Below are 230,686 nucleotides of genomic sequence, written 5' to 3'. Positions count from 1 at the left end.
CGGTGGCGGGCAGTCCCCGGTACTCGCCTTGGTGGGTGCCGGTGACAGTGTTCCGGCAGACGATCCTGTCGCCGTCGGCGAGTACGTCCTCGGCCTTGACCCGCAGGTCCGGGAAGGCGCGAAGCAGCACCGTCCACACTTGTTTCAGGGCCTGAGCTCCGGTCGTCTCCATCGGCACCGGCGCGTGGAACACCACGTCCGGCGCGACGACCTCGTCGATCGTCTTCTCGATGACGGCGAAGTCGCCGGTGTTGGTCGCCTCGTGGAAGCGGCTGAACGCCGCCCGATTGCGTGCCGTCTCGGTGATGGTCATGCGAACTGCCCCACCCGGTAGTCGCCGCCGGGGTTCTGGACGATGGCGTTCACCCGGTTGAAGGCGTTGATCAGCGAGATCACTCCCACCAGAGCGGCGAGCTGGTCCTCGTCGAAATGCTTGGCGGCGTTCGCCCACGCCTCATCGGTGACCCCGCCGCCGTCGGCCATGCGGCAGGCCTGCTCGGTCACCTCCAGCGCGGCACGTTCGGCCTCGCTGAAAACCGTCGCCTCACGCCAGACGGCGACCAGGTTGATCCGCACGTCCGTTTCGCCCGCGGCGGCGGCTTCCTTGGTGTGGATGTCCAGGCACACCGCGCAGCCGTTGATCTGGCTCGCGCGCATCCGGACCAGCTCCTGGATCGTGAGCGACAGCGGCGAGTCGGCCAGCCCCTTTCCTGCCGAGATCAGGGGCCTCATGAACTTTCCGCCGACCGGGTTGGCGAAGTAGTCGAGCCGCGCGTTCATCGTGTTCTCCTTGCGGTAGTGGATGTTTCTGCCCTACCGACGACGCGGCCGCGCGAAATGTGAGGCGGACCCGGAAACTCGCCCTCCACCCTGGGACGTCTCGTTGGATGCGGAGGGCGGCTTAGAAGAACTGCAGCTCCACTTGCGAACCCAACAAGTCCAGCCCGGCGCACTGATGATCGCGATCCAGCAGGACACGGAGACGCCGATCGGCGAGGGGCCCCAGATTCAACTCCGGCGGTGCACCTCGCAGGTCGATTCTCTCCAGCTTCGACAGCTCCTCGAGCCTGGAGAGATCGAGGTCCGCACGGCAGTTCTTGAGGCCGAGCCGTCGCAGTTCGACAAGACTTCCGATCGCCGAGAGGTCGGCAGTGCGCTCGACGCCGGAAAGTTCCAGTCTGGTCAACCCACTGAGCTCGACGCCGAGAAACGACAAGTCGCTCAGGCCCGAGGCCGGCGCCAACGCCAGTTCCCGCAGGGAGCGAAAATCGGACAGAGTCTCCAGCTCCACAAAGGACTGATCACAAGTGAGGTTCAGGTAGCGCAAGTGGTTCCGATGCTCCCACAGCGGTGTGACGTCGCAAGCGCCGACGACATGCGCCAGCAGCCCGTGCAACGCCCGGATCCGGCGAAAAGAGCGCAGATCATCGACCTTCTCCGGGTAGATCTTGATCTCGACACTTTCCAGCTTGCGCAGCTTGTAGAGATGGCCGACCCAGTCCATGCTCCGGATCTCCATCCTGTTGTCGAACAGCGGAGCATCCCTGAGTACGCGATCACAATAGTCGCCGAGGTCGAAGTAGCGAGCGCAGGCGACGATCTCCTCCTGGACTTCCCAGCGCCGATCTCGCGCATACTGGGCGAGCACCCTCAGCACGTCGATATCGTTCGAAAGCGCGACCGTGCGCACCAAGAACACCGCCTGCACGTCGGACAGGTCACTGAGATCCGAGGGCAGGACACGAAACAGCGGCCTTCCCACGGTGGCCAGCGCGCTCACTTCGTCCGAGCTCGTCGGAGGCAACAGCTCATGCAGGCACGCCTCCACTCGTTCGATGGTCTCGGCCGACAGTTCCAAGGCGCTTTCCAGGCACGACGCGGCGAGAAGCATGAGCCGGTGCCTGGACTGGCCGTCCTCCTCACGATAGAAGTCGTAGGCCCTGTTGACGATTCCGTTGAGCAGCCGATCACGCTGGACGGCGGTCGCGTGGGAGCAGGCCATGAGCACTGTCTCACGCCACAGGTCCGAACTCGCGTTGTTGATCAGTAGATCGATGCTGTCCCGTTCGACGACCTCCTTGGCCGCGAGGAACTCCTGGAAGGTCCGGTGCACGAAATCGATCCGGCCGATGACCGGCTGCCGGATCAGGCCACTGCGTTCGAGGAGATGTCGAAGTACTTCTTCTGGGGCCTGGGTGACTCCGGGCATCGTACCGATCTTGAGCCTCAGCTGATGAATAGCCTCTTCGCGAGACATCTCCGCGCGGCCGTTCTCGTTGAGCCACCAGGCCAGGGCTCTGAGCATGGCCCGCTTTTCGACCGCGCTCAACTGGGTGTCGCCGTCGACCCGCACCTTCTTGTCCGCGTCACGACGTTCGAGCAGCATGTCGAGCGCAGCTTCATAGAGGGTCATGCGATCGCGTGGCAGATTGGCCCGGCGGTCCAGATTCAGCGCGCAGATCATCGCGCACAAAAGCGGGTTGCGCGCCAACGCGCGAAGATGTGGCCTTGAATCCAGGTGCAGCAACAGACTCCGCTGATGCACCGGAACATCTTCCCTCGGACACGGAAGTGCGATGTCCCGGCCAGCCGTCGAATCCAGCAGAGCGTTGTGCCAGCGCTCAATGAAGATGCGGACGTCCTGCGGATTCATCGGCTCCAGTGTCACCGGGTGGAACTTGTCGGCCACGAGCCATCGCTCGGTTCGCTCCGAAGGCCGTGACGTGACGACGATCAGGCATTCCGGGAAGCGCACGCAAAGCCCGCGTAACCATTCCCGCACCTTCGCTCGTTCGTGCTCCGGCAGTTCATCGACGCCGTCGATCAGGAACAGCGCCTGCCCGCTCGCAGCGACCCTGTCGACCCAGCCCTCCGGCACGGGCCCCCACTGCGGAGCGTTGGCATGCAGGAGGAACTCGTCACCGTTCGGCAAGCGATTCTCGGAGAAGTCGCGCAGCCGCACCAGGAAGGGGACCCTTCCGTTCCAGTCCGAGAGCCTGCCGACGAACCTGCGCCGCACGGCCGTGATGGCGATCCATTGCAGCAGCGTGCTCTTCCCCGCACCGGCGTCCCCTTGCAGGAGCACGAGGCGTTTGCCACCGAGGGCATCGGCCACCCGGACGACGTCCAGCTCCCGCTCTCCGGTACCGAGTCCGACCGGGGCTTCCGCCTTGTCCTTCGCCTGCTTGAATTCGTGACTTTTGGAAGCCGTGGACGCCGTGAGACTGAGGTACGCGACCGTAAGGGTCATGGTCGGCTCGTAGTAGTTCGTCGTGATACCGAGGATTTCCAACCGGTCGTACAGATTACTGACCAGCTCGAAGTAGCCGTCCCGGAACTCGTCGTCCTGGTCTTCGCTGCTCGACGTGGTCAGTTCGGTCACCGGAAGCCGCTCGAGCAGCTCACCGAGCTGGCCGGCGATACCGCTCAGCCTGGACAGCATCTCGACGGATGCCCTCGCGTCGAACTCGGGCAGGTCCCGGATCAGATGGGCCAGGTAGTAGCAGACCTGGTCGAGGAGCAGATCGAAGAGATTGGACGCCGGCTCCGACAGATCGCCGTTCCGGACCGTCTGTGGCGCGTGCTCCCTGATCTCGCGTGCCAGACCGATCGGGTTCAGATCCACCCTGAAGATCATCGCGTCGGTCAGTTCGGCTCGCTCGAGCGCGTCGGCGACCGCCAAGGTCGCGGCCTCGCGCTCGTTTTCCGGCAAACCGGGGAACTCGTTCTCGCACAGAGGTTGCAGCCGATCGGCTACCTGCTCTTCGATCTCCTCGATCTTCCGCCGGAACTCCCGCTGGTGCCGTAGGACGGGGTACCTATACGCGACGAGCTCTGCCAGGCCCATCTCCCGGCGATCCTCGTTAGTCCGGCTCGACAGCCATGCGCGCACCGCTCGACTCGCCAACGCACCGCCGACCTTCAGCAAAGCGGCCTCTAACCCGGCGATGTCGGCACTCTCCCTCGTCGCGGCCCGAAACGATGCCCATACGGTACACCGATCGATAGCTGAGTCGCCGACGTTTCAGCGGCCGTTACACAACGCCACGGTCTTCCTGGGTCCGCTCGGCCACGCGCTCGACCTTGCCGACCAGGAAGACGTAGGACAGGATCCCGGCGACCGTGATCACGGTCATGTAGGCGAAGCCGGGCGCGAAACTGTCGTCGGTGACGATCAGGCCGATGACGATCGGCGTGGCGATCGACGACAGGTTCCCGATGAAGTTGAACATCCCGCCGGTCAGCCCGAGCAGCCGCCGCGGCGCGAGCGCGGAGACCAGCGACCAAGTGATCGACGCGAGCCCGTTGCCGAAGAAGGCGATGGACAGGATCACGATGACCATCGTGGTCGAGTCGGTGAATCCGGCCGTGACCATCACGGTGCTCAGCAGCAGCCCGGCGATGATCGGGCCCTTCCGCGCCACTCCGAGCGAAGCGCCACGCCGTACCAGGAAGTCCGACAGGACACCGGAAACCAGCACGCCCACCAGTGCCGCGATGAACGGCAGCGACGCGAGGAAACCGGACTTGATGTAGTCCATTTCCCGGTACTCGACGAGATACGTCGGGAACCAGGTGAGGAAGAACCAGAGCGTCGAGGTCAGGCAGAACTGTCCGAAGTAGATTCCCCACAGTTTCCGGCTGCCCAGCACGGTCGCCAGATCCGCACGCGTGACCCGCGCCCGCTCCGGCCGCTCACGCGGCAGATCCACCAGGCCGCCGCCGGACCGGATCAGCTCCACCTCGGCCTCGTTGGCCCGCGAGTCACGCGGTTCGCGGTACTTCGCGTACCAAAGCACGGCCCAGAGGATGCCGACCAGACCGGTGGCGATGAACACCCAATGCCACGAAAGCACGGTCTGCAGCCAGGACAGCACGGGCGTCAGCAGGGCGAGGCCGATGAACTGGCCCGAGGTGTAGAAGCCGATCGCCGTGGCGCGTTCGCGTTCCGGGAACCAGACGGTCGCGATCTTGCTGTTGATCGGATAGGCGGGTGCTTCGAAGACGCCGACCATCAGCCGCAACGCGATCAGCGCGACGAACCCGCCGATGATCCCCATGAAGAACGTCGCGAGCGACCACAGGATCAGGCAGGCCGGATAGAGCAGCCGCGGCGGGATCTTGTCGACCAGCCAGCCGCCGGGCAGTTGCAACGCGGCATAGGTCCAGCCGAAGGCCGACAGGAGGATGCCCTGTTCCGCTTTGGACAGATCGAGTTCGCCGGCGATCGCGGGCATCGCGATCGACAGGTTCGACCGGTCGAGGTAGTTGATGACGACGGTGATGAACAGCATCACCGCGATGAGCACCCGGAACCTGGTGGGGCGCACGGCGGTCTGGACGGCGGTGGTCATCGCGCTCACCATTCCGCGAACGAGCCGTCGGCGTGCCGCCACACCGGATTCCGCCAGCGATGCCCCTCGGCCGCCCGTTCGGCGACGTACTCCTCGTTGATCTCGATGCCCAGCCCCGGCCCGCGGGGGATGACGACCTGTCCGTCGTCGTAGGCGAACACCGACGGATCCGCCAGATAATCCAACAGATCGTTGCTCGTGTTGTAGTGGATCCCGAGGCTCTGCTCCTGGATCGTCGCGTTGTAGCAACCCGCGTCGATCTGCAGGCAGGCCGCCAGCGCGATCGGGCCGAGCGGGCAATGCAGCGCCAGGCCGACGTCGTACGCCTCGGCCATGTGCGCGATCTTGCGCGCTTCGGTGATGCCGCCGCAGTGCGACGGGTCCGGCTGGATGATGTCGACGGCACCCGACGCCAGCACGGTCTTGAAATCCCACCGCGAGAACAGCCGCTCGCCGAGCGCGATCGGGATCGGCGAGTTGCGGAGCACGTCGGCGAAACCGTCGACGTGCTCGGAAAGCACCGGCTCCTCGACGAACATCAGCCGGTACGGCTCCAGTTCGCGCAGCAGGACCTTGGCCATCGGCTTGTGCACGCGGCCGTGGAAGTCCACCCCGATACCGATGTTCGGGCCGACCGCCTGGCGCACCGCGTCCACATTGGCCACACAGCGGTCGACCTTGTCCCAGGTGTCCAGATAGGACAGTTCCTCGGTCCCGTTCATCTTCACCGCGCTGAACCCGCGGTCCACCACCTCGCGCGCGGCGCGGGCGGTCTCGGCCGGGCGGTCGCCTCCGATCCAGGAATACACCTTGATCGCCTCGCGTACCCGGCCGCCGAGCAGTTCGTGCACCGGGACACCGAGCGCCTTGCCCTTGATGTCCCACAGTGCCTGGTCGATGCCGGCCAGCGCGCTCATGTGGAGTCCGCCGCCCCGGTAGAACCCGCCGCGATACAGGACGGTCCACAGATCCTCGATCTGCGAGGGGTCTTTGCCGATCAGGTAGTCGGAAAGCTCCTCGACGATCGCCGCCACCGAAGCGGCCCGGCCCTCCAGGACCGGTTCGCCCCAGCCGGTGACGCCCTCGTCCGTTTCGATCTTCAGGAACGACCAGCGCGGCGGCACCTGGTATGTCGTCATTGACACGATCTTCATGGTTCTTTTCCTATTCCTGGTGCCAGATCTCGGAAAGTGCACGGGCACGGACGCCGACCACATCAGCGGTGTCACCCGGCCGGTAGAGGCAGGAACCCAGCCCCGCCCCGGCCGCCCCGGCGGCGGCCCAGGCCGCCAGGTTCGTTTCGTCGACCCCGCCGACCGGCAGCAGTCCGACCTCGCGCGGCAGCACGGCACGCCACGCCTTCATGCCCCCGATCCCGACCGCGTCGGCGGGGAACAGCTTGAGATACCGGGCGCCCGCGGCGAGCGCGGCGAACGCCTCGGTCGGTGTGGCGACGCCGGGGTACGGCGTCATCCCCTCGGCCACGGCGGCTGAGATCACCGCGGGATCGGTGTTGGGAGCCACGATCAACCGCGCCCCGGCCGCCCGCGCCCGGACGACGTCTTCGGTGGTGAGCACGGTACCCGCGCCGATCTCGCACCGGTCCCCGAACGCGTCGGCGAGCAGGCGGACGCTCGCGAACGGTTCCGGCGAGTTCAGCGGCACTTCGATGGCGGGGAATCCTGCGTCGACGAGCGCCCGGCCGACGCCGACGACCTCGGCCGGGGTCACCCCGCGCAGGATCGCGATCAATCCGGTCACGGTTTCAGTGTCCTTTCGAGACGGTCTTCGAGCAGTCCGGCGGCCGTCGCGATCCGCCACAGCCCGCGGGCGGTGACCTCCTCGGACAGCACGATGGCCTCCACTCCCCTTCCGGCGAGGGCGGCGGCGTAGCGACGGCAGAGTTCGCCCGCACCGCACAGCACGACGCGGGTGTCCGCGTCATGCAACAGATGCGAGACCTCGTCGGCGATCAGGACGCCGGAGAGGTAGTCGGGCAGCGACTCCGGTTCCAGGACGCCGTCGAGCACGAGCGGGCGAGCGCCGAACGCCTCGATGGCGAGCCCGCGCGAACGCCGTCCCGCGGCGAGACCCCGCGAGAAGGCCTCGTCGTCGGCGACCGGGTCGGCGGCCGTGCGGGCGAGGATGCCGTGCGCGATCAGCAATCCGTACAGTTCGCCGGTCATCGCGGTGGTGAAGCCGGTGACGACCCCGTCCTCGACGCGGACCCATTTGCTGTGCGTACCGGGCAGCACCACGGTGAGCGGTCCGCCGGGGTCGCCGAGCGCTTCGAGCACGCCGACCAGTTGTGTCTCCTCGCCGCGGATCACGTCGCCGGGGTGCGCGCCGGACGGGATCCGCAGTCCCGGCACGAGATGGAGCACGCCGTCGCGATGGGACACGGGGACGAGCGACGGGAAGTCGAGCCCCGCCGGAACGGTGCGGTATCCGGAGTCGGTCCAGCCCTGCGCGCTGCCCACCATGCCGGCGGCGAGGGCGGGCAGCCCGGGGAACTCGGTGAGCCAGTCTCCGCAGGTCTTCCGGAAGGCGGACTCGTAGGCGGCCGCCCTGGCTCGCGGGTCGTCGAGGTCCACGTCCTCGGTCGTGGTCAGCAGTCCACGCCCGGCGCTGCGGGCGGCCAGGATCCCGCCGTCCGCGCCGAGCAGCCAGGCACGCTGACCGGAGGTTCCCCAGTCGAGCGCGATCAAGGCGGGTCCGGTGTCGGTCACGAGCGACATCGTGCGGGCGCGTTCCCGATAATGCGATCGCCGTCCCTATATGTAGGATTCCGGCATGTCCGACACGGCACCGCCCGGCACCCAGACGCTCGCCCGCGGCCTCGCGCTGATCCGCGCGGTCGCCAGTGGCGCGACCGACCTCCGCGGCCTGGTCGAGGACACCGGGCTGGGCCGCAGCACCGCGCACCGGCTGGTCCAGCTGCTGGTCAGCGAGGGGTACCTGCGCAGCGGACGGGACGGCTACGCGCTCGGGCCCACCTTGATCGAGCTGGGGTTCCAGGCCCTGCACGGCAGTCCGCTGCCGGTGGTCGCCCGGCCGGTGCTGGAGGAGCTGGCGGAGCAGTTGCGCGACACCGTGCACCTGGCTGTCCGCGACGGGGATTCGGTGCTGTACCTGGACAAGCTGCCCGGTTCACGGGGCGCGGAGATGCGTTCCCGGATCGGGCACCGGATGCCGTTGACCCGCACCGGTGTCGGCATGGCGCTGCTGCTGGACTCCGCGCCGGAATGGCGGGACCTCTACCTGGCCGAGACGCCCGTGGAACCCGGCAGGGTGCGCCCGGAGGACGTCGACGCGTTCCTGGCGCGCATGCGTGAGTACGCGGAGTCCGGGGTGGCGATGGACCTGGAGGACAACGAACCGGGGATCCGCTGTGTCGCGGCGCCGATCCGGGACGCCACCGGCGCGATCGCCGGCGCCATCAGCGTTTCGGCGACCCGGCCGTACATGCCCGCCGCCCGGATGCGCGGCCTGAACCGCGTCGTCGGCCGCGCGGCCCGGCAGGTCTCCGCCGGCCTCGGCCACCGCGAGCCCTGACGTCAGTCCCGAAGTTCCAGCAAGGGCACGAGGAACCGCCTCGCCACGGCGGCGAGCTGCTCGTCGTCGTCGACGTCGACGACCTGGCTGGGGATCAGCAGGAACGAGGTCGAGACCCGCACCATCAGTTCGGCCGCGAGATCGACGTCCAGTTTCCGTGAGACGTTGCCCGCCGCCTGTTCCTGCTTCAGCTGGCCCGCGACGAAGGCGCGGACGGTGGCGAGGGTGCGGCCGCCGTCGCCGATCATGGACGCCATGAGGAGGTCCGGCTCGACGTCGAGCAGCCCGCCGATCAGCGGATTGCCGCGGATCGCCCGCAGCGAGCTCACGAAGCCCAGCACCACGCGTTCGGCGACGGTGTCCGCCTGCTCGATGTCGGCGAGGAACCGGTCGAAGTACCGCCGGAACTCCCGCCGCACCACCTGCTCGACCAGGACGTCCTTCCCGGGGAACCGCCGATAGACGGTGATCCGGGAAACCCCCGCGCGCCGGGCGACATCCTCCATTGTGGACCGTTGGATACCCGTCTTGGAGAACTGGGTGTACGCCGCGTCGAGGATCCGCGTCCGCGTCTCGTCCGTCTCGTCGACCCGCTCGACGGCGTCCGAGTACGCCAGCTCCAGCAAGGACTCCAACGCCGGTTCCATGGCCACCTCCCGCACCCGATTGTGCCTTGCGGACAAGGCACCTCGTCACATCGGGCCTTGTGAAGTCCCGGCCGCCGTGCTCTCATGGTGATACGCAGATTCGCAACGTGTTTCATCGTATCAGAGCTCGGCCGACTCGACGCGAAGGAACGGCGACATGGACGAACACGGCAGGCGTGGCGTTTTGAAGGCCGGAGGGGCACTCGGCGCGCTCGGCGCGTTGGGCCTCGCTGCTCCCGCACAGGCGGCGCCATGGACGTGGTCCGCCGCGGGTTCGGTGGCGGGCACCGGAACGGGGGCCGATCCGCGCTGGGTCTGGGATCCGGAGGCCGACACCCTGGTCGCCTCGGTGATCCTCCGGGGCGACGTGCCGAAGGTGAACGCGCTTTTGCGCACCTGGAAGAAGAACGGCCAGCCGCTCCCCGACGAACTGCCGTCGGATCTGCGCGATTTCATGGAACGGGCACGGCGGCTGCCGTCCTGGGCCGATCAGCGCAAACTGGCCACCGCGTACGAGTTCAACGAGAAGCGCGGCCTGTATCTCGGCGTCCTCTATGGTTTCGCCAGCGGAATGATGAGCACCGTCATTCCCAAGGAGGCACGCGCGGTCTACTGCTCGAAGGGCGGCGCGGACATGAAGGACCGCATCTCCAAGACCGCCAAACTGGGCTACGACATCGGCACCCGCAACGCCTACGCCCCCGACGGCGAAATGATCGTGACGTGTGTGAAGACCCGGCTGGTGCACGCGGCCGTGCGTCATCTCCTCCCCCAGTCGCCGCAGTGGGACACCGTCGCCGATGAACAGATCCCGATCAGCCAGGCCGACATGATGGTGACCTGGCACAGTCTTCCGACGACCGTGATGCAGAAGCTGACCGCCTGGAAGGTCCCCATCCCGGCGCACGAGTCGGAGGCGTTCCTGCATTCCTGGCAACTCGGCGGGCATATGCTCGGCATCGCGGACGAGTACCTTCCGGCGTCGTGGGCCGAGGCGGACGCGCAGGCCGCCCAGGTGCTGACCCCGATCCTGGCGGCCACACCGGAAGGCATCGAACTGGCCGACATCCTGCTCGGCCTCGGTTCGTCCGTCGACGGCGGCGTCCTCAGCAAGCCCATCCTCGGCGCGTTCACCCGGTTCCTGCTCGGCGACCGGATCGCGAACTGGCTGAAGATCCCGCGCGAGCCGATCTGGGACCCGCTTCTCCGCACCGCGTGGGGCCCCTTCGTCGCCGTGCGGGAAGGACTGCTGCCCTTCCCGACGGCACCGCAGGTCTATTGGCTGTTCGACGAGTTCCTTCGCAAGGCCGCTTTGCTGTTCCTGTCCGAACTACGGCCGATCAGCATCGAGATCCCCGACGCCAACCGGCCGTCCTGACCGGAAGCGTTCAGAGGCCGTAGGTCTTGCCGATGATGTCGCGCTGGATCTCGCTGGTTCCACCGTACACAGTGGACACCAGCGTGCTCCGCACATGCCGCTGCATGTCGAATTCCATCGCGTGGCCGTAGCCGCCCATCATCTGCATACCCTCCAGCGCCACCTTTTTCGCCGTCTCGGTCACCTTGAGCTTCGCCATCGACGCTTCCCTGGGCAGCAGCCGTTCGGGGTCTTCGTCGACGAGTTCCGCGACGCGGTAGACCAGCAGGCGGCAGCACTCGATCTCCGTCGCCAGATCGGCGAGCCGGTGCCGGATGGCCTGGAAGGTCCCGATCGGCTTGCCGAACTGGCGACGCTCGCGGACATAGGCGAGCGTGTCGTCGAAGGCGCGCTGCGCGGTTCCCAGCATTCCGGCGGCGAGGATCAGCCGCTCCAGGTTCAGCCCCGCCATCAGCTGCCGCCAGCCCTCCCCCACCTTGCCGACCACGGCGTCCGCCGGCAGCACGCAGTCGGTGAAGTACAGGTCGTTGACGTCACTCCCGCCCAAGGTCTCGATGCCCTTGACGGTGAGCCCGGCGCTGTCGGCGGGGACGTGGAACATCGTCAGGCCGTCGTGTTTGCCGCCCTCGGACGACGTCCTGGCCACGAGCAGGATCGTGTTCGCGATATGCGCGTTGGAACACCAGGTCTTCTGGCCGTTGATCACCCAGCCGCCGTCACGGCGTTCGGCCCGGCAGGTCAGCGCGCCGACGTCCGATCCCGCTTCGGGTTCGGACATCGCGATCGACGCGACCTCGCCTTCCGCGACGCCACCGATGACGAGCTTCTTCTGCTCGGGCGAACCGAACCTGCGGTACGCCTCGGCGACGATGATCGACGTGGTGAAGCCGCCGATCGGCGCCATCCCGCGCGCGGTCTGTTCCAGGAAGACACAGATGTCGACCATGCCGCCGTCGGCCCCGCCGAACTCGGCGGGCAGCCCGGCGCCGATCCAGCCCAGCGCGGCCATCTTGCGGTAGAGCACGTCGTCGTGGGCTTCCCGGGCACCACCTTCGCGGCGGCACAGCTCCGCCACGGACGCGGCGAATTCGTTCTGCTCGGGGGTGAGTCGCATTTCTTCTCCCGTCGAACCGCGTGGATGATACGCAGCATCAAGTCGCGTATCACCGTATCAACGGCGTCAAACCCCCAGTGCGCCGACGAGCAAGGCGCTGACGGCGTCACGGTTGGCGGGGACGTCCTCCCAGCGCAACCTCCGTCCCGCTTCGACCACCACCCCGAAACCGGCGTGCACGAGCACCCTCGCCTGACGCTGGTCGAGTTCCGGCCGCGCCGACCGCAAATGTTGTTCCCAGACGGCGATGTGTTCGCGCTGCGCGCTGACCAAAGGACGTTGCAGGGCCGCGGGCAGACCCGCGAGTTCGGCGTTGGCGACACTGGTGAGCGCGGTGTGCTCGAAGCTGTAGGCCACATAGGTCCGCGCCAGCGCGAGCAGCGCGTCGCTCGGGCCCTCGACGTCGCGAAGGTTCTGTTCCACCGCCTGGGCCAGGATTCCCGCGGCCTGCAGGCAAGCGGCGGCGAGAATGTCGGCCTTGCCGGGGAAGTATCGGTAGAGCGCGGAGGGCACCAGCCCGACGGCCTCGGCGATCCTGCCGTTCGTGACGTTGGCGAATCCGTCCCGTTCGAACAGCGGGATGGCCGCCGCGAGGATCTCCGAACGCCGGGTGCGCGGCTCCGGATTGGACGGCAACTCGACGGCGTGCGCGCCCCCGGCACCCGCCGCCGGATCGGTCGCGACCACTCGCAGGGCGGACTCGACCAGCACTTCTTCGACGCGGCGCTGGGCGATCGAGGTGCGGTGCATCGTGATCGATCCGATCACGCCGAGGGCGGCCACCGCCCGCAAGCCCTCGTCGGGGAGCGGGTACTCCCGCCGCACCGCCTCGGCCACCCGGTCCACGACCTGCCCGAACTTCAGCGCGAGCGACTGCCGGTCCGCACGTTCGAGGTACCGGGATTCCCAGCGGTACAGGCCACTCGACGCGCGATGGACGACCGTCCCCTGCGTGACGGCGGCGAGCACGTCCGCCAGCGGCGCGCCGGGCGCCACCTCGTCGAGCGTGGCGACGAGCCGGTCGGCCATGACGTTCGCGCACGCGGCGAACAACGCGTACTTGTTCGGGAAGTGCCGGTACAGGGCCGCCGCGGTGATGCCGACGTCGGCGGCGATCTCCTCCATCGAAGCCGCGTGGTAGCCGTGCTCGCTGAAGATCCGCCCGGCCGCGTCGACGATCTGCTGCTTGCGGTTGCGCGGCCGGACGGCCGCGGTCGACTCGGCGCTCATGCCGGGAAGTCAACCACGAACCGGATCACCACCAGGGACGACTGACGGGCGCGACCGGCGCCGCGATGTGATTTTTGATTAACTTATCGCTTCTCAACCGGCGGCTTGGCATGCATACTGGCCACGCGAGAGGTCCCGTTCCGACACCTGAGGATGGCCATGTCGACCGCTTCGGCTCCCGCCTCGTCCTTCCGGCACCACTGGATGGCGCACGCGGCAACGCACGCGATGATGCGACCGGACAAGCCCGCTCTGCGGTACCTCGGCGAGACGACCACCTGGGCGGAACTCTCACGGCGGTCGTTGCAATTGGCCGCCGCCCTCGCGGCGCGAGGTGTCACCGAAGGCGATCGCGTGGCGACGCTGACCTTGAACCACCCGTGGTTCGTGGAGACCGTGTTCGCGGCGAACAGCCTGGGCGCCATGGCCGTCCCGCTCAGTTTCCGCCTCGCGCCGGCGGAGCTCGACTACATCCTGGCCGACTGCACGCCGTCCGCCGTCGTCGTCGACGCGCGGTTGCTCCCCTTGCTCGACGCCGCGCCGAACGCCGCGTCGATCGAGACCGTGCTCGTCATCGGCGAACCGGACGACGCCGAAGGGCGCACGGAATACGAGGAATTCCTGACCGCGCACGAGCCGCTGGAACTGCCCGACGTCAGCGAGGAATCGACGGCGCTGATCATGTACACCTCGGGCACCACCGGCAGGCCGAAAGGGGTGATGCTGTCCCATCGCAACCTGCAGATGCAGGCGATCACCTGTATCCGGGCGATGAAGATCTTCGACGACACCGACGTCGCCTTCCTGACCGCACCGTTCTTCCACATCGCCGGACTGGGTTCGATCGTGGCGAACTTCCTGGTCGGCGGGATGGTCGTGATCCACCCGCTGGGCGCCTTCGATCCGCGCGCGGTGCTCGACGCCTACGAACGCGAAGGCGCCACCGTGGTGTTCAACGTTCCCCAGCAATGGGATCTGCTCTGCGCCCAGCCGGATATCGCCGAACGGAAGCTGAAACTGCGGATCATCAGCTGGGGCGCGGCTCCCGCGACGCGGGCGACGCTGCTCGCCATGGCCGAGAAGTTCCCCGGCGCCCTCAACGTCGCCGTGTTCGGCCAGACCGAGACCTCCCCGATCACGTGCGTGCTCAGCGGCGAGGACTCGACGCGCAAACTCGGCTCCGTCGGCAAACCGATCCCGACGCTCCAATACCGCGTCGTGGACGACGACATGAACGACGTCGCGCCGGGCGAAGTGGGCGAAATCGTCTACCGCGGCCCCTCGGTGACCAAGGGCTACTGGAAGAAACCCCAGGAGACGGCGGAAGCCTTCGCCGGCGGCTGGTTCCATTCCGGCGATCTGGTTTCGCAGGACGAAGACGGTTTCATCTGGGTGGTCGACCGCAAGAAGGACATGATCATCAGCGGCGGCGAGAACATCTATTGCGCCGAAGTGGAAAACGCGATCTCCGCGCATCCGTCGGTACGGGAGGTCGCCGTGATCGGACGGCCCGACGAGCGCTGGGGCCAGGTGCCGGTCGCTTTCATCACCGCGACAGAGCCCGAACCATCCTTGGCCGAACTGGTCGAATTCCTCGACGGCAGGCTCGCTTCGTTCAAAATGCCCAAGGATCTCGTGGTGGTCCCCGAACTCCCGCGCAACGCGGGCGGGAAAGTGGTCAAGGGTGCGCTTCGCGACCTGGACGAAAAACGATGGTGAATCACTCATCGGAACCTACCAAGGAAGTTAGGTAAGTAAATGAGCGATCTCAGCAGGAGGAATGTCCTGTCCCTCGGCGTCGCACTGGGCCTGGTGGGCGCGGCGAGCGTCGCCCCCGCCTGGGGCGCGACGCAGACCGGTACCGCGGCCGACCCCTGGTGGGTCTGGGACGACGAGATCGACCGCATCATGGCGGGGGTTCTCGAAGCGGGCCAGGTGCCCGCGGTCAACACCGCGATGCGGTCCTGGGTGGACAACAACGACCCGCTCCCCGGCGGACTGCCCGCCGATCTGGCGGGCCACCTCCAGCGCGTCAACCGGTTGCCGTCCTGGGCCGACCCCGCGAAACTGCGCCGCGCGGCCGATTTCAACCGGCGCAAGGACACCTATCTGTTCATGCTGTACGGGCTCGGCAGCGGCATCATGAGCACGGTCATCCCGCGTGAGGCCAAATCGGTCTACTGGTCCGCGGGCGGGGCCGACATGCAGGACCGCGCGGCCAAGACGTTCACCTTCGGCTACGACCTGAGCGACCTGAACGCCTTCGAGCCCGACGGCCAGTTCGTGGTCACCGCCAACAAGACGCGGCTGGTGCACGCCGCGGTGCGGCATCTGCTGCCGCAGTCGCCGTACTGGAAGGCCGTCGCGGACGAGCGGATCCCGATCAGCAACGGCGACATCCTGGTCACCTTCCACAGCCTCGGCACCTACGTGCACCGGAAGCTGCGCGAATGGAAGGTCCCGATGTCGGCCGCCGACGAGGACGCCTTCCTCCACATGTGGCAGGTCGCCATCCATCTGCTCGGCGTGCGGGAGGAGTTCATCCCGAAGACGTGGGCGGCCGCGGAAGCGCAGTCGGCGCAGGTGCTCACTCCGATCCTTTCCCCTTCGCACGAAGGAAAAGAGCTCGCGGAAGATCTGCTGGGGCTGACCGCGCAGGTCGATCTTGGCGTGACCCGGGGATTCCTGAACGAATTCGTGCGCTACGTGCTGAGCGACGCGATCGGCGACTGGCTCGGGCTGCGCCGCGATTACGCGTCCGCGGCCCTCATCCGCACCGCGTGGCCGGCCTACATCGCGTTCCGCGAGGGGCTGATCCCGATCATGCCGGCCGGGTTCTACATGTTCGACCAGATGGTGCGGGCGCTGGCGATGTTGTTCCTCAACAAGGGCACCTCACCGACGACGACCCTGATCACCATCCCCACCGGGAACCGGGCAGGCACCTGACCGCCCCCGTCACGCCTCGCGTGATCGAAGCCGGAACTCGCGTGATCAGAGGCGGAACTCCGAGTGCGGCCTCCGATCACGCGAGTCACGTCCCCGATCACGCGAGTCACGCCTCCCCTCACGCCGCGCCTTGTTTGCCCAGTCCGTGAAGGCCTCCTTGAGGGACCCAGAGTCCCTCAAGGAGGCCTTCACGGCTTACCTACTACCAGTCTCCCCCGAGTCGCGGCTCCATCAGGTGCGCCCAATGTGGCATCGGAGACGCTCAGTGTCCCCAATGCCGCATTGGGGACACTCATCCGTCAAAGACTGGTGGGTGAACAAGGAAGAGTCCCTCAAGGAGGCCTTCACGGACTTCCGCATTCACGACGTCGAAAACCTTATCGACGTGACAGTTTTCGGTTTCTCAGTAGTTTCCACGACGCGCGCCCGGCCGGGTCCCCGCTATATCTGGGAAACCGTTCCGGCTCCGGAACGGTTCTTCCGAGAGGACATGCGCGATGAAGCGTGGATCACGATGGGGCGCCGCGGTGCTCAGTGCGGTGACCGCACTGCTCGTGGCGGCGGTACCGGCTGACGCCGAAGAGAATCCCTATGCCCGCGGCCCCGCTCCGACGAACGCCAGTATCGAGGCGGACCGGGGATCGTTCCAGACCGCGACCGAGAAGGTCCCCGCCGGACAGGGTTTCGGCGGCGGGACGATCCATTACCCGACCGAAACCGGCCAGGGCACCTTCGGCGCGATCGCGATCGCGCCCGGCTTCCTGGAAACGGAGAGCGCGATCGCCTGGTACGGCCCGCGTTTGGCCTCCCAGGGATTCGTCGTCATCACGTTCTCCACCAAGAGCACCTGGGACACCCCGGACGTCCGGTCCGATCAGCTGCTCGCGGCTCTGCGCTACGTGACGGACAAGAGCCAGGCCAAGGACCGCGTCGACCCGGGCAGGCTCGCCGTCATGGGCCATTCGATGGGCGGCGGCGGGTCGTTGATAGCCGCGCAGAAAGCACCCACGCTGAAGGCCGCCATCCCGTTGACGGGCTGGAACCCGAACACGACGTTCTCCGACCTGAAGGTCCCCACGTTCGTCGTCAGCGCCCAGAACGATTTCATCGCCCCGGACGGCTCGCATTCCCGGCCGTTCTACCAAAGCCTTCCCGAGTCGTTGGACAAGGCGTACATGCTGCTGGCCGGCGCCGGTCACATGGCGCCGACGAAGCCGAACGTGACCATCGCGAAGTACAGCCTTTCCTGGCTGAAACGCTTCGTCGACGAAGACACCAGGTACGACCAGTTCCTGTGCCCGCTCCCGGCGAACGACCCGAAGATCGCCGTATATCGGGGAAGTTGCCCGCTCGGCTGACTCAAGGGGCGCGGGCCGCCGTGACCTCGGCGGGTCACAGCGGTCCGCGGTCCCGTTGCTCGACCCAGACGGCCAGCTGGGTCCGGTTGGCGAAGTCGAGTTTGTGCGAGATGTGCTGCAGATGCGTCTCGACCGTGCGCCGGGCGATGACCAGTCTCGCCGCGATGTCCCGGTTGCTCAGCCCGGCCGCGACCAGCCGCGCGATCTCCGACTCGCGCGGCGTCAGCGGCGGGAGATCGGCCGGTTCTCCGGCGGCCAAAGCCTCGGGACCGGCCAGGGCGTCGTGCGGATTCCGCCGGCGTCCCTCGGCGAAGGCCAAGTCGAACTTCTTGGCCCCCAGGGCGTTCCGGGTGGCGCCGTGGAACATCCGGTGGATCGTGGTGACGGCCACGTCGGGCTCGGCGTTGCAGCGGTCCCAGAGCGTGGCGGCGGTCCCGAACAGTTCCGCCGCCCGGACCCACTCCTCGCGCCTCGCCGACACCCAGGCGAGACCGTCCAGCCGGTAGGCGGCGGACATCATGTCCGACGTACGGAGGTCGATCTCCAGTGCGGAGCGGATGAACCGCTCGCCGTCGTCGTCATCTCCACCGAAGCAGACTTCCACGACTCCCAACCCGTACAGCGCCATGGAGCGATACCGGTACTCCCCCGCTTCCTCACAGGTGCGGAGCATCGAGCCCAGCAACTCCCGCGCGCCCGGCAGGTCGCCCCGGTAGGCCAGCGCGACCCCCTGGATGAACATCGGATGCATTTGGCGCCGTACGTCGCCTCGCTCGCCGAACAGCCGCACGGCCTCCGCCGCGCGGACCATGGTGTTCGGTTCCGCGGACAGCATCCTCACGAAAGCACACGCATGGGCGATGTAGGGGGCGGCGTCGTCGTCCTCGATCGCCTCGGCGGCGGCCAACCGCTGCCGCGCGCCGGGCAGATCCGCGTGCAGCGCGGCGCAAAGGGCGGCGACGGCCAGGCCGCGGGCCCGGCCCCGGGTCTCCGGCGGCATCGCCTCGAGCGCGCGATCGATCCAGTCCCGCAGTTCCCAAGCCGCGCCGCGGGCCACCCAGTACTCGATCACGCCGACGGCCATCCCCAACGCCACCGCGCCTTCGCCGGGGGTGCGGAGCGACCACGACAGCGCCTCGCGGATGTCGGCGTGTGCCGCGGTCAGGCGCTCGTACGCCTCATCCTGCCCCGGCCCGAACCACGTCGCGGCGGCCTGGTCGATCAGCCAGGCGTAGTGGTCACGATGCTTCCTCGCCACGGCGAGCTCGTCACCGGATTCGGCGAGCCGGTGCCCGCCGAATTCGCGGAGCAAGCGGAGCATCCGGTAGTGGACCCGGTCCGTGCCGTCGATGCGCGCCAGCACCGACTTGTCCACCAAACCGTCCACCGCGTCGAGCACGGCGAGCGAGTCCAGCCCGGCTCCGGCGCAGACGTCCTCCGCGGCGGACAGGTCGAACTGCCCGGCGAACACCGAACAGCGTGCCCAGACGACCCGTTCGGTCTCCGTGCACAGGGAATGACTCCACTCGATGGTGGCGCGTAGCGTCCGATGCCGCTCGACCGGCATCCGGAGCCCGGTGGCCAGCACGCCCGAGTTGCTCTCGACCCGGTCCGCGATCTGCGACGGCGACAGGGCCCGGATCCTGGCCGCGGCGAGTTCGATCGCCAGCGGCAGGCCGTCGAGCCGTCGGCAGAGGCGGACGACGTCCGCGACGTTGCTCTCGGTGACCTCGAAAGCGGGCAACACGTTGGCGGCGCGCTCCGCGAACAGCCGCACCGCGCCGAACGTGAACGCCTCTCGCGGTGTCCCGACCTCCTCGTCGGGCACGCCCAGGGGCGGGATCGCCAGGACGTGCTCACCGGCCAGCCCCAGCGAGCAGCGGCTGGTGGCCAGGACGACGAGATCCGGACAGTCACGCAGCAACGCCGTCACCAGGTCCGCGCTGCCGTCGAGGAGGTGTTCGCAGTTGTCCAGCAGCAGCAACGACCGCCGCGGCCGCAGATACGAGACGACGGCCTCCAGGTCGGTGCGTCCCGCCGTGTCGTGCAGGCCCAAGGCGTCGGCGACCGTACGCGCGACCAGCCGTTCGTCCCGCAGTTCACTCAGTCCGGCGACCGCCACGCCGCCGGGGAAGGCCCGGGTGAGCGAACTGGCCACCTGGGCGGCCAGCCGTGTCTTGCCCACGCCACCGGCGCCGGTCAAGGTGACCAGACGGCCCGCGCCGAGCAGCCGCCGCACCTCGTCCTCGTCGTCCGTACGGCTGACGTAGCTCGTCAGGGGCCGCGACCGGACCTCGCTGTCGTTCGTCATGATTCCCCATCGAAACATGCTCGCCGGACGGAGTGGGCTGTTCACACCACAGCCCGGGCATCCCCGCATAATGCCCGAATGAGGCGATGTGCGCGGGTTGTGGCGGTCACCGTGGTCATGGCGCTGACCCTGCCCGTCTCGGCGTGCGCGTCCAGCGCGGAGAAATGCGAAGAGGCCTTCGCCGCGGCGGCGACGGCGGTCCCCGGCGTGATCTCCGCGACCTGGGACTGCGACAACGGCTTCGGCGGCGGGTGGCAACGAGGCGACGTGCGGATCGCGGCGGGCGACAAGGGCAAGGCGATCGCGGTGATGAAAGAGGTCCTGCGCGCCTTCGCCGCTTCTCCCGATCTCGAGGACGGTTGGGCGACCCCGCAGAAGTACACGAACAACGACGGGACGATCGTCGTCGGGGCGAACGACCTCGGCTTCACCGGCGTGCCGAACGTCGGCCAGGTGCGCAAGCGCTACGGGGCCGGCTGAGGCGAGTCCCATTCGGGCGCGTCGACGAAGTGCACGTCGTACCGCTCGTGCAGGCGCTCGACCTCTTCGGGTGCGACGTTTCCGCGCAGGATCTCGGGCAGGACCCGGAAATAGCCGAACCGGTCGACGCCGGGCGCCAGCGTGATGAGGACGTCCGCCGCGATCTCCGGCGGTGCGGCGAACGCGTGCCGGACGCCGGACGGGATCACCACGTACCCCCCGCGCTCGACCGTGATCGTTTCGGCACCCACCAGCATTCGCAGCGCCCCGTCGAGTACGTAGAACGCTTCCGCGGATTTCCGGTGATAGTGCGGTTTCGTCCCGGGTTCCCCCGGTCGTAGCGACAACCGGTTCGCACCGAGCAGCCCGCCCGTGTGCTCGCCGTCGGCCAGCAGCCGCAACGCGGGCCGCTCGATGACCTCCGCGTCCTTCTCCCGCATCACCCAGGCTTCGTTCGTCATCGTGGTTCCCATCTAGTTGAAGTCTTCAATCAAAGCTAGCCCGAAGTGGTTGAAGGCGTCAACTGTTACTGTGGGCGCCGTGACCGACTGGCTCGACCCGGAACAGCAGCGCGACTGGCGGGCGTTCATCGAAGGATCCGTGCGTTTCGTGGACCTGCTCGACCGGCGGCTCCGCGAGGAGCACGGGCTTTCCCTGGCCGAGTTCGAACTCCTGGTACGGCTTTCCGAAGCCACCGGCCGGTCGATGCGCATGGCGGACCTCGCGAAATCCGCGTACTACTCGCGCAGCCGCCTTTCGCACCGCATAAACGGACTGGAGACGCGCGGCCTGGTCCAGCGGGAGTCGACCGCCGACGACGGCCGCGGCGTGCGGGCCCGGCTCACCGACCAGGGATACGAGACGTTGCGCCGCGCGGCACCGGACAATCTCCGCACCGTCCGCGAACACTTCGTGGACGTGATCGCGCCGGACGACCTCCGGGCCGTCGGCCGCGCCATGCGTGCCGTCTCCGGACGACTCGACCAGTGACGCGGCACACCTGCCGGAGCCGGTCGCAGCCGGTAATGTCCGCTCCATGAGCGACGCGCCGACCCCTTCCGAGGCCTTCGACCTTCTGCTCGCCGGCAACCGGCGCTTCGTGGCCGGTACCCCGGAACACCCGAACCAGGACGCCGTCCGCCGCACGGCGACCGCCCCCGAGCAGAGCCCCTTCGCGGTCCTCTTCGGCTGCTCCGACTCACGACTGGCCGCCGAGATCATCTTCGACCGCGGGCTCGGCGACCTGTTCGTCGTCCGCACCGCGGGCCACGTCGCCGGTTCGGAGGTGCTGGGCAGCATCGAGTACGCCGTCAGCATCCTCGACTGCCCGCTGGTCGTCGTCCTCGGCCACGACTCCTGCGGTGCCGTCGCCGCGACCCGCGAAGCGCTGAAGGACGGGCTCGGCACCAACGGCTTCGTCCGCGACGTCATCGAGCGCGTCACCCCGAGCGTCCTCGCCGCCCGCGCCGCCGGGCTCACCAGCAACGACGACATCATCGACGAGCACATCCGCCACACCGTCGACCTCCTGGTCGACCGCTCCCGGCTGCTCTCCGAGCAGATCGACGCCGGGAAGACCGCCGTGGTCGGGCTGTCCTACCACCTGTCCGACGGCAACGCGCGTGTCGTCACCACCCGGGGACTGGGCTGAACCTCAGCTCGGCAGGAGCACTCCGGCGAGCGCGAGCCCGGTTCCGGCGGCCGCCGCGGCCAGGATCGTGGTCACCACTCCGCGCCGCAGCACGAACAGCAGGACCCCGGCACCGGCGAGTACGGCGTACTGCCATCCCTGGGTCAGGCTGAGCGCGAGCGGGATCGCCGAGCCGAGGATGGCGCCGACCGCGGCCGGGCCGGCGCCGTCGAGGAACGCCCGGACGTTCGGGTTGCCGCGCAGCCGGTTGAAATGCTTGGCACCGAACAGGATGAACACGAACGACGGGGCGAAGGCGACCAGTGACGCCAGGATGCCGCCGGTGAGCCCGGCCGCGGCGTAACCGACGACGGCGACGGTCTGCACCACCGGACCGGGGGTGACCTGGCCGAGCGCGACCGCGTTGAGGAACTCCCCCGCGCTCATCCAGTGGTAGGTGTTCACCGCGTCGTCCTGCATGAGCGGGATGATCACGAAGCCGCCGCCATAGGACAGCATCCCGACCTTGAGTGCCACCCACGCGACGGACGCGAACACGCCGGCACCCGCGACCGCGGCGGCCCAGGATTGGGCGGGGACGGCGAACAACGCGGCACTGGACTCGCCGCGGCGCGCGCGGTTCACGGTCAGTTCGACCGCGCCGCAGCCCAGCAGGACGAGCACCAGCCATGGGCCGAGCAAGGCGGCCGACACGACACCCGCCAGGACGTACAGGGCCCAGCGCACGCGGCCGGTGGACGCCGCGCGCCGCCAGCCCGCCGGGATCAGGCCGACTCCCGCGTGCACCGCGACGGCGGCGACCGCCGCACCCGCGCCCGCACCGGCCCCGCGTACCCAGGCGGGCGGGGATCCGGTGAGGAACAGCGCGGCCAGCGCCAGGATCACGATGAGGCCGGGCACGATGAACGCCGCGCCGCCGACCAGCGCCCCCGCCCGGCCGCGGACCCGCCACGCGGTGAAGATCGCGAGCTGTGTCGACGCCGGGCCGGGCAGCAGGTTGCAGGCGGCGATGGCGTCCTCGAACTCCTGATCCGACAACCACTCCCGGCGCTGCACGCACAATTTGCGGAGCAGGGCGATATGGGTGGGCGGCCCGCCGAACCCGATGCAGCCGATCCGGCCCCATTCCCGCAGGACGGTGCCCAGGCTCGGCTCGTGGTGCGGCGTCAACGGGCCGCGGGCTGGAACAGTTCGACCGGGTTGCCCGCCGGGTCGTCGAACACGATCTGGCGGCCACCCGGCCCGGTCACGACGTCACTGCGGAACGGGACGCCGACCGCGCGCAACCTCGCGACTTCGGCGTCGATGTCGTCGACGATGAGATGGATGCGGTTCCACCCGCCCGGCGCCGGTTTCGTACCGTCCGGCAGCGCACGCCCCGCCGAACTCGCCGGACCGCTGAGCAGCAGCCGGAGATTCCCGCGCACCACGTCGGCGAACGCGGGCAACACGCTCGAACGCACGGCGAAACCCAAGTGTCCCGTGTAGAACTCGACGGCGGCAGCGACGTCGTCGACCAGGTAACGCACACTCACCAGATCCGAAGTCATGTCCTGTTCACCTCATCATCGCGATATTTCACGCCGAACCGGGCGGTCAGGAACCCGATCCGGCGGTCCAGTTCGCCGGCGAGCCGACGGAACGCCGGATGGCTCTCGGGTTCCTTGGCCGGATCCGGCAGGCTCCAATGGACGACGTGCGGATGCCCGGGGAACTCCGGGCAGACCTCGCGGACCCGGTCACAAAGACTGATCACCCAATGGAATCGCCTGCGCCGGAGATCGTCCACATGGGACGGTTCATGGGTCAGCGTGATGCCGCGCTCGGCGAGAACGCGCACGGCGTCGGGATGCAGCGGTTTCGGGTGGCTGCCCGCGCTGGACACCTCGACCCTCGAACCGGCGCGGTGCCGCAGCAACGCCTCGGCCATCGGCGAGCGCCCGCTGTTCCCGGTGCACACGAACAGCACCTTGATCCGGGGCTCGGCCCGCATCACGTCCGCCCCGATCGGCGACAGGGCGGGATGCAGCGAGCTTCCCGTCTCGGCGAGCGCGTCCGCGCACTGCCCCAGATCGAGGTGGTAGTAGGTGTCGCGACCGTCGAAACTGCTCCTCCGCGCCGTGACCAGCTCCGCGGCCCGCAGCTTGCGCAGGTGATAGGACACCAGGTTCTGCGGCTGCCCGACCAGGTCGACCAGCTCCCGCACCCGGCGGTCGCCGTGCGACAACTCGCGCAGCAGCCGCCAGCGCAGCGGATCGCTCGCCAGCCGTACGAACGGCGGCGGATCTGCCGTCTCGAAGGTCGCCACTGGCCGAAGATACATCAATGCAGGTTGATATATCTAGACCTCGGAGCCCGGAGACCGTTATCGTCGCGAGGTGCCGTCTCCCGAGAACGTGGAGTTGTCATGACCGCAGACCCGCCGCACCTGCCGCCCAGCGACGAAAACCTCGAGAAATTGGTCGATACGCTGACCGAGCGCTTCCCCGCCGGCCGCCAAGAGGTCGCAGCGATCGTCCACCGGAACTTCACCGAACTCGGCTCCCATGCCCCGGTGGACGCCTACCTGCTCCAATTGACCGAAGGAAAGGCCGCGGACGAACTTCGTGCCCGTTACCCGGCGCGGTAGGAAGCACGACGGGCCAGCGCCGCACCGGGTTGCGAAAGCCACTTTCGCAACGTTGAAGGTTGCCAAAGTGGCTTTCGCAACACGATCGCGGACGTCACGCGACTTCGCCGGACACCCGCCCGGCACGCCGGGAACGCGAAAGAGCCAGCCCGCCCAGAGCCGCGGCGATCAGCCCGACCACCAAGGCGAGGAACCCACCGACGATTCCGTAACCCGTGCCAGGTCCGCCCTTCGCCGCGGCCACCACGTAAACGCCGCCCGCCATACCGAGCAGCCCCGCTGCCAGCGCCACGACGGCTCCTCGCCGGGTGCTGCCGGACCGGCTCCGGGCGACGGCCAGTCCTCCCGCGACGACCCCGATCACCCCCACCAGCACGGCGATCAAGGACCAGACGCGCCCGGGAGTCAGGTAGGCGGCGGACAGCAAGTGGACGGTCATGGGGTGCTCCTTCGCTCGGTGACTGATGTCCGCAGATCGTGTCCGCCGGACCCGCCCCGCGTCGTCCGGTGAACGCAGGCATTCCGGACTGCCGCCGAGGTCGTGGAAATCCCGGGACTACCGCGTGCGTGGTAGTCCCGGGATCGTCCGTGCGGAGGAGTCGCGCGCGGGGGCGGCTGGTTAGGGTTCTCGCATGAACAGGGTCTGGGACTGGGCGATCGCCGTCGGGGTGACGGTGGTCCTGCTGGTCACGGCACTGTCCGATGAGGACACCACCATGAACCCCCTCGGTTACGTGGTGCTGGTCGCCGGTGGCCTGGCGCTCGCCGCGCATCGCCGGGCGCCCCTCACGGTCCTGGCCGTGACCGCGGTGTGCGCGCTGGGATACCAGGCCATGGGTTTCACCGTGCCCGCCGTCGCCTACCTGGTCGCGGTCTACGCCGCGGTCCGCGCCGGACACCGGATCGTCGCCGTCGCCGGGTCGGTGCTCATGATCGTCGCGCTCCCGCTCGTGCTTTTGGCCTCCGCCAACGCCTTTTCCGTCAGCGAGGCCTTCGCCCAGAGCCGTGACGCGCTCCAGCTGGCCTGGCTGATCGCCGCCGGCGCGGCGGGTGAAGCGCTACGACAGGCCGAACGGCGGGCCGACGAGGCCGAGCGCACCCGTGAGGAGACCGCGCGACGCCGGGCCGACGAGGAACGGCTGCACATCGCGCGGGAACTGCACGATTCGCTCACCCACCAGATCTCCGTCATCAAGGTGCAGGCCGAGGTCGCCGTCCACCTGGCCACCAAACGGGGCGAGGCGGTGCCGGAATCGTTGCTGGCGATCCGTGAAGCCGGCCGTGAGGCGACCAGGGAGCTGCGCGCGACCCTGGAGGCCCTGCGCGACGACGACACGAATCCGCCGCACGGACTCGATCGGATCCCCGGCCTGGTGGAACGCGCCCAGGCCGCCGGTCTGGACGCGACGCTCACCGTCGAAGGGCGGCGACACGATCTGCCCGCGGCCGTGGACCGCACCGCGTACCGGATCGTTCAGGAATCCTTGACCAACATCGCCCGGCACGCCGCGGCGAAGACCGCGTCGGTGCGCATCGACCACCGTCCCGACGCGCTGACGATCCAGGTCGAGGACGACGGCAAGGCCACACCGGGCGCCGCACCGATCCCCGGTGTCGGACTGCTGGGGATGCGTGAACGGGTCACCGCGCTCGGCGGCCGGCTCGACGCCGGACCAAAAGACACGGGCGGTTTCTCCGTCCGGGCAGAACTTCCCGTGGAGCGCTCGTGATTCGCGTCCTGCTGGTCGACGACCAGCCCCTTCTCCGTAGCGGTTTCCGCGCGCTGCTCGACGTCGAGGACGACATCGAGGTCGTCGCCGAAGCAGCCGACGGGGGCGAAGGCGTGGCACTCGCCAGAAAACACTTGCCCGACATCGCGCTCATCGACATCCAGATGCCCGGAGTGGACGGCATCGAGGCGACCCGGCGCATCGCCGCCGACCCGGCCTTGGCAAGCGTGCACGTCGTCATCCTGACCAACTACGGCTTGGACGAGTACGTCTTCAACGCGCTGCGCGCGGGCGCGGCGGGCTTCCTCGTCAAGGACATCGAGCCCGAAGACTTCCTGCACGCCGTCCGCGTCGCCGCGCGCGGTGACGCCCTGCTCGCGCCGTCGATCACGCGCAAGCTGATCGACCGGTACGTCACCGTCCCGCTCGGCGGCGGCAGCGGTTCCGGGCTGAAAGAACTGACCAACCGCGAACGCGAAGCGGTGGTCCTGGTCGCGCGAGGCCTGTCCAACGACGAGATCGCCGACCACATGGTGATCAGCCCGCTGACCGCGAAGACGCACGTCAATCGCGCCATGACCAAACTCCACGCCCGCGACCGCGCGCAACTCGTGGTCCTCGCTTACGAATCAGGCCTGGTCACACCGGGCGAGCGATCAGGGCCAGCTGCCTGAGCCGCCTCGGGCGGATCTGGCCGCTTTTCCGGTGCCACGCGGGAAACCGTGTTTGCCGAGCCGGACCTCGGCCAGCTCGTCGGCGCTGGTCATCGTGAAGAACAGCCCCAGGAACAGGCTCAGCATCAACGCGCCCAGGACCGCGGGAACGGGTATCGGCGTGAGCGTCACCAGGAGCACGAACGCGATCGCGAGCCACGGCAACGCCTCGAAACAGATCCGGAGGGCGAACCTCAGCAGCCACGTGCGCGAGGTCGCGTCGTACAGCACCCATTCGCGGTATCGCTCCGGCAGCCTGCGCCCGTAGACGTACTGCACCCACCGGATCGGGCCTGGCCTGTCCATCGCGAATCACCTCCGCTACCTGGAGGGGTACCCATTTGCTGTCGCGTTCACCGCTTCTTGACGCGAGACCAGCGCGGCCAGCAAGGCCCGGATCGGCGGGCCCTGGTCGTCGGTTCGCCAGGCGACGCGGATTTCCCGGTGCAGCACCGGGCGTGTGCGGAGGAACCGGACACCGTCCGGCGTCGGCCGCTGGGCCATCTTGGGAACGAGCGCGACGGTGAGTCCCGCGGCGACCAGCGCGAGCTGCGTGGGGTACTCGGCGACGGCGAACCGGATGTCCGGCTCGGCACCGAGCCCGCGCATGGTCTGCGTGAGCGCCACGTGGGCTTCCGTGCCCGCCGGGCAGCAGGTCCAGGTCTGCCCGGCGAGGTCGGCCAGGTCGACGACGGACCGGTCGGCGAGCGGATGATCCGCGGCGAGGGCGACCTCGGCCGGTTCCCGGACGAGCGTGCGTACGGCGACCCCCGCGGGCAGGAGCGGCGGCCGGGCCTCCCAGCTCTCCATCAGCAGCACGGTGAGCTCGTCGGTGAGCAGCCGGGGAAGCAGATCCACCACCTCGCCGTCGCGCAGGGACACCCTGAGCCGTGGCCGATCGGCGACCAGTTCGGCCAGCACGCCCGGCAGCAGCTCCCGGATCGCGCTGCCGACGGCCCCGATCCGCAGGGGCCCGGCCACTTCCTGGTCCAGCGCGGCGAGGTCGGCTTCGGCCGCGGCGACCTGGGCGAGCACCCGCGCCGCGTGTTCGGCCAGCACCTGACCCGCACGGGTGAGCCGGATGCCGCGCCCCGCGGGCTCGAGCAGCGGGTGTCCGGTCTCCTTCTCCAGCTTGTTCAGCTGCTGCGACACCCCGGACGGCGTGACGTGCAGGACTTCCGCGGCGCGGGCGACGGATCCGTACTTCGCGACCGACGCGAGCGCTTGCAGCCGACCCAGGTTCATGAAGCGATGCTACCGATTTCACCGTAGGAACATTCACTTTTGCTATGCGACCGGACTCGGCATAGTGATCGCCATGAGTGTTCGGGCACCCGATCGGCACCGCACCGCCGCACTGCGCATCACCGGAGGCGCGGCGTGCACTTCGGTGTCGGCCGGGTTCGCCAAACTGTCCGGCGCGAGTCCGGGGACCACCGCGTTCCTGCGCTGCGCCATCGCGCTGACGGTGCTGGTCCCGCTGTCGATCCGGGAATGGCGGCGGCTCGGGCCGCGGCCGTGGCGGCTGATGCGGTTCGACCTGGCGGCGGGGGTGCTGCTCGGCATCGACTACGTGTTCTGGGTGGCCAGCATCGAGGACGTCGGCGCGTCCATCTCCACGGTGCTGCTCACCATCCAGGTGGTGGTGTTCCCGCTGCTCACCTGGCTGTTCCTGGGGTCGGTCCCGTCCAGACGGTTCCTCGCGCTCATACCGGTCATGCTGATCGGCGTGACCATGGCGGCCGGTGTGATCGGCCAGGCCGAGCCGGGTACGGACCCGGTCGGCGGCATCGTGTTCGGCACCATCGCGGGCATCGCCTACGCGGGGTATCTGTTCTTCATGCGGCAGGGCGGCGGCCAAGGCCATGTCGTGTTCCCGGTGTGCGCTTCCACGACGGCGGCGTGTGCCGCGGCGGTCGTGGTCGGCAGTCTGTGGACGGGGATCGACCTGGACCTCGACCTGGCCGCGTGGCTGTGGCTGATCGCGCTCGCGCTCGTCGGGCAGGTGCTCGCCTGGCTCCTCATCGCGGGAGCGCTTTCCCAGCTGGCGCCTCAGGTGAGTGCCTCACTTCTGTTGCTGCACCCGGTTCTGGCCGTCGTGTTCGGTGTCATCGCCCTGCACGAGCGGCCGACCATCACGCAGCTGGCCGGATGTCTGCTGGTCGTCGTCAGTGTTTGGGCGGTGAGCCGGACTCCGCGGCGGGAACGTGTTTCCGCCGCCGGCGCGTGATGGCTGGGGTCCGCCCCTTCAGGTCCGTGCGATCAGCCGCAGCCCGCTCCCCTACGGTTGCCGACGCCATACGCCGGGTAGCCCTCCACCATGACGAACTGCGAAGTCTGCGGAAACGACTACGAAAAGACGTTCGAGATCCACACCGTCGACGGAGCGAAGCACACCTTCGACTCCTTCGAATGCGCGATCCACCAGCTGGCGCCGATCTGCGAGCACTGCGGCTGCCGTGTGGTCGGGCACGGCATCCAGGTGGAGGATCGCTTCTTCTGCTGCGCGCACTGCGCCAGGGAGAGCTCGGTCGCCGGCGGGGACAAGGCGCGCGACGCCGTCGCGACGTCCTGATCGTCAGATCGCGAACCGAAGAACCGCGCCGACGCCCTCCGCCAGACTCTCACCGCTGACGGGGACGATGTCCGCGCCTTCGGCCAGCACGGCCACCGGAAGCGCTTCGTCCGCGCGGCACTCGGTCAGCGTCTCCGTGCCGGAGAGCTCGAGATCCTCCTTCGCGGCCGCGACCTGGGTCGGTTCGCCGGACACCCAGACCAGGCGATCGGCCAAGGAATCGGCGTCGATCAGCAAGGTCTCGACGGCACCCGAACGCAGGGCGGCCGTCGTCCGCGCGAGCCCGTCCGCCGCCAGGCCGCCCTCGCGACCCTGTTCGGCGCGGAAGCGGTCGATCACGTCCTGGCGGCCGCGTTCGGCGTGTTCGGTCAGCACCCGGCGTACCTCGGCTTCGAGTGCCTCCGGGCCACTTCCGTCCGCCCGGCCGCCTTCCTCCAGCTCGACGACCTTCTCCTTGCCGCGCGGGGCGAGTTCGGCACGCACTTGCGCTCGCGCCTGCACCTCTCCCGCGAGCACCAGCACTTCGGCGCCGACGGAATCGGCGAGCTTCACCGCCTCGTGCGCGACTTCCGCGGCGTTGCGTTCGGCCACGGCCTCCACCCGATGCTGGATGTTCCAGTAGGCCGAGCCGCCACCGCGCACCTTGTGCACCGGATGGTCCTCGCCCTGGACGGTCCGCTGTTCGGCACCGTCCTCACCCGACGCGAACAGATCGGCCCCCGTCCGGTCCGCGACCACGACGACGTGCGGTACGACGGCCGGGGCGAGCCGCAGGAGCGGGAGAAGATACGGCTGCGGCGCGACGCGGGCGACCTCACGCGGCGGCGGCTCCACGAGTTCCTCGTCGAGGACGACCTCGTCCCCCTCCGCGACCAGGGCCCGGCCCGCCTTGCCCTCCGAAGGCGGGGCGGCGGCCACCGCGGCGTCGAGAGCGGTGAGCGTCCGCTCCTGCGCGCCCTCGTCGGCCAGCCGTTTGCGGAGCGACCGCCAGCGCAGCTCCACTTGCGCGGCGGCGTCCTCGGTGTCGTGCGAGTTGTCGAAGTAGACCGACGCGAACGGTCCCTCTCGGACGGTGACGTCCCGGAGCGTTGAGCTTTGCACGATGCCTCCTGCCTCGTCGGTTCCGCTTTCGATCTTCGGGTACCCGGGAGGAGGCGGGTGAATCACCCTTTGCCGGAGAAGGCGTCGAAGACCCTGCCCACCAGCACGCCGATCATCGGCAGCCAGATCGGGCAGAGCATCAGGACGAGCAGTGGGCCCATCACCTTGGCGATCATCAGGAACGCGTACATCGCGCGGTCACCTTCCTTCGGTCGCGAATCCGGCCATCGAGGTCGCGAGCGCGCGCACCGCGCGGTGCTGGAGGGCCCGGACGCTATTGGGGTTCTTGTTCATCGCTTCGGCGACTTCCGCGACCGTCAGGCCCGCGAAGAACCGCAGAAGCAGGCATTGCCGCTGCGGCTCGCTGAGGTCCGCCAGGCTCCGCCGGAGCGCGGCCGCCTCGATCCTGGCCAGCGCGAGCTGTTCGGCGCCGCCGAGGTGATCGGGACCGTCGTGGTCCTCGCCGTCGAGCAGTTCGCGCCGGTACCTTGCCGATTTGCGGTAATCGCGGGCCAGGTTGTCGGCGATCGTGTAGAGCCATCCGGTGAAGGAACCGACCCCCGGCTGGAAATCCGGAAGTTTCCGCCAGGCACGGAGGAACGCTTCACTGGTGAGGTCTTCCGCCGCCGCGGCCGAGGGGACGCGCATCCGCAGGTACCGGAAGATCGGGACGGAATGCTGCCGGTAGATGGTGGCGAAGGCCGCTTGATCGGTCATCCGCGCGGTCGCATGTCAGACCACCTCGCGGCGGACCGGCACGAAATCGATCTTGTCGCGGACACCGCAATCCGGGCAGGTCCAGTCGTCGGGGATGTCCGACCAGGCGGTGCCGGCGGCGAACCCTTCGAGCTCGTTGCCTTCGACGACGCTGTAGGTGTAGCCGCATCCCGGGCATCGGGCGGCGTCGACCTCGTCGGAGAGCGTGGTGACAGTGTCCGAAAAGGACATTTCCCGGTCGTCGAAGGTGGCGGGCGGGTATTTCTTCAGCAACGAGGCCAGTTTTCCCGGCTGGACGTTCGCCTGGCGGAGGTCGCCGTCGAAGTGGCGGACCACGCGCGGGTCCATCACCCTGCGGAACAACGGCGGGACGAGCGCGACGATCATCATCCCGGTGTATCCGGTCGGCAGCACCGGGCTTTCCTGGAAATCACGCAGGGTCTGGAATCGCCGGGTCGGGTTCGCGTGGTGGTCGCTGTGCCGTTGCAGGTGGTACAGCAGGACATTGGTGGCGACGTTGTTCGAGTTCCACGAATGCGACGGCGTCACGCGTTCGTAGCGCGACTTCGCGCCGTTGGTGACCTTCTTGCGGAGCATCCCGTAGTGCTCCATGTAGTTCACGATTTCGAGCAGCGAAAACCCGAAGACGGCCTGGATGACGAGATACGGCAGGATGCCGAAACCCAGCCACGCGATCAGCACTCCCCACAGCGCCGCGCTCATCAGCCACGCGTTCAGCACGTCGTTGCCCAGGTGGAACGGGTGACTTCCCTTGCGGGCGTAGCGTTTCTTCTCGACGCCCCACGCGCTGCGCACCGATCCGAAGACCGTGCGCGGCCAGAACCGGTAGAAGCTCTCCCCCAGCCTGCTCGACGCGGGATCCTCCGGGGTCGCGACGCGGACGTGGTGCCCGCGATTGTGCTCGATGTAGAAATGACCGTAGAAGCATTGCGCCAGCGCGATCTTCGCCGCCCAGCGTTCCACGTTCTCGCGTTTGTGCCCCAGTTCGTGCGCGGTGTTGATCCCGATACCCGCCACCGTGCCGAGTGTGACGGCGAGACCGATCTTGCCGAACACGGAGATGCCGTCGCCCGAAAGCACCCACGCCCCCACCACGAAACCCGCGTACTGGAGCGGCAGGAACAAATACGTGATCCACCGGTAGTAGCGGTCCTCTTCGAGTGCCTCCATCACCTCGTCCGGCGGATTGGTGTGGTCGTACCCCGCCAGGAGATCGACGAGAGGCACGAGAACGAGGATGACGAACGGGCCCAGCCAGAGGACGACGCCCGCCCCGGTCGCCGCGTGGAGCCCGATCGCGGCGAAGGGCAGCAGCGGCACCACCAGCCCGAGCAACCACAGGTAACGCTTCCGGTCGTGCCAGGTGGCGGCTCCGTTCTCCGCCCCGGCGAGGTGGTACTTCTTCATCGCAGCCTCCGAATCCGTGTTCCTGGGACGGTAGGAAGCCGGACGGCGCGGATCACTGTGCGCTGAACCGAAAGCGGCCGCCCGCTTGGGTCCACGGCACCAACGGCCCCGAGCGCGTACGGTGCTGCCTGTGACGTCAACGGCCGCCGACACCCTGGTCAAGGTCGCGGGCTCGGTGCTGACCGAGGTCGCCGCCCTGCGCGATCGGATCGTCGAGGAGGTCTCCGGCGAGCTGCCGGAGCTGGCGCAGGACGCGCAGGCGAGGGACCTCCTCGTCAGCACGGTGCGAGAGAACCTGATCGCCGCGCTGGGCGTGTTCGGCGGCGCCACGCGCCGGGTCGACGTCGGCGCGCCCCCGGTCGCGCTGGAGTTCGCCCGGCGGCTGGCGCAACGAGGCGTCCCCATCACCACGATGCTGCGGGCGTACCGGCTCGGCCAGGCCGCCTTCCAGCAGGAGATGATCACCCGGATCGCGGCCGAACCGGTGAGCGCCGGGGACGTCGCCGTCGCCGCGACCGAACTGTCGTCGGTCGCCTTCGGCTACATCGACAAGATCTCCGAGGAGGTCGTCGAGGCCTACCAGCTGGAACGCGACACCTGGCTGCGCAACCGCAACGCGAACCGGCTGGCGAAGGTCCGGACCGTCCTGTCCGGCAAGGCCGTCGAAAGCGGCGAGATCGAGAAGGCGATCGGATACGTCCTCTCGGATCGGCACGTCGGTGCCGTGCTGTGGTGCGGGCCGGACGTCGACGAGGGCGCCCGGCTCAGCAGTCTCGAACGGCACGCCGGTCTGCTCGCCACCGCGGCGGGCGGCCGGGTGCCGCTGGTCGTGGCGCCGGACGCGTCCACGGTCTGGGCCTGGTTCCCGGCGTCGTCGATCGATCCGGACCTGGTGACGCGCGTCCTGGACGGCTCGCCGGAGCCGGTCCGGGTGGCGCTCGGCGACCCCGCGAGCGGGCTGGACGGTTTCCGCGGCACCCATCAGCAGGCCCTTCAGGCGCAGGCCGTCGCGCTGATGGCGGGCGACGGCCTGTCCCGGTCCGTGACCACGGCGTCCCAGCTCGGCCCGCTGGCCCTGGTGGCCGCCGACACGGCCGCCGTCGCCACCTGGGTGCGGACGGTGCTCGGCGCGCTGGCCGACGACGACGAACAGCATCGCCGCATGCGCGAGACGGTGTGGGCCTATCTGTCCAGCGGCAGCAGTCTGATGCTGGCCTCTCAGGAGCTCCACCTGCACAAGAACACGATCCAGTACCGGCTCCGCAAGGCCGAACAGGCGCGGGGCAGACCGCTGTCCGAGGGCCGCATCGACGTCGAAGTGGCGTTGCTGGCGTGCCGTCTGCTGGGCACCGCCGTCCTGCGCCCGGTCGGCGACTGACCGCGGTTTTGTGCGCCGGGCACAGTCCGGCCGGCCATTCCCGGTCCGCGGACCGATGCCCGGCCGCGCCACGCGGCGAAGACTCCTCGCAACGGACACCGTCAGCGAGGACTGAGCCATGGACAAGGCAGGACTGGTCGTAGTCGGAGCATCACTGGCGGGCCTGCGCGCCGCCACCGCCGCTCGCCGGGCGGGCTACGACGGACCCGTCACGCTCATCGGCGCCGAACCGCATCTTCCCTATGACCGGCCGCCGTTGTCGAAGGCGTTCCTCACAGACCCGGATCGGACGCCGCCCACGCTCGCGAGTGCCGAGGCGCTCGCCGACCTCGATATCGACGTCCGGCTCGGCGAAGCGGCCACCGGACTGTCCACAGAGGACCGTGAAGTCCTGATCGGAGGGACCGCCGTCCCGTTCGGATCGCTGATCATCGCCACCGGTGGCGCCGCGATCCCCTTGCCGGGACACGGGGTGCACACCCTCCGGACGCTGGACGACGCGCGCGCCATCCGGGCCCGGCTCGCCACGACGTCCCGCGCCGTCATCGTCGGCGGCGGGTTCATCGGCGCCGAGATCGCCACGGCCCTACGGGAGCGGGGCGCGGCGGTGACGATCGTGGAGGCGGCCGAGGTTCCCCTCGTGCGTGCCGTCGGCCCGCGCATGGCGGCCGCGCTCGCGGGGCTGCACGCCCGCAACGGCGTCGATCTGCGGCTTTCCACGGCGGTCCGTGCCATCACCCCGGACGGCGCGGGCAGCAAGGTGGCGTTGTCCGACGGCGGTGTGCTCGACGCGGACCTGGTGATCGCCGGTATCGGCGCCCGCCCCTCGGTCGGCTGGCTCGAGGGCTCCGGCGTACCGCTGGGAGACGGCGTGCTGTGCGACCGGACGCTGTGTGCCGCCCCGGGGATCTACGCCGCGGGCGATGTCGCACGCTGGCACAACCCGCTGTTCGAGACCACGATGCGGCTGGAGAACTGGACGTCCGCTTCGGCGCAGGCGGAGGCGGCCGCCCGTAACGCCGTCGCCCCCGGTAAAGCGACGCCGTTTTCGGCCGTTCCGTACTTCTGGTCCGACTGGTACGGCAAGCGGATCCAGATGGTCGGCGTCGCGGCCGACGACGTCGACCTGTTCGGCGATCCCGAAGACGAGAGCTGGCTGGCGCTCTACCGCTCGGGCGATCGGCTCGTCGGCGCGCTCGCGGTGAACCAGCCCGGCCGGATCATGAAGTACCGGGCGCACATCACACGCCGCTCGTCGTGGCGGGACGCCGCCGACCTCGCCAAGGCGGTCGCGCGATGAGCCCCGTGGACGTGCTCGTCATCGGTTCCGGATTCGGCGGCTCGGTGAGCGCCCTTCGCCTGGCGGAGAAGGGATATCGCGTCACGGTGCTGGAAGCCGGCCCGCGCCGCACCGAGGAGACGCTGCCCAAGACGTCCTGGGACGTGCGCAATTTCCTGTGGGCGCCCCGGCTGGGCTGCTACGGGATCCAGCGCATCCACCTCCTGCGCGACGTCGTGATCCTCGGCGGCGCCGGGGTCGGCGGCGGTTCCCTCAACTACGCCAACACCCTGTACGAGCCGCCCGCGCCGTTCTTCGAGGATCCTCAGTGGGCCCACATCACCGACTGGCGGACCGAACTGAAACCGCATTACGACCAGGCTCGTCGCATGCTGGGTGTCACGCGGAACCCGACCGTGACGGCCGCCGACGAAGTACTGCGCGAGGTCGCCACCGACATGGGCGTCGGCTCGTCGTTCCGGCTGACGCCCGTCGGCGTCTTCTTCGGTGACGAAAGGACTCCGGCGGGCAGTGTCGTGCCGGATCCCTACTTCGGCGGGGCCGGGCCGGAGCGCCGGACCTGCACCGAATGCGGCTCCTGCATGACCGGCTGCCGGGTCGGCGCCAAGAACACGCTCGACCGCAATTACCTGTACCTCGCCGAACGGCTGGGCGCCGAAGTCGTGCCGATGACCACGGTGCTCGACGTCCGCCCCGCCCCGGAGGGCGGCTACGTCGTCCGTACCGTGCGGACCGGCTCCTCGCCTCGCCGCCGCAAGAACGTGCGGACGTTCACCGCCCGCGAGGTCGTCTTCAGCGCGGGCACGTACAACACCCAGAAGCTGCTGCACCGTGCCCGCGCCACGGGTGCGCTGCCGCGGCTGTCCGCGAGCCTCGGCAGGCTCACACGGACGAACTCGGAATCCATCCTCGGTGCCAAAACGAAGCGGAAGGACGCCGACTTCACCCGGGGCGTCGCGATCACCTCGTCGATCCACCCCGACGCGCACACCCACGTCGAGCCGTGCCGCTACGGCAAGGGCAGCAACGCCATGTCGTTGCTGCAGACCGCGCTCACCGACGGCGGGAAACGCGTCCCGCGCTGGCTCACCTGGCTGGGCACGCTGGTGCGGGATCCCCGCAACGTCACGTGGTTCTCGCCGCGGCGCTGGTCCGAGCGCACGATCATCCTGCTGGTGATGCAGACGCTCGACAACTCCATCACCGTATCCGGCCGTCGCACCCGCACCGGCCGCCACAAACTGGTTTCGGGGCCGGGACACGGCGAACCGAACCCGACCTGGATCCCGGCGGGCAACGACGCCGCGCGCCGCGTCGCCGAGAAGATCGACGGCATCGCGGGCGGGACGACCGGCGAGATCCTCAACATCCCGATGACCGCGCATTTCATCGGCGGCTGCGCCATCTCCGACGATCCGGGCCGTGGCGTGATCGACCCGTACCACCGGGTGCACGGCTACGACGGCCTGCACATCGTCGACGGATCCACCATCTCGGCGAACCTCGGCGTCAACCCTTCCCTCACCATCACCGCGCAGGCGGAACGGGCCATGGCGTACTGGCCCAATCGCGGCGACGCCGACCCCCGGCCGCCGTTGGGCGAGGCCTACCGGCGGATCGATCCGGTGCCGCCGCGGAATCCCGCGGTCCCGGCCGGTGCTCCCGCCGCCCTGCGGTGACGTGATCCGGTCAGGAGATCGGCCGGTCCGCCAGCTGTTCGAGCCTGGCCATCTCGACGTCGAGGGCGGTCTGGGCCCGGCTCAGCGCCTCGGAGCTGTATGCGCCGCTCGACCGGGCGTGCTGGAGACGTTCGGACTGTTCGGTCAGGACCCGTAGGCGCAGCCGCAGGTACTGCTCGATCTGTTCCGGGGCCGGGCGGTCGCCCGGTGACGCGGGCGGGACGCGTACGTCCGAGCGCACCCGGTCCACGACCCGGTCACCGAAGGGCCCGTTGCCGGGATCCTCCAGGCCGGGATCGTCCAAAAGGGACGTCGCCGCGTCGGCCAGTTCGGTCGTGAGCCGGACGTACTCGCGCCGCAACCGGCCCGGGTCCTCCGACGGCACCCGCGCCGCGCGGATCACCGCGGGCAGCGTCATTCCCTGGACCAGCAGCGTCGTGGTCGCCACGACGTAGGCGATCAGGACCAGCAGGGCGCGGTCCGGCGTGTCCTGCGGAAGGGTCTGCGCCGCCGCGAGGGTGATCGCGCCGCGCATTCCCGCCCAGCCGAGCACCACGCCACCGCGCCAGCCCAAGGTCTCGGTGAGCCGGAACTCGACGTCGGCGGCGGCCCGGTCGAGCCGTTTCCGGAAATGCGCCACCCGCCTCGGTGACGCCTTGTCCAGCCGTTCGGTGACGGCGGGATTCGACTCGTCGCCCCGCAGCACCGCCTGCGTCGTTTCCAGCCGGGGCTTGAACCGAGCGGCCTTCCGCTGCTCGCGGTACAGGCCACCGACCAAGGGCCCGACGAAGACGATGCGCGCGACGATGACGAGCGCCGACGCGGCCAGCCCGATGCCGAGCGCGCGCCACACGCTCGAACCGTCGTCGTGCACCTCGTCGATGAGGGTTTTGACGCTGAGTCCCATGAGCAGGAACATCGCGCTTTCCAGCAGGAAGGCCGCGGTGCGCCAGTTGACGGCCTCGGCGAGCCGATCCGTCGCGCGCAGATGCCGCGGGGCGAGGTGACCGGTCACGAGGCCGGCGACGACGACCGCGAGCACGCCGGAGGCTCCGGCCTCTTCGGCGGGCAGGAACGCGATGAAGGGGACCACGAAGGAGATCGCGGTGTTGAGCACGGCGTTGCCCAGCAACGCGCGCACCCGGACGTTGACGATCCCGACGAGCAGCCCGATCCCGACCGCCACGACGACCGCGAAGACGAACTCCCCCACGATGCCCCAGACGGACACCGACCCGGCGACCGCGGCGACGGCCGACCGCAGCAGGACGAGCGCGGAGGCGTCGTTGACGAGTCCTTCGCCTTCGAGCACGGTCAGCAGCCGGGGCGGGAGGCCGAGCCGCCGTCCCACGGAGGTCGCGGCGACGGCGTCGGTGGGGCTGATGACCGCGCCGAGCGCGAACGCGGCGGGCCAGCCGATGTCCGGGATCAGCTCGTGGAACAGCCAGCCCGCGCCCAGGGTCGTCCCCACCACGAGCAGCACCGCGAGACCGGTGATCGGCCGGATGTTCCGCCGGAAATCGACCACCGGCATGTTCACCGCCGCCGAATACAGCAGCGGCGGGAGCACGCCGGCGAGGATCAGCTCGGGTTCGACCTCGGGATGCGGGACGCCGGGAAGGAAGCTCAGGCCGATACCGGCCACCACGAGGCTCAGCGGAGCGGCCACGTTGAGCCGTTCGGAGAACGCGGCCACCAGGACGATGCTGACGACACCGAGGACGACGACGAGGGTCAGGTTCACCGGGTTCACGTGTCCTCTCGCCGGTCAGTGGCTTGCCGTGTCCATTGGACACGAGGCCGGCGGACCCGCAAGTCGGAGCCGGTCAGTGCGGTGGCGACCGACAGGGTGAAGGGGACCTTCCCCTCATCGCACGAGCGGAAAGTCCCCTTCGCCCCGGCCTGCGGTCCTCATGGGTGGCAGAGTCCGAGCAGGTGTTGCGAAAGCCACTTTCACAACATCCGGAGCCGGTCAGCGCAGCGCCGCCAGGACGTAGTCGTCGCCGGACTGCCACACCGGGGCCACCTCCGCGAACCCCGCCGCTCGAAGCAGCCGGGTGTGCTCCTGCGGGCTGAGCCGGTTGCCGTAGCCGGTCGAGATGCCGCGCAACTCTTCGGCCGTGAAGCGCTCCCGCAGTGCGGGATCCGCGGCCACCGCCGCCCACCAGGTCTTCCAGTCCTCGTTGGCATGGACCCCGGCACGGGCCGCCCTGCGCTCCTTGACGACTTCGGCGAGCTCGCGGATGGCCGGTTGCTCGTCGTAAAGGTGGTCACCGTTCACAAGCGCTCCGCCCGCCCTCAGCGCGACGGCGAGGTCACGGTAGACCTCGGCGAGCCGCTCGGGGCGCAGCCAGTGCAACGCGGTCGTCGAGACGGCGGCGTCGACAGGCCGCCACTTCAGCCAGCCGCTCTCGGCGAGATCGGCCCGGACGTACTCGATGTCGCTCCGCTCCGGCCGGGTCGCGCGGGCGAGGGCGAGCAGGAACGGGTCGTCGTCGAGGCCGACGATCCGTGCGTGCGGTAACCGCCGGGCGAGCCTGGTGGTCAGCGAGCCGGGGCCGCAGCCTAGGTCCAGCACCAGCGGCTCGGCGACGTCGCGGCAGACGTGTTCGACGACGTCGATCACCACGGTGAAACGTTCTTCACGGTCGGCGACATAGCGTTCCTGCTGCACGTCCCACCGGCGCACCCAGTCCGCCGCGAGCTTTCGTCCACCGGCCTCCCCTTCGTGATCTTGATCCTGTGTAGCACACGCCGGTCATGGGTTACCGTGTGCGCCACAACGTAAGAAGGTGCCCGTCGGGGGAAGCCGGTGTGAATCCGGCGCTGACCCGCAACCGTGATCGGCCGCCGAGCCGTGAGCCGGACTGCCCGCCGGACACCGCCAACCCCAACTGTCGTGGAGTGCGGAGCGGGGTCCCGTTCACGTGCGGTCGCGCGCCCGGGACAGTGCTCGACGTCCCGGAGGTCCCTATGACGCGTCATCCGCTCACCCGTCGGAGACTGCTCGCGCTGGCCGCGCTCACGCCGTTGGCCGCCTGCGGGACCGCGCCCGCGGACACGGGCCGGTTGCGAGTGGCGTTCGCCGCGGGCGGGTCGAAGGAAACCCTCGACCCGTCCCAGGTTTCGCTCTTCGTCGACCAGGCGCGGGCCAAGGCGCTCTTCGACACGCTGGTCGCCTACAACGCCGACACCTCCTTGCGGCCGCGGCTGGCCGAGTCCTGGGAAAGCGACGCCGCCGGCACGCGCTGGCGGATCCGGCTGCGGCAGGCGGCCTTCCACGACGGTCGTCCGGTCACCGCGGACGACGTGCTCTACAGCTTCCGGCGGATCGCCGATCCCGCGCTGGCTTCCTCGTCGCGGCAATACTTCGCGAAGGTGGACTTCGCCCGCAGCAAAGCGGTGTCCCCCAACGAAATCGAGCTGACGCTGACCGCGCCCGACTTCGAATTCCCGTCGGGCTGGGGCGCTCCCGGCGCGGAGATCGTGCCCGCCGGGACGACGGACTTCACCGCGCCGGTCGGCTCGGGGCCGTTCCGTTTCGTCTCGTTCACCCCCGGCGGCGCGGCGGTGTTCCGCAAGAACGAGTCGCATTGGGACGGCGCGCCGAGTATCGACGAGCTGGAATTCGTGCCGGTCAACGAAGAAACCGCGCGCGTCAACGCGTTGCTGTCCGGGCAGGTCGACTACGCACACGACCTCGCGGCCGGAACCGCGGCACGGCTGGCGGGCGACGGACGCGTTTCGCTGCTCGAAGCCAAGGGCACGACGATGCAGGGCATGATGCTGCGCCTGACGCAACCCCCGTTCTCCGACCAGAGACTGGTGCGCGCCGTACTGTCCGGAGTGGACAGAGAGGCCCTGAATCGCGTCGCGCTGGCCGGGCGCGGGGAGATCGGCAACGACCTGTTCGGCAAGGGACTTCGCGGGTATGCCGCGGACATCCCCCAACGCCGCCGCGATGTGGACCTGGCCCGGTCGCTCGTCCGCGAGGCGGGCGCGGAAGGGCTGGCCTTCGCCGTCGAGACCAGCGACGTCGACCCGGGTTTCGCCACCGCGGCCACGCTGATTTCCCAGCAGCTCAAGGAGATCGGTCTCGCCGCCACCCCGAACACCCGCGCATCGAGCACCTATTTCAGCGAGGTCAAGACCAAGGGCGTCGCCGCGCTCACCCGCACGGCCACCCTGCCCGTCCCGACGTTCCTCAACCAGCGCTTCCGCACGCGCGGCTCGAACAACGTGAACGGCTTCGGCTCGCCGGAGTTCGACGCGCTCCTGGATCGCGCCACGGCCACCGCGGACGAACGCGCCAGGCTGGCGCTGTTCGGCGACGCGCAACGGATCGTCCACGAAACCGGCGGTCTGCTCGCCTGGGGGTTCAGCACCTGGACCATCGCCGTGTCGAAACGGGTTTCCGGGGTGGTGACCGCGCCGCCGAACACCTTCGATTGGGCTCGGTTCGACCGCGCCCGGCTGTCCTGACGTGCGGGGTCACGCCGTACGACGGCTGGGTTTCGCGGTGGTGCAGGCGATGTTCGTGCTGGTCGCGACGTTCGCCGTGACCGCGTTGCTGCCGGGCGACGCGGCCTCGGTCGTGCTCGGCGAACAGGCCACCGACGAGCAGGTGGCGACCGTCCGCCACCAGCTCGGGCTCGACCAACCGCTGCTCGACCGGTTCGGGAACTGGCTTTCGGGGCTGGTCACCGGCGATCTCGGCCGGTCGCTCGTGACCGGCGCCCCGGTGGCCGACGAGATCGTCCGCCGTTTCGCCGTCACCGCGGCGCTCGCCGGGGTGACGCTGCTCGTGCTCGTTCCGCTCGCGCTGGTCGTCGGGGTGGTCTGCGGGCTGCGCGAAGGATCGCGGATCGACCGGGTGCTCACCGCGGTCACGCTGTTCCTGCATTCGATCCCCGAGTTCGTCCTCGGGCTGCTGCTGGTCGCGGGATTCGCCGTCCACACCGGACTGCTTCCGGCCACCGCGGCCGGAACGGATCCGGCCGCGCGGCCCGAAGTCCTGGTGCTGCCGGTGATCGTGCTCGTCGCCCGGCAGCTGTGCGACGTCGCCCGGCAGCTGCGGATCGGGATCGCCGAGCAGACCCGGGGTCCGGTGGCCGAACATCTGCGCCTGCTCGGGCTGCCCGAACGCACCGTCGTGCTGCGGCATCTCCTACCCGCCGCGGCCGCTCCCGCCGTGCAACAGCTCGCCCGCGCCGTCGAAGGCCTGCTGACCGGCACGGTGATCGTCGAGTCCCTGTTCGCGATCACCGGGCTCGGCACGGGTTTCGTCGAAGCCGTGCAGAACCGGGACATCCCGCAGGTGCAGGGTTACGTGCTGGTGTTCGCCGGCGTGGTCGTGCTCGGGAACCTCGCCGCCGATCTGGTCGCCCACCGGCTGACCCCGCGCCGGGAGCTGGTCACGTGGTGAGCCGGGCACTCGGCTGGTCGCTGCTCGCGATACCGCTCGTGCTCGCGGTGGCCGGGCCGGTGCTCGCGGGCCCCGTGGTTTCGGTCGGCGCGCCCTGGCAGGCGCCGGACGCCGCGCATCCGCTGGGCACCGACGTCCTCGGCCGCGACGCGCTCACGGTGATCCTCACGGGCGGGCTTCCCGTGATCGGGATGACGGTCGCCGCGCTCCTGCTCGCCTATCTGGCCGCGCTGCCGCTCGGTCTCTTCGCCGCGGGGCACGGACGGCGGGCCGACGAAACCGTGATGCGCTCCCTCGACGTCGTGCTGGCCTTCCCGTCGCTGCTGGTGCTCATGGTGCTCGCCGCGACCGGGCACCGCGGGCCCGGTGTGCTCATCCCGGCCGTGGCCGTCCTTCAGGTACCGGCGATCACCCGCGTGGTGCGGGCGGCCGCACTGGCGCCCGGCTGCCGTACTGCCGTGGAAGCCCTGACCCTGCAAGGAAAACCTTGGTGGCGCATCCAGCTCGGATACGTCGCCCGGCACGTCACCGGCCCGGTCGCGACCGACGCCGGCACCAGGCTCGGCGTGGTGCTCTACCTGCTGGCGTCGGCGAACTTCCTCGGCCTCGGCCTACCCGCCGACTCCCCGGACTGGGCCGTGGTCATCGAACGCAACAGCGAGGCCCTCTACACCGCGCCCGCCGTGGTCCTCGTACCCGCCGCACTGCTGATGGCGCTGTGCGTCGGCACGAACCTCGTCACCGATCGGCTGCTCGCCGCCCGGCGGGTGATCGCGTGAGCGTCCTGGAGATCACCGGCCTGTCCGCCCGCACCGAGGAAACCGTCCTGCTCGACGACGTCTCACTGACCCTCGAACCGGGCCGCGTCCTCGTCGTGCTCGGCGCGTCCGGCGCGGGGAAGACCACCCTGGGCCTCGCCGCGACCGGACGGGCACGCCCCGGGATCACGCTGTCCGGTTCGGTCCGGACGGCCGGGGCCGTCGGCCATCTGCCGCAGCAACCGTCGGCGGTGCTGGACCCGGTCCGCCGCTGCGGACCGGTGCTGGCCGAACTCGCCGGGCTTCACCACCGTGGCCGCGCCGCACGGCTGGCGGCGGCCCGCACCGCCCTGGCGGAGGCGGGACTGGAGCCGGAGCTGTGGCGCAGGTTCCCGCATCAGCTGTCCGGCGGGCAGCAGCAACGCATGGCGCTGGCCACCACCCTCGTGACCCGGCCTCGCGTGCTCGTCCTCGACGAGCCGACCAGTGGTCTCGACGAGGCGAACAAGGCCGTGCTCACCGCCAGGCTCGCGGAGCTTTCCCGCGCCGGCACGGCGTTGCTGGTCCTGACCCACGACCTCACGTTGGCACGTGCCCTGGACGGCGACGTCGCCGAACTCCGCGACCACCGTCTCCTGCCGTGCGAGGGCGTCCCCGAACACGCGCGCCTCGACGAGCCCGCGCCCCCGTCGCCGACGTCGCCGGTGCTCGTCGTTCGCGGTCTCACGGTGCGCGCCGGGCGGACGCCGCTCATCGAAGACGTCGATCTGGAGCTGGCGGCGGGCAGCCGCACCATGCTCACCGGCGTCTCGGGAGCGGGCAAGACGACACTCGGCCGTGCGCTCGCCGGGTTGACCCCGCCGACCGCGGGCACGATCGAAGTCGACGGCGTGCGGCTCCCCCGCCTCGCCCGTCGTCGCGATCGCGCGCAGCTGCGGGCCGTCCAATATGTCCACCAGGACAGCCGCGCGTCCTTCGACGAGTTCCGCGGGGTGCTCGACCAGGTCGCCGACACCGCCCGCTTCCTTCGCGGTCTCGGTCGCGAAGAAGCCCGGCTCGAAGCGACGGAGATCTTGGACGCCCTCGGTGTCGACCCGGCCGATCGCCGCCCCGGTCTGCTCTCCGGCGGCCAGCTCCAGCGCTGTGCCGTGGCCCGCGCGCTCCTTGCCCGCCCCAGGGTCCTCGTCTGCGACGAGCCGACGTCCGCCCTCGACGCGGCCAACCGCGACCGGCTCTGGGATTTCGTGACCGCGACGGCGCTCCGGCACGGCATCGCGCTGCTCGTGATCAGCCACGACACCGCGGCCGCGCCGTTCGTCGACGGCACGTTCACCATGGCCGGTGGACGTCTCGCTTGAGCCCTTCGATCACGGCTGGGCGGGAAGGATGTGACGTCCTTCGCGGTCCGTGCTCAGGCACAACGAGCAGATCGTCCCGCCGGTCGCGGACGCCGTCATGTCGGGGCGCTCATAGGCCTCTCCGCAGACCTCGCAGTCGTAGTGGGTGCCGCTCGGATTGCCGTCTTCGTCCAGTAGCGGCTCGATGATGCCGTCATCGGTGCGGCGCAGGTAGAAACGTCCTCGGGTGAGCACCGCCATCAACGGGGTCAGCACGATCGCGACCACCACCGCGACCAACGGGGAGTACGGCCGGAGGCCGGCCCCGAAGAGTCCGAAGTAGACGGAGATGGACAGGAGCGAGGAGCCCAGGAACGCGACGACACCGACCGGGTTGACCGCGAACAGCATGCCGCGCCGGAATTCCGGCTGTTTCGGCGAGAGCCCGAGCACGAATTTGTTGATCGCGATGTCGGTGGCGACGGTGACCACCCACGCCATCGCGCAGTTCGAGTAGAAGCTCAAGATGCCGTTGAGGAAGCTGAACATGTCCGCCTCCATCAGGATCAACGCGATGGCCAGGTTCACCAGCACGAACACCAGCCTGCCCGGATAGCGTTTCGTGATCCGGGTGAAGGAGTTCGTCCAGGCCAGCGATCCGGAATAGGCGTTGGTGACGTTGATCTTGACCTGGCTGAGCACCACCAGGACCAGCGCCAGCGGTACCACCAGCCACGACGGCATGACTTCGGTGAACACGCCGGTGAACTGCTCGATCGGCTCGACGGCGGCCGCCTTGCCCACCGCGTCGAGGATGTAGACCGCCATGAACACACCGATCGCCTGCTTGATCGCGCCGAAGAACACCCATCCCGGCCCGGCCAGCACCATCGAGGTCCACCAGGCGCGCCGGTTCTCCGCCGTACGCGGCGGCATGAAACGCAGGTAGTCGACCTGCTCCCCGATCTGCCCCATGAGCGAAAGGCACACTCCGGCACCGAGCATGATCGCGGCCGTGCTCAGCCCGGCGCCGCCCTCGCCTTCGTAGGACAGCCACCGCTGGACCGAACCGGGATCCTTCACGACGAGGAACACCAGCGGGGCCACCATCAGCAGCAGCCACAGCGGATTCGTCCAGCTCTGCAGTTTCGCCAGTACCTTCATGCCGTAGACGACCAGCGGGATGATGACCAGGGTGGACACGAGGTAGCCGAGCCACAACGGCAGCGATATCGCGTACTTCAGGCCCTGCGCCATGATCGAGCCTTCGAGCGCGAAGAAGATGAAGGTGAAGCTGGCGAAGATGACGCTGGTGAGCACCGAACCGTAGTAGCCGAAACCGGAACCGCGGGTGATCAGGTCGAGGTCGATGTTGTATCGGGCGGCGTAGTAGGCCAGCGGGAACCCGGTCACGAAGATGATCACCGCCGCCAGGGCGATCGCCAGCAGCGCGTTGCCCGTGCCGTGGGTCAGGCCGATACCGGCGCCGATCGAGAAGTCCGCCATGTAGGCGATCCCGCCCAACGCGGAAGCGCCGACCACCGCCGGTGTCCAGCGACGGTACGTCCTCGGCGCGAATCGGAGGGTGTAGTCCTCGAGGGTTTCCTTGGTCGCGCCGAGGCCGGCGGGCGCGGCACGGGTCTCCGATTCTTCGATGGTCATGACCGAGGTCTCCTCCAGGGCACCGGGGACGGGAGCCAGAAGGTACGAACGCCTCGTTTCCGCCCGTCCGCCCGGTTGTGACGGGCGGGTTTCCGTGTGTTGCCGGATGTCCGCGCGGCCGTTAACAAGGCGGATAGGGCGAAGGCGGCGTGTCGCGAAAGCCACTTTCGCAACGTTGGAGGTTGGGAAAGTGGCTTTCGCAACCTCAGCGGCCACGGCCGCCCTAGAGCGACAACCTTAGAGGGCGAAATGTCTGATTGACACCCAGCTGCACGGTTTCCCAGTCATGGCGACCTTCAGGAAGTGTCCACAAGGGACATTCCGCGCCGGCCAGGTGTCCGGTTCATGCCTGTCGCGAGTGATAAAGGCGGTTATTGAGGGGTAAGGCAAAGGTGGCGTGTCGCGAAAGCCACTTTCGGGACGTCTGATGTCCCGAAAGTGGCTTTCGCGACATCAGCGCGGCCGGGGCCCGTCACGAGTCGCGCGAGTGGGCCAGAATCGACGGCGTGCAGTTCGCCATCCTCGGGCCGGTCGAAGCCCGCCGCCCCGACGGGACGCCCGTCGCGCTCGGCGGGCCGCAGCTGCGGGGTCTGCTCGCCCTCCTCGCGCTCGACGCCGGGCGGATCGTCGGCGCCGACCGGCTGATCGACGGCCTGCACGGCGACCATCCGCCCGAGGGCGCCGCCGAAGCCCTGCAGTCCCAGGTCTCCCGGCTCCGGCGGCGGCTGAAGGACGGCGGCGCGCCCGACGGGCTCGTCGAGTTCACCCCCGCCGGATACCGGCTGGCCGTGGACCCGCAGGACGTCGACCTCCACCGTTTCGAACGCCTCACCGCCCAGGCGCGCGAAACCGCCGAGGCGGACACGAAGCTCGCGCTCTTCACCGAAGCCCTGGCGCTATGGCGCGGGCCCGCTCTCGACGGGCTCGCCGACCCACCGCGCGCGGCCCGGCTCGCCGAGTTGCGGCTGGCCGCGATCGAGGACCGCGTCGAGGCCGGGCTCGCCTTGGCACAGCACGAAAAGCTCGTCGCCGAACTCCGTGAGCTCGCGCGGGAACATCCGCTGCGGGAACGGCTCACCGCCCAGCTCGTCCGCGCCCTGCACGGCAGCGGCCGGTCCGCCGAGGCGCTCGCCGTGTTCGCCGAGGCCCGTGGCCGGCTCGCCGACGAACTGGGCGCCGACCCGTCCGCGGATCTCGCCGACGCGCACGCCGCCGTCCTGCGAGGGTCACCGGCGCGCCGGGTTCCCGTGCCGCTCACGGGATTCGTCGGCCGCGACGAACTCGGCCGGCTCGTCGCCGCGCTCGGGACGACACGGCTCGTCACGCTCACGGGGCCCGGTGGAGCGGGCAAGACACGGCTCGCCATCGAAGCGACTTCCTTGCAGGACGGCGAAGTCTGCTTCGTCGAACTCGCCGCGGCGACCGAGGTCGCGCCCGCCGTCCTCGCCGCGCTGGGCCTGCGCGAACAAGGCGTCCTGACACCGGGAGCGGTTTCGGATCCCGCCGACCGCCTGGTCGCCGGGCTCGCCGACCGGTCGCCGCTGCTCGTCCTCGACAACTGCGAACACGTCGTCGAAGAAGCCGCGCGGCTGGTGCGGCGCCTGCTGTCGGAGTGCCCTGGCCTGCGGGTGCTCGTCACGAGCCGCGAAGCGCTGGGCCTGACCGGCGAAACGCTGGTACCGGTCGGTCCCCTGCCCGCGGGCGCCGCCGCCCGGTTGTTCTCCGAGCGGGCCGCGGCGGTCGCTCCCGGGCAGACGCCGGACCCGGCCGCCGTGGCCCGGATCTGCGCCGAGCTCGACGGTCTGCCGCTGGCGATCGAGCTCGCCGCCGCGCGGTTGCGGACCCTGTCCGCCGCCGATGTCGCCGCCCGGCTCGGCGACCGATTCGGGCTGCTGTCCCGCGGCGAGCGGACCGCCGAACCACGGCACCGGACGCTGCGCGGCGTCGTCGAGTGGAGCTGGGACCTCCTCGACCCGCGGGAACAGCGGCTGGCCGGCCGGTTCTCGGTGTTCGCCGGTGGTGCGAGGCTCGACGCCGTCGAACGCGTCTGCGCCGTGCCCGACGCGGAAGGCGTGCTGGCCGGGCTGGTCGAGAAGTCCTTCGTCGAGTTCGGCGGCGGCCGGTACCGGATGCTGGAGACCATTCGCGCGTTCTGCGCCGAGCACGGCGAGGACCGGCGCGCCGAACACGCCGAGTACTTCCTCGATCTCGCCCTCACGTCCGAACCGAAGCTGCGCGGCGCGGACCAGCTCGTGGCGCTGGAAGCGCTGAGCGCCGAGCACGCCGAACTGCACGCCGCCTTGCGCTGGAGCGTGACCGCCGCCCCGGACCTCGCCTTGCGGCTCATCGCGGCCCTGACCTGGTACTGGTGGTTGCGTGGGCTGCGCGGCGAAGCGACACCGTTCGCGGACGCCGCGCTCGCCGCCATCGGCCCCGAACCACCGCCGGGGCTGACCGAGGAATACGTCCTCGGTCTCGTCCACGCGTCGGCCGCCGACGTCGGGATCGAACCGATCCTGCGGCGGCTCGACGGCCCGCTGCGCTACCCGTACCTGTTCCTGCTGTGGGCGTTTTCCCCGCACCCCAGGGCGAAGGAGGGGGAACGGCTCGCCGCGCTCATCGGCGACGATCGGTGGTCGCGGGCGTTCGCGCGGATCAGCGACGGCCTCGGCGCGCAGTACAACGGCCGGATCGCCGACGCCGAAGAACACTTCTCCGCGTCACTGACCGGGTTCCGCGAACTGGGTGACCGCTGGGGCGCGGCGAGCACGCTGGAGAAGCTCGCCGAGTTCGCGGACTGGCGCGGCGACCACGTCCGGTTCCGCGAGCTGATGGACGAATCCGTGCGTCTGGCCGCGGAACTCGGTTCCTCCGAAGACGCCGCCGATCTGCTCTGCCGCCGCGCCGACGGCGTCCTGCGGGAGGGTGACATCGAGGCCGCGAAAGCCGACTACGAAGCCGCCGGTCAAGCGCGCGGCAACCCGCTGACGCTCGCGCGGGCCCGAGGCGGGCTGGGCGAGATCGCCCGTCGCGAGGGCGACCTGGCGACGGCCCGACGCTGGTACACCGCCGCGCTCGGCCTGGACACCGGCCCGGTGACCGGTGGCGAGACACGGATCCGGCTCCACACCGGCTTCGGCTGGACGATGGCCGCCGCCGGCGACCTCGACGCGGCGACCGAACTGCACCAGGAAGCGCTCGCGACCGCGCTGGAATACGCGAATCTGCCCGGCGCGGCCCAGGCGATCGAGGGGCTGGCCGGGGTTCTCGCCGCGCGTGACGAGGACGAGCGGGCCGCGTTCCTGCTCGGCGTGGCGGTCGGGCTGCGCGGCGCGCCCGTCGCCGGGGACGCCGACGTCGACGGAGTGGTGCACCGCGTCCAGGCCCGGATCGGCGCCGACGCCTACTCCGGCGCGTTTGCCCGCGGCCGGGAAATGCCTCCTGACCAGGCGATCCACGAACTCGGTCAGCGGCGGTTCGTGCTCGGTTCGTGACCGGTCAGCGGGCACGTCCACGCTGCCGGACATGACGAAGAACATCCTGATCTCCGGCGCCGGCGTCGCCGGGCCCGCCCTCGCCTGGTGGCTGCGCCGCCACGGCTTCAGCGCCACCGTCGTCGAGCGGGCCCCGAGCCCACGTGAAGGCGGCTACAAGGTCGACATCCGCGGCGTCGCCGTCGACGTCGTCCGCCGGATGGGCCTGCTCGACGAGGTGCACGCGGCGAGCACCGACATGCGAGGCGCCGCGTTCGTGAACAAACGAGGCAAGCAGCTCGCCACGCTCGACGCCGGCACTTTCGGCTTCCGCCATGGCGACGACACCGAAATCCTCCGCGGCGACCTGGCGAAGATCCTGTACGACGCCACCCGGGAGAGCACCGAGTACGTCTTCGGCGACTGGATCACCGGGCTGGCACAGTGTTCCGACGGCGTCGACGTGACGTTCGCCCACGGTGCCCCGCGCCGGTTCGACCTGGTCGTCGGCGCCGACGGGCTGCACTCCGGCGTCCGCGCGCTCGCTTTCGGGCCGGAAGAAGACTTCCTGCACCGGTTCGACGCCTACATCTCGATCTCCACCGTGCCCAACACCTTCGAACTCGACCGCTGGGAACTGCTGCACTCGGCCGCGCCCGGCAAGATGGTCAACGTCTACAGCACCGCGCGTGCCGATGACGCCAAGGCCGCGTTCTGGTTCAGCGCCCCGCCGTTGCCCTACGACCGGCGGGACGTCGAGAGCCAGAAGAACCTCGTCGCCCGCCAGTTCGCCGAACTGGGCTGGGAGATCCCGGCGTTGCTCGACGCCATGCGCGAGGCGGGCGACTTCTACTTCGACCCGGTGTGCCAGATCCGCATGGACCGGTTTTCGGCCGGGCGCGTCACCCTCCTCGGTGACGCGGGCTATTGCCCGTCGCCCGCCTCAGGGCAGGGCACGAGCCTGGCCCTCGTCGGCGCGTACGTCTTGGCGGGCGAGCTGGCGGCTTCGGACGACTTCACGACGGCGTTTTCCCGCTACGAAAGGGAAATGTGTCCGTACGTCGAGAAGAACCAGGCTCTGGCCAAGATGGCGCTACGCGGGATCATCCCGCAGTCGCGGGCGTTCGCGTGGTTCAACACCCGGATGATCAAGCTGATGCCCTATCTCCCCGGCCGCAACCGGGTCCTGGAGCAGATGGCCCGCCCGATCCGGGAAGCGGCGAACGCGTTGGTGCTGAAGGATTACGCCCAGCGCCCGGTCTCGGACGACCCCCGTTAGACCTGCGAATCCGCGAGCAGTTTCAGCGCGAGGGCCTTGAGTTCCGGGCTGGCCTTCGCGGCGTTGCCCGAGTCGAAAGGCGGCTGCGGATCGTATTCGACGGCGAGCTGGATACCGCGCGCGATCTCTTCACCGGCCAACAGGGACGCGAGATGGAAGGCGAGGTCGATCCCGGCGGACACCCCCGCCGCGGTGACGACCTTGCCGACCTGAACGTAGCGCTCGGGCACATAACGCACGCCGAAGGTCTTCTCCAGATAGTCCGCGGAGGCCCAGTACGTCGTGGCCCGCTCGCGGAGCAGCCCGGCCGCGCCGAGGAGCAAGGATCCCGTGCACACCGACGTCGTCCACATCGTGTGCCGATGGATACGCCGGATCCAGTCGAGCAGGACCGGGTTCTCCATCGCGGCGACCGTCCCGCGGTTGCCCGCGCCCGGGACCAGCACCACGTCCAGGCGGTGCACCTCGGCCACCGAACGTTCCGCCAGCACCGCGACGTCACGGGTGTCCGTGCGCACCGGGCCGCGTTCCTGGGCGATCATCGTCACCGTGGCGCCGGGCAGCCGGGACAACACCTCGGCCGGTCCGGTCGGATCCAGCAGGCTGAACCCGTCGTAGAGCAGGATGCCGATCTTCGGTCCCTTGGTCTCCGCCTGAGCCGTGCCGGTGCCGAGGCCGAACGCCGCGGCTGCCGCGACTCCGGCCAGAACGGTCCTGCGGGTGGTCTTCGCACTGTCCATGCCGCGATTCTGGGGAGCTCAGGCGCCGATCGGGCGGGGCATGTCCGTCATCCTGCGAAGTGTGTCCCCGGTGATCCCGTAGTACTGGCGGAAAGCCGTCCGCAGGGTCTCCGCCGAGGCGAATCCGCATCGCCGCGCGACCGCGGCCAGCGGCAACGCGGTGGACCGCACCAGCTGGGCGGCGGCTTCGGTCCGCGCTGTCCGCACGGTACGGGCCGGGGTGCTGCCCAGCTGGGCGGTGAACAGCCGGGTGAGGTGCCGCGTGGTGACCCCGGCGCGGGCCGCCAGCGCCGACGGGCTCAGGTCTTCGGCGAGATGCGCGGCGATGTATCCCAAGAGGTCGCGCACGACCCGGTTGCCCGGCGGCGGGACGGCCAGGAACGTGCTGATCTGGGCCTGGTCGCCCGGGCGGTGCAGATAGGTCACCAGTTCGCGGGCGACCTCGCGGGCCAGCGTCGGACCGCAGTCGTCCTCGATCAGCGCGAGCGTGAGATCCAGCGCGCTGATGACCCCGGCCGAGGTGAACACGTTGCCGTCGCGGATGTAGAGCGGGGCGGGATCCACCTTCACCGCCGGGAAGGTGGCGGCGAGCAGCTCGCCGTATCCCCAATGCGTCGTGACCCGGCGGTCGTCGAGCAGCCCGGCGGCCGCCAGCACGAAGGTACCCGTGCACACCGAGGCGATCCGCCTGCTCCGTCCGGCCAGCCGCCGCACCTGCGTCAGCAGACGATCGTCCGCCGCGGCCGCGGCCGTTCCCGCGCCACCGACCACGATCACCGTGTCCACCCGCCCGGACACCTCGGCGAGCCGCCGGGCACCCGCGAGCATGATCCCCGACGAACTCCGTGTCGTCCGCCCCTGAACCGTCGCCAGCTCGACGACATACGGTGGCGCCGCGCCGTGCGAGTTCGCGATCTCCAGCGCCCCGCTGGGACAGGCGACATCGAGGATCTGGGCGTCGTCGAAGGCGACGATCACCACCCTGCGCACCGTTTCCTTTTCAACCCCCACACGGAGAATCTACCCGCGGCCCGCTTACCTCGGACGTAATCGACAGGGGCTCCCGGCTCGATGATCCTTCGGCCATGAAGGTTTCACGACTCTTGCCCGCCCTCGCGGCGGCCGTTCTGTCCGTTGTCGTTCTCGCGCCCCCGGCGAACGCCGAACCCCTTGCCGGACGACCGGCGAACGTGGAGCGGTTCATGGACGCCTACCGTGCCTGGGGCAGAAACGCCCGGAATGTCGACGCGTACATGAACCTGTTCGTCCAAGACGGGACGGCGCGCTTGTGGGACAGCGGGCTCGAGACACCCCGGGACTGGGCGGGCATCAGAAGCCAGATCGAGGGCGTGCTGAAGCTGGCCCCGGACTACGTCTTCGTTCCGGAGACCGTCACTTCCGACCCCGACGGCAGGGTCGTGTTCATCGAGGCGCTGAACACCGGCACCGTCAAGGGGAAACCGGTCTCGTTCAAGACCATGCACCGGCTCGTCCTCGGCGATCCCGCCGCGGGCAAGGATCCGGCCCGGGTGCAGGACGGCAGGAGGTTCTGGGACCAGGTCACCATGTTCCGTCCGGTGGAGGATCCGGCGAACCCGCTGCGGAACCTCTTCGAGGGGATCACCGCGTCGGCGACCGATCCGGCCCCGGCGATCCCCTTGCCACCGCGGATCCGGCGACTGGCGTGGAATCGGGAAGCGGCGGGGATCCTGGTCGCCGGGGTGGACGGTACGGCGACCCTCCTGGGCCCCGGCCTGACCGAGCCGATCTCCGGCCGCCGGGCCATGACCGCATACCTGGACCGGTTGTTCGGCGCGGTCCGTGACGTCGCACTCGAGCCGCGCGCCACCGTGTCCGCGGACGGCACCGAATACCGGGAGTGGGTCGGCACCGCGGTGGCGCTGGGCGGCGCCGACCCGCGCCCGATCTCCTTCAGCCTGGTCGAACGGACGGTGAAGACCGCGACCGGCACGGCCTGGTCGCTGCATTTCGACACTTTGGACCTGATCGCTTCGGTCCAGACGGTGAAAGAACTGCGGGCCCGGATCTTCGGCTAGCCGTCAGAGTGGTCGGCCGGCGCGGTCCATGCAGAAGGAGTCACGTTCAAGGTCGCACAGTCCGCGACCCCCAGGTCGGACAACACCGCCCGCAGCCGTTCCAGCGCCGCGGTCGTGTCCGAACCCTCCACGACTTCAACGTCGAGATGACAACGACCCATGCCACTGCCCGCGCCGGTGACCTCGAATTCCGATTCCAACGCCTCCTCGACCTCGTCACGGTCGATCGGCAGCCCCACGAAGACGATCTCGACGAACACTAGGCGCGTCCGGTCCAAGGACTTCCGGCGCCCGTTCGCGTCGCGCTGCCGCCGGCTGGCAGGTCGAGGACGTCGATCAGGGTCGGGTCTTCGTCGATGGCGTGGTGCAGGTGCCCGACCTTGCCGGTGCCGCCGTCCGCGTCGGAAGCACCGATGAGCTGCCACATGCCGTCATCGGCGTCGTGCCGCACAAGCAAAATCGGCTCGCGGCGATCAAACACCTCGAGAGTCTGGAGGCACAGGGTGCCCAGAAGCCAGTGCCGCATCCACCAAGCCCGCCGATCGCGCCGCATGACCTCGTCGGCGACCGCCCAGACGAACGGCAGGTCCTCATGGGCACGTGCCTCGTCCGCGGTCAGGTCCGGCCCGCCCTGCGGTACCCGTTCGAACGGGTCACCGGTCAATGAGAACGCATGTCCGTCCTCGTGCTGGAAGATGACGGCGTGGAAGGTCCCACCGCCGGGGTTGCCCGCGCCGATCCCGATCGACAGGCGAGCGGCGTGCGGATCCGCGCCGGTGGTCCAGCCGAACGCGTACGAGGCCAACTCGCCCCGCGGCCCGACGAACTCACCGAACGCACGCCGGTCCATCCCTGTCGCGGTGTCCGTCGGTACCAACGCACCCTCGTGCACCTGAATATCCACGCCCGCAAGGTACCCGCTTACAGCGGTGCGGCCAGCAACACGACCCGGTCGTGCTCCGGATCGAACCCGAGGACCGCATGGTCCGGGCTTCCGCCTTCCGGCGCCATGAGAACCGGCTTTCCCAGCTCGCGCCCGATGTCGGTGAGGAACGCACGAGGGATGTCGACTCCGGCTCGTCCTTGTAGCTCCTGCAGGTCGAAGTCGCCGTTTTCCGGCAACGCGGAGCCAGCCGCGTTGCGAACCGCCTCGGGAGCAAAACCAGCTGCCTGATCGCGTCGCCGTTTTTCGGCAACCGGCCGGGAAATCACCTCGCGACACCGAGCCACGTCGCCATTTTCCGACAACGGACCGGCCAGACCGAAACACAGAACCGACCACACACAACCACGCCGCCCGAACGGCCGCCACTTCCCGGCAACACGTCACGCGCCGCCCGACAACTTTGCCGCACGACTGACCCCGTCGCCGTTTCCCGGCAACGCACAGCCAGCCACGTCGCGATCCGCCCCAACAACCCAACCGGCTGCCTGATCCCGTCGCCGCTTTCCGGCAACCGGCCGGAAATCACCTCGCGAAACCCGAGCCACGTCACCACTGCCCGACAACAGACCGGGCAAGCAAGCCTGCTCAAGAACCCCCGAGTTCTTCCGCTCGATCCCTCGGCCGCCATGAGACGGAAAGATCGCGAGCACCCGTGGAACCGGACAGACCCGCAGCTCCACCAGCATCAGGCCACCTCGCCGGAATTCCCGCTGCCAACCGCGCGCCTCGACCAGATCGAACACCCTCTGCCAGTCCTCCGCGGAGGTATCCGGAACGAACACGTCGGGAAACGCACCCATCAGATCAGGGTCGAAGAAGCTCCTGACCTCGTCCCACCGAAGATCCGTCATGCGGCCATTGTCCCGGCCGGATATCCCGGTGCGCCACCGAAAAACCGGCCGTAGCATTCGCGCTGTGACGGAACTACCGCGCGAGATCGTCCAGCATTATCGATCGACCGACGAGGGAGCACGACTCACCGAGCCATCCGGCCTTCTCGAGTTCGTACGGACCCAGGAGATCGTGCGACGGCATCTGCCGGCCGGCGCCCTGCGCGTGCTCGATGTCGGCGGTGCCACCGGAACACACGCCGCCTGGCTCGCCGCGGACGGCCATCAGGTGACGTTGTTCGACATCGTGCCGGAGCATGTCGCCGCTGCGCGGCAACTCGCCGACAGGACACCGGGAATGACCGTGGCGTTGGCTGACGCCCGGAGGTTGCCGGTGCCGGACGGCAGCTTCGACGCCGCGCTCCTGCTCGGTCCCCTCTATCACCTGAGCGACCGCGATGATCGTCTCGCGGCATTGCGTGAAGCCGGTCGCGCAGTCCGCCCGGGCGGATGGATATTCGTCGCGGCGATCTCGCGCTTCGCGTCGCTGTTCGACGGCCTGGCCCGTGGTTTCCTTTTCGACCCGGAATTCCAGCGGATAGTGAGCGTCGATTTGGCTTCCGGTCAGCACCGCAACGACGGCGACCATCCCCATTGGTTCACCACCGGCTACTTCCACCATCCCGGCGAATTGCGTCAGGAATGTCTCGATGCGGGGCTCAGCCTGCTCGACGTGGTGGGTGTCGAAGGACTCGCGGGCTGGCTGCCGCAGCTCACCGACCGGTGGGACCACCCGGCGGACCTCGACGTCGTTCTCCGCTTCACCAGAGCCGTCGAGAACGAACCCTCATTGCTCGGGCTGAGCAGTCATTTGATCGCGATCACCCGGACGCCGACCCGATCCGGCTTCATGTAACAGCTCGCGCAAGCGCGACGACCTGCATGCAAGGTTCTCCCACGAAGGGGGCAGTGATGCGGCGACGATGCTCACGAATTGCCTCTTTTGTGGTCGCCCTGGCGACCACTTGGACCACCGCGGGTTGCGACGACGAACCCGGGCAACGCGTCGACCCTGGCTGCCCCGATGCCACGACCGGTAGCCGAGTTCCGTTGTCGATGATCGAAGGGCCGCCGCGGGACTTGTCCCAGCTGGTCATGTGCACCAACGCACGCGGAACGGCGGTCTTCGTCGGAAACGACACCAAAGTCGTCTGGCTGGTGCGGACGACCCCGGAAGTCCTGGCCGATCGCCACGGCGGCGTACCCACGGACGTGCAGCTCTTTCGCATGTGGAGAGCGAAGAAGCCGTTATACGGAACGCCGCTCGAACCCGGCACCGCGTTGACTGTTCCCTTGCCTCCGGCACAGGTGACGCTCCAGATCGACGTCGTACTTCAACACCAGTGGGCGACGTTCGACATGCTGGGAAAAACGTTCTCGGCGGCCGGCGAAAACCTTCCCGAGTTGGTCAAGAACGACAAGTACAAGAACGCCGTGGAGAGTTGTCTCGAAGCCAGCACACGAATCGTCGACTACGCCGCGGCGGCACGGTACGACACGGAGAAGTGGATCGATTCCCTTGGCTTGCTCACCGGCGGGGCCACTTGCGCCTCAGACCTCAAGCTCGCGGAGGACGAGCGGCAGCTCAAGGCCTGGCGCGAAGGTCGACGGTCATTGCCGGCGCTGAAACCGTCGACCTTCGCGCAAAACGCGAGATCGATCTCGTCAGAATTCGACGACGTCCTCAAAGCGGTCGGCCAGATCCTGGCCAAGTAACAGGGGCGCCGTTGATCAATCCGGCGATCACGGCCATCTCCTCCAGCGGGTCGACCACCGGCTGGATCACGATCTCGCCGACACCGGCTTCGCCCAAGGCGGCGATGCGGGAGCGGAGGTCGTCCGGCGTCCCGACCAGGGTCAGGGTGTCCATCAGCGACGGGGTGATCAGGTCCCGGTCCGACGGCACGATGCGGTCCAGGTAGCCGGGGTAGAGCTTGGTGTACCGGTCCGGCGCGGTGGCCGTGGTGCCACGCCGGTCGAGCAGCCGGCGCACGGCGTCGCGTTCCTCGGCGCCGAGTCCACTGGCGACCGACGGGGTGTCGGCGGCGAAGGCCAGCAACGACAAAACGACGTGGCCCACTGCGTCCCGGGCCGAGTCACCGTAGGGGTCGGCGCCGTCGTCGAGGACGTGGAGCGCGGTCATCAGGTACGACCCGGCCCGGGGCGTGCCCCCGCGAGCCGCGTGCAACGCCCGCCAGGCCGCGGGATCGAGAAGACCGAAAGAGACGAGGCCGGCATCGCGGCGTCCGGCGACCGCGGCGGCCTTCGACCCCAGCGCGGCCACCACGAAGTCGATCGGATCGGCGGTGTTCACCGCCTGCCCGGAATGCAGGAACCGGACGTCGCGCACCCTGTCACCCTCGCGATAGTCGACCGGATATCCGGCGCACAGCCTTTGGAGCGCGACGGTGAACGCCTCCAGTTCGGCCGTCGTGGTCGGCGGCATGCCCAGCGTGCGCCGGGCGGTGTTCCCCGTGCCGACACCGCAGACGATCCGGCCCGGCGCCAGCGCGTTGAGGCTGGCGAACCCGCTCGCGGCGGCAGGCGCCGACCGCAACGCCGGGGACGTCACCCCGATGCCGAGCTTGATGCGGCTGGTCACCCGCGCACACGAACTCAGTGCCACGAACGGATCACCGTGGACCATGGGCGTGTCGTAAACCCAAAAGCTGCTGAACCCGAGCTCCTCGGCCAGCACGGCCGACTCCGCCACACCGGGATGGGCCGCGACCACGATGCCGGTACGCACAGGACTCCCCCTTCCACCCGTGAATCCGAGCTTGCCAGAGATCGTGACCGAATCGGCTAGCGTGGTCCTATGCCGTCGCCTGATCGCCTCGCCGCTTTCGCGCTCGCGTCGTTCGTCCTGATCCTCATCCCCGGCCCCGCCGTGCTGTTCGCGATCAGCCGCGCCCTGGCGTACGGCCGTCGGACCGCGCTGATGACCGTGGTCGGCGGGGCGCTCGGCAGCTTCGTCGCCGCCACGGCCGTCGCCATCGGGGTGGGCGCCATCATCCAGGCCTCCGCCGTGATCTACACCGTGATCAAATTCGCCGGTGCCGCGTACCTGATCTACCTCGGCGTCCAGGCGATCCGGCACCGCCGGGCGCTACGGGAGGCCTTCGAGGCGCAAGCGGCCCCGATCAGCGGCGGGCGCACGCTGCTGCAGGGATTCATCGTCGGCGTCACCAATCCCAAGACCGTGGTGTTCTTCGCGGCGATCCTGCCGCAGTTCGTCGACCCCTCCGCCGGACAGGCCGGCCTTCAGATGGTGGTCCTCGGCGCGGTGTTCGCCACGATCGCCCTGGCGATGGATTCCGTCTGGGGCGTGGCGGCGGGAGCGGTCCGGTCCTGGTTCGCCCGCTCGGCGCGGCGCCTGGACCTGGTCGGCGGCGCGGCCGGGCTCACGATGGTCGGGCTCGGCGTCGGCTTGGCCGTCAGCGGCCGCAAGGAGTAGACCGGACGTCTTGACCTCCAGCGAACTGGAGATTCCATGCTGGACTCATGACGATCTGGATCTGTGCGACCTGCGGCGTCGAGCACCCCGACACCGCCGCGCCTCCGGCCGGGATCTGCCGGATCTGCGCGGACGAACGCCAGTACGTCCGCGCTTCCGGCCAATCCTGGACCACCGCGGACGAGCTCGCCGCGGATCCGCACAAGCTGGTCCACGAACAGCCGGAGCCGGGCATCCACCGCCTGCACCGCGAGCCGGAATTCTCGATCGGTCAATGGACGTACGTCGTCCAGACCGATCAGGGCAACTTGCTGTGGGATCCGCCGAACGCGCTCGACGAGCCCCTGCTCGACAAGATCGCCGAACTCGGCGGGGCGGCCGCGATCGTGGCGAGCCACCCGCATATGTACGGCTCGCAGGTGAGCCTGAGCCATCACCTCGGGAACGTGCCGGTCCTCGTGCACTCCGCCGACCGGCGGTGGGTGCGGCGGGAGGATCCGGTGATCCGCGAATGGCGTGGTACCGAAGAGATCCTGCCCGGCGTCACGCTCGTCGAAGCGGGCGGCCACTTCCCCGGCGCCGCGGTCGCCCACGTCGCCGCGAACGGCGGCTCGTTGCTGGTGGGCGACACCATCGTGCCGGTGGCCGCGGCGGGCTGGGTGACCTTCATGCGCAGTTATCCCAACCAGATCCCGCTCTCTGCCGGTCTGGTCGAGCGACTCCTCGACCGGCTGGAGCCCTACGAGTTCGACCGGCTCTACGCGCTGACGGGCGCCACTCTGCAGGCTGACGCGCAGGGCGCCGTGCGGCGCTCGGCCGAGCGTTACGTCGCGTGGGTCAGTGGCGCGAACGACCATCTCGGCTGAAACGAAGGCGATACCGGCGAACGTCGGCGATGCTTGACGCGTGGAGTACGTGTCCAGAGTGCCGCGTCCGCCCCTGGACGGGCTGATCGACGACCTCTACTACCTGGAGGGCGCGCCGCCCTACGCCCGGCTGACGTTGCCGCCGTCGCCCTCTGCGCTGCTCATCGTCAACCTCGGGGCGCCGTTCCGCGTCCGCGCCGGCGCCGACATCGAGACGGCCGGGTACGCCGACGGCTGCGTGATCACCATGCCCACCCGCGCGTACGAGTTCGGCTACCCACGCCGCAGCCGGTCCGTCGGCGTGCACTTCAAGCCGTGGGGACCGGCGTCGTTCCTCCCGATGCCCGCGGCCGAGCTGTGCGACCGGCCGGTGACGCTGGAGCAGGTTTGGGGACGGTCCGCCGTCGCCGAGCTGCGGGACCGCCTGGCCTCGGCGCCCGGACCGCACGAGATGCTGACGCTGCTTGAAGAGGAGCTGACGCGACGGCTGCGCGAGCCCTCCGGCCTGGAGCTGGTCCGCCGGATGAGCGACGCCATCGCGACGACCGGCGGGGCGGTGGCGATCGGCGATCTGAGCGCGGCGGCCGGGGTCAGCGGCACCCATCTGGCACAGCGGTTCAAGGAACTCATCGGGGTCACGCCGAAGCGGCTCGCCCGCACCTACCGTTTCACCGCCACCGTGTTCGGGATCGACCCCGCCGAACCGATCGACTGGGGCGAACTCGCCCATGGCGCCGGGTATTTCGACCAGGCCCACTTCAGCCACGAGTTCCGGGCGTTCACCGGGCTCACGCCGACCCGCTACCTCGAGGTCCGGCGACGGTTCCACCGCGAACATCCCGGCCATGTGCTGGACAGCTGGCCTCTGCCCGCCGATTGATTTCTTACAAGCGCGGCGGCTCACGGCACGCTAGTTTCGGGGCCCTCGAAGCAAAGGAGGGCCCGTGGGCAAGGTGGTCATGTACAGCTCGGTGTCGGTGGACGGCTTCGTCGCGGACGAGAACGACCAGCCCGGACCGCTGTTCGACTGGTTGACCGGCGGTGACGTCCCGTTGGACGAGAGCGGCGTGCTCAAGGTGTCGCGAGCGTCCTACGACTACACCCGGCAGTACTGGGACGAGATCGGGGTGACGATCGCCGGCCGCCGCGTCTTCGATCTGACCGACGGCTGGGACGGGAAGCCGCCGAGCGGGATCGACCACGTGGTCGTCGTGACGCATCGGCCCGCGCCCGAGGGCTGGGATCCCGGCGCGCCGTTCCACTTCGTCGACGGCATCGAGGCAGCCGTTGCCAAGGCGCAGGAACTCGCGGGTGACCGCGTCGTCGAGATCGCGGCAGGCGACGTCGGTGGCCAGGCACTCGCCGCGGGTCTGGTCGACGAGGTGCGCATGGACGTCGTACCCGTCGTGTTCGGGTCCGGGAGGCGCTTCTTCGGGTCGGTCCACGCGCAGCATCTGCTGGAGGATCCCGAGGTGGTGCTTCAAGGCAACCGAGTGCTTCACCTGCGCTACCGGGTACGCCGCTGACGGAATCAGCCCGGAGCGAGCAGGTCTTGAAGGGTTGCGGTGGCTGTTTCGCGCAGCCAGACGTGGGCGGGATCGTTGTGGTGCCGCTGATGCCAGAGCAGGTGCAGAGGCACGTCGGGCATTTGCAGCGGTAGCGGCAGGGTGATCAAGCCGAGTTGCTCGCGGGCGGCCCGGGTGACCGCGTCGGGCAGGGTGACCACGAGGTCGGTGTCGCGGGCGAGCTGCAGCGCGGTGGCCGTGGTGGGGGCGGAGGCGATCACACGGCGCTCGTGGCCGAGGGTGGCGAGGACGTCGTCGATCCGGTCGCGCAGGCGCCCGCGCCGGGAGACGGTGAGGTGTTCGGCGGCCGCGTAGGCCTCGGCGGTCATGGGCTGTTCGGCGAGCGGGTGCCCCGGCCGGACGGCGACGGCGAGCCGGTCGTGGCCGATGAGGTGGTGGCGGATGTCGGGCAGGGACGGCGGGCCCGTGCCGGAGGCGAGATCGACCTCGCCGCGACGCAGCTCGGGGGTGTCGTCGCCGGGTTCGGCGGTGAGACGCAGCCGGACACCGGGGGCCTGGCGGTGCACCGCGGCGATCAGGGCGGTTCCGCAGGCGGCGGTGAGCGCGTCGTGCCAGCGGACGGTGAACACCCGCTCCAGCGTCGCCAGGTCGAGTTCTGCCTGAGCCGACAGCAACTGATGTGCCTGCCGCACCAGGGCGTGGACCTCGGTCCGCATGGCCACCGCGCGGGTGGTGGGGGTCATGTGGCGTCCGGTGCGGACCAGGATCTCGTCGCCGGTCGCTTTGCGGATACGGCCCAGGGAACGGCTCATCGCCGGTGCGGTGACGTGAAGCCGAGCCGCGGCCCCGGCCACGCTCCCCTCTTCCAGCAGGGCGTCGAGCGCGGTGAGCAGGTTCAAATCCAGTTGCATGGCGGTAACTATATAAGTGCGGAACATGCACTTGTCGTTAATGGCCGCGCTCTCTACCTTGGGAATCACGGGGCTGGAAAAAAGCCCGAATCCCAAGGAGTACGCCATGAGTACAGCCATGCCCACCGACCTCCGGACGACCTTGCTGCCCGCGGTGACCGCCATCGTGAAGGACGCGGGAAAGACCTTGCGGGAGCGCTACACGACCCACGCCCGGGGCGTAACCCTGGCGGAGGTCGTCGGCGAGATCTACTCGAATGACGAAGCGGTCCTCGCCGTCATGCGTGAGCCGCTGCTGGCGGCGAGGCCGGGTTCCCAGTGGGTGGAGGACGAACTCGCGGGCGGAGCGCTCCCGCCCGGCGAGTGGTGGGTCGTCGATCCGGCCGAGGGCAACATCAATCACGTCCACGGCATGCCGGACTGGGCCGTCACCGCCACCCTGGTGCGTGACAACCAGCCCATCCTCACCGTCGTGCACCTTCCGCTGAGCGGCGACACGTACACGGCCACCGCCGGTGGCGGCGCCCATCTCGACGGCCGCCCCCTGACCGTCTCCGCCAAGGCCGACCTGGGTGCCGCGCTGATCGGCACCGGGCAGGCCCGGCCCGGCGAGAGCACCGACACCTTCCGCCGGATCGGCGAATCGGTCACCGCCATGCTCACCGCCGGCCTCGTCGTACGCGTGTCCGTTCCGGCCACCCTGCAACTCATCCACGTCGCCGCCGGGCGCATGGACGCCTTCTGGCAGTTCTCCGACGTCCGCTCCGGTCTCGTCGCCGGCGCCCTCCTGGTCGCCGAAGCCGGCGGCACCGTCACCGACCTGGACGGCAAGCCCTGGAAGGCGGGCAGCCGTGACTTCCTCGCCGCCGCTCCCCGCGTCCACGCCGCCGCGCTCGACGTCCTTTCCCCGCTCTGACCGGTCCACAAGGGAGCACCACGCCATGACCACCATCGGCATCCTGGGCGCCGGCCGTGTCGGCACCAACCTCGCCCGCGCGCTGGCCGCATCGGGCCACCAGGTCACTCTCGGCCGCCGCGGGAACGGCGATCACGCCACCGTCGCCGGTGGCGCGGACATCGTCATCAACGCGACCCCCGGCGACACCACACTGGAGCGGCTCACCGCGCTGCGAGCCGAACTCGCGGGCAAGATCCTCGTCGACGTCTCCAACGCCACCCACGACGCGGCAGACGGCCTGCCCGGCGATCTGTGCTACCCCGGCGGCAGTCTCGCCGAGCAGCTCCAGGACGCCCTGCCCGGCACCCAGGTCGTCAAGACCCTCAACACCATGCTGTTCACGGTCATGACCGACCCCGGCGCGCTGAGGACCCCGCCCACCGCCTATCTGTCCGGAAACGACGAACAGGCCAAGAAAACCGTCGCCGGACTCCTCGGCGACCTGGGCTGGGATCCAGGCTGGATCGAAGACCTCGGCGACATCACCACCGCCCGCGCGACCGAAGCCATGGTCCTCGTCGTCCCCCATGTCCTGCGCCGCAACGGTTTCACCCCCTTCGCCGTCTCCATCGCCCGTTGATCGGCCTGTTCGTTCAGGAGGCGCGATAGGGGCCACGCCGGGTCGGTAGGGGTTGTCCGGCCGGTCCGGCCGCCCGCACGCTCGGTGGGACGGGCGATCCGCCCGTCGCCGACGCAGGAGGTGGCCGGGTGGCAGGCAACGACGAAGGACTCTGGGTACGCAGGTTCCATCCCGCGGACGACGCGCCCTTCCGTCTGGTCTGTTTCCCGCACGCGGGAGGTTCCGCGAGCTATTTCTTCCCGGTCTCAAGGGCGTTGAGCCCCTCCGCCGACGTACTCGCGATCCAGTACCCCGGACGCCAGGACCGGCGTCGCGAACCGGGGCTCGCCACCATCGCCGAACTGGCCGACGGTGTCACCGAGGCGCTCCTGCCGTGGCTGGACCGGCCGACCGTCCTTTTCGGTCACAGCATGGGCGCGTCACTCGGCTTCGAGGTCGCCCGCCGGCTCGAAGCCGGTGACGTGCGGCCCCACGCGCTGTTCGTCTCCGGCCGTGTGGCGCCCAGCCGCGCTCGCGACGAGACGGTTCACCGGCGCGACGACGCGGGACTCATCGCCGCCGTGAAGGAACTCGGCGGTACCGACGCCCAGATCTTCGAGGACGAAGCGATCCTGGAAATGGTGCTGCCCTCGATCCGTACGGACTACACCGCCGCGGAGACCTACCGATACACGCCGGGGCCCCTACTGCGGACCCCGATTCACGCCCACGTCGGCGAAAACGACCCGAAGGCGACCGTCGACGAAGTCCGCGACTGGGCAACGCACACGTCCGGGCGGTTCACCCTGACCACGTATCCCGGCGGGCATTTCTATCTGAACACCCACGCCCCGGCCGTGATCGGGGCCATCTCGGACGCCTTGCGGCCGTCCGACCTCCGCGTCACCCAGTGAAAGGAGCCCCTTCCGTGGTGCACATCAGAATCGATCCCACCGGATCCCGCGCGCGGTCGGCGGATCTGGAGTCCTACCAGAAGGTCGAGGACCTGGACCAGGACTTGAAGATCTGCGTCGACGGTGGCTACGAGCACTTTTCCCACGCCGGGGAATTCCAAAAGGACGGTCAAGAGGTCGTCGCCGTCTTCCGGTGGTCTGGCCGCACCAAGATCGCCGAGTGAGAGAAAGGGGAATCCCATGTCCGCGAGACTCTTCGCCCTCGATTCCTTGCAGACGTTCGACGAACTCGAACACAGCGCACTGGGGGTGGCGGAGTCCCTCCGGGAGCGTGGCGTGACACCCGCGACCAGGGTGATGCTGAAGGCCGGGAACTCGGCCGCCTACGTGACGACCCTGCTGGCCCTGATGCATGTCGGCGCGAGCATCGTGCTCGTCGACCAGCAGGAGAACGCCGCCGAAACCCAGCGGGTCTGCAACCAGGCCGGGGTCAAGATCAGCCTGGTCGACGAGGACGCGCCGTTGGTCACCGACGGCCCGCACACTCTGCTCTACGAATTGCTCGTCGCCGGGGCGTCCCAGGCCACCCGCGATCCGGAGCTGCGGGTGGAGCCGTGGTGCGAGCTGCCGGACGGGCTGATCATGTACTCCTCCGGATCGACCGGAGTGCCCAAGGGCGTGGTCAAGAACGGCGGACGGTTCCTGAAGAACCTCCAGCGCAACGCCGACCAGGTCGGCCACCACTCGGGCGACGTGCTGATGCCGATGCTGCCCTTTTCCCACCAGTACGGTCTGTCGATGGTGCTGATCGCGTGGCTGGTGCGCTGCTCGCTCGTGGTGGCGCCGTACCGGCGGATCGACCGCGCGCTGCGGATGGCGGGCCAGTGCGGGGTGACCGTGACCGACGGCACTCCGTCCACGTACCAGAGCATCCTCAACATCGTGAAGCGCAATCCCCGCTACGGCCTCGATCTCGCGGGTGTGCGGATGTTCTGCAGCGGCGCCGCTCCCCTGGGCTCGACGCTCAGCGAAGACTACGTCGCGTGGTTCGGCCTGCCATTGCTGGACAGCTACGGCAGCACGGAACTGGGCAACCTCGCGTTCGCGACGCCGGAGAACCCGGTCGGCTGCGGCCGCGCGCTCCCCGGGCACGAACTGCGGATCCTCGACGACGAAGGCAACTCGCTGCCCGCCGGGCAGACCGGCGAGATCGTGATGCACTGCCCCGACATGATGGCGGGCTACCTCGCCGCGGACGGCTCGCTGGAGCCTGCGGAGCAGGGTTGGCGGCACACCGGCGACTTCGGTTACCTGGACGAGAACGACAATCTGTTCGTGGTGGGCCGCAAGTTCGCCGTGCACCGCAAGGGACACACACTCTATCCGGAGATCATCGAGCACAAGGTCACCGAAGCGCTGTGCCCGGTCAAGATCATCGCGCTGCCGGACGAACGGCGCGGCTGTCAGCTGGCGTTCTTCGTCGAAGACCCGCTCGGCCACGACGGCAGGCACTGGCGTACGCGTATCGCCGAAGTACTGCCGGAGTTCGAGCGACCGGACCGCATCCGGGTCGTCGACCGGTTTCCGCTGAACCGCAACGGAAAACCCGACAAGAAGCGGATGACGGAGCTGGCGCTCGCCGAATCGGCCAGTTCACCGAAGGCCGGCTGAGCGACGTGACCGACGAACGCACCGCCCTGATCTTCCCGGGAATGGCCCCGACGAAAACCGGAGACGTGAGCCGGTTCCTGATGATCAACCGGAAGGCGCGGGAACGGCTCGCCACGGCCGAGGACGTCCTCGGCCGTCGCCTGCTCGGCCCGGCCCGCGAAGACGGCGATGTGTACGACGAGGCCGCGCAGGTCGTCTTCATGCTGACGTGTCTTTCCCTCGCGGAATGGGCCGAAGACGCCCTCGGCGTGAAACCCGAGATCTGCGCCGGTCCCAGTTTCGGCCAGAAGGCACTGACCTCGTACACGGGTGTGCTGTCGTTCGAGGAAACCGTCCGGCTCACCGCGGAACTCTCGCGGTGCGAGGTGTCCTACTTCGAAAGCGACTACTCGGACGTCGTGACCCACTGTTTCGTCCGGACTCCGGAAGAAGGTTTCGCCGAGGTCCTGGCCGAACTGAAGGACGAGTTCCACGACGTTTCGGGCGTCATCGACGAGGGCTTCTACCTGCTTTCGGTGCGGGAGAAGGACTTGGAGCGGGTGAAGGCGCGAGTCCGGGCGATCGGCGGCTACTCGATGCACACCATGCGCCCGCCCGTGCACTCCACCTACTTCGGCGGTTTGCGCCGTCGGGCCGAGGAGGAAGTGCTGTCCGGCTTCACTCTCCGCGACCCCGAACTGCCGGTCGTCGCGGACCAGGACGGTGCGCTCCTGGACTCGGCGGCGGGGATGCGCCGGATGCTGCTCGACACCTTCGACCGGCCGATCGACTGGCCGTCGATGGTCGCGACCCTGCGGGAGCAGGGCGTGACGTCGCTGTGCTTCTCCGGTCCGGACAATCTCTTCCACCGGGTGGACAGCACGGTGGCGAACTTCGAGGTGCGGACGGTGACGCCGGCGATGGCTTTGAAGCCGCGGAGCCGCGCTTAAGGTTTCTGCTCCCCAACGCGTGGAGGCCCCCTTTCCTCGGCTGAGCCGAGGGAAGGGGGCCTTCACGCGCAGTCGCTGTGACCACTGGTGCGTATGTGGCGACCCGACGGTCCGTGAAGGCCTCCTTGAGGGACCCAGAGTCCCTCAAGGAGGCCTTCACGGACCACGGCGAGACCGCTTAAGGCAGCCGCCCCAGCCACTCCCGAACGGCGTCAGCGGTCGTACCGGCATGCCGCTCCAGCATCGTGAAGTGATCCCCCTCGACGTCCACCGTGTCATGCGGCAGGGCCCAGCCGGACTGCCATCCGGCCCGGTCGCGCCACGCTTCCAGCGGCTCCGACGCCCGCACCAGCAAGGTCGGCACGTCGGTCGGTGCGGGCACGTGGTCGGCGAACAGGCGCAGGTAAGCACCCATCGCGGTGAGCCGCGTGTCGTCCCCGAGGCCGTCGGCGAGCCGGTCGCGGATGCCGTCCAGCGCGTGTTCGTCCTGCGGGTAGACGTCGATCAGCACGAGCGCGCGGGGCGCGGCGCCCGCTTCCTCCAGGTGCCTCGCCAGCGCGTGGGCGAGCGGGCCGCCCGACGAGTGGGCCACCAGGACCACCGGGTCGCCGCCTTCGCGGAGGATGGCCTCCGCCTGTGCGTGGAGGACCGCCTCGACCGAGTCCGGCAGCGGCTGCCCGTGCCCGAAACCGGGCACCGGAACGACGGAAACGTCCTGCACGTCCCGGAACGACGCCGCGAACCGCGCGTATTCGTGCGCGCCCGAGCCGACCAGGAGGGAGGGGACGCAGACGAGTTCGGGACCGGACGGGCCTTTCGCGAGGCGGACCGGTTGCAGGTTCTGTTCCCGCGCGGTTTCGACGGTGAACGACGGCCGGTAGCGCGACGCCTGCGCGGCCAGCGCGACGAACTGCGCGACCTCGCCGAGTTCGACAGCGCGGGCGAACATCGCGCCGAAGAAGCCCGTGGCCGCGGGCAGTGTCTCGGGTTGCCGGTCGGAGGCCGAGAAGTCACCGGAGATCCGTTCCGCGACGGCGAGCGGCGTCGGGTGGTCGAAGACCAGCGACGGCGGGAGCCGCAGGCCGGTCGAGGCCGCCAGCCGGTTGCGCAGGTCGACGGCGGTGAGCGAGTCGAAGCCGAGTTCGAGGAAGGCGACGTCGGCGTCGATGGCGCCGGCCCCGTCGTGCCCGAGGACGGCCGCGACCTGGCCGCGAACCAGTTCCAGGATCTCCGTGTCACGGCCGTCCGCGTCGAGTCCGGCGAGCCGTGCGCGGAACGCGCCGCCGCCGTCGGGCGCGCGCCGGGCACGGGTGCGGACGAGTCCGCTCAGCAACGGCGGGATCTCCTCGGCGCGGAGAGCGGTGAGGTCGAGCAGCATCGGGACGGTCAGCGTCCGCCCGGTGGCGAGCGCGGCGTCGAACAGCTCCAGACCCTCCTCTGTGGACAGTCCGCCGAGCCCGGCCCTCGCCATCCGCTCGACGTCGGCGGAATCGGTCATGGCACTGGTGGTCGCCCACAGGCCCCACGCCAGTGACGCCGCGGCGGCGCCGTCCGCCCGGCGGCGTTCCACCAGCGCGTCCACGAACGCGTTGGCCGCGGCGTAACCGGACTGCCCCGGATTGCCGAAGACACCGGCCGCCGAGGAGAACATCACGAACGGCGCGGCGTCGGGCAGGAGTTCGTGCAGGTTCACCGCGGCGTCCACCTTCGGCGCGAGCACCCGGTCGAGCCGTTCGGGGGTCTGCGCGGTGATCAGCCCGTCGTCGAGGACACCGGCGGCGTGCACGACACCGGTCACCGGATGCGCGGCCAGCACCTGGCGCAACGCCTCCCGGTCGGCCGCGTCGCACGCCAGGATCCGGACCTCGGCACCCAGCCCGGTGAGTTCGTCCGCCAGCGCCGCCGCACCGGGCGCGGCCGCGCCGGAACGGCTCAGCAGCACCAGCGAACGGACGCCGTGCGTCACCACCAGGTGTTTCGCGACGGCCGCGCCGAGGAGGCCGGTGCCGCCGGTGATCAGCACGACGTCGCCGTCGCTCCACGCCCGCGCCGGTCCGGGTTCCGGAACCCGGACAAGCCTTGGGACGAAGCTGACCCCGTCGCGAACCACGACCTGAGATTCCCCGGCGGGCAGCGCGGCCGGGACGTCGCCGTCCACGAGCACGAACCGCCCGGGGTGCTCCGACTGCGCCGAACGCACGAGCCCCCACACCGCGGCCGCCACCGGATCCGGGCGTTCGGTCGCGATCCCACCTCGCGTGGCCACCACGAGCGGGCCGTCCCCCGGTTCGTCGAGCCACGTCCGGACGCGTTCGAGTGCCGCACCCAGCACGGTGCGGAGATCCCCGGATTCGCAGTGCCACACCGTCGCGTCGTGCGGTTCGGTCGCGCCCGCGGGCACCCAGTCCAGGCCGAACAGGGACTCTCGATATCCACCGAGGCCGGACACCGACACCGGCCGCAGCAGCAGACCGTCCACGTCGGCGACCGGCAGGCCTTCAGCGTCGGCGACGGTCAGCGCGACCCCGTCCGCCGCCGGCCGCAGCCGCACCCGCAATGCCGTCGCACCCCGCGACCACAGCCGGACCCCGGAGAACGCGAACGGGAGCCGAAGCCCCTCGGCATCGTCGGGAAGCACTCCCAGCGCGATCCCGTGGAGTGCGCCGTCCAGCAACGCGGGATGCAGGCCGAAGGCCGGAGCATCGCCGGTCTGGGCTTCGGGCAGGTCGATTTCGGCGAAGACGTCGTTCTCGCGACGCCAAGCGGCGCGAAGTCCTTGGAACGCCGGGCCGTATTCGAGGCCCGCGTCCGCGAGCTCGTCGTACAGCGCCTCGACGCCGACGCGTTCCGCCCCGGCGGGCGGCCATTCCGCGAGCGGCGTGGGCACGCCGTCCGTTTCGGGCAACAGGACGCCGTTGGCGTGCCGGGTCCAGGGTTCGTCGCCGCGGCGGGAGTACACGCCGACCTCGCGACGGCCGTCGACGTCCGCGTCGCCGAGTTCGACCGAGAGCCGGACGTCGGTGCCTTCTTCGAGCACGAGCGGGGCTTCGAGGGTCAGTTCGTCGAGCATCGTGCAATCCACCTGGACGCCGGCGGCCAGCGTGAGCTCCACGAACGCGGTGCCAGGTACGAGCACGGTCCCGGACACGGCGTGATCGGCGAGCCAGGGATGCGTTTCCAGCGAGATCCGGCCGGTGTACAGCAGCCCGCCGGTCCCGGGGACCGCGACGACGGCGCCGAGCAGCGGGTGGTCCACCACCGTCTGCCCGAACGCCGACGCGTCCCCGGCGGCGGTCCCGGCTTCCAGCCAGAACCGCTTGCGCTGGAACGGATACGTCGGCAGGTCGACCCAGTCCGCCGTCGGCAGGATCGAAGACCACGCCGGGCTCAGGCCGTGCACGTGAGCTTCGGCGAGCGACGCGGCGAACCGCTCCGCACCACCCTCGCCCCGGCGCAAACTTCCCAACGCGACGGCCTCTTCGCTGATGCCAGGAACCAGCACCGGATGTGGGCTCGTCTCCACGAAGAACCGGAAACCATCCTCCAGCAACCGATCCACCGTCGCCGCGAACTGCACCGTCCCCCGCAGATTCCGGAACCAATACCCAGCATCCAATTCCAGAGGCTCATCGGTCACCGTCGAATAGAACGGAATCACCGGCGCCTGCGGCGAAATACCCGCCAACGCAGACACCACGTCCTGCTCGATCGCATCCACATGCGCCGAATGCGACGCGTAATCCACAGGGATCCGCTTCGCGCGTACGTCCAGCAGCTCACATCGCTTGACCAACGCGTCCAAGCCCGCGACATCACCGGACACCACGACCGCAGACGGCCCGTTCACCGCCGCCACCGACACACCCTCAGGCAGCAACTCACGCACCCGGTCCTCCGAGGCAGCCACCGACACCATGCCACCGAGCCCCGACAACGCCAGAATCGCCTTACTCCGCAAACACACAACCCGAGCAGCATCATCCAACGACAACGCACCAGCCACACACGCAGCCGCGATCTCACCCTGCGAATGACCCACCACCGCCGCAGGCTCCACACCACACGCCCGCCACAGCCGCGCCAACGACACCATCACCGCGAACAAAACAGGCTGCACCACATCAACCCGCTCCAACGCAGCCGCATCCGACAACACCTCGGACAGCTTCCAGTCCACAAAGGACGACAAAGCCTTTTCGCACTCAGCCATCGACTCCGCGAACACCGGAGCAGCCAGCAACAACTCCTCCGCCATCCCCACCCACTGCGAACCCTGACCCGGGAACACGAAGACAGCCTTACCCGACTGCGCGATGCCCTCGATCAGCAGGCTCGACGGTTCTCCGGCGGCGAGCGCGTCGAGCGCGGCGCGCGGATCACCGACGATGGCCGCCCGGTGCCCGAACAGCGGCCGCGCGGCCAGCGTGGCGGCGGCACCAGGAAGATCCACAAAGGACCGAAGCTGAGCAGCTCGCGCCCGCAACGCCTCCGGCGTCCGCGCCGACAGAAGCCACGGCGTCGCACCGGTCACCACCGGCTGCCGAGCCTCACTTTCCTCAGCGGCCGGGGCGGCTTCGAGGACGACGTGCGCGTTGGTACCGCTGATACCGAACGACGACACCGCGGCCCGGCGAGGGCGGTCGAGTTCCGGCCACGGCCGCGCTTCGTCCAGCAACGAGACCGCGCCCGCGCTCCAGTCCACATGCGACGACGGGGTCTCCGCGTGCAGGCTTCGCGGCAGGGTCCCGCTTCGCAGTGCCTGCACCATCTTGATGATCCCGGCGACCCCGGCGGCGGCCTGCGTGTGCCCGAGGTTCGACTTGATCGACCCGAGCCACAGCGGCCGATCCGACGGCCTGCCCTTGCCGTAGGTCGCGAGCAGCGCCTGCGCCTCGATCGGGTCGCCCAGCGTGGTGCCGGTTCCGTGCGCCTCGACGACGTCGACGTCCGCCGTCGTCAGCCGGGCGTCGGCGAGCGCCTCGCGGATCACCCGCTGCTGGGACGGGCCGTTCGGGGCGGTCAGGCCGTTCGACGCGCCGTCCTGGTTCACCGCCGACCCGCGCAGGACCGCCAGTACCGGATGGCCGTTGCGCCGCGCGTCGGAAAGCCGTTCCACCAGCAGCATGCCGACGCCCTCGGACCAGCCGGTGCCGTCCGCCTCTTCGGCGAACGGTTTGCAGCGGCCGTCCGGCGCCATTCCGCGCTGACGGCTGAACTCCACGAACGTCCCGGGGGTGAACATCACCGTCACGCCGCCGGACAGCGCGAGGTCGCACTCGCCCCGCCGCAACGCCTGTGCGGCGAGGTGCAGGGTCACCAGCGACGACGAGCACGCGGTGTCCACGGTGAGCGCCGGCCCCTCGAACCCGAAGGTGTACGACACCCGCCCGGAGGCGATGCTGCCGGAGTTCCCGGTGCCGAGGTAGCCGCCGACCTCGTCGGGAATCTCGGTCAGCCCGGAGACGTAGTCGTGGTACATCAGCCCGGCGAACACCCCGGTCCGGCTGCCCTTGAGCGAACCCGGATCGATTCCCGCCCGCTCGATGGCCTCCCACGACGTCTCCAGCAGGAGCCGCTGCTGCGGATCCATCGCCAGCGCCTCGCGTGGCGAGATCCCGAAGAACGCCGGGTCGAACTCGGCGACGTCGTGGAGGAAACCGCCCTGCGAAACGTAACTCGTCCCCTGCTTGTCCGGGTCCGGGTCGTACAACGCTTCGAGGTCCCAGCCGCGGTCGACCGGGAATCCGCTGATCCCGTCGCCGCCGGTTTCGACCATCCGCCACAGATCCTCGGGCGAGGCGACCCCGCCGGGATAGCGGCAGGCCATCCCGACGATGGCGATCGGTTCGGTGCCCGCGGTTTCGGTCTCCTTCAAGCGTTTCCGGGTTTCGTGAAGATCCGCGGTGACCTGCTTGAGGAAGTACCGGAGTTTGTCCTCGGTGTCTTTCATTTCCGCCCCCAAGTCAGGAGATCCCGAGTTCCTTGCCGATGAATTCGAACATTTCGTCGTCCGAGGCGTCTTCGAGCCGATCCGCCACGGATTCGGTGCCCTCGCCCGGATCGCAGGCCGCGAGCAGGGCGCGCAGCCGGTCCTTGACCTTGCCGCGGATTGCGTCGTCCGGACTTCCCCCGGCGAACGCGGCCTCCAGCCGGTCGAGTTCCGCCAGCACCCCCAGCGGCGGTGGCGCGTCGTCCACGACGATCTCCGCGCCGACCAGTTCCGCCACCGCGGCGGTGGTCGGATGGTCGAAGACCAGCGTGGCGGGCAGCCGGAGACCGGTGGCCTCGTTGACGCGGTTGCGCAGTTCGACCGCGGCGAGCGAGTCGAACCCGAGTTCGGTGAACGCCTTGTCCGGATCGACCTGCTCGGGACCGGCGTGCCCGAGGACACCGGCGACGTGTGTGGCGACGAGGTTCAGCAGCGCCGCGGCGCGTTCCTCCCCGGTCATCACGGCCAGTTCCGCCTTGAGCGCGTCCCCGGTCGGCGAACCGGCGGTCTCGGCGCGTTTGCCGGTACCGCGGATCAGGCCGCGCAGCAGCGGCGGGACGTCGGTGCCGAGGCCCGCCCGCACCGCGGCGAGGTCCAGCCGCATCGGCAACAGCACCGGTTCGGCCGCCGTCACCGCGAGGTCGAACAGTGCCAGTCCCTCCTCTGTGGACAGTGCGCCCGCGCCGGAGGCCGTCATCCGTTCCAGATCGCGGCCGGACATACCGCCCGCCATCCCGTCACCGGCCCAGAGCCCCCAGGCGAGCGAGGTCGCCGGCAGCCCGTGCGCACGGCGATGCCGGGCGAGCGCGTCGAGGAAAGCGTTGGCCGCCGCGTAGTTCGCCTGCCCCGGATTGCCGAAAGTACCCGCCGCGGAGGAGAAAAGGACGAACTCGTCGACGTCGCCCGCCAGTTCGTGGAGGTTCACCGCGGCGTCGACCTTCGGCCGCAGGACGGCGTCGAGCCGCTCCGGGGTGAGACCGTCGAGGACGACATCGTCGAGGACACCGGCGGCGTGGACGACCCCGGTCACCGGGTGCTCGGCCAGAAGACGTTGCAGCGCTTCACGATCGGCCGCGTCGCAAGCGACCACCGCGACCTCGGCGCCCAACCCTCGCAGTTCGTCGGCCAGCTCGCCCGCGCCCGGCGCGTCCGGGCCGCGGCGACCGGCGAGCACCAGCCGGGTCTTCCCGTGCGCGGTGACCAGATGCCGGGCCAGTGCCGCGCCGAGCGCGCCGGTGCCGCCGGTGATCAGCACGGCCCCGTCGGTCCGCGCCTTGCCTTCGACCGGCGTCACGGCCGGTTTGACCAGCCGCGGCGCCTTCACCGTTCCCTCGCGCAACTCCAGCTGCGGTTCGCCAGAAGCGAGGGCGGGCAACAGCACGCGATACGACGCGTCCTGTTCGTCGAGGTCGACCAGCACGAACCGGCCGGGGTGCTCGGACTGCGCCGAGCGGACCAGGCCCCAGATCACCGCCTGCGCCGGTTCGTCGACGGCGCCACCGGTGACCAGCACCAGCCGGGAACCGGCGAACCGCTCCTCGGCCAGCCACGTACGGACCAGCTCCAGCGCCCGCTGGGCGGCGGTGTGCGCGGCGGCGGCCAGCCCTTGGCGGTGGTCCGGCGCGCAGGACACGAAGACCAGCTCGGGCACCCGATCGATCACCTCGGCCAGATTCGCGTGAACCTGCCCGCGGTAGCCGGCGGCGGTGAGCGCGGCGTCGAGTTTGTAGTCGTCGACACCGACGACGGCCCAGCTCGCGGCCACGGCGGCGGTGGGATCGAGCGGAACCGGCGCCCACTCCAGGCCGAACAGCGACTCGTGGCCGCCCTGTCGCCCGCCGAGTTGCTCCAGAGAGACCGGGCGCAGCGTCAAAGCGTCCACTGTGGCCACCAGCCTGCCGGTCTCGTCCGCCGCGGCCAGGGAGACCGCGTTCTCCCCCGCCGGTGACAGCCGGACCCGCAGGGCACGCGCACCGGTGGCGTGGAGCCGGACGCCGGACCAGGCGAACGGCAGGCGCACGCGCCCGGCAGCCACGTCGGCCTCCTGCTCACCCCCTTCGGCGAAGCCCAGAGCGTGCAAGGCGGCGTCGAGCAACGCCGGGTGCAGGCCGAAACCTTCGGTCGGGGTGTCCTCGGGGAGGTCGACCTCGGCCCAGATGTCGTCCCCTCGCCGCCGGGCGGAGCGAAGTCCCTGGAAGACAGGGCCGTACTCGAGCCCGGCGGCGGCCAATCCGTCGTAGAGGCCGTCGGTTTCGACGGTCTCGGCATCGGCGGCCGCCCAGGCCGAAAGATCGAACGGCGCGCCCGCCGCCAGAGGCGACACGGTTCCGGTGGCGTGGCGAATCCAGTCGCCGTCGTCGGGGCGGGAGTAGACGTCCAGCGCGCGCCTGCCGGTCTCGTCCGGCGCGGCGGCGACGATCCGCAGCGCCGTGCCACCGTGATCCGGCAGCACCAGCGGCGCCTCCAGGGTCAGTTCGTCGACGGCCGCGCAGCCGGTCAGCTCCCCGGCCCGCAACGCGAGCTCGACGAACGCCGTACCCGGGAGGAGGGTCGTCCCGGCGACGACGTGGTCGGCCAGCCACGGCTGCTCCTGCACCGACAGCCTGCCGGTGAACAGCACCGCACCGCTGTCCGGCGCCTCGATCGCCGCGCCGAGCAGCGGATGCCCGGCGGGCGACTGCCCCAGCCCGGTGACGTCACCCACCGCGGGGGCGACGGGCCGCAGCCAGAACCGTTCGTGCTGGAAGGCGTAGGTGGGCAGATCGATCTTCCGGCCGGGGAGCGCCTTCGCCCAGTCGACCCGGACGCCGTCCACGTGCAACCGCGCGAGCGCGGTGACGAACGACTCGGCGTCGGACCGGCCGGCGCGCAGCGACGGCACGAACAGCGGAGCGTCCACTATGGACTCGTTCGTGACGCAGTGCTCGCCGAGAGCGGTCAGCGGCGCGTCCGGGCCGAGTTCCAGATAGCGGCGGACGCCGTGCGCTTCCAGGGTCCGGACGGCGTCGCAGAACCGGACCGCGTCCCGTACGTGCCGGACCCAGTACTCGCTCGATCGTGCCTGGTCGCCGGTCAGCGGCTCACCGGTCAACGTGGACACCAGCGGGATCCGCGGTTCGGCGGCTTGGACGCCGTCGAGTACGGCACGGAATTCGCCGAGTATCCCGTCCATGAGCGGCGAGTGGAACGCGTGGCTGACGGTGAGCCGTTTGGTCTTGCGGCCGCGTTCGGCGAACCCGGCGGCCAGCGCGGTCACGGCGGCCTCTTCGCCGGAGACGACGACCGACACCGGGCCGTTGATCGCGGCGATCGACACGGTCTCGTCGTCGATCAGCGGCCGGACCTCCTCTTCGGTGGCCTGGACGGCGATCATCGCGCCGCCCGGGGGCAGCGCCTGCATGAGCCTGCCGCGCGCGGCGACCACGGTGCAGGCGTCCTCCAGCGACCAGACCCCGGCGACGTGGGCCGCCGCCAGTTCCCCGATCGAATGCCCGGCCAGGAAGTCCGGTCGCACGCCCCGGCTTTCGACGAGCCGGAACAGAGCGACCTCGATGGCGAACATCGCGCACTGGGTGTATTCGGTGCGGTCGACCAGGTCCCCGGCGAGCGCCTCGCGCAGCGGACGGTCCAGCAGAGCGTCGAAACGCTCGCAGATCTCGTCGAAGGCTTGCGCGAAGACGGGGAACGCGGCCGACAGTTCGTCGGCCATCCCGGCACGCTGGCTGCCCTGACCGGTGAAGAGGAACGCGAGCTTTCCGCCCGGCTTCGCGACCCCGGAAACGAAGTCGCCCGGTTCTCCCCCGGCCAGCGCGGCGAGCGCGTCGAGCAGTCCGTCGCGGTCGCCCGCGGTGACGACCGCCCGGTGCTCGAAAAGTCCCCGCGTGGCAAGCGTTTGCGCGACGTCGGCGAGCTCGGTTGCGTGTCCGGTCAGCAACCGGGCACGCAACCTGGCGGCCTGCCCGCGCAGAGCGTCCGGCGTCTTGGCGGACAACGGGAAGGCGAGTACATCCGGCTGGTCGACCGGTGCCATGTCCCCGGCGCCGTCCGCTTCCAGGACGACATGCGAGTTGGTCCCGCTGATCCCGAACGACGACACCCCGGCCCGCCGCGGACGACCGGTGTCGGGCCACTCCCGCGTTTCGGTGAGCAGGGAGACGGCGCCTTCCGTCCAGTCCACATGGGACGAAGGCTCATCGACGTGCAGGGTCTTGGGCAGCACGCCGTGCCGCATCGCCTCGACCATCTTGATCACGCTCGCCACCCCCGCGGCGGCCTGGGTGTGGCCGAGGTTGGACTTCACCGAGCCGAGCCACAACGGCTCTTCCCGATCCTGCCCGTAGGTGGCGAGCAGGGCTTGTGCCTCGATCGGGTCGCCAAGAGTCGTTCCCGTGCCGTGCGCCTCGACGGCGTCCACATCGGACGGTTGCAATCCGGCCTGCGCCAAAGCCTGACGGATCACTCGTTGCTGCGACGGACCGTTCGGCGCCGTCAGCCCGTTCGACGCGCCGTCCTGGTTCACCGCCGTGCCACGCAGGAGTGCCAGCACCTGGTGGCCGTTGCGGCGGGCATCCGACAGGCGCTCCAGCAGCAGCATGCCGACGCCCTCGCCCCACGCCGTGCCGTCCGCGGTCTCGGAGAACGCCTTGATCCGGCCGTCGGGCGCCATCCCGCGCTGACGGCTGAACTCGATGAAAGTGTCCGGAGTGGACATCACCGCGACACCGCCGGCCAGCGCCAGGCCGCATTCGCCCTGCCTCAGCGCCTGCGCCGCGAGATGCATCGCGACCAGCGACGACGAGCAGGCCGTGTCGATGCTGACCGCCGGGCCTTCCAGTCCGAAGGCGTAGGCGAGGCGTCCCGAGATCACGCTGCCCGAGTTCCCCGTGCCGAGGTAGCCCTCCAGATCCGCCGGGATCTCGGTGAGCCGCGAAACGTAGTCGTGGTACATCGCCCCGGCGAAGACGCCGGTCGCGGAACCGCGCAGGCTGGCCGGGTCGATCCCGGCGCGTTCGAAGGCTTCCCACGACGTCTCCAGCAGCAACCGCTGCTGCGGATCCATCGCCAGCGCCTCACGCGGCGAAATCCCGAAGAACCCTGGATCGAAGTCCCCGGCGTCGTGCAGGAATCCGCCGTAGCGGGTGCAGGAGGTGCCGGGCCTGGAGGCCTCGGGGTCGTACAGGCCCTCGACGTCCCAGCCCCGGTCAGCCGGGAACGGGGTGATGCCGTCGCGACCTTCGCTGACCAGGCGCCAGAGGTCTTCCGGTGAGCGGACACCGCCGGGGAACCGGCAGGCCATGCCGACGATGGCGATCGGTTCGTCGACCGGTGCCGTGGTGACGACGGCGGCCGCGGCCGTGGTGCCGGACAGTTCCTCCCGCAGCCGGGAGACGACCGCGTCGGAGTTCGGGTGGTCGAACACGAGGGTGGCGGGCAGGCGCAGACCGGTCGCGGAGTTCAGCCGGTTCCGCAGGTCCACCGACGTGAGCGAATCGAAGCCGAGTTCGGTGAACGCCCGGTCCGACGGCACGTCCTCCGGGCCGGAGTAACCCAGCACCGCGGCGACCTGTGTCCGCACGAGTTCGAGCAGGCGCGCGTCACGGTCCTCTTCGGACAGTCCCGCGAGCTGCCGTTTCCAAGCCGACGCTCCGGCGGAGCGCCGCGCGGGAGCCTTGATCAGACCGCTCAGCAGGGACGGCACGTCGGAACCGAGTTCGGCACGGAGCGCGGCGAGGTCGAGCTTCATCGGCAGGACGACGCCGTCACCAGCGGTGTCGAACAGGTGCAGCCCTTCTTCGGTGGTGAACCCGGAACCGGTGAGCCTGGCGACGGCGGCGGAGGCGTCCATCCCGTCGTCGGTGTCCCAGAGACCCCAGGCCAGTGACCGGGCCGGGAGCCCGTTGGCCAGCCGGTGCTGTGCCATGGCGTCCAAGAAGGCGTTCGCCGCGGCGTAGTTCGCCTGTCCGGCGTTGCCGAACATGCCCGCCGCCGAGGAGAACAGCACGAACTCGTCGACGTCGCCCGCCAGTTCGTGCAGGTTCAGCGCCGCGTCGGCCTTGGGCCGCAGGACGGCGTCGAACCGTTCGGGGGTCAGGCTGTCGATCAGACCGTCGTCGAGGACGCCGGCCGCGTGCACCACCGCGGTGAGCGGATGCTCGGGGTCGATCCCGGCCAGCAGCTCCGCGAGGGCTTCCCGGTCGGCGACGTCGCAGGATTCCAGGACCGCGGAAGCGCCGAGCCCGGTCAGTTCCGCCAGCAGGTCCGTGGCACCGGGGGCGGCGGCACCGCTGCGGCTGACCAGCAGCAGGTGCCGCACGCCGTGTCCGGAGACCAGGTGACGGGCCAGTGATCGGCCCAGCGCGCCGGTGGCCCCGGTGAGCAGGACGGTCCCTTCCGGATCGAACCGCGGTGCCGTGCCGGAGGGCACGCTCTTCACCAGACGTGGCGCCCAAAGCTTCCCGTCGCGGATGGCGAGCTGCGCTTCGCCGGTGGCGACGGCTCCGGCCAGGTCCACTGTTTCGGTATCGGTGTCGATGAGCACGAACCGGCCCGGGTGCTCGGACTGCGCCGACCGCACCAGCCCCCAGACGGCGGCGCGGGCGAGATCACGCGTGTCCTCCCCCGCCACCGACACGGCGCCGCTGGTCTGCACGACCAGGATGGTGTCGGCGTTGTCTTCGTCGGCGAGCCAGGATTGGAGGGCCGCAAGCGTTTGCGCGGTCGCGTCGTGCACGTTCGCCACACTGTCCACTTCGGACCGGACGACCATGACGGGTGCGGCCTCCGCGGCACGGAGGCGGACCGGGACCCACTCCACCCGGAACAGCGAGTCGCCGCCACCCCCGAACGCGGCGGGGTCGACCTGGCGGACGGTCAACCCGGCGACGGTCGCCACCGGCGCGCCTGATCCATCCGCGATCGTCAGGGAGAGCGTGTCGCCGGTCCCGGTGAGCCGGACGCGCAGGCTCGTGGCGCCGGGGCCGGTGAGCGAGACACCCGACCACAGGAAGGGCAGCCGGGCCCCGCCTTCGGTGTTCAGCGCGCCGAGTCCGGCGGTGTGCAGGGCCGCGTCCAGCAGGGCCGGGTGCAGGCCGAAGCGCGCGGCGTCGCCGTGGTGGCGTTCGTCGAGGTCGATCTCGGCGTACACCGTGGTGCCGTCGAGCCACGCGGCGCGGACGCCTTGGAAGACCGGGCCGTAGTTCAGGCCCGCGTCGGCGAGGGCGTCGTACAGCCCGTCGACGTCGGTCTCGTCGGCGGCGGGCGGCCACGACGTGAGGTCGGCTGGCGTGGCGCCGGTGTCCTCGGTCAGCGTCCCGACCGCGTGGCGGATCCAGGGCTCGTCGTCGGCACGGGAATGCACGCTGACCGCGCACGCGCCGGTGTCGTCCGGTTCGCGGACCCACACGCGCAGATCGACACCGCCGCGCTCCGGCAGGACCAGCGGGCTCTCCAGGGTGAGTTCGTCGAGGACGACGGCGCCGTGCCGTCGTCCGGCGGCGAGCGCCAGATCGACGAACGCGGTGCCGGGCAGGAGCACGGTCTCCCCGACGGCGTGGTCGGTGAGCCAGGGCTGGGCCGAAAGCGACAGCCTGCCGGTGAGCACGGTCCCACCGGAGTCCGGCAGGGTCACCGCGCCACCGAGCAGCGGGTGCCCGGCGTCGGCCAGTCCCGCCGCGGTCAGATCGCCGGCCGCGGCGCCCGCGTCGAGCCAGAACTCCGTGCGCTGGAAGGCATACGTCGGCAGATCTACCCGGCGGGCCCCGGCGGACAACGGGCTCCAGTCGACGTCGGCGCCGTGGACGTGCAGTCCGGCGACCGCTGTCAGCAGGGTCATGACCTCGGGCTTGTCGCGCCGCAGGGCGGCGACGACGACCGCGTCCTCGAGGCTGTCCTGGGCCATCGCGGTCAGCACACCGTCCGGCCCGATCTCCAGGAACCGCGTGACGCCCTCGGCCTCCAGGAACTTGACCGAATCATGGAACCGCACCGCGTCACGGACATGACGGACCCAATAGTCCGAAGTGGACACTTCAGCCAGACCACCCGACACGATCGGGATCCGCGGCTCGGCGAAGGTCAGCCCCTCCACCACCATACGGAAGTCATCGAGCATCGGCTCCATCAACGGCGAGTGGAACGCGTGACTCACGGTAAGTCGCTTGTGTTTGCGGCCCTCGACCACAGCGGCGACGGCGTCCTCGTCACCCGAGACGACCACCGACTCCGGGCCGTTGATGGCGGCGATCGACACCCGCTCCGTCAGCAGCGGGGTCACCTCCGCTTCGGTCGCCCGCAGCGCCACCATCGCGCCACCCGTGGGCAGCGCCTGCATCAACCGGCCGCGCGCCGACACCAGCGTCACCGCGTCGTCGAGGGACAGCACCCCCGCGACGTGGGCGGCCGCGATCTCCCCGACCGAGTGACCGGCCAGGAAGTCCGGCCGGACGCCCCAGCTCTCCACCAACCGGAACAGCGCCACCTCAAGAGCGAACAACGCGCACTGCGTATTCGCCGTCTGGTTCAACTCTTCGGCCGAAAGGTCCTTGATCGGCTGTTCGAAGCGGGCACACACCTCGTCGTAGGCTTCGGCGAACACCGGGAAACGCTCGGCCAACTCAAGGCCCATCCCGAGCCGCTGACTGCCCTGACCGGTGAACAGGAACGCCGTCCGTCCGGTGTGCCGGGCGATTCCCCGGACGATCCCCTCGGTGATCTCGCCGTGCGCGAGCGCATCCAGCGTGGCGAGGAGACCATCACGGTCACCGGCCACGAGCACGGCACGATGCTCCAGGTCCGCCCGCGCCGTGAGGGAGAGCGCGACGTCCGCCGCGGTCACCTCGGGAGCGGCCAGCAGGTGGTCGTGGAGGCGGGCCGCCTGCGCGCGCAACGCTTCCTCGGTCTTGCCGGACAGCGGCCACGGCGGGACATCCGAGCTTCCGGACGGCTGGGGATCCGGCTCGACGGCCTCGATGATGGTGTGCGCGTTGGTCCCGCTGATCCCGAACGAAGACACCCCGGCGCGCCGCGGACGACCGGTGTCCGGCCACTCCCGCGACTCCGTCACCAGGGACACCGCGCCATCGGACCAGTCCACATGGGACGACGGCCCGTCGACGTGCAGCGTCTTGGGCAGCACGCCGTGCCGCATCGCCTCGACCATCTTGATCACACCCGCCACACCGGCGGCGGCCTGGGTGTGACCGAGGTTCGACTTCACCGAACCCAGCCACAACGGCTCTTCCCGATCCTGCCCATATGTGGCGAGCAGAGCCTGCGCCTCGATCGGGTCACCGAGTGTCGTCCCGGTTCCGTGCGCCTCGACTGCGTCCACATCGGACGGACGAAGACCGGCCTGCGCCAAAGCCTGACGGATCACCCGCTGCTGCGACGGCCCGTTCGGCGCCGTCAGCCCGTTCGACGCGCCGTCCTGGTTCACCGCCGAGCCGCGAACCACGGCCAGTACCCGGTGACCGTTGCGGCGGGCGTCCGAAAGGCGCTCCAGCAGGAGCATGCCGACGCCCTCGCCCCAGCCGGTGCCGTCCGCGGCCTCGGCGAAGGATTTGCACCGGCCGTCGGCTGCCATCCCACGCTGGCGGCTGAACTCGACGAAGGTGTTCGGCGTGGCCATCACGGTCACACCGCCCGCGAGCGCGAGCGAACATTCGCCCTGCCGCAACGCCTGTCCGGCGAGGTGCATCGCGACCAGCGACGACGAACACGCCGTGTCGATGCTGACCGCGGGGCCTTCCAGCCCGAAGGTGTAGGCCAGCCGTCCCGAGATCACACTGCCCGAGTTCCCCGTGCCGAGGTAGCCCTCGACGTCCTCCGGCACGGAGTTCAGCCGCGCCGCGTAGTCGTGGTACATCACGCCGGCGAAGACGCCGGTCTTGCTGCCCCGCACCGCGTGCGGATCGATCCCGGCGCGTTCGAAGACCTCCCACGACGTCTCCAGCAGCAACCGCTGCTGCGGATCCATCGCCAGCGCCTCACGCGGCGAGATCCCGAAGAACGCCGCGTCGAATTCGCCCGCGTCGTGCAGGAATCCGCCTTCGCGGGCGTAGCTCTTGCCCACCTTGCCGGGGTCCGCGTCGTAGACGTCTTCCCAGCCCCGGTTGACCGGGAACTCCGAAACCCCGTCCCGGCCGGCGGCCACCAGGTCCCACAGCTCTTCCGGGGAGGTGACGCCGCCCGGATAGCGGCAGGCCATACCGATGATCGCGATCGGCTCGTCGACCGGACCGGTGCGCACCGGCACGTCCGGCGCCTCCGCGAGCCCGCCCCCGGCGAGCCCCTCCAGCAGGTGTTCGGCGAGCACGAGCGGGGTCGGGTAGTCGAAGACGAGCGTCGCGGCCAGCCGCAGGCCGGTGACCTCGGTCAGCCGGTTGCGCAGTTCGACCGCCGCCAGCGAGTCGAAGCCGAGTTCCTGGAACGGTTTCCCGGCGTCGATCGCCTCCGAACCGAGGTGGCCCAGCACGATGGCGACGTGCGTCCGCACGATCTCCAGGAGTTCCCGGCTCCGTTCGGCCGGGGTGAGCGCGGCCAGCCGGTCGGCGAGCGCACCCGCCGAACCGGTGACGGCGGCGCGGCGGGCAGGCCGGATCAGGCCGCGGAACAACGGCGGCACGTCGCCGCCGAGCCGCGCGCGCAACGCGGGCAGATCGAGCCGGATCGGGACGAGTGCGGCGTCGTCGAGCGCCGTCGCGGCGTCGAAGAGCGCCATGCCGTCCTCTGTGGACAGTGCCGGGAAGCCGGGGCGGGCGGTGAGCGCGTCACCCATTCCGGCGGCCCACATCCCCCAGGCCAGCGCCGTGCCGGGCTGCCCGTTCGCCTGGCGATGCCGGGCGAGGGCGTCGAGGAAGGCGTTCGCGGCGGCGTAGTTCGCCTGCCCTTCGTTGCCGAACACCCCGGCTGCGGAGGAGAACAGGACGAGTTCGGTGTCGCCGAGCAGTTCGTGCAGATGCACGGCGGCATCCACTTTGGACCTCAGCACGGCGGTGAGCCGTTCCGGGGACAGGTCACCGAGGAGACCGTCGTCCAGCACACCCGCCGCGTGCACGGCGAGGGTGATCGGCTGATCGGCCAGCAGCGCGGCGAGCGCGTCGCGGTCGGCGGCGTCGCAGGCTTCGATCCGGACGTCGGCGCCGAGCGCGGTCAGCTCACGGGTGAGGGTGTCCGCGCCGGGCGCCGCCGCGCCGCGACGGCTGGTGAGCAGCAGCCGCCGGACACCGCGCGACCGGACGAGGTGCCGGGCGAGATCCGCGCCGAGCGCGCCGGTGCCGCCGGTGACGAGCACCGTCCCGGAGAGGTCACCGGGCTCGGTGGTGGTACGCGAGGCGCGGACGAGCCGGGCACCGGACAGGACGCCCTCGCGGAGCATGAGTTCGGGTTCGCCGGTGGCGACGGCGGCCGCGACGAGTTCGGGCGCGGGCTCCGTGTCGGTGTCGAGAAGGACGAACCGGTCCGGGAACTCTTCCTGCGCGGTGCGGACGAGGCCCCAGACGGTGGCCTGCGCCGGATGCGGCACGGCGTCCCCGACGGCACCGCTGGTCAGGAAGACGAGTTTCGGGCCGCCCTGATCGGCGCGCACCAGTTCGAGCGCACGGACGGCGGACGCGTGGGCGTCGCCGAGCAGGTCGCCGGTGTACCCGGTGAACGAGGCGACGACGTGCTCTGCGGCGGCATCGGCGGGGATGGTGAGCGGCTGCCAGTCCACCCGGAACAACGCGTCGCGCACCGGGTTCCGAGAGGTGAGGGCGCCGGACGGGACCGCCCGGACGAGGAGACCGTCGGCGGTGAACACCGGCCGTCCCTCCGGATCCGCGACGGCGAGTGCGATCGTGTCCGGTCCAGCCGGGGTGAGGCGCACGCGGATCGTGGTCGCCCCGAAAGCCCTCAGGCTCACGCCGGACCACGAGAACGGGAGCCGCGCCTCGGTGGCGTCCAGCGCGCCGAGGCCGGCGGCGTGCAGGGCCGAGTCGAGCAGGGCCGGGTGGATCCCGAACCGGGCCGCGTCGGCCTTCTCGGCGTCGGCGAGCTCGATTTCGGCGTAGACGGCCGATTCGTGGGTCCAGGCGGCGCGGACGCACTGGAAGGCGGGCCCGTAGTCGAGGCCGACCTCGGCGAGCGCGCCGTACAGGCCGTCGATCGCGACCGGCTCGGCACCTTCGGGCGGCCAAACGGCGAGGCTGAAGTCGGTGTCGGGGAAGCCGGGGGCGAGGACACCGGTCGCGTGGCACGACCATTCGGCGTCGGCGGCCTCGGGGCGGGAATGGACACCGACGGTGCGCCTGCCGGTCTCGTCCGGCGCGCCGACGACCAGCTGAAGGCTGAGCGCGTCGTGTTCGGGCAGGACGAGGGGTTCCCGCAGGGTCAGTTCCTCCACGATCCCGCAGTCGACCTTGTCCCCGGCGTGCAGCACGAGATCGACGAAGGCGGTACCCGGCAACAGGACATGCCCCGCGACCACGTGCCCGGCCAGCCACGGCTGCGCCGCGAGGGAAAGCCGCCCGGTGAGCAGGACGCCGTGCGCGTCGGCCATCGTGACGACGGCGCCGAGCAGCGGATGATCGGTGGCGCCCAGGCCCAGGCTCGCCGCGTCGCCCTCGGCGTTCAGCGGGCCGTCCAGCCAGAAACGACGGTGCTGGAAAGCATAGGTGGGCAGGTCGACGCGGCGGGCGCCGTCGAGCAGCGGCGTCCAGTCGACGGCCGCCCCGTGGACGTGCAGGGTGGAGACCGCGGCGAGCAGGGTGACGTCCTCCGCGCGGTTGCGGCGCGTGGCCGCGACGACGACCGCGTCCTCGGTGCTTTCCTGGGCCATCGCGGTGAGGACGGCGTCCGGGCCGATCTCCAGGAAGCGGGTGACACCCTCGGCTTCCAGGAAGCGCACCGAATCGTGGAACCGCACCGCGTCACGGACATGACGGACCCAGTAGTCCGCAGTGGACACTTCGGCCAGACTGCCGGAGACGATCGGAATCCTCGGCGCCGCATACGACAGGCTCTCCGCGACCGCGCGGAAGTCGTCGAGCATCGGATCCATCAGCGGCGAATGGAACGCGTGACTCACGGCGAGTCGCTTGTGTTTGCGGCCGTCGAAGCGGGACACCACAGCGGCCACGGCGTCTTCGTCGCCGGAAAGGACCACCGACTCCGGACCGTTGATCGCGGCCAGCGACACCCGGTCCGTCAACAGGGGGACGACCTCGGCCTCGGTCGCCTGCAAGGCCACCATCGCGCCGCCGGTGGGCAACGCCTGCATCAACCGGCCGCGTGCCGACACCAGTTTCACAGCGCCATCGAGACTGAACACGCCCGCGACATGAGCCGCCGCGATCTCGCCGATCGAGTGGCCCGCCAGGAAATCGGGTTTGACGCCCCAGCTCTCCACCAGCCGGAACAGCGCCACCTCGAAGGCGAACAACGCGCATTGCGTGTTCGCGGTCTGGTTCAGTTCCTCGGTGGACAGTTCCTTGATCGGCCGCTCGAACCGGGCACAGACGTCGTCGAAGGCCTCGGCGAACGCCGGGAACCGCTCGGCGAGCTCCCGGCCCATCCCTCGGCGCTGGCTGCCCTGGCCGGTGAACAGGAACGCCGTCCGGCCGTCGGCGGCGACGCCGTGGGCGACCCCGGAGGTGGTGGCGCCGGCGGCGAGGATGTCCAGCCCGGCGAGCAGCTGGTCCCGGTCGGCCGCGACGATCGCGCCCCGGTGCTCGTGCAGGACGCGGGTGGTGGCGAGCGACGCGGCGATGTCGGCGACGCTCAGTTCCGGCCGGGCGAGGATGTGCGAGCGCAACCGCACGACCTGATCGCGCAGCGCGTCCGCGGTCTTGCCGGACAGGACCGCGGGCACGGCGCCGATGGGTGGCACGCCCGCGACCTCCTCACTCTCGGGAGCCTGCTCGACGATGGTGTGCGCGTTGGTGCCGCTGACGCCGAACGAGGACACGCCCGCGCGGCGGGGCTGCCCGGTCTCCGGCCACTCGCGCGCTTCGGTGAGCAGTTCGACGGCACCGGCCGACCAGTCCACTTTGGACGACGGGTCGTCCGCGTGCAGGGTGCGCGGGAGGACACCATGCCGGATCGCCTGCACCATCTTGATCACGCCGCCGACCCCCGCGGCGGACTGGGAGTGCCCGATGTTCGATTTCAGCGAGCCCAGCCACAACGGCCGGTCCGCGGACTTCTCGCGGCCATAGGTGGCCAGCAGCGCCTGCGCCTCGATCGGGTCGCCCAGAGTGGTCCCGGTGCCGTGGCCCTCCACGACGTCGACCTGCCCGGCCGAAAGGCGGGCGTTCTCCAACGCCTGCCGGATGACCCGCTGCTGCGACGGGCCGTTCGGCACGCTGAGACCGCTGCTCGCCCCGTCCTGGTTGACCGCGCTGCCGCTGACGACGGCGAGCACCTCGTGGCCGAGCCGCCGCGCGTCGGAGAGCTTCTCCACCAGGAGCATCCCGACGCCCTCGGCCCACGACGTGCCGTCCGCTCCGTCCGAATAGGACTTGCAGCGGCCGTCCGCGGCGAGCCCGCGCTGACGGCTGAAGTCGACGAACGTGTCCGGTGTGGACATCACCGCGACACCGCCGGCGAGCGCCATCGTGCATTCGCCCTGCCGCAACGCCTGCGCGGCCAGATGCAGTGCGACGAGCGAGGACGAGCACGCGGTGTCGATCGTCACCGCCGGGCCCTCCAGCCCGAAGGTGTAGGCGACCCGCCCGGAAACGACGCTGCCCGAGTTCCCGGTGCCGAGGTAGCCCTCGAGTTCCTCCGGGATGGCGGCGAGCCGGGAGACGTAGTCGTGGTACATCACCCCGGCGAACACCCCGGTCCGGCTGCCCCGCAGGGAGCCCGGGTCGATACCCGCGCGTTCGAAGGTCTCCCAAGAGATCTCCAGCAGCAGCCGCTGCTGGGGGTCCATGGCGAGCGCTTCCCTCGGCGAGATCCCGAAGAAGGCAGGGTCGAATTCGCCCGCGCCGTCGAGGAAACCGCCCTCGCGGCAGTACGACGTACCGGGCTTCTCCCCCGTCGGGTCGTACAGCGCGGACAGGTCCCAGCCGCGGTCGGCGGGGAACCCGGAGATCCCGTCGCGGCCCTCGGCGACCAGCTCCCACAGATCCTCCGGCGACCGCACGCCCCCGGGGAACCGGCAGGCCATCCCGATGATGGCGATCGGCTCGTGGCCGCGGTCCTCGGCCTCCTTCAGCCGTCGCCGGGTCTCCCGCAGGTCGGCGGTCGCGCGCTTGAGGTAGTCGAGGTACTTGTCTTCGTTCGCCACGGAAGGGTCTCCCAGGTCAGGCGGTTCAGGACGCGCCGAGTTCGTGATCGAGCAGGTCGAACAGTTCGTCCGCGGTGGCCGACTCCAGCGAGTCGTCGGCCTCGGCGGCGGGCTCGCCGGTCCACGCCGCCAGCAGCGTGCGCAGGCGCGCGGTGACCCCGGCGCGGTCCCCGTTCGCCGGGGCCGCGGTGGCCAGCAGCGCTTCGAGCCGGTCGAGCCCGGCGTGCACCGACGCGGTGGTGGCCACCCCTTCGGCGGGCAGTTCGGCCGCGAGGTGCCCGGCGAGCGCGGCCGGGTTGGGGTGGTCGAACACCACCGTCGTCGAGAGTTTCAGCCCGCTCAGCGCGCACAGCTGGTTGCGCAGTTCGACCGCGCTGAGTGAATCCATCCCGAGTTCGACGAAGCCCTTGCCCGGATCGATCGCTCCGGCGCCCGCGTGACCGAGCGCGGCCGCGACCTGCTCGCGCACCACCTCCAGCACCGCGTCGTCGCGCTCGGCGCCGGTCAGGCCCGAAAGCCTGTCCTGCAACGCCGGGCTGGTGGGGGCGGACGCGGCACGCCGGGACGACGTCCGCACCAGTCCGCGCAGCAACGGGGGCAGCACCGCGGGTTCCACATCGCGGAGCGAGGACGGCGTCAGCGCCATCGGCAGCACCACCGGCCCGGCGCCGGAGGCCGCGTCGAACAGGGCGAGCCCGGCTTCCGGGGTCAGCGCGGCGATACCGGTGCGGCCCATCCTGGCCAGGTCGGTGTCGCTCAGTTCGCCCGTCATGCCACCGTCGGTCGCCCACAGTCCCCAGGCGAGCGACGTGGCCGGGAGCCCATGGGCGTGACGGTGGCGGGCGAGCGCGTCGAGGAACGCGTTGGCCGCCGCGTAGTTCGCCTGCCCGGGATTGCCGAACGTGGCCGACGCCGAGGAGAACAGCACGAACTCGTCGACGTCACCCGCGAGTTCGTGCAGGTTCAGCGCCGCGTCGACCTTCGGCCGCAGCACCTTCGCCAGCCGCTCCGGGGTCAGCGCATCGACCAGACCGTCGTCGAGTACGCCGGCCGTGTGCACGACGGCGGTCAGCTCATGCCCGGCGAGGGCCGCTTCCAGCGCCGCGCGGTCGGCGACGTCGCAGGCCTCGACGGTGACGTCGGCACCCGCGGCCGTCAGGTCGGCCACCAGATCCTTGGCGCCTTCGGCTTCCAGCCCGCGCCGGGAGACCAGCAGCAGCCGGGTCACACCGCGTGCGGTCACCAGATGCCGGGCCACCAGCGCGCCGAGTGCTCCCGTACCGCCGGTGACCAGCACCGTCTTGCCGGGATCGAGCGCGACCGGAGCGGCCGCGGCGGTCTTGCGGACCAGCCTCGGCGCGTACGCGGCACCGTTCTCCAGCCGCAGTTCGGGATCGTCGGCCGACACCCGGACCGGATCCCCGGTGGTCTCGGCGATGCCGAACCGGCCGGAGTGCTCGGACGAGGCAGAGCGGAACAGTCCCCGTACCGCGGCCTGGGCCAGATCGGTTCCGTCGGTCACCAGGACGAGCCGATGCGTGTTCAGCCTCTCGTCGGCGAGCCAGTCCCGCACCTGGCGCAACGCCCACGCGGTCGCGTCGTGCACCGCCTCGGCGGTCTCCCCGGACGGGCAGACCAGCAGTGCGACTTCGGGCGTCTTGGCGGCAAGCAAGGCAGTTACGTCCACATAGGACTCCCCGGTGCCGACCCTTACGTCCTCTGTGGACACTTCCTCGGCGGGCACCTCGGTCCACTCGACGTGGAACAGCGAGCTGCTCCCCTGCCGGTTTCCCAGCTGCTCCGGCGAAATCCGGCGGAAGACCAGGGAATCGACCGTGGCCACCGGAGCGCCTTCGCCATCGGTGAGCAGCAGCGAGATCGTGTCCGGAGCGGGCGAGGACAGCCGGAGCCGCAACGTCCTCGCACCGGTCGCGGCCAGCGAGACACCCTTCCACGTGAACGGCAGGAAAGGTCCCTCGCTCTCGCCCTCCAGCCGGAGCTTCGACGCGTGCAGCGCGGCGTCCAGCAGCGCGGGGTGGACGCCGAAGCCTTCGGCGTCACGGAAGCGGTCCTCGGGCAGCGAAACCTCAGCGTAGACGTCGTCCCCGGCCTTCCACGCCGCGCGCAGGCCCTGGAACAACGGCCCGTACTCGAAACCGGTGCCGTCGAGCCGGTCGTAGAAATCCCCGACCGGGATCTCGGTGCCCTCCGGCGGCCAGCTGGCCAGGTTCCCGCTGGAAGTCGGGGTTCCGGTGGACAGGAGGCCGGTGGCGTGCCGCGTCCACGGTTCGTCGTCGGCGGCGGCTCCGGCGCGGGAATGGATCTCGATCGTGCGCTCGCCGTCCTCGCCGGGCTCGCCGACGGTGACGTGCAGCCGGACGTCGCCGCTTTCCGGCAGCGCCAGCGGGGCCTCCAAGGTCAGCTCGGCGACGGTTCCGCAGCCGGCGCGGTCACCGGCATGCAATGCGAGGTCGACGAACGCGGTGCCGGGAAGCAGAGCCGTACCGAGTACGACGTGCTCCGCGAGCCACGGCTGAGTCCGCAGGGAAAGCCTTCCGGTGAACGAGATCCCGCTCCCGCCGGGCACCGGGACGGCCGCGCCGAGCAGCGCGTGCCCGGCCTCGCCGAGCCCGAACGCGGCCGCGTCACCCGTGGTCGTGCCGGTGCTCGCCAGCCAGAAGTGCTGGTGCTCGAAGGGATACGTGGGCAGCGTGACCCGGCTCGCCGGGACACCGTCGAACACGCCTGTCCAGTCGATTCCGACGCCGTGGACGTGCAGGCGGCCGAGCGTGGTCGCCAGTGTGGCGACCTCGGGGCGCTCCCCGCGCAGGGTCGGGATCAGCACAGTGTCTTCGAGGAAGTCCTTGGCCATTGCGGAAAGAACGCCCTCCGGGCCGAGTTCGACGAAGGCGCGCACACCCTCGGCTTCGGCGAACCGGATCGCGTCGTGGAACCGCACCGCCTCGCGGACGTGCCGCACCCAGTACCCGGGTGAGGCGATTTCGGGATCGGGACGGCCGGTCACCGTGGACACGATCGGGATCCGCGGCTCGCTGAAGGAAAGCCCGGACACGACCCGACGGAAGTCCGCGAGCATCGGTTCCATCAGCGGCGAGTGGAACGCGTGGCTGACCACGAGCCGCTTGTGCTTGCGGTCCGCGAACCGGTCCAGCACGGCGGTGACGGCGTCCTCGTCCCCGGACAGCACCACCGCTTCCGGACCGTTGACCGCGGCGAGCGACACGCGCTCGGTGAGCAGCGGCGCCACTTCGTCTTCATTGGCCTGCAAGGCGATCATCACGCCGCGGGACGGCAGGGCGCCCATGAGCCTGCCGCGCGCCTCGACCATCGTGGCCGCGTCCGCGAGCGACAGGACCCCGGCGACATGCGCGGCCGCGATCTCGCCGACCGAATGCCCGAGCAGCAGCGCGGGCCGGACACCCCAGCTCTCCAGCAGCCGGAACAGCGCGACCTCGACGGCGAACAGTGCGCATTGCGCGAACGCCGTTTCGTGCACTCGCTCGGTTTCGAGGACTTCGCGCAGCGAGAGCCCGAGGCGCGGATCCAGATGGGCGCACACTTCGTCGAACGCGGCGGCGAACACCGGGAAGCGGGCCGCGAGTTCGGCGCCCATCCCGGGTTTCTGGCTGCCCTGCCCGGTGAACAGGAACCCCGGCGCCCCGGCGGTGAGCGCGCCGCGCAGCACAGCCGCGCTCGGCGTCCCCTCGGCGAGGAGAGCGAGTTCGCGCAGACGATCCGGCCCGGTCACGGCGGCCCGGACTTCCAGCCCCGCACGGGCGGTCGCCAGCGTGTACGCGATGTCGGAGTCGTCCCCGGGGTGCTCTTCCAGGCGCGCGTGCAGCCGAGAAGCCTGTGCCCGCAACGCTTCCTCGGTCTTGGCCGAAAGCACCCACGGCACCCACGTGTCCCCGGCGGCGGGCGGTGCCGCGCTCTCGGGGACCTCTTCGATCAGCGTGTGCACGTTGGTCCCGCTGACCCCGAAGGAGGAGACACCCGCCCGGCGCGGACGTCCGGTGTCCGGCCAGTCCACCGGTTCGGTGAGCAGCCGGACGTCACCCGCGGTCCAGTCCACCTCCGTGGTCGGCGCGTCGACGTGCAACGTCCGCGGCAGGACACCGTGCCGGATCGCCTGCACCATCTTGATCACGCCCGCCACACCCGACGCCGACTGCGTGTGCCCCAGGTTCGACTTGACCGAACCGAGCCACAGCGGGTGCTCGCGTTCCCCGCCGTACGCGGCGAGCAGCGCCTGCGCCTCGATCGGGTCACCGAGGCTGGTTCCGGTGCCGTGCGCCTCGACGGCGTCCACATCGGACGGTGCGAAACCGGCGTTCGCCAGTGCCTGCCGGATCACCCGTTGCTGAGACGGCCCGTTCGGCGCGCTCAGCCCGTTGGACGCGCCGTCCTGGTTCACCGCCGAACCGCGCACCAGCGCCAGTACGGGATGGCCGAGGCGACGCGCGTCGGAAAGCCGTTCCACCAGAAGGATCCCGGCACCCTCGGACCACGCGGTGCCGTCGGCGGCGTCGGCGAACGCCTTGCAGCGCCCGTCCGGCGCGAGCCCGCGCTGACGGCTGAACTCCACGAACGCGGCAGGGTTGGCCATCACGGTCACCCCGCCCGCCAGCGCCAGCGAACATTCGCCGCGCCGCAGCGCCTGGGCCGCGAGGTGCAGCGCCACCAGCGAAGACGAGCACGCGGTGTCGATCGTCACCGCGGGGCCTTCCAGCCCGAACGTGTAGGAGAGGCGGCCGGAGACGACCGCGGTGGCGGTTCCGGTGAGGAAGTAGCCCTCGGTGCCTTCGGGCGCGTCGGTGGCGTCCAAGCCGTAGTTCTGGAAGGAAGCGCCGACGAAGACGCCGGTCGCACTACCCCGCAGGGTCGCCGGGTCGATCCCGGCGCGTTCGAACGCCTCCCACGACGTCTCCAGCAGCAACCGCTGCTGCGGATCCATCGCCAGCGCCTCACGCGGCGAAATCCCGAAGAACGCCGCGTCGAAACCGCCCGCGTCGTCGAGGAAGCCGCCTTCACGGGCGTAGGTGGTGCCGAGGTGCGCGGGGTCCGGGTCGTAGAGCGCGTCGAGGTCCCAGCCGCGGTCGCCGGGGAACGCGGCCATCGCGTCCCCGCCGTCCGCGACGAACTCCCAGAACTTCTCCGGATCCGTGATCCCGCCGGGGAACCGGCAGCTCATCGCGACGATCGCGATCGGCTCGTCGTCGGTCACCACCACGGCAGGAGCGGCTTGGGTCCCGGAGACGTCGCCGGTCAGCTCGGCGACGAGATGACCGGCGAGCGCCGAGGCCGACGGATGGTCGAAGACCAGGGTCGCGGGCAGCCGCAGCCCGGTGGCGGCGGCCAGCCGGTCGCGGACCTCGACCGCGGTCAGGGAATCGAAACCGAGGTCGCGGAAGGCCCGGTCCGGCTCGACGGCGGCGGCACCACCATGGCCGAGGACGGCGGCGGCCTGCGCGCGGACCAGGTCGAGCACGATACGGGCCCGGTCGGCCTCGGGGGCCGCCAGCAGCCCGGCGGCGAATTCGGAGCCGCCCGGTCCGGCGGTGTCGGCGGACAGCGCCTCGCGGACCTCGGGCAACGCGTCCAGCAGCGGCCGGGGCCGGGCGAGGGCGAATCCGGGGGCGAACCGCGCCCAGTCGACGTCGGCGACCGCGACGAAGGTCTCGTCGTGCGAAACGGCTTGGACGAGCGCGGAGACGGCGAGCGCCGGGTCCATCGCGGCCAGCCCGAGGCGGCGCAAGCGGTCGACGTCGTCCTGACCGGCCAGCCCGCTGCCGCCGCCCCACAGACCCCACGCCACCGAGGTGGCGGGCAGCCCCCTGGCACGACGGCGTTCGGCGAGCGCGTCCAAGGCGGCGTTCGCGGCACCGTAGGCACCCTGCCCGGCGCCACCCCAGACACCCGCGTTGGAGGAGAAGAGCACGAAGGCGTCCAGTTCGGTGCCTTCGAGGAGTTCGTCGAGGTGAGCGGCGCCGCCCGCCTTGGCGGTGAGCGCGTCGGCGAGTTCCGCCGAGCCGGTCTCGGCGAGCGACGCGGTGGTCCCGACCCCCGCCGTGTGCACGACGGCGTTCGGCGGATACTCGGCCAGCACCGCGGCCAGTGCGTCACGGTCGCCGACATCGCAGGCGGCGAAGGTCACCCGCGCACCGAGTCCGGCGAGTTCTTCGCGCAATTCCGCCGCACCCTCGGCCGCCGCTCCGCGCCTGCTGGTGAGCACCAGGTGTTCGGCACCGTTCCCGGCGAGCCATCGCGCGACGTGGGCGGCCACCGCACCGGTGCCGCCGGTGACCAGGACGGTTCCGCGCGGCCGCCATTCCGGCGCGACGGCGTCCCCGAGCGGCGCCCGCACGAGCCGCCGCAGGTAGACCCCGGACGACCGCACGGCGACCTGGTCCTCGTGGCCACTGGCGAGCACCCCGGCGAGCCGGGCCGCGGTGCGTTCGTCGAGTTCCTCAGGAAGGTCGACGAGGCCGCCCCAGCGTTCGGGGTGTTCGAGACCGATCGCCCGGCCGAGGCCCCACACCGCGGCCTGAGCGTTCGGGGCCTCCGACCGGCCTACGGCGACCGCGCCGGTGGTGACTATCCACAGTGGAGCGTCGAATCCGTCGAGCTTTCGGACAAGGTCCGTGGTCGCGGCGAGCCCAGCGGGTACCACGGGTTGGTCCGGATGCGGCCGTTCGTCGAGTGCCAGCAAGGAAAGCACGCCGTCGACCGGCTCGTGCGGCAGTTCGTCATCGGGGCCCGCGAGCAGGACACGGGCGCCGAGCCGGGTGAGCGCCTCCGCGACGGGCGGCACCGGACCGGACGGCACGACCAGCAGCCACGTCCCGTCGAGGGTGGCGGCAGGCGTCCCGGTGGCCGGGACCCAGTCGATCCGGTACCGCCAGCTGTCCACTGTGGACTTTTCGAGACCGGAACGTCGCCAGGCCGAAAGCGCGGGAAGCACCGCGTCCCAGGCGCCCTCCCCGGCGGGCACGGCGGCGTCGAGCGCGCCGGTGTCGGCCTGGTCGACGGCCGCCCAGAAGCGCAGTTCGGCCTCCGTCCCGCCCTGCCGGGCGACGGCGGCGTCGAGCCAGTACGGCACCCGCTGAAAGGCGTAGGTGGGCAGGTCGACCCTGATCGCAGTGGGCCACAACGCGGCCCAATTCGGGCGAAGGCCGCGCACGTGCGCCTCGGCCAGCGACGTCAGGAACCGGCGAAGGCCGCCCTCGTCGCGGCGCAGCGATCCGAGCGCGACCGCGTGGGCGCCCCGTTCCTCGATGGTTTCGGTGACACTGCCGGTCAGCACCGGATGCGCGCTGGCCTCGACGAAGAACCGGTGACCGTCGTCGAGCAGCCGCTGGACGGACCGGTCGAACCGGACGGTGGCCCGCAGGTTCCGGAACCAGTACTCGGGGGTCAGGCCGGCCGTGTCGAGAGGTTCCCCGGTCACCGCCGAGTAGAACGGCACGGTGGACGCGCGGTGCTCGACGCCTTCGAGCAGGCCGAGCAGTTCCTCGCGCAAGACGTCCACCTGCGGTGAATGCGAGGCGTAGTCCACCGGGATCCGGCGGGCGCGCACGCCGTCCGCCTCGCAGGCGGCGACGAGCCCGTCGAGCGCCTCGGGGTCGCCGGAGACGACTACCGACGCGGGTCCGTTGACCGCGGCCACGGCGACCCGGTCGCCCCACTCCTCCAGCCGAGGGAGCACGTCGTCGCGGCCGAGGGCGACCGCGACCATGCCCCCGGCGCCCGAAAGCGCGAGGATGGCCTTGGCCCGCAAGGCGACGACCTTGGCTGCGTCGGCCAGCGACAGCGCGCCTGACACGTACGCGGCGGCGATCTCGCCCTGGCTGTGCCCGGTCACGGCGTCGGGTTCGACCCCGCACGCCCGCCACAGCGCCGCCAGCGACACGTTGACCGCGAAGAGGGCGGGCTGCACGACGTCGACGCGCTCCAGCGCCGTCGCGTCGCCGAGCACGTCGGTGAGCTTCCAGTCCACAAAGGACGAAAGAGCGCGCTCGCAGTCAAGCAGTGCGGCCCGGAAAACCGGTGAGGAATCCTTGAGCTCCAGCGCCATCCCGGCCCACTGCGAGCCCAGTCCGGGAAAGACGAACGCGACCTTGCCCGGCGGCAGGGCGATACCTTCGACCAGCCCCGCCGCGGGCGCCCCGGCAGCCAAGGCGTCGAGCGACGCTTCCGCATCGGCCACCACGACGGCGCGATGCTCCAGCGCGGCGCGGGAGGTCGCGAGCGAGAAAGCGGCGTCGGTCAGGGATTCCGTCTGGCGAAGGTGCTCACGCAGCCGGGCGGACTGCGCGCGCAGAGCCTCGGCGCTCCGGGCGGACAGGAGCAACGGTGTCGCCCCGTCGCCGAGCGGTGATTCGCCTTGACGCTCGGCGGGTTCGGCCTCCGGCGCCTGTTCGACGATGACGTGCGCGTTGGTGCCGCTGACCCCGAACGAGGAGATCCCGGCGCGGCGCGCCTCCCCGGTCTCCGGCCACGGGCGAGCCTCGGTGAGCAGTTCGACCGCGCCCGCTTCCCAGTCCACTTTGGACGACGGGGTGTCGATGTGCAGGGTCATCGGGGCGATCCCGTGCCGGATCGCCTGGACCATCTTGATCACGCCGCCGACCCCGGCGGCCGCCTGGGTGTGCCCGACGTTCGACTTCAGCGAACCGAGCCACAGTGGACGGACGCGTTCCTGCCCGTAGGCGGCGAGCAGGGCCTGCGCTTCGATCGGGTCGCCCAGCGTCGTCCCCGTGCCGTGCGCCTCGACGACGTCGACCTGGTGCGGTGCGAGGCCGGCGCTGTCGAGGGCCTGCCGGATCACCCGCTGCTGCGACGGACCGTTCGGTGCGGTGAGCCCGCTGCTCGCGCCGTCCTGGTTGACCGCGGTACCGCGTACCACGGCGAGGACCGGATGCCCGTGGCGACGGGCGTCGGATAGCCGTTCGAGCAGCAGGATCCCGGCACCCTCGGCCCAGCCGGTGCCGTCGGCCGCGTCGGCGAAGGGTTTGCAACGGCCGTCGGGCGCCATCCCGCGCTGACGGCTGAACTCCACGAAGGTCTCGGGCGAGGCCATCACGGTCACCCCGCCCGCCAGCGCGAGCGTGGATTCCCCGCGCCGGAGCGACTCGGCGGCGAGGTGCAGCGCGACCAGCGAAGACGAGCACGCGGTGTCGATGGTGACGGCGGGGCCTTCGAGTCCGAAGGTGTAGGCGACGCGGCCGGAGGCGACGCTCCCGGCGCTGCCGTTGCCGAGGTAGCCCTCGAACTCGCGCAGTTCCTCGGCGCGGGGGTCGAGCCTGGAGCCGTAGTCGTTGTACATCACCCCGGCGAACACGCCGGTCCGGCTGCCGCGCACGGATAGCGGGTCGATCCCGGCGCGTTCGAAGACCTCCCAGGCGGTCTCCAGCAGCAGACGCTGCTGCGGGTCGACCGTGAGCGCCTCGCGCGGGCTGATACCGAAGAACGCGGCGTCGAACTCGTGGGCGTCGTAGAGGAAACCGCCCTCGCGCGTGTAGGTCTTGCCGTGCCGCGCGGGGTCGGGGTCGTAGAGCGCCTCGACGTCCCAGCCCCGGTCGGCGGGGAAACCGCCCACCGCGTCGGTGCCCGCCGCAACGAGGTCCCACAGCTGCTCCGGGCCGCGGACGCCGCCCGGGTACCGGCAGGCCATCCCGATGATCGCGATCGGCTCGTGCTCCCGCGCCTCGGCCTCCCGCAGCCGGGCCCGGGTCCGATGCAGGTCGGCCGACACCCGCTTGAGGTAGTCGCGCAGCTTCTCCTCGTTCAGCATCAGTAGCCAACCTCTTCGCGCCGGGAAAAACGAAATGCCACTCGAGGAAAAGCTAGGTGAGCTGCGAAGAGGCGGACAACCCCTAGCCGCCCCTACGTCCCCTTAGGGAATAGGCGACGAACAGGGCCTCACGAAAGCCACTTTCGAGACCCGTCTCCGGCCGGGACGAAGGCTCCTTTCGCCACATCAGACGCGGTGAAGGGAGCCTTCAGCCCACATGCCTCCGGTCGAGCCACCGCCGGGGCGGGTGTCGCGAAAGCCACTTTCGAGACATGTAACGTCCCGAAAGTGGCTTTCGCGACATGCCCGAGGCGAGCCGGTCGCCCCAGATGGTGGCGAGGGCCTCCTTGCCTGCCCTGAAGGTAGGGAAGGAGGCCCTCGCTACCCCGTCGACGCGGCTTTGGTGAGCCCACCGCCTCGGGGCTGTTGCGAAAGCCACTTTCGCAACGTTGAAGGTTGCGAAAGTGGCTTTCGCAATACCCGGGAACGACATGCCGAAACCATTCTTACCGAATCAAGAAGGCTTAAGCACATTATCGATGAAAGCGAACATTTCCTCGTCGTCCGCCGATTCGAGTTTTCCGTCGATTTCCTCAGCTGCGTCTTCCCCGCCTTGAAGCGTGCCCAGAAGGGCCCGCAGCCGGGCGGTGAGCCGGGCTCGTTCGGCCTCTCCGGGGTCGGCCGCGGTCAGCGCGGCGGCGAACCGGTCGAGTTCGGCGTCGAGGCCCGGTCCGGCGGCCTCGGTGGCCAGTTCGGCCGCCAGGTGGGCCGCGAGCGCTCCGGCGTTGGGCCGGTCGAAGACGAGCGTGGGCGGCAACCGCAGCCCGGTCGCCTCGGCGAGCCGGTTGCGCAGTTCCACGGCGGTCAGCGAGTCGAAGCCCAGTTCGAGGAACCCGCGGTCTTCGGCGATCGCGTCGGCCGATTCGTGCCCGAGCACGGCCGCCACCCGGACCCGCACCACCTCCAGCAGCAGCCGGACGCGTTCGGCCTCCGGTTTCCCGGCGAGGTCGCGTTTCAGTGCCTCGGCCGTGCCCGACGTCTCCCCCGACCGGCGCGCGGGAACGCGCACCAGGCCCCGCAGCAGGGCGGGGATCTCGGTGGCCGGGCGGCCCCGGAAGGCGGTCAGGTCGATTTTGGCGGGGACGAGCAGCCCGTCCGCGCCGGCCACGGCGGCGTCGAACAGCGCCAAGCCTTCCTCCGTGGACAGCGCGGTGACACCCGCGCGGGCCATCCGACGGACGTCGGTGTCGTCGAGTTCACCGGTCAGCTTGCTGCGTTCCGCCCAGAAACCCCAAGCGAGGGACACACCCGGCAGCCCCTCGGCGCGACGCTGGAGCATGAGGGCGTCGGCGTAGGCGTTCGCCGCGGCGTAGCCCGCTTGCCCCGGGTTGCCGAACACGCCGGCCGCCGAGGAGAACACGACGAACTTGCGGACCGGCCCGGCGAGTTCGTGCAGCACGCGGGCGCCATCGGCCTTCGGGGTCAGCACGGTGCCGAGCCGATCCGGGGTCAGGCCGTCGACGAGCCCGTCGTCGAGCACGGCCGCGGCGTGCACCACCGCGGTCACCGGATGGGCGGCCAGCAGGGCGCGCACCGCCGCCGGGTCCGCGACGTCGCAGGCCGCGACGGTGACCTGGGTGCCCCGCTCCGCCAGGTCCGCGATCAGGTCTTCCGCGCCGGTGCCCGTCCGCCCGGTCAGCACCAGTCCGCGTACACCGTGCCGGACGGCGAGATGCCGGGCCAGTGCCTGCCCGAGCCGTCCGGTGCCACCGGTGATCAGCACGACGTCGTCGGGCGTCCAGTCCGGTTCACCCGCGTCGGCGGCCGCGACCCGCGCGAGCCGCGGTACCAGCGGTTTGCCGTCGTGGACGGCGACCTGCGCTTCCCCTGTCGCCAGCGCGGTCCGGACCTCGTCGTCGGTCCGCGCGTCGATCAGCACGAACCGGCCCGGATGCTCGGCCTGGGCCGACCGCACCAGACCCCAGACCGCGGCTGTCACCGGATCCGGCGACGCGCTCGCCACCGCACCCGACGTGAGCACGACGGTCGTGGCCGTCGAATCCGCCTGGATCCGCTTCAGGACCTCCTCCAGGACCGGCCGCAGTTCGCCTTCGGGACAGCGCCACACCACCGGCTCTTCCGGCGACGGCGACCCCACCGGAGCGGGGACCCAGTCGAGCCGGAACAGCGAATCCCGGTGGCGTCCGAGCTGGGCCGGGGAAAACGGGCGCAGGCCCAGTTCCCCGACGGTCAGCACCGGCGTACCGCTGTCGTCGGCCACGGTGAGCGAGCCGCCGTCGGCGGTCGGGGTGAGCCGGACCCGGAGTTTCGACGCGCCCGTGGCGTGGAGGGTCACGCCGGACCACGTGAACGGCAAGCGCACGGTTTCGTCCCGGGCGCCGAGGCCGAGGGTGTGCAGCGCCGCGTCGAGCAGGGCCGGGTGCACGCCGAAGCGGTCCGCCTCCTCGCCCGCGGGCAGGTCGACCTCGGCGAACACATCGTCACCCTGACGCCAAGCCGCGCGCAGCCCCTGGAACACCGGTCCGTAGGCGAGGCCGAGTTCGGCGAAACGGTCGTAGAGATCGGTCACCGGCACCTCGGAGGCGCCGGGAGGCGGCCACTCAGCGAACGACACCGTCGAGGGCGTGCCCGCGAACAGCGTGCCTTGGGCGTTGCGGGTCCAGGGTTCGGCGGAGTCCTCCGGCCGCGAGTGCACGGACACGGCACGGCGGCCACGCTCGTCGGGCTCCCCGAGCACGACCTGCAGCGCCACGGGCCCGTCGAGGACGAGCGGGGCTTCCAAAGTCAGTTCGTCGATACTGTCGCAGCCCACGTCGCGACCCGCGCGCAAGGCGAGTTCGACGAACCCTGTACCCGGCAGGAGCACGGTGTCCAGGACGGCGTGATCGGCGAGCCAGGGCTGGGTTTCCGGCGAGATCCGACCGGTGAGGACGAGGCCGTCGCCGTCCGCGAGCGGCAGGGCGGCGCCGAGCAGCGGGTGGTCGACCACCGTCTGCCCGAACGCCGACGCGTCACCGCTCGCGGCGCCCGCTTCGAGCCAGAACCGCTTGTGCTGGAAGGCATACGTCGGCAGGTCGACCCGTTCGGCGGGCGGCAGCACGGCGGACCACGAGGGGCTCAGGCCCTGCGTATGGGCTTCGGCGAGCGACGCGACGAACCGCTCCGCACCACCCTCACCCCGACGCAAACTCCCCAGAGCGACAGCGTCCTCGCTGATCCCGGGAACCAGCACCGGATGCGGACTCGTCTCCACGAAGAACCGGAACCCGTCCTCCAGCAACCGATCCACCGTCTTCGCGAACTGCACCGTCCCCCGCAGATTCCGGAACCAATACCCAGCATCCAATTCCAGAGGCTCATCGGTCACCGTCGAGTAGAACGGGATCACCGGCGCATGCGGCGTCACATCCGCCAACGCCGACAAGACCTCCTGCTCGATCGCATCCACATGCGCCGAATGCGACGCGTAATCCACCGGGATCCGCTTCGCGCGCACGTCCAGCAGCTCACACCGCTTGATCAGCGCTTCCAACCCCGCGACGTCACCAGACACCACGACCGACGATGGGCCGTTCACCGCTGCCACCGACACACCTTCGGGCAACAACTCCCGAACACGGTCCTCCGAGGCAGCAACCGACACCATGCCACCGAGTCCCGACAACGCCAGAATCGCCTTACTCCGCAGGCAAACCACGCGCGCAGCGTCATCCAACGACAACGCGCCAGCCACACACGCAGCAGCGATCTCACCCTGCGAATGCCCCACCACGGCCGCGGGTTCCACACCACACGCCCGCCACAACCGCGCCAACGACACCATCACCGCGAACAACACCGGCTGCACCACATCAACCCGCTCCAACGCAGCCGCATCCGACAACACCTCAGACAACTTCCAGTCCACAAAGGACGACAAAGCCTTTTCGCACTCAGCCATCGACTCCGCGAACACCGGAGCAGCCACCACAAGCTCCTCCGCCATCCCCACCCACTGCGAACCCTGACCCGGGAACACGAAGACAGCCTTACCCGCCTCGGCGGTACCGGTCAGGACCCGCGCGGCGGGTTCGCCCTCGGCGAGGGAACGCAGGCCGCCGAGCAGTTCGCCGAGGTCTTCGGCGAGCACGACCGCCCGGTGCTGCAACGCCGACCGCGTGTCGGCGAGGGCTCGCGCGATGGCCTTCGGCGACGGCTCGCCTGTCAGATATCCAGCCAGCTTCGAAGCCTGGGCGGCCAAAGCCTCTTCACTGCGACCGGAAAGCACGAACGGCAAAGCCGCGGACTCGAGCACACGAGTGTCCACAAGAGACTCTGCTCCGACGGCAGGCGCCTGCTCCAGGATCACGTGCGCGTTGGTACCGCTGATCCCGAACGACGAGACCCCGGCCCGGCGGGGTTCCCCGGTCTCCGGCCATGGCTGTTCGCCGGTCAGCAGCGAAACCTCGCCCGCCGACCAGTCCACATGCGACGAAGGAGCATCGACGTGCAGAGTGCGTGGCGCGATCCCGTGCCGGATGGCCTGCACCATCTTGATCACCCCGCCGACCCCGGCCGCGGCCTGCGTGTGCCCGAGGTTCGATTTGAGGGAACCCAGCAGCAGCGGGCGTTCCCGATCCTGGCCGTAGGTCGCCAGCAGCGCCTGCGCCTCGATCGGGTCGCCGAGGGTGGTGCCGGTGCCGTGTCCCTCGACGACGTCCACCTGCCCCGGCGCGAGCCGGGCGTCGGCGAGCGCCTGGCGGATGACCCGTTGCTGAGCGGGACCGTTCGGTGCGGTGAGCCCGTTCGACGCGCCGTCCTGGTTGATGGCGCTGCCCCGCAGCACGGCGAGGATCTGGTGGCCGTTGCGCTGGGCGTCGGAGAGCCGTTCCACCAGCAGCATTCCGACGCCTTCGCCCCAGCCAGTGCCGTCGGCCGCGTCGGCGAAGGCCTTGCAGCGGCCGTCGGCGGCGAGCCCGCGCTGACGGCTGAAGTCGACGAACGCGGCGGGATGGGTCATCACGTTCACCCCGCCGACGAGGGCGAGCGTGCATTCCTCGCGACGTAAAGACTGCGCGGCGAGGTGCAGCGCGACCAGTGAAGACGAGCACGCCGTGTCGACCGAGACCGCCGGTCCCTCGAGACCGAGGGTGTAGGCGATGCGGCCGGAGGCGACGCTGCTGAAATTCCCGTTGCCGAGATAGGGCTCCAGCTCCGGCGGGATGTCGGTGAGCACGCCGGTGTAGTCGTTGTGGATGACGCCGGCGAAGACGCCGGTGCGGCTGCCGCGCAGGGTCGCCGGGTCGATCCCGGCGCGTTCCAGCACCTCCCAGGCCGCTTCCAGCAGCAGCCGCTGCTGCGGATCCATCGCCTGGGCCTCACGTGGTGAGATCCCGAAGAACGCGGCGTCGAAATCCCCGGCGTCGTAGAGGAATCCACCTTCGGAGACGTAGGTCTTGCCCGGGGTGTCGGGGTCGGGATCGAAGAGCCCGCCCAGATCCCAGCCCCGGTCGCCGGGGAACTCCGACAACGCGTCGGTCCCGGAGGCGACCAGGTCCCACAGCTGTTCGGGCGAGCGGACCCCGCCGGGGAAGCGGCAGCTCATCCCGACGACGGCGATCGGCTCGTGCCCGGCCTCCTCCAGCTCGACCAGCCTGCGCCGCGCGCGCCGCAGCTCACCGGTCGCCCATTTCAGGTTCTCCAGCAGTTTCTCATCGCCCGACACGGGTCACGACCTTCCGAATTCCTTGTGCAAGATGTCGAACAGCTCGTCGGCGCTGGCGTCGGCCAGGTCGCCGTCACCCTCGTCCGCGGCCGGGCCTCGGGATTCGGTCCACCGGGCGAGTACCGCGCGCAGCCGGTCGGTGATCCGGTCCGCGGTCTCGTCGTCGGTGACCGCCGCGGCCAGCGCGGTCTCCAGCCGGTCGAGGTCGGCCAGCACCGCCACCTCGGGCTCTGCGCCCGCCGGTTCGCCCAGTTCCACCAGCAGATGCCGGGCCAGCGCGGCCGGGCTCGGCTGATCGAAGACCAGCGTGGACGGCAGCCGCAGCCCGGTCGCCGCGCCGAGCCGGTTGCGCAGCTCGACCGCGGTCAGCGAGTCGAAGCCGAGGTCGCGGAAGGCCAGCTCCGGGCCGACCTTGGCGACCGACGCGTGGCCGAGCGCGGCCGCGGCGTACGAGCGCACCAGATCCAGCAGGAACGGCTCCCGGTCCGCGGCGGGCAATGCAGCCAGCCGCTGGGCTAGCGACGGCCCGCTCGTGGCGGCCGCTCCCGCGACCCGTTTGGCCGGAGCGCCCGCGAGAACCCGCAGCAGAGCGGGGACTTCGGTCTGGCCTCGGAGCGCGGCGGTGTCCAGATGCACGGGCACCAGCGCCGCGACGTCCCGTTCCCCCGCCGCGTCGAACAGCGCGAGACCATCCACAGAGGACAGTGGGCTGACCCCGGATCGCTTCATCCTGGCCACGTCCGCCTCGTCGAGGTGGCCGGTCATCGCGCTCCGCTCGGCCCAGAAGCCCCACGCCAGCGCCTGTCCGGCGAGCCCGTCTGCCCGGCGGTGCTGGGCCAGTGCGTCGAGGAAGGCGTTGGCCGCCGCGTAGTTCCCCTGTCCGGCGGCACCGAACGTCGCCGCGGACGAGGAGAACAGCACGAACGCGGCCAGTCCGAGGTCGCGGGTCAGTTCGTGCAGGTGGACCGCGGCGTCGACCTTCGGACGGAAGACGGTGCCGAGCCGGTCCGGGGTCAGCGCCGGGATCAACCCGTCGTCGAGCACACCGGCGGTGTGCACCACGGCGGTCAGCGGATGCTCCGGCGGTACCGAGCCGAGCAGTCCGGCGACGGCGGCGCGATCGGCGACGTCGCAGGCCACGACGGTCACCGTGGCCCCGAGCCCGGTCAGGTCCGCGACCAGTTCCCGCGCGCCCTCGGCGTCGAGCCCGCGCCTGCTCGTGAGCAGCAGCCGCCGGACGCCGCGCGTGGCCACCAGATGCCGGGCGAACAGACCGCCCAGCACGCCGGTGCCACCGGTGATCAGCACCGTGCCCTCGGGGTCGAGGACGGCGGGCGGTTCCAGCACGATCTTGCCCGTGTGCTTGGCCTGGCTGAGGAACCGGAACGCCTCGGGGGCGCGCCGGACGTCCCACGCGGTGGTCGGCAGCGGCCGCACCACGTCCTTGTCCGCCAGCGCCAGGAGTTCGCCGAGGATCTCCTGGATCCGGTCGTGCCCGGAGTCGATCAGGTCGAACGCGCGGTAGGTGACGCCGGGATGCGCGGCCGCGACCTCGTCCGCGTCACGGATGTCGGTCTTGCCCATCTCGACGAACCGGCCACCTTCGCGCACCAGGCGCAGCGACGCGTCGACGAACTCCCTGGCCAGGGAGTCCAGCACGAGGTCGACACCGCGACCGCCGGTCGCTTCGCGGATCTTGTCTTCGAAATCGAGTGTCCGGCTGGAAGCGATGTGGTCGTCGTCGAAGCCCATCGACCGCAGCGTGTCCCATTTCGCGGGGCTCGCGGTCACGTAGATCTCGGCGCCGAAGTGCCGGGCCAGCTGGACCGCGGCCATCCCCACGCCACCGGCGGCGGCGTGGATCAGCACGGTCTGCCCCGGCCGCAGCTCACCGAGGTCGGCCAGGCCGACATACGCGGTGAGGAACGCGACGGGCGCCGACGCGGCCTCGGTGAACGACCAGTCGTCCGGGACGGGCGCGATCAGCTTCCGGTCGGCGACGGCGACCGGGCCGAACGACGCGTCGAACATGCCCAGCACGCGGTCGCCCGGCGCCAGATCGGTGACGCCGGGGCCGGTCTCGGTGACCACGCCCGCGCCTTCCCCGCCGATGCCTTCCTGCCCCGGGACGAGCCCGAGGGCCACCACGACGTCCCGGAAGTTGAGCCCGGCCGACCGCACGGCGATACGGACCTGCCCCTCGGCGAGCGGAGCCAGCAGGTCGGGCCGGTCCCGCAGCACCAGGTTCTCCAGGGTGCCGCCACCGAGAGTGTCGACCGTCCACGCGCGGCTGCCCGAAGGCGGGACGAGCGACGTGTCTGCGGACGCCTTGACCAGCCGGGCGCCGAGCACCGTTCCGGCCCGCACCGCGAGCTGGGGCTCGTCGAGCGCGAGCGCCTCAGCCCACCCAGCCTCGGAGCCGTCTGTGTCGAGAAGACCGAACCGGCCGGGGTTCTCCTCCTGCGCCGTGCGCACGAGACCCCAGACCGTCGCGGTGGCCGGGTCGGACACCGGTTCGTCCGCGGCCACCGAGACCGCGCCCGAAGTCCGGAACACCAGCCTGGCGCCGGAGAACCGGTCGTCCGCCAGCCAGTTTTGGACGAGCGCCAGCGCTTCCCTTGCGGCGACGTGCGCGCCCTCGGCGAGGTCGCCGGTGACGGGTGCGCAGGTCGTGACGACCACATCGGGTTCCGGCCGGCCCGCGTCGAGATCCGCCGCGAGCTCCGCCAGGTCTGTGCAGTCTTCACCGAGCACGACGATCGACGGCGCGAGGACGTCCTTTGTGGACAGATCCGTCCATTGGACCTGGAACAGCGAATCCGCCGGATCCCGCCGGGCACCGGCGAGCTGCGCCTCGGCCACCGGCCGGAACACCACGGAGCCGATCGAGGCGACCGGCGCCCCGGCGGTGTCGGCGAGGTCCACCGTCACCGCGTCCTCCCCGGCGGGGGAAAGCCGGACGCGCAGGCTCGGCGCGCCGACGGCCGACAGCGAGACCTCGTTCCACGCGAACGGAAGCCGCAGTTGCCCGTCGTCGGGGAGCAGCCCGAAGCCCAGCGCGTGCAGGGCGGCATCGAGGAGCGCGGGGTGCAGGCCGAACGCGGCGGCCTCGGCGATCCGGTCCTCCGGGAGGGCGATCTCGGCGAACACGTCGTCGCCCCGGCGCCACGCGGCGCGCAGCCCGCGGAACGCCGGACCGTAGCCGTAACCCAGTTCCGCGAGGCCTTCGTAATGGCCGTCGAGGGAGATCGGTTCAGCTCCCGCGGGCGGCCACTGGGTCAGGTCCGCCACGGACGTCTCCCCGTCCGCGGCAAGCAGGCCGGTCGCGTGCCGGATCCAGTCCGTACCACCGGTTTCGGCCCGGGAGTACACGGCGACCTCGCGGGTGCCGTCGTCAGCGGACGCTCCGACGGTCACCTGCAGCCGCGCGCTCCCGGACTCCCCGAGGACGAGCGGCGCCTCGATGGTCAGTTCGGCGATCCGGCCGCAGCCGGTGCGCTCCCCCACCGTGAGCGCCAGATCCACGAGCGCCGCGCCGGGCAGCAGCAGCGCGCCTCCGACGGCGTGATCGGGCAGCCAGGTCTGGTTCCGCGCCGAGATCCGGCCGGTGGCCACCAGGCCGTCGCTGCCGGCCAGCGGGACGACGGCCCCGAGCAGCGGATGCCCGCCATCGTCCAGACCGGCCTGTCCGGGGTCGGCGGAAGACCGCGTCCGCAGCCAGTAGTGCTCGTGCTGGAAGGCGTAGGTCGGCAGGTCGATGCGAGTTCCGGGGGCCAGCGCCGCCCAATCCGGGCTGAGGCCGTGGACATGGGCTTCGGCCAGCGAGGTGAGGAATCGGAGCGGCCCTCCCTCGTCCCGGCGCAGGCTGCCGACCGCGACGGCGCGTTCTCCCGCGTCCTCGGCGGTGTCGGCGATCCCGGTGACCAGGACCGGATGCGGGCTCGCCTCGACGAAGAACCGGAACCCGTCGTCGAGCAGCCGCCGGACGGCCTGTCCGAAGTGGACGGTCCCGCGCAGGTTCCGGAACCAGTACGCCGCGTCCACCACGGGATCGAGCGGCTCCCCCGCCACCGTCGAGTAGAACGGGATCTCCGGCACCCGCGGCTCGATCCCGTCGAGCGCGGCCAGGACGTCCTGTTCGATCGCGTCGACGTGCGCGGAATGTGACGCGTAATCCACCGGGATTCGCTTGGCACGCAACCCATTCTCTTCGCAAGCGGCCATGAGTGCGTCCAGACCGGCGACGTCACCCGACACCACCACGGACGCGGGACCGTTCACCGCGGCGAGCGACACACCCTCGGGCAGCAGCTCGCGGACCCGGTCTTCGGGAGCGGCGACGGAGACCATGCCGCCCCGGCCCGAAAGCGCCGTGATCGCCTTGCTGCGCAGGCAGACCACCCGCGCCGCGTCGTCGAGCGACAGCGCGCCGGCGACACACGCCGCCGCGATCTCGCCCTGGGAGTGACCGACGACGGCGGCAGGTTCGATACCACTGGCACGCCACAGCCTGGCCAGCGACACCATCACCGCGAACAAGGCGGGCTGCACGACGTCGACCCGCTCCAGCGCGGTCGCGTCCGAGAGCACCTCGGTCAGTTTCCAGTCCACATAGGACAGGAGGGCCGCTTCGCACTCGGCCATCGACTCGGCGAACACGGGCGCGGACGCCAGCAGTTCCACCGCCATCCCGGCCCACTGCGACCCCTGACCGGGGAAGACGAACACCGATTTCCCGCTGGTCGCGATTCCGGTCACCACCGAACCCGACGGCTCACCCGCGGCCAGTGCGGCCAACCCGGCGACCGGGTCCTCGCCAACGACGACGGCCCGATGCTCCAGCGTGGTCCGCGCGGTCGCCAGCGAATACGCCACGTCCACCGGGCGTTCGCCGGTCAGGAAGGACTTCAGCCGTGCCGCCTGCGCGGCCACGGCCTCGGGTTCCTTGGCCGACAGCGGCCAGGCGACGACGTCACCGAGCAGCCCCGATGCCGGTTCGTCCCGTGTCTCGGCCGCTTCGGCCTGTTCGAGGACGACGTGCGCGTTGGTACCGCTCATCCCGAACGACGACACCGCCGCTCGGCGCGGGCCGCCGGTCTCCGGCCACGGGGTCGGCTCGGTCGCGAGCTCGACCCGGCCCGCCGCCCAGTCGACCCGCGATGTCGGCGTGTCGACGTGCAGCGTGCGCGGCAGCGTCCCGTGGCGCATCGCGAGCACCATCTTGATCACTCCAGCGACACCCGCCGCCGCTTGCGTGTGCCCGATGTTCGACTTGACCGAACCGAGGAGCAACGGCCGTTCCCGGTCCTGGCCGTAGGTCGCCAGCAGGGCCTGCGCCTCGATCGGGTCGCCCAGCGTGGTCCCGGTTCCGTGCGCTTCGACGGCGTCCACTTCGGACGGTTCGAGCCGCGCGTTCGCCAGTGCCTGACGGATCACCCGCTGCTGCGAAGGGCCGTTCGGCGCGGTGAGGCCGTTCGACGCGCCGTCCTGGTTGACCGCGCTGCCCCGCAGCACCGCGAGCACCGGATGCCCGTTGCGACGGGCGTCGGAAAGCCGCTCCACGAGCAGCATCCCGGCGCCTTCACCCCAGCCCGTGCCGTCGGCGCCGTCGGCGAACGCCTTGCAGCGACCGTCCGCGGCCAACCCGCGCTGACGGCTGAACTCGACGAACGTGCCCGGCGTGGCCATCACGGTCACCCCACCGGCCAAGGCCAACGAACATTCGCCCTGCCGCAGCGCCTGCGCCGCCAGATGCAGCGCGACCAGCGACGACGAACACGCCGTGTCGACGGTGACCGCGGGACCTTCGAGCCCGAAGGTGTACGAAACGCGGCCCGAGGCGACGCTCGCCGAGGTACCGGTGGCCAGGTAGCCCTCGACCCCGTCGGGGACCTCCGCCGAACTGGACACGTATTCGTTGTCCATCACCCCTGCGAACACGCCGGTACGGCTGCCGCGCAGCGTGGCCGGATCGATCCCGGCGCGTTCGAACGCCTCCCACGACGTCTCCAGCAGGAGCCGTTGCTGCGGATCCATCGCCAGCGCCTCGCGCGGCGGGATCCCGAAAAAGCCCGCGTCGAACTCCCCGGCGGTTTCCAGGAAGGCGCCTTGGCGGGTGTAGGAGGTGCCCCGGCGGTCCGGGTCGGTGTCGAACAGCCGCTCCAGGTCCCAGCCGCGGTCGGCGGGGAACTCGCCCAGCGCGTCCTTGCCTTCGGCCAGCAGCGCCCAGAGCCGTTCGGGGGTGTCGGCGTGGCCGGGGAAGCGGCAGCTCATCGCGACGATCGCGATCGGTTCGTCGGCCGTCACCGCCGCCTGTCCGGTCTCGGGCCCGCCCTGCGCACCCAGGACGCCCTCGCCGATGTGGGCGGCGAGTGCCTCCGGGGTCGGATAGTCGAAGATCAGCGTCGCCGGCAGCCGCAGCCCGGTGGCGGCGGTGAGCCGGTTGCGCAGTTCGACGGCGGTCAGGGAGTCGAATCCGATCTCCTGGAAGGACCGCGTGGCCTCGACCGCGTCCGCCGCGGTGTGCCCGAGCACGGTCGCGGAATGGGTGCGCACGAGGTCGACCAGCAGGGTCGCCCGGTCGGCGGCGGGCACGGCGAGGAGCCGGTCCCGCAACGAGTCCGCGTCACCGGTGGTCCCGGCGGACGCGGCGCGGCGTACCGGGCCGCGGGCGAGGCCGCGCAGCAACGGCGGAAGGCCGTCCGCGCCCATCGCGGTGACGTCCAGGCGCATCGGCACCAGCACCGGTTCCGCCAGCGCGCCCGCGGCGTCGAAGAGCTCCAGACCATCCTGTGTGGACAGTGCGGCGCTACCGCTCTGGGCCATCCTGGCCAGTTCGGCCTCGCCGAGCGTCCCGCCCATGCCGCCCGTTTCGGCCCACAGACCCCACGCCAGCGATCGCGCGGGCAGCCCGTGCACGGCGCGCCGGACGCTGAGCGCGTCCAGGAAACCGTTCGCGGCGGCGTAGTTCGCCTGTCCGGCGTTGCCGAAGACTCCGGCCGCCGAGGAGAAGACGACGAACTCGGCGAGATCCGCGCCAGTGGTCAGTTCGTGCAGGTTCAGCGCCGCGTCGACCTTCGGCCGCAGCACCTTCGCCAGCCGCTCCGGGGTCAGCGAGCCGACGAGACCGTCGTCGAGGACACCCGCCGTGTGCACCACGCCGGTCAACGGATGCGCGGCCGGGATCCCGGCGAGGACGGCGGCGAGCGCGTCGCGATCCGCCGCGTCGCACGCCTCGACCGTCACCGACGCGCCCGCTTCGGTGAGTTCGGCGACCAACTCGGAGACACCCGGCGCGTCGTGCCCGCGCCTGCTGGTCAGCAGCAGCCGCCGGACGCCGCGTTCGCGCACCAGATGCCGGGCGAAGAGCGCGCCGAGGGCGCCCGTTCCCCCGGTGACGAGCACGGTGCCGCCGGGATCGAGGGCGGCGGGCATGGTCAGCACGTTCTTGCCGACATGCTTGGCCTGGCTGAGGAAACGGAACGCGTCGGGGCCGCGCCGGACGTCCCACGCGGTGACCGGCAACGGCGTCAGCGCCCCGGCCGCGAACAGCTCCAGCAGCGCGGCGAGCATCTCGTGGATGCGTTCGGGTCCGGCGTCGATCACGTCGAAGGGGTGGTACTCCACCCCGGTCTCCCCCGGTTCGCGGATGTCGGTCTTGCCCATCTCGGCGAACCGCCCACCCGGGGCCAGCAGCCGCAGGGACGCGTCGACGTAGTCGCCGGCCAGCGAGTTCAGGACGACGTCGACCCCGCGTCCGGCGGTGGCGGCGCGGAACTTCTCCTCGAAGCCCAGGTCACGGGAGGACGAGAGGTGGGTGTCGGCGAAACCGTTGGCACGCAAGGTGTCCCACTTGCCCGGACCGGCGGTGCCGAACACCTCGGCCCCGGCGTGACGGGCCAGCTGGGTCGCGGCCATGCCGACGCCGCCCGCCGCCGCGTGCACCAGGATCGACTCTCCCGCTTGGAGTCGCGCGAGGTCGAACAGGCCGTAGTAGGCGGTGAGGAACACGATCGGGACCGAGGCCGCCGTGGCGAACGACCAGTCGTCCGGCATCTTCGCCAGCGTCCGGTGGTCGGTGACGACCTGAGGTCCGAAGCCGTTCGACATCAGGCCGAACACGCGGTCGCCGACGTCGAGACCGGTGACACCGGGCCCGATCTCGGTGATCACGCCCGCGCCTTCACTGCCGAGGGTGGCCGCGCCCGGGTACATGCCCAGCGCGATCAGGACGTCGCGGAAGTTGAGGCCGGCGGCCCGCACCGCGATCCGGACCTCGCCCTCGGCCAGCGGCGCGACCGCTTCGGGCGACGGCACCAGCGTGAGGTTCTCCAGGGTGCCGCGGCCGGTGGTGTCCAGCCGCCAGGCGCCCTCGGGCGGGGTCAGTTCCGTGGACGAGGCGGTGGTGGCCAGCCGCGGTGCGAGAGCCCGGCCGTCGCGGAGAGCGAGTTGCGGCTCGTCGACGGCCAGGATCCGGCCGTCGGGCAAGGTCTCGGCGTCGACCAGCACGAACCGCCCGGGGTTCTCCGACTGTGCGGCACGCACCAGTCCCCAGACCGCGGCGTGCGCGAGGTCGGTCACCGCTTCGCCGTCGCCCGCGGCGACCGCGCCCCGGGTGTGGACGACGAGCGGACCGTCCGGCTCGTCTTCGAGCCATCGCTGGACGATTCCGAGGACGGCGGCCGTCGTCTCGTGGACACGCTCGGCGGAGTCTCCGCCGAGCGGCACGGAGAAAACGGACTCCGTGGGCAGGGCTTCGCCGGTCTCCGGGAGCGGGACCGGACGCCAGCCGACCCGGTAGAGCGAGTCGTGTCCCTTGCGCGCCAAGGCGTCGCCCGAGATCTCGCGCAGCGTCAACTCTTCGGCTGAGACGACCGGGCGGCCGGTGCCGTCGGCGACCAGGACCTCGAACCCGTCGGGACCGGACGGCCGCAGCCGGACACGGAGCCGGGTCGCGCCCGCGGCGTGCAGGCGTACGCCGGACCAGGCGAACGGGAGCCGCGTGCCGTCGTCGCCGCCCGCGAGGCCGAGGGTGTGGAGCGCGGCGTCGAGCAGCGCCGGATGGACACCGAACCGCGCTGCGTCGGCGTGCTGTTCCTCCGGGAGTTCGACCTCCGCGAACAGGTCTTCACCCGCTCGCCACGCCGCCCGGAGGCCACGGAACGCGGGGCCGTACTCGAGACCGGTGGCGGCGAGGCGCGCGTAGACGTCACCCACCTGGACGGCTTCGGCGTTCTGCGGCGGCCAAGTCGTCAACCCGGCCGGTTCGACGGCTCCGGCGGCCGAAAGCAGCCCGGTCGCGTGCCGCTGCCAGCCGTCTTCGCCTTCCTCACGTGAGTGGATCTCGACGGTCCGGCGACCGGTGTCGTCGGCCGTGCCGACCAGCACGGACAGCTGGGTCGCACCGCGTTCGGGCAGGACGAGCGGCGTTTCGAGGGTCAGATCTTCGAGGTGGCCGCAGCCGGCCTCGTCTCCCGCGCGCAGGGCGATCTCGACGAACGCGGTGCCCGGCAGCAGAACCACGCCGCCGACCCGGTGTTCGGCCAGCCACGGCTGGGCGTGCCCGGACAACCGACCGGTGAGCAGGAATCCGCCGTCGCCCGGCAGGGCCGCGGCCGCGCCGAGCAGCGGGTGATCGGTGGTGCCGAGCCCGGCTGCAGTGACGTCGCCCGCCGCACCGCCTGCCGACGAAAGCCAGAAACGGCGGTGCTGGAAGGCATACGTGGGCAAGTCGACGGGACGGCCGCCGCCGAGCAGGGCCGCCAGATCGACGTCCACGCCGTGGGCGTGCAGGCCCGCGACCGCCGTCAGCAGCGTCTCCACCTCCGGCCGGTCGCGCCGGAGTGCCGGAACGACGACCGCGTCCTCGGCGCTTTCCTTGGCCATTGCGGTCAGGACGCCGTCCGGCCCGATCTCCAGGAACCGCGTGACACCCTCGGCTTCCAGGAACTTGACCGACTCGTGGAACCGCACCGCATCACGGACGTGCCGGACCCAATAGTCCGAAGTAGACACTTCCGTCAACCCACCCGACACGATCGGAATCCTCGGCACCGCAAATGTCAGGCTGTCGGTGACGGCGCGGAACTCGTCCAGCATCGGTTCCATCAACGGCGAATGGAACGCGTGACTCACCATGAGGCGCTTGCTCTTGCGTCCCTCGAACTGAGAGACCACCGCGACAACGGCGTCCTCGTCACCCGAGACCACCACCGACTCCGGGCCGTTGATCGCCGCCAGGGAAACCCGCTCGGTCAGCAGCGATGTCACCTCGGCCTCAGTCGCCTGAAGAGCCACCATCGCGCCGCCGGTGGGCAAGGCCTGCATCAACCGGCCGCGTGCCGACACCAGCTTGGCGGCATCGTCGAGGGAAAGCACGCCCGCGACGTGGGCGGCCGCGATCTCGCCGACCGAGTGACCGGCGAGGAAGTCCGGCCGGACACCCCAGCTCTCGACCAAACGGAACAACGCCACTTCAAGCGCGAACAACGCGCACTGCGTATTGGCGGTCTGGTTCAGCTCATCCGACGACAAGTCCCTGAGCGGCTGTTCGAAGCGGGAACACACCTCGTCATAAGCCTCGGCGAACACCGGAAAGCGCTCAGTCAGCTCAAGACCCATCCCGAGCCGCTGACTGCCCTGACCGGTGAACAGGAAAGCCGTCCGGCCCTCCGTCGCACGACCGGTGATGGCGAGGTTTTCCAGCCCGGCCAGCAGGGTTTCGCGGTCCGCGGCCACGACGGCCGCCCGGTGCTCCAGTGCCGCGCGGGTGGTCACCAGCGAGAACGCGACGTCGGTCAAGGCGGCGGGTGTCTCGGCGAGGAAGTCCCTCAACCGCGACGCTTGGTCGTGCAGGGCCGCTTCACTCCCGGCGGAGAGGACGAACGGCGCCAGTCCCTCACCGGATTCGGCGGCCTCCACCGGAGCGGGCCCCTGCTCCAGGACGATATGCGCGTTGGTCCCGCTGATCCCGAACGACGACACCGCCGCGCGCCGGGGCCGTCCGGCCTCCGGCCAGGGCCGCGCCTCGGTCAGCAGGGAGATCGCACCCGCCGCCCAGTCCACATGGGACGACGGTTCGGTGACGTGCAACGTCTTCGGCAGCACCCCGTGACGCATCGCCTCGACCATCTTGATCACGCCCGCCACCCCGGCGGCCGCCTGGCTGTGCCCGATGTTCGACTTGATCGACCCGAGCCACAGCGCGGCGTCCTCCCGGCCCTGACCGTAGGTCGCCAGCAACGCCTGCGCCTCGATCGGGTCGCCCAGCGTGGTGCCGGTCCCGTGCGCCTCGACGGCATCCACTTCGGATGGTTCCAGACGCGCGTCCGCCAAAGCCCGCCGGATCACCCGCTGCTGCGAAGGACCGTTCGGCGCGGTGAGCCCGTTGGACGCGCCGTCCTGGTTCACCGCGGAACCGCGGACGACGGCCAGGATCCGGTGCCCGTTGCGCTCGGCGTCGGAGAGCCGCTCAACGAGCAGCATGCCGACGCCTTCGGACCAGGACGTGCCGTCCGCACCGTCCGAAAAGGACTTCGAGCGGCCGTCCGGCGCCAAGCCTCGCTGACGGCTGAAGTCGACGAACGTCTCCGGGGTGGCCATCACGGTCACCCCGCCGGCCAGCGCGAGCGAGCATTCGCCGCGGCGCAACGCCTGAGCCGCCAGGTGCAGCGCCACCAGCGACGACGAACATGCGGTGTCGACGGTGACGGCCGGGCCTTCGAGGCCGAAGGTGTAGGAAACCCGCCCGGACAGCACACTTCCGGAGTTGCCGGTGCCGAGGTAACCCTCGACGTCGTCGGGAACGACCGTGGCACCGGTGAGGTAGTCGTGGTACATCTGCCCGGCGAAGACGCCGGTGTCGCTGCCCCGCAGCGTTCCGGGGTCGATCCCGGCCCGTTCGAAGGCCTCCCACGAGACCTCCAGCAGCAGCCGCTGCTGGGGGTCCATGCCCAGTGCCTCACGCGGCGAGATCCCGAAGAAACCGGCGTCGAAATCGCCTGCCTCGTGGAGGAATCCGCCCTCGCGCACGTAGCTCTTCCCCGCCTTGCCGGGGTCCGGGTCGTAGAGGCCGTCCACGTCCCAGCCTCGGTCGGCCGGGAAGAGCGAGATGCCGTCGCGGCCCTCCGCGACCAGCCGCCAGAGGTCCTCCGGTGAGGCGACCCCGCCGGGGTAACGGCACGCCATGCCGATGATGGCGATCGGCTCGTCGGCCACGGTCGCAGGCCGCCGGACCGGAACGTCGGGCGCGGCGCCGAACAGTTCGGCGGCGAGCAACTCCGCGAGCGCCTTCGGGGTGGGGTGGTCGAACACCGCGGTCGCGGGCAGCCGGAGCCCGGAGACGGCGTTGAGACCGTTGCGCAGTTCCACCGCGGTCAGCGAGTCGAAACCCAGCTCCCGGAACGGGCGGGCCGGTTCGACGGCTCCGGCGTCCCGGTGGCCGAGCACGTCGGCGACCTGGCCGCGCACCAGCGCGAGCAGTTCCCGGTCTCGTTCCTCGGCGGGCAGCGACGCCAGCCGGTCACGCAGTTCCCGCGCGGCGGGGGCGGCCGACGCGGTTCGCCGGGATTTCCCGGCGAAGGCCCGCAGGAGCGGGACGTCCGTAACACTCGTGCGAAGGGCGGGCACGTCGAGCCGCATCGGCACGAACAGCGCTTCCTCCGCTCCCACGGCGAAGTCGAAGAGGGTCAAGGCGTCGGCGGCCGGGAGCGGCAGCAGCCCGGAGCCCGCCATCCGCGCGCGATCGGTTCCGGCGAGCGCGCCCGCCATCCCGTCGCCGGTCTCCCAGAGCCCCCACGCGAGCGAGGTCGCGGGCAGTCCGCGTTCGCGGCGGCGCGCGGCCACCGCGTCGAGGGCGGCGTTGGCGGCGGCGTAGTTGGCCTGTCCCGCGCTGCCGAGCACGCCGGCCGCGGAGGAGAAGAACACGAGGTGGGCGTCGCCGGCCAGTTCGTCGAGCAGGAGCGCGCCGTCCACTTTGGACCTGAACACGGTTTCGAACCGGTCCGGGGTCAGGTCGGCGAGCAGGCCGTCGTCGAGCACACCCGCGGCATGGACGACCGCGGTGAGCGGAACGCCGTCGAGCAACGCCGTCAGCTGGTCGCGGTCCGCGACGTCGCAGGCGACGATACGCGCCTGGGCGCCGAGGTCCGCCAGTTCGGCGGCCAGCTCGTTCGCGCCTTCCGCGGCGGAACCGCGGCGACCGGCGAGAATCAGGTTCCGCACACCACGTCGCGTGACGAGGTGACGGGCGAGTTCGGCGGCGAGCGCACCGGTGCCGCCGGTGATCAGGACCGTTCCGTCCGGATCCCAGCCCGGTCCGGTTTCACCACCGCGCACCGGGGTGAGCCGCGGGACACGGACCTCGCCCTCGCGCACGACGGCTTCGGTCTCGCCGGAGGCCACGATCCCGGCCAGCAGGCCGTCCGAGAGCGTGGTGGGGTCGTCGGCGTCGACGAGCACGAACCGGCCGGGGTACTCCTCCCGCGCCGAACGCACCAGTCCCCAGACCGCGGCCTGCGCCGGATCGGTGAACGCGCCACTGGTCAGGAACACCACGGGATCCTCGCCCGGCTCCACGGCGATCTCCCAGGCGTGCGCCGTCGCGTGCCGGACGTCCGCGAAGTCCACAAAGGACTCCACGGCCGGCTCCCCTGCCCCGGCGGGCACCGTCACCGGCGTCCAGGTGACGCGGAACAGCGAGTCTCGGGGAAGCGACGCGGCCGCGGCGACCGGAGCCCGCAGGCTGAGCGAGCCGACCGACAGCACCGGAGCTCCGGCGGGATCGGTCGCGAAAACGGAGACGGCGCCGTCACCCGCAGGGCTGAGACGGACCCGGAGCACCGTCGCGCCGTCGGCGTGCAGGCGGAGATCCGACCAGGCGAAGGGGATCTCCAGCCCCCGCGATTCGCCGACGCCGATGGCGTGCAGCGCGGAGTCGAACAACGCGGGATGGATCCCGAAGGTGCCAGGGGTGTCGTCCACCTCGACTTCGGCGAACACGTCGCCATCGCGGGTCCAGACGGCACGAACCCCCTGGAAGGCGGGACCGTAGCCGAGCCCTTCGGCCCTCAGGTTCGGGTAGAAGTCTTCGAGGTCGACCGGCTCCGCACCCGTGGGCGGCCACTCGGTCATCTCGTCCTGTGTGGACAATGCAGCACCGAGGACGCCGGACGCGTGCCGCACCCAGACGTCGTCGTCCTCCGGCCGGGCGTGCACGGTGACCGAGCGCCTGCCCTGGTCGTCCGCGGCGCCGACCGCGACCTGCAGCTGGACGCCGCCCTTCTCGGGCAGCACCAGCGGCGCTTCCAGATTCAGTTCCTCGACGGCTTCGCACCCGGCCTCGTCGGCGGCCGCGAGCGCGAGTTCCGCGAAGGCGGTGCCGGGCAGAAGGACGTTTCCGCCGACGACGTGGTCGGCCAGCCACGGCAGCGTGCTCAGCGAGATCCTGCCCGTCAGGAGGATCTCGTCCTCGCCCGCCGGCCGGACGGCGGCGGCGAGCAGGGCGTGCGGCGACGCGTCCAGCCCGGCGGCGGAGACGTCGCGGTGAGCGGCACCGGATTCGAGCCAGAAGTGCTCGTACTGGAACGGATACGTGGGCAGATCGACGCGCCGGGCACCGGCGAACAGCGGCGCCCAGTCGACCTCGGCCCCATGGACGTGCAGTCCGGCGACCGCCGTCAGCAGGGTCGTCACCTCGGGGCGATCCCGTCGCGAAGCCGGGAGGACGGCCGCGTCCTCGGCGCTTTCCTTGGCCATGGCGGTCAGGACGGCGTCGGGCCCGATCTCCAGGAACCGCGTGACGCCCTCGGCCTTCAGGAATTCGACCGACTCGTGGAACCGCACCGCGTCACGGACGTGCCGAACCCAATAGTCCGAAGTGGACACTTCGGCCAAGCCGCCGGACACGATCGAGATCCGCGGCTCGGCGAAGGCCAGCCCCTCCACCACCGCGCGGAAGTCGTCGAGCATCGGCTCCATCAACGGGGAGTGGAACGCGTGACTCACCGTGAGGCGCTTGCTCTTGCGTCCCTCGAACTGGGAAACCACCGCGGCGACAGCGTCTTCGTCGCCCGACACGACCACCGACTCCGGACCGTTGATCGCGGCCAGCGACACCCGCTCCGTCAGCAACGGAGTCACTTCGGCCTCAGTCGCCTGAAGAGCCACCATCGCGCCGCCGCTCGGCAACGCCTGCATCAGGCGACCACGAGCCGACACCAACGTCACCGCGTCTTCGAGCGACAGCACACCCGCGACGTGGGCCGCCGCGATCTCCCCGACGGAATGCCCCGCCAGGAAGTCCGGCCGGATGCCCCAGCTCTCCACCAAGCGGAAGAGCGCCACCTCGTACGCGAACAACGCGCACTGCGTGTTCGCCGTCTGGTTCAGCTCCTCGGCGGACAGCTCCGCGATCGGTCGCTCGAATCGCGAGGAGACGTCGTCGAAGGCCTCGGCGAACACCGGGAAACGCTCGGCCAGCTCCCGGCCCATCCCGAGCCGCTGGCTGCCCTGGCCCGCGAACAGGAACGCCGTCCCGCCGTCCGTCGCCCGCCCTTCCAGCAAAGAAGCGGTGAGCAAGTCGTCCAGCGTGCCGACGACGGCGGCCCGATGTTCCAGGGCGGTCCGCGTGGTGGCCAGCGAGAACGCGAGGTCCGCCGCGGTGACGTCCGAATCCCGCGCGAGCTCCCGCACGCGTGCCAGCTGCTCGCGCAGGGCGGCTTCGGTCTTGCCGGACAGCACGAACGGCACCGGCCCCGCGAGCGTGGAGGGCGGTTCTTCTTCCTCGGCGGGCTGTTCGAGGACGACGTGCGCGTTGGTCCCGCTGATCCCGAACGAGGACACCGCGGCGCGCCGGGGGCGATCCGTCTTCGGCCACGGCTCGGCTTCGGTCAGCAACGTGACCGCGCCCTCGGACCAGTCCACATGGGACGTCGGCGTGTCGACATGCAGGGTCTTCGGCAGCACACCGTGCCGCATCGCCTCGACGAGTTTGATGATCGACGCGACCCCGGCCGCGGCCTGGCTGTGCCCGATGTTCGACTTCACCGAACCGAGCCAGAGCGGGGTGTTCCGGTCCTGGCCGTAGGTGGCCAGCAAAGCCTGGGCCTCGATCGGGTCGCCGAGCCGGGTGCCCGTGCCGTGCGCCTCCATGGCGTCCACATCGGACGGTGCGAGCCGCGCGTTCGCCAGCGCCTGCCGGATGACCCGTTGCTGGGAAAGACCGTTGGGCGCGGTGAGCCCGTTCGAGGCGCCGTCCTGGTTCACCGCGGATCCGCGGACGACGGCGAGGACGCGGTGCCCGTTGCGCCGGGCGTCGGAGAGCCGCTCGACGAGCAGCATGCCCGCGCCTTCACCCCAGGCGGTGCCGTCCGCGGCCTCGGCGAACGCCTTGATCCGCCCGTCCGCCGCGAGCCCGCGCTGACGGCTGAAGTCCACGAACGCCGCCGGGTTGGCCATCACGGTCACCCCGCCCGCCAGCGCGAGCGAACATTCACCCTGCCGCAACGCCTGTGCCGCCAGATGCAGCGCCACCAGCGACGACGAACACGCCGTGTCGACCGTGACCGCCGGGCCTTCGAGCCCGAAGGTGTAGGAAACGCGCCCGGAGGCGATGCTCGCGAAACTCCCGTTGCCGAGATACGGCTCGAGGTCCGCGGGCGGCGTGCCCGCGATGGCCGAGTACTCGTTGTGGATGACCCCCGCGAACACGCCGGTCCGGCTGCCCCGCAGGGAATCCGGGGCGATCCCCGCGCGTTCGATCGCCTCCCAGGAGATCTCCAGGAGCAACCGCTGCTGCGGGTCCATCGCCAGCGCCTCGCGCGGCGAGATCCCGAAGAACGCCGGGTCGAATCGGGCGGCGTCGTGCAGGAAACCGCCTTCCCGGACGTAGCTCTTACCCGGTTTGCCCTGCTCGGGGTCGTAGAGTCCGTCGAGGTCCCAGCCGCGGTCGGCCGGGAATCCGGTGAGGCCCGTGCGTTCCCCGGCGACCAGGTCCCACAGTTCCTCCGGCGAGCGGACCCCGCCTGGGTAACGGCAGGCCATGCCGATGATCGCGATGGGCTCGCCGGTCAGGCGCCGGTTCTCCCCGCGCAGGCGGTCGGCTTCCTTCAGCGCCGCCCGCAGGGCCTCGACGACCTTGTTCTCGGATGTGGACATCGCAGCTCCAGGGTGTTTCACGTCAGGCGGGGTCGGAAGCGTCGAAAGCGAGTGCGATCAGACGGTCGGCGTCCATCTCGTCGATGTCCGCGCCGTCGGGCGACTCGGTGGGGCGGTAGCCGGGGTCGGCCAGCCGGGTCAGCAGGTCCAGCACGCCGGCTTCGCGGAGCCGGTCGGCGGGCACCGAGGCGAGGACCGCGCCGATACGGGCGACCTCGTCGTCAACGACGCTGTCGGCGCTGTCGGCGGGTGCCAGCCGGTCGCCGAGGATTTCGGCGAGCGCGGTGGGGGTCGGATGGTCGAACACGACGGTGGCGGGCAGCCGGAGGCCGGTCGCCGCGTTGAGCCGGTTGCGGAGTTCGACCGCGCTGAGCGAATCGAACCCCAGTTCCCGGAAGGCCTGCCGAACGCCGACCTGCTCCGGTGAGCCGAAGCCGAGTACCGCGGCGACGTTCGCGCGGATCAGGTCCAGCAGGGCCCGGCCACGGGCCGCCGGGGCGAGCCCGGCCAGCCGGTCGGCGAATCCGGCGGTCTGTGCTCCGGTGGCCGCGGCCGCCCGGCGGACCGGTGCCTTCACCAGCCCCCGCAGCAGGGGGTGCACCTCCGTGCCCCGCAAGGCGGCGAGGTCGATGTGCATCGGCAGCGGCGCCGGTTCGTACCCGGCACGGGCGGCGTCCAGCAACAGTAATCCGTCCTCCGTGGACAGAGGACTCATCCCGGACCGCTTGAGCCGGGCGAGATCCGCTTCGCCGAGGTGGCCGGTCATCCCGCTCAACTGGGCCCAGAAACCCCATGCGAGCGAGACCGCGGGCAACCCCTGCGCCCGACGGTGCCGGGCGAGGGAGTCGAGGAAACTGTTGGCGGCGGCGTAGTTGCCCTGCCCGGCATCGCCGAATGCACCGGCGGCCGAGGAGAACAGGACGAACTCGGCGAGATCCGCGTCGCGGGTCAGTTCGTGCAGGTTGACCGCGGCGTCGACCTTCGGCCGCAGCACCTTCGCCAGCCGCTCGGGGGTCAGCGTGGCGACGAGGCCGTCGTCCAGGACACCGGCGGCGTGCACCACCCCGGTCAGCGGATGCTCCGGCGGGACGGTGGCGAGCAACGCGGCCAGCGCCGTCCGGTCCGCCGCGTCGCAGGCGGCGATGGTCACCGACGCCCCGGCTGCGGTCAGTTCCGCTTCGAGTTCCGCCATCCCGGCCGCGGCGCGGCCCCGGCGGCCGACCAGCAGCAGGTGCCGGATTCCGCGCGCGGTGACCAGATGCCGGGCGACCAGTGCGCCGAGTGTCCCGGTGGCGCCGGTGATCAGCACGGTCCCGTCCTCGTCCATTGTGGACGGGATGGTGAGCACGTTCTTGCCGATGTGCTTGGCCTGGCTCATGAACCGGAAGACCTCGGGCGCGCGGCGCGCGTCCCACACCGTCGGCCGGGGCACGGTGAGCGCCCCGGCGCCGAACAGCTCCAGCAGCTCGGCCAGGATCTCGCCGATCCTCGGCCGTCCGGCGTCGAGCAGGTCGAACGCGCGATAGGTGACGCCGGGATGGGCGGCCGCGACCTCGTCCGCGTCACGGATGTCGGTCTTGCCCATCTCGACGAACCGCCCGCCCTCGCCCAGCAGCCGCAGCGACGCGTCGACGAACTCCTTGGCGAGCGAGTCCAGGACGACGTCCATCCGGCCGAACCGGTCCTCGAAGTCCAGCGTGCGGGAGGAGGCGATGTGCTCGTCGTCGAACCCGAGGCTCCGCAGCACTTCCCACTTGCCGGGGCTCGCCGTGGCGAACACCTCGGCACCGAGATGACGGGCGAGCTGGACCGCGGCCATGCCGACACCGCCGGTCGCCCCGTGGATCAGCACCTTCTCCCCCGGCCGGAGCCCGCCGAGGTCGACCAGCCCGTAGTAGGCGGTGAGGAAGACGACCGGCAGAGCCGCCGCTTCGGCGAACGTCCAGTCCGGCGGAAGTTCCGTCACCGTCCGCCGGTCGGCGATCGCGACCGGGCCGAACGCGCCGTCGAACAGGCCGAAGACCCGGTCGCCCGGCTTCAGACCGGTGACGCCCGGACCGACCTCGGTGACGATGCCCGCGCCCTCGCTGCCCATCACAGCGTTGTCCTCGGGATACATGTCGAGCGTGATGAGCACGTCGCGGAAGTTGATCCCGGCGGCCCTTACCTGGATCCGGATCTCGCCGTCGGCGAGCGGCCGGGCGACCGCGGGTGCCGGGACGAGCGCGAGCTCTTCCAGCGTGCCGCGACGGGGTGCGTCCAGCACCCAAGGGCTTTCGGGCGGGGTCAGCGTGCCGTCGGTGGAGACCTTGGCGAGCCTCGGCACGAGCAGTTCCCCGTCGCGCCACGCGAGCTGCGCCTCACCGGTGGCCAGCACCTCGGCGGGCAACGACGGCGGGAGGTCGGCGTCGCTGTCGGTGTCGCTGTCGAGGAGGACGATCCGGTCGGGATTCTCGGCCTGCGCGGACCGGACCAGGCCCCACGCCGCCGCGGCCCCGAGATCGCGGACTTTCTCGTCGGCGACCGCGCCGCGGGTGTGCAGCACCAGCCGCGCGTCGGCGAACCGCTCGTCGTCCAGCCAGGTCCGGACCAGGTCCAGCACCCGGGCGGTCGTGCGATGAACGCTCTCGGTGAGGTCGCCGCCCTCGGCTCCCAACGGCACCAGAACCACGCCGGGAACCTCGGTGAGGGCGGCCAGATCGCCGTCGGGCAGGACCGCGACGGTCGGTGTCCCGATGGCTTCCGGTGTGGTCACCGGCGTCCAGCCGACGCGGAACAACGAGTCCGGACGTCGGGAGGCGGGCAGCGCGGCGGGCCGCGTGACCAGGCCTTCGACGGTCGCGACCGGCGCGCCCGCCGGGTCGGCCGCCGTCACCGCGACGGTGTCCGCGCCCACGGCGAGCCGGACCCGCAGCGCCGTGGCGCCTACTGCGTGCACTGTGACCCCGGTCCACGCGAACGGCAGTTCCGCGCCGTCGCCGGACCGGACGGTGCCGAGGGCGTGGAGCGCGGCGTCGAGCAGCGCCGGATGCAGGCCGAACCGGTCCGCGCCCTCGGCGTCGGGCAGGACGACCTCGGCGAAGACGTCGGAACCCAGGGTCCAGGCCGCTCGCAGCCCCTGGAACGCGGGGCCGTAGCCGTACCCTTGGTCCTCGGCGTCGGCGTAGAAGCCGTCGAGGTCGACGCTCGTCGCGCCGGCGGGCGGCCATTCGGTCAGGCCCTCTCCCGGGTTCTCCTCCGAAGTCAGGAAGCCGGACGCGTGCCGCACCCAGGTGTCGCCACCGGATTCGGCCTGGGAGTGCACGGTGACCTCGCGGCGTCCGTCCACTTCGGACCCCAGGACGACCTGGACGCGGACGCCGCCCTGCTCGGGAAGCGGCAACGGGGCTTCGAGGGTCAGCTCGTCGATCCGGCCGCAGCCCGCGTGGGTTCCGGCTTGCAGCGCGAGTTCCACGAACGCGGTACCCGGCAGCAGCACGGTGCCCTGCACCGCGTGATCCGCCAGCCACGGCTGGGCGGCCGTCGAGATCCGGCCGGTGAGCAGGAGCCCGCCGGAACCCGGCAACGCGGTCGCGGCGGTGAGCAGCGGATGCCCGGTGGCGCCGAGGCCGAATCCGGCGGCGTCGCCCGGTTCCCCGGCGTCGGTGAGCCAGAACTCCTGATGCTGGAAGGCATAGGGTGGCAGATCGACCCAGCCCGCCTCGGGCAGCAGCGCGGCCCAGTCGGGGCTCAGGCCGTGGGCGTGCGCCTCCGCCAGGGAGGTGACGAACCGGGTCGGTCCGCCCTCGTCACGGCGCAGGCTCGCGAGCGCGACGGCGGGCACAGCGGCCTCTTCGACGAGTTCGGTCAGCCCGGCGACCAGCACCGGATGCGGGCTCGTCTCGACGAAGAACCGGAACCCGTCCGCGATCAGCCGCCGCACCGCCTGGTCGAACCGGACGGTGGCCCGGAGATTGCGGAACCAGTAGGCGGCGTCGAGGGTGGCCGTGTCGATCGGCTCACCGGTGACGGTCGAGTACATCGGGAGTTCGGCTTCGCGCGGTGTGATTCCGCTCAGCGCCGCCACGACCTCCTGCTCGATCGCGTCGACGTGAGCCGAGTGCGACGCGTAGTCCACCGGGACCCGCTTCGCCCGCACGTCGAGCAGTTCGCACCGCTTGAGCAGCGCATCCAGCCCGGCGACGTCACCGGACACGACGACGGAGGCCGGGCCGTTCACCGCGGCCACGGAAACGCCGTCGGGCAGCAGTTCCCGGACGCGGTCTTCCGAGGCCGCGACCGACAGCATCCCGCCCAATCCGGACAGCGCCAGAATCGCCTTGCTGCGCAGGCAAACCACACGAGCGGCGTCTTCCAGCGACAGCGCGCCCGCGACACACGCGGCCGCGATCTCGCCCTGTGAGTGCCCGACCACTGCGGCGGGTTCGATCCCGCACGCCCGCCAGAGCCGGGCCAGCGACACCATCACCGCGAACAGCACCGGCTGGACGACGTCCACTCGTTCCAGCGCCGCCGCGTCGGACAGGACGTGCGTCAGCTTCCAGTCCACCTGGGACAGCAGAGCGGTCTCGCAGTCGGCCATCGCTTCGGCGAAGACGGCCGACGAGCCGAGCAGGTCCACCGCCATCCCGGTCCACTGCGAACCCTGACCGGGGAAGACGAAGACTGCCTTGCCGTTCTCGGCGACGCCACCGACCACGTGGGGCGCGGGGGCGGCGTCGGCCAGCGCGCGCAGCCCGGCGGTCAACCCGGCGCGGTCTCCGGCCACCACCACGGCACGGTGGTCCAGCGCGGACCTGGTCACCGCGAGCGCGCGGGCCACCGCGGGCAGGGAGACGTCGTCGGCCAGGTGCCCGGCGAGCCGGTCCGCCTGCGCGGCCAAGGCGTCTGGCGTCTTTCCGGACAGGACGAACGGCAGCACGTCACCGCCGAGCGGCGACGTGTCCGAAGTGGACTGTTCGACCGGCTCCGCCTGCTCCAGGACGACGTGCGCGTTGGTCCCGCTGATCCCGAACGACGAGACCGCCGCACGCCGGGGCCCGCCGTTTTGCGGCCAGGCGACGGGCTCGGCCAGCAGGGACACGTTCCCGGCCGTCCAGTCGACCTTGGTCGACGGCGTGCCGAGGTTGAGCGTGCGGGGCAGCACACCGTGGCGCATCGCCTGCACCATCTTGATGATCCCGCCGACACCGGCCGCGGCCTGGGTGTGGCCGAGGTTGGACTTCAGCGATCCCAGCCACAACGGCCGGTCCCGGTCCTGGCCGTAGGTCGCGAGAACCGCCTGCGCCTCGATCGGATCCCCCAACGGCGTCCCGGTGCCGTGCGCCTCCACAGCGTCCACTTCGGACGGTTCGAGGCCGGCGTCCGCCAGTGCCCGGCGGATCACCCGTTGCTGCGACGGACCGCTCGGGGCGGTGAGGCCGTTGGAGGCGCCGTCCTGGTTGACCGCGCTCCCCCGCATGATCGCAAGGACGCGATGGCCGTTGCGGCGGGCGTCGGAAAGACGCTCCACCAGGAGCATCCCGACGCCCTCGCTCCACACCGTGCCGTCGGCGTCGTCCGAAAAGGACTTGCAGCGGCCGTCGGGCGCGAGACCACGCTGACGGCTGAAGTCCACGAAGACCTCGGGCGTGGCCATCACGGTCACCCCGCCCGCCAGCGCCATCGAGCATTCACCGCGCCGCAACGCCTGCGCGGCCAGATGCAGCGCCACCAGCGACGACGAACAGGCCGTGTCGATCGTGACCGCCGGGCCTTCCAACCCGAAGGTGTAGGCGACCCGGCCGGAGTGGATGCTGGCTGAGGTCCCGTTGCCGAGGTAGCCCTCGACGTCGTCGGGCACGCGGTTCAGCCCTGTCGCATAGTCGTGGTACATCACCCCGGCGAACACACCGGTTCCGCTGCCGCGCAAGGACTTCGGGTCGATCCCGGCCCGTTCGACGGCTTCGTGGGAGATCTCCAGCAGAAGCCGCTGCTGCGGGTCCATCGCCAGCGCCTCCCGCGGCGAGATCCCGAAGAAGCCCGGATCGAACTGCCCTGCGTCGTGCAGGAAACCGCCCTCGCGCACGTAGGTGGTGCCGCGGTGGTCGGCGTCGGGGTGGTAGACGCCGTCGGTGTCCCAGCCACGGTTCTCGGGGAACCGGGTGATGCCGTCGTTCCCGTCGGCGACCAGGCGCCACAGGTCGTCGGGTGTGCTCACCCCGCCCGGATAGCGGCAGGCCATGCCGATGATCGCGATCGGCTCGTCGGCCTCGGCCGGAGCGGACACGTCGTCCCGGACCGGAGCAGATCCGGCGGCGAGGAACGCCGCTACCGCACGCGGGTTCGGGTGATCGAACACCAGGGTCGGCGCGATCTTCAGCCCGGTGGCCGCGATCAGCCGGTTGCGCAGTTCCACGGCGGCGAGCGAATCGAACCCGACCTCGGTGAACGCGCGGTCCGGGTCGATCGCATGGGCGTCCGGGTGCCCCAGGACGGCCGCGACCGTCGTGCGGACGAGGTCGAGCAGGGCCGCCTCGTCCAGTCCGCCGCGCGGCGCGGCCGACGGCGCCGGACGGGCGACCCGGACGAGTCCATTAAGGACTTCCGGAAGACCTGCGGCGGAGGCGCGGGCGCGCAACGCGGCACGGTCCATCCTCATCGGCAGCAGCACCGGCCGGTCCGCCGCCAGCGCCGCGTCGAACAGCGCGAGCCCGTCCACTTCGGACAGTGCGAGCTGACCGGAGCGGGCGATCCGGCGCAGTCCCACCTCGTCGAGCCGTCCGCCCATCCCGGCGGCCCACAGGCCCCAGCCCAGTGCGACGCCAGGACGGCCTTCCGCACGACGGCGAAGGGCGAGCGCTTCGAGGAAGGCGTTGGCCGCCGCGTAGTTGGCCTGTCCGGCGCCGTCGAAGGTGGCCGCGGAGGAAGAGAACAGCACGAACGCCGACAGGTCGAGGTCGCGAGTGAGTTCGTCCAGGACGAGCGCGCCGGTGACCTTCGGCCGCAGGACAGCCGCCAGTCGCTCGTGGTCGAGCGTGGTGATGGTCGCGTCGTCGAGCACGCCGGCGGCGTGGACGACCGCCGACACCGGATGCTCGGCGAGCAAGGCCGCGACGGACTCGCGGTCGGCGATGTCGCAGGCGGCGACGGTGACGTCGGCACCCAGCGCGGTGAGGTCGTCGACGAGCGTGCCCGCGGTACCGCGACGGCTCACGAGAAGCAGGCTGCGCACCTCGTGCCGCTCGACCAGATGCCGGGCCAGCAGCCCGGCGAGACCGCCGGTCCCGCCGGTGATCAGCACCGTGCCGCCGGTGGTGAACGACGCCGGGACCGGGCTCAGAACGCGCGTCAGCCTGGGGACCAGGACCGCGCCGTCGCGGACGGCGAACTCGGGCTCCCCGGAAGCCAGTCCGGTGGCGAGGCCGTCTTCTCCCGTGACGTCGGCCAGTACCAGCCGGTCTGGGTGCTCGGCCTGCGCAGAACGCACGAGCCCCCAGACGGCGGCCGCGGCGGGATCGGGGTTTTCGGTGGCGACGGCGCCATCGGTGAGCAGCGCCAGGCGGGCCGGGGCGAACCGGTCGTCGGCGAGCCAGGCCTGGACGAGGTCCAGCACGCTTTCAAGAGTGGTGCAACGGACGGCGACGACCGGTGGCACGTCGTCGACGGCGGTGAGGTCCGGGTAGAGCCGGTACTCAGCGGCGCCCGGCGTTCCGGGAAGCGGGAGCCAGTCGACGCCGTAAAGCGCGCCGTCCTGCGCGCGGGGCGCGGTGGAAAGAGGTCGCAGGGCGAGGGATTCCACCGACGCGACGGGTTCGCCCGCACTGTCGGCAACCTTCAGGGACACCGAGTACGTCCCTGCTTCGGCACCGGCGACATGGTTCTCGAGCTTGACGCGCAGGACGTCGGCGCCACGCGCGTGCAGGGTCACGCCGGACCACGCGAACGGCAGCGCCGCGGGGCCTCCACCGCCCCCGGAACCGAGTTCGAGCACGTGCAGGGCCGCGTCCAGCAACGCCGGATGCACACCGAACCCGCCCTGGGTCTCCGGCACGGCGGCGACCTCGGCGTAGAGGTCGTCACCGGACCGCCACGCGGCGCGCAGGCACCGGAACGCCGGCCCGTAGTCGAGGCCGGAATCGGCGAGCCGGTCGTAGAGATCGGAAAGGTCGAGGGGCTCACCGGCGGGCGGCCACGCCCCGAAGTCGGGAGCGGGCGCCGCGGCGCCGAGCGTGCCCGAAGCGCATCGCGTCCACTCGTCGTCCTCCGTGTCGCGGAAGAAGATCAGCAGTCTGCTGTCCCGGACCGACACCTGAACCTGGACGCCCGCCTCGGAAAGCACCATCGGCACTTCGAGGGTCAGTTCGTCGACGCCGCCGGAGCCCACGAGCTCCGCGGCCCGCAGCGCCAGTTCGAGCAGCGCGGTACCCGGCAGCACCACGTCACCGCCGACGACGTGGTCGGCGAGCCAGGGCTGGGTGAGCGGGGACAACCTGCCGGAGAGCAGCAGGGCACCGTCTTCGGCCGTGGTGACCGACGCCCGCAGGAGCGGATGCCCGGTGTCGCCCAGACCGTAGGCGCCGGGATCCCCGGCGGTGTCCTGGTCGATCAGCCAGTACCGCTGCCGCTCGAAGGCATAAGTCGGCAAATCGGCCCTCGGGTGCTCGCCGAACACCTGGGGCCAGGCGGGTTCGGCGCCGCGGACCCACAGTTCGGCCAGCGACGCGGCGAGCGCCTCCGCCTCCGGCCGCGACCCGCGCAGGCTCGGCACCAGCGCCGGCCCCTCACCGTCGAGGACCTCGGCAGCCATCGGGGTCAGCACCGCGTCCGGGCCGAGCTCCAGGAGCACGTCGACGCCGAGCTCGTCCAGACGCCGCACGCCATCGGCGAACCGCACCGGGCGGCGCACGTGCTCCACCCAGTACTCCGGCGCCGTCGCCTCGGTGATCAGCTCACCGGACACAGTGGACACCAGCGGGATCGCCGGTTTCCGGAAGGTGAGGATCTCGGCGAACCGGCGGAATTCGTCGAGCATCCCGTCCATGTGGTGCGAGTGGAAGGCGTGGCTCACCTTGAGCCGTTTGGTCTTGCGCCCGGCGAACGCGGCGGCGAGTTCCTCGACCGCGGCCTCGTCGCCGGAGACGACCACCGACCGCGGGCCGTTGACGGCCGCGATCGCGAGGCGGTCGCCCAGCAGCGGCAGGATCTCGTTCTCCGTCGCCTGCACGGCGAGCATCGCGCCGCCCTCGCGCGTGTCCTGCATCAGGCGTCCCCGCGCGGCGACGAGCGCGGCGGCGTCGGACAGCGAGAGCATGCCCGAGACGTGCGCGGCGGCCAGCTCGCCGATCGAGTGACCGGCGACGTAATCGGGGCGCAGACCCCAGTGCTCGTACAGCCGGAACAGCGCGACCTCGACGGCGAACAGCGCGCACTGCGCGTATTCGGTGCGGTGCAGCAGCCCGGCTTCCTCGGAGCCCTCGTCGGCGAACACGATCTCGGCCAGCGGCCGGTCCAGTTGCAGGCCGAGGTGCCCGCAGGCGTCGTCGAAGGCGGCGGCGAACACCGGGAACCGGCGGTACAGTTCGCGGCCCATCCCGGCACGTTGGCTGCCCTGGCCGCTGAAGACGATCCCGATCCGCGCCGTCCCGTGGACCAGGCTCGACAGTGCCTCTCCGGTGGCCAACGCGTCCAGCCCGGCCAGCAGTCCCGCGCGATCGGCGGCCGTCACCACGGCCCGCCGCTCCAGGGCGGCCCGGGTGGTGGCGAGCGCGGCGGCGACGGCGGGGAGGTCACTGTCCGGCAGGTCTTCACGCAGTCGGGCCGCCTGACGGCGCAGGGCCTTCTCGTCGCGGGCGCTGACGGGGAACAGCCAGGTGGGCCACGCTTCCGGCGCCGGCTCGGTCTCTTCCTCGGCGGGGGCCTGTTCGAGGACGGCGTGCGCGTTGGTCCCGCTCATCCCGAACGACGACACCGCCGCGCGGCGGGGCGCCCCGGTCTCCGGCCAGGCCGCGGTCTCGCCGAGCAGCTCGACGGCGCCGGACGACCAGGCGACCTTCGGTGTGGGCTCGTCGGCGTGCAGGGTCTTGGGCAGCACACCGTGCCGCATCGCCTGCACCATCTTGATCACCCCGGCCACCCCGGCGGCCGACTGGGTGTGCCCGATGTTCGACTTGACCGATCCGAGCAGCAGCGGACGTTCGCGGTCGCGGCCGTAGGTGGCCAGAAGTGCGTGTGCCTCGATCGGATCGCCGAGGACGGTACCGGTGCCGTGCGCTTCGACGGCGTCCACTTCGGACGGTGCGAGCCCGGCGTTGGCCAGCGCGCGCCGGATCACCCGTTGCTGCGCGGCGCCGTTGGGCGCGGTGAGGCCGTTGCTGGCGCCGTCGGAGTTGATCGCGGTGCCGCGGACGACGGCGAGCACGCGATGCCCGTTGCGCCGGGCGTCGGAAAGCCTTTCCAGCACCAGCATCCCGACACCTTCGGACCAGCCGGTGCCATCGGCCGCGGCCGAGAACGGCTTGCAGCGTCCGTCCGGCGCGAGCCCGCGCTGACGGCTGAAGGCGAGGAAACCGCCGGGGCTCGACATCACCGCGACGCCGCCGGCCACCGCGATCGGGCACTCCCCCAGCCGCAGTGCCTGCCCGGCCAGGTGCAGGGCGACCAGCGACGACGAGCACGCCGTGTCCACGGTGACCGTCGGGCCCTCGAACCCGAAGGCGTACGAGACGCGGCCGGACGCGACACTCGCCGCGTTACCGGTCAGCAGATAGCCTTCGAGGCCTTCTTCCGCGCCACCGAGACGCGGCCCGTATTCCTGGGTCTCCGCGCCGACGAACACGCCGGTCGCGCTCCCCCGCAAGGTGGCGGGATCGATGCCCGCCCGCTCGAGGGCCTCCCACGACGTCTCCAGCAGGAGCCGCTGCTGGGGATCCATCGCCAGCGCCTCACGCGGCGAGATCCCGAAGAACCCCGCGTCGAAATCCCCTGCGCCGTCGAGGAAACCGCCTCGCCGGGTGTAGGTCTTGCCCGGCACCCCGGGGTCGGGGTCGTACAGCGACTCCACGTCCCAGCCGCGGTCGGCCGGGAAGTCCGACGTCGCGTCCCCACCCTCGGTGACCAGCCGCCAGAGGTCTTCCGGCGAACCGATCCCGCCGGGGTAACGGCAGGCCATGCCGACGATCGCGATCGGTTCGTCGTCGGCGATCGCCTGGTAGTCCTCGATTTCGGCCACGGCCTCCCCGGCGAGCAGATCACGCAGGTGACCGGCGAGCGCCGACGGCGTCGGATGGTCGAAGACGAGCGTCACCGGCAGTTCCAGCGCGGTGGCCGCCGAGATCCGCCGATGCAGTTCCACGGCCGCGAGGGAATCGAACCCGAGTTCGGCGAAGGGCGTGCCGGGAGCCGCGGTCCCCGCGCCCGGTTTCGCCTCCAGCACCGCTTCGGTCTCGGCGACGACCAGCGCGGCGAGCGCCCGCCGTCGCTCCCCGTCCGGGGTTCCGTCGAAAGCGGCCAGCACCGTGGCCCAGTCCGGCCGAACACGTCGAGTTCGCAGAATCAGTTCGTCTCGCATGGTCCGCATTTCGGGTTCGAGGATGGGATTCCAAAGCTAGTGCGGGAACGGACCCCTTTCGCACCCCTACGTGCCCCTGTTCACCGTCGTGCGCGGGGTGCGGACAGGGGTCGGCGGGCGGGGAAGATTTGGGACGTCCAGTGTCCGAAATCCTCCCCACTCGGCTGCGACCTTGATCAACGGAGGATTGGGGACGTTGAATGTCCACAATCCTCCGTTGATCAAGCTCCGAGACCCGGTCCCCCGACACGCCAACGCTTGAGAGCCGGCCAGGTGATTCGAGCGTGGAGGATTTGGGACACTCGACGTCCCAAATCCTCCACACTCGACCGTGCCGCGGCGAGCTTCCGATGCCATCGATCTCTGAGACCGGCGCCCCGACCGCAGACACGTCACAATCACCTACCCAGGCGTGGGTAGGGAAATACGCTTCCGCTCTAACCCGAAACGCCACTCACGACCGGCGCCATCGCGCACAGGGCGGGCAAGGACAGGTCTGCGTGTCCCGTATCCGACTTGGGCCGAAGGCTCCCTTCGCCGCATCACATGCGGCGAAGGGAGCCTTCAGCCCACTACAGCCGCACAGAGGTCAGCGCCCGAGCCGGTCCGCCAGCTCCCGCTTGAGGATCTTGCCGCTGGGCCCGAGCGGCATCGCGTCCAGGAACTCCACCCGGCGCGGATACTTGTAGGCCGCGACGCGCTTCTTGCTCCACGCCACAAGCTCCGCCGCCAGTTCCGGCCCGGGTTCCCGATCGGAAGCGGCCACGACGACGGCGCAGATCTCCTCGCCGTACCGGTCGTCCGGCACGCCGACGACCGCGACCTGGGCGATCGCGGGATGCCTGGCCAGGACTTCCTCGATCTCACGCGGATACACGTTGTAGCCGCCGCGAAGGATCATGTCCTTCTTGCGATCCACAATGGACAGATAGCCGTCGTCGTCGAGGAAACCGAGGTCGCCGCTGCGGAACCAGCCGTCCACGATCGCGGCGGCCGTCGCCTCGGGGCGGTTCAGGTAGCCCGCCATCACGTTGTGCCCCCGGACGACGATCTCGCCGACCTCGCCCGGCGGCACGAGTTCGATCCGGTCTTCGGTCTCGGCACGCGCGATGGCCACGTCCACGCCCCAGATCGGTTTGCCGACGGTGCCCGCGCGGGTCGGCCACGCGCGCTGGTTGTAGGCCACCACGGGAGAGGTCTCGGTGAGGCCGTACCCCTCGTAGATCGGGCAGTCGAACACGGCCTCGAACCGCTCCAGCAGCGCGACGGGCAGCGACGAACCGCCGGAGAAGGCCCGGTCGAGTTTGGGCCGCCGCGGCTCGTCCTCGGCTGCCTCCAGCAACGCGACGTACATCGTCGGCACGCCCATGAACAGCGAGCAGTTCTGTTCCACCATCAGTTCCAGCGCGGCACGCGCGTCGAACCGCGACATCAGCACCATCGTCGCGCCGGCACGGAAACAGGTCGCCATCCCGCAGATCTGGCCGAAGGTGTGGAACAACGGCAGACAGCCGAGCAGCACGTCGTCGGCGTGGAAGTCGAACGGCGACAGCATCGTGGTGGCCACGTTCAGCACGATGCTCAGGTGGGTCAGCATCGCGCCCTTGGGTTTGCCGGTCGTCCCCGAGGTGTAGAGGATCAGCGCGAGGTCCGAGGGTTCGCGCGGTTCGTACCGCTCGATCTCGGCCGCGGCCCCGGCGAGGACGTCGAGGCGGACGCGGCCGGTGTCGACGTCCTCCAGCATCGTCAGGACTTCGACACCGGCCGCGCCGGCGGCCTCGCCTCCCTGCTCCAGCAGGGCGGCTCCGCAGATCAGCACCCGGGCGTCGCAGTCGGTGAGGATGTAGTGGATCTCCTCCGCGACGAGCAACGTGTGCACCGGCACGACGACCGCACCGAGCGCCAGTGCACCGAAGTAGACCATCGGGAACTCCGGCGTGTTCGGCAGGAGCAGCACGACCCGGTCGCCGGCGGCGACCCCCTGGCCCCGGAGCGCGGAGGCGTACCTCTTCGCCCCGGCCCAGAGTTCCCGGTAGGAGAACGGTTCCCCGTCGAACACGAGCGCGGGGTGATCCGGCCGCCTGCCCGCCGAATCGGCGAGGACGGCCGCGAGGGACAAGGACACCGGACTCCCCTCTCAGCCGCGCGGCAGGCCGAGATCCAGCCAGATCTGGTCCAGCGCCTCGACCATCTTCTGCACGTCGCTGCCGGTGTGCACCGCCGACGGGGCCGTGCGCAGGATCTCCTGTCCGAACGGGACACTCGGCGCGTTGATCGACTGGATGTAGATCCCGTGCCGCTGCAACAGGAGTTCGTGCACCTTCTTGCACAGCGCGTCGTCCCCGACCAGGATCGACACGATATGCGACTCGTCCGAGAGGAACGGGATCCCGCGTTCGGCGAGCAGTTTGTGCAGCAGCTGCGCGTTGTCGGCGAGGATCTCGCGCTCCCGCTCCGACGAACGCAGGTGCCGGACCGCGGCGAGCGCGCCGGCGGCCACGGCGGGCGGCAGCGCGGTGGTGAAGATGAACGAACGCGAGTGCGTGCGCACGGCGTCGATCAGCGCGGCGGGCCCGGCGATGTACCCGCCGGTGGTGCCGAAGCCCTTGGCCAGCGTGCCCATCACGACGGTGAATTCGTCGGCGATCCCCTCGCGCGCGGCGATCCCGGCACCTTCGGGGCCGTACATCCCGACGGCGTGCACTTCGTCCACATAGGTCATGGCGTCGTACTGCTTCGCCAGCGCGGCGAATTCCGCCAGCGGCGCGACGTCGCCGTTCATCGAGTAGACCGATTCGAACACGATCATCTTCGGCCGGTCGGCCGGGGCGGCGGCGAGCAGCTCGGCCAGATGCGCGACGTCGTTGTGGCGGAAGATCTTCTTCTCCGCGCCGCTGTGCCGCAGCCCGTCGATGATGGAGGCGTGGTTCTTCTCGTCGGAGAACACGATGCAGTCCTCGGGGCGGCCCGCCAGCACGGTCAGCGAACCGTCGTTGGCGGTGTAGCCGGAGGTGAACAGCAGCGCGTCCTCCTTGCCGTGCAGTTCGGCCAGTTCGCGTTCCAGCGCCACGTGGTAGTGGTTGGTGCCCGCGATGTTGCGCGAACCGCCCGCCCCGGCGCCGAACCGCTCGACGGCCTCCTTCATCGCGGATAGCACGTCCGGATGCTGGCCCATGCCGAGGTAGTCGTTGCTGCACCAGACGTTGATCTCGGCGACCGCTTCGGCCTCCTCGTACCGGCTGGCCGCAGGGAACCGGCCCGCCTGCCGCCCGATCTCCAGGAAGTCGCGTTTCTGCAGCACTTCGCCCTGCAGGGTGCGCTGGAAGGACTCCAGATAGGTGGTCATGACGTCAACTCGCTCTCTGGCTTGGCGTGGCTGGACTTGGTGGCGGGTTTCGCCTCCTCGCGGAGGCGGAGCTTGTCCGGCTTCCCCGCGTCGGTCAGCGGAAGCTCGGCGCGGAGCCGGATCTCCGCCGGTACGTGGCTCGGGGACAGCACCCGCGCGACCTGCGCGGCCAGGTCGGCGGGATCCACGTCCCTGCCCCGGCGCGGCACCGCGATCGCGTGCATGTACTCGACGTTGTCCTCGTCGGCGACCCCGAACACCGCGGCCTGCGCGACATCCGGATGGGCCAGCAGCGCGTTCTCGACCTCGGCCGGGTACACCTTGATGCCGTTGGTCTTGATCATGTCGGCGAGCCGGTCGACCAGGTACAGGTAGCCGTTCTCGTCGAGATAGCCGACGTCGCCGGTGTGCAGCCAGCCGTCGATGAGGACCCGCGAGGTTAGGTCGGGCCGCTTCCAGTAGCCGTCCATCATCATCGGCGACCGGACGCAGATCTCCCCGGTCTTCCCGGCGGGCAGCTCGTGCCGCACGTGCGGGTCGCGGATGCCGACCTGGACGAACGGGACCGCCTTGCCGACCGTGGTGAGCAGCTCCGGTTTCAGGTGCTCTTCCGGCGAAAGCGCGGCGATCACCCAGCTTTCGGTGGTGCCGTAGATCTGGATCAGCTTCGCGCCGAACACCTCCGCCGCCCGGGAGAGCCGCACCGGGGAGGCCGGGCTCCCGCCGTAGTAGAGCTCGCGCAAGCTGGAATGGTCCGTGGTGCCCAGTGCCGGATGGTCGAGCAGGTCGTAGAGCTGCGGGGTGGCCAGGTAGACCCGGTTGACCCGGTGGCGTTCCACGGCTTCGAGCACGGCGCCGGCGTCGAATCCCTCGTGCAGGACGATCATCCCGCCGGACGCGACCGCGTCGTCCACTGTGGACGAAACGGAATGGCTGAGCGGCGTGGTGACCAGCATCGTGCAGCGTTCGGTCATGTGCCGGGCCTTGGTGACCACCGCGCCCAGCCCGCCGAACCCGCGGCCGATGCCCTTGGGCCTGCCGGTGGTCCCGCTGGTGTAGGTCAGCACCGCGGTGCCCTCGGCTCGCGGCTCGACCTCGCCAGCGGTCCCGGTGATGTCGGCGACGTCGTCACCGAAGTCCCCGAAAGCCGCCAGCGCCGCCGGTTCCGCCATGGCGTCGCGGATCTTCCTGGCCCGGTCGAGGTTCGCCGCGTCGGTGAGCAGGACGGTGGTACCGGTGTCGTCGACGATCTCGACCTGCGTGGCGATCGGGAGTTCGTCGAGCGGATCGGCGGCGTTGATACCGCGCAGGTGCACCACGGTGGCACCGATCAGATTGGCGGCGTACCGGCCGATCAGCGTCGCCGGGCTGTTCCCCACGGTCAGCAGGGCCACCACCCCGCCCTCGCCGGTCCCGCGGTCGCGCAGCGCGGCGGCGGCACCGGTGATGGCCGCCGCGAGTTCCGCCGAAGTCAGCGCCTCGTCGCCGTGACGCAACGCGATCTCGTCCGGCCGCGTGGAAAGCACGTCCAGCAGCTGGCTGACGTAGTGGTCGATCTGCACCGCGCTACTCCGTTCCCGCGGCCCGGCCGGCGAGCTCTTCGAGGTGGGCCACGGCGGACTCCACGCCCGGCATGGTCAGGCTCCGCCGCTGGGCCCGCGCGACGGTGGCCGCGATCCGGGTGTCGGCCAGCACCGCGCGGCAGGTCTCGGCGACCGCTTCCGGCGTGGTGGCGGGGATCTGCTTGCCGAACCCGAGCTCCTCGACGCGGCGGGCGTTGTGCGGCTGGTCGCCGAACTGCGGCAGCGTGGCCATCGGCACTCCGGCGCGCAACGCCTCGCGGATGCTGTTGTACCCGGCGTGGGTCAGGAAGAGCTGCGCGCATTCGAGCAGCAGCGGCTGCGGCATCCGTTCGACGACGAGCACGTTGTCACCGACCTCGACGTCGCCGATCGGGAACCCGGCCGTCGCCACCACCGCCGAACAGTCCACACTGGACAGCCCTTCGATCAGAGCGCGCACCGTGACGTCGGGGTCCTCCATCTCCTCCGGCGGGTCGATGCCGAACGCCTTGAACGCGCCGAGCATGGGCAGCGCGGTGCCGACCGAGGCGAGCACCAGCGGCCGGTCCGCGCGCAGCGCGGCGATCTCCGGCGGCAAGACCTCGCCGGTGGCCACCTCCGACGGCTGGCGGTAGGTGAAGGGCGTCGGCAGATCGAAGGCGGCGAACGAGGTGTCGGCGGGCAGGCAGTCGAAACGGCCGTAGCGGTGCACCATCCCGGCGTCGGGTTCGGCGGCGAGCCCCAGCTCCTGGCGGCGCTCGTTCAGCGGCTCCACCAGGCCCGCCGGGTCGATCAGGTTGCCCGCACCCGACGGCGCGCTGATGTACGGGACGCCGAGCTGCTCGGCGACCAGCACGCCGGACAGCTCCGCGCCGTCACGCACCACGATGTCGGGCTGGAATTCCTTGGCCAGGGGGTAGAGCTTCTGGTAGGCGGTGGTGACGTGCGGGCCGCTCGCGGTGGCGATCAGCTGGTCGCGCGTGTCCAGCACCCTGCGCGGAGTCCCGGCCGCTTCGGCCTCCTGACGTTCCTGCACCATCCGCCCGATGGCCTCGACCATGCCCGGAAGCACCGGTTCGATCCGCATGAGCCCGGGTTCGAAGACGTCGGCCAGTTCCGGCGGGGTCACGACGAGCACGTCGTGGCCCGCCTTCGCCGCCGCCCTGGCCAAGGGCAGCACCGCCCGTGCGTGGCCCTGCGAGCCGGTCACGGTGCACAAAACCCGCATGGGGTCCACCTTTCGTTTCTGTCCTTTGAGGACGGTCAGGGAACGGGGTCGAAGGACGGCGTGCGCACCGGGTCGACCGGCGGCCTGCCGAAGCCGCGCCAGGCGATGCCGGCCCGGCTGAGCGCGTCGGGGTCGAGGTGGTTGCGGGTGTCGATGACGACCGGTCCTTCGAGCAGGCCGGCGATCCGCGGCCAGTCCAGGGCACGGAACTGCGGCCAATCCGTCAGCAGGACCAGCGCGTGCGCGTCCTTCGCGATGTAGTAGGGGTCGTCGACGACCCGGACGCCGGGGATCGGCGGTTCGGCGCCGGTGAGGCCGGGGTCGTACCCGGTCAGCTCCGCGCCACGCTCGGCCAGCAGCCGGGCGACGCTCAGTGCCGGGGAATCCCGGAGATCGTTGGTGCCCGCCTTGAAGGTCAGCCCGAGCAGGCCGATCCGCAGGCCGGTGAGATCCGCGTCCGCGTCGAGTCCACAGGCGACGGCGATCCGCTCGACCACCCGGGACGCCTGTTTCGCGTTCCCGGAGATGACCTCGTCGAGCAGGCCGAACTCGAAACCCGCGACCTCGGCGACCTGTTTGAGCGCCATGGTGTCCTTGGGCAGGCAGGAACCACCCCAGCCCGGCCCCGGCGAAAGGAACGTCGGGCCGATCCGGCGGTCGTAGCCCATGCCTTCGGTGACGTCGCCGATGTCGGCGTCGAGCCGCTCGCACAGTTCGGCGATGGCGTTCACATAGGACAGTTTCGTGGCGAGGAAACAGTTGGCGGCGTACTTGACCATCTCCGCGCTCGCCGCGTCGGTCAGCACCGTCGGGGCGCCGAGCCGGGCGTAGAGCGCCGCGACGCGTTCCGCCGGGCCGCGGGTGTCGGAACCGACGACGATCCGGTCCGGGTTGAGGAAGTCGTGGACGGCGGTGCCCTCGCGAAGGAACTCCGGATTGCTCACCACCGCGACGTCGTCCCGGCCGAGCAGCGCGGCGACCCTGGCCGCGGTCCCGACCGGCACGGTCGACTTGTTCACCAGCACGCAACCCGGCGAAAGCACGTCACGGACCTTGGTCGCGACGTCGATGACGGCCGACAGATCGGCCATCCCACCCTCGCCCATCGGGGTGGGTACACAAAGGAAGACGGCTTCCGCGGTCTCGACGGCCTCCGCGGCCGATTCGACGAAACCGAGCCGTCCGGCGGCGATTCCCTCGGCGACCAGACCGGGCAGGTCCTTTTCCAGGATGTCGACCTCACCGCGCTGGAGCCGGGCCAATTTGCCGCGATCGGAATCGGTGCACCGGACCCGGTGTCCGAGCGAGGCGAGACACGCCGCGGTGGTCAGCCCGACGTATCCGGCGCCGACGACGGCCACTTGGTAGGAATGCAACGTGAGACACCTTTCAGTCGGCGAAATCCGGCTCCGAATTCCGGGAAAGGGGATTCGGAAGCGAGAGCCGATCGGGCCGGGAATTGGCGGTCCGGCCGATGAACCCGACAGTAGGATCGGCCTCGAAGCGCCAACAACCCCTAGCGACCGGTGCCCACCCCTAATCGCCGGTTCCCCGGTTCGGGTGGATCGGGGAATTCCACCCGGACGTCAACCCGTGGTTGGTCGCCGGGACGGGTGCCTGCTCCTACGCTCGTGATCGATACCGAACGAACAGGTCGCCCACAGCCGAGGAGAGTGCGCAGTGGACACCAGCACGCTGATCAACATCGCGGTCGCCATCGCCGTCGTCGTCTACGTGATTTACCAGCGCATGAGCTGGAAACCGCTGGAGAACGTGGAAATCTGGGGCGGGCCGCTCACCCTGGTCGCCATCGGGGTCATCCAGATGCGGCATCTGGACACCACCATCAGCGTGACCGACATCGTCTTCCTCGGCGTGGGCCTGCTGGTCTCGCTCCTGGGTGGCGCCGCGATGGGCGCGATGACGCAGCTGCAGCGGCGCGGCGACAAGGTCTACCAGCGGATCGGCGCGCTCGGCCTCGCCGTCTGGGTGGGCCTGCTGCTCGTCCGCGGCGTGCTCGGCGTGATCGGGCATTTCGCCGGCGCGACGCTGACCTCCGGCGGTGGCACCATCCTGCTCTCGCTGGGTGCGAACCTGATGGCGATGACGCTCGTGCTGTCCGCCCGCCTCGGCGGCGCCAAGATCCCGGGCGGCAGCCCGCAACGCTGACCCCGGACGTCACGCGGGCCACGATGACGCGAAAGCCACTTTCGCAACCTTGAAGGTTGCGAAAGTGGCTTTCGCAACGTCATCGCCGCTTCACCGCCGCAGGACCGCGGCGGTCACCACCTCGGCGAACTCCTCGGGCCGAGCCTCCGGGAAACCGTGCCCACCAGGGAAGACCTGGAGGTCGAACGGGCCGGTGGTGTACTCGTGCCAAGCGCGCGCCTCGTCGAGGGACACCGCCGGGTCGCTGTCACCGACGAGCACCGTGACCGGACAGCGCAGCGCCGGCCCGGGTTCGGGCCGGTAGGCGGCCAGCGCCCGGAAATCGGCCCGGATGGCCGGGAAAGTGGCCTTGAGCAGCTCCGCGTCCCGCGCACCGGGCGAGCCGGCGTCGCGAAGCGAGTACAGCTCGGTCACGAGATCCTGATCCGGCAGCAGGTGGAGCCCGACGGAGCCGGACCGGGACGGGGCCGGGCAGCCGGACACGATCAGCGCGACCGGGCTCCCGGTCAGCACCTGCTCCAGCCGCCTCGCCACCTCGAAACCGACGACCGCGCCCATTCCGTGGCCGTACACCGCGAACGGCGCGCCTTCCCAGAGCGCGAGCGCACCGGTGACCCGGTCGGCCAATTCCCCGATGTCTTCGGCACACGGTTCCGCGACCCGATCCTGACGTCCCGGATATTGCGCCGCGTGCACCTCGATCCCCGGCGCGAGCGCGGCGGAAAGCGGGAAGAACGCATTCGCGGCCGCACCGGCGTCGGGCAGGCAGATCAGACGCGGTACCGACGGTCCTCCGGGCCGGAAAACACGGACCCAGTCCCCGGCATCGCCGCTTGGAGCGGTCATCGCAGGATTCCTCCGAAAGGGATGGGAATTGTTCGGCGGAGGGTCGGAGAGACCGCTTTCTTTCGCCTCGGCGAACACTAGCCGGACGCTTCCTGCGGAAACAACCGCGAGAGAGCGACCTCCTACCAACGGTGACGGTATTTCCACCCTCGGAATGATCGCCCGCGAGCGAAAAGTCGTGGTGGCCCTACGATCGTCGTATGACCGAAGCAGCGTCCGAAGAGGCCGAGGAACGTCGCTGGCGATGGGCCGCGCCCGCCGCCGGGACGGCGCTGCTGGCCGTCACCCAGATGACCGCGACCGTCCCGGCCGGCGCCGGCTGGCTGTGGGTGCTCTACGCCGTGTCGTCGGCGAGCTGGCTGCTGTGGATCGGGATCAGCGAGCGCTTCCCCCGCGCCGCCCTGCTCCCGCTGGCCGCGGCGAGCGCGGTCCCGGCCTTCGGTACCGGCGCCGCCACCGACGGCACCGCCGTGATCATGACCTGCATCACCCTCGCCGCGTTCGCCTCACGGCTGGAACCGGGCACCGTCGCGATCATCGCGCTGATGGTCTTCGACGCCGCCGCCATCGTGGCCTCCAGCCTGCTCGGCCACCGCCCCTCCGAGGCATGGCTGGGCGCGCTCGGCGCGGTCGTCATCGTGGTCCTCGTCGGATTCACCCGCCGCGGTCATCTGACCAGGGTCGCGCAGGCGGAACGGTTGCTGCACCAGGAACGGCTGGCGCACACCCGGGGCGTGCGCGCCGCGACGCTCGACGAGCGCACCCGTATCGCCCGCGAGATCCACGACGTCGTCGCCCATTCCCTCGGCGCGCTGCGCGTCCAGCTGGAGGTGATGCACACGCTGCTGGTGGAGGAGGACGACACCGAAGGCGCCCTGCGTTCGCTCGCGCTTTCGCGAAGCCTCGCCGACCAAGGGCTCAGCGACGTCCGGGACGCCGTGGCGGCCCTGCGCGAGGACGTCCGCGCCCTGCCGGACGCGCTGAACGAACTCGTGCGGACCTTCGGCCGGGAACACGACACTCCGGCAGAGTTCACCATGCTGGGCGAGCACCGCGACCTCCCGTCGGCGCAGACGATCGCGCTGCTGCGGATCTGCCGGGAGGCGCTGACGAACGCGGCCAAGCACGCGGCGGGCGAGGCGGTGAGCGTCGAACTGGAGTACCCGCCGGACGAGGTCCGGCTGCACGTCCGCAACCCTCTCGCCGCCGCACCGGACCCCGGGCACACGCCGGGCTACGGCCTGACCGGGATGCGCGAACGGATCGAACTCGTCGACGGCACCCTGGTCACCGGTCCGGACGGCCGGTTCTGGGACGTCACCGCCCGGGTGCCGGGCTGAGGCGAACGTGCCGCCAGGCGGATCTCGCGTGATTGAAGGCGTAACTCGCGTGATCAGGCACGGAACTCGCGTGATTCAGTCCCGCACGTAACCTGCTTGGTACGCATAACGAACCGCCTGCGCCCGATCCCGGCTCCCCGTCTTGGCGAAGATCCGGTTGATGTGGCTCTTGACCGTCGTCTCGCTGACGAACAGTTCCGCGGCGATCTCCTTGTTGCTGCGCCCCGCCGCGATCAGCGTCAGCACATGGGCTTCCCGCTTCGTGAGCTTCGCGTCGTCCTCGGGCGGCGGCGCCGAAGCGGGCGCGGGCGCCAGGGCGGCGCCGAGCACTCGCCGCTGCACCCGCGGGTCGAGCAGGGCCTGTCCCGCCGCGGCCGCGTGCACCGCGCGCCCGATTTCGTGCTTGTTCGCCGATTTCGTCAGGTATCCCAGCGCTCCGGCCTCCAAGGCACGCAGCACCCAGTCGTCGTCGGCGTAGGTGGTGAGCACGACGACCTCGATCTCCGGATGCTGTTCCTTGATCCGCCGGGTCGCCTCGACGCCGTCGCACCGGGGCATGGAGAGGTCCATCAGCACGACGTCCGGGCTCAGTTCCCCGGCCAGCCGCACGGCGACCTCGCCGTCGGGCGCCTGGCCGACCACGGTGATCCCCGCGACCGTCCCCACCAGCAGGGCCAGCCCTTCGCGTACCGCCGCCTGGTCTTCGGCGATCACGATCCGGACCGGGGGCACTTCTTCGACCATGCCTGCATCATGGCCTGCCCTCACCGGTCCGCGCCACACGGCACTCCACCTCGAGGTGGACGCCGATCTCCAACCGGATTCCCACCCGCGCGCCGATGATCGGCGCGGCCGTTCGCCCTAGATTTCGGGACAACCGGCATCGAACTGCCGGATGGGGAGTCTTTCGAAGGAGTTTTGATGAGTGAAGCCATGCGAAACGCCCTCATCCTGAGCGGCGTACTGCTGGCGCTGGTGCTGTTCACGCACATCGGTCGCCACAAGGCCCACCTGGTCATCCTGATCCTGCCGTTCTTCACGTGCGCGCTGGTGGGCTGGGCAGTCCTCTACGACCTCAAGCTGACCACGCCGAACTCACTGGCCGGCCTGGTCGGCATCGCGGCGGGTGTCCTGATCGGCTGGGGATTGCTGAAGGGCACGAAGGTCGAGTGGGACCAGGAGAAATCCGCCGTCTACACCAGGGCGGGCTGGGTCTACTTGGGACTGTGGCTGTTCGTCCTCGTGGGACGGCTCATCTTCGTCTACACGCTGGAGCACAGCCACTCGTTCGCGGCCGACTTCGGCAAGTTCCTGATGGACACCGGGATCGACGCCGGCGGCGTCTCCGCCTTCTTCGTCACCATGGCGCTGACGATGGTCATCTTCCGCACCGCCGGGGTCTGGGTGTACCGGGCCAAGGTACTCAGGCAGGCTCAGCGAACCCCCAGTTACGCGAGCTGAGCACTGTCTCGCCTGCCCGGTCCGTCGACTATCCCCCAGTCGCCGGACCGGGCCTCGACCCGTTCAGGACTCGGGCAGTTCGATCGGCGCGATGTGGTCGAAGACGTCGCCGGGCCCGGGGTTACGCGGGTCGGTGGCCCCGCCGAGATGGCGCAGCGTCCCCCACACCGCGTTGAGCGCGCTGGTGACCGCCCCTTCGGCGAAGCCACCCATCCACGAGATGTCGTCACCGGCGAGGAACAGGCCGCGCTGGGCGGCGGGAAGGTCGTCTTGCCGGAAATGGGTGAACAAGCGACGCTGGTAGCGATACTGCCCCGGCAGGTTCGCCTTGAACGCGCCTTGGAAGTTCGGCTCGTTCTCCCAGGTGACGGTGACCGGGTCGCCGGTGATGTGGGAGCGGATGTCGACACCCGGGTAGATGTCGGCGAGCGCGTCCAGTGCGAGTTCGAGCCGCTCGGCCGGGCCGAGTGTCGCGAACTTGAGAGAATCGTCGTTCCAGGTATAGGAAAGGCACAGCGCGGCCGGCGAATCCGGTCCGTCGTCGAACAGGTAGACGCTGCGCGGGGTCCGATCGGTCAGGGTCATCCCCATCAGTTCCTCGCCGGTGCGCGGATCGACGTCGTGCCAGAACGGCCGGTCGACCGGGACGAACAACTTCGAAGCGCCCATGTAGTGCGTGCGTTCCAGTGCGGTCCACACGTTCGCGGGCAGCAGAGGGCGCACTCCGGCGATCTTGGTGAGCAGCACCCGGTGCTGCGCGGTGAAGACCACGGCCGGATAGGTCCGCACGTCACCGTTTTCGTCCTCGACGGCGAACCCGTCCCCCGCCGGGCGCAACCCGATGACGGCTGGACGCGGCGATCCATCGTGCAGCGAAGCGACCGACGTCCCGGCCGGCCAGAAGCGCGCCGAAGCGGGCGCGTGGTTCCACAGCCGCCGCGGGAGTTGCTGGCAACCGCCGATGATCTGCCGCGGCCCCTCTTCGACGCCGGTGTAGATGACGCGGAGGATCTCCAGTACCGAGTTGGGGAAGTCGGTGTCCCAGCCGCCGGTTCCGAAGCCGACCTGACCGAAGATCTCGCGATGGCGGAAGGAGGCGAACGCCGTCGACCGCGCCAGGAAACCGTAGAAGGACTGGTCGTCGAGTTCGGGCAGCAGCCGGTTCCAGATCGCCTTCACCATGGCGGTGTCGCGCATCCGGATGGCGTCGCGCATGGTGGACAGATCGGCCAGTTCCTGCAGTGCCTTGTGCCAGGCGTCGTCGACCTCGTGGAAAACCGACGGGAGATCCGCCGGGGTCCGCGCGCGGTAGGTCACGCCGTCGAGATTGATCACCGTGGTGGAAGTACTGCGGGACAACGGGTTCGCGAACGGCTTGGTCTCCAGGCCGACCTCGTCGATGTACCGGTACAGGGTGGTGGCCGAGGGCGGGAACCGCATCGCGCCCATCTCCGCGATCGCGCCGTCCTCACCCGCCAACGGGATCGAGCGCATCCGGCCGCCGATCTGGCCCGCTTCGTAGACCACCGGTTTCAGGCCGAGACGCAGCAGTTCGTAGGCCGCGACCACACCCGCTATCCCGCCACCGACGACGGCGACCTCCTGTCCGAGTCGGTCCGGCGGCAGTTCGCCGAGCCCGGCCGGATGCGCGAGCCAATCGTCGTAGGCGAACGGGAAATCGGGGCAGAGAGTGGTCAGCGGGGGCGCGAAATCGGCTGCGGTCATCGTGGCGGATCTCCCTGGTCATCGGGGCCACACTGTCTCGACCGAAACGTACGACGGGGTCCGGCGGGGACCAACCCCTCACTTTCCCCTACTCGCCCCTAGTCCATTTTAGACAGCCGCGGGCGCGGTATCCGCCTTGTGAAGCGCCTTTTCCAGGCCCCGGCCGGCGGAGCGCCGCCGGTACCAGACGGTCCAGGCGACCACACCGGTGATCGCGGTCAGCTCGATCGCGGTGGACAGGCCGACCATCACCGACGCGGGCAGCAGGTAGATCAGGACGAGCCGTGCGGCGGATTCGGCGACCAGGACCACGCCCCAGCCCGCAGTGGAGACCCGGTGCAGTTTGCGGAACTCGGGTTCCGTGTCGTACAGCCGGTCCCAGCCCGCGCGGCGAGCCGGGGTCAGCGCCCGGATCCGCCGGGAGATGAAGAAGGTCACCGGTTTCCCGAAGGCGAGGCTGCCGAGGAAGGCGATCCCGGCCAGGCCGCTGGTGAAGGGATCCTTGGCCAGCAGCAGGCGTTCGTCCCCGCTCACCAGGGAGACCAGCAGGGTCACCGCGCAGACGACGAGGACGAACACTCCGAAGCCGTCGACCTTGCGTTCCTTCACCGCGACGGCGAGCACGAGGACGCCGATGGCGATCGTGGCCGCCACCAAGGCGGAGCCGCTGCTCCAGCCGAAGGCGAGCAGTACGTAGTAGACGACGACCGGCACGGTGACGTCGGCGATCAACGAGACGAGGGAGCGCGTGCGCGCGCCGCGTCCGTCGGTTTCCTGGTTCTTCGTTTCCCCCGGCATGTGAAGTTCCTATCACGGGGAAACCGCCCGTGCGGAGAAGTTCACCCCCTATTCCAAAACCCCTATTCCCGACGTCAGTGCCGTTCAGTGGTCAAGTCACCCCCTGCATTTCGGCACGGAACCAAGATCACCGATACCGTGAGAGGGAAAGGAACTCGCGTGACCGTAGGAGATATACCAGAATGCAACGGAACTTCAAGGAATTCAAGATAACGGTGGACCCGGTCAGGGACGACTTCCTCCGGGCCAAGGGGCCCGGCCAGCGCAACCTCCTTCTCGGCCGCGCGGTGTTCGAGTTCGCGAGCGATCTGGAACACCTCGACACCATCCAGCAGGAATTCGTCGAGGGCTCGCACCGGCCGCTGATCCGCCGGAACTGGCAGGACAGCACGGCGGACTACAGCGATCCGACGCAGCTGCTCATCCAGGGCCAGCAGGTGATGCAGAACTGGGAGCGGCCGCTGATGAAGGTGCTGGCGGAAAACGCCGCGGCGAACGGCGGCGATCTGCTCGAAGTCGGTTTCGGGATGGGTATTTCGGCCACCTACGTCCAGGACGCGGGCGTCCGGTCGCACACCCTGATCGAAATCAACTCCGAGGTGAAGGCCGAGTTCGAGAAATGGCGCTCCCAGTGGCCGGATCGCGATATCCGGCTGGAACTCGGCGCCTGGCAGGACGTGCTCGGCGGCCTCGGCCAGTACGACGCGATCCTTTACGACACCTATCCGACCGATGAACGGGAATTCGCCAGGACCCTGGGCCCGAAGGCCATCGTGCTGGCCGCCGAATTCTTCGAGCACGCCGCCGCCCATCTTCGCCCCGGCGGCGTCTTCTCCTACTACACCAACGAAATCGACTCACTGAGCCGGGCGCACCAGCGTGCCCTGCTCGACCATTTCAGCTCGTTCCGGGTGGAGGTCGTCCGCGACCTGAAGCCGCCGGCCGACTGCACCTACTGGTGGGCGGGCACGATGGCGGCCGTCACCGCCGTCAAGTAGACGAAACGACGAAGGTCTCCTTACCTTGCGGGGTAAGGAGACCTTCGTCGTTCACGTTCAGGCGCTGTTGACGACCGAGACCTGGAGCCACGACGGCAGATCCCGCCGCCGGTTGACGTCCAGTTTGCGGTAGACACGGGTGAGATGCTGTTCGACCGTGCTCACCGTGATGTAGAGCTTGCTCGCGATCGCCCGGTTCGTGTGCCCGAGTGAAGCCAGCCCGGCGACCCTTCGCTCGGCCTCGCTCAGCGATTCGATGAGCTCGCGTTCGACGCTCGACGCGGCGATGTCCGCCGTTGTGGAGACCGGCTTCCCCTCGTCGGCCGTTCCGTCGAGACGCAGATCGCGACAGATCACCTCGGCGTGGCAACCCTTCGCGATGTGCCATGCCTGGCGGGCCACCGTGCGCGCACGGCCCGACTCGGCGAGGGTGTAGTGCGCGCGGCTGAGATCGCCAAGCGCGCGGGCGAGTTCGAGGCGGATACCGCCCGCCTGGAAGATCTTCACCGCTTCACGCAGCAGTTCGGGCCGCTTCTGCGGTTCGGCGATCTTGGCCTTGAGCCGCAACGAGATTCCCCGCACATGCGACGTCGAGCCGGCGAGCTTCGCGAGTTGTTCGTCCAAAAGGGACTTGGCCTTCTCCGGCATGCCGAGCCGAAGGTACGCCTCGGCCGTGTCACCGCGCCAGGGCACCAGCACCGGCAGGTCGAAATCCCAGCTCTTGCTGAGTTCCCCGCAGAGGACGAAGTCGCCGAGCGCCGCGTGCACCCGGTCGGTCTCCAGGTAGAGCCTGCCGCGGGCGCGCAGGTAGTGCAGGCCGAACCGGGTCTGCAGCATCGAGGCGGGCACCGGCTGGTTGATATGCGCGGCCGCCTCCTCGAATTTGCCCATTCCGACGGCGGCCAGGCACAGCGTCGCCAGCGGGACTCCGACGGCCACGCCCCAGCTCTGCGGTGTGATGAACGTCAAGGCCGCCTTGGCCTGCTTCTCCGCCGTCACCAGATCTCCCTGGCGCAGCGCCATTTCCGCCCTCGCGGCCGCGAACACGGCCTGCCAGCTGGGCGCGTCGCAGTCGGCGGCCTCCTGCTGCAGCAGCTCGCACCACGGCACCGCCTTGTCGAGCCGGTCGGCGTAGATGAGCGCGAACAGCGCGCTGCGTACGGATTCGACCATCGTGTCGCCGAGCTGGATGCTCTTCAGCACGTTCTCGGCCGACGCGATGGCGTCGTCGTCCGGGCCGTTGGTGACGATCCGGCTCAACGCCATCGCGGCCTGGACGTTGGGGTCGAAGGATTGCGCGGGAACGCGGTCCTTCGCGGCCGGGGCGGGCAGCTTGTCGCGCAGAACGGGATACGAACAGAGAATGAACAGGCGGGTGATGCGCAGTTCCGCTTCGGTGCGATCGTCGGCCGAGGGCTCCATGGTGGCGAGCCTGTCGAGCACCTCGCCCGCTTCCCCGGTGCGGCCGTGCCACAGCAGGAACCGCACCAGGATGGCGGCGGCCCGCACCGGGAGGTTCCCGGCGAGGAAGATCTCGTAGAGGTGGTCGGTGTGCACGGCGCCGACGGCCGGGTTGTTCCGCCATTCCAGACCGGCGAGCTGGGTCACCATCTCGACTTCGAGCGCTTCGTCCCCGCACGACCGGCAGGCCAGTTTCAGGCATTGGACGGCGAACGAGGTCTGGTTGTCCACTTTGGCCAGTTCGGCCGCGGTGCGCAGCACGGGCACCGCCCACGGCCGCTCGGCCCGGTCGGCCGCGACGAGGTGGCGGGCGACCTCGAGCGCGCCGGCGCCGTCGTGGTGCAGGAGCACGGCGGCACGTTCGTGCAACCGCGCGCGTTCCGGGACCGGGACGTCGGCCAGTACCGCGGTCACCGTCATCGGATGCCGGAACCAGCCGGCGTCGAGCAGGCCGACCTGGTGCAGGAGGGTGATCGCGCGGCCGGCGGTGCGCTGGTCCATCCCGGCCACCCGGACGGCGAGGCAGACCGTTTCTCCCTTGCCCAGCACCGCGAGGACCCCGGCGAGGGTCCGGGTGTCCTGGTCGCCGCGCTGGAGACACGCCGCCACCGCCTGGCAGTAGTGATCCCCGGGGATCGGCCGGGTCTCGGGCGCGAGGGGTACGCCCGAGGCACGGAGATCTTCGAGGAGTGCCTGTGCCAGCAACGGATTCCCGCCGCTGAGCTCATGCAGGCCCTGTACCAGGGTGTCGTCCTGTCCGGGTGGGACGAACCGGGCCACCTCGTCGCGGCCCAGCGGCTTCAGCCGGATCCGGCGGCAGTGCGGGAGCCGGAGGTACTCGGCGCCCAGCAAGGGCAATGTCTGCTTGGCGGACAACGACTCCGTCAGCACTATGAGCACGTTCATCGTGCGCATGCGGCGCATGAGGAACATCAGCCAGTGCAACGACGGGGTGTCCACATGGTGGAAGTCGTCGACGAGCACCACGACCGGGCGGCGCGCGGCGAGCTCGCGTACGAGCTCCAGCAGGTCGAGCATCAGGTGCGTGCTGGGCCGCCCGGTCAGCCCGGTCTCCTCCGCCCGGGTGAGCAGGTCCGCGGCCTTCACGCGCAGGTCTTCGGACAGTGCCGGGCCGCGGAAAAGCTGGAACAGCGCGGTCAACGGAAGATCCTTCTCCGCTTCCACGCAAAGCGCGCTCAGTACCGTTGCTTCCGCTTCAGCGCATTGTTGCCCGAATGCGTGCAGGAGTTCACTTTTCCCGCTCGCGGCGGTGCCGGTGACCACCGCCGCGACGGCGTTTCCCTGTTCGGTTTCCTTCAAGAAGTCTCGCAGCACCAGCAACTCCGCACGGGGGTATGCCCCCGCGCGGACGTCGCCGTCCGCTCTGCTCACTGATTTCACGTGCATTCTTCGTCGCCCCCATGGCAAACCCGCAATGTGGAGTCCGGTGGCGAACCGACATCGTCCGTTCCACACAGGAACTCTTGCCGAGGAGCCTAGAGGACGTCACCCTATCGTGTCGACCCAAGAGAACAAATGAGAGGTTCGTCCGTTTTTCTCAGTGGACGGCCACTGTGGACTAAGCGGAAAACCCAGACACGACAAGCACAACCGGCGACGCCGGACGCGTCAGTCCTGTTTGGACCCACGCTCTCGCATGGCCTGCTGATCCCGCCAGACGACGTCCAGCAGATTCTTCACCAGTTCGCGGCGGTCGGTCGTGAGCTCGCCCGCGCGCATGGCCATAAGCCGCACCTCGTCGGTGTCGGCCAGTTCACGCAACCGCGCCTGCTCCGCGCGCAGGTATTCCAGCTGCCGGTCCACCCGATCGCTCACGCCCTCGTTGAAGAAGTACGTGACCGGGACGCCGAAGAAATCCGCCAGCCCTTGCAGGTGCTTGAGCGTCGGGTTGTCCTTCTTTCCCTTGCGCAGCTGCCAAACGTAGCTCTGGGAGATCGTCACACCCTCGGCGGTGATCGCGGACGCGACCTCTTCGTAGGTGAATTCGCTGCCGTTGCGCCGGGTGACGTGCGCGAACAGATGGTCGAGTTTTTCGGCCAGGCTCCGGCCTGGTTCGTCCTGCCGGGACATGCTGCCTCCCAAGAACACCGCCGAGTTCCTCACGAACCCGTGCCGCGCTGCCGTATGGCGGTGCAGGTCCCCCCGAGTACCGGAGTATAGGCGGCCACCTCCCTTTCATCAACTGACGTGAATGATTCACTCCCGGTTCCGTACAACTGAGGAAAAAACGGACGATCAGGCGCGCAAGGTCTTCGACAGCGTGACGAGCGCCCCGACGTCGGCCTCGATGTCCGGCCCTTCCGGACGCGCCACCGCCACCGCGGTGCGCGAGGTCGGCCGCTCCCCCGCACGCAACCGGGTCAGCGCCTCGCGGAAGACCTCGGGCGACACCCGTTCCCGGCCTTCGACGAAACCACTGTCGGCCAGGTACGGGCTCAGCCGAACCAGCCCGTCGCGGATCTCGACGACTCTTCGCCAATACCTGCGATGCAATCGCCAGAACGCGAGCTCCTCCAGCCACCCGTGCCGCTGTCCGGCGTACAGCGCGTCGCCAGGGAAGACGTCGTGAAGCTGCCCCCACAGTGGACGCAGATCCTCGTACCGCCGCCGGTGCCGCAGCCACAGCCGGACCGCGGCGAGCACGGCGAGCAGCCCGACCAGGGTGATCCCGGCCATGAACAGGATGATTCCCAAGTGGACCAGCACGGCCGTCACGTCCGGGACGGCCGATGGCACGTCACCACCGGCCCAGCGCACGAGAATCGTGCCGAATCGCGCGACCGAGGTCAGCGCGAGCACGATCAGGCCGCAGGCGGCGATCCGCAGTCCCCAGCGGACACGGAGCGGGGTCTCGGCGGCGTCACGCAGGGCCCAGCTCGCCGCCTGCACCGTCGTATAGGTGCCGTAGGCCGCGTCGACCAGGTAGAAGAACGCCACCCCCGGTTCCGTCACCACCGACGGCAACGCCGCGCCGACGCCGAAGGCCTGCTCGCGCGACGCGGCCGGGACCACGAACATCGCCACCGCCAGGGCCGCGCAGACCAGCATCAGCAGCCCGGCATCGAGGGTCACCCGCCGCCGTGAGCCGCCGGCGGAGAGCAGGAAGAAGACCAGCAGGCAGAACAGGCTGGCGTCGAGCGCGACGGTCTGGACCAGGCGGAAGGTGGCGACGTCGAGCGCCCCGCCGGTGAACTCGTGCAGCGCCACCATGCTCGACGGCGCGGTCAGCAGCCGCAGCACCAGGCAGCCGACCAGCGCCCAGATCGCCGGGGCGCGCGGCGATCGCGCCAGCCGGAAGGAGAACCACGCCAGCGCCGCGATCACGAACTCCTTGGCCAGGCTCACAGCCAGCCCCGCGCCTCGTCGAGGGCGTGCCGCATCCGCCTGGTCCGCGACGAACCCGGCCCGGCGAGCTGCCGGACGACCACGGACCGCTCGAGCAGGAGGGTGGCGATCGTCTCGGCCTCCCGCTCCCTGGCCGAGTCGTACTGCGTTCTTTTCAACAGCCTGCGAATTACCCCCGGGTCGAGGTCGGGCATGAACCGGGACCAGATTTCCTCTTCATCCGGTTCGGCCTGGTGACCGGCCAGGATATGACCCAGCTCATGCGCGATGATGTGCTCTTGGTGAATTCGGGTGGTCTCCGACTGGAAGACGATGTAGTCGCTCGAAGACGCGCTCAGCCACGCTCCACACGGGCCGGGAACCTCCATCGGGAACGCGATGAGTTTGATCGGCCGACCTCGGCTTTCCCCGATGCGGCGGCAGAGTTCGGACATTTCGACCGGCCCGTCGATCCCGAACTTGACAAATTCTTTACGCAGGCCACGACGAAGTTTCCGCTCAGCGGCAATGGTCTCGACGAAACCATGAATCGCTTTCACCTGACCCCCAGGACCACTCGAACCCACGGGTCCGAACAGACCCGTGGCGAAGTAGGAAATGCTGCACCACAGTTGTTTCGCATCCCCAGATGACGCGGACTTCACATCCGAAACGCCAGACCCTCGCGAGCAACCAGCGGCAGGCTAACACGAGTGATCAGTTCGCGTCAGCGCATCACCTGAACGGATCAACTCCGGAAAATATTCGCCACCGAACGCCCGGCTAACAGGAGGAAGAGCCTCCGTCTCCAAAGCGGGAACAGGGCCGCCACCCCTTACTCGGCGTCCGTTGTCCGGACACCATTGTCCCTATTGGCACTAGGTAATCGATCGATTGCGAAGCGTCAGATCCACCCTTTGGCGTCGAGATCCCACCAGTCGAACACAAGGGCCAATCACACCACGGCTTCACTCGACCGCTTGGACATGTCAATTCTTCGCGCCGGCCTCGACAATCGTAAATTCGCCGGGAGGCCCTTTCTTGACGATAGCCTTGAAGGCACGGGCAACTCTGGCCGAGACAAAAGAAAGCAGGTGCGATGAAGGAGCCGCTGTACCGTCGCGTGAACACCCGCGCCAGACACGTCCACCACGATCACGGCGGGGATCACCGGCACCAGCGCAACACGAAACGGGAACGCGCCTCCGATCGGACACGCGGGTCCATGGGGCCGCGGGCGCGCCGAGGCCTGGACTACACGCCGTTGTTCCGGTTCCTGCTCGGCAAGATCGGCGCGGAGTGGGACGAGGTGTACAACGAGGCCGCCGCCCGGCTCGACTCCCCCGACCCGATCCACTGGCTGGTCGCCCGGCAGCCGCACGAACGACGCGACCGCGTGCGGATCGGCGAGGCCAGTTACTACAGCGGCCTCTACGTGGACGACGACAACCGGTTGCAGGTCGTCGACCCCGAACTAGGTGTCGACGACCTGGAGCCGACGTGCCCTTGCTGCACCCACACCTTCAACGGTGTCCGGTTCACGCGGAAGTACCGGCAGCCTCCGCCGTGAGACACCGGCCACGACTCGGCTGGAACCGAGGCGGACGTCAAGGTGTCGTGGCGATGGAGGTGGCGACTTGAGCGGGCTCGCCACGGAGCCTGGTGCGTCCACTCTGTCCATAAAGGATGTATTTCCCGATTGCGGCGCCCGATTTGGGTATTTTGCCCGACTTCAAGCAGGGGTCGTGAGTGATTTGGGTCGTTCTATTGCGGGGAAGGTCAAACGTGGTGCCCGTGAGGTAGGGAAGGATCTTCGCGAGCTTTCCGCCTGTCGAACGTGTCGCGAAAGCCACGTTCGAGACATCTGACGTCGCGAAAGTGGCTTTCGCGACGCAGGCGCCGGCGGCGAAGCGGCCGGGGCGGGTGAGTGACCGGGGCGAAGGCTCCCTTCACCGCAGTAGACGCGGTGAAGGGAGCCTTCACCTCGTCATCGACCCATGACCGCCGAATGAGCGGCAGTTTTCCCTTCACGACTTCCCCGGCGCCCATCCCGTACGTACCGTCGCGCACTGGCTGATCCGCCGCGTTCAAAGGGAAAGGGAACGTCGTTGAGAAGAGTGATGGTCGCACTGTTCGGCATGGTATTGGCGTTGAGTGGCACCCTCCTGTTCACCCCGGCGGCGCAAGCCGCGACGGCACGGAACGGCGTCTGCGAAGACGGCGAATTCTGTTTGTACTACAACAGCAATCAACAGGGATCGGTCAGCGATTTCGACGCGTCGGTCGGCAACTACGGCACGGGCGCCGACTGTTATCACTTCCTCGGCGCGGGGGCGGGAAAGGGCCTGTGCGTGAGGAACAACGCGGCCTCGGTGTGGAACCGGCGGGACGCGGTGGTCACCGTTTTCTTCAAGAACGGCTGGACGGGCCCGATCGACTCGTTTCCGCACGGCGCCAAAGGAAACCTGACCTCGACGTACAACGAAAACGTCGGTCATCTGCTCGGCCTGCCTGGAAACGAATGGCTGGAGACCGGGCTTTACCACAGCGACTCCGGCCGTATCAGCTCTTATTTCGACGGCTACGTGAGCACGTCGGGAAGGCACGAGGGCATCGACTTCGCCCGGGGCTTCGGCGTTTCCGTGTATTCGATGACCCAGGGCCAGGTCATCAGGAAGACCGAAGGCAGCAACGGCAGCGGCGGCCTGTCCACGTTGGCGATCTACAATCGGGATCAGGATTTCACCATCATCTACCTGCATCTCAATCCGTCGAACGGCCTCGCGGTCGGTGAATTCGTCAGCCGTGGCCGGCAGATCGGCACCGAGGAGTATCGCGGCGCGAGCTCCGCGCACACGCATGTCGAGTACCGGCCGGGCAGGCACGAGAGCGCGTCGGACAGCACCGGCGATCCGGTTCTCGACAATCCGAGTCCCTCGTTGTTCTGGCGGAACCACGGCTACAACATCTGCTGCGGATAACGCCGCCGGGCCCGTTCGGCTCACCCGAGCCGAACGGGCTTCCCCGGTGGGACCGGCACTTCTTCGGTGAAGTTTCCGGTTGTCCCTCCGCCTGCCGCCTGCCGACCATGATGCGGCATCGCTGAGCGAAGCGGAGGACGCCAGTGACTCAAGTCGTGCACACGGGACCGCCCCTGCCCCGATACCTCGGACAAGTGACCAGCGCCGCCCCCGCGCCGGACACGACGAACCCGGCGGACGAGGGTCCGGCCCGTTTCGGCAGGTTGCTGCGCAGCCACCGGACCAGCCTCGGCGCGACCCAGCGGCTTCTCGCCGCCCGCTCGACGGTCAGCGTCCGGGCGATCAGGGATCTCGAGCACGGCCGCGTCGACCGGCCCCGCCGCGACACCGTCCGGCTCATCGCGGCCGGGCTCGGCCTGTCCGGCCAGGCTCGCGCCGACTTCGAACGAGCGGCGGAGCGATCCGCCAAGGCCGCCGGCACGTCAGCGCCGGGAACGCACCGTCTCTTCACCCCCTGAGCTCCGGCGTTTTCGACCAATTTCGATCAAAATCTTCCCCGAACCACCGTTTTTCGGTGTCGCACCCGATCTAACATCCGCGAAATGGACCGTGGGCCGAGTTCGCTGCTGGGTGAGGCACGGCGGGATGCCGGGCTGACGCAAGAGGAGCTGGCGGAACGCACCGGGTTGACGGTGCGGAGCATCAGCAACATCGAACGCGGCCGGGTCGCCAGGCCACGGCGCCATTCGGTGGAGGCGCTGGCGCTGGGGCTGGGTCTCCAGGGCGAGCAGGCGAGCCGGTTCGTGCGGCACTACTGCCCGGACGCGGTTTCACCTGCGAAAACGCCGGTCGTTGCGGTGCCCGCGCAACTGCCTTCGGGGATCACGTCGTTCATCGGGCGTCAGCGGGAGATCGACGTGCTCGACGCCCTCCATGGCGAGAAGGCCGGCGCGGGTGTCCTCGTGGCGGTGCTGGAGGGCATGGCCGGGGTCGGCAAGACGTCGTTGGCCGTGCAATGGGCGCACCGCGTCAAGCAGGACTTCCCCGACGGGCAGTTGTTCGCGAACCTGCGTGGGTACGGGCCGGGGGCGCCGGTCGATCCGGCCGAGGTGCTGCGGTCGTTCCTGCGGGCGCTCGGCGTGCCCGTGGCGGATGTGCCCGCCGACCTCGACGACCGGGCAGCGTCGCTGCGCAGTGTGCTGGCCGGCCGTTCGGTGCTCATCGTGCTGGACAACGCCCGCTCGGCGGACCAGGTCCGGCCGCTGCTGCCCGGGCACGCGGGTTGCGCGGTGGTGGTGACGAGCCGCGCGGCCCTGCACGGGCTGACGATCAGCGCCGACGCGCACCGGGTGCCGGTGCCCCTGCTGACCGAACGGGAGTCGTTCTCCTTGCTCGACCGGTTGGCGGGCGACGGACGAAGATTCACCGACCGCACCGCGCTCGCCGACATGGTGTCGGGATGCGGCGGCCTGCCCCTCGCCCTGCGCATCGTCGGTGAACGGCTCGCGCACCACCGGAACCTGGCGAACGTGGCGTCCTCGATGCGTTCGGCCGGCGGCCGGCTCGCCGCACTGACCACCGAAGAGAAGACCACCTCCCTGCCCTCCGTGCTGTCCTGGTCCTACGACGCGCTGCCCGGCGACGTCGCGTCGGGCCTGCGTCTGCTCGGACTCCACCCCGGCCCGCACTGGGACACCGCCGCCGCGGCGGCTCTGCTGGGCACCGATCCGCCGGAGACCCGCCGGCTCCTCGACGCGCTCGTCGACAGTCACTTGCTGCTCGCGCACCGCGCGGACGGCCGGTTCGAATTCCACGACCTGGTCCGCGACTACGCGCGCGGCCGTGCCGACGAGGAACCGGCGCGGCGGCGATCGGCGGCCCTGCGCCGGCTCGCCGAGCATTGTGTGGCCGGGGCGGCCGACGCGGCCGGGTCGATGGGGGCGGGCGACCCCAACCGAAGACCGCTGCTCACCCCGATCGCCGAGAACGTCAGGTTCACCGGCGCCGAAGACGCGGCGACCTGGCTGGCGGCGGAGATGCCCACCTTGATCGCCATCGCGGAACAGTCGTCGGCCACCGGCGACACCTACGCCCGCGACCTCTCGACCGTGCTGTGGCAGGTGTTGCGGGTCCACGGTCACTACGGCGCGCTGCGCACACTGCACCGTCTCGCGCTCGGCGAGGCACAGCGGGCGGGCGATGCCATCGGCATCCAGCAGGCGCTCGTCGACCTGGCGGCGATCTGCGCCCGGCTCGGCCATTTCGACGAGGCCGTGACACATCTGACCCGCTGCCTCGACGTCGACGCGAGCCCGGTCGCCACCGGCCGCGCCCTGAACATCCTCGGCACCGTGTACGGGCAACTGGGCCGCTACGCCGACGCGGCGGACCACTTGAGCAGGGCGGTCACGGTTTCCCGGGACAACGGCGACCGCCTCAACGAGGGGCGCGCGCTGTCCAACCTCGGCTTCGTCCACGAACGCCGGGGCGAACTGGACGCCGCTCTCGACTGCTATCGGCAATGCCTGACCAACGCCCAACGCATCGGTGACCGGCTGAGCGAAGCGATCGCGCTGCACAACCTCGGAGACGTGTACCGCGCGCTGGGCCGGTGGACGGAGGCCCACGACCACCTCGGCCGATCGCTGACGGTCAGCAGGGCCGAGGGCCACCGGGAGGCCGAAGGATACGCACTGGCCTACCTCGGGCTGGTGCACCTCCGGCAGGACGACGCGGCGGCGGCCCGCGTGCACCAGGAGGCCGCGCTCGACATCGCGGTGGCGACGGGCATCCGGCCGCTGGAGACCCTCGTGCACAACGGGCTCGCGGACAGCGCGCTGGCCCGCGGTGACCGGCCCACCGCGCTCGCGCACTACACGCGGGCCGCCGAACTCGCCCGGCTGACCCGCGAACCGCATGAGGAGGCCCGCGCGCTGACCGGTATCGCCGCGACCCACGACGGCGTCGGCGCGCCGGACAAGGCCAAGCCGTATCGCGAACGCGCGCAATCGCTGTACGACGCGATGGGTATCGCGATGGTGCCGTCCTGACCGGAAGTTGCCGTCCGCACAGTTTCCGGTCGGGTTTCCTGGTCCGGGCGGCGTCCCGGAAGTTCAATCTGCCGAGGTCGGCGAACTCCGGCCGGGTCACGAGGGGATTCAGCGGTTGCGGGCAGATCTGGGCGGATTCGAGCGGGTACACGAGGCGTTCGAGGCGCAGGCGAAAAGGACACCCCACCGCTGCGCGCTCGTCGCGGGCGACGAGCGGCTGAGCTACGCGCGGCTGGACGAGGCCGCGAACACGGTCGCGTACGCGCTGCTCCGTCGCGGGGTGGCCCGCGGTGACCTCGTCGGCGTCTGCCTGCGCCGCGGCCGGTGGCTGGTCCCCACCCTGCTGGGGGTGCTGAAGGCGGGGTGCGCCTATGTCCCGTTGGACCCGGCCGCTCCTCCTGCGCACGGCGCGTCGGTCGTCGCGGACTCCGGGCTGTCGCTGGTGGTGGCGGACGAACCGGATCCGGTCGCGCTCGCGGACGCCGACGTGCCGGTGCTGGCCGTCGGGGACGTCGCCTCCGCGCCCACGGCCGCCCCCGCTGTCCCGGGTTCCGGCACGGACCTCGCGTACGTGATCTACACGTCCGGCTCCACCGGCAGGCCGAAAGGTGTCCAGGTCGAGCACCGCAACGTGCTCGCGTTGCTGGCGTGGGCGGCCGCGACCTACGGCGACGACGAGCTGCGAGGCGTGCTCGGCGCCGCGTCGGTCTGCTTCGACGCGTCCGTCGCCGAAGTCTTCCCGCCCCTGGTGACCGGCGGGAGCCTGGTGCTCGCCGAGAACCTGCTCGCGCTGCCCGGGCTGGCCGCGCGGGACGAGGTGACGTTCGTGCAGGGCGTGCCGTCCGTCCTGGCGGTGCTGGCGCGGACCCCGCTCCCGCGTTCGGTGCGGACCGTAGCGATCGCGGGTGAGGCCCTGCACCGGTCGCTCGTCGACCGCCTCTACGCCAACGAGGGCGTGCGGCGGATCGTGAACTGTTACGGCCCGACCGAGGCGACGGTGAACTGTTCGTGCCACGAAGTCGGCCGGGACGAATCGGCCGACCCGCCGATCGGGACCCCGCTTCCCGGCGCCGCGTTCTCGGTGCGGGATGCCGACGGTCGCGCGCTCGGTGACGACGAGGTCGGCGAGCTGTGGGTCAGCGGGACACTCGTCACCCGCGGGTACCTGGGGCAGCCGGAGCTGACCGCCGAGAAGTTCGTGGTCGACTCCCGCGGCGTCCGGCACTACCGCACCGGCGACCTGGTCCGATGCCGCGACGGCGTGCACCACTTCGTCGGCCGCGCCGACGACCAGGTGAAGGTGCGGGGCTTCCGGATCGAACCGGGACAGGTCCAGGCGGCGCTCCTCACCCACCCGGCCGTCGGCAACGCGGTGGTGCTCGCGCCCGCCGACGAGCACGGGGAACGCAGGCTCGTCGGGTTCGCCGAACCGGCCGGGGCCGCGGTGACCGAGCAGGAACTGTTGCGGTGGCTGCGCTCGCGGCTGCCCGCGCACCTGGTGCCGTCACGGATCGCCGTCCTCGACGCGATCCCGCTCGGCACGACCGGGAAGGCGGACCGGACCGCGCTGGCGGCGTGGGTCTTCGACCGCGAGGACACCGAGTACACCGCCCCGGGCACCGAGGCGGAGCGGCTGGTCGCCGAGGAGGTCGCTGCCGCGTTCGGGCTGCCGGGGATCGGTGTGCACGACCGGTTCTCCGAGTCTGGCGGGCATTCCCTGGCCGCGGCGCGCGCGGTCGCGCGACTGCGGGAGAGCACCGGCCGGGTGGTGACACTGACGGAGTTCCTCTCCGACGGCACGGTGGCCGCGGTCGCGCGGCGGCTCGCGGACGCTCCGGCCGCCGCGCCTTCCTTGGCACTGGAGGAAAACCCGGGGACCTTTCCCTTGACCGGCACGCAACGGGATCTGTGGACGCTCGCCCAGCTCGGTTCGACCGGCACCGCGACGACCGTCGCGTGGCGGCTGCGGCTGCGCGGCCGGGTGTCGGTGCCCGCACTGCGGGCCGCCGCGGACCAGGTCGTGGCCCGGCACGAGGTGCTGCGCGGCACGATCGGCGACCACGACGGCGAACCGGTCATGGTGGTGGGCCCGCCGGTGCGGGTTCCGGTGGACGTACACGACCTGCGCGGGCTGCCCGACGCGGACCGTCAAGCCGGGGAACTCGCCGCCTCCGCCGCCCGGCACGCGTTCGACCTCTCCCGTGACACGCCGCTCCTGCGGATCACGCTGCTCCGCCTCGACGACGACGTGGCCGACCTGATCGTCGTGTCCGACCACATCGCCACCGACGGCGCGTCCATCGGCGTGCTCATGGCCGAGCTGACCGGCGCACCCGCGGCTTCCTTCGCGCAGGTGGGCGCGGTGGCGTCGCGGGAACGCGCGCTCGCGGCGATACCCGAAGAGCGAGGCCGGCTGACGGCGTACTGGTCGGAAGAGCTGGCGGGCGCGACCCCGCCGGACGCCCTGTTCGACCGCGCCGCGCACGGCCGTCAGCGCTTCGGAGGGGAACGGATCAGCACTCCGCTACCGGGATCGCTGGGGTCAGCGGTGCGTGCGCTGGCCGAATCGACCGGGGTGACGCCGTTCGCGGTGTACCTGTCGGCGCTGGGACTGCTGGTCGGCGAACTGGTGCGGGGCCAGGACGTGCTGCTGGGGATGGCGGCCGCGCACCGGGACCGGCCCGAGCTCGAGCACACCGTCGGGCCGCTCGTCGACGTCCTGCCGGTGCGGTTGCGGCTCGACGCGGACACGTCGTTCCGCGACCTCCTGCGCGCGGCCATGACCACGGCGGCGCGCGCTATCGACCATCGGGGCCTGCCCAGCGGTGAACTCGCCGGGCTGTGGGGCGGCGACCGGCCGACCGGGGTACCGCTCACCCCCGTGTCGATCGCGGTGCAGCCCGACGGCCTGCCGCTGTCGGCGTACGGGCCGGACACGCGGCTGGACCTGCTCGGCGAGCTGCCGACCGGCGGCAGCCACAACCCGCTGACGGTGTTCGTGAACACCCATGTCGGCGGCACCGAGCTGATCGTCGAGCACGACCCGTCGTGGCTCGCCCCCGACCGCGCCCGCTGGTTCTCCCGTTCCCTGCTGCACCTACTGCACACCGCTGTGTCCACACCGGACACCGCGCTGTCCACACTGGAACTGGCGGCCGACGGGGAACTCGCCGTGCTGACGAGCTGGGGCACCGGCCCCGCGCTGCCCGACGACGACGCGGCCGGCGTGCCGGAGGCGGTGTGGCGCACCGCGTCGCGGACACCCGACGCGGTCGCGCTGTCCGCTGAGGGCGGGCAGCTGACGTACGCGGAACTTGTGGGCCACGCCGACCGGATCGCGCGCGTGCTCGCCGCGTCCGGGGTGACGGCCGGGGACACGGTCGGGGTATGCCTGCCGCGCGACGAGTTCCTTCCCGCCGCGCTGCTCGCCGTGTGGCGGACGGGTGCGGGATATCTGCCGCTCGACACCGGACAACCCGTCGCCAGGCTGGCCCAGCTCGCGGACGAGGCCGGCCTGCGCATCCTGCTCACGCGCGGCGGCGCCCAGCCGGTGGCGTCGGAAGTCGCCGACGCCGCGCCGGGCTTGCGCGTGGTCGATGCCGACCGGACCGACGGGGTGCCCTTCGAGCCGGTGCTGCCGGATGGCGACTCCCTCGCCTACGTGCTGTACACCTCCGGGTCGACCGGGCGGCCCAAGGGGGTCGAGATCAGCCACGCGAACCTGTACGCGTTCGTCCGTTCCCGCGGGCTCTGCCCCGGTATGACGCGGGACGACGCGATGCTCGCGGTCGCGCCGCTCGCCTTCGACGTGTCGGCCGAGGAACTGTGGTGGCCGCTCGCCACCGGCGCGCGCTGCGTCGTCGCCGACCGCGACACCGCCATCGACGGTCACCGGCTCGCGCGGCGGATCGCCGAAAGCGGGGTCACCGTCGTCGACCTGACCCCCACGAGCCTGCGGATGCTGCTCGCCGCGGGCTGGGCGGGTGACCCCACGCTGCGGCTGCTGCTCGGCGGCGAGGTGCTCGACCCCGATCTCGCCGCGCGGGTCCGGCCGCTGGTCGGCGAGCTGTGGAACGGCTACGGCCCGACGGAGACCACGGTCGCGGCGACCGCGCACCGGGTCACCGGGCACGACCGGGACCGGGTCCCGATCGGTTCGCCGACGCCAGGCGCGCGGCTGTACGTGGTGGACGAGGCGGGCAGGCTCGCGCCGCCCGGCGCGATCGGCGAGCTGTGGATCGGCGGCACCGGTGTGGCGACCGGCTACCGGGCACAGCCCGAATTGACCGGGCCCGCGTTCGTCGCCGACCCGATGCGGCCGGGCGAACGCTGCTACCGCACCGGTGATCTGGTCCGGTGGCGCCCCGAGGCGACACTGGAATTCGTCGGCCGCGCCGACGACCAGGTGAAGGTGCGCGGCAACCGGTTCGAGCCGGGCGAGATCGAATCCGTCCTGCGTGGACTGTCCGATGTGGACGACGCGGCGGTGGCGGTCGCCGAGGACGGCGTGGACGCGCACGTGATCGGCTACCTCACTCCCCCTACCGTCGACACGGCGGCCGTCGAGCGACGACTACGACGGTTACTGCCCGCCTATATGGTGCCGAGTTCGTGGTGCGCCTTGGACGCGCTCCCCTTGCTGCCCAACGGAAAGCTCGACCGACGCGCCCTTCCGCCGACGCCCGTCGCCCGCCCTGCCGCGGTCGCACCGCTGTCGGAAGCCGAGGCGGTGGTCGCGCAGGTGTGGCGGGAATGCCTCGAACTCGACGTGGAGATCGGCCCGGACAGCGACTTCTTCGCCCTCGGCGGCCGCTCGCTGGCGGCGACCCGGGTGGTCGGCCTCCTGCACACCCGGCTGAGACGCCGGATCACCGTCCGCACGTTGTTCGACCACCCCGTGCTCGCCGACTTCACCGCGCGGATCGACGGGGAAGCCACCCCCGCCGACCGACCGCTCGTCGCCCGCGCGGACCCGTACGCCCCCGCGCCACTGTCACCGGCGCAGCGCATGCTGTGGTTCGCGGCGAAGCTCGACCCGGACAGCGCCGCGTACAACTCTCCCACCGTGTTACGGATCCTGGGCGCACTCGACGAGCCCCGGCTGTACCGCGCCGTCCGCGCAGTCACGACGCGCCATCACGTGCTGCGCAGCCGGTTCACCGAGATCGACGGGGAGCCGGTCGCACTCCTCGGACCGGCCGACGCCGTCCCGATGTCCACTGTGGACGTCCGTGAACCAGATCTGGCCGCGGCGGTGAGAGCGGAGATCCGGCGGCCGTTCGCCCTGGACGCCGCTCCACCACTGCGCGTGGTCCTGTTCCGGCTCAGCCCGGACCATCACGTGCTCGCCCTCACCTGCCACCACATCGCCACCGACGCGACGTCCCAACGGCTCCTGCTGTCCGAAATGGACGCGTGGTACCGCACGGAACCCGATGATCCGCCACTCTCGGTCCAGTACGCCGACCACGCCGTACGGGAACGCGAACAGGACCGGGCGGCGGGGCTCGACTGGTGGGAGCGGCGGCTCGCTGATCTGCCCGCGTTGCGAGTGCCCGCCGACCGGCCCCGCCCCGCCATCGCGGACTGGACGGCCGGCGAGGTCCCGGTCCGGCTGCCCGCGAACGTCACGGAGCGGGTCCGGGCACTGGCGAGCGCGACCGGGACCACCCCGTTCACGGTCCTGCTCGCGGCCTGGCAACTGCTGCTCGCCCGGCTGGCCGGGGTACGGGACCTCGCCGTCGCCGTGCCGCACAGCGGCCGCCGCACCGCCGAACTGGCCGGGATGGTCGGCTTCTTCGTCGACACCGTGGCCGTCCGTGCCGATCTGGGGACCGACGTGTCGGGCCGCGACCTCGTGGCCAGGACACGCGACGCGGTGCTCGACGCGTTCGCACACGCCGACGTGCCGTTCGACGAGGTCGTGCGGCGGCTCGCGCCGGAGCGGGATCCGGCGAGCACCCCGGTGTGCCAGGTGATGATGAACGTCCTCGACGACCAGGCGGCCGCGACGCTCGGCGACCTGGCGGTGACGGTGCTGCCGCAACCGGTCGCCACCGCGCTGTACGACCTGAACCTCGACCTCGCCGAAACCGGCGACGGCTACACGGGCAGGCTCGTGTTCCGCACCGACCTGTTCGACCGGGACACGATCGAACGCTGGGCCCGCTGGTACGGCACCCTCCTCGACCGCCTCACCGACGACCCGGACGCCCAACTGTCCACACTGGACATCCTGAACGCCGCGGAACGTGCCGCGTTGTTCTCCTGGGGAACCGGGAAACCGTTGCCCGCCACCCGGACCGTGATCGCCGACGTGCTCGCGCGACAGTCCGGCGCGGTGGCGACCTCATCGCCTACCGGCCGGCTGTCCTATGCGGACCTGGCCACGTGGTCGGCACGGGGCGCCCGCGGTCTGCTCGCCGCGGGTGTCGCCACCGGCGACGTGGTCGGCGTATGCCTGCCCCGCGACGAATACCTGCCCGCCGGGCTGCTCGCGGTATGGCGGGCCGGTGGCGCGTACCTTCCGCTGGACCCCGGCCATCCCGCGGACCGGATCGCGGCACTCGCCGCCGATGCCGGGATCCGGGTCGTCGCCGCCCGCGGTCCCGCGCTGGACGTGGCCCGCGCCGCCCTGCCGCACCTGACCGTCGTGGACCTGGACAATCCCGTCACGGACGACCGCGCGCTGCGGGAACCGGGCCTGGACGACCTCGCCTACGTCCTCTACACCTCCGGTTCGACGGGCAGGCCGAAGGGCGTCACGGTCACGCATCGGAATCTCGCCGCGCTGGTCCACGCCTTCCGCGAAGTCACCGGCGTCCGGCCGTCCGACACCTGGCTCGCGGTCGCGCCGCTCGTGTTCGACACCGCCACCGGCGAGATCTGGACGACCTTGACCGCGGGCGCGCACTGCGCGATCGCCGACCGGGACTGTGCCGTCGACGGGCACGCGCTGGTCCGGCGGCTCGTCTCGACCGGCGCGACCCGCTTCAACCCGACACCGACCACCTTGCGGATGCTCGTCGCCGCCGGACTTCCCGAGCTGCCGGGACTGCACGTGTTCTCCGGCGGCGAGGCCCTCGACGTCGCGCTGGCGCGGCAGGTCACCGCCCGGGTCGCGAGCCTGCGCAACTGTTACGGCCCCACGGAGACCACCATCACCGCGACCACGCACCTGGTGACCACCGCCGACCTGGCGGCCGACCGGCCGATACCGATCGGCGGCCCCCTCGACGGCACCCTGCTCACAGTGGTCGACCCGTTCGGCCGGACCGCGCTTCCCGGCGCCGTCGGCGAGTTGTCCATCGGCGGTGCCGGCGTGACACCGGGCTACCGCGACCGTCCGGAGCGGACCGCGGCCGCCTTCGGTACCGACCCGTTGCACGGGGTCCGTTCCTACCGCACCGGCGACCTGGTCCGCTGGCGTGCCGACGGCGCGCTGGAGTTCCACGGCCGCGCCGACCACCAGGTGAAGATCCGCGGCAACCGGGTCGAACTCGGCGAGGTGGAGCATGTGCTGCGCGCGGTCGCCGGAGTGACCGACGCGGTGGTCGTGGTGCGCTCCGGGGAGGGCGAACCCCATCTCGTCGGCTATCTCACTCCGTCCACTGTGGACACGGATGTGGCGGCGGCCGTGCTGCGCGGACGGCTACCCGACTACGCGGTGCCTCACCGCTGGGTGCCGCTCGACGCGTTCCCCGTCACCGCGACCGGGAAGGTGGACCGCACCGCGCTACCCGCCCCCGTCGCGCAGACGCGGCCCGACAGCCGGCCGGAATCGGCGGTCGAAGAACTTGTCGCGATGATCTGGGCCGAGGTGCTCGGCCAAGAGCAGGTCGGCGCGCTGGACGACTTCTTCGGCCTCGGCGGACATTCCCTCGCCGCGACCAAGGTCGTCGGCCGTCTCGGCGAGGCGCTCGGGTTCCCCGTCCCGGTGCGCTGTCTGTTCGACCGGCCCGTGCTGCGGGAGTTCGCGGTCGAACTGGAACGGATCGCGATGACCGTACTGGCGGACGACGGCGCCATCGATGTCCAGGCGGGAAGCACGGCATGACCGACTCACTGATCACCCCCGCGCAGCGACGGATGCGCGAACTGCTCGCGGGCCGCGCCGCCGCCGCACTGAGCGGCGGCCCCGCCGCGGAGCCCTCCATCCCCCGCCTCCCTCGCGACGGATCACCGGCGCCGCTGTCGTCCGCGCAGGCCAGGTTGTGGTTCCTGGCCCGCTTCGAACCCGGCGGCCACACCTACAACCTGCCGCTCGTGCTCGACCTGACCGGACCGGCCGACGAGACCGCGCTCCTCGCCGCGGTCCGTGACGTCGCCGACCGCCACGACGTGCTCCGCGGCGTGTACCGGGAGATCGACGGCGAGCCGATGCGGTGCCCGGGACCCGGCGTTCCGGTGTCCACTGTGGACGTGACGGCGGAGGAACTGGACGCCGCCGTGGCCGCCGAGGCCGTCCGTCCGTTCGCGCTCGGCGACCTGCCGCCGATGCGGGCGGTGCTGTTCCGCGTCGCCGCCGACCGGCGTGTGCTGGCGTTGACGTTCCACCACATCGCGATGGACGCCCCGTCGGCCGCGGTCGTGCTCGACGACCTCGCCGCCTGTTACGCGGCCCGCCTCGGCCTCCGCGACGTACCGCCACCACCGGCGCTCCAGTACGCGGATCTGGTGGCATGGAATGATTCCAGGCCGGACACCGCCGAGGCCGATCTGGACTGGTGGCACGAGCGGCTCGCCGGACTGCCCCCGGTGCTGGCGCTGCCGACCGACCGGCCCCGGCCGGCCGTGGCCGGTGACGAGGGCGCCGAAGTCGTCGTCAAGGTGCCTGCCGCCCTCACCGCGCGGCTGCGGGAGATCGCCCGCACCACCGGCGCCACCCCGTTCATGGTGTTCCTGGCGTGCTGGCAGACCTTGCTCGCCAGGCTGGCCGGGACGACCGACGTTCCGGTGGGGGTGCCCGAGTCCGGACGGCGCCACCCGGACGCCGAACGGGTCGTCGGCTGCTTCGTCGACACGCTGGTGCTGCGCACCGACCTGGCCGGGGCGACCACCGGCCGCGATCTGCTCGCCACCGCACGCGACACGGTGCTCGACGCGTTCGCGCACACGGGCGTGGCGTTCGAGCGGATCGTGGAACGGGTCGCGCCCCGGCGCGGGCTCGACGCGTCGCCGATCTTCCAGGTCATGCTCAACGTCCTCGACGAACCGTCACGGACGCCCGAGCTACCCGGCCTGACCACGCGAGTCACCGAACCGCCGGTGCGCGGCGTCAAGTTCGACCTGAGCCTCGCACTGTCCCGGTCCGGTGACGGCTATTCGGGCGGGCTCGCCTACCGCACCGACCTGTTCGACCGGGGCACCGCGGAGCGGATCGCCCGCTGGTTCGTCACGCTCGTCGACGGGATCACCGCGGACCTCGACCGGCCAGTGGCCGAGGTGCCCGTCGAGGTCGTCACCTCGCCGGTGCTGGCAGGACCGGCCCAGGATCGGACCGAACTCCGGCCGGTGCACACCCTGATCGAGGACACCGCCGACCGCTGCCCGGACGCGGTCGCGGTGGTCGGCGGGGCCGGTTCGCTGACCTACCGGCAGCTCGACGAGCGGGCCAACCGGCTCGCGCATCGGCTCCGTGAACTGGGCGTGCGCGCTGACGAGCCGGTCGGGATGTTGCTGGAGCAGGGCACCGATGTCGCGGTCGCGGTGCTGGGCATCATGAAGTCCGGTGGCGCGTATCTGCCGATGGACACCACCTACCCGCCGTCGCGGGTGGCCGCCATCCTCGCCACCGCGAAGGCCCGGATCCTGCTCGCCGAACCCGGCCTCGACATCACCGTTCCCGATGTCACCGTCCTGACCGTCGACGACGCCGTCGCCGCCCAGCCCAGCAGCAGGCCGGGCGTCCCGGTCGCGGGGCACGACCTCATCCACGTCATCTTCACGTCCGGTTCGACCGGCGCTCCCAAGGGTGTCGCGGTCGAGCACCGCAACGTCGCGCACTACCTGTCGGGCATGCTGCCCCGGCTCGGCGACGTGGCGGGCGCGTCGTTCGCCGTGGTCTCCACCCCGGCCGCCGACTTCGGCCTCACCTGCGTCTATGGTGCCCTCACCACCGGCGGCACGGTGCATCTGGTCGAGCGGGACACCGCGATGGACCCGGAATCCTTCGCCCGCTACCTGGCCGAGCATCCGGTCGACGTGCTCAAATGCGTGCCCAGCCACCTGGAACTCCTTGCCCGGCATGGGGATCTGGCCGCCGTGCTGCCGAATCGGCTGCTGATCCTCGCCGGTGAAGCGTGCCCGTGGTCGCTCGTCGAGCGCGTCGAGACAGCCCGGCCCGGCCTGCGGGTGCAGAGCCACTACGGGCACACCGAAAGCACGATGATCTCGATGACCTGCGACGTGGCGACCGTCCCACCGCACGAACGCACCGGATACGTACCGCTCGGCATCCCGCTGCCCGGGGTCGCCGGTCATCTCGTCGACGCGCGCGGCGCGGTCGTTCCCGGTGGCATGACCGGCGAACTGGTGATCGGCGGACCGCAGATCACGCGGGGCTATCTCGGCGACGACACGCAGACGGCGGCCCGGTTCGTGCCCGACCCGCTGGGCACCGGCGTGCGATGCTTCCGCAGCGGAGACCTGTTGCGGATCCGCGCCGACGGCACCGTGCAGTTCCTCGGCCGCGCCGACGACCAGGTGAAGGTGCGCGGCCACCGGGTGGAACTGGGCGAGGTCACCGCCGCACTGCGGGACGTCGACGGCGTGGCCGAGGCCGTCGTCCTGCCGGTCGGTGACGGCCTCGACCGGCGCCTGGCCGCTTGGCTCGTCGGGCCGGGACTCGACGTGGCGACCGTACGCCGGACACTGCGCGAGCGGCTGCCGGACTACATGGTGCCCGCCTCGCTGACCGTGCTGGATCGCTTGCCGCTCAACGCGAACGGCAAGATCGATCGGGCGGCTCTGCCCGACGCCGCCGAGCGTGTGCCCGCGACGCGGCGGCCGGTGGCGACCCCGGCCGAACGGCTCGTGGCGCGGATCTGGAGCGACGTGCTCGGGATCGACGGCATCTCCGCGGACGACGACTTCTTCGCCGTGGGCGGGCATTCCTTCGCCGCGGTGCGCGTGGCGGGACGGCTGGGTGAGGCGCTGCACCGCGATGTCGCCGTGCGCACGATGTTCGAGCACCCCGTGCTGGCCGATCTCGCCGCCGTGCTGGCCGCCGACCCGGACGGCGTGTCCGGCGGCGCACCCATCCCCGTGCGGCCGGATCCCGAAGCACCCGCGCCGCTGTCGTCCGCGCAGGCGCGGCTGTGGTTCCTCGAACTGCTCGGCCCGGGCTCGGCCTATCACGCCGATCTCGTGCTGCGGCTGCGTGGGCCGCTGGACTCGGCGGCGATGGCGCTCGCGGTGCGGGACGTCGCCGCACGGCACACCGTCCTGCGCACCGTCATCGAGGAACGGGACGGGACCCCGGTGGCCGTGCCGGTACCGGCCGACCGCGTCCCTATGTCCGTTGTGGACATCGCCGCCGATCGGGTCGACGCGGCGTGCCGGACGGAACTGGCCCGGCCGTTCGCGCTCGACCGGGAGCCGCCGCTGCGGGCGTCGCTGTTCCGGATCGCCGACGACGAGCACGTCCTCGCGCTCACCGTGCACCACATCGCGACCGACAACTGGTCTCGCGGCGTGATCGGGACGGACCTCGCCGACGCGTACGCCGCCCGGCTCGCGGGATCCGCACCGGACGCGGCTTTGCCCGTCCAGTACGCGGATTACGCCGCTTGGCTGGCCGCCCGCGCACGCGACGAAGACCTGGACTGGTGGTGTGACCGGCTTTCCGGGCTGCCGCCGCTGCTCACGTTGCCGACCGACCGGCCCCGTCCGGCGGTGGCCGGGTGGTCCGGCGGGCACGTCCGGTTCGCGCTCCCCGCCGCGCTCACCGCACGCGTGCGGCGGGTCGCGGCCGAGACGGGCGTGACGCCGTTCATGGTGCTGCTGGCCTGCTGGCAGGAACTGCTCGGCCGCCGCGCCGGTACCGAAGACGTCGCGGTCGGCGTGCCCGAGTCCGGACGGCATCACCCGGACGTCGAGTCGACGGTGGGCTGTTTCGTGAACACGCTCGTGCTGCGCACGGATCTCGGCGGCGATCCGACCGTACGGGAGTTGCTCGGCCGGTCCCGCGAGACCGTGCTCGGCGCTTTCGCGCACGCCGAGACGCCGCTCGAACGGATCATCGAGCGGCTGCGGCCGGAGCGATCCGTGGCCGCGACGCCGATCTTCCAGGTGTTGCTGAACGTCCTCGATCAGCCGGCGACACCGCCCGCCATCCCGGGTGTCGAGGTGACGGCCGTCCGCGACGCGGGCGAGCAGGTGAAGTTCGACCTCAGCCTGGTGCTGGTCAACGACGGCGACACCTATCTCGGTGGCCTCGCCTACCGGGCCGACCTGTTCGACGCCGCCACCGCCGAAGAGATCGTCGCCGACTTCCAGGCGCTCCTGACCGGACTGATGTCCGATGTGGACAATCGAGTCGCCGCGGCCGGTCCGGCCCGCGCCGGGTCCCGCCCGGTCACCGTCCCCAGTCCCGAGCCGGTGACGGGTTCGCGTTCGCTGGAAACGCCTGCAGAGCACCGCGTCGCACAGGCGTGGGCACAGGTGCTCGACGTGTCCGAGATCCACGCCGACGACGACTTCTTCGCCCTCGGCGGCCATTCGTTCACCGCGGTCCGCGCGGTCCGGCTGATCGACGAGCGGTTGCGCGTCATCGACCTGTTCCTGCATCCGACCGTCCGCGAACTGGCCGCCCATCTCGACGCCGGACGGGACACCGACGACGGGCGCCTGCTGCACCGCCTCTCCCCCGCCCGCACGGGCACGCCGGACGTGACGCTCGTCTGCGTGCCCTACGGCGGCGGCTCGGCCGCGGTGTTCCAGCCGCTGGCCACCGAACTCGCCGTCGCCGCACCGGAGATCGACCTGCTCGCCGTCGAGCTGCCGGGCCACGACGTGGCGCGGCCCGACGAGGCGTTCCGCACCGTCGACGAGGTGGTCGACCTGCTGGCCGACGAGATCGGCCGGACCGTCACGGGTCCGGTCGCCGTGTACGGGCACTGCGTCGGTTCGGCGGTGGCCACCGCGCTCGCCGCCCGGCTCGAAGCCGACGGCCGCACCGTCGCCGGGGTGGTCGTGGCGGGCAGCTTCCCCGCCGCACGCCTGCCGGGGAAGCTGTCGGCCTGGCTGCAACGCCGCTTCCCGCGCGAACGCTGGGTCGCGGACCGGCTCTACCGGGACACCCTGCGGGCCACCGGCGGACTGCTGGACGACATGGACGAGGCCGCGAGCGCGGCGATGCTGCACGCGCTGCGGCACGACGCGGGGCAGGCGCAGTCCTGGTTCGGCCGCGCGCTCGACCCGGACGCCGGGCCACAGCCCCGGCTCGTCGCGCCGGTCCTGTGCGTGGCCGGGGCGAGCGACCCGGCGACCGAGCTGTACCAGGAGCGGTACCGGGAGTGGGGTGTGTTCGCCGACCGCGTCGAACTGGCCGTGCTACCCAAGGCCGGGCACTACTTCCTGCGCCACCAGGCCGCCGAGGTCGCCGCACTGCTGCGGGACCGGCTGTCCCGCTGGGCCGCCGGTGACCTGCCGCCGGAAATCGACGACGTCCCGGTCGCCGCGGCCGCGACCCGGCGTGGGCTGCGCGCGTTCTACACCGTGGCGGGTGGCCAAGCCGTGTCGATGATCGGCAACGAACTGAGCGCGTTCGCGCTCGGTGTGTGGGCGTACCAGCTGAGCGGACGCGTCATCGACCTCGCGCTGGTCGTGTTGCTCGCCCGCGTGCCGAGCATGCTGCTGACGCCGGTCGGCGGCGCGCTCGCCGACCGGGTGGACCGCAGGCGGATCATGCTGTGCTGCGACCTGACGAGCGGTGCGGCGATGGCCGTGCTCGCCGTGCTGTTCGCCTTGGGACGGCTGGATCTCGTGACGGTCTGCGCGATCGTCGGCGTCATGTCGGTGGCGTCGGCGTTCCACCGGCCCGCCTACCTGGCGGCGATCGCCCAGCTGGTACCGAAGCCGTATCTGCCGCAGGCCAACGCGCTCGCCGACATGGGCGCCGGGCTCGGCACCGTACTCGGACCCGTCCTCGGCGGTGTCCTCATGGGACTGTCCGGGCTGACCGGGGTCGTCGTGGTCGACGTCGCCACGTTCGCGATCGGCGTGACCACCCTGGTGCTGGTGCGGTTCCCGGACCGGATGTCCTTCACCCGGGTCGAACCGTTCACGAGGGCGGTCACCGGCGGGTGGAAGTTCGTGCTGCGCCGCAAACCGCTGCTGGTGATGATCGGTTATTTCGCGGTGGTCAACTACTTCACCGCCGTGATGTGGGTCGGCCTCACCCCGCTGGTCCTGTCGATCGGCTCGACGGGCGAACTGGGTGTGGTCAGTGCCGTCGGCGGGATCGGCGCGGCGGTCGGCGCGCTCGTCGTGATCACCTGGGGCGGCACCGCGCGCCGGGCCACCGGCATGATCGCGTTCGTCGTCGGCTCCGGGATCGGCGTGGCGCTGATGGGTGCGTGGCCTTCGGTGTTCGTGATCGCGATCGGCCTGTTCGTGCGACTGGCGTGCATGAGCATCGGCAACGCGCACTGGCTGTCGATCATCCAGACGAAGGTCGGCCAGCATCTGCAGGGCCGGGTGCTCGCCATCAACGTCATGCTGGCGACCGCCATGCAACCACTCGGGTTCCTGACCGCGGGACCGCTCGCCGACCTGCTCGGCGGTTTCGCCACGCTGATGGTGGTCTCCGGTGCCGTGCTGGTGGTGTGGGGCGTGCTCGGCCTGCGGTACCGGCCGCTGCACGACATCGAGGAACTGCTGCCGGACGCGGCACCACCCGCGGAGATCGACGCCGACCTCGACCGCGTACAGGCGCTCGCCGACCGGGACCTGGTGCGGTGACCCGGTTTTCGAACAACCTCGATCAAGGTCGTCGCTCAAGATCATTGTCCGGTTCCCCGCGCCGCCGTTAATGTTTGACGTAGCCGAATTACCGGCTGATGGAAAATATCCGAGCGCGCGAAATCGAGAAAGAGAAGCATTTTGAAGAAATGGACGACACGGGTCACGACCGGCCTGGTGGTCGCGGGTATGACTCTCGCCGCGCAGAGCGCGCCGGCGATGGCTGACGAGCAGATGGACACGACCACGACGGAGATCGCACTGACCGAAGTGCCCACGGAGGGCGTCGACGCTTCCGACTCCTGTGGTGGATGGCGGGGCGGTCTGGCCGGTTACGGCCGCTGGAAAGAGGACAAGGCGGGCTGCGGCTGGATCTCCTTGGATTCGAAGAAGAACCCTCAGCACCGCCGCTACAAATGGCAGCTCCCGCCCGGCAGTAACAGCAGGGTCTGCGTTCAGGCGCAGGGCCACTACTGGAGCACCAAGAAAAAGAAGAGCGTCGCGACCTGGACGACGGCGGGATGCGGAACCAGTGGCACCGTTCTCGTGCGGTGGTCGGGCCCGCCGAAGAAGGGTGGCGGCTACTACGGCCTCGCCGCCACCCCCAAGGTGCGGGCGAAGGTCCAGCCGGGCTTCGGCGGCGCCGCGTACAGCTGGAAGTAAATCGGCTCGCGTCGGTATGGCACCAAGGCCACGCCGGAAGCGTGGTGAAGGCTCCCTTCGTCGCATCAGACGCGGCGAAGGGAGCCTTCGGCCCACTCGCAACCGTCACTGCGGCACCGGCTAGCGCAGGCCGATCTCGGTGAGCAGGGCCCGCGCCTTCTCCCCGTGATCGTCGGCCGTGCCGGTGTCGCCGGCGACGGCCGCGCCGCGTTCGATCCCCTTGTGCGCCTGTGCCTGCTCATAGCGATCGCCCAGTTTCTCGGCGACCGCGAGCGCTTCGCGGTGCCTGGCGATCGAGCCCGCGGCGTCCCCCTTGCCGCCGAGCGCGATGCCGATTCCGTTGAGGGCCTTGACCTCGAACTCGCCCAAGCTGTTCCGGCGTGCGAGGTCCAGTGCCTCGCTCAGATGCGTCAAGGCGTCGTCGTGCTCGCCCAGCCGCGCGAGCAACACTCCGATGTGGAGCAAGGCCTCGGTTTCCGGGAACCGGTAGCCGAATTCGCGTGCGGTGACGAGCGCCCGCCGGTAGTGGCCGAGCGCCTCGGCGGAGTGACCCTGCTGCTCGCGCACCGTGCCGAGGTTGCCGTAGGTCAGACATTCCCCGACCCGGTCCTCGACCTCCAGCATGATCGCCAGTGCCTCGTCGAGGTACGTCGCCGCCTTGTCCCAGTCACCGACGCGCATCGCGCTGTTCCCGAGATTGCCCAGCGCACGGCTCTCGCTGGTGCGGTTGCCGGTCGCCCGGTGCACGAGCAACGCCTGCCGGTAGCAGTCCTCGGCCGCCGCGAAGTCACTGAGCCGGTCGAACGCGTTGCCGAGATTGTTCAGTGCCCGCGCCCAGCTGGTGCGGTCACCGGCCGCGTCGTATCGCTCGAGCGCCTGCTTGAGCTGGTCGATGCTCTCCTGGTAGCGGTTGGAACGCAGGTAGACCGCACCGAGGCTCATATGCGCGCTCGCCTGGATCAGCGGGTCGGCGGCGCGGATCGCGATGCCGTGCACGATCTCCGCGTCGGCGAACAGCAACGCGTTGTACAGGTACCGGTTCAGGATCGGCGACATCATGGCCGCGTCCTCGCTTCGGCCCTGTTCCTCGGCCAGCGCGGTGATACCCACCAGGTTGTGCCGCTCGGCGTCCAGCCACTCGGTCGCCGCCGCGAGGTCGGCGAAGTCCGGTGCCGGAACGTCCGAAGTGGACACCGCGGGCCTGCGGTCGCGTTCATGCGGGGCGTAGCGGTCCATGGCACGGCTGGCGGTGTGCCGGTAGTAGCCGAACAACCGCCCGAGCGCGGCCTGCCGCGCGGAAGCGGCGTCCACGTCCCGCGCCAGCCCCGCCGCGTAGAGACGGACCACGTCGTGCAGGCCGAACCGATCCTGGACTTGCCGCTGCACCAGGCTGCTGGCGACGAGTTCGCCCAGAAGTTCCTCCGCCGTACCCAGGTCCACCCCGGCGAGCGCGGCCGCCGCGCGCGTGTCGACGTCGCGGCCGGGATGGATCGCGAGGAGCCGCAGCAGCAGCGCGGCCTCGGCGGGCAGGTCCGCATAGGACAGACCGATGGCGTTCTCCAGCTCGTCCTCGACCCGCAGGCTGTCCCGGCGTTCCGCGAGCCGGGCGGCGTGGTCGCGCAACGTCCAGTCGCGGCGGTTCCGGATCCGGCCCGCCACCACCGTCAACGCGAGTGGCAGATGGCCGACCAGGTCGGCGATCCGCGCGGCGGCCTCGGTGTCCTCGGCGACCTCGGCCGCGCCGACCAGCCTGCGCAACACGTCGAGCGACTCGGTCCCCGGCAACGCTTCCAGGTGCACGGACCGCGCACCGGCCAACCCGGTCAACCGCCTTCTGCTGGTGATCAGCACGACGCCGCCCGGCCGGTCCGGCAGCAGTGGGCGCACCTGGTCGGCGTCCGCCGCGTTGTCCAGCACCACGACCGGGTGCCGGTCCGCGAGCAGCCGCCGGTAGGTCGCCTGCCGGTCCGCCGGACCGAGACGGTGGATCTCCCCGCCCGGCACCCCGAGCCGCCGCAGGAACTCGTCCAGCACCGCGAGCGGATCGGCGGGCGCGCGGTCGGCGTCGTAGCCACGCAGGTCCGCCCACAACCGGGCCGCGACACCGTCCCGGTGTGCCAGCCGGTGTGCGGCACGGACGGCGAGGCTGGTCTTGCCGACACCGGCCATACCGTCGATCACCACCGGCGACCACCGCTCGTCGCCGCCGGGATCGGTGATCGCGGCCAGCTCGGCCTGCCTGCCGACGAACTCGGTGCTGTCGGCCGGCAGCTCACCTGACACGGTCACCCACGACGAGTCCGCGGTGAGCCCCGCGATCACCTGACACACCTGCCGCCACCGGGCCACCACCGCCTCGTCGGCGGTGAGCGCGCGCACGATGTCCGCGACGAGGTCCGCGTCGACCCGCCGTCTCCCCGGCCGCAGGCAGCGGTAGACCGTGTTGAACACCGGCAGATCGGGGTTTCCCGCCGCCCGCCGCCCTCGCACGACCCGCCGGTGCAGCTCCCGGTAGGACACGCCGTACCAGCCGCGCAGCGTGTTCAGCCGGGCCGCCAGCTCGTCGAACGAACCGGCGCCCAACGGCTCCGGCGGCACGTCGCCCACGTCCGTTCGGTCGGGATTCACGATCGGGAAGGGTAGTCCGTATGGTCGATCGGCACTGTCCGAATGGAAGAGATCGCCGACCATCGAGTTCGCCGATCCGGCCCATCGGTCGTTGCTCTCGACTAAGGTCGACCGGCATTCGGTTCGCGTGTCCAGGGGGTTCCCGTGACGGAGGAGCAGCCGCCGAGTCCGATCGGAGCCCGGTCGTACGATGAGCTCTCGCAGCGGCTGAGGCAGGCGTTGGCGTGGGCGGGGTTGTCCCACCGGGAACTGCACCGGCGGGTGCGGCGCCTGCGCACGGCCCGCGGGACGGCCGATCTCCCCGCCTACAACACCGTGTATCGGTGCCTGCTGCCCGGGCGCAAGCGGCTGGACGTCGAACTGGTCGTCGACATCGCGGCCGTGTTGCTCGGCATGGACGTCGCCGCGGAATGGCGGCAGGCGCACCGCGTGATCACCGGAGACGCCACCGAGGCGGCCGTGATCAGCGTGGCCGATCACCTCCCCGGCGGGACCGGCAGGTTCGTCGGCAGGCAAGAGCAGCTGCGCCAGGTGTTGGAGGCCGAGCCGGAGGACGCCGGTGTGTGGGCGATCTCCGGAATGGCCGGGATCGGCAAGACCCGGTTCGCCGGCGAAGTCGCGCGGCTGCTGGCCGAGCGGGACCGCTTCGCCGACGTGCGGCTGGTCGTGAATCTCCGCGGCTTCGACGCGGATCTCCCCGCCGCCGACCCGGCCGCGGTACTCGAAGGCTTCCTGCGCCGGCTCGGGGCGTCCGGTGGCGAGATCGGCTGCCTCACCCTCGCCGACCGCAGCGCCCTGTTCCGGCGGCTGCTGGACGGACGGCGCGCGCTGATCCTGCTGGACAACGCGGCGTCGGCCGACCAGGTGCTGCCGTTGCTGCCCGCCCTTCCGACCTGCCTGGTGCTGGTCACCAGCAGGCGCCGCCTTGCCGAGTTGACCGATGCCCGGCACGTGGCGCTCGACGTGTTCACACCGGAAGAGTCGGTCGAGCTGCTCCGCGACGGGATCGGCGATGAACGCGTCGACGCCGAGCGGGGCGAAGCGGCCGACATCATCGAACTGGTCGGCCGGTTGCCGCTGGCCCTCGCACTGGTGACCCGGAGGCTGGCCGCCTCGGACGAGTGGACGATGGCCGACCACCGGGACCGTCTCGCCGACCTGCGGACCATGCTGCGGCTGGACGACGGGGTCGAAGTCGCGTTGCGCACGTCGTACGACGAGCTGGCCGAACCGGACCGGATCCTGCTCGGCTTGCTCGCCACGTATCCAGGACGCGATTTCGACGACCACGCGGCGGCGGCGCTGGCCGGCGTCGAGGTCGGCGTCGTCCGCCGTCAACTCGGCGACCTGGTGGCGGCCAACATGGTCACCGCCCGCGAGTCCCGGTTCGAACTGCACGACCTGGTCCGGGTGTTCGCCGAGAAACGCGTCCGGGAAAGCGTCCAAGCCCGCGTTCGCCGGACCGCGGTGGGACGGCTGCTCGACTTCCAGCTGGCCACCACCCGCACCGCGCTCGTCACCTGTTATCCGCATGAGGCGGAGCGGTGGGAGGACCTGCCCACACCCGCCGCGCGGGCTCTCGTGTTCGACGGGGCGGACGAGGCGATGGCGTGGCTGGACGCCGAACGGGTCAACCTCGTCGTCGCGTCCGGCTGGGCGTTGAGCGAAGGACGTGACGAGCACGTCACGCGGCTCGCGTGCGTGATGACGAGCTATTTCGAGGCCCGCGTGCACGTGAGTGACGCACTCGCCCTGTTCGGCAACGCCGTCCGGGTCGCGTCCGGTGTCACCCGAGGGCACGTGCTGAACGGGCTCGCCATGACCCATTGGCAGCGGGGGAACGCGGCCGACTCACTCGCCGTCCTGCAGGACGCGATCAAGGAGTTCGACGCCGCCGGTGAATCCGATTACGTCCTCAACCTGTCGGGGAACGTGGGCCTGTTGCTGGCCGGTCTCGGTGATTATCGCGCCGCGTTACCCTGTTTCCGGCGGGCACTGGAATTCGCCGTCGCCCGGAACAACGAGTCGTTCCGGGCACGGCAGTTGTGCAATATCGGCGTCGCCGAGATGCGACTGGGAAATCATTCCGCCGCGGTCGATCATCTGTCCCGGGCCCTTGAAACGACCAGGGCGAGCGGTGATCACCTCTGTGAATGCCGGACGCTCGACGGTCTCGGCACCACGTTCCGGCGCATGGGAAACGACACCGAAGCCTGGGCCTGTTACGAACAGGCGCTCGACGTGGCGAGGCAGACGCACAACCGGGCCGACGAGGGCAAGGTGCTCAACCATCTCGGTGTCCTGCTCGTCGCCGCGGGGCGGTTCGACGAGGCGTTGGCGCATCACCGGCGGGCCATCGATCTGGCCAAGGAGATCGGCAGCCGGGAAGGAGCGCTGGCCGCGAGCACCGACCTGGCGGCCACCCTGCTCGCCGCCGGGCGGGCGGCCGAAGCCGTGCGCTGCCTGCGGCAGGCGATCGACTCGGCGAACGCGGCGGACAGCCGCTACGAACTGGCCAGAGCCCAAAGTGGACTCGCCGACGCACTGTTCGCCGTCGGTGATCCGGTCGCCGCGCGGAAACACTGGCAGACCGCGCACGCCGCGTTCACCGAGATGGGCGTGCCGGAGGCGGCCTCCTCGATGGCCTCGCCCCTGCCAAGTACATGAAGGCCCCCTTCCTTGCGCCTAGGTACAGGAAGGGGGCCTTCATGTACCTCAGCGGTACAACGCGGCTCAGCGCGACCGGACCGATCAGTTTCCCGCACCGCGACCGTCTGTACGGGTGAGATCGACTCACTGGAGGCTGACGTGAGGAAACTGACCTTTGGCATGAACGTGACCCTGGACGGCTACATCGCCGCGCCCGGCGACGACCTCGGCTGGAGCGGGGGTGACGGACCGGATTCGTCGCCGAGCGACGAGCTGTTCCAGTGGTGGTCCGACCGGGTGGCCGCGACGGGCCTGGCGCTGTACGGGCGCAAGCTGTGGAACGCGATGAGTTCCCACTGGCCGACCGCCGACCGGCAGCCCGGCGCCACGCAGGCGGCGATCGAGTACGCCCGCCGCTGGCGGGACATGCCCAAGGCGGTGTTCTCCTCGACCACAGCCGCGGTCGACTGGAACACCCGCCTGGTCACCGGCGACGCGGTCGCCGAGATCACCCGGCTCAAGGCCGAGGACGGCGGCCCGATGGACATCGGCGGCGCGACCCTCGCCGGGGCGGCCATGCGGGCCGGGCTGATCGACGAGTACGTGCTGGTCACCGTGCCGGTCCTGGTCGGCGGCGGCACGCCGTTCTTCACCGCGCTGGACGGCTGGGTGAACCTGTCCCTGGCGGAGACCCGGACGTTTCCCGGCGGCGTGGTGCTGACCCGCTACGAGACGAGGCGCTGACGTGCTCACAGGGTCGCGGGCAGGCCCAGCCACGGCTTGCCGGTGGCGTCGAAGCCGGTGAGCTCGGCGATCTTCCCGTCGGCGACGCGCAGGACCGCGATGGCGAACAGCCGGTACTCCGGGTCTTCGGGGGTGCGCAGGTACAGCGCGGCGGCCGGCATGCGGTTGACCGTCGTGGCGATACCGCGCCAGTCGTCGTGGCCGCGCTGGAAGAGCCCGCCGGAGACCCAGCCGTCCACCGCGTCCTTGGCCGTCGTGGTCGTGGTGCCCGCCTCGGGCAGCATCGCGAAGCGCAGGTCTTCGCGCAGCAAGGCCGCCAGCCCGTCGAGGTCGTTGCGCTCATGAGCTTCGATGTACGCCTTCACCACGCCACGTTCGTCCTTCGACAGCTCCGCGCCCCGCCAGTCGAGACGGCGGTCGGGCAGCCGCCCGCGCATCGTCACGCGCGCCCGTTGCAAGGCGCTCGTCACCGACGCGACGGTCAGCTCGAGGGCGTCGGCCGTCTTCGACGCCGGCCAGCCGAGGACGTCGCGCAGGACGAACACCGCCCGTTGCCGAGGCGGCAGGTGCTGGACGGCCACGATGAACGCCAGCTCGATCGTCTCCCGCGCCACCACCGATTCCTGCGGATCCTCGGGGAGCATCCGGTCGGGATACGGCTGCAGGTACAGCACCTCGGAATCCTCCAAGGTGCGGTCCTTGCGCTTCTCCAGGAAATCGAGGCAGGCGTTCGTCGCGATCCGGTAGAGCCAGGTCCGCAGCGCCGCGTTGCCCTTGAACGACTCCCGCTTGTGCCACGCCCGCAGGAACGTCTCCTGCGTCAGGTCCTGGGCGTCCTCGTAGTTCGCGAGCATCCGGTAGCAGTGCACCTGCAGCTCACGCCGGTGGCGCTCCGTGACGAGCGCGAACCGCGCGGGATCGCCGGAGCGGACCACCTCGAGGAACGTGGCCGCGTCCGCGCCGGGCGACCTGGCGTCGGTCATGGTCGTCAATTCTGCCCGTCGCCCATGGCGGCCGGGTCGTAGGCCAGCAGTTCCCAGCTGTGGCCGTCCAGGTCGTCGATGGCCCGGTTGTACAGCCAGCCCATGTCCTGGGCCGCGCGCGGCTCGGTGGCGCCCGCGGCCAGTGCCGCCTCGACCAGGCCGTCGACCTCTTCGCGCGACCCGGCGGCCAACGCGTTGATCACCTCGATCGGACCGTCCGTCATGGGTCGCTTGGTGAACGACGCGAACGTTTCGCGCGTCATCAGCTGCACCAGGATCGTGTCGGCGAGCACCACCTGGACCGAGGTGTCACCGCTGAAATCGGGGTTCACCGTGCCGCCCATCGCCGTGTACATCTTCGTGCTCGCCTCGATGTCGGCGACCGGCAGGTTGACGTAGATCTGTGTGATGGCCATGTCTTGTCCTCCAGTAGGTCGGTGTGTCACCACGAAACCTACGGGTGCACCGCGACCTCGGTCTTGTACAGAAGCGACAGCACCTCGTCCTCGCTCGCGCGCCTGAGCTGAGTGGCCGTGCGTCCGGTGAACCGCGTCAGCGAGCGGGCCAGATGCGGCTGGTCGTGATACCCGACCCGCTGCACGACCTCGATCGCGGCCATCCCCTGCCCCAGCAGCATCACGGCCTGCCTCGCCCGCTCGATCTGCCGGATCGCGCCCTGGGTCAGCCCGGTCGCCGCGGCCACCCGCCGCTGCACCGACCGCGGGGTGACCAAAGTGGGCACTTCGCCGCGGAGCACGTCGGTGACCAGCGGGTCGCGGATCAGCAATCCGGCACGGACCAGGCGATCGACGAAGACGTCGGCGTTGTCGTAGCCCGGGGTTTCCCACTCCTCGCCCTGCAGGACGAACGAACGGGCCGTGGTGTGCGGGCTCGTCACGGCGGTGTCGACCAGTCCCGAAACCGGCATCGGCGCCAGGTACGCACCGTGGCGGAAGATGATCCCGAGTGTTTCGCCCTCGCCCGGGCCCAGGTCCAGCACCGTGGGACTCGTCTCGGGGCCGCGCACCGCCACATGCGTCTCGCCCCGGTCGCGCCACACCACGAGCTCCCAGTTCGAGTTCGCGATGGACCGCATCCGTGACGGCGTCACGGCGGCCTGACCGGCACGGTAAATCCGCTCCACGTAGGGAGAATCGGACGGTCGCTGCTCGACGCCATCAAGGCTCACGGCAAGAAGCTAGCACCGGCACCGGTCCAGAGGTGGTACCAGCGCTACCGGCCGGCGTCGGGCACCCGCCACCGCGGTTCGGGGGGCTGACCCGATGGTCATCGGCGCGACGGACGACAAGGCTGGACTTGATCGATCCGAAGTCCTCGAACAAAGGAAAAGCATGTCGAAGGTGGCGACCCTACGCCGCAACCTGGTCCGTGCCGCCGCTGTCACGCTGGCGGGAGTGTTCTGCGCGATCGCGGTGCCCGGCAGCGCCGGCGCCGTGGTGAACGGCAAGAACTCCACCGAGCGCTACGAATTCATGGCCTCGATCCCGGAGGTCGTGCCCGAAATGAACAACGCCAAGGGCGTCTGCGGTGCCGTGCTGGTGCATCCACAGTGGGTGGTGACCGCGGCACACTGCGTCGACCCGGAGAACAACCCGGCCAGGCCGGAGGGCACCGTGCGCATCGGCAGCGAACGGCGGACGTCCGGCGGCACCGTCCGCACGATCGACCGCTGGGTCCGCCACCCGGGCTATCAGCCGGGCGCGCCGAACAAGAACGACATCGCGCTGGTGCGCCTCGACCGTCCGGTCTCCGAACGGCCCATCCGCATCGCCGACCGTCCCGGCCGCCCCGGCACGCCGACCCGCTTGATGGGCTTCGGCACCACGGTCGACACCGCGGACTTGGAAAAGGTCGTGTTCCCCGAACGGCTCCAGCAACTCGACACCCGCATCGGCGCCGTGTCCGAATGCTCGCCCGGCTATGCGGACTCGACCCGGCTGTGCACGGTGAGCCGCAAACGCGGCGCGATGGCGTGCATGGGCGACTCCGGCGGACCGCAGGTCCAGCGCGGCTGGGGCGGCCGATGGGAACTGATCGGCGTCACCTCCGGCCCCGGTGACGACGACGTGCCGTGCGCCAACGGCCCCGGTCTCTACACCAGCGTGCCCGCCTACGCCGGGTGGATCCACCGGACCATTCACGGGCAGCGCTGATCTTTCGTTGTCAGGTCCGATGGTGGGCTGAAGGCTCCCTTCACCGAGTCTCATGCGGCGAAGGGAGCCTTCAGCCCTGGTTGGGGCCGAGTGGGGAGGATTGGGACGTTGAGAGTCCCAAATCCTCCACCGTCGAGCGGTCAATCGGCTCTCAGAGCTTGATCAACGGAAGATCGGGGACACTCAACGTCCCCATTCCTCCGTTGATCATGATCGTGCCAGTCAAGCCTGGGGCTGACTGGTCGAGTGGGGAGGATTCAGGACGTTGAGCGTCCCCGATCCTCCCCACTCACCTTCGCCTCACCGCGATCTCGGTCAACGTGCGATGACAAACCTTCCCCGTACGCCCCAGCGGCAACTCACGAAGCGCGATCAACAACTCCGGCATCTTCACACCGGCGAGCCCCCTGGCGGCAAGGAACGCCTTCACCTCAGGCAACCCCAACGAATGTCCATTCCGGACAGACACGCAAGCACAAAGCCGTTCCCCCAGAACACTGTCCGGCACCGGAACACAGGCGACCTCCCTGATCGCCGGATGCTCCCCCAGCGCGAGCTCCACCTCGGCCGGGCTGATGGTGCACCCGCCGCGGATCACCACCCGTTTCCGCCTGCCGGTGACGTGGAGCCTGCCCTGGTCGTCGAACCGGCCGTTGTCCCCCGTCCGCACCCAGCCCCCGTCGAGCCGATACGCCGCGTCCAGTTCGGGCGCGCCCACGTAGCACAGCGGTGTCATGGGGCCTCGCGCGCAGATCTCGCCGTCGACGAGGTGTATTTCGCATACCGCGGGATCCGGGACCCCGACACCGTTTTCCGGCATCGTCGTGTGGCAGTTGACCCCGTCCGAAGAGCCGTAGATGTCGATCATCTCCACGCCGAACCGCCGGCGACAGGCGGCGCGCGTCGAAGGTGGCAGGGTGTCGCCGCTCGACACGATGGCCACGAGCCCGGCGGTGTCCGCGGCGGCGGGGTGCTCGACCATGCGCCGCCACATCGCGGGCACACCGAAAACGTGGGTCGGCCGGTGCTCGGTGATCAGCCGGAGGGCCGCACCGGCGTCGAACCGGCGGGTCGAGATCAGCGTGCCGCCGAGGCGGCAAAGGGTCACCGCGACACCGAACGAGCCGAACCCCGAAGTCAGGGAGACGAGGACCAGGTCTCGCGGCACCGCGGTCTCGCCGTGGACGGCGCGGACGTAGTTGGCCCGGCCGCCGGCGAAGGCGTTGTGCGAGTACGCGATCATTTTCGGTTCCGATTCCGAGCCGGACGACACCAGGATCCGGGCCGGAGCATCCGGGTGGACGTCGGCGACGCGGCTCGGCTTCGACGAACCCGAGACCTTTCCGCCCTCGATGACGAAGCGGACGCCCGCACGTTCGAGCAAGCCGTCCGCCCCGCGTGGCAGGGGCAAGACCACGGCGCCGAGCGCGAGGATCGCCAGTTCCGCTATCACCGCGGCCCGCCCGTCGGGTTCCCGCACTCCGGCGATGTCCGCCGAGCCGCATCCGGCGGCCGTCAACCGAGCGGCCATCGCCCGCACCGCGACGTCCAGCGTCATGTAATCGAGCGTGCCCTCGTCGTCGATCACGGCCGTCCGAAGTGGATGTTCGCGCACCCGGTCGCGGAACAACGAGTACAGATCACGGTCCGGGCAGTGTCCACATCGGACCCATTCGCGGCGTACCCCGGCGGGCACGAGGTCACGCAGGACGACCCCGGTCTCCGACACCCAGATCATGACGTGAATTCCCACGGCGACCCGACCAGCGCGCAATCGGTCTGGATGAGGGCGCGGGAGAAGCGCGGATCCGTGGCGAGTGCGGCGAGGTCGTCGCACACCGGCACCGACAGCGGCCGATCGCATCGACGGCCGGTACCCGCGTTGAGCCGGTACGCCGCGGACAGGAGTGACGACGCGGCCCGCGTGGCGCCGTGGGCCAGGCCCGTCACGATCCCGTGCGCGCACACGATTCCGCCGAACACGTCGACGATCGTCATCAGCGACGGCGGAACCCCCGCGTAGGCCTGGACGACGAAATCCGTGCCCACCGGTGGTTCCGGTCCCAGTTCCGTCCCCCAGCCCGACGCGTGCGCGTACAGGATCCCCGGCCGGGCCCGCGCGAGATCGAGCGCGCTCAACGACCACCGCTCCGCCTTGCCCGGCGCCCAGTTGTGCAGGAACACGTCGGCCCCGGCGGCGAGTTCGAGCAGATGCCGCCTCCCGTCCGGGGTGTTCAGGTCGATTTCGACGACCTCCTTGCCGTCGTTGAGCGCGCGGAACCTGGCCGAGGTGTGGCCGGCGATCGGCGGAACCCACCGCAGCGGATCGCCGCCCGGCGGCTCGATCCTCAGCACCGTCGCGCCGAGGAGCCGCAACAGGTGACCCGCGAGCGGGCCCTGGACCCGGCGGCAGGATTCGAGTACGACCAAGCCGGACAACGGAAGCGGCTCCACCGCCCGCGCCGGACGGTATCCGCGGCCCTCCCCGCTGACGACGAACGCGGGAGCCCGATCGAGCGGCCCCTCCGCCGTCCGCACCAGCGTCATGCCCGTCAGGAGGGCGACCTGTTCGAGCTCTCCGATCGGTCGCGCGGCAAGGGCCTCCCCCAGCTGCGGCGGCAGCGGGCAGGTCGCGGTCGCGAAGCGGTGCAGGAACGGATGCCAGCCACTCGAAATCGCCCGCGTATCGACTTCGAGCGTCGTCCAGAACCGGTGCCAGACCGCCGGTTCGAGGGTCTCGATCTCGAACGGGACACCGTCGGCCGAGTGGAAGGGCGGCCCGCCGGGGACGAACGGCTCCTGATGCCCGTCCTCGGTCGTCGCCGCCGCGAGATACTGCGAGATCGCCAGCAACGCCGCCTGTGCCAAGGAAGTCGACACACCGCGCAGCGGGATGCCCCGGCCACGCGCGAGCTTCAGCGACACAGCGCCCAGCGCGGAGAGCTCGGCCGCGAGGATGGACGCGTAGTCGAGGCCGAGCCGGGTCGGTTCGCCCAGGCTCCGGCCGTGCACATGCATGATGCCGCAGGCGGCTTGGACGTCGAGCTCGCCGGCCAGCGGCAGATCGATCGGCCCGGCCACCGTCACGGTGTCCAGCGCGGTGATCATGCGGGCCGCCTGCCCCGCACCGAGTACACGACACACGACGACGCCCGGAACCCCGGATCCCGCATGACCGCACGCACTTCGGCGAGCTCGGCGTCGGTCATCCCCGCGGCGACCAACCGGTCCCGCAGGTGATATGTGTGGTGGATCAGCAACTCCAGACCGGGCGATCCGGCGCGCCATGGGAAGACCGACGGCACCGGATCGACGTCGACCAGCCCGGCGGCGACCATGGACGCGGCCGCGCGACGGCCCCACGTGCCGTCCCCGCCCGCCATGGAGAACGCTTTTTCCTTGGCCGACAGGAAAGTCTCGTAAAGGTTCGCGGCCATCGCGTCGGGCGCCAGCAGGACCGGGCCGTAGGAGATGTCGAACTCGTCGATCTGCATCCACCCACCCGGTTTCAGCGCGCGGACGAGTTTACGGAGCACGGCCTCCCGCTCGGGCAGATGCTGCAACACCAACCGGGTGTGGACGAGGTCGAACTCCGCCTGGGGCAAGGGATCGTGGACGACGTCGTGCCGAAGCACGGTCAGTCCCGGCGCGGGCGCGATGTGGTGGGGTTTGATGTCGGTCGCCAGCACCGTGCCAGTCGGCGCCACTCTGGCGGCGAGCCACTGGGCCACACCGCTGCCGCCCGCGCCGACCTCGAGACAAGACCAGCCGGCCCCGACGCCGGTCCCCGCCAGCCTCGTGAAGGTGACCGGGTCGTAAGCCGCGGAGAGACAGCGATGCTGCTCGACGGCGTGCCCGCTGTCGTTGTCGAACGCGTAGGCCGTGCTCACGTCCACCTTCCCGAACCGTGCGTCGCGGCCGTGCCGGTCAGCCGTGCCAGCAGTTCCAGGCGCCGTACCTTCCCCGTCCCGGTTCTCGGCACTTCGTCCCACGAGAGCACCACGGGCTCTCCCAGCGGCGGCAGGTCGAGCACCGCTTTCCGCCATTCCGCCGCGTCCAGCCCGTCGTCGGTCACGACGACCGGGATCGGCGCGCGCCCGGCCGCGGAGAGCACCACGCATTCGGCGATGGAGGGAAGGCGGTCCTCGATCGCGTCCTCCACCGCGAGACAGCTCATCCCCGGCACGCTGTCGACCTCGCGATCGAGCAGCGTCACCGCGCCACCGCGGTCCACCACACCGAGATCACCGGTGTTCCACCACTTCCCGTACACCTTGGCCTCCCACCGGTCCTGTTCCCCCACGTACGCCACGCATCGCGCGCGCGTGCGGGCCAGCAACAGCCCGGCGGTGCCCCGCGGCACCGGTTCGGCGGTCTCCGGGTCGACGGCCCGCAGCCGGGCGAGACCCGGCAACGGCCTGCCGAGATCACGGGTGGTGTGCGCGGTACGTCTGGTGAAGAACCGGAACGACAGCGGCCCCGTCTCCGATTGACCCCAGCCCTGCATCCACAGTGGACACTTCCGGCCGCTGGCGTGGAGCATCGTCCGGATCACCGGCGGATGCACGGCGTCGTAGGTGCTGACGAACCTCCGCACCCGGAGGAACGGGTTCTCCGGCGAGTTCGCGAGCGGCCGCCAGCGCGCGTACGCCGACGGGAGGGCTTCGATGACGGTCGGCCGATGACGCCCGAACATCGACGGAGCCGAAGTGGGATCGCTCAGGATCACGATCTCCCGTGGCGCGAGGCACAACGCCGACGCCGTCCAGCAGAAGGTCCGGCCGTGCGCGTACGCGCTGGCGTTGGCCAGCACGTCGTCCCGCCGGAGACCGAGGACGGGCCAGCGGATCGCCTCCGGGCGCGCCAGCCGGTCGATGATCGTCCGGGTCGTGTGGACCACCAGCTTCGGCGTCCCGGTCGTGCCCGAGGTGTGGCAGATGAGCAGCGGATCGTCGGGGTGCCTCCGGTGCACCGCGGGCGGCGGCGCGGCGGCGAAGTCTTCGACGCGCAGGATCCGGTCCGCCCGCAGGGAAGGCCGGTCGGTGACCAGCACCGCCGGGCCGAGACGGCGCAGCAGGAGGTGCACGGTGTCGTCCGGCAACAGGCCGGACAGCTTCGCCGGAACGGCCCCGATCCGTACCGCGGCGCAGGCGAGCAGGTCGTAATCCCAGTGGCCGCGTTTGACGATGGCCACCCGGTCCCCCGGCTTCACCCCGGATTCGGACAACCATCCCGCGGCGTCCCGCACCAGCCCGGCGAGCCCGGCGACCGGGTACGCCGTCCCGCGCTCCGGGGCGATGTCGAACGGCCGGTCGAGATACACCCACGTCCGGGCGCTCTCGCACTCGTCGAACAAGGTGCCCATGTCGTGGGGCTTCATCGGGTCCTTTCCTTCGCCGGGCGAGCGGCCAGCCGTCGCGCCGCCCGCACACCGGAGCGGACGGCCGACTCGCTGCACGGGCTCAGGAACACCCAGTCCCCCGCGTAGTCGACGACACCACGACCGAGCCCCGCCTCGAACCCGGCACGCAAGGCCAGTGCCCGAGGCGTCGCTTCGGGCGCCGCGTGGCGCACCCGCCGGACGATCGCGCGGCGGGTCGCCGACCGCAGACCGGGGACGAGCGGTTCGGCGGCGCCGGTCAGCCGGCTCGCCACGTCCTCGTCGGAGGCGTCCAGCAGGTCCGGCACCACGGCCGGATGGGCCATGAGCGTGACCAGCCCGCGGCCCTCCGGCGCGCGGCCGGGATGCTTCAAATGGTCGAAGATGACCGTGGACACCGTGCCGTTCTCGGCGGTCGGCACCACCAAGGCGTAGTCGGGACCACCGAGCGGGCGATCGAGAAGCAGGTGCGCCTTGACCACCGGCGTGAACGAACACTCGCGGAGAAAGGCCGAGCCGTGCCCGGGGTGGAGCCTGGCCGCCACCGGGGCGGGGACGGCCAGCACGACCGCTCGCGCGCTGATCTCCCGCGTACCGCTGAAAAGGCGTGCCGAGGAACCGTCGTCCACGACCTCGTCGACGCGGAACCCCGTGGTGACGTCCGTTTTCGCGGCGAGGGCACGGGCGAAGGTGTCCATGCCGTCGCGATACGCCCGCCAGGTCGGCGGTGGCCCCACCGCCGTGAGCAGCGCGAGCAAGGGCGCCGCAGCGGACCGGGCCGGATCCCAGCCGAAGAAACCGGAGACGATGGGCTGAAGCAGGTACCGCATCAGGTCCGGGTGATGCGGTGCGGCGAACTCCGCGACGGTCGCCCCGCCCAGCCTCGAACTCTCCGGACGTTCGGTGTCGAACGTGCCCCTGATCAGCCGCGCCGCGTCCCACCGCGCCCGGAGGGACAACCCTGCTCCGGTGACCAATCCCCGCGTCTGCGCGACGCCGGACCGGGCCTTGCCGCGCCACATCGCGATCCCCCGTCCGATCGGGGGCGCCGCGGCCGGCCCGACGCCCAGTTCCGCCAGCAGCCGCCAGGTCTCGTCGTAACCCCGCTCGGCCATCTGCTCGGCGCAGGTGTCGATCAGGTAGCCATCCTCGCGCAGGGTCGTCATCCGGCCGCCGACCACATCGGCCGCCTCGAAAACCCGCGCCTCACGCCCCGCCTTGCCCAGCTGGTACGCGGTGGTGAGCCCGGCGACACCCGCGCCCACCACCGCCACGTCGACGTCGGTCACGTGATCACCACCAGGTTCACCAGGACGAGCGTCAGCACGGTGAGCCGGTGGATCCGGATGCCGAGCATCCGCGCCCGCAGGATGTCCCCCAGCGCGAAACCGAGCCACAGCTGCCATCCGCGCGAGACGATCGTGGGTACGAGCGCGAGCGGGAACCACCACGGGCCGCCGAGGGCGGGGACGGCGAGGATCAGCGCGAGTTCGGCCGCCGACACGCCGATCACGAAGAACATGTTGCCCCGGGCCGAGGTCAAGGCGGCCACCGTCGGCCTGCCGACCCGGCGATCGCCGTCGACGTCGTTGGTGTTGGAGTAGACGCCGAACAGCAACGGCCCCAGGCCGAAGAGCAGCGCCTGGGCGAGCGCGAACCCGGTGAACTCGCCGGTCGCGAGGCCGTACGGCGCGAGGACCAGCGCCCAGCCTAGCGCCGCGATGAAGAACTCCTGGAAGCCGTGATAGCTGAGCTTCACTCCCCAGGAGTACTGCAACGAGAAGAAGTAGGTGACCACGATCAGGACGACCGTCCACAGAGGACTGTGCGGCGCGATCGCGATGGCCGTGAGCCACAGTGCCGCACCGACGACACCGGTCGCCCACGCGAACCGCAGCACCTGGTCCTCGTTCAGCGTTCCCGCGACCAGCGGCTTCCGGTATCGCTTGCGGCGCGCGTCGTCCGGTGAGTAGTTCGTGATGTCGCTGCCGTCCCGGTAACCCGTGAGATCGTCCAGCGCGACCATCGCGGCGATCACGAACACCTCGCCGAGCAGGAACACCCCGACGGTCGCCAAGACCCCCGGATCGAACCTCGACATCGGCGCCAGCAACGTCCACACCACGACCACGCCGAGGTAGTAGTCGACGATGTCGAGCTTCGCGAGCCTGAAATACGCTTTGCCACGAGTGACGGCGAGGGTGGTCATCGCGGGTCGTCCAAGGCGATCAACGCGACGAACGACCGGTCGCCGCCGTAGTCCAGCTCACGTCGGTCGAGCAGGCGGGCGCCGGGAAGGAGGGCCAAGTACTCCTCCACGGTCCGCAATCTCGAGAACCGGCCGACCGGGATTTCCGCGTCCTCGTACTCGACGAGGACGAGATGCCGTGCCGCCGCGGCGATCGCCCGGCACGCGTCGGCGATCTCGTCGTCGTCCAGGACGTGCATCAGCACCCACACGCAAACGGCGACGTCGAACCGCTTGTCCTGCCAGGGAAGCCGCTGGACGGTCGTGCGCACGAAGTCCACTGTGGACAGATGTGCGCAGTTCTCCCTGGCCAGGGAGAGCATACGCGGGGTCATGTCGATCGCCGTCACCGCACGCGCGTGCGCCGCGATCGACGGCGTGAGCCTGCCCATCCCGCAGCCGATCTCCAGCGCGGATCCCACCTCGCCGAGCGAGTCCAGGAACCCCGTGACGAGCCGGATGGTGCGGGCGGTCGTCCCCGCCGCGAGTTCGGCGGGCTGGGAGGCGCGCATGACCCGGGTCAGCCCGGCCCGCTCCGCGCGTTTGCGCCATTCGTCGGCGACCTCGCTCGGCGCGGGGGTGCGGGTAACCTGCTGCATCACGACTCCTTCGCGAATCGGCACACCGCGTCCGCGATGCGTTCCACCTGCGCGTCCGTCAAATGCGGGTAGATCGGGATGGCCAGCGTCCGCCGCGCGGCCAGTTCCGCCGCGGGCCAGGCATCGCCCGGCCGGGTGTAGGGAGCGAACGCGGGTTGCCTCGGCAACGGCGCCGGGTAGTAGACGTGCGAGCCGATGCCTCGCGCCGCGAGGTACTCACGGAGTTCGTCCCTGCGCTCGCAGAGGAGCGAATAGACGTAGTAGCACCGTCCATCACGGGCGGGAGGCGGCGCGAGCACACCGCAGCCCGCCAGTTCGGCGAAACGTCCGGTGTAGTACTCGCCGATCCGTGCCCGACGCCTCAGCCGCCGGGGCAACGTCGGGAGCCGGTACAGCTGGAACTCCGCCATGATCTCGTCGAACCGGCTGTTGTAGCCGATCCGGTGATACACGAACCTGGACTTGCCGTCCTGGCCGTGGTTGCGCAGCATCCGCACCGCCGCGCCGAGCCCGGCGTCGCGGGTGACGACCATTCCCCCTTCGCCCGGCATGCCGAACGTCTTGACCTGTACGAACGAGTAGACACCGGCGTCGCCCCACATCCCGGCGGGGGTGCCCGCGAGCGTCCCGCCCTGGGCGACCGCGGAGTCCTCCAGCAACCGCACGCCCATTCCGGTGGCGATCCGGCGCAACTCCGGCATGTCCGCCATGACCGAGAACATGTGCGCCGGCATGATCACCTTGGTGCGCGGGGTGACCAGCCGGGCGACCGCGGCGGGATCGACGACCATCGTCCACGGGTCGATGTCGGCGAACACCGGCGTCGCACCGAGCAAGGCCGGCGCGGCCGCGAGCGGAGCGCAGCCGAAGGCGGGCACGATCACCTCGTCCCCGGGGCCGACGTCCATCGCGCGCAGGACCAGCGTCAGCGCCGAGGTTCCGCTGCCGCAAGCGACCGCGTCCGCGGCGCCGACCGAGTCACGGATGGCCGCTTCGAAGCGGGCCGTGCGCTCGCCGAGGATGAATTTCTGGTCGGGGGCGAGACCGACGCGATGGACGATGTCCAGCAGTTCGGCACGGTCGTCGTCGAACAGATCCGTCGGGAAGAACGGGAGGGTCATCCTCGCCGCCCGTGGTAGAAGTCGCGGATCGCGTCGCAGACCCGATAGCAGTCCCCGGCGGGCATGTCCGGATACAGCGGTAGCGCGAGCGTGTGGCGGCAGGCGCGCTCGGCGTTCGGGAATTCACCCTTCCGATAGCCGAGGCCGTCGAAGCAGGGTTGCAGATGAAGCGGGGTCGGGTAGTAGATCTCGGTCTCCACACCCACCGCCGACAGATACGCCGCCAGGTCGTCCCTCGCGTCGACCTCGACCACGTAGACGTAGAACACGCTGTCCGGCCGGCGCTCCGGCAGCTTGCGCACACCCGACACTCCCGCGAGCGCTTCGCTGTACCGGGACGCCAGTTCCGCGCGCCGGGCGATGTCGCTGTCGAGCGTGGTGAGCTTCGAGAGGAGGACGGCTGCCTGGATGTCGTCCATCTTGCTGTTCACGCCGGGAAGGCCGGTCGCCGTCGAGATCGCGGGGAAGTCGGCGATCGTGGCGCCGAAGCGGCCGTGGTGGCGGAGCGCGTCGGCGGTCGCGGCGATCCGGGCGTCGTCGGTGAGCACGGCGCCTGCGTCACCGAGCGCGCCCAGTGTCTTCGTCGGGAAGAACGACAGCACCCCGCCCGCGCCGAACAGACCGGCGTGCGTGCCGCGGTGACGCATGCCGATGGCCTCCGCGCTGTCCTCGACCACCGTGAGGTCGAGGCGTCGCGCGACGCGAAGCACACCGTCGATGTCCGCGAGCCGGGAGAACAAATGCGTCGGCATGACGAACCGGGTGCGGTCCCCGGCGGCGTCCGCCACCGCGGCGGGGTCGATGCCGTATCCGTCCGCCTCGATGTCGGCGAAGACCGGCGTGCCGCCCGCGAGCACGACCGAGGTCGCCGACGCCCCGAAGGAGAAAGCGGGGACGACCACCTCCTCGCCGGGCTTCAGACCCACCGCCCTCAGCAGGAGGACGAGCGCGTCCGTTCCGCTGTTCACCCCGACGACGAATCTCGCGCCGGTGTACGCGGCCAGCGCGGACTCGAGTTCGGCCACCTTGGCACCGTGTGAATACTTGCCATTTTCGACGACTTCGAGAATATGTCGCCTGGTGCCGGCCCACGTTCGCTCGAATGTGGCCGATTGATTGAAGAAAGACACCGACAGCGTACCCACCTCCGGTGGTGTAGGAACCGTTTCCGAGCGTAGGACAGGCAATCCGCACGTCCGCCCACGTTCGCACTTCCTGGTCAACCCGTGGCCTAACTGTTGACAGTTGATCTTGTCGATGTCAGTTTCGAAATGGATTTCTGATTGCGAAACTCGAGGAGCGGGCTCGCCAGTGCGATCATTCGTCGTGGGACTCGGCCGGGCAGGCGCGGGTCTGCATCTCCCCGTCTTGGCCAAACTCCGTGAACGGACCCCGAAGCTCTTCGACGACCATCCCGTCGTTGCCTGCGAACCGAGAGAGACCGTCGTCTCCCGGCCGGGTCTCGTGATCACACCGACCCTCCACGAGGCGGCCGACGGGCTCTGCCCCGCCGACACGATCGTGCACATCTGCACGCCACCGACCCAGCGGCTGGCGGTGCTCTCCGATCTCGCCGCGCTGGGCTTTCGCAAGATGATCGTGGAGAAGCCCCTCACGACCGACATCGACGACCTCGCCCGGATCGTCCGCTTGCGCCGCAAGTACAAACTGCATATCGAGGTCGTCGAACCCTGGCTCGCCAGCAGCCTCACGAAGCGGCTGGTCGAGCTCCTCCGCGGTGGCCGGTTCGGCGCCGCGAAGTCGATCGACGTCGTGCAGAACAAGCCGCGATTCCGCCGGTCGCTCGTGCGGCCCGGGCACCCGACCGCCTTCGACGTCGAGCTGCCGCACGGTGTCGCGCTCGCGCTGCGGCTCGCGGGCGCAGCCCGGGTCACCCACGCGTCCGGAACCGATCTCGAGGTCGAGGGCAACGTCGGCCCGCGGATGGGCGGGGCCACCGTCGGCCTCCGGCACAACTCGGGTGTCCACACCGAGATCCGCTCGGATCTCACCTCCCCGGTCCGCGAGCGGCGGGTCACCGTCGAGTTCGAGCAGGGCAGCGCGGTCGGGCATTTCGCGGTGAGCGGCGACGACCATCACTCGCAGCTGACGCTGTGTTCGAACGGCCGGTCCGAGCACGTCGTCCTGCGGGACGACGCGATGACGGAATGGATGTTCGAGGCCTACCGGAAATTCCAGCTGGACGGGGAGCAGACGCAGGGCTTCACCTTCGCCACCGAGGTGGTCCGGCTGCTGTCGGTGGCCAAGAACATCTGCGCGGAACCGGTCACCAGCCCGGAACCCGACGCGGTGGCGTCCCATGCCGGATGACCCGGTGCTCGCCGGCATCACGGACGAGGCTGCGTACGACATCGGTGGCCAGCTCTCGGTGCTCGACACGCTGGGCTGGAAGGCGATCGAACTGCGCACGATCGACCGGGAGGCCGTCGCCGACCTCACCGACGCACGGTTCGGCGCCGTCGCGGCCGCCTTGTCCGACAACGGCGTGCGCGTGGTCTGCCTGGCGTCCCGGATCGGTGGCTGGTCCCGTCCGGCCGGTACCGATTTCCGGCGCGACCTCGAAGAACTCGACGTGCTCGCCCGGCGGGCGCGGGCGATCGGCACCGGCTACGTGAGGATCATGTCCTATCCCCACGACGGACTGAGTGATGCCTCCTGGCGCGCGCTGGCCATCGAGCGGATCACCGTGCTCGCCGAGCGGGCCGAGAAGCAGGGAGTCACGCTGCTTCACGAGAACTGTTCGGGCTGGGCGGGCACGCGGGCCGAGCGCATGCTCGACCTGCTGGACGAAGTCGCGAGCCCGGCACTGAAGCTGCTGTTCGACACCGGCAACGGCGTCGCCCACGGTTACGACGGGTTCGACCTGCTCGCCGACATCGTCGGTCACGTCGAGCACGTGCACGTCAAGGACGCCGACGAACGCGGCTTCACGCTCCCCGGCCAGGGCGCCGCACGGGTCGCCGACTGCGTGAAACTCTTGCGGGCCAACGGATATCAGGGAGCCTGGTCGCTGGAGCCGCATCTCGCGCTCGTACCGCACGAACAAGGGGTGCTGGCCGAGGGCGCGGCGTCCGCGTTCGTCGCCGCGGGCCGGGCGATGGCCGGGCTCCTCCGATGACGCCCGAGGATCGAAGCCTGTTGATGGAGCTGCTCGACCTCCCGACGGCCGGGCCGCTCGAAACGACGGGTGAAGTCCGCCTGTGGGACGCGATGCGTGCGTACGCCGACGCGGCCGTCGACATCGGTTTCGACGTCCTGCGGTTCGCCGCCCCGGATCCGTCGGTACTGGACCGTCCGGGTGTTCCCCTCCTGCTCCGCGACACCGGGCCCGGATTCCTCACCTGCCAGCCGAGTCTCGTGCTGCGGATCGGCCCCGCCGCTCCCGCCGTCATGTTCAACGTGCACCTCGACACGGTGGCCCCGTTCGAACCGGCGGGTTTCGACGGGACCAGATTCGTCGGCCGCGGCGCGATCGACGCCAAGGGGCCGGCGGTGGCCCTGCTGGCCGGAGTCCGGGCCGCCTTGGCGACGGAGCAGGCGGTCGGCCGGGACATCGGTGTCCTCATCCAGGCGGTCTCCGGCGAGGAGGGCGGGGCGATGGGCGTCTTCGGGACACGGCCGCTCGTCGAAGCGGGATTCCACGGCGAACTCAACATCTTCTGCGAGCCGACCGGACTGCGGTACCTCCCCCGGTGCTCGGCGTCGATGACCGCGTGCGTACACGTGGACGGCGAAGACGCCATCGACGACGAGCCGCATCGAGGACACAACGCGACGGTCCTGCTCGGGTTCCTCGCCCAGCACCTCGCGGACGACCTGCCGAAGCACGGTCAGGTCTGCGTCGCGGGCCTGCATACGGGCCGGATGCACAACCGGGTGTACGGCCGCGGCGAACTTCTGCTCAACATTCCCTATGACTCGGGAGAAGCGGCGGCGAAGATGACCGCGGCACTGGAGGACGGACTCAGGAGCGGCGTCGCCGCGTTCGAGGACCGGTTCCGGCGGTCCCCGGCCTTCGCCCGCACCGCGACGGACGCGGCGAGGATCACCGGCCTGCGCTGGCTGAAACGCGACCTGCCCGCGCTATCGGCGCAGGACATCCCGCTGCTGGACGCGTTCGTTGCCCGCTGGCCGGACGACGAGCCCGCCTTCACGTGCGACGCCTTGTGGCTCGCCGACGTCCCCAGCACGAAGACGGCGGTTCTCGGTCCCGGTTCCTTGGGAGCGAACAACGCGCACTCGCGCGGGGAATACGCCGATGTCGGAGAACTCGACCGGTTCGGCGATCTCGTCCGCGAGATCGTCGTGCGGTTCGCCCGCGACGGAGGAGCATGACCGTGCTGGTGCCCTATCCCGTTCTTCTTTCCTTGGTGGCCGGTGTCTTCGTGGACCGCGGGATGCCCGAGGACCGGGCGGCGATCGCCGCGACCGCGTTGTGCCACGGCGACCTGACCGGGGTGACCTCGCACGGCCTTGTGAACCTGACCAGGCTGTACCTTCCACTGCTCGATGAAGGGCGCGCCGAACCGAAGGCGGACATGACCGTCGAGACCGATCTCGGCGCGTGCGTCCTCGCCGACGCCCGGCGCACACTCGGGTTGTGGTCGGCTTCGCAGGCGATGGAATTGGCGTGCGCCAGGGCTTCGCGGCACGGAATCGGTATGGTCTCGCTGCGCGGGGCGACCCATATCGGCTGCGTCGGGCACCACGCCGCGCGGGCCGTCACGCACGGCATGATCGGCCTCGTCGCTTCGAACTGCGGCGGGCAGCGTATCGCCCCGCCGCCCGGCGGCACGGCCGCGATGCTCGGCACGAACCCGCTCGCGCTGGCCTGTCCCGCCGGCGGCGCGCATCCGTTCGTCCTCGACATGAGCACCACCGTGGTGCCGACCGGCCGGATCCGTGCCGCGGCGCGGGAAGGCAGGGAGATCCCGCCGGGCTGGCTCGCCGACGGCGACGGTGCACCGGTGACCGATCCCGCCGCGTTCGACCGGGGCGAGGCACATCTGCAATGGCTGGGCGGTGGTCCCGAAACGGGCGCCTACAAGGGATTCGGGCTCGGCCTGCTCGTCGAGGTGCTCGGGGCCCTGGTGCCCGGCGCCATGCTCGGCGCGACGTCGGCCGACGGGAACCGCGACGACGACATCGGGGTGCTGGCGCTCGCGATCGCTCCGGACGTCCTGCGCACCGGATTCGCCGCCGACGCGTCCGCGCTCTTCACCGCGGTTCGGGAGTGGCCCGCCCGCGATCCCGCGGTCCCGGTCGTCTATCCCGGCTGGCACGAGGGTGAGCGCGCGGCCCGCCACCGTGAACACGGCGTGCCGGTGGCCGACGCGGTCTACCGCGAACTCCGCACGGCGGCGGAGAGGACCGCGAGGTGATCCGCGTCGGTGTCGTGGGGCTCGGTGTCATCTCGCGGTTCTACCTTTCCGCGGTGGAACGGTCGCCGGCTTTCGCCCTCGCGGCGGTCTGCGATCTCGATCCGGCGGTACTCGCGAAAATGCCCGTGCCCGGCTACCGCGACCATCGCGAGATGCTCACCGCCGGAGGACTCGACGCGGTGATCGTCACGGCGCCGAACGACGTGCACGCCGCCGTCTGCCGGGACGTGCTGGACGCGGGTCTGCCCGTATGCGTGGAAAAGCCGATCGCCACGAGCCTCCTCGATGGCGAGGACCTCGTGGAAAGAGCCGCGCGGCGGAATGTCGCGCTGTTCACGGCTTTCCACCGGCGGTACAACGGCAACGTGCGCGCGTTACGCGAGAGGATCGCGGGCGGGCCGCCGATCGCCTCCCTGACCGTGCGCTACCTGGAACGGATCGAAGAGCACGTCGGCGGTGATCGCTGGTACCTCGACGCGACACGATGCGGTGGCGGATGCGTGGCGGACAACGGACCGAACGCTCTCGACCTCGTCCAGTTGTTCCTCGGCACCCTGAGGTTGCGAGACGCCCGGATCAGCCGTGACGCCGACGGCATCGACCGGCAGGCGACGCTGACACTCGAAGGCGCGGTCGTCGAACTCGACTGGTCGTTCCCCGGGGAGGTCAAGGACGTCGAGGTCCGGCTGGCGGACGGCACGATCCTGCGCGCCGACCTGCTCGACGGCTACCCGGAGTTCAAGGGATCGCTGTGGCACGAATACGAGGGATTGCTGCGCGAGTTCGAGGACGCCGTGCGCAAGGGCGCTTCCTGGCGCGACAACGGCCTGGTCACACTGTCCATAGTGGACGATTGTTACCGGAGGGAGAACGATGCGGGAAGACGGGCCGAAGCGGGAGATCATCGGCACGGTGGTGAAGGTACTGGTGCATCGGCGTGACGACCGGGGCATGAGTCTCGAACCGTTCGCCAGCCGGTGCGTCCGCGCCGGCGAGGTCCACGAACTCGTGACGACCAGCCATGACGACACGGAGCCGGGCGCCCGTATCGACCACGTCGGCTTCCTCGGATTCGCCGAGATCGACCGTGCCGGCGTGATCGACAGAGGCGACGAAGTGTGGATCGGTGGCGAACTCGTCGGCACCGTGCTCGGCTTCGACGGCTGCCATTTCCCCAACCACTACAACATCCTCATCCACACCGCGCTGCCGGTCACCGGTGAAGGGATCGGTTTGAAACCGGAGCGGGAAGTCTGCTTCCGGGGGCGGTGGTGAGTGACTCGCCCGCGCCGGGGAGCCACTCACCACCGCGCGGTCACTTGCCCAGCAGCGGCACGTCGCTCTTGCCGAGGTGGTAATCGCGTACCGCGTGCACGAGTTCGTCGACGGTCAGTTTCCCGTTGCCGTTCACGTCGATGGCCCGGAACGCCGGGGCCACGGCGGAGGCTTCGACCCCGATGGCGTCCAGCCACTTCGCGAACTCCCGCTGGTCGACCTCGCCATCGCCGTCGGTGTCGCACAGGCCGACGATCGCGGAAATGGTCGGGCGGACCACCCTGGCGAATCCCGCGTCGCCTTCCTGGAAGATCTGCGCTTCGATCACCTCGGTGAACTGCCGCTCGTTCAACGAGCCGTTCGGGCCGACGCCCGCCTTGTCGGCAAGGAACTCGAACATCGTCTTGAACGAGTCCTGCACCGCGCGCGCCTGTGGCGAGGTCTGGTCCTCACCGAACGCACTGATGATCCGCTTGGCCTCGGCTTCGAAGTCGGACTTCTCGATCCTGCCGTTGCCGTTGACGTCCCACTTCTGGAAACGCTTCTGGAGCCGGTCGTTCTTGATCGCCGTGGTCATTCGTGCACTCTCCTTTTCGCGAAAGATCGGAAGAATTGCGGTACGCGTGCCTGCCCTGCTCTCGACCAGGCAGAACGTTCAGAGCCGGACGACCTCCTTCCCGGGAACCCGTCCCGTCACGTCGAACAGCAACCTGGCCGTCGAGGCCAGGCGACCGTGGTCGTAGGCGCGATGCGCCACCAGCAGGACGGCGACATCCGCGGTACGCAGCGTCGCGTCGAGATCGGCCACCGGCGGGCCCAGTTCGGGCACGGTCTCCGCCACCGGATCGTGGTAGGACAGCTCCGCCCCGAGCGCCCGCAACCGGAGGGCGATCCGGATGGCGGCGGACTCGCGGGTGTCCGGCACGTCCGCCTTGTACGAGACACCGAGCAGCAGCACTTTCGCGTCTCGCAACGGCTTTCCGTGCTCGGCGAGCAACCGGGTCACGCGTTCGACCACGTGCTCCGGCATCCGGTCGTCCACGAGCCGGGCGGCGTGCACCACACCGAGCAGTGCACCTTCCCGCTCGGCCTTGTCCAGCAGGTATTTGGGATCGACCGGGATGCAATGGCCGCCGACGCCCGGCCCCGGCGCGAACGACGTGAAACCGAACGGTTTGGTCGCCGCGCAATGCATCACGTCCCAGACGTCGACGCCGATCTGGTCGCAGAAGATGGCGATCTCGTTGACCAGCGCGATGTTCACGTACCGGTAGGTGTTCTCCAGCAGCTTGGCCATCTCCGCTTCCCTGGTGCCCCGCGCGATCACCACCGTGTCGACGAAACGCTCGTAGAACTCGGCGCAACGTTTCGCGCAGGACGGGGTGTGCCCGCTGATCACCTTCGGCGTGTTCCCGATGCCGAACCGTCTGTTCCCGGGGTCGACCCGCTCGGGTGAATAGGCGAGCGAGAAGTCGGTTCCCGCTGTCAGACCGCGCTTTTCGAGGATCGGCCGGACGATTTCGTCGGTGGTACCAGGAAAGCTCGTCGACTCGATGATCACCATCATGCCCGGCGACAGGCGTTCGGCGACCGTCTCCACCGCGCGGCGCACGGCGGCCAGATCCGGTCCGCCCGCCGTGGTCAACCCGGTCGGCACGCACAGCACGATCGTCTCCGCGCCGCCGAGGACATCGGGGTCGGTCGTCACCGCGAAGCCGTTCTCTCGCATGGCCCGTAACCGGCTCACGGATACGTCGGGCACATGTGGCCTGCCCGCGGCGATCTCTGCCGCCACCCGGGGCGAGGTGTCGTATCCGATCACCGACAAGCCCGCCCCGGCAACGGCTTCCGCCAGCGGTAGCCCGACGTAGCCGACTCCCACCACGACAACGTCGACAGACACGTGAGCGTTCTCAGTCAACGGCTGACCGAGAAGGAGCCACTACCCGCCGGCACATGGGAGCCGAACCCTTGATTGACCGGAACGCCCGGTGTCAGGCAGAACGGATCCCCGTGAACGACCACTTCCGACGAGCTCAGGTTGAGCAGAACGTGTGCGGCGATGGGAAGTTTGTTACAGCCTTCGGGGTTCCGGTAGTTGTCCAGGCGCTGGAATTCGGTGGAAAAGACCACCACTTCGCCCGCCGCCGCCTGAGCGGGCGGGCTCGGCACGATCAGCAGTGCTCCCACGGATGCCGCGCTCGACACCGCGGCGACAAGACGGTTCATCGCATGCCTCCCACATCCAAGATCACGACTTCTCTCCGCACGCTAACAGTCACTCCGTGTCAAACTTTTGCTCACGGCGGATCTTCACGCGCGCAGGTTGCGGCCGCTCGGACAGGGTCATCCGGATGGTGGCGTCAAGCGCTCCCTGTGTGATGTTCGGGAACGGGCGGTTCACATGAAGGAGTGGCGCGGTGGTCGTCCGGACGAACGGGGACTACTCCGCCTCGCGCTCGTTGAGGCGGTATGTCAAACGTGACGCGTTGCGAAAGCCACTTTCGCAACGTTGGAGGTTGGGAAAGTGGCTTTCGCAACGTCAGCGGCCTTACCCCTGAAGAAAATCCGAAATGCCAGCGTCGCCGACCTCGGCCGAAGTCGGCAGAGAAGGATGCGCCCCGTGCCGCGTCACGACGACAGCGGCCACTTTCGCCGCGAAGCCGCAAGCAGCCACCACAGCCGCGGTCGTCGGCTCACCGGGGATTTCCGCGAGCCGGGCGGCGAGCGCTCCGACGAACGCATCCCCTGCGGCGGTGGTGTCCACCGCCCGTACCGCGACGGCCGGGACGTGCGTGGACGACGACGCGTCGAGGACGGCACAGCCCGCGGCGCCCAGCGTCACGATCACCCACCGGCATCCCGCCGCGAACAGCTCGGCACCGCCGCGCCGCAAACCGTGGCCGTCGAACGGATCCTGACCGGTGAGCTGCCGGAACTCGATTTCGTTCGCCACCACCACATCGCTGACCGGCAACAGCTTCCGGGCCACGTCGTCGGCGGGCGCGGTGTTGAGCACGGTCAGCACGCCACGGGAGCGAGCGGCCGCGAAAGCGCGTTCCGTCGCTTCGGGAGCCGCCTCCAACTGGCCCGCGACGACGCGAAGCCCCGGCAGTTCATTGATCGCCGCTGCGGCCGCGGCCGCCGGGATGTCGGCGTTCGCCCCGGACACGACGACGATCGAGTTGACGCCCTCCGCGTCGACGGTGATCGCCGCCCGGCCGGTCGGCGACGCGGAACGGCGCACGTGGGTCACGTCGGCGCCCTCGGCGAGCAGGGCTTCCAGGTACTCGTCGCCGTCTTCGTCCTGGCCGACGCAGCCGATCACGGCCACTTCCGCGCCGAGCCGGGCGGCGGCGACCGCTTGGTTGCCGCCCTTCCCGCCCAGCTCCCGGCTCGTCGAAAAGCCCATCAGGGTCTCCCCCGGCTCCGGGATGCGCGGCGCGTGGACGATGTGATCGACGTTGAGCGACGCCACAACCGCGATCGCGCGGCTCATGCGGTCAGCCACTTGGCCGGGACGTCTCGCATCAGCCGGGCCACGGCTTCGGCAGGCACGCCTTCGGCTTCGAGCAGATCGGCGAAGATCGTCGGCACGAACACGAGCCCGTTCCCGCCGTTGTGCGTCCACATCTGCTTCAGGAACAGATCGTGCGACAACATGATCTGGTCACCGAAGCCCTCGTTCACCCACCTCGCCACGGCGCGAGCGGTCTGGGAGACCGTCGGGGCGACACCTTCGCCGGGGAACGAGATGTCGAGGCCGATCATGTCGAACTCCAGCAGTACGCCGCGTTCGAGCAGCTCGCGTTGATATCCCGGGTCTTCCCCGGACGGATCGCTGTGCGCGAGCGCGACCTTGCCCGGCAGCGCACCGCATTCCTCCAGCACGAGGTCGAGCACCTCGTGCCCGCGGCGCTGCCAGCCCGGCATGTGGATGTTCAGCCCCACGGAGGGCCGCTCCGCCTGCGCGAGCGCCGCCGCCCGCAAGGAAGCCCGCTCCCCGTCGGTGAAGAACGGCGAAACCCCGACCTCGCCGATGACACCGGCCCGGATCCCCGTCTCGCCGACTCCCTCGTCCAGCTCGGCGAGGATGCGCTCGGTCTGCGCGTCGACGGCGACCGCGGTGATGCGCTCCCCCTCGAACTTCTCCAGGTACGCACCGGTGCCCATGACGATGGTGACCCCGGTGGTCTCGGCCACCGCCGCCAGGGCGAGCGGATCCCGGCCGATCGCGGCGCTGCCCGTCGCGTCGACCAGCGTGCTGCCGCCCGCCGCGGCGAACGCGGTCACCTCGCGCACGACGCTCGCCCGGTCCTTCGCCGCCACGTTGTCGGCGCAGCAGTAGGGATCCTGGCGGAGCAGGAACTGCCATCCCGGCCCCACTTCCGCCTCGGCGAGCGGCCGCGTGGAGGCGTACGAGGGTTCGGCGACCGCGGAGGACAGGTCGTTGAAGAGGTGCTCGTGCGGCAGCACCAGGCCGAGGTCCGCCGCGTCGACCGGTCCGAGAACGCCGCGCACCTCAGCCACGGCGCACCTCGGCGGGCTGGGCGAGGACCGCCGGTTCGGCCGTGTGCCGGGACGGGATCATCGCGATCGCCGCGGCCGCCAGGGCCACGAACGCGCCGATGACGGTGACCAGGTGGAGGCTGGACCCCGCCGCGGGGGCGACGAGTTCGAGCAGCAGGGATCCGATGAGCTGACCGGCCGTGGACGCCAGCCCCAGCAGCAGGAGCCCGAGACCGCGCACCAGCAAGGCCATCAACGCGATCGACAGGAGGCCGAGAGGCCCGCCGAAGTACATCCACCAGGTGCCCGGCAGCGCGAAGTGCGCGCCCGAGACCGCCATCCGAACCACGTACACGAGGCCCAGTGCCACGAAGCCGATGAGGAAGTTCCAGGTGATGGAGACGAACATCGAGCCGGACAGCAGGCCGACCTCGGAGTTGCCGGCGGGCTGCCAGCCGGCGAGCAGGCCACCGACGAACGGCATGATCGCCAGCGCGATCATGTGCGGGGCCGACCAGTTCGGGGACACCACCAGCACGGTGGCGCAGATGGCGAGGATCGCCCCGGCCACGCGCGGCGCGCTCATCGCCTGTTTGAACGGCACGCCGATGCCGAGGCGGTCGCACACCACGCCGGAGATGACCATGCCGGAGATCAGCGAGGTCTGGAAGATCGCCACCCCGAGGAAACCCACCGTGACCCCCTCGGAGAGCACGATCACCGCGCCGCACAGACCGGCGAAGAAGTTCCAGCGCGGGATCTCCCCGCGCACCAGCTGACCGGGCAGCCGGAAGAACGCGTCACGCGTCCGGGTGCGCGCCAGCACGATGATCAGCATCAGCACCAGGCCGGTGCCGAAGGACACCAGCGCGGCGGCGTGCCCGTCGGCGAGCGCGGTACCGAGGTGTCCGTTGACGAGCGACTGCAACGGGCCGAGCATTCCGGCGAAGACGGTCGCGATCGTCAAGACGACGACCGAAGCCGCGCGGCCGGTGGGTGACGTACTCATCGAATCCTCCTTGATCCCGAGTGCGCGCGGCTCAGTTTTCGCGACCGGCGAGCCAGGTCGTCGCCTGCGCGAAGAGCTTGCCGTAGCCGTCCCAGCTCATGAACTCCTCGGGAGCCCAGTGCGGGGAGATGTCCGAGGTGAACGCGAGGGTGCGGCCGCGGCCGACCCGGCGCGCGGCCAGCATGACGTCGCCCTCGACGGTGGCGAGCAGCTCTGCGTCCGGCTTCAGCGTGGTGTGCTGGTAGCCCAGCAGGATCGGCCACTCCTGGTCGAGACCGGAGACCACCGGGTGCCCGGGCTGGACGACCTGGGCACGCACGCCCTCCGGCGTCTCGACGCGGTCGTCGTACGGGTCGATGTCGACCGGGAGGATCTCCTCGATCGGCGTCCGGTGGTAGTTCGCCTTGCCCTCGAAGCCCTGGAAGCTCAGGTAACCGCCGGCCATCATCAGGCCGCCGCCGTTCGTGACCCACTCGCGCAGCAGTTTGAGCCGGTTGGGCGTCGGACGGCCGCGAGTGAACGTGTCCGGGTGCAGCAGCAGCGTGTTGGAGCCGATGTCGGAGAGCAGGACGACGTCGTAGGCGTCGAGTTCCTCCAGCGTCTGCGGGAATTTCTCGGCCACGTCGTGCGAACGCAGGTGAGTCACCTCGACCCCTTCCGCCGCCAGCGCCGCCAGCAGCCGCTCGCACCCGATCTCCACCTGGGTGTGCGCGAACGGGTCGTATCCCTTGTGGTCGATCGTCGCACTGACCCACGACTCCCCGGCTAGCAGGACCTTGACCATCGACGACTCCTTCGAGCGAAAAGCCTTAGCGTAGTTTGCGCAACGTAGCGCAACACCGTCAATATAAGATGCGTTCGCAGTCGCCGTCAACGCTCAACGGGGAGGAGCCGGATGTCGCTGGCGAAGGTGGCCCGAGAGGCCGGAGTGGCCGTGTCGACGGTGTCGAGGTACGTCAAGGGGGAGCTCAACGTCGCCTCCGAGACGGCCCGGCGCATCGACGCCGCGCTGGCGGCCGAAGGGCATCCGCCCGTACGGAAACAAGTGACCGGCCTCAGCCTCGGCCTGGTGGTCCCGTCGCTGGACAACCCGTACTTCTCCACGCTGGCGGACGCGGTGGTCGACGCCGCCGCGACGGACGGCGTCGACGTGCTCACCACGCTCACCGGGTCCTCGCCGTCACGGGAGCGCGCCGCCGTCGAGCGCCTGATGCGGGTGCCGGACGTGGGCGGGCTGATCTACCTGGGGATGAACACAACCAACGAAGCCTTCACCAGCCGCTTGGCAGGCGATTTCCCGGTGGTCTTCCTCGACGAGTACGTCGAAGCGGCCGGTCCGCGGATCGCGCATGTCACCGCGAACAGTTTCGGCGGCGCCTACCAGGCGACCACCCACCTGCTCTCCCAGGGCCACCGGCGGATCGCCCATGTCGGCGGACCGGCCGGGCTGCGCACGGCCGACCAGCGCGAGGCGGGTTACCGGGCCGCGCTGAAGTCGCACGGGGTCGAGGTGGACGAAGCGATGATCGTGCGCGGCGCGTTCAGCTCGGCGTTCGGCATGAACTTCTTCGCGCATATGGCGCGGACCGGCGCGGCGCCGACGGCCGTGTTCACCGCCAGCGACATCGCCGCGGTCGGCCTGCTCGAAGCGGCCCGCCGCGCCGGGGTCTCGGTGCCGGAAGACCTTTCGGTGATCGGCTGCGACGGGATCACGCTCGGCGAATGGACGTCGCCGCGGCTGACCACCGTCGCGCAGCCGACGGAGCAGATGGCCCGCAAGGCTGTCGACGAGATCACCCGCCTCGCGGCCGGCCGCGACCCCGCCGACCACGTGCTCTCCATGCGCCTCGTCGTCCGCGAATCGACCCAGGAGTACCCCGCATGACCGACGAAACCCTCGCGTTGCTGCGCGATCTGGTGCGTCAGGACACCACCTCCGGCGACAGCGCCGCACAGGCCGCCGCGCAGGAACTGGCCGTCTCCTACGCCACCGCCGCTCCGGGCGTACGCGTGCTGCGACGCTCGACCGCCGGGCGGCCGTGGGTACTGGTCGGCACCGGATCCGGCGACGGGCCGTTGTTCGTGTGCCATATCGACACCGTTCCCGTCGGCTCCCCCGCGCTGTGGGACCGCGCCCCGTTCTCCGCGGACGTCGATGAGGAGTTCCTGCACGGCCGCGGCAGCGTCGACATGAAGGGCGGGCTGGTCGCCGCCTTGGCCGCGTTGCGCAACGCCGCGGAAGCCGGTGCCCACGCGCAGGTCCTCATCACCAGCGACGAAGAGATCGGCTGCCGGGGCGCGACCGAGGCCTCGGCGTCGCTGGAGCTGACGCCGCGGATCGTCGTGGTGCCGGAGGCGACCCGGAACCGCGTCTCGCTCGGCCACCGCGGCGCCACCTGGCTGCGGCTCGCCGCGCGGGGGAAGGCGGCCCACGGCTCCACGCCGCAACTGGGCCGCAACGCGATCCGGCTGCTCGCCGACCGGGCCCTCGGCACGCTCGATTCCCTCCCGTTGGCCGCCGACGACTACCTGGGCGAGGAAACCGTCAACGTCGGCACCTTCGAAGGCGGGACCGCGCCGAACATCGTGCCCGCGTCGGCGGTTCTGACGCTGGATGTGCGCACTGTGGACGGTGGAGCTCCGTCGATCGCTTGGGCTTCCGCGCTCGATCCGGCCATCACCGCGGAGGTGGATCTCGATCTGCCCGCCGTCCGGACGGCGCGGCTGCCGGAGCTTCTCTCCGGCCAGACGCCCGCGCCCGCGGCCACTTACTTCACGGACGCGTCGGCTTTGGCCGGATCCGTGGGCGGCGCGCCGATCGTGATCTGGGGCCCGGGCGATCCCGGGGAGATGCACGCGGCGAACGAGAAGCTGGATCTCGAATCGTGGCGGCGGGCTTCGCGCGACTATCTCGACTTGGTGTTGGCCGCCGCGCGCTGAGTGGTTCCCGACCGCGTCAAGACACCTGCTCAGCCTTCGGCATCAGCGAGTTTCGCGATCTCCGCCGGAGAGAGCACGAGCATGTTCCCGTTCGCTTCGGGCAATCCGAGCGCAGCCGCGACCAGATGCATCACCGGCACCGTCTTCCCCACGACGTCCTGGCGGTTCGGGAAGTCCGCACGCTTCCCCTTCACGACGGAGAGGTTGACCTGCTGCCCGCGGACACCGTCGTCGGCCCTCGCCACGCCGGCGACCTTCCGGGTGGTGGTCGCCACCGACTCGACATCCACCGATTCGACGAACAGCCAGATCGCGACGTTCGTGTTCGTCGGCAGACCCGGATGCTGAACCTCGACCAGCGCACCACCGACCCCGGGAAGGGCGGCGAGCCGTTTCTCGAAACCGGCGATGTCGCCGGTGCTCGGCGCGCAGCCCGTCAACGCGAGCATCGCCCCCACCACGCACAGGACGACTCTCATCGTGACCTTCACGCGCTTCTCCCCCTCGACAAGAGTCTTCCGGAACCTGACCTCCTATCCGGGTACGGTAGCCACACGCGGCCGCCTCGGGATGAACTACTGTGCCGTTGATCGAAACACGCGAGTACGAGGGGGAACGCGGTGTATCAGGCCGAGTTCGACGGTCAAGGCGGCTATGTCCGCTGGACGGAGGCGCCGGGCGCGCAGCCCGCGCGGGTGTATCTGCACGGCCTCGGGTCGATGTCCTCGGTCTACCACGCGCATGTCGCGGCGCGGCCCGAACTGGCGGGCAGGCGGAGCCTTTTCCTGGATCTGCCGGGGCACGGGATCAGCGACCGGCCCGAAAACTTCGGCTACACACTGGAGGACCACGCCGGAGCCGTGGCCGTCGCCCTCGACCAGGCTGGAGTCACCGGGGCGGAACTGATCGCCCACAGCATGGGCGGCGCCGTCGCCCTCGTCCTCGCCCATCTGCGTCCGGACCTGGTCTCCCGGTTGGTCCTCACCGAGGCGAACCTCGATCCTTTCCCGCCGCCGACGGCGGGCAGCAGCGGTATCACCGCCTTCGCGGAGGACGAGTTCGTCGACAAGGAGTTCACGCGCGTGCTGGAGCGTGTCGGGCCGGCGTGGGCATCGACCATGCGGCTCACGGACCCTCGCGCGCTGTATCGCACGGCGGCCGGGCTTCGGAAGGGTGCGGAGCCCATGATGCGCACCATCCTGGAGCGACTCGGCGTCGACCGCGTTTACCTGCAGGGCGAACGCAGTGGTGAACTGCCCGGCCGGGAGCAACTGGAAGCCGCCGGCGTCGACGTCGTCACCGTCCCCGACGCGGGGCACAACGTCATGTTCGACAACCCTGACGCGTTCGTGGCGGCCATCGCCCGGCGAAGCTGACTTCCCCACGCTCGGCGACGGTCAGCCCAGCTTGAGCCACCCCAGCGCCAGCGCGACCACAAACCCGCTCGCCAGGACGACGATCACGCCGATGAGGATCAGCCACGCGACAGGCATCGCCTTGGACGGCATCGGCTGCGGATGCGAGAGCCCGGACGTCTGAGCGGAGTCGGGCGGTGTGTCACCCGGCCGGACGCCACCACCTGGTTCGCGGCGGGTCTTCTCGGGTTCCGGGTCGGGCGGCTGGGCTGTCATCGCCGGTACTCCTTCGGTCGGTCTTCCCCACCGGATACCCGAACGACGGCGACGAAACCCTGTCAGCCGAGCTGGGGTACATCGCCCGGGAAGCCGATGGGCAGCTGGTACATCCCGCGGGCGGTGCGGCCGCCTCCGAGCCAGCCGTGGAAGTGGATGCGGCCGTCGACGACGTCGGCGCCTCCCGGCGCGTCGACCTTGCCGCCGAGCAGATCGGTGGACAGGAACGGCGTGCCCGCCTTCACGAACGGCCCGCTCAACGAGGGCGCGGAGGCGTATCCCCGTGTGATAGCCGGAACTCTGGAACGTGTCGGCGGAGTAGAACAACAGGTACCGGCTCGGCGTCTTCACCACCGCCGGCGCCTCGACGACCGCGTTCTCCGACGCGAGATCGGCGCGCAGGAGCTCGATCCGCGGGCCGTCGGGTGTCCGTCCGTCGGCGCGCAGTTTCTGGGACCAGATCGCCGCCGGAGGTCCGACCGCCGCGCCGTCGCTCTTGTAGAGCAGGTATCGCGAACCATCCGAGTCCACGAATGTCTGCGGGTCGATGTCACCGCCGTCGCCGGGAACACAGATCAGTGGCCCGTCTCCGGCGGGTGTATACGGCCCTTCCGCCTTCGCGGCGGTCGCGACGCCGATGCACATCTCCCCTCCGGGAGCCACCGCCGCGGAGAAGTAGAGCACGAACGTACCGTCGGAAAGGCGGGCCACGTCGGGAGCCCAGAACCCCCCGTCGGGTTTCGCCCATTTCGGCACGGCCGCGAGAGCGTCACCGGCCACCCGCCAGGGCCCTTCCGCCGCCGGGGCGTGCGCGTAGGGCACCTTCACCGCACCGGTGCTCGCGGAGAAGGCGAAGAAGCCGGAGTCGGTCTTGACGATGTCGGGGTCCGGGAAATCCTGTCCGATGAGCAGCTTCGGCGTGCCGATCGCGAAGGCGGGCGGCGAGGAGACGAGTGTCAGGGCCACGGCGAGGATCACGAGCCGGCGCAGGAACTTCATGACCGATTCTGTGGACGGGACGACGCGATCGGCAGCGTAACGCGGGCCTTGCCACCGGGAAGCGTGGATTTGGCCGTTCACCCGGTCCCGCGGGATTCAACCGCGAGACTTCGGGTAGTCGCGCTCCTTGTGGTGCCGGACCACGGCGACCGGACAGGGCGCGTGGTGCACCATGGCGCGGCTGACCGAGCCCAGAAGAGCGCGTCGTAACGGCCCACGTCCATGACTGCCGACGACGAGCAGCGCGGCGCCCTCGGCTTGCTCCGCCAGTGCGTGGGCGGGCCGGTCGACCGCGATCACGCGTTGGACGGGAACGTCCGGATACCGTTCCCGATATCCGGCCAGCGCTTCGTCGAGCAGGGGTTTTCCCCGTTCCTCGATGAGCTCCCTGTCGTGCTCGGTGGGAGTCACCGCCATCGCTTCGAGCGGCAGATCGGACCACACGTGCAAGGCCACCAGCGCGCGGCCGTGCCGGGCGGCGAAGTCGTAGGCGAATCCGATGGCTTCCCTGCTGGTCTCGGATCCGTCGACGCCCACCACGACCTTCCCGTCACCCTCCGACGACGGTTCCTCGCCGGTGCGCACGACCACGATGGGCCGGTGGTAGTCGTGCAGGAGTTCGTTGGCCGTCGAGCCGACCAGGAGCCTGGGCAGCGCGGTGAGCCCCGACGAACCGATGACCAGCAGATCCGCGTTCTCCGCGGCGTGGGCCAGCTCGTCGGGCGCGCGGCCGGACAGCAACCGCGTCGAAACGGTCAGCTCCGGCCAGGCTCGGCGACATTCCTGCGCGATGTCGCCGAGCATGGCCTCGGCGTGCCGCTGCGCTGTTTCCTGCCCTGCTTCGAGGAATCCCGGCCGCGGCCACGCACCGCCACCGGGGACGGCTTCGGGCACGGGCGGGAATCCGACGACATGGGCGACGACCAATCCGCGACCGCGGGCGGCTGCCTCCCCCGCGGCCCAGCGCACGGCCTTCCGCGCTTCTTCGGAGCCGTCATAGCCTGCGACGACGGCTCCTTTGTCCATTGTGGATTCCGTGGACGACATGGCGTCACTCCCCAACCGCGCGGGCCTTGACACCAGATGGGCTACCACGTCCGGCGGTCGTCGAAACGTCGAATCGCCCCGCTCGTCAGACGAGTGCCGTGATCAGGCCGATCACCAGCGCCGTCCGCTCCGGGATGTGCTTCACGAGGATGTGCTCGTCGCGTGCGTGGGCACCGCCGCCGACGGCGCCGAGACCGTCGAGCACCGGGCGGCCCAGCGCCGACACGAAGTTGCCGTCGCTCGCCCCTCCCACCGCGGTCTCCTCCAGCTCCCAGCCTTCGTCGGCGGCCACCTTCCGCGCGGTCGCGAACAGCGCCCGCGACGGGTCGTTCGGGGTCATCGGCGGCCGGTTCCACTCCCCTTCGACCGAGATGCCCACGCGGGGATCGGCGGCTTCCAGGCCGGCGAACACCTTGTCGATCCGGTCCATTTCGGACGGTTCGGCGACACGGACGTCGACGCCGCAGCCGGCGCCGCCCGCGGTGACGTTCCGACCGGTACCACCGGAAATGGTGCCGACGTTGACGGTGGTCCCGAGTTCGCGCGAGCCCGCGGACGCCAGCTGTCCGACGATCCCGGCGAGGGCGTGGATCGCGCTCGCTCCCGCGTACGGGTCCAGGCCCGCGTGCGCTTCGACGCCGGTGGCGGTCACGTCGAACAGGCCGACCCCCTTGCGCGCGGTCTTCAGCTTGCCGTCCAGCGACGCCTCGAAGACGAGGGTGGCCAACGCGCCTTCACCGGCCGCTTCGATGTACGGCCGCGAGTGGGGGCTGCCGATCTCCTCGTCGCCGTTGAAGAGGAACTTGACCGACGGATGCGGAAGGCCGAGTTCACGAAGCCCTCGCAGGGCCCAGACCGATTGCACCAGGCCGAGTTTCATGTCGAACGCGCCCGGCCCGGTGACGCGGCCGTCCTCGTCGGTGTACGGCCATCCGGCGAGCGTGCCCGTCGGCCAGACGGTGTCGTAGTGGCTCAGCAGCAGCACCGTGCCCGGCGCCGTCCCCGCGTAGCCCAGTTCGAGCACGTCGCCCCGGACCGTGTCGGTGTGGCGAGCCTCGGTATCGGGTGCGCCGAGACGGTCGAAGACCCACGCCCGGATGGTGTCGAGGCCTTCGTCCAGCATCGGTTTGTCGTAGCTGTGCGTCTCCAGTTCGACGATGCGCCGGAGATCGTCGAGCATGGCGGGCAGTGCCTGCCGGGACCAATCCTTATATGACAAGAGAATCCCTTCCTAGCGAACGGGGGCGCCGGGGCCGAGCGGGATGCCGAACACCCAGAACACGAAGAACAGCAACGTCCACACCACCAGCAGGGCGAACGAGAGCGGGACCGTCATCGAGAACAGCGTGCCGATCCCCGCCGAACGCCGGTATCGCTGCAGGAAACCCAGCGCCATCACAAAATACGGGCTCATCGGGGTGATCGCGTTCGTGCACGAATCCGCGATGCGGTACAGCGCCTGCGTGGTCTCCGGCGGGATGTCCAGCAGCATCAGCATCGGCACGAACACCGGGCCGATCAGCGCCCACTGGGCGGAGCCGCTGGTGACGATCAGGTTGACCAGGGTCACCACGACGAGGATGCCCAGCATGACGACCGGTCCGGAGACCCCGGCGGTTTTGAGCAGGCCGGCGCCGTTGATCGCGGTGATCTCGCCGATGCCGGTCCATTTGAAGTAGGCCAGGAACTGGGAGATGGCGAAGAACAGCACCAGGATCGGTGCCATCTCACGGAAGCCGTGGGCCATGAACCCGGGGATGTCGCGGCTGGTCGTCACCGTCCCGGCGACCTTGCCGTAGGCCCAGCCCGCGGCCAGGAAGCCGAGCGCGAGGAAGATCGAGATGGACGTCAGCAACGGTGACTCGATGATGCTTCCGCCCTTGCCGCGCAAGGGCGACGACGCGGGCAGCACCGCCAGCACCAGTGCGACCACGAAGACGGCCAGCGCGATGAGCGCGGCGAGCAGGCCCCGTCGTTCCTGGCGGCTGAGCCGGAGCGAGCCGAGATCGTCCTCTTCCGCGTCGTCGTCGACGGGCATCGCTTCGGCGCGCCGCGCGAGGACCTTCTCGGTCACGAGCGTGATCACGGCGGCCAGCACGACCGACGAGGCGAGCGAGAAGAAGTAGTTGGCGAGCGGGGTGACCGAGTAGGCCGGATCGATCGTCTGCGCCGCCGCCGTGGTCAGCCCGGACAGGATGGCGTCGGTCGGCGTGATCAGCGGGCTCGCGTCGTACCCGGCGGAGATGGACACGAACGCGACCACGATACCCAGGATCGGGCTCCGCCCCACCGCACGGAAAGCCAAGGCCCCCAACGGGATCAGCACCACGTAGGCGGCGTCGGACGCGACGTGGGACACCATTCCGGTGAACGCCAGCGCGAAGGTCACCCACCGCGGTGAGACCTTCGAAACGCCGGACCGGAGCACGGCCGCGAGCAGACCGGACCGCTCGGCGACCGCCACGCCGAGCATCACCACGAGGATCGTGCCCAGCGGCGGGAACGACGTGTAGCTCTTGACCGCGTCGGTCACCATCATCCGCACACCGTCGGCGGACAACAGGTTCTTCGCCTCGACCGTCTTGCCCGTCGCCGGGTTCACCGCCGACACGCCGGCCGCGCTGAGCGCCCAGCTGGCCAGTGCCAGCACCGCGCTCAGGATGACGAAGAGCCAGAACGGATGCGGCAGCTTGTTGCCGAGCCGCTCGACGCCGTCGAGCGCGCGCAACAGGAGATTCATCGGACGTGAGGTCGTTCTGGCCTGGCTGGAACTCACCGGCGCGGCTCCTTCCTGATCGGAGGCCCATTACAAACTCAAGCGAACGAATAGTGCAACCTTGAATAAAATTCTGCACGGATCAGTCACGTACGACACTTGAGTGACTGATACATTCACTACGTGCTGACCGAACCCGACCTCGACCTGATCGCGGCACTGCAGATCGCCCCGCGCGCCTCGGTCGCCACGCTCGCCGAGGCGCTCGACGTCTCCGCCAGCACAGTGGGACGGCGGCTGGTCCGACTCGAGGAACAGCGGATCCTCCGGGTGATCGGCCAGGTCGAGTGGACGGCGAGGGCTCGCGGGAACCCACGCCACGTCTGGGTCACGACCGAACCCGGTGCGTCCGGTTCGGCGGCGAAGGCGCTCGCCCGGTTTCCCGAGGTCCAGCTGGCGGCGGAGACGGCGGGCCGGTCGGACGTCTACCTGGCCGTGCACGTTCCGGACCGGGCCGAGGCGCGCGAACTGCTCGCCGAGCGCATCCCCGGTGTGCCGGGCGTGGCGGGAACCCATTCGGAGCTGGTGCTGCGGGCACTGACGAGGGCCGACTCCTGGCGTCTGCACCGGCTGAGCGAAGACCAGCAGAAGATCTTGTCCCGCGAACAGGTCGTCCCGGACGGGTTCGACGCCGACGACGTGGGCCCGGACGAGCGGCGGCTCATCGGGCTGCTGGCCGGGAACGGCCGGATCACCGCGGCCGAAGCCGGGCGGAGCCTCGGCCTCAGCCAGTCCACCGCCTACCGGCTGATCCAGTCGACGTTGCGGCGCGGCGTCGTCCGGCCCCGCGTCGAGGTGGAACCCGCGCAGCTCGGCTACGAACTGGAGGCGGTCATCGCGCTGACCATCACGCCGGGCGCCATCCAGGCCGTGGCCGGAGAACTGGCGCGGCATCCGTCGGCGCGGTACGTGTCGATCGTCGCCGGCACCGCTTCGGTCATCCACCAGGGCGTGTTCCGCAACGAGGACGAGATGGCCGACTTCCTCACCAGGGATCTCGCGCCCTTGCCCGGGATCACCGCGCTGCAGGTCTCCGTGGTGTTGCGCATGCTGCGCCGGTACTGGCTTTACCGGGAGGACGGCAGATTCGCCCCGGACCGCACCTGAAACTCCCCGGCGCTACGGACCGTACGCGCGCACGAAGGTATCGACGGCCGACTCTGCTATACCGTCGAGTTCAGCCGCCGGGAGAGCGCGAGCGCCCAGCCGCGAACGGGACTCCAGCGGCCCGATCAGCAGAGCGAGGAACTGCTCGGCGGCCCTGGCCGGGTCGCAGGAGCGAAGAGCGCCGGAAAGGGCGAGGCGGGCGAACCGGTCGGCCAAGGCCTCCGTCAGGTGCACCGACGTGCGCTCCTGCATGGTGACCGCCAGCTCGGGGAACGCGGCGAGCTCGGCGTATGCCAGCGACCGGAGCGCGTGCGAACGCTCGCCGGAGCAGATGCGCAGCAGCCGGGAAGCCGCGGTCCGCAGTGTCGCGCGAACGTCGGCCCCCGCGTCGCGGAGCGGCTCGATGGCGTCGAGCGTGTCGGCGGCGACGCTGTCGGCCGTTGCCGCCATGGCACCGCGGAACAACGCTTCCTTGTCGCCGAAATGGTTGTAGACAGTGGGTTTCGCGGCCTTCGCCTCGTCCGCGATCTCCTGGACGGATGCCCGGGCGTACCCGTGGCGCGCGAAGACCGTGAAGGCCGCGTCCAAGATCGCTTGACGCTTGTCGGCCCTCGTCTTCGTCACGACACGATCCTATCCACCGGACTTTCGGCGTCCGGCATTGCGCATGAACCCATCAGTTCACTACTTTGAACTCACTGGTTCAATCTACGGGAGGCAGTCTTGATCGTCCAGTTCATGCGCTTCGCGTTCCGCGAAGACAGCACAGAGGAACAGAAGACCCGCGCCTTGGCGTTGATCCGCCGGACCGCGGCGGTGGAGTCGGTGGCGTTCTCGACGGTCGGCAGGCTTCTCGGCGATCCGGCCGAGGGCTACACCCACGGCTATTCCTTCGGCCTGGCCGACCTCGGCGCGTTCGAGCGCTACATGTACGACCCCGTCCATCTGGCCGGAGACCCGGAGATCCTCCCGCACTACGCCAAACTGCACGTCGGGCTCGCCGTTTCCGACGACCCCGATCCGGAGCTGGCCGCGAAGATCACCGCCGTCTACCAAGGCAAACTCGCCGAATATCCCGAGTGGGAACGGCTGATGGCGGCGATCCCCGAAGTCCGGTTCGGCTGACCGAGGAGAACCGGCCGTCGGGCTACTCGAGCAAGTGCTTCGCGAAATGCGCCAATGCCCGGGAAGGCTCTCCGGAGAATCCGGAGCCCGCTCGATGAAGGACCAGCGCGCGCTCGACGATGGTGTCGACGTCGGCGCGGAGCAGGAACGGGTCGGGCCGTCGATCACGGTAGGTCCGCTGAGCGCATTGCCTGGTGCACGCGAGCGCCTCTCCGATCTGCTCCCAGGTGCAGCCTCGGACCCGGGCTTCGGAGACCAGGATCGTCTTCTCCTCCGACAGGATCTGCCTGGCCCCGGGAATGCACAACGAGCCGCACGTGGAGATCAGCTGTTCGCGCAAGGGCCCGGAAAGTACCGACACCGCGTCCGGCCGAAGGCGCCGCGGAGTGTGGTGGAAGAACTGGTGGGTGGCCTGACGGGAGAGCCGGGGCCAGAGGTCGCTGGAGTTGAGCCGGTTCAGGCTCTCGGTGATCTCTCCCCAGCTGCGCCCCAGCGAACGCTCTTCGGCAACCTGTTCACACCGGTGCAGGTGGAACGCGTCGCTCAGGACATCGAGGTGGAACAACGTCTCGAGTACCCGCGCGCCGGCGGGCTCGGCCGACGACGCCCACATCCACGTCACGGTCGCCCTCAGCTTCGGCCAGCTGCCGCCGACCTCCCACATCGGCAGGGCCGGTGACGGCCACGGCCACGTCGGCGCCGGGTTCATCGTGTCAATAAACCATGACGCTTTTCCGGCGGTCAGTCCTCTCTTCGGGTGAGCGGAGCCGACTCGGGCTCCGCAGTGCTTGGGAGGAACTGCCGATGGCGGACAGCGTGTTCGCGCGGATCTTCGGCGCCGACGCCAGTACCGACGACGGCGTGGCCCGGCTCATCCGCCTCATCCGGTGCTTGGCGCTCATCGGCCTGTGCCTCGTCGCCGTGCTGACCGCGGCCTGCGTCGTGCTGTTCGGCCAGGTGCCGAAGTCGGCCTCGCCGCTGCGGATCGTCGCGGGCATCGCGCCCTGGATCGGGATGGCAGTGGTGGGCGTCCGGGCGGTGCGCCGCCGTCGTGCCGCATCCGATCGGGGAAGTCTCGACCGGAGTCCGTCATGACCGGCCCGCACGGACGTCGGCATCGCATGTCGACGGAGGACGCCGTGCGCAGCGACACCGAACTCATCAAAGCGGTCCGCGCCGGGCGAATCGAAGACTACGGGCAACTGTACGAGCGGCATTCCGGCGCGGCGAGCAACCTCGCCCGCCAGCTCGCGCGGTCCGATTCCGAGGCCGAAGACCTCGTCTCCGACGCCTTCGCGAAGGTGCTGGACACCCTCCGGCAGGGCAAGGGCCCGGATGCCGCCTTCCGGGCCTATCTGCTGACTGCTCTGCGTCACACCGCCTACGACCACACACGCCGGAATCGGCGGGTCACGCCTACCGAAGACATGGAATCCGTCGCCGTCGACACGCTCGCGGTCCCCCTCGCCGACGCCGCCGTCGCCGGACTCGAACGCACACTCGCCGCACGGGCGTTCGCCCGCCTGCCGGAGCGATGGCAGGACGTGCTGTGGCACATCGAGATCGAGGGACAGACTCCCGCCGAGGTCGCCCCCCTGCTGGGACTCACCCCGAACGGCGTCTCGGCGATGGCCTACCGGGCGCGCGAAGGGCTGCGCCAGGCTTTTCTCGAGGTCCATTTGCAGGAGAACCTGGCTCCCGCATGCCAGACCACGGCCGGTTTGCTCGGTGCCTGGGCCCGTGACGGGCTGGCCAAGAAAGCCCGCGTTCAGGTCGAACATCATCTCGACGAATGCGAAGCGTGCCGCACTCTCGCGGCCGAACTCAGCGACGTCAACACGGGGCTGCGCGGGATCATCGCACCGATCGTCCTGGGCGGCGCGGCACTCGGATACCTCGCGACGGCGAGCGCCAAGGCGGCTACGGCCGCCACCGCCGCCGGCGCCACAGCGGCGGCCGGCACCGCCGGTTCGGCCGCGAGCATGGCGGACCCGGCCGGGTTTTCCCGCCAGTTCCGAACCGCCGCCGGATCCGCCACGGTGGTGGGGATCGCCGTCGTCGTGGCACTCAGCGCGGCCGGCCAACCGGCCGAACCGCCCCTGCCCGTACTCACTCCGGCCACCGTCTCCGCGCCCGCCCTGCCGGCTCCCGCATCACCCGCCCCGGCTCCTGTGCCCCTGCCCACCGTCCCCTCCGTCCCGTCCACCACACCAGCTCCGAAACGCGCCCCCGTTCCACCGCTGGGACCGTCCCCGACCCCGCCGCCGCCCCGATGATCGACGCCCGCTCTGCCACCCGGAGTGGTTCGTTCACGTGAAGACGGGCGCCGAACTCTGCGACGTTGTACGCGGACCGATGGCCTTCACCGGTACCGGATAGAGGCCTTTCCGGAAGCGGCCGTGTTCGAACAAGACCACCATGGCGGTGTCTTCGCCGCCGACCCACGCCTCGACGTCGCGGCGGCCCGCCTGATACGCGGCGCCGTAGGTCGACATGATGGTACGGAGGCGGATCGTGCTGCCGTCTTCGAAGCCGATCGAGATCACCGGCAGTGGCGCCGCACGTCCTTCGAAGACTTCGATGTCGACGACTTTCACTTTGTGCCAGCCGGTTTTCCGCACCGATCTGGCTCGTCTGTTCCAGCCGACCAAGGCGGTCGAACCGCCCACGCTCCCGAAGGCGAGCGGGATGCCGAGGATGATCGCTGGTGCCGGCGAACGGGTCGCCATCGAAAGCCAAACCACGAGACCGAACGTCACGACACAGAAGCCGGACAGCGGGATGGCGAGGAGGCTCATGACGCGAAAGCGCTGCGGCTGCACCTCAAGCCCGGGCTCCTGCGCAACGCCCGTTTCCGTGGGAAGCCAGGTTTCGACCGGGAACCTGCGGACTTTGCGGCCGTACCGGAGAGCGATGACGAACGCGATCCCGGCCGCGAGGAGCGCGACCGCCATGACCACGACGTGAAACATGACGCCGGCGGCAAAGGAAAGCACGGCCCCACCCATGGTCGCCAGGTAGGACATCCGTCGCCGGTCCAGGAGCATCGGCAGTGAAGGTTGAGCGGCCATGGGAACTTCCTTGCGGTCGACGAAAAATGTGCCGACCAGTCTTCCCGGCGCTCCTACCCCGGAGAATAGCCGATCCGCCTCGCGAGCGGAACGCACCGCAGCGGAGGATTCCCTCGGCTCACAGGAAAATCCGTCGCTGCGGCAGGTGGCTCCGGCCTACCATCACGATGAGCCTGCCCAAGGCGCATCTACCCGGTAAGGGTGCGTCCTGCCCGTCGCATGGTGGGGGTGGCAGCCCGTTCGAGCCGGGCCAGGTCCGGGGAACTCACGCCTCGACGGGAGGTGTCGGGGTTCCCACCCCGTCCGCGGTGCTGTTCGGTCCACACTCGCATATCAACGGTGCCACCATCGAGGACGAGGTGTTCGTGGCGACCGGCGCGTCGCTGTTCTCGCCGGACCGGCACGACGAACTCTGGGAACAACAACGCACCTTGGAATTCCCGGAAGTCGTCTACGGCGTCCCGAGGGAGACCACGATGCGCGAGATCATGACGCGTCAGACCCGGTTCTACGGCGCGCACCAGGACGATCGGATTCTCGAAGACCGGCCGGACGACGACGCGTAGCCCGGCCGAACATGCGCGATACTCCCTGGGTGATCACCATGCAGCCCGTTCTGGAGGTCCGCGCGACCAACGGCTTCGCCCTTTGGCCTGTCGCCGAGACCGAATCGTTCGGGTATATGCCGCTCAACGGCGAACTCACGCCTCTTGAAGTTGGTACAGCGGTGATGAACATCGTCGCCTGCAACGACCTCGACCCAGCGGACGGCGTCCGCCCCGCCGACCCGCTGGGGTCGTTCCTGCACGGCCTGCTCATGCTTGACACCCTTTTCGCGGCCGGCGGGTTTCGCGTGACAGACAGCTCCACCGGCGTGGTGTTCATGCCGGGCTGTTGCAACGGTCTGGAGGACTGGCGCGAGTGGCACCAGGTCATCGAGGGCGATGGCCAGGTCGGCTTCGGACACGATCCCGATCCCCTCGCCGAACGTCACGGTGATGTCGTACGGCTGACCGTCGACGCCGAACAAAGCGCCTGCCCGGTGATCGAGTTGCCTGCCGCCGATCTCCGGCAGCTCCTTGCGGGAGCCGAGCACGACCTCGCCGGCTTCCTCGCGCTGGCGGCCGCTTGGGCCGAGAAGAACCTGCACCGGCATGCCGTCGCGACCGTCGCGGCCCTGGCCCGCGCACTGGACCTCCCGACGCCGCCCTGAGTCGAAGCGGGAGTGGCCCTTTTCGCGGGTTCGTCAGCCGATGCTCTCGACGACGGCCTCGGCGACCGCCTTCATCGTGGTCCGGCGGTCCATCGCGGTGCGCTGTATCCACCGGAACGCGTCCGGCTCGGTAAGCCCCTGACGGCTCATCAACAGACCCTTGGCGCGGTCGATGACCTTGCGCGTCTCGAGCCGGTCCGTGAGGCCCGCGACCTCGGATTCGAGCGCCTGCAGCTCGGCGAACCGGCTCACGGCCAGCTCGATGGCGGGCACCAGGTCGCGCTTGGCGAACGGCTTGACCAGATACGCCATCGTGCCCGCGTCCCTGGCCCGCTCGACGAGGTCGCGCTGGCTGAACGCGGTCAGGATGACGACCGGCGCGATCCGGTCGCCGGTGATCTTGGAAGCGGCCTCGATACCGTCGAGCTTCGGCATCTTGACGTCGAGGATCACCAGATCGGGCTTCAATTCGGTGGCCAGGTTGATGGCCTGCTCGCCATCCCCGGCCTCACCGACCACCTCGTAGCCCTCTTCGCGGAGCATCTCGACGAGGTCCAGACGGATGAGGGCCTCGTCTTCGGCCACGAGCACCCGCCGCTGGGGTGCGGCGACGGCACCATTGGCCTCGGCAGCCTGCTCGGTCACCGGGGTCCTCCTGAAGGTCGTCGGGCAGTTCGGCTCGCGGTCTGTCCGCGAACCTGAAGCCTACCGGGAACGATCCAGACGGCTAGATGGCGTTCACCACGTCAGACGGTCGTCACACTCCCGGGCCCGGCGGAAAGTGCGCACCCGTGATCCCGTAAAGTTCACCGGGCACCGCCCCCGTAGCCCAACTGGCAGAGGCAACGGATTCAAAACCCGTCCAGTGTGAGTTCGAATCTCACCGGGGGCACTCGCAGGATGCACATTCGGCGCCACCTGCGCACTTGTGCTGCGCAGCGGTATCGCCGATGGACGTGATCGAGTCCGGGTCGTCGGACAGTCTGGCTGTGATGGTCGCCTGGTCGGTGTTGTAGTGCACCTTGACCGTGAGCTGTGTCAGGTCGAGCAAGCGGGGGGCGTGGCGCAGGTTGGCTTGATCCACCTTCGATGGGCCGGCATCCGCGTCGTCCGCGATTCGGTTCAGCGCGTCGAGGAGTGGATCGTCGGGGTCCGCGTTAGCGGTCATCTCGTCGAACCAACCCGGTGGCGACTGATCGGTCGGGGTCCCTGCATCACGAGGGCGGGTCAGAACGCGAGCAGGCCGCGCGGGACGCCTAGGCCGGTGGGTCCGTCCCAGCCCCGCTGTGCCCGGCACATCCGCTGGTCGAACCGGGTGAGAGGCAGGTTCGATTTCGTCTCCCAGGCCGTGGAGCACTGGCCATCGGTTCCGGTAAGCGCGGCGACCCGGTTGTCCAGTTCCACGATTTCCGCGTTCTTGGCGATGAGATCGAGCCGATGCCGTCGCTTCGCCTCCACTACCTGCTCCTGCAGGTGTCTGATCGTTTCCTGATCGGTTTTGCTGTCATCCCCACGAGCCATTCCGGAATCCCGCGCGGCAGGGGTTCGATCACGCCATGTTCGACTTACCCCTCAATAGAACGCGAGGCTCTAGGCCCGCCCACTGGAAACGCGGTTCTGAGCTCGTCGGGACGCACAGTCGGCGAGGTGGGGCCGGTCATCGCGACCGGCCCCACCCCTCTCACCCCACCTGGTCAGAAAGTGATGGTGAATCCGTCGATCGAACCGGTGTCGAACTTGAAGACGTCCTGGACGCTCAGCTTCCAGGTGCCGTTGGCGTTCTCGTTCGAGGCGTCGACCGTGTAGGTCTCGTGCACACCGGCGGGGCTGCCCACCCCTCCCGCCTTCTTCAACCGGTAGGTGGCACCGCTGGGCCCGATGAGACTCACCGCCAGGTCGGCCGAGTAGGTGTGGCTGATGTCCACCTTGACCGGCAGCGACGAGGACGCCTTGCCATCACATCCTTCCTGGGTCACCGAGCTCGTCACCGCGGCACCGGCGTCCGGGATCGCCACCGGGGTGGTGTTCGACTTGGCGCCGCATTTCGGCTCCGGGCCTCCGCCACCGATGAACGACACGTTCAGCAGCTTGTTCAGCGAGCCGCTGCCGGGGTTCTTGACCACCCCGTCGGACGCGTTGTTCACCAGCGCGTCCCGAACCTGCTTCGGCGTCGCGGACGGGTTGGCCGCCAGGTAGAGCGCGGCCGCACCGACGACGTGCGGCGTCGCCATGGACGTCCCGCTCATCACCGCCGAACTCCCGCTGTTCGGGCTCAGCGACGTGATGTTGCTGCCCGGGGCGAAAATGTCGGTGCACGAACCGTAGTTCGAGAACGACGACCGGTTGTCGCCGGAGTCCGTGGCGTTCACCGTGATGGCTTCGGGAACCCGGGCGGGGCTGGTGTTGCAGGCATCGGTCGACGCGTTGCCGGAAGCGACGCCGTAGACGACGCCGGACGCGATCGACTTCTTGAGCGCGTCGTCACCCACGCCGGGCGCGTCCATCGTGAGGCTCATGTTCGCCACGGCCGGTTTCCGCGCGTTCGCGGTCACCCAGTCGACGGCGTCGATGATGCCCGAATCCGGACCGGTGTTGTTGCATCCGAGCACCCGGAGGCCGACGATCTTGACCTTCTTGGCAACGCCGTAGGTCTTGCTCGCGATGGTGCCGGCGGTGTGACTGCCGTGCCCGTTGCAGTCCTTGCCGTCACCTCCCATGAAGTCCTTGCCGATGCTGGCCCGGCCTTCGTACTCGGGGTTGTCGGGATTGATGCCCGTGTCGAGGTCGTACGCGGTGACGCCCTCGCCGCTGTTGTTGTAGGTGTACTTCTTGTCCAGCGGCAGGGACTTCTGGTCGACGCGGTCCAGGCCCCACGTGGGGTTGATCTGCGTGTCGGTGCCGCGGGCGGTGCCGTCCTGATAGACGGCCTTGACCGACGGATCCGCCGCGAGCCGCTTCGCCTGCCGCTCGGTCATCTTCTTCACCGAGAAGCCGTTCAGGGCCGCGGACCACGTCGACCGCACCTCGCCGCCGAAGCGCCCGGTCAACGAGGTCGCCGACGCTTGCGCGGTCGCGACGCCGTCCTTCAGCACGACGATGTACTGGTCGGCGTAATGCTGTTTCGCCTGGACCACAACGCCTTCGGCCTCGGCCGCGACGGCGTTTCCGATACCCAGTGCCAGCAAGGGGGTCAACGCGCCCAAGGTCAGCAGCAATTTCCGGTGGTTACGCATGGAACATCACCTCCGTAAGAAGAACCATCACTGGACGGTGAGCGTGTAGGTGGCGGTCGACGTCTTGCCTGCGCCGTCCTTCGCCGTCACCGTGATCGGGTAGGTACCGGGCTGGAACGGCGCGAAGATCTGCATCGTCGAGCTGCCGCCACTGGAGATGCTTTGCGGGTTGAAGAACGGCGCGATCGGCAGCCCCGAGCCGGACGCCGAAAGCGTGATGGAGCCACTGCCGCCGGTCGCGGAGACCGTCGCGTTCACGAATTGGCCCGCCCGTACGGTCCCCGATCCGGGGTTGACCGTGACCTTGAGGTCGCCCGGCTCGCTGCCGCCCTTGCCGACGGTCAGCGTCAGCGTGGTGGTCGCGGTGTCGGTCGTTCCCTTGCCGGACACGGTGATCGTGTAGTCCCGCTCCGGCGTTCCCGCCGCGGTCTCGATCGTGAGCTTCGCGGTGTCGCCGGACATGATGGACGAAGGCTGGAAGGTCGCCTTGGCACCGTCGGGCAGTCCGGACGCGCTCAGCGCGACGTTCTCGCTGCCGTTCTTGCCTTCCTTGCTCGTGATCGACGTCGAGACGTACTTACCGGGGTCGGTCTTCACCGCGCCCGGGGACGCCGCGAGGGTGAACTTGTCACCGCTGGGCACGTCACCGATCTGCTGCTTGACCCAGTCGCCCATCTCGTTGTTCAGGCGGCTGTAGACGCTGTACCACCGGAAATCGCTGCGGCTCCACGACGTGATGCCCACGACCACGCCGTTGACGATGAACGGACCACCGCTGTCACCGGGGAGCACGGTCTTGCGGCCGTCGGAGTACCCGGCGCAGATCATCGTCTTCGGGTCGACGCCGTTCTCGACCCCGGTGCACTGGTTCGGGTCGACGATCGGCAGGGTCAGCTTCTGCAGCGTGACGTCGGGCGGACTGTCGTTCTGGGTCTTCTTGCCGTATCCGAGGCTGAAGCCGTCCTTGCCCGGCGTTTCGAGGCCGGTGTCGGCCGAGGTGGCGACCTTGGCGTAACCGCCGGCGGGGACCGGGATGTCCGCGTCGGTGGTGATGATCGCGACGTCGTATCCGTTCCAGGGCTGGGTGAACTTCGGGTGGAGTTTGTAGTCGACGACCTTGAGCTGGGTGCCGCCGGTGCCCACCAGGTCGTCCAGTCCATAAAGGACTGTCTTTTCGCCGGCCAGTTCCTTGCAGTGCGCCGCGACCATCACCTTGCGGGGCGCCACGACCGAACCGCTGCAGCTCTGCCCCTTGGGCCGGGAGCCACCTTCGCGCAAGGCCGCGATGGCGAACGGGTAGTCCTTCACCGAGGCGGGCACGCCGCCGATGCCCTGGGCGTGGGCGCCGTCGGGGATCCGGACGTCACCGGTGGGCGCGATCGCCGACGCGATCGGCTGGGGAGCGGCACCGGCGGTTCCGCCCAGGACGGGGATCGACAGGGCCGCCACACCCAGCGCCAGCAGGCCTGCGATTCTCTTCTTCTTCACGGTGTTTCCTTTCACAGGGGAGAAATCAGAAGGTCAGGGCGAAGTTGTCGATCACGCCGGTGTCGAAGCGGTAGACGTCCTGGACACGCAACTTCCAGTCACCGGTGCGGCTTTCACCCGAGGTGTCGACGGTGTAGGTCTTGGAGAGGTCGATCGTGCTCACGCCGCCGGCCTGCTCGAGGTTGACGACCTTGCCGCTGGGCGTCACGAGGTCGATCTTCAGATCGGCCGAGTACGGGTGTTTGATCGCCACTGCCACCGAAGTGCCGGAAGTGCCCTTGGCGTCGCAGGAGCCGATGGTCACCGTGCTGGTCACGGCATCGCCGGCATCAGGGATCGCGACGTCGTCCGCGCTCGTACCACCCGCGCAGGACGGCGGATTCGGGGTTCCGCCGAGGAAACCGGTGTACAGCAGCTTGTTCGGCGAGCCCTTGGTGTCGGAGATCTTGCCGGGCGTGGCGTTGTCGAGCAGCGCCTTGGTGACCTGCGCCGGGGTGGCGGAGGGGTTGGCGGTCAGGTAGAGCGCGGCCGCACCCGCGACATGCGGGGTGGCCATGGAGGTGCCGCTCATCTGCTGTGTGCCGCCGCCGTTGCGGGTCGACGTGATGTTGCTGCCCGGACCGAACAGGTCGGTGCAGGACCCGTAGTTCGAGGACTGCGAGGAGTTGAAGATCGATCGCTTGTCCTGGATGTCGCTCGCGGCGACGGTGATCGCCTCGGGCGTGCGGGCGGGTGAGACGTTGCAGGCGTCCTGGCCCTCGTTGCCCGCGGCGACCGTGACGGTGATGCCTGCCCGGACCGCTCCTTGAACCGCCTGGTCCACTGTGGAGGTCGCCCCGCCGCCGATGCTCATCGTGAGCACCGCGGGCTTCCGGGCGTTCTTGGTGACCCAGTCGATACCGGACACGATCGTCGACCACGGCGCGCTGCCGTTGCAGCCGAGCACGCGGACGGCGACGATCTTCACACCTTTCGCGACCCCGTAGGTCGTGCTGCCGACGGTTCCCGAGACGTGGGTGCCGTGGCCTTGGCAGTCCGAGGCGTCGCTGTCGCTGTCCACGAAGTCGTAACCACTGCTCGCGCGGCCGCCGAACTCCGACTGGCGATAGTCGGTCCCGGTGTCGAGCACGTAGACCGTGGCACCGTCGCCTTTGTTGGCGTAGTCGTACTTCTTGTCGAGCGGCAGGTCCTTCTGGTCGACCCGGTCCAGGCCCCAGGTGGGGTCGTTCTGGGTGCCGGTGGCACGCGCGAGGGAATCCGGCTCGACCGAGGCGACGGCAGGATCCGCCGCGAGCCGCTGGGCCTGCGCCGCGGTCATCCGGCCCGCGAAACCGCGCAGCGCGGCGTCATAGGTGCGCGTGACCTGCCCGCCGTACTCCGCCGCCAGTGAGCGAGCATCGGCGGTGTTCACCGTCGATGCCTTGAAAGTGACGAGGTAGGAGCCCGGAACGGCGTCCGGCACCCAGGCCTGGACGGCGGGCCCTACCGGCGAGGCGACCGCGGGCAGCGCCGACATCGAAGCGCAGACGGCGAGCGACAGGCCCGCGATGGCCGACACCCATCGGGGTCGGAGATTTTCGCGCATTGAATACTCCTGAAAGCAGGGGAATCGACACCGGGGAGACAGTGCGAACGTGACCACAACCACGTTGTGACAACAGTGAGTTCTCAACCGGCGAAGAACAATAGGTACTACACCCGGCCGGATACTCAATTAAAAGCGCACATTTTTTATGATCAGTGCCGTGGTGTCATTGAATAAGGGACCTCATGAAATTCCGAATACCCGACGATGCGATATCGGCGTTTTTTCGTGACGGTCAGGCCCGCTGCTCGCGCAGCAGGTCCTCGGTGAGCACCGCACGCGACGGCAGATCCAGCTTGGTCAGCGCCCGGCCGATGTGGACTTCGACCGTCCTCGCGGAGAGGAAGAGCCGTTCGGCGATCTCACGGTTACTGAGGCTTTGCGCGGCAAGACGCGCCACCTCGAGTTCGCGCGGCGACAAGGCCTGCCCGTATCCACGACGCCCCCTCGACGGAGTGGTCGGGTCGTGGCGCGCCAGAAGCCGTCGGCACCGCTGGGCATCCGCGGCGGACTTCAGGGAACGATAAATGGTTTCGGCGGAGGTCAACGCTCCCAGCAGCTTCCGGTGGTCCCCGAGTTCGGCGTGACACTCACCCGCGAATTCGCTCGTGACAGCGGCGGCATGAGGCCGAGGCAACGCCTGATAGGCCAGTGACGCCCGGCCGAAGAATTCGGCCGCGTCGCCCGGTCGTTTTCGGGCGAGCAGACCTTGGCAGAAGAGGGCGGCGGCGTGGGCGAGCGGCGCGTCGCGCTCGGCGATCCCTTCCCGATACTCGTCCACCAGCCGCGTCGCCGCTTCGTGTTGCTCCAAGGCGACGAGAACCCGTACGGCGGACGGCAGGAGTTCGGCGGCCCAGATCCAGTTGTTCTTCCGGCGAATGGTCTCGAGCCCGCTCTCCGCGAGGCGCGCGGCGGTGGGAAGTTCTTTGGCCGCGAGGAGGACGGTCACCCGCCCGGCGAACGCCGAAGCCTGCTGCGGCACGTTCCCGGCCGCGAGCGCGAAGGCGGCGTCGAAGTTCCGTGAAGCCTCCTTGCGATGTCCGTTGCCCAGCCGGTGCCAGCCCAGCGCGAGCAAGGGTTCCGCCGCGAGCGAACTGCCCTCACCGACACGCTCCAGCAACTCGCGGACGCCGGTCTCCACCTCGGGCCAGATCCCCATCGCGACATCGAGCCGAAGGTCCGTCCCGGCGGCGAGCGCCTCCAAGTAGGGCTGTTCCTCGTCTTGGATCAGCCTCCGGGCCGTGGCCAGATAGGTCCTCGCGACGGGGTAGTAGCCGTTCCACGCGGCCGCGTCGGCAAGGTTGATGTAGGTCCGGCTGACCTGCCTGCGCACCTCGGCAGACCGCGGCGAGGCCGGCAGCGTACCCACGTCCTGCCAAGCTCCGGGATCGGCGATCTGCATCCGCCCGGAAACCCGGTTCGCGGTCACCGCGGCGATCAGTTCGACGTCGCGGGTGCCCTTGCTGGCCCGCACCGCCTCGTCCAGCCAGCGCATGTTCTCCTCGACCGGGACCGCACCGACGTGAGGAAGGGCCAAGGTGATCAGCCCGCGAGCGAGAAGCGGGCGCCGGTCGGCGAGATCCGTGATGGCCAGTTCGATCTCCGAACGGCCGGCGTCGATCTGCCCGGCCTGATTGATGAGGACACGACCGAGGTTGATCCGGATCTCGCCGCGGGCGGCCTTGCTCATCGGCCAGTCACGCGCCGCCGTGCGCAGTAGCCGCAGAGTGGATTCGCCGATCAGCCCGTACGCCGTCTCCCTGCTGAGGCGGACGGCGAAATCCTCCCTATTGGCACGGGAAAGAGCTACGTCCCCGAGCGCGGCCTCGAGCAGACGCACGGCGTCCTCCGGCCGGCCTTCGGCGGTCGCCAGGTCCACGGATTCCGCGACCCGCCGGGCCCACTCGTCGAGCTCACCCGCCTCCCGGTGGTGGTACGCGATCCTTTCCGGTTGCGGCTCGTCCGAGCCGGCGAGGAACCGCGCGGCGTTCGAGTGCAGCCGGTAGCGCCGAGGGCCCGGGACGGCGGCATGGATCGCGTCGGCGATCAAGGGGCTGCGCACCGCATAACGATCGTTGCCCTGGTCTCGCAGAAATCCCCCGGCCATCGCCTGAAGCAGGTCGTCGACGATTCCGGCCCGGTCCGAACCGGCCACGGCCGCGAGTGTCTTGCTGCACGCCGGTCGCCCGAGGATCACCGCGGCGGACACGATCGCCGCCGCACCTTCGTCCAGCACGGCGTACCTCGCGGTGAGTTCCGCCGCCCAAGCGCTGGGGACGACCTTCTCCGAAAGTTTCGCCGCAGCCTGCGCGTCAAGGCCTGCGACCGCGTCCAAAACCGCCCCGACCGCGGCGCTCACCCCACCGGTGCGGCGATGGACCCTTTCGGCGAGTTCCCGCGAACCGGCCATCGCCGCGACGTCTTCGACCTGAAGGGGCTTCAGGGTGAACCGAGCCGTCACTCCGGCCCGGGGAGGCCACCACGACTCGTGGGATTCGCGTTGCCGCAACCGGATCGCGGAACTCGTCAGGACGACCAGCCGTTCGGACGGCCTGGACGCCAAGTAGCGGAGGAATTCCTGGGTTTCGTCGTCTGCCTCGTCCGCGTCGTCGACGATCAGAAGCGTGCGTTCGGGCAAGGTCAGCAGCTCACGAAGCGCGCGGTGCACCAGGTGACGATC

The 230,686-nt window shown here is 70.2% G+C and carries 152 protein-coding genes, 1 tRNA gene, 1 pseudogene and 1 riboswitch (2 of these 155 running past the window's edge); of the genes and pseudogenes, 66 read left to right on the top strand and 88 right to left on the bottom strand.

Features of this window, described 5'->3' with window-relative positions; all coding sequences use genetic code 11:
- From AJAP_RS12625 to AJAP_RS12595, 7 genes are all read right to left on the bottom strand, one after another.
- Window positions 1-313 carry the 5' portion of an ester cyclase gene (locus tag AJAP_RS12625; protein ID WP_037345201.1) on the bottom strand. Its footprint begins 122 nt before the window's first position, so the window shows 313 of its 435 coding nt (coding positions 1-313); its start codon is at window positions 311-313; its stop codon lies off the left edge, out of view.
- Window positions 310-780: a carboxymuconolactone decarboxylase family protein gene (locus AJAP_RS12620; RefSeq protein ID WP_038510917.1), complete on the bottom strand. Its 471-nt coding sequence runs from the start codon at window positions 778-780 to the stop codon at window positions 310-312. Before AJAP_RS12620 ends, AJAP_RS12625 begins: the two co-directional genes overlap by 4 nt.
- 121 nt (window positions 781-901) lie before the next feature.
- Window positions 902-3,928, bottom strand: a complete 3,027-nt coding sequence (locus AJAP_RS12615; RefSeq protein ID WP_148311504.1) for an NACHT domain-containing protein — start codon at window positions 3,926-3,928, stop codon at window positions 902-904.
- Window positions 3,929-4,034: 106 nt separating this feature from the next.
- Window positions 4,035-5,354: an MFS transporter gene (locus tag AJAP_RS12610; RefSeq protein WP_228694921.1), complete on the bottom strand. Its 1,320-nt coding sequence runs from the start codon at window positions 5,352-5,354 to the stop codon at window positions 4,035-4,037.
- Between the two features lie 5 nt (window positions 5,355-5,359).
- Window positions 5,360-6,508: a galactonate dehydratase gene (dgoD, locus tag AJAP_RS12605; RefSeq protein WP_038510915.1), complete on the bottom strand. Its 1,149-nt coding sequence runs from the start codon at window positions 6,506-6,508 to the stop codon at window positions 5,360-5,362.
- Window positions 6,509-6,518: 10 nt separating this feature from the next.
- Window positions 6,519-7,115 (bottom strand): 2-dehydro-3-deoxy-6-phosphogalactonate aldolase, encoded by a 597-nt coding sequence (locus AJAP_RS12600; RefSeq protein WP_038510913.1) that lies wholly within the window; start codon window positions 7,113-7,115, stop codon window positions 6,519-6,521.
- The gene (locus tag AJAP_RS12595; protein ID WP_038510910.1) at window positions 7,112-8,092 is read right to left on the bottom strand and encodes a 2-dehydro-3-deoxygalactonokinase; all 981 of its coding nucleotides are present in this window, start codon (window positions 8,090-8,092) and stop codon (window positions 7,112-7,114) included. The genes AJAP_RS12600 and AJAP_RS12595 overlap by 4 nt, the downstream gene beginning before the upstream one ends.
- A 55-nt stretch (window positions 8,093-8,147) precedes the next feature.
- Between AJAP_RS12595 and AJAP_RS12590 the strand changes: the two genes are divergently transcribed.
- On the top strand, window positions 8,148-8,909 hold the full coding sequence (locus tag AJAP_RS12590; RefSeq protein WP_038510908.1) for an IclR family transcriptional regulator: 762 nt from the start codon (window positions 8,148-8,150) through the stop codon (window positions 8,907-8,909).
- Window positions 8,910-8,911: 2 nt separating this feature from the next.
- Here AJAP_RS12590 and AJAP_RS12585 read toward each other — a convergent pair whose 3' ends face one another.
- Entirely contained in the window at window positions 8,912-9,556 is a 645-nt protein-coding gene (locus AJAP_RS12585) for a TetR/AcrR family transcriptional regulator (RefSeq protein ID WP_038510906.1), read from the bottom strand.
- 157 nt (window positions 9,557-9,713) lie between these two features.
- Between AJAP_RS12585 and AJAP_RS12580 the strand changes: the two genes are divergently transcribed.
- On the top strand, window positions 9,714-10,934 hold the full coding sequence (locus AJAP_RS12580; RefSeq protein ID WP_038510904.1) for an oxygenase MpaB family protein: 1,221 nt from the start codon (window positions 9,714-9,716) through the stop codon (window positions 10,932-10,934).
- 10 nt (window positions 10,935-10,944) lie between these two features.
- Here the strand turns inward: AJAP_RS12580 and AJAP_RS12575 are convergent, their stop codons facing one another.
- Both AJAP_RS12575 and AJAP_RS12570 read right to left on the bottom strand, forming a co-directional pair.
- Entirely contained in the window at window positions 10,945-12,048 is a 1,104-nt protein-coding gene (locus tag AJAP_RS12575) for an acyl-CoA dehydrogenase family protein (protein ID WP_038510902.1), read from the bottom strand.
- 66 nt (window positions 12,049-12,114) lie between these two features.
- Complete coding sequence (locus tag AJAP_RS12570) at window positions 12,115-13,278, bottom strand: TetR/AcrR family transcriptional regulator (RefSeq protein WP_038510900.1); 1,164 nt, start codon at window positions 13,276-13,278, stop codon at window positions 12,115-12,117.
- Window positions 13,279-13,437: 159 nt separating this feature from the next.
- Here AJAP_RS12570 and AJAP_RS12565 point away from each other — a divergent pair, with 159 nt between their 5' ends.
- The 4 genes from AJAP_RS12565 to AJAP_RS12555 all read left to right on the top strand — a co-directional run bounded on the left by AJAP_RS12565 (window position 13,438) and on the right by AJAP_RS12555 (window position 17,585).
- Window positions 13,438-14,997, top strand: coding sequence for a long-chain-fatty-acid--CoA ligase (locus AJAP_RS12565; protein WP_038510898.1), 1,560 nt, complete (start codon window positions 13,438-13,440; stop codon window positions 14,995-14,997).
- Window positions 14,998-15,036: 39 nt separating this feature from the next.
- On the top strand, window positions 15,037-16,227 hold the full coding sequence (locus AJAP_RS12560) for an oxygenase MpaB family protein (RefSeq protein WP_038510896.1): 1,191 nt from the start codon (window positions 15,037-15,039) through the stop codon (window positions 16,225-16,227).
- 313 nt (window positions 16,228-16,540) lie between these two features.
- Window positions 16,541-16,801 carry a hypothetical protein gene (locus tag AJAP_RS44520; RefSeq protein ID WP_162483760.1) on the top strand — a complete coding sequence of 87 codons (261 nt, stop codon included), beginning with the start codon at window positions 16,541-16,543 and terminating at the stop codon, window positions 16,799-16,801.
- The gene (locus AJAP_RS12555) at window positions 16,725-17,585 is read left to right on the top strand and encodes a poly(ethylene terephthalate) hydrolase family protein (protein WP_038510894.1); all 861 of its coding nucleotides are present in this window, start codon (window positions 16,725-16,727) and stop codon (window positions 17,583-17,585) included. Before AJAP_RS44520 ends, AJAP_RS12555 begins: the two co-directional genes overlap by 77 nt.
- Before the next feature lie 34 nt (window positions 17,586-17,619).
- On the opposite strand, the gene AJAP_RS45220 is transcribed toward AJAP_RS12555, so the two are convergent.
- Window positions 17,620-19,896 (bottom strand): ATP-binding protein, encoded by a 2,277-nt coding sequence (locus AJAP_RS45220; protein ID WP_038510892.1) that lies wholly within the window; start codon window positions 19,894-19,896, stop codon window positions 17,620-17,622.
- Window positions 19,897-19,974: 78 nt separating this feature from the next.
- Here AJAP_RS45220 and AJAP_RS12545 point away from each other — a divergent pair, with 78 nt between their 5' ends.
- Window positions 19,975-20,376, top strand: coding sequence for a hypothetical protein (locus AJAP_RS12545; RefSeq protein WP_038510890.1), 402 nt, complete (start codon window positions 19,975-19,977; stop codon window positions 20,374-20,376).
- Here the strand turns inward: AJAP_RS12545 and AJAP_RS12540 are convergent.
- The gene (locus AJAP_RS12540) at window positions 20,361-20,837 is read right to left on the bottom strand and encodes a cupin domain-containing protein (RefSeq protein WP_228694920.1); all 477 of its coding nucleotides are present in this window, start codon (window positions 20,835-20,837) and stop codon (window positions 20,361-20,363) included. The two genes, AJAP_RS12545 and AJAP_RS12540, sit on opposite strands and share 16 nt — an antisense overlap.
- Window positions 20,838-20,916: 79 nt before the next feature.
- On the opposite strand from AJAP_RS12540, the gene AJAP_RS12535 reads away from it, so the two are divergent.
- Both AJAP_RS12535 and AJAP_RS12530 read left to right on the top strand, forming a co-directional pair.
- A complete protein-coding gene (locus tag AJAP_RS12535) occupies window positions 20,917-21,366 on the top strand; it encodes a MarR family winged helix-turn-helix transcriptional regulator (RefSeq protein ID WP_073848981.1) in 450 nt (149 codons plus the stop codon).
- 46 nt (window positions 21,367-21,412) lie between these two features.
- Window positions 21,413-22,027 (top strand): carbonic anhydrase, encoded by a 615-nt coding sequence (locus AJAP_RS12530; protein ID WP_038510883.1) that lies wholly within the window; start codon window positions 21,413-21,415, stop codon window positions 22,025-22,027.
- Window positions 22,028-22,030: 3 nt separating this feature from the next.
- Here AJAP_RS12530 and chrA read toward each other — a convergent pair whose 3' ends face one another.
- The 3 genes from chrA to AJAP_RS12515 are packed head-to-tail and all read right to left on the bottom strand — an operon-like array spanning window position 22,031 to window position 24,335.
- Window positions 22,031-23,197 (bottom strand): chromate efflux transporter, encoded by a 1,167-nt coding sequence (gene chrA / locus AJAP_RS12525; RefSeq protein ID WP_038510881.1) that lies wholly within the window; start codon window positions 23,195-23,197, stop codon window positions 22,031-22,033.
- Entirely contained in the window at window positions 23,194-23,577 is a 384-nt protein-coding gene (locus tag AJAP_RS12520) for a VOC family protein (protein ID WP_038510879.1), read from the bottom strand. Before AJAP_RS12520 ends, chrA begins: the two co-directional genes overlap by 4 nt.
- Window positions 23,574-24,335 carry an arsenate reductase/protein-tyrosine-phosphatase family protein gene (locus AJAP_RS12515; RefSeq protein WP_038510877.1) on the bottom strand — a complete coding sequence of 254 codons (762 nt, stop codon included), beginning with the start codon at window positions 24,333-24,335 and terminating at the stop codon, window positions 23,574-23,576. The genes AJAP_RS12520 and AJAP_RS12515 overlap by 4 nt, the downstream gene beginning before the upstream one ends.
- A gap of 99 nt (window positions 24,336-24,434) precedes the next feature.
- Here AJAP_RS12515 and AJAP_RS12510 point away from each other — a divergent pair, with 99 nt between their 5' ends.
- A complete protein-coding gene (locus tag AJAP_RS12510; RefSeq protein ID WP_038510875.1) occupies window positions 24,435-24,656 on the top strand; it encodes a three-helix bundle dimerization domain-containing protein in 222 nt (73 codons plus the stop codon).
- A 94-nt stretch (window positions 24,657-24,750) separates the two neighbouring features.
- Here the strand turns inward: AJAP_RS12510 and AJAP_RS12505 are convergent, their stop codons facing one another.
- Complete coding sequence (locus AJAP_RS12505; protein ID WP_038510873.1) at window positions 24,751-25,095, bottom strand: DUF6223 family protein; 345 nt, start codon at window positions 25,093-25,095, stop codon at window positions 24,751-24,753.
- A 193-nt stretch (window positions 25,096-25,288) separates the two neighbouring features.
- Between AJAP_RS12505 and AJAP_RS12500 the strand changes: the two genes are divergently transcribed.
- Both AJAP_RS12500 and AJAP_RS12495 read left to right on the top strand, forming a co-directional pair.
- Window positions 25,289-26,386, top strand: a complete 1,098-nt coding sequence (locus tag AJAP_RS12500) for a sensor histidine kinase (protein ID WP_038510871.1) — start codon at window positions 25,289-25,291, stop codon at window positions 26,384-26,386.
- A complete protein-coding gene (locus AJAP_RS12495; protein WP_038510869.1) occupies window positions 26,383-27,060 on the top strand; it encodes a response regulator in 678 nt (225 codons plus the stop codon). Before AJAP_RS12500 ends, AJAP_RS12495 begins: the two co-directional genes overlap by 4 nt.
- On the opposite strand, the gene AJAP_RS12490 is transcribed toward AJAP_RS12495, so the two are convergent.
- Window positions 27,043-27,405, bottom strand: a complete 363-nt coding sequence (locus AJAP_RS12490) for a DUF5313 family protein (RefSeq protein ID WP_038510867.1) — start codon at window positions 27,403-27,405, stop codon at window positions 27,043-27,045. The genes AJAP_RS12495 and AJAP_RS12490 overlap by 18 nt on opposite strands.
- A 15-nt stretch (window positions 27,406-27,420) precedes the next feature.
- Window positions 27,421-28,344 carry a LysR family transcriptional regulator gene (locus AJAP_RS12485; RefSeq protein ID WP_038510865.1) on the bottom strand — a complete coding sequence of 308 codons (924 nt, stop codon included), beginning with the start codon at window positions 28,342-28,344 and terminating at the stop codon, window positions 27,421-27,423.
- Between the two features lie 73 nt (window positions 28,345-28,417).
- On the opposite strand from AJAP_RS12485, the gene AJAP_RS12480 reads away from it, so the two are divergent.
- Window positions 28,418-29,329 carry a DMT family transporter gene (locus AJAP_RS12480; protein ID WP_051972792.1) on the top strand — a complete coding sequence of 304 codons (912 nt, stop codon included), beginning with the start codon at window positions 28,418-28,420 and terminating at the stop codon, window positions 29,327-29,329.
- 90 nt (window positions 29,330-29,419) lie between these two features.
- Window positions 29,420-29,674, top strand: a complete 255-nt coding sequence (locus AJAP_RS12475; protein WP_038510864.1) for a hypothetical protein — start codon at window positions 29,420-29,422, stop codon at window positions 29,672-29,674.
- A gap of 3 nt (window positions 29,675-29,677) precedes the next feature.
- Here AJAP_RS12475 and AJAP_RS12470 read toward each other — a convergent pair whose 3' ends face one another.
- From AJAP_RS12470 to AJAP_RS45215, 4 genes are all read right to left on the bottom strand, one after another.
- Window positions 29,678-30,775 carry an Rv2629 family ribosome hibernation factor gene (locus tag AJAP_RS12470; RefSeq protein WP_038510862.1) on the bottom strand — a complete coding sequence of 366 codons (1,098 nt, stop codon included), beginning with the start codon at window positions 30,773-30,775 and terminating at the stop codon, window positions 29,678-29,680.
- Between the two features lie 62 nt (window positions 30,776-30,837).
- Complete coding sequence (locus AJAP_RS45075; protein ID WP_267284147.1) at window positions 30,838-30,966, bottom strand: hypothetical protein; 129 nt, start codon at window positions 30,964-30,966, stop codon at window positions 30,838-30,840.
- 7 nt (window positions 30,967-30,973) lie between these two features.
- Window positions 30,974-31,492 (bottom strand): RNA polymerase sigma factor, encoded by a 519-nt coding sequence (locus AJAP_RS12465; protein WP_038510860.1) that lies wholly within the window; start codon window positions 31,490-31,492, stop codon window positions 30,974-30,976.
- Between the two features lie 15 nt (window positions 31,493-31,507).
- Window positions 31,508-32,920: a fatty acid desaturase gene (locus tag AJAP_RS45215; RefSeq protein ID WP_038510858.1), complete on the bottom strand. Its 1,413-nt coding sequence runs from the start codon at window positions 32,918-32,920 to the stop codon at window positions 31,508-31,510.
- 130 nt (window positions 32,921-33,050) lie between these two features.
- Here AJAP_RS45215 and AJAP_RS12455 point away from each other — a divergent pair, with 130 nt between their 5' ends.
- From AJAP_RS12455 to AJAP_RS12445, 3 genes are all read left to right on the top strand, one after another.
- Complete coding sequence (locus AJAP_RS12455; protein WP_038510856.1) at window positions 33,051-34,298, top strand: PucR family transcriptional regulator; 1,248 nt, start codon at window positions 33,051-33,053, stop codon at window positions 34,296-34,298.
- 118 nt (window positions 34,299-34,416) lie between these two features.
- Window positions 34,417-35,598, top strand: a complete 1,182-nt coding sequence (locus AJAP_RS12450) for an NAD(P)/FAD-dependent oxidoreductase (RefSeq protein WP_038510854.1) — start codon at window positions 34,417-34,419, stop codon at window positions 35,596-35,598.
- Window positions 35,595-37,277 carry a GMC oxidoreductase gene (locus AJAP_RS12445; protein WP_038510853.1) on the top strand — a complete coding sequence of 561 codons (1,683 nt, stop codon included), beginning with the start codon at window positions 35,595-35,597 and terminating at the stop codon, window positions 37,275-37,277. Before AJAP_RS12450 ends, AJAP_RS12445 begins: the two co-directional genes overlap by 4 nt.
- A gap of 10 nt (window positions 37,278-37,287) precedes the next feature.
- On the opposite strand, the gene AJAP_RS12440 is transcribed toward AJAP_RS12445, so the two are convergent.
- A complete protein-coding gene (locus AJAP_RS12440; protein WP_228694919.1) occupies window positions 37,288-39,030 on the bottom strand; it encodes a cation:proton antiporter in 1,743 nt (580 codons plus the stop codon).
- 219 nt (window positions 39,031-39,249) lie between these two features.
- Window positions 39,250-39,966 (bottom strand): class I SAM-dependent methyltransferase, encoded by a 717-nt coding sequence (locus AJAP_RS12435; RefSeq protein ID WP_038510851.1) that lies wholly within the window; start codon window positions 39,964-39,966, stop codon window positions 39,250-39,252.
- Between the two features lie 49 nt (window positions 39,967-40,015).
- Window positions 40,016-40,170, top strand: a riboswitch (cobalamin riboswitch).
- A gap of 80 nt (window positions 40,171-40,250) precedes the next feature.
- On the opposite strand from AJAP_RS12435, the gene AJAP_RS12430 reads away from it, so the two are divergent.
- Genes AJAP_RS12430 through AJAP_RS12415 form a run of 4 tightly spaced genes read left to right on the top strand, consistent with a single transcriptional unit; the run spans window position 40,251 to window position 44,818 of the window.
- Window positions 40,251-41,759: an ABC transporter substrate-binding protein gene (locus AJAP_RS12430; protein ID WP_038510849.1), complete on the top strand. Its 1,509-nt coding sequence runs from the start codon at window positions 40,251-40,253 to the stop codon at window positions 41,757-41,759.
- 1 nt (window position 41,760) lies between these two features.
- On the top strand, window positions 41,761-42,702 hold the full coding sequence (locus AJAP_RS12425) for an ABC transporter permease (RefSeq protein WP_038510848.1): 942 nt from the start codon (window positions 41,761-41,763) through the stop codon (window positions 42,700-42,702).
- On the top strand, window positions 42,696-43,481 hold the full coding sequence (locus AJAP_RS12420; RefSeq protein WP_038510846.1) for an ABC transporter permease: 786 nt from the start codon (window positions 42,696-42,698) through the stop codon (window positions 43,479-43,481). The genes AJAP_RS12425 and AJAP_RS12420 overlap by 7 nt, the downstream gene beginning before the upstream one ends.
- On the top strand, window positions 43,478-44,818 hold the full coding sequence (locus AJAP_RS12415; RefSeq protein ID WP_038510844.1) for an ABC transporter ATP-binding protein: 1,341 nt from the start codon (window positions 43,478-43,480) through the stop codon (window positions 44,816-44,818). The genes AJAP_RS12420 and AJAP_RS12415 overlap by 4 nt, the downstream gene beginning before the upstream one ends.
- Window positions 44,819-44,827: 9 nt before the next feature.
- Here AJAP_RS12415 and AJAP_RS12410 read toward each other — a convergent pair whose 3' ends face one another.
- Window positions 44,828-46,459, bottom strand: a complete 1,632-nt coding sequence (locus AJAP_RS12410) for a purine-cytosine permease family protein (RefSeq protein WP_038510843.1) — start codon at window positions 46,457-46,459, stop codon at window positions 44,828-44,830.
- 506 nt (window positions 46,460-46,965) lie between these two features.
- Here AJAP_RS12410 and AJAP_RS12405 point away from each other — a divergent pair.
- Together AJAP_RS12405 and AJAP_RS12400 are read left to right on the top strand one after the other, a co-directional pair.
- Window positions 46,966-49,953 carry an ATP-binding protein gene (locus tag AJAP_RS12405; RefSeq protein WP_038510841.1) on the top strand — a complete coding sequence of 996 codons (2,988 nt, stop codon included), beginning with the start codon at window positions 46,966-46,968 and terminating at the stop codon, window positions 49,951-49,953.
- A 31-nt stretch (window positions 49,954-49,984) separates the two neighbouring features.
- A complete protein-coding gene (locus AJAP_RS12400; protein ID WP_038510839.1) occupies window positions 49,985-51,211 on the top strand; it encodes an FAD-dependent monooxygenase in 1,227 nt (408 codons plus the stop codon).
- On the opposite strand, the gene AJAP_RS12395 is transcribed toward AJAP_RS12400, so the two are convergent.
- Both AJAP_RS12395 and AJAP_RS12390 read right to left on the bottom strand, forming a co-directional pair.
- Window positions 51,208-51,951, bottom strand: coding sequence for a DJ-1/PfpI family protein (locus AJAP_RS12395; RefSeq protein ID WP_038510837.1), 744 nt, complete (start codon window positions 51,949-51,951; stop codon window positions 51,208-51,210). The two genes, AJAP_RS12400 and AJAP_RS12395, sit on opposite strands and share 4 nt — an antisense overlap.
- An 18-nt stretch (window positions 51,952-51,969) precedes the next feature.
- A complete protein-coding gene (locus AJAP_RS12390) occupies window positions 51,970-52,932 on the bottom strand; it encodes a GlxA family transcriptional regulator (RefSeq protein ID WP_051972427.1) in 963 nt (320 codons plus the stop codon).
- 104 nt (window positions 52,933-53,036) lie between these two features.
- Here AJAP_RS12390 and AJAP_RS12385 point away from each other — a divergent pair, with 104 nt between their 5' ends.
- Window positions 53,037-54,008, top strand: coding sequence for a nuclear transport factor 2 family protein (locus tag AJAP_RS12385; RefSeq protein ID WP_148311503.1), 972 nt, complete (start codon window positions 53,037-53,039; stop codon window positions 54,006-54,008).
- On the opposite strand, the gene AJAP_RS12380 is transcribed toward AJAP_RS12385, so the two are convergent.
- The 4 genes from AJAP_RS12380 to AJAP_RS44510 are packed head-to-tail and all read right to left on the bottom strand — an operon-like array spanning window position 54,005 to window position 55,805.
- A complete protein-coding gene (locus AJAP_RS12380; RefSeq protein ID WP_051972425.1) occupies window positions 54,005-54,268 on the bottom strand; it encodes a hypothetical protein in 264 nt (87 codons plus the stop codon). The two genes, AJAP_RS12385 and AJAP_RS12380, sit on opposite strands and share 4 nt — an antisense overlap.
- Window positions 54,268-54,912, bottom strand: coding sequence for a hypothetical protein (locus tag AJAP_RS12375; RefSeq protein WP_038510833.1), 645 nt, complete (start codon window positions 54,910-54,912; stop codon window positions 54,268-54,270). Before AJAP_RS12375 ends, AJAP_RS12380 begins: the two co-directional genes overlap by 1 nt.
- Before the next feature lie 17 nt (window positions 54,913-54,929).
- Complete coding sequence (locus AJAP_RS44515; protein ID WP_174492020.1) at window positions 54,930-55,292, bottom strand: hypothetical protein; 363 nt, start codon at window positions 55,290-55,292, stop codon at window positions 54,930-54,932.
- A 42-nt stretch (window positions 55,293-55,334) separates the two neighbouring features.
- On the bottom strand, window positions 55,335-55,805 hold the full coding sequence (locus tag AJAP_RS44510; protein ID WP_038510831.1) for a hypothetical protein: 471 nt from the start codon (window positions 55,803-55,805) through the stop codon (window positions 55,335-55,337).
- On the opposite strand from AJAP_RS44510, the gene AJAP_RS12360 reads away from it, so the two are divergent.
- Together AJAP_RS12360 and AJAP_RS12355 are read left to right on the top strand one after the other, a co-directional pair.
- Entirely contained in the window at window positions 55,804-56,700 is an 897-nt protein-coding gene (locus tag AJAP_RS12360; protein ID WP_084098118.1) for a class I SAM-dependent methyltransferase, read from the top strand. The genes AJAP_RS44510 and AJAP_RS12360 overlap by 2 nt on opposite strands.
- Before the next feature lie 194 nt (window positions 56,701-56,894).
- Window positions 56,895-57,560, top strand: a complete 666-nt coding sequence (locus AJAP_RS12355; RefSeq protein WP_148311502.1) for a hypothetical protein — start codon at window positions 56,895-56,897, stop codon at window positions 57,558-57,560.
- On the opposite strand, the gene AJAP_RS12350 is transcribed toward AJAP_RS12355, so the two are convergent.
- Window positions 57,529-58,593 carry an LLM class flavin-dependent oxidoreductase gene (locus AJAP_RS12350; protein ID WP_038510826.1) on the bottom strand — a complete coding sequence of 355 codons (1,065 nt, stop codon included), beginning with the start codon at window positions 58,591-58,593 and terminating at the stop codon, window positions 57,529-57,531. The genes AJAP_RS12355 and AJAP_RS12350 overlap by 32 nt on opposite strands.
- A gap of 69 nt (window positions 58,594-58,662) precedes the next feature.
- On the opposite strand from AJAP_RS12350, the gene AJAP_RS12345 reads away from it, so the two are divergent.
- The 4 genes from AJAP_RS12345 (at window position 58,663) to AJAP_RS12330 (ending at window position 61,693) form a co-directional block, all read left to right on the top strand.
- Window positions 58,663-59,301 (top strand): LysE family translocator, encoded by a 639-nt coding sequence (locus tag AJAP_RS12345; RefSeq protein WP_038510824.1) that lies wholly within the window; start codon window positions 58,663-58,665, stop codon window positions 59,299-59,301.
- 47 nt (window positions 59,302-59,348) lie between these two features.
- Window positions 59,349-60,167, top strand: a complete 819-nt coding sequence (locus AJAP_RS12340) for an MBL fold metallo-hydrolase (RefSeq protein WP_038510823.1) — start codon at window positions 59,349-59,351, stop codon at window positions 60,165-60,167.
- A gap of 58 nt (window positions 60,168-60,225) precedes the next feature.
- Window positions 60,226-61,047, top strand: coding sequence for a helix-turn-helix domain-containing protein (locus tag AJAP_RS12335; RefSeq protein ID WP_038510821.1), 822 nt, complete (start codon window positions 60,226-60,228; stop codon window positions 61,045-61,047).
- Between the two features lie 64 nt (window positions 61,048-61,111).
- Window positions 61,112-61,693: a dihydrofolate reductase family protein gene (locus AJAP_RS12330; protein WP_038510819.1), complete on the top strand. Its 582-nt coding sequence runs from the start codon at window positions 61,112-61,114 to the stop codon at window positions 61,691-61,693.
- Window positions 61,694-61,698: 5 nt separating this feature from the next.
- Here the strand turns inward: AJAP_RS12330 and AJAP_RS12325 are convergent, their stop codons facing one another.
- On the bottom strand, window positions 61,699-62,604 hold the full coding sequence (locus tag AJAP_RS12325; protein WP_038510817.1) for a LysR family transcriptional regulator: 906 nt from the start codon (window positions 62,602-62,604) through the stop codon (window positions 61,699-61,701).
- Between the two features lie 106 nt (window positions 62,605-62,710).
- Between AJAP_RS12325 and AJAP_RS12320 the strand changes: the two genes are divergently transcribed.
- The 6 genes from AJAP_RS12320 to AJAP_RS12295 all read left to right on the top strand — a co-directional run bounded on the left by AJAP_RS12320 (window position 62,711) and on the right by AJAP_RS12295 (window position 67,635).
- Entirely contained in the window at window positions 62,711-63,520 is an 810-nt protein-coding gene (locus AJAP_RS12320) for an inositol monophosphatase family protein (protein ID WP_038510815.1), read from the top strand.
- Between the two features lie 25 nt (window positions 63,521-63,545).
- Complete coding sequence (locus tag AJAP_RS12315; RefSeq protein ID WP_038510813.1) at window positions 63,546-64,142, top strand: NADPH-dependent F420 reductase; 597 nt, start codon at window positions 63,546-63,548, stop codon at window positions 64,140-64,142.
- Window positions 64,143-64,270: 128 nt separating this feature from the next.
- The gene (locus AJAP_RS12310) at window positions 64,271-65,035 is read left to right on the top strand and encodes a thioesterase II family protein (protein WP_038510811.1); all 765 of its coding nucleotides are present in this window, start codon (window positions 64,271-64,273) and stop codon (window positions 65,033-65,035) included.
- Between the two features lie 14 nt (window positions 65,036-65,049).
- A complete protein-coding gene (locus tag AJAP_RS12305) occupies window positions 65,050-65,259 on the top strand; it encodes a DUF5988 family protein (RefSeq protein ID WP_073848710.1) in 210 nt (69 codons plus the stop codon).
- A gap of 16 nt (window positions 65,260-65,275) precedes the next feature.
- Window positions 65,276-66,706: a class I adenylate-forming enzyme family protein gene (locus AJAP_RS12300; protein ID WP_038510807.1), complete on the top strand. Its 1,431-nt coding sequence runs from the start codon at window positions 65,276-65,278 to the stop codon at window positions 66,704-66,706.
- Window positions 66,707-66,711: 5 nt separating this feature from the next.
- Entirely contained in the window at window positions 66,712-67,635 is a 924-nt protein-coding gene (locus AJAP_RS12295) for an ACP S-malonyltransferase (RefSeq protein WP_051972424.1), read from the top strand.
- 178 nt (window positions 67,636-67,813) lie between these two features.
- Here the strand turns inward: AJAP_RS12295 and AJAP_RS12290 are convergent, their stop codons facing one another.
- The 11 genes from AJAP_RS12290 to AJAP_RS12240 form a co-directional block, all read right to left on the bottom strand.
- Complete coding sequence (locus AJAP_RS12290; protein WP_038510805.1) at window positions 67,814-73,585, bottom strand: type I polyketide synthase; 5,772 nt, start codon at window positions 73,583-73,585, stop codon at window positions 67,814-67,816.
- A 13-nt stretch (window positions 73,586-73,598) separates the two neighbouring features.
- Entirely contained in the window at window positions 73,599-88,892 is a 15,294-nt protein-coding gene (locus AJAP_RS12285; RefSeq protein ID WP_051972423.1) for a type I polyketide synthase, read from the bottom strand.
- 25 nt (window positions 88,893-88,917) lie between these two features.
- Window positions 88,918-98,709, bottom strand: coding sequence for a type I polyketide synthase (locus AJAP_RS45210; RefSeq protein ID WP_407639405.1), 9,792 nt, complete (start codon window positions 98,707-98,709; stop codon window positions 88,918-88,920).
- 511 nt (window positions 98,710-99,220) lie between these two features.
- Window positions 99,221-104,431, bottom strand: coding sequence for a type I polyketide synthase (locus AJAP_RS12275; RefSeq protein WP_038510801.1), 5,211 nt, complete (start codon window positions 104,429-104,431; stop codon window positions 99,221-99,223).
- Window positions 104,432-104,434: 3 nt separating this feature from the next.
- Complete coding sequence (locus tag AJAP_RS12270) at window positions 104,435-121,585, bottom strand: type I polyketide synthase (RefSeq protein ID WP_051972422.1); 17,151 nt, start codon at window positions 121,583-121,585, stop codon at window positions 104,435-104,437.
- A gap of 22 nt (window positions 121,586-121,607) precedes the next feature.
- Entirely contained in the window at window positions 121,608-133,142 is an 11,535-nt protein-coding gene (locus tag AJAP_RS12265; RefSeq protein ID WP_038510799.1) for a type I polyketide synthase, read from the bottom strand.
- 580 nt (window positions 133,143-133,722) lie between these two features.
- Window positions 133,723-135,258 (bottom strand): long-chain-fatty-acid--CoA ligase, encoded by a 1,536-nt coding sequence (locus tag AJAP_RS12260; RefSeq protein WP_038510797.1) that lies wholly within the window; start codon window positions 135,256-135,258, stop codon window positions 133,723-133,725.
- A 12-nt stretch (window positions 135,259-135,270) separates the two neighbouring features.
- A complete protein-coding gene (gene hemA / locus AJAP_RS12255) occupies window positions 135,271-136,479 on the bottom strand; it encodes a 5-aminolevulinate synthase (RefSeq protein ID WP_038510795.1) in 1,209 nt (402 codons plus the stop codon).
- Window positions 136,476-138,041, bottom strand: coding sequence for an AMP-binding protein (locus tag AJAP_RS12250; protein ID WP_051972421.1), 1,566 nt, complete (start codon window positions 138,039-138,041; stop codon window positions 136,476-136,478). Before AJAP_RS12250 ends, hemA begins: the two co-directional genes overlap by 4 nt.
- Before the next feature lie 4 nt (window positions 138,042-138,045).
- Entirely contained in the window at window positions 138,046-139,269 is a 1,224-nt protein-coding gene (locus tag AJAP_RS12245) for a glycosyltransferase (RefSeq protein WP_038510793.1), read from the bottom strand.
- Window positions 139,270-139,304: 35 nt separating this feature from the next.
- Window positions 139,305-140,645 carry a UDP-glucose dehydrogenase family protein gene (locus tag AJAP_RS12240; protein WP_038510792.1) on the bottom strand — a complete coding sequence of 447 codons (1,341 nt, stop codon included), beginning with the start codon at window positions 140,643-140,645 and terminating at the stop codon, window positions 139,305-139,307.
- A gap of 304 nt (window positions 140,646-140,949) precedes the next feature.
- Between AJAP_RS12240 and AJAP_RS12235 the strand changes: the two genes are divergently transcribed.
- On the top strand, window positions 140,950-141,438 hold the full coding sequence (locus AJAP_RS12235) for a DUF1453 family protein (protein ID WP_037345115.1): 489 nt from the start codon (window positions 140,950-140,952) through the stop codon (window positions 141,436-141,438).
- A gap of 90 nt (window positions 141,439-141,528) precedes the next feature.
- Here the strand turns inward: AJAP_RS12235 and AJAP_RS12230 are convergent, their stop codons facing one another.
- A complete protein-coding gene (locus AJAP_RS12230; protein WP_038510790.1) occupies window positions 141,529-142,284 on the bottom strand; it encodes a thioesterase II family protein in 756 nt (251 codons plus the stop codon).
- A gap of 200 nt (window positions 142,285-142,484) precedes the next feature.
- Between AJAP_RS12230 and AJAP_RS12225 the strand changes: the two genes are divergently transcribed.
- Entirely contained in the window at window positions 142,485-143,624 is a 1,140-nt protein-coding gene (locus tag AJAP_RS12225) for a sensor histidine kinase (RefSeq protein ID WP_051972420.1), read from the top strand.
- A 75-nt stretch (window positions 143,625-143,699) separates the two neighbouring features.
- Here the strand turns inward: AJAP_RS12225 and AJAP_RS12220 are convergent, their stop codons facing one another.
- Entirely contained in the window at window positions 143,700-144,368 is a 669-nt protein-coding gene (locus AJAP_RS12220; RefSeq protein ID WP_038510788.1) for a response regulator transcription factor, read from the bottom strand.
- Window positions 144,369-144,545: 177 nt separating this feature from the next.
- Here AJAP_RS12220 and AJAP_RS12215 point away from each other — a divergent pair, with 177 nt between their 5' ends.
- The gene (locus AJAP_RS12215) at window positions 144,546-145,085 is read left to right on the top strand and encodes a DUF1453 family protein (protein WP_038510786.1); all 540 of its coding nucleotides are present in this window, start codon (window positions 144,546-144,548) and stop codon (window positions 145,083-145,085) included.
- 63 nt (window positions 145,086-145,148) lie between these two features.
- Here AJAP_RS12215 and AJAP_RS12210 read toward each other — a convergent pair whose 3' ends face one another.
- Window positions 145,149-146,810: a flavin monoamine oxidase family protein gene (locus tag AJAP_RS12210; protein WP_038510784.1), complete on the bottom strand. Its 1,662-nt coding sequence runs from the start codon at window positions 146,808-146,810 to the stop codon at window positions 145,149-145,151.
- A 108-nt stretch (window positions 146,811-146,918) separates the two neighbouring features.
- Entirely contained in the window at window positions 146,919-147,608 is a 690-nt protein-coding gene (locus tag AJAP_RS42450) for a VC0807 family protein (protein ID WP_051972419.1), read from the bottom strand.
- 182 nt (window positions 147,609-147,790) lie between these two features.
- On the opposite strand from AJAP_RS42450, the gene AJAP_RS12200 reads away from it, so the two are divergent.
- Window positions 147,791-148,606, top strand: coding sequence for a methyltransferase domain-containing protein (locus AJAP_RS12200; protein ID WP_038510782.1), 816 nt, complete (start codon window positions 147,791-147,793; stop codon window positions 148,604-148,606).
- Window positions 148,607-148,663: 57 nt separating this feature from the next.
- Here the strand turns inward: AJAP_RS12200 and AJAP_RS12195 are convergent, their stop codons facing one another.
- The 4 genes from AJAP_RS12195 to AJAP_RS12180 all read right to left on the bottom strand — a co-directional run bounded on the left by AJAP_RS12195 (window position 148,664) and on the right by AJAP_RS12180 (window position 154,077).
- A complete protein-coding gene (locus AJAP_RS12195; RefSeq protein WP_158509796.1) occupies window positions 148,664-151,459 on the bottom strand; it encodes a helix-turn-helix transcriptional regulator in 2,796 nt (931 codons plus the stop codon).
- Window positions 151,460-151,696: 237 nt separating this feature from the next.
- Window positions 151,697-152,158 carry a helix-turn-helix domain-containing protein gene (locus tag AJAP_RS12190; protein ID WP_037345104.1) on the bottom strand — a complete coding sequence of 154 codons (462 nt, stop codon included), beginning with the start codon at window positions 152,156-152,158 and terminating at the stop codon, window positions 151,697-151,699.
- Between the two features lie 165 nt (window positions 152,159-152,323).
- Complete coding sequence (locus AJAP_RS12185; protein WP_038510780.1) at window positions 152,324-153,433, bottom strand: MAB_1171c family putative transporter; 1,110 nt, start codon at window positions 153,431-153,433, stop codon at window positions 152,324-152,326.
- Entirely contained in the window at window positions 153,430-154,077 is a 648-nt protein-coding gene (locus AJAP_RS12180; protein WP_228694917.1) for a hypothetical protein, read from the bottom strand. Before AJAP_RS12180 ends, AJAP_RS12185 begins: the two co-directional genes overlap by 4 nt.
- Window positions 154,078-154,511: 434 nt before the next feature.
- On the opposite strand from AJAP_RS12180, the gene AJAP_RS12175 reads away from it, so the two are divergent.
- The 7 genes from AJAP_RS12175 to AJAP_RS12145 all read left to right on the top strand — a co-directional run bounded on the left by AJAP_RS12175 (window position 154,512) and on the right by AJAP_RS12145 (window position 175,070).
- Window positions 154,512-154,982 carry a hypothetical protein gene (locus tag AJAP_RS12175; RefSeq protein WP_038510778.1) on the top strand — a complete coding sequence of 157 codons (471 nt, stop codon included), beginning with the start codon at window positions 154,512-154,514 and terminating at the stop codon, window positions 154,980-154,982.
- Between the two features lie 550 nt (window positions 154,983-155,532).
- A complete protein-coding gene (locus AJAP_RS12170) occupies window positions 155,533-156,393 on the top strand; it encodes a peptidase inhibitor family I36 protein (RefSeq protein WP_038510776.1) in 861 nt (286 codons plus the stop codon).
- Between the two features lie 194 nt (window positions 156,394-156,587).
- Window positions 156,588-156,911, top strand: a complete 324-nt coding sequence (locus AJAP_RS12165) for a helix-turn-helix domain-containing protein (protein WP_038510774.1) — start codon at window positions 156,588-156,590, stop codon at window positions 156,909-156,911.
- An 84-nt stretch (window positions 156,912-156,995) separates the two neighbouring features.
- A complete protein-coding gene (locus AJAP_RS12160) occupies window positions 156,996-159,443 on the top strand; it encodes an ATP-binding protein (RefSeq protein WP_038510772.1) in 2,448 nt (815 codons plus the stop codon).
- 115 nt (window positions 159,444-159,558) lie between these two features.
- Window positions 159,559-167,499 (top strand): non-ribosomal peptide synthetase, encoded by a 7,941-nt coding sequence (locus AJAP_RS12155; protein ID WP_038510771.1) that lies wholly within the window; start codon window positions 159,559-159,561, stop codon window positions 167,497-167,499.
- Window positions 167,496-174,407: a non-ribosomal peptide synthetase/MFS transporter gene (locus tag AJAP_RS12150; RefSeq protein WP_038510769.1), complete on the top strand. Its 6,912-nt coding sequence runs from the start codon at window positions 167,496-167,498 to the stop codon at window positions 174,405-174,407. Before AJAP_RS12155 ends, AJAP_RS12150 begins: the two co-directional genes overlap by 4 nt.
- 141 nt (window positions 174,408-174,548) lie before the next feature.
- A complete protein-coding gene (locus AJAP_RS12145) occupies window positions 174,549-175,070 on the top strand; it encodes a hypothetical protein (RefSeq protein ID WP_038510767.1) in 522 nt (173 codons plus the stop codon).
- Between the two features lie 120 nt (window positions 175,071-175,190).
- Here the strand turns inward: AJAP_RS12145 and AJAP_RS12140 are convergent, their stop codons facing one another.
- Complete coding sequence (locus AJAP_RS12140) at window positions 175,191-177,698, bottom strand: tetratricopeptide repeat protein (RefSeq protein WP_148311501.1); 2,508 nt, start codon at window positions 177,696-177,698, stop codon at window positions 175,191-175,193.
- Between the two features lie 144 nt (window positions 177,699-177,842).
- Here AJAP_RS12140 and AJAP_RS42445 point away from each other — a divergent pair, with 144 nt between their 5' ends.
- Both AJAP_RS42445 and AJAP_RS12130 read left to right on the top strand, forming a co-directional pair.
- Window positions 177,843-180,365, top strand: a complete 2,523-nt coding sequence (locus AJAP_RS42445; RefSeq protein ID WP_051972415.1) for a tetratricopeptide repeat protein — start codon at window positions 177,843-177,845, stop codon at window positions 180,363-180,365.
- Between the two features lie 141 nt (window positions 180,366-180,506).
- Window positions 180,507-181,091, top strand: a complete 585-nt coding sequence (locus tag AJAP_RS12130) for a dihydrofolate reductase family protein (protein ID WP_038510765.1) — start codon at window positions 180,507-180,509, stop codon at window positions 181,089-181,091.
- A gap of 5 nt (window positions 181,092-181,096) precedes the next feature.
- Here the strand turns inward: AJAP_RS12130 and AJAP_RS12125 are convergent, their stop codons facing one another.
- From AJAP_RS12125 to AJAP_RS12115, 3 genes are read right to left on the bottom strand one after another with little or no spacing between them, the layout of a single operon-like run.
- Window positions 181,097-182,074, bottom strand: a complete 978-nt coding sequence (locus AJAP_RS12125; protein WP_038510763.1) for an RNA polymerase subunit sigma-70 — start codon at window positions 182,072-182,074, stop codon at window positions 181,097-181,099.
- A 5-nt stretch (window positions 182,075-182,079) separates the two neighbouring features.
- Window positions 182,080-182,490, bottom strand: a complete 411-nt coding sequence (locus AJAP_RS12120; protein WP_038510762.1) for a VOC family protein — start codon at window positions 182,488-182,490, stop codon at window positions 182,080-182,082.
- Window positions 182,491-182,528: 38 nt separating this feature from the next.
- The gene (locus tag AJAP_RS12115) at window positions 182,529-183,218 is read right to left on the bottom strand and encodes a helix-turn-helix domain-containing protein (RefSeq protein ID WP_228694916.1); all 690 of its coding nucleotides are present in this window, start codon (window positions 183,216-183,218) and stop codon (window positions 182,529-182,531) included.
- A gap of 208 nt (window positions 183,219-183,426) precedes the next feature.
- Between AJAP_RS12115 and AJAP_RS12110 the strand changes: the two genes are divergently transcribed.
- Window positions 183,427-184,248, top strand: coding sequence for a S1 family peptidase (locus tag AJAP_RS12110; RefSeq protein ID WP_038510758.1), 822 nt, complete (start codon window positions 183,427-183,429; stop codon window positions 184,246-184,248).
- 289 nt (window positions 184,249-184,537) lie between these two features.
- Here AJAP_RS12110 and AJAP_RS12105 read toward each other — a convergent pair whose 3' ends face one another.
- The 9 genes from AJAP_RS12105 to AJAP_RS12065 are packed head-to-tail and all read right to left on the bottom strand — an operon-like array spanning window position 184,538 to window position 194,726.
- Window positions 184,538-185,986, bottom strand: a complete 1,449-nt coding sequence (locus AJAP_RS12105; protein WP_038510756.1) for a class I adenylate-forming enzyme family protein — start codon at window positions 185,984-185,986, stop codon at window positions 184,538-184,540.
- The gene (locus AJAP_RS12100; protein WP_038510754.1) at window positions 185,983-187,356 is read right to left on the bottom strand and encodes a CoA transferase; all 1,374 of its coding nucleotides are present in this window, start codon (window positions 187,354-187,356) and stop codon (window positions 185,983-185,985) included. Before AJAP_RS12100 ends, AJAP_RS12105 begins: the two co-directional genes overlap by 4 nt.
- The gene (locus AJAP_RS12095; protein WP_038510752.1) at window positions 187,353-188,144 is read right to left on the bottom strand and encodes a class I SAM-dependent methyltransferase; all 792 of its coding nucleotides are present in this window, start codon (window positions 188,142-188,144) and stop codon (window positions 187,353-187,355) included. The genes AJAP_RS12100 and AJAP_RS12095 overlap by 4 nt, the downstream gene beginning before the upstream one ends.
- The gene (locus AJAP_RS12090) at window positions 188,135-189,628 is read right to left on the bottom strand and encodes a class I adenylate-forming enzyme family protein (RefSeq protein WP_174492019.1); all 1,494 of its coding nucleotides are present in this window, start codon (window positions 189,626-189,628) and stop codon (window positions 188,135-188,137) included. Before AJAP_RS12090 ends, AJAP_RS12095 begins: the two co-directional genes overlap by 10 nt.
- A complete protein-coding gene (locus AJAP_RS12085; RefSeq protein WP_038510750.1) occupies window positions 189,625-190,917 on the bottom strand; it encodes a protoporphyrinogen/coproporphyrinogen oxidase in 1,293 nt (430 codons plus the stop codon). The genes AJAP_RS12090 and AJAP_RS12085 overlap by 4 nt, the downstream gene beginning before the upstream one ends.
- Window positions 190,914-191,837, bottom strand: a complete 924-nt coding sequence (locus tag AJAP_RS12080; protein ID WP_038510748.1) for a UbiA family prenyltransferase — start codon at window positions 191,835-191,837, stop codon at window positions 190,914-190,916. Before AJAP_RS12080 ends, AJAP_RS12085 begins: the two co-directional genes overlap by 4 nt.
- A complete protein-coding gene (locus AJAP_RS12075; RefSeq protein ID WP_038510746.1) occupies window positions 191,834-192,475 on the bottom strand; it encodes a class I SAM-dependent methyltransferase in 642 nt (213 codons plus the stop codon). The genes AJAP_RS12080 and AJAP_RS12075 overlap by 4 nt, the downstream gene beginning before the upstream one ends.
- On the bottom strand, window positions 192,475-193,596 hold the full coding sequence (locus tag AJAP_RS12070; RefSeq protein WP_038510744.1) for a DegT/DnrJ/EryC1/StrS family aminotransferase: 1,122 nt from the start codon (window positions 193,594-193,596) through the stop codon (window positions 192,475-192,477). Before AJAP_RS12070 ends, AJAP_RS12075 begins: the two co-directional genes overlap by 1 nt.
- On the bottom strand, window positions 193,593-194,726 hold the full coding sequence (locus AJAP_RS12065) for a DegT/DnrJ/EryC1/StrS family aminotransferase (RefSeq protein ID WP_038522883.1): 1,134 nt from the start codon (window positions 194,724-194,726) through the stop codon (window positions 193,593-193,595). The genes AJAP_RS12070 and AJAP_RS12065 overlap by 4 nt, the downstream gene beginning before the upstream one ends.
- A gap of 181 nt (window positions 194,727-194,907) precedes the next feature.
- Here AJAP_RS12065 and AJAP_RS12060 point away from each other — a divergent pair, with 181 nt between their 5' ends.
- From AJAP_RS12060 to AJAP_RS12035, 6 genes are read left to right on the top strand one after another with little or no spacing between them, the layout of a single operon-like run.
- On the top strand, window positions 194,908-195,927 hold the full coding sequence (locus tag AJAP_RS12060; RefSeq protein ID WP_038510742.1) for a Gfo/Idh/MocA family oxidoreductase: 1,020 nt from the start codon (window positions 194,908-194,910) through the stop codon (window positions 195,925-195,927).
- Complete coding sequence (locus AJAP_RS12055; protein ID WP_038510741.1) at window positions 195,917-196,735, top strand: sugar phosphate isomerase/epimerase family protein; 819 nt, start codon at window positions 195,917-195,919, stop codon at window positions 196,733-196,735. The genes AJAP_RS12060 and AJAP_RS12055 overlap by 11 nt, the downstream gene beginning before the upstream one ends.
- A complete protein-coding gene (locus AJAP_RS12050) occupies window positions 196,732-197,952 on the top strand; it encodes a M20/M25/M40 family metallo-hydrolase (RefSeq protein ID WP_038510739.1) in 1,221 nt (406 codons plus the stop codon). Before AJAP_RS12055 ends, AJAP_RS12050 begins: the two co-directional genes overlap by 4 nt.
- Window positions 197,949-198,998 carry an Ldh family oxidoreductase gene (locus AJAP_RS12045; protein ID WP_038510737.1) on the top strand — a complete coding sequence of 350 codons (1,050 nt, stop codon included), beginning with the start codon at window positions 197,949-197,951 and terminating at the stop codon, window positions 198,996-198,998. The genes AJAP_RS12050 and AJAP_RS12045 overlap by 4 nt, the downstream gene beginning before the upstream one ends.
- Window positions 198,995-199,939, top strand: coding sequence for a Gfo/Idh/MocA family protein (locus AJAP_RS12040; RefSeq protein WP_038510735.1), 945 nt, complete (start codon window positions 198,995-198,997; stop codon window positions 199,937-199,939). Before AJAP_RS12045 ends, AJAP_RS12040 begins: the two co-directional genes overlap by 4 nt.
- Window positions 199,872-200,273 carry a DUF6917 domain-containing protein gene (locus AJAP_RS12035; RefSeq protein ID WP_038510733.1) on the top strand — a complete coding sequence of 134 codons (402 nt, stop codon included), beginning with the start codon at window positions 199,872-199,874 and terminating at the stop codon, window positions 200,271-200,273. Before AJAP_RS12040 ends, AJAP_RS12035 begins: the two co-directional genes overlap by 68 nt.
- A 40-nt stretch (window positions 200,274-200,313) precedes the next feature.
- Here AJAP_RS12035 and AJAP_RS12030 read toward each other — a convergent pair whose 3' ends face one another.
- The 7 genes from AJAP_RS12030 to AJAP_RS12000 form a co-directional block, all read right to left on the bottom strand.
- On the bottom strand, window positions 200,314-200,850 hold the full coding sequence (locus AJAP_RS12030) for an EF-hand domain-containing protein (protein ID WP_038510731.1): 537 nt from the start codon (window positions 200,848-200,850) through the stop codon (window positions 200,314-200,316).
- Between the two features lie 78 nt (window positions 200,851-200,928).
- Window positions 200,929-202,176: a nucleotide sugar dehydrogenase gene (locus tag AJAP_RS12025; protein ID WP_038510729.1), complete on the bottom strand. Its 1,248-nt coding sequence runs from the start codon at window positions 202,174-202,176 to the stop codon at window positions 200,929-200,931.
- Window positions 202,177-202,190: 14 nt separating this feature from the next.
- Window positions 202,191-202,502 (bottom strand): hypothetical protein, encoded by a 312-nt coding sequence (locus tag AJAP_RS12020; RefSeq protein ID WP_038510728.1) that lies wholly within the window; start codon window positions 202,500-202,502, stop codon window positions 202,191-202,193.
- A gap of 322 nt (window positions 202,503-202,824) precedes the next feature.
- A complete protein-coding gene (locus AJAP_RS12015) occupies window positions 202,825-203,772 on the bottom strand; it encodes a ribokinase (RefSeq protein ID WP_084098112.1) in 948 nt (315 codons plus the stop codon).
- Window positions 203,769-204,803, bottom strand: coding sequence for a phosphotriesterase family protein (locus AJAP_RS12010; protein WP_148311500.1), 1,035 nt, complete (start codon window positions 204,801-204,803; stop codon window positions 203,769-203,771). The genes AJAP_RS12015 and AJAP_RS12010 overlap by 4 nt, the downstream gene beginning before the upstream one ends.
- On the bottom strand, window positions 204,796-205,791 hold the full coding sequence (locus AJAP_RS12005) for a DMT family transporter (protein WP_038510724.1): 996 nt from the start codon (window positions 205,789-205,791) through the stop codon (window positions 204,796-204,798). Before AJAP_RS12005 ends, AJAP_RS12010 begins: the two co-directional genes overlap by 8 nt.
- Window positions 205,792-205,822: 31 nt before the next feature.
- A complete protein-coding gene (locus AJAP_RS12000) occupies window positions 205,823-206,575 on the bottom strand; it encodes a glutamine amidotransferase (RefSeq protein ID WP_037345059.1) in 753 nt (250 codons plus the stop codon).
- A gap of 111 nt (window positions 206,576-206,686) precedes the next feature.
- On the opposite strand from AJAP_RS12000, the gene AJAP_RS11995 reads away from it, so the two are divergent.
- Entirely contained in the window at window positions 206,687-207,676 is a 990-nt protein-coding gene (locus tag AJAP_RS11995; protein WP_038510722.1) for a LacI family DNA-binding transcriptional regulator, read from the top strand.
- Window positions 207,673-208,731, top strand: coding sequence for a M20 family metallopeptidase (locus AJAP_RS11990; RefSeq protein ID WP_038510720.1), 1,059 nt, complete (start codon window positions 207,673-207,675; stop codon window positions 208,729-208,731). The genes AJAP_RS11995 and AJAP_RS11990 overlap by 4 nt, the downstream gene beginning before the upstream one ends.
- Window positions 208,732-208,760: 29 nt before the next feature.
- Here the strand turns inward: AJAP_RS11990 and AJAP_RS11985 are convergent, their stop codons facing one another.
- Window positions 208,761-209,222, bottom strand: a complete 462-nt coding sequence (locus tag AJAP_RS11985) for a hypothetical protein (protein ID WP_038510719.1) — start codon at window positions 209,220-209,222, stop codon at window positions 208,761-208,763.
- A 129-nt stretch (window positions 209,223-209,351) separates the two neighbouring features.
- Here AJAP_RS11985 and AJAP_RS11980 point away from each other — a divergent pair, with 129 nt between their 5' ends.
- Window positions 209,352-210,107 (top strand): alpha/beta fold hydrolase, encoded by a 756-nt coding sequence (locus AJAP_RS11980; protein ID WP_038510717.1) that lies wholly within the window; start codon window positions 209,352-209,354, stop codon window positions 210,105-210,107.
- 21 nt (window positions 210,108-210,128) lie between these two features.
- Here the strand turns inward: AJAP_RS11980 and AJAP_RS11975 are convergent, their stop codons facing one another.
- From AJAP_RS11975 to AJAP_RS11955, 5 genes and pseudogenes are all read right to left on the bottom strand, one after another.
- Window positions 210,129-210,362 carry a DUF6480 family protein gene (locus tag AJAP_RS11975; protein ID WP_037345055.1) on the bottom strand — a complete coding sequence of 78 codons (234 nt, stop codon included), beginning with the start codon at window positions 210,360-210,362 and terminating at the stop codon, window positions 210,129-210,131.
- A 336-nt stretch (window positions 210,363-210,698) separates the two neighbouring features.
- Window positions 210,699-211,361, bottom strand: a pseudogene (locus AJAP_RS11970) (glycoside hydrolase family 43 protein); the annotation flags it as partial.
- A 96-nt stretch (window positions 211,362-211,457) separates the two neighbouring features.
- Complete coding sequence (locus tag AJAP_RS11965; RefSeq protein ID WP_228694915.1) at window positions 211,458-212,408, bottom strand: universal stress protein; 951 nt, start codon at window positions 212,406-212,408, stop codon at window positions 211,458-211,460.
- A gap of 85 nt (window positions 212,409-212,493) precedes the next feature.
- Entirely contained in the window at window positions 212,494-213,588 is a 1,095-nt protein-coding gene (locus AJAP_RS11960) for a M20 family metallopeptidase (RefSeq protein ID WP_051972413.1), read from the bottom strand.
- A gap of 51 nt (window positions 213,589-213,639) precedes the next feature.
- Window positions 213,640-215,148, bottom strand: coding sequence for an AbgT family transporter (locus AJAP_RS11955; RefSeq protein ID WP_038510712.1), 1,509 nt, complete (start codon window positions 215,146-215,148; stop codon window positions 213,640-213,642).
- A 159-nt stretch (window positions 215,149-215,307) separates the two neighbouring features.
- Between AJAP_RS11955 and AJAP_RS11950 the strand changes: the two genes are divergently transcribed.
- Window positions 215,308-216,291: an Lrp/AsnC family transcriptional regulator gene (locus tag AJAP_RS11950; protein WP_038510710.1), complete on the top strand. Its 984-nt coding sequence runs from the start codon at window positions 215,308-215,310 to the stop codon at window positions 216,289-216,291.
- Between the two features lie 12 nt (window positions 216,292-216,303).
- Here the strand turns inward: AJAP_RS11950 and AJAP_RS11945 are convergent, their stop codons facing one another.
- Complete coding sequence (locus AJAP_RS11945; RefSeq protein WP_038510708.1) at window positions 216,304-216,915, bottom strand: TetR/AcrR family transcriptional regulator; 612 nt, start codon at window positions 216,913-216,915, stop codon at window positions 216,304-216,306.
- A 99-nt stretch (window positions 216,916-217,014) separates the two neighbouring features.
- Between AJAP_RS11945 and AJAP_RS11940 the strand changes: the two genes are divergently transcribed.
- Window positions 217,015-217,416 (top strand): Dabb family protein, encoded by a 402-nt coding sequence (locus AJAP_RS11940; protein WP_038510707.1) that lies wholly within the window; start codon window positions 217,015-217,017, stop codon window positions 217,414-217,416.
- A 22-nt stretch (window positions 217,417-217,438) separates the two neighbouring features.
- On the opposite strand, the gene AJAP_RS11935 is transcribed toward AJAP_RS11940, so the two are convergent.
- Window positions 217,439-218,125, bottom strand: coding sequence for a hypothetical protein (locus tag AJAP_RS11935; RefSeq protein WP_038510705.1), 687 nt, complete (start codon window positions 218,123-218,125; stop codon window positions 217,439-217,441).
- A 95-nt stretch (window positions 218,126-218,220) separates the two neighbouring features.
- On the opposite strand from AJAP_RS11935, the gene AJAP_RS11930 reads away from it, so the two are divergent.
- Both AJAP_RS11930 and AJAP_RS45060 read left to right on the top strand, forming a co-directional pair.
- A complete protein-coding gene (locus tag AJAP_RS11930) occupies window positions 218,221-218,511 on the top strand; it encodes a hypothetical protein (RefSeq protein ID WP_038510703.1) in 291 nt (96 codons plus the stop codon).
- Window positions 218,508-219,692: a sigma-70 family RNA polymerase sigma factor gene (locus AJAP_RS45060; RefSeq protein ID WP_321167119.1), complete on the top strand. Its 1,185-nt coding sequence runs from the start codon at window positions 218,508-218,510 to the stop codon at window positions 219,690-219,692. Before AJAP_RS11930 ends, AJAP_RS45060 begins: the two co-directional genes overlap by 4 nt.
- 33 nt (window positions 219,693-219,725) lie before the next feature.
- Here the strand turns inward: AJAP_RS45060 and AJAP_RS11920 are convergent, their stop codons facing one another.
- The gene (locus tag AJAP_RS11920) at window positions 219,726-220,583 is read right to left on the bottom strand and encodes a hypothetical protein (RefSeq protein WP_148311499.1); all 858 of its coding nucleotides are present in this window, start codon (window positions 220,581-220,583) and stop codon (window positions 219,726-219,728) included.
- A 71-nt stretch (window positions 220,584-220,654) separates the two neighbouring features.
- Between AJAP_RS11920 and AJAP_RS11915 the strand changes: the two genes are divergently transcribed.
- Both AJAP_RS11915 and AJAP_RS11910 read left to right on the top strand, forming a co-directional pair.
- The gene (locus tag AJAP_RS11915) at window positions 220,655-221,053 is read left to right on the top strand and encodes a hypothetical protein (RefSeq protein WP_228694914.1); all 399 of its coding nucleotides are present in this window, start codon (window positions 220,655-220,657) and stop codon (window positions 221,051-221,053) included.
- Window positions 221,054-221,091: 38 nt separating this feature from the next.
- Complete coding sequence (locus AJAP_RS11910) at window positions 221,092-221,700, top strand: hypothetical protein (protein ID WP_228695002.1); 609 nt, start codon at window positions 221,092-221,094, stop codon at window positions 221,698-221,700.
- A gap of 33 nt (window positions 221,701-221,733) precedes the next feature.
- Here the strand turns inward: AJAP_RS11910 and AJAP_RS11905 are convergent, their stop codons facing one another.
- The gene (locus AJAP_RS11905) at window positions 221,734-222,345 is read right to left on the bottom strand and encodes an ANTAR domain-containing response regulator (protein ID WP_005157321.1); all 612 of its coding nucleotides are present in this window, start codon (window positions 222,343-222,345) and stop codon (window positions 221,734-221,736) included.
- 173 nt (window positions 222,346-222,518) lie between these two features.
- On the opposite strand from AJAP_RS11905, the gene AJAP_RS11900 reads away from it, so the two are divergent.
- A tRNA-Leu gene (locus AJAP_RS11900) sits at window positions 222,519-222,592 on the top strand.
- On the opposite strand, the gene AJAP_RS42730 is transcribed toward AJAP_RS11900, so the two are convergent.
- The 6 genes from AJAP_RS42730 to AJAP_RS11875 form a co-directional block, all read right to left on the bottom strand.
- A complete protein-coding gene (locus tag AJAP_RS42730) occupies window positions 222,581-222,868 on the bottom strand; it encodes a hypothetical protein (RefSeq protein ID WP_063777800.1) in 288 nt (95 codons plus the stop codon). The genes AJAP_RS11900 and AJAP_RS42730 overlap by 12 nt on opposite strands.
- A 59-nt stretch (window positions 222,869-222,927) precedes the next feature.
- Entirely contained in the window at window positions 222,928-223,158 is a 231-nt protein-coding gene (locus AJAP_RS11895) for a hypothetical protein (RefSeq protein WP_038510697.1), read from the bottom strand.
- Between the two features lie 236 nt (window positions 223,159-223,394).
- Window positions 223,395-224,933: a S8 family peptidase gene (locus AJAP_RS11890; protein WP_038510695.1), complete on the bottom strand. Its 1,539-nt coding sequence runs from the start codon at window positions 224,931-224,933 to the stop codon at window positions 223,395-223,397.
- Window positions 224,934-224,960: 27 nt separating this feature from the next.
- Window positions 224,961-226,421, bottom strand: a complete 1,461-nt coding sequence (locus AJAP_RS11885; protein ID WP_038510693.1) for a trypsin-like serine protease — start codon at window positions 226,419-226,421, stop codon at window positions 224,961-224,963.
- 25 nt (window positions 226,422-226,446) lie between these two features.
- Window positions 226,447-228,006, bottom strand: a complete 1,560-nt coding sequence (locus AJAP_RS11880; RefSeq protein ID WP_038510691.1) for a S8 family peptidase — start codon at window positions 228,004-228,006, stop codon at window positions 226,447-226,449.
- Between the two features lie 235 nt (window positions 228,007-228,241).
- A protein-coding gene (locus AJAP_RS11875; protein ID WP_051972411.1) for a LuxR C-terminal-related transcriptional regulator crosses the window boundary here: on the bottom strand, window positions 228,242-230,686 show its 3' portion. The gene runs 306 nt beyond the window's last position; 2,445 of the gene's 2,751 nt are visible here — the last part of the coding sequence; the start codon falls outside the window, past its right edge — the gene reads right to left on this strand; the stop codon is at window positions 228,242-228,244.

Source organism: Amycolatopsis japonica (assembly GCF_000732925.1).
Classification (GTDB): Bacteria; Actinomycetota; Actinomycetes; order Mycobacteriales; family Pseudonocardiaceae; genus Amycolatopsis; species Amycolatopsis japonica.
This window is presented reverse-complemented; position numbering and strand designations above follow the sequence as displayed.

Coding starts and splice junctions, on each gene's coding strand:
- AJAP_RS12100 (WP_038510754.1), bottom strand. CDS start 187,356: ATGATCACCGCGCTGGACACCGTGACGGTGGCCGGGCCGATCGATCTG.
- AJAP_RS11975 (WP_037345055.1), bottom strand. CDS start 210,362: ATGACAGCCCAGCCGCCCGACCCGGAACCCGAGAAGACCCGCCGCGAA.
- AJAP_RS12465 (WP_038510860.1), bottom strand. CDS start 31,492: ATGACCGATCAAGCGGCCTTCGCCACCATCTACCGGCAGCATTCCGTC.
- AJAP_RS12320 (WP_038510815.1), top strand. CDS start 62,711: ATGAGTACAGCCATGCCCACCGACCTCCGGACGACCTTGCTGCCCGCG.
- AJAP_RS12030 (WP_038510731.1), bottom strand. CDS start 200,850: ATGACCACGGCGATCAAGAACGACCGGCTCCAGAAGCGTTTCCAGAAG.
- AJAP_RS12215 (WP_038510786.1), top strand. CDS start 144,546: ATGAGTGAAGCCATGCGAAACGCCCTCATCCTGAGCGGCGTACTGCTG.
- AJAP_RS12150 (WP_038510769.1), top strand. CDS start 167,496: ATGACCGACTCACTGATCACCCCCGCGCAGCGACGGATGCGCGAACTG.
- AJAP_RS12055 (WP_038510741.1), top strand. CDS start 195,917: ATGCCGGATGACCCGGTGCTCGCCGGCATCACGGACGAGGCTGCGTAC.
- AJAP_RS12050 (WP_038510739.1), top strand. CDS start 196,732: ATGACGCCCGAGGATCGAAGCCTGTTGATGGAGCTGCTCGACCTCCCG.
- AJAP_RS12445 (WP_038510853.1), top strand. CDS start 35,595: ATGAGCCCCGTGGACGTGCTCGTCATCGGTTCCGGATTCGGCGGCTCG.
- AJAP_RS12505 (WP_038510873.1), bottom strand. CDS start 25,095: ATGACCGTCCACTTGCTGTCCGCCGCCTACCTGACTCCCGGGCGCGTC.
- AJAP_RS12510 (WP_038510875.1), top strand. CDS start 24,435: ATGACCGCAGACCCGCCGCACCTGCCGCCCAGCGACGAAAACCTCGAG.
- AJAP_RS12035 (WP_038510733.1), top strand. CDS start 199,872: ATGCGGGAAGACGGGCCGAAGCGGGAGATCATCGGCACGGTGGTGAAG.
- AJAP_RS12565 (WP_038510898.1), top strand. CDS start 13,438: ATGTCGACCGCTTCGGCTCCCGCCTCGTCCTTCCGGCACCACTGGATG.
- AJAP_RS11995 (WP_038510722.1), top strand. CDS start 206,687: ATGTCGCTGGCGAAGGTGGCCCGAGAGGCCGGAGTGGCCGTGTCGACG.
- AJAP_RS12200 (WP_038510782.1), top strand. CDS start 147,791: ATGCAACGGAACTTCAAGGAATTCAAGATAACGGTGGACCCGGTCAGG.
- AJAP_RS12075 (WP_038510746.1), bottom strand. CDS start 192,475: ATGCAGCAGGTTACCCGCACCCCCGCGCCGAGCGAGGTCGCCGACGAA.
- AJAP_RS12595 (WP_038510910.1), bottom strand. CDS start 8,092: ATGTCGCTCGTGACCGACACCGGACCCGCCTTGATCGCGCTCGACTGG.
- AJAP_RS12395 (WP_038510837.1), bottom strand. CDS start 51,951: ATGGACAGTGCGAAGACCACCCGCAGGACCGTTCTGGCCGGAGTCGCG.
- AJAP_RS12540 (WP_228694920.1), bottom strand. CDS start 20,837: ATGACGAACGAAGCCTGGGTGATGCGGGAGAAGGACGCGGAGGTCATC.
- AJAP_RS12430 (WP_038510849.1), top strand. CDS start 40,251: ATGACGCGTCATCCGCTCACCCGTCGGAGACTGCTCGCGCTGGCCGCG.
- AJAP_RS12105 (WP_038510756.1), bottom strand. CDS start 185,986: ATGATCTGGGTGTCGGAGACCGGGGTCGTCCTGCGTGACCTCGTGCCC.
- AJAP_RS12120 (WP_038510762.1), bottom strand. CDS start 182,490: ATGGCCATCACACAGATCTACGTCAACCTGCCGGTCGCCGACATCGAG.
- AJAP_RS12315 (WP_038510813.1), top strand. CDS start 63,546: ATGACCACCATCGGCATCCTGGGCGCCGGCCGTGTCGGCACCAACCTC.
- AJAP_RS12520 (WP_038510879.1), bottom strand. CDS start 23,577: ATGACTTCGGATCTGGTGAGTGTGCGTTACCTGGTCGACGACGTCGCT.
- AJAP_RS12400 (WP_038510839.1), top strand. CDS start 49,985: ATGACGAAGAACATCCTGATCTCCGGCGCCGGCGTCGCCGGGCCCGCC.
- AJAP_RS44510 (WP_038510831.1), bottom strand. CDS start 55,805: ATGACGGATCTTCGGTGGGACGAGGTCAGGAGCTTCTTCGACCCTGAT.
- AJAP_RS12125 (WP_038510763.1), bottom strand. CDS start 182,074: ATGACCGACGCCAGGTCGCCCGGCGCGGACGCGGCCACGTTCCTCGAG.
- AJAP_RS12090 (WP_174492019.1), bottom strand. CDS start 189,628: ATGAAGCCCCACGACATGGGCACCTTGTTCGACGAGTGCGAGAGCGCC.
- AJAP_RS11955 (WP_038510712.1), bottom strand. CDS start 215,148: ATGAATCTCCTGTTGCGCGCGCTCGACGGCGTCGAGCGGCTCGGCAAC.
- AJAP_RS12490 (WP_038510867.1), bottom strand. CDS start 27,405: ATGGACAGGCCAGGCCCGATCCGGTGGGTGCAGTACGTCTACGGGCGC.
- AJAP_RS12300 (WP_038510807.1), top strand. CDS start 65,276: ATGTCCGCGAGACTCTTCGCCCTCGATTCCTTGCAGACGTTCGACGAA.
- AJAP_RS45075 (WP_267284147.1), bottom strand. CDS start 30,966: ATGTACGCGTTCCTGATGATCGCCAAGGTGATGGGCCCACTGCTCGTC.
- AJAP_RS12410 (WP_038510843.1), bottom strand. CDS start 46,459: ATGACCATCGAAGAATCGGAGACCCGTGCCGCGCCCGCCGGCCTCGGC.
- AJAP_RS12110 (WP_038510758.1), top strand. CDS start 183,427: ATGTCGAAGGTGGCGACCCTACGCCGCAACCTGGTCCGTGCCGCCGCT.
- AJAP_RS12290 (WP_038510805.1), bottom strand. CDS start 73,585: ATGAAAGACACCGAGGACAAACTCCGGTACTTCCTCAAGCAGGTCACC.
- AJAP_RS12545 (WP_038510890.1), top strand. CDS start 19,975: ATGAGGCGATGTGCGCGGGTTGTGGCGGTCACCGTGGTCATGGCGCTG.
- AJAP_RS12160 (WP_038510772.1), top strand. CDS start 156,996: ATGGACCGTGGGCCGAGTTCGCTGCTGGGTGAGGCACGGCGGGATGCC.
- AJAP_RS12230 (WP_038510790.1), bottom strand. CDS start 142,284: ATGACCGCTCCAAGCGGCGATGCCGGGGACTGGGTCCGTGTTTTCCGG.
- AJAP_RS12480 (WP_051972792.1), top strand. CDS start 28,418: ATGAGTGTTCGGGCACCCGATCGGCACCGCACCGCCGCACTGCGCATC.
- AJAP_RS12345 (WP_038510824.1), top strand. CDS start 58,663: ATGCCGTCGCCTGATCGCCTCGCCGCTTTCGCGCTCGCGTCGTTCGTC.
- AJAP_RS12475 (WP_038510864.1), top strand. CDS start 29,420: ATGACGAACTGCGAAGTCTGCGGAAACGACTACGAAAAGACGTTCGAG.
- AJAP_RS12175 (WP_038510778.1), top strand. CDS start 154,512: ATGAAGGAGCCGCTGTACCGTCGCGTGAACACCCGCGCCAGACACGTC.
- AJAP_RS12450 (WP_038510854.1), top strand. CDS start 34,417: ATGGACAAGGCAGGACTGGTCGTAGTCGGAGCATCACTGGCGGGCCTG.
- AJAP_RS11930 (WP_038510703.1), top strand. CDS start 218,221: ATGGCGGACAGCGTGTTCGCGCGGATCTTCGGCGCCGACGCCAGTACC.
- AJAP_RS12210 (WP_038510784.1), bottom strand. CDS start 146,810: ATGACCGCAGCCGATTTCGCGCCCCCGCTGACCACTCTCTGCCCCGAT.
- AJAP_RS12590 (WP_038510908.1), top strand. CDS start 8,148: ATGTCCGACACGGCACCGCCCGGCACCCAGACGCTCGCCCGCGGCCTC.
- AJAP_RS11910 (WP_228695002.1), top strand. CDS start 221,092: ATGCAGCCCGTTCTGGAGGTCCGCGCGACCAACGGCTTCGCCCTTTGG.
- AJAP_RS45060 (WP_321167119.1), top strand. CDS start 218,508: ATGACCGGCCCGCACGGACGTCGGCATCGCATGTCGACGGAGGACGCC.
- AJAP_RS11890 (WP_038510695.1), bottom strand. CDS start 224,933: ATGCGTAACCACCGGAAATTGCTGCTGACCTTGGGCGCGTTGACCCCC.
- AJAP_RS12005 (WP_038510724.1), bottom strand. CDS start 205,791: ATGAGTACGTCACCCACCGGCCGCGCGGCTTCGGTCGTCGTCTTGACG.
- AJAP_RS11990 (WP_038510720.1), top strand. CDS start 207,673: ATGACCGACGAAACCCTCGCGTTGCTGCGCGATCTGGTGCGTCAGGAC.
- AJAP_RS12225 (WP_051972420.1), top strand. CDS start 142,485: ATGACCGAAGCAGCGTCCGAAGAGGCCGAGGAACGTCGCTGGCGATGG.
- AJAP_RS12560 (WP_038510896.1), top strand. CDS start 15,037: ATGAGCGATCTCAGCAGGAGGAATGTCCTGTCCCTCGGCGTCGCACTG.
- AJAP_RS11965 (WP_228694915.1), bottom strand. CDS start 212,408: ATGTCGTCCACGGAATCCACAATGGACAAAGGAGCCGTCGTCGCAGGC.
- AJAP_RS11880 (WP_038510691.1), bottom strand. CDS start 228,006: ATGCGCGAAAATCTCCGACCCCGATGGGTGTCGGCCATCGCGGGCCTG.
- AJAP_RS12000 (WP_037345059.1), bottom strand. CDS start 206,575: ATGGTCAAGGTCCTGCTAGCCGGGGAGTCGTGGGTCAGTGCGACGATC.
- AJAP_RS12575 (WP_038510902.1), bottom strand. CDS start 12,048: ATGCGACTCACCCCCGAGCAGAACGAATTCGCCGCGTCCGTGGCGGAG.
- AJAP_RS42450 (WP_051972419.1), bottom strand. CDS start 147,608: ATGCCGGGGGAAACGAAGAACCAGGAAACCGACGGACGCGGCGCGCGC.
- hemA (WP_038510795.1), bottom strand. CDS start 136,479: ATGACCACCTATCTGGAGTCCTTCCAGCGCACCCTGCAGGGCGAAGTG.
- AJAP_RS12325 (WP_038510817.1), bottom strand. CDS start 62,604: ATGCAACTGGATTTGAACCTGCTCACCGCGCTCGACGCCCTGCTGGAA.
- AJAP_RS11915 (WP_228694914.1), top strand. CDS start 220,655: ATGAGCCTGCCCAAGGCGCATCTACCCGGTAAGGGTGCGTCCTGCCCG.
- AJAP_RS42730 (WP_063777800.1), bottom strand. CDS start 222,868: ATGACCGCTAACGCGGACCCCGACGATCCACTCCTCGACGCGCTGAAC.
- AJAP_RS12620 (WP_038510917.1), bottom strand. CDS start 780: ATGAACGCGCGGCTCGACTACTTCGCCAACCCGGTCGGCGGAAAGTTC.
- AJAP_RS12045 (WP_038510737.1), top strand. CDS start 197,949: ATGACCGTGCTGGTGCCCTATCCCGTTCTTCTTTCCTTGGTGGCCGGT.
- AJAP_RS12340 (WP_038510823.1), top strand. CDS start 59,349: ATGACGATCTGGATCTGTGCGACCTGCGGCGTCGAGCACCCCGACACC.
- AJAP_RS12080 (WP_038510748.1), bottom strand. CDS start 191,837: ATGACCACCCTCGCCGTCACTCGTGGCAAAGCGTATTTCAGGCTCGCG.
- AJAP_RS12070 (WP_038510744.1), bottom strand. CDS start 193,596: ATGACCCTCCCGTTCTTCCCGACGGATCTGTTCGACGACGACCGTGCC.
- AJAP_RS12385 (WP_148311503.1), top strand. CDS start 53,037: ATGAAGGTTTCACGACTCTTGCCCGCCCTCGCGGCGGCCGTTCTGTCC.
- AJAP_RS12020 (WP_038510728.1), bottom strand. CDS start 202,502: ATGAACCGTCTTGTCGCCGCGGTGTCGAGCGCGGCATCCGTGGGAGCA.
- AJAP_RS12580 (WP_038510904.1), top strand. CDS start 9,714: ATGGACGAACACGGCAGGCGTGGCGTTTTGAAGGCCGGAGGGGCACTC.
- AJAP_RS12015 (WP_084098112.1), bottom strand. CDS start 203,772: ATGAGCCGCGCGATCGCGGTTGTGGCGTCGCTCAACGTCGATCACATC.
- AJAP_RS12265 (WP_038510799.1), bottom strand. CDS start 133,142: ATGCGGACCATGCGAGACGAACTGATTCTGCGAACTCGACGTGTTCGG.
- AJAP_RS11935 (WP_038510705.1), bottom strand. CDS start 218,125: ATGAACCCGGCGCCGACGTGGCCGTGGCCGTCACCGGCCCTGCCGATG.
- AJAP_RS12485 (WP_038510865.1), bottom strand. CDS start 28,344: ATGAACCTGGGTCGGCTGCAAGCGCTCGCGTCGGTCGCGAAGTACGGA.
- AJAP_RS12530 (WP_038510883.1), top strand. CDS start 21,413: ATGAGCGACGCGCCGACCCCTTCCGAGGCCTTCGACCTTCTGCTCGCC.
- dgoD (WP_038510915.1), bottom strand. CDS start 6,508: ATGAAGATCGTGTCAATGACGACATACCAGGTGCCGCCGCGCTGGTCG.
- AJAP_RS45220 (WP_038510892.1), bottom strand. CDS start 19,896: ATGACGAACGACAGCGAGGTCCGGTCGCGGCCCCTGACGAGCTACGTC.
- AJAP_RS45215 (WP_038510858.1), bottom strand. CDS start 32,920: ATGAAGAAGTACCACCTCGCCGGGGCGGAGAACGGAGCCGCCACCTGG.
- AJAP_RS12220 (WP_038510788.1), bottom strand. CDS start 144,368: ATGGTCGAAGAAGTGCCCCCGGTCCGGATCGTGATCGCCGAAGACCAG.
- AJAP_RS12555 (WP_038510894.1), top strand. CDS start 16,725: ATGAAGCGTGGATCACGATGGGGCGCCGCGGTGCTCAGTGCGGTGACC.
- AJAP_RS12245 (WP_038510793.1), bottom strand. CDS start 139,269: ATGCGGGTTTTGTGCACCGTGACCGGCTCGCAGGGCCACGCACGGGCG.
- AJAP_RS12270 (WP_051972422.1), bottom strand. CDS start 121,585: ATGTCCACATCCGAGAACAAGGTCGTCGAGGCCCTGCGGGCGGCGCTG.
- AJAP_RS12610 (WP_228694921.1), bottom strand. CDS start 5,354: ATGACCACCGCCGTCCAGACCGCCGTGCGCCCCACCAGGTTCCGGGTG.
- AJAP_RS12170 (WP_038510776.1), top strand. CDS start 155,533: ATGGTCGCACTGTTCGGCATGGTATTGGCGTTGAGTGGCACCCTCCTG.
- AJAP_RS12360 (WP_084098118.1), top strand. CDS start 55,804: ATGCGGCCATTGTCCCGGCCGGATATCCCGGTGCGCCACCGAAAAACC.
- AJAP_RS12190 (WP_037345104.1), bottom strand. CDS start 152,158: ATGTCCCGGCAGGACGAACCAGGCCGGAGCCTGGCCGAAAAACTCGAC.
- AJAP_RS11960 (WP_051972413.1), bottom strand. CDS start 213,588: ATGCTCGACGATCTCCGGCGCATCGTCGAACTGGAGACGCACAGCTAC.
- AJAP_RS12570 (WP_038510900.1), bottom strand. CDS start 13,278: ATGAGCGCCGAGTCGACCGCGGCCGTCCGGCCGCGCAACCGCAAGCAG.
- AJAP_RS12500 (WP_038510871.1), top strand. CDS start 25,289: ATGAACAGGGTCTGGGACTGGGCGATCGCCGTCGGGGTGACGGTGGTC.
- AJAP_RS12585 (WP_038510906.1), bottom strand. CDS start 9,556: ATGGAACCGGCGTTGGAGTCCTTGCTGGAGCTGGCGTACTCGGACGCC.